204 protein-coding genes, 14 tRNA genes, 1 rRNA gene, 1 other RNA gene and 2 pseudogenes (2 of these 222 only partly in view) are annotated in these 230,686 nt (G+C 38.4%); 123 read left to right on the forward strand and 99 right to left on the reverse strand.

What is annotated here, in order from left to right; genetic code table 11:
* Nucleotides 1-1,093, forward strand: partial view of a tetratricopeptide repeat protein gene (locus tag TRESU_RS05950; RefSeq protein WP_013701371.1) — the 3' portion only. 2,312 nt of this gene lie to the left of the window's left edge; the window shows 1,093 of its 3,405 coding nt (coding positions 2,313-3,405); its start codon lies beyond the left edge, outside the window; the stop codon is at nucleotides 1,091-1,093.
* 20 nt (nucleotides 1,094-1,113) lie between these two features.
* Here TRESU_RS05950 and mutL read toward each other — a convergent pair whose 3' ends face one another.
* Genes mutL through xseA form a run of 3 tightly spaced genes read right to left on the reverse strand, consistent with a single transcriptional unit; the run spans nucleotide 1,114 to nucleotide 4,468 of the window.
* Nucleotides 1,114-2,952, reverse strand: coding sequence for a DNA mismatch repair endonuclease MutL (gene mutL / locus TRESU_RS05955; protein ID WP_013701372.1), 1,839 nt, complete (start codon nucleotides 2,950-2,952; stop codon nucleotides 1,114-1,116).
* Nucleotides 2,949-3,248, reverse strand: a complete 300-nt coding sequence (gene xseB, locus TRESU_RS05960) for an exodeoxyribonuclease VII small subunit (protein WP_013701373.1) — start codon at nucleotides 3,246-3,248, stop codon at nucleotides 2,949-2,951. The genes mutL and xseB overlap by 4 nt, the downstream gene beginning before the upstream one ends.
* A gap of 11 nt (nucleotides 3,249-3,259) precedes the next feature.
* A complete protein-coding gene (xseA, locus tag TRESU_RS05965; RefSeq protein WP_013701374.1) occupies nucleotides 3,260-4,468 on the reverse strand; it encodes an exodeoxyribonuclease VII large subunit in 1,209 nt (402 codons plus the stop codon).
* 66 nt (nucleotides 4,469-4,534) lie between these two features.
* Between xseA and TRESU_RS05970 the strand changes: the two genes are divergently transcribed.
* The 9 genes from TRESU_RS05970 to TRESU_RS06010 all read left to right on the forward strand — a co-directional run bounded on the left by TRESU_RS05970 (nucleotide 4,535) and on the right by TRESU_RS06010 (nucleotide 15,463).
* Nucleotides 4,535-6,154, forward strand: a complete 1,620-nt coding sequence (locus TRESU_RS05970; protein WP_169309747.1) for a spiro-SPASM protein — start codon at nucleotides 4,535-4,537, stop codon at nucleotides 6,152-6,154.
* Nucleotides 6,129-7,082: a hypothetical protein gene (locus TRESU_RS05975; protein WP_013701376.1), complete on the forward strand. Its 954-nt coding sequence runs from the start codon at nucleotides 6,129-6,131 to the stop codon at nucleotides 7,080-7,082. Before TRESU_RS05970 ends, TRESU_RS05975 begins: the two co-directional genes overlap by 26 nt.
* 14 nt (nucleotides 7,083-7,096) lie before the next feature.
* Nucleotides 7,097-9,631 (forward strand): cytidylyltransferase domain-containing protein, encoded by a 2,535-nt coding sequence (locus TRESU_RS05980; protein ID WP_013701377.1) that lies wholly within the window; start codon nucleotides 7,097-7,099, stop codon nucleotides 9,629-9,631.
* 35 nt (nucleotides 9,632-9,666) lie between these two features.
* Complete coding sequence (locus tag TRESU_RS05985; RefSeq protein ID WP_013701378.1) at nucleotides 9,667-11,235, forward strand: ATP-grasp domain-containing protein; 1,569 nt, start codon at nucleotides 9,667-9,669, stop codon at nucleotides 11,233-11,235.
* Nucleotides 11,232-12,263: an N-acetylmuramoyl-L-alanine amidase family protein gene (locus TRESU_RS05990; protein WP_013701379.1), complete on the forward strand. Its 1,032-nt coding sequence runs from the start codon at nucleotides 11,232-11,234 to the stop codon at nucleotides 12,261-12,263. Before TRESU_RS05985 ends, TRESU_RS05990 begins: the two co-directional genes overlap by 4 nt.
* A 2-nt stretch (nucleotides 12,264-12,265) precedes the next feature.
* Complete coding sequence (locus tag TRESU_RS05995) at nucleotides 12,266-12,730, forward strand: GerMN domain-containing protein (protein WP_013701380.1); 465 nt, start codon at nucleotides 12,266-12,268, stop codon at nucleotides 12,728-12,730.
* A gap of 134 nt (nucleotides 12,731-12,864) precedes the next feature.
* Nucleotides 12,865-13,950 carry a flagellar filament outer layer protein FlaA gene (locus TRESU_RS06000; protein WP_013701381.1) on the forward strand — a complete coding sequence of 362 codons (1,086 nt, stop codon included), beginning with the start codon at nucleotides 12,865-12,867 and terminating at the stop codon, nucleotides 13,948-13,950.
* A gap of 95 nt (nucleotides 13,951-14,045) precedes the next feature.
* Nucleotides 14,046-15,299 (forward strand): tetratricopeptide repeat protein, encoded by a 1,254-nt coding sequence (locus TRESU_RS06005; protein ID WP_013701382.1) that lies wholly within the window; start codon nucleotides 14,046-14,048, stop codon nucleotides 15,297-15,299.
* 92 nt (nucleotides 15,300-15,391) lie between these two features.
* Nucleotides 15,392-15,463: transfer RNA gene (locus TRESU_RS06010), tRNA-Glu, on the forward strand.
* A 226-nt stretch (nucleotides 15,464-15,689) separates the two neighbouring features.
* Here the strand turns inward: TRESU_RS06010 and TRESU_RS06015 are convergent.
* A complete protein-coding gene (locus tag TRESU_RS06015) occupies nucleotides 15,690-16,892 on the reverse strand; it encodes an aspartate-alanine antiporter-like transporter (protein ID WP_013701383.1) in 1,203 nt (400 codons plus the stop codon).
* 729 nt (nucleotides 16,893-17,621) lie between these two features.
* Complete coding sequence (locus TRESU_RS06020; protein WP_013701384.1) at nucleotides 17,622-18,629, reverse strand: 2-hydroxyacid dehydrogenase; 1,008 nt, start codon at nucleotides 18,627-18,629, stop codon at nucleotides 17,622-17,624.
* Nucleotides 18,630-19,101: 472 nt separating this feature from the next.
* Between TRESU_RS06020 and TRESU_RS15545 the strand changes: the two genes are divergently transcribed.
* Both TRESU_RS15545 and TRESU_RS06030 read left to right on the forward strand, forming a co-directional pair.
* Nucleotides 19,102-19,386, forward strand: a complete 285-nt coding sequence (locus TRESU_RS15545; protein ID WP_052299546.1) for an HMA2 domain-containing protein — start codon at nucleotides 19,102-19,104, stop codon at nucleotides 19,384-19,386.
* Nucleotides 19,334-20,047: an HAD-IC family P-type ATPase gene (locus TRESU_RS06030; protein ID WP_245535717.1), complete on the forward strand. Its 714-nt coding sequence runs from the start codon at nucleotides 19,334-19,336 to the stop codon at nucleotides 20,045-20,047. Before TRESU_RS15545 ends, TRESU_RS06030 begins: the two co-directional genes overlap by 53 nt.
* A gap of 374 nt (nucleotides 20,048-20,421) precedes the next feature.
* Here the strand turns inward: TRESU_RS06030 and TRESU_RS06035 are convergent, their stop codons facing one another.
* The gene (locus TRESU_RS06035; protein WP_013700533.1) at nucleotides 20,422-21,333 is read right to left on the reverse strand and encodes an IS1595 family transposase; all 912 of its coding nucleotides are present in this window, start codon (nucleotides 21,331-21,333) and stop codon (nucleotides 20,422-20,424) included.
* 16 nt (nucleotides 21,334-21,349) lie between these two features.
* Complete coding sequence (locus TRESU_RS06040) at nucleotides 21,350-21,679, reverse strand: hypothetical protein (RefSeq protein WP_013700534.1); 330 nt, start codon at nucleotides 21,677-21,679, stop codon at nucleotides 21,350-21,352.
* Between the two features lie 285 nt (nucleotides 21,680-21,964).
* On the opposite strand from TRESU_RS06040, the gene TRESU_RS06045 reads away from it, so the two are divergent.
* The 4 genes from TRESU_RS06045 (at nucleotide 21,965) to rrf (ending at nucleotide 24,344) form a co-directional block, all read left to right on the forward strand.
* Complete coding sequence (locus tag TRESU_RS06045; protein ID WP_245535718.1) at nucleotides 21,965-23,125, forward strand: heavy metal translocating P-type ATPase; 1,161 nt, start codon at nucleotides 21,965-21,967, stop codon at nucleotides 23,123-23,125.
* A gap of 3 nt (nucleotides 23,126-23,128) precedes the next feature.
* Nucleotides 23,129-23,425: an HMA2 domain-containing protein gene (locus tag TRESU_RS06050; protein ID WP_013701386.1), complete on the forward strand. Its 297-nt coding sequence runs from the start codon at nucleotides 23,129-23,131 to the stop codon at nucleotides 23,423-23,425.
* Nucleotides 23,426-23,494: 69 nt separating this feature from the next.
* Nucleotides 23,495-24,097, forward strand: a complete 603-nt coding sequence (locus tag TRESU_RS06055) for a flavin reductase (protein WP_013701387.1) — start codon at nucleotides 23,495-23,497, stop codon at nucleotides 24,095-24,097.
* A 138-nt stretch (nucleotides 24,098-24,235) separates the two neighbouring features.
* Nucleotides 24,236-24,344 (forward strand): 5S ribosomal RNA (rrf, locus tag TRESU_RS06060).
* Nucleotides 24,345-24,627: 283 nt separating this feature from the next.
* On the opposite strand, the pseudogene TRESU_RS06065 reads toward rrf, so the two are convergent.
* Nucleotides 24,628-24,843 (reverse strand): annotated as a pseudogene (locus tag TRESU_RS06065) (HU family DNA-binding protein); the annotation flags it as partial.
* Nucleotides 24,844-25,086: 243 nt separating this feature from the next.
* On the opposite strand from TRESU_RS06065, the gene TRESU_RS06070 reads away from it, so the two are divergent.
* From TRESU_RS06070 to TRESU_RS06110, 10 genes are all read left to right on the forward strand, one after another.
* Complete coding sequence (locus tag TRESU_RS06070; RefSeq protein WP_041612277.1) at nucleotides 25,087-25,299, forward strand: helix-turn-helix domain-containing protein; 213 nt, start codon at nucleotides 25,087-25,089, stop codon at nucleotides 25,297-25,299.
* Nucleotides 25,300-25,311: 12 nt separating this feature from the next.
* Nucleotides 25,312-27,120 (forward strand): GmrSD restriction endonuclease domain-containing protein, encoded by a 1,809-nt coding sequence (locus tag TRESU_RS06075; RefSeq protein ID WP_013701389.1) that lies wholly within the window; start codon nucleotides 25,312-25,314, stop codon nucleotides 27,118-27,120.
* 19 nt (nucleotides 27,121-27,139) lie between these two features.
* A complete protein-coding gene (locus TRESU_RS06080) occupies nucleotides 27,140-30,049 on the forward strand; it encodes a DEAD/DEAH box helicase (RefSeq protein WP_013701390.1) in 2,910 nt (969 codons plus the stop codon).
* The gene (locus TRESU_RS06085) at nucleotides 30,050-31,102 is read left to right on the forward strand and encodes a virulence RhuM family protein (RefSeq protein WP_013701391.1); all 1,053 of its coding nucleotides are present in this window, start codon (nucleotides 30,050-30,052) and stop codon (nucleotides 31,100-31,102) included.
* Entirely contained in the window at nucleotides 31,092-33,107 is a 2,016-nt protein-coding gene (locus tag TRESU_RS06090; protein ID WP_013701392.1) for a site-specific DNA-methyltransferase, read from the forward strand. The genes TRESU_RS06085 and TRESU_RS06090 overlap by 11 nt, the downstream gene beginning before the upstream one ends.
* Nucleotides 33,108-33,122: 15 nt before the next feature.
* A complete protein-coding gene (locus tag TRESU_RS06095; protein WP_013701393.1) occupies nucleotides 33,123-34,913 on the forward strand; it encodes a hypothetical protein in 1,791 nt (596 codons plus the stop codon).
* Nucleotide 34,914: 1 nt separating this feature from the next.
* The gene (locus TRESU_RS06100) at nucleotides 34,915-35,553 is read left to right on the forward strand and encodes a DUF1016 N-terminal domain-containing protein (protein ID WP_052299552.1); all 639 of its coding nucleotides are present in this window, start codon (nucleotides 34,915-34,917) and stop codon (nucleotides 35,551-35,553) included.
* Between the two features lie 261 nt (nucleotides 35,554-35,814).
* Nucleotides 35,815-35,940, forward strand: coding sequence for a hypothetical protein (locus TRESU_RS15805; protein ID WP_273352739.1), 126 nt, complete (start codon nucleotides 35,815-35,817; stop codon nucleotides 35,938-35,940).
* A 260-nt stretch (nucleotides 35,941-36,200) separates the two neighbouring features.
* Nucleotides 36,201-37,805 carry a DEAD/DEAH box helicase gene (locus tag TRESU_RS06105; protein WP_013701394.1) on the forward strand — a complete coding sequence of 535 codons (1,605 nt, stop codon included), beginning with the start codon at nucleotides 36,201-36,203 and terminating at the stop codon, nucleotides 37,803-37,805.
* Nucleotides 37,806-37,819: 14 nt separating this feature from the next.
* Nucleotides 37,820-39,460, forward strand: a complete 1,641-nt coding sequence (locus TRESU_RS06110) for an ABC-F family ATP-binding cassette domain-containing protein (protein ID WP_013701395.1) — start codon at nucleotides 37,820-37,822, stop codon at nucleotides 39,458-39,460.
* Between the two features lie 70 nt (nucleotides 39,461-39,530).
* On the opposite strand, the gene TRESU_RS06115 is transcribed toward TRESU_RS06110, so the two are convergent.
* The 9 genes from TRESU_RS06115 to TRESU_RS06155 form a co-directional block, all read right to left on the reverse strand.
* Nucleotides 39,531-41,483 carry a YncE family protein gene (locus tag TRESU_RS06115; protein ID WP_013701396.1) on the reverse strand — a complete coding sequence of 651 codons (1,953 nt, stop codon included), beginning with the start codon at nucleotides 41,481-41,483 and terminating at the stop codon, nucleotides 39,531-39,533.
* A 9-nt stretch (nucleotides 41,484-41,492) separates the two neighbouring features.
* The gene (locus TRESU_RS06120; RefSeq protein WP_013701397.1) at nucleotides 41,493-42,605 is read right to left on the reverse strand and encodes a M50 family metallopeptidase; all 1,113 of its coding nucleotides are present in this window, start codon (nucleotides 42,603-42,605) and stop codon (nucleotides 41,493-41,495) included.
* Complete coding sequence (gene dxr, locus TRESU_RS06125; protein ID WP_013701398.1) at nucleotides 42,602-43,717, reverse strand: 1-deoxy-D-xylulose-5-phosphate reductoisomerase; 1,116 nt, start codon at nucleotides 43,715-43,717, stop codon at nucleotides 42,602-42,604. The genes TRESU_RS06120 and dxr overlap by 4 nt, the downstream gene beginning before the upstream one ends.
* Entirely contained in the window at nucleotides 43,717-44,598 is an 882-nt protein-coding gene (locus tag TRESU_RS06130) for a phosphatidate cytidylyltransferase (RefSeq protein WP_013701399.1), read from the reverse strand. Before TRESU_RS06130 ends, dxr begins: the two co-directional genes overlap by 1 nt.
* Entirely contained in the window at nucleotides 44,595-45,308 is a 714-nt protein-coding gene (gene uppS, locus TRESU_RS06135; RefSeq protein ID WP_013701400.1) for a polyprenyl diphosphate synthase, read from the reverse strand. The genes TRESU_RS06130 and uppS overlap by 4 nt, the downstream gene beginning before the upstream one ends.
* 5 nt (nucleotides 45,309-45,313) lie before the next feature.
* A complete protein-coding gene (gene frr / locus TRESU_RS06140) occupies nucleotides 45,314-45,853 on the reverse strand; it encodes a ribosome recycling factor (protein ID WP_013701401.1) in 540 nt (179 codons plus the stop codon).
* Between the two features lie 91 nt (nucleotides 45,854-45,944).
* On the reverse strand, nucleotides 45,945-46,781 hold the full coding sequence (gene tsf, locus TRESU_RS06145) for a translation elongation factor Ts (protein WP_013701402.1): 837 nt from the start codon (nucleotides 46,779-46,781) through the stop codon (nucleotides 45,945-45,947).
* Between the two features lie 19 nt (nucleotides 46,782-46,800).
* Nucleotides 46,801-47,667: a 30S ribosomal protein S2 gene (gene rpsB, locus TRESU_RS06150; protein ID WP_013701403.1), complete on the reverse strand. Its 867-nt coding sequence runs from the start codon at nucleotides 47,665-47,667 to the stop codon at nucleotides 46,801-46,803.
* Nucleotides 47,668-47,802: 135 nt separating this feature from the next.
* Nucleotides 47,803-48,393, reverse strand: a complete 591-nt coding sequence (locus TRESU_RS06155) for a Maf family protein (protein WP_013701404.1) — start codon at nucleotides 48,391-48,393, stop codon at nucleotides 47,803-47,805.
* A 58-nt stretch (nucleotides 48,394-48,451) separates the two neighbouring features.
* Here TRESU_RS06155 and TRESU_RS06160 point away from each other — a divergent pair.
* Nucleotides 48,452-48,525: transfer RNA gene (locus tag TRESU_RS06160), tRNA-Arg, on the forward strand.
* A gap of 152 nt (nucleotides 48,526-48,677) precedes the next feature.
* Here the strand turns inward: TRESU_RS06160 and TRESU_RS06165 are convergent.
* Both TRESU_RS06165 and TRESU_RS06170 read right to left on the reverse strand, forming a co-directional pair.
* Nucleotides 48,678-49,415 (reverse strand): HEAT repeat domain-containing protein, encoded by a 738-nt coding sequence (locus TRESU_RS06165; protein ID WP_013701405.1) that lies wholly within the window; start codon nucleotides 49,413-49,415, stop codon nucleotides 48,678-48,680.
* 69 nt (nucleotides 49,416-49,484) lie between these two features.
* Nucleotides 49,485-50,081, reverse strand: a complete 597-nt coding sequence (locus TRESU_RS06170; RefSeq protein ID WP_013701406.1) for a hypothetical protein — start codon at nucleotides 50,079-50,081, stop codon at nucleotides 49,485-49,487.
* A gap of 315 nt (nucleotides 50,082-50,396) precedes the next feature.
* Here TRESU_RS06170 and coaD point away from each other — a divergent pair, with 315 nt between their 5' ends.
* The 4 genes from coaD to rnc all read left to right on the forward strand — a co-directional run bounded on the left by coaD (nucleotide 50,397) and on the right by rnc (nucleotide 52,382).
* Nucleotides 50,397-50,894: a pantetheine-phosphate adenylyltransferase gene (coaD, locus tag TRESU_RS06175; RefSeq protein ID WP_013701407.1), complete on the forward strand. Its 498-nt coding sequence runs from the start codon at nucleotides 50,397-50,399 to the stop codon at nucleotides 50,892-50,894.
* 148 nt (nucleotides 50,895-51,042) lie between these two features.
* The gene (rpmF, locus tag TRESU_RS06180) at nucleotides 51,043-51,231 is read left to right on the forward strand and encodes a 50S ribosomal protein L32 (RefSeq protein WP_013701408.1); all 189 of its coding nucleotides are present in this window, start codon (nucleotides 51,043-51,045) and stop codon (nucleotides 51,229-51,231) included.
* A gap of 14 nt (nucleotides 51,232-51,245) precedes the next feature.
* Nucleotides 51,246-51,482 carry an acyl carrier protein gene (gene acpP, locus TRESU_RS06185; protein WP_013701409.1) on the forward strand — a complete coding sequence of 79 codons (237 nt, stop codon included), beginning with the start codon at nucleotides 51,246-51,248 and terminating at the stop codon, nucleotides 51,480-51,482.
* A 153-nt stretch (nucleotides 51,483-51,635) separates the two neighbouring features.
* Nucleotides 51,636-52,382, forward strand: coding sequence for a ribonuclease III (gene rnc / locus TRESU_RS06190; RefSeq protein ID WP_013701410.1), 747 nt, complete (start codon nucleotides 51,636-51,638; stop codon nucleotides 52,380-52,382).
* 6 nt (nucleotides 52,383-52,388) lie between these two features.
* Here rnc and TRESU_RS06195 read toward each other — a convergent pair whose 3' ends face one another.
* Nucleotides 52,389-53,792, reverse strand: coding sequence for a CCA tRNA nucleotidyltransferase (locus tag TRESU_RS06195; protein ID WP_013701411.1), 1,404 nt, complete (start codon nucleotides 53,790-53,792; stop codon nucleotides 52,389-52,391).
* Between the two features lie 40 nt (nucleotides 53,793-53,832).
* Between TRESU_RS06195 and TRESU_RS14215 the strand changes: the two genes are divergently transcribed.
* Nucleotides 53,833-54,519 carry a thiamine diphosphokinase gene (locus tag TRESU_RS14215; protein ID WP_013701412.1) on the forward strand — a complete coding sequence of 229 codons (687 nt, stop codon included), beginning with the start codon at nucleotides 53,833-53,835 and terminating at the stop codon, nucleotides 54,517-54,519.
* Here TRESU_RS14215 and TRESU_RS14915 read toward each other — a convergent pair.
* The gene (locus tag TRESU_RS14915) at nucleotides 54,516-54,761 is read right to left on the reverse strand and encodes a hypothetical protein (RefSeq protein ID WP_148228271.1); all 246 of its coding nucleotides are present in this window, start codon (nucleotides 54,759-54,761) and stop codon (nucleotides 54,516-54,518) included. The two genes, TRESU_RS14215 and TRESU_RS14915, sit on opposite strands and share 4 nt — an antisense overlap.
* A 187-nt stretch (nucleotides 54,762-54,948) precedes the next feature.
* On the opposite strand from TRESU_RS14915, the gene TRESU_RS06210 reads away from it, so the two are divergent.
* The 3 genes from TRESU_RS06210 to TRESU_RS06220 are packed head-to-tail and all read left to right on the forward strand — an operon-like array spanning nucleotide 54,949 to nucleotide 57,755.
* Nucleotides 54,949-55,779 carry a hypothetical protein gene (locus tag TRESU_RS06210; protein ID WP_013701414.1) on the forward strand — a complete coding sequence of 277 codons (831 nt, stop codon included), beginning with the start codon at nucleotides 54,949-54,951 and terminating at the stop codon, nucleotides 55,777-55,779.
* Between the two features lie 16 nt (nucleotides 55,780-55,795).
* Nucleotides 55,796-56,176, forward strand: a complete 381-nt coding sequence (locus TRESU_RS06215) for a chorismate mutase (protein WP_013701415.1) — start codon at nucleotides 55,796-55,798, stop codon at nucleotides 56,174-56,176.
* Between the two features lies 1 nt (nucleotide 56,177).
* A complete protein-coding gene (locus TRESU_RS06220; protein ID WP_052299554.1) occupies nucleotides 56,178-57,755 on the forward strand; it encodes a glycogen synthase in 1,578 nt (525 codons plus the stop codon).
* Nucleotides 57,756-57,832: 77 nt separating this feature from the next.
* Here the strand turns inward: TRESU_RS06220 and TRESU_RS06225 are convergent, their stop codons facing one another.
* The 4 genes from TRESU_RS06225 to TRESU_RS06240 form a co-directional block, all read right to left on the reverse strand.
* Nucleotides 57,833-59,536, reverse strand: a complete 1,704-nt coding sequence (locus TRESU_RS06225; protein ID WP_013701417.1) for a P83/100 family protein — start codon at nucleotides 59,534-59,536, stop codon at nucleotides 57,833-57,835.
* 167 nt (nucleotides 59,537-59,703) lie between these two features.
* Nucleotides 59,704-61,407, reverse strand: a complete 1,704-nt coding sequence (locus tag TRESU_RS06230) for a PQQ-binding-like beta-propeller repeat protein (RefSeq protein WP_148228272.1) — start codon at nucleotides 61,405-61,407, stop codon at nucleotides 59,704-59,706.
* Nucleotides 61,408-61,433: 26 nt separating this feature from the next.
* The gene (locus TRESU_RS06235; RefSeq protein ID WP_148228273.1) at nucleotides 61,434-62,657 is read right to left on the reverse strand and encodes a class I SAM-dependent RNA methyltransferase; all 1,224 of its coding nucleotides are present in this window, start codon (nucleotides 62,655-62,657) and stop codon (nucleotides 61,434-61,436) included.
* A 72-nt stretch (nucleotides 62,658-62,729) separates the two neighbouring features.
* A complete protein-coding gene (locus TRESU_RS06240) occupies nucleotides 62,730-63,383 on the reverse strand; it encodes an HAD family hydrolase (RefSeq protein ID WP_013701420.1) in 654 nt (217 codons plus the stop codon).
* Between the two features lie 204 nt (nucleotides 63,384-63,587).
* On the opposite strand from TRESU_RS06240, the gene rpmE reads away from it, so the two are divergent.
* Together rpmE and TRESU_RS06250 are read left to right on the forward strand one after the other, a co-directional pair.
* Nucleotides 63,588-63,803, forward strand: a complete 216-nt coding sequence (rpmE, locus tag TRESU_RS06245) for a 50S ribosomal protein L31 (protein ID WP_013701421.1) — start codon at nucleotides 63,588-63,590, stop codon at nucleotides 63,801-63,803.
* An 87-nt stretch (nucleotides 63,804-63,890) separates the two neighbouring features.
* On the forward strand, nucleotides 63,891-65,345 hold the full coding sequence (locus TRESU_RS06250) for a DUF3943 domain-containing protein (RefSeq protein WP_013701422.1): 1,455 nt from the start codon (nucleotides 63,891-63,893) through the stop codon (nucleotides 65,343-65,345).
* Here the strand turns inward: TRESU_RS06250 and TRESU_RS06255 are convergent.
* From TRESU_RS06255 to TRESU_RS06270, 5 genes are all read right to left on the reverse strand, one after another.
* Nucleotides 65,332-66,444 carry a class I SAM-dependent methyltransferase gene (locus tag TRESU_RS06255; protein WP_013701423.1) on the reverse strand — a complete coding sequence of 371 codons (1,113 nt, stop codon included), beginning with the start codon at nucleotides 66,442-66,444 and terminating at the stop codon, nucleotides 65,332-65,334. The genes TRESU_RS06250 and TRESU_RS06255 overlap by 14 nt on opposite strands.
* Nucleotides 66,445-66,463: 19 nt before the next feature.
* Complete coding sequence (locus tag TRESU_RS06260) at nucleotides 66,464-67,018, reverse strand: GNAT family N-acetyltransferase (protein WP_013701424.1); 555 nt, start codon at nucleotides 67,016-67,018, stop codon at nucleotides 66,464-66,466.
* A 6-nt stretch (nucleotides 67,019-67,024) separates the two neighbouring features.
* A complete protein-coding gene (locus tag TRESU_RS06265; protein ID WP_013701425.1) occupies nucleotides 67,025-68,062 on the reverse strand; it encodes an LD-carboxypeptidase in 1,038 nt (345 codons plus the stop codon).
* Between the two features lie 56 nt (nucleotides 68,063-68,118).
* Nucleotides 68,119-68,295 (reverse strand): hypothetical protein, encoded by a 177-nt coding sequence (locus TRESU_RS15140; RefSeq protein WP_013701426.1) that lies wholly within the window; start codon nucleotides 68,293-68,295, stop codon nucleotides 68,119-68,121.
* A gap of 55 nt (nucleotides 68,296-68,350) precedes the next feature.
* Nucleotides 68,351-68,423 (reverse strand) — tRNA-Phe (locus tag TRESU_RS06270).
* Between the two features lie 150 nt (nucleotides 68,424-68,573).
* Between TRESU_RS06270 and TRESU_RS06275 the strand changes: the two genes are divergently transcribed.
* Nucleotides 68,574-69,455 carry a hypothetical protein gene (locus tag TRESU_RS06275; RefSeq protein ID WP_013701427.1) on the forward strand — a complete coding sequence of 294 codons (882 nt, stop codon included), beginning with the start codon at nucleotides 68,574-68,576 and terminating at the stop codon, nucleotides 69,453-69,455.
* A 132-nt stretch (nucleotides 69,456-69,587) separates the two neighbouring features.
* On the opposite strand, the gene TRESU_RS06280 is transcribed toward TRESU_RS06275, so the two are convergent.
* The 4 genes from TRESU_RS06280 to TRESU_RS06295 all read right to left on the reverse strand — a co-directional run bounded on the left by TRESU_RS06280 (nucleotide 69,588) and on the right by TRESU_RS06295 (nucleotide 70,622).
* Nucleotides 69,588-69,660: transfer RNA gene (locus tag TRESU_RS06280), tRNA-Pro, on the reverse strand.
* 8 nt (nucleotides 69,661-69,668) lie between these two features.
* Nucleotides 69,669-69,742: transfer RNA gene (locus TRESU_RS06285), tRNA-Val, on the reverse strand.
* Nucleotides 69,743-69,814: 72 nt separating this feature from the next.
* Complete coding sequence (locus tag TRESU_RS06290) at nucleotides 69,815-70,159, reverse strand: helix-turn-helix domain-containing protein (protein ID WP_013701428.1); 345 nt, start codon at nucleotides 70,157-70,159, stop codon at nucleotides 69,815-69,817.
* Between the two features lie 184 nt (nucleotides 70,160-70,343).
* Complete coding sequence (locus tag TRESU_RS06295) at nucleotides 70,344-70,622, reverse strand: HU family DNA-binding protein (protein ID WP_013701429.1); 279 nt, start codon at nucleotides 70,620-70,622, stop codon at nucleotides 70,344-70,346.
* A gap of 255 nt (nucleotides 70,623-70,877) precedes the next feature.
* On the opposite strand from TRESU_RS06295, the gene rpsF reads away from it, so the two are divergent.
* From rpsF to TRESU_RS06380, 18 genes are all read left to right on the forward strand, one after another.
* Entirely contained in the window at nucleotides 70,878-71,168 is a 291-nt protein-coding gene (gene rpsF / locus TRESU_RS06300) for a 30S ribosomal protein S6 (protein WP_013701430.1), read from the forward strand.
* Between the two features lie 23 nt (nucleotides 71,169-71,191).
* Entirely contained in the window at nucleotides 71,192-71,680 is a 489-nt protein-coding gene (locus tag TRESU_RS06305) for a single-stranded DNA-binding protein (RefSeq protein ID WP_013701431.1), read from the forward strand.
* A 45-nt stretch (nucleotides 71,681-71,725) separates the two neighbouring features.
* Nucleotides 71,726-72,040 (forward strand): 30S ribosomal protein S18, encoded by a 315-nt coding sequence (gene rpsR / locus TRESU_RS06310; protein ID WP_013701432.1) that lies wholly within the window; start codon nucleotides 71,726-71,728, stop codon nucleotides 72,038-72,040.
* Nucleotides 72,041-72,107: 67 nt separating this feature from the next.
* Nucleotides 72,108-72,629 carry a 50S ribosomal protein L9 gene (gene rplI / locus TRESU_RS06315; protein WP_013701433.1) on the forward strand — a complete coding sequence of 174 codons (522 nt, stop codon included), beginning with the start codon at nucleotides 72,108-72,110 and terminating at the stop codon, nucleotides 72,627-72,629.
* Between the two features lie 144 nt (nucleotides 72,630-72,773).
* Nucleotides 72,774-74,102, forward strand: coding sequence for a replicative DNA helicase (dnaB, locus tag TRESU_RS06320; RefSeq protein WP_013701434.1), 1,329 nt, complete (start codon nucleotides 72,774-72,776; stop codon nucleotides 74,100-74,102).
* Between the two features lie 67 nt (nucleotides 74,103-74,169).
* Nucleotides 74,170-75,120: an MBL fold metallo-hydrolase gene (locus TRESU_RS06325; protein ID WP_245535720.1), complete on the forward strand. Its 951-nt coding sequence runs from the start codon at nucleotides 74,170-74,172 to the stop codon at nucleotides 75,118-75,120.
* The gene (gene mltG, locus TRESU_RS06330) at nucleotides 75,117-76,172 is read left to right on the forward strand and encodes an endolytic transglycosylase MltG (RefSeq protein WP_013701436.1); all 1,056 of its coding nucleotides are present in this window, start codon (nucleotides 75,117-75,119) and stop codon (nucleotides 76,170-76,172) included. Before TRESU_RS06325 ends, mltG begins: the two co-directional genes overlap by 4 nt.
* Nucleotides 76,173-76,178: 6 nt before the next feature.
* Nucleotides 76,179-77,981: a DNA primase gene (gene dnaG, locus TRESU_RS06335; protein ID WP_013701437.1), complete on the forward strand. Its 1,803-nt coding sequence runs from the start codon at nucleotides 76,179-76,181 to the stop codon at nucleotides 77,979-77,981.
* A 3-nt stretch (nucleotides 77,982-77,984) separates the two neighbouring features.
* Entirely contained in the window at nucleotides 77,985-79,952 is a 1,968-nt protein-coding gene (gene rpoD, locus TRESU_RS06340) for an RNA polymerase sigma factor RpoD (protein ID WP_013701438.1), read from the forward strand.
* A 79-nt stretch (nucleotides 79,953-80,031) separates the two neighbouring features.
* Nucleotides 80,032-80,895, forward strand: coding sequence for a zinc ribbon domain-containing protein (locus TRESU_RS06345; protein WP_013701439.1), 864 nt, complete (start codon nucleotides 80,032-80,034; stop codon nucleotides 80,893-80,895).
* A 3-nt stretch (nucleotides 80,896-80,898) separates the two neighbouring features.
* Nucleotides 80,899-81,293, forward strand: an RNA gene (gene rnpB, locus TRESU_RS14450) — RNase P RNA component class A.
* A gap of 65 nt (nucleotides 81,294-81,358) precedes the next feature.
* Nucleotides 81,359-82,321, forward strand: a complete 963-nt coding sequence (locus tag TRESU_RS06350) for a tetratricopeptide repeat protein (RefSeq protein WP_013701440.1) — start codon at nucleotides 81,359-81,361, stop codon at nucleotides 82,319-82,321.
* A gap of 37 nt (nucleotides 82,322-82,358) precedes the next feature.
* A complete protein-coding gene (locus tag TRESU_RS06355) occupies nucleotides 82,359-83,411 on the forward strand; it encodes a rod shape-determining protein (RefSeq protein ID WP_013701441.1) in 1,053 nt (350 codons plus the stop codon).
* A 20-nt stretch (nucleotides 83,412-83,431) separates the two neighbouring features.
* Nucleotides 83,432-84,310 (forward strand): rod shape-determining protein MreC, encoded by an 879-nt coding sequence (gene mreC / locus TRESU_RS06360; RefSeq protein ID WP_013701442.1) that lies wholly within the window; start codon nucleotides 83,432-83,434, stop codon nucleotides 84,308-84,310.
* Nucleotides 84,311-84,330: 20 nt separating this feature from the next.
* A complete protein-coding gene (gene mreD, locus TRESU_RS06365; RefSeq protein ID WP_013701443.1) occupies nucleotides 84,331-84,843 on the forward strand; it encodes a rod shape-determining protein MreD in 513 nt (170 codons plus the stop codon).
* Nucleotides 84,840-86,753, forward strand: coding sequence for a penicillin-binding protein 2 (gene mrdA, locus TRESU_RS06370; protein ID WP_013701444.1), 1,914 nt, complete (start codon nucleotides 84,840-84,842; stop codon nucleotides 86,751-86,753). The genes mreD and mrdA overlap by 4 nt, the downstream gene beginning before the upstream one ends.
* On the forward strand, nucleotides 86,750-88,069 hold the full coding sequence (rodA, locus tag TRESU_RS06375; RefSeq protein ID WP_013701445.1) for a rod shape-determining protein RodA: 1,320 nt from the start codon (nucleotides 86,750-86,752) through the stop codon (nucleotides 88,067-88,069). Before mrdA ends, rodA begins: the two co-directional genes overlap by 4 nt.
* Nucleotides 88,066-90,783 (forward strand): TIGR03936 family radical SAM-associated protein, encoded by a 2,718-nt coding sequence (locus TRESU_RS06380; protein WP_013701446.1) that lies wholly within the window; start codon nucleotides 88,066-88,068, stop codon nucleotides 90,781-90,783. Before rodA ends, TRESU_RS06380 begins: the two co-directional genes overlap by 4 nt.
* Before the next feature lie 116 nt (nucleotides 90,784-90,899).
* Here TRESU_RS06380 and mfd read toward each other — a convergent pair whose 3' ends face one another.
* Nucleotides 90,900-94,640, reverse strand: coding sequence for a transcription-repair coupling factor (gene mfd / locus TRESU_RS06385; protein WP_013701447.1), 3,741 nt, complete (start codon nucleotides 94,638-94,640; stop codon nucleotides 90,900-90,902).
* 108 nt (nucleotides 94,641-94,748) lie between these two features.
* Here mfd and TRESU_RS06390 point away from each other — a divergent pair, with 108 nt between their 5' ends.
* The 3 genes from TRESU_RS06390 to TRESU_RS06400 all read left to right on the forward strand — a co-directional run bounded on the left by TRESU_RS06390 (nucleotide 94,749) and on the right by TRESU_RS06400 (nucleotide 96,276).
* Entirely contained in the window at nucleotides 94,749-95,726 is a 978-nt protein-coding gene (locus TRESU_RS06390) for a hypothetical protein (RefSeq protein WP_013701448.1), read from the forward strand.
* Entirely contained in the window at nucleotides 95,726-96,115 is a 390-nt protein-coding gene (locus tag TRESU_RS06395) for a zinc ribbon domain-containing protein (RefSeq protein ID WP_013701449.1), read from the forward strand. Before TRESU_RS06390 ends, TRESU_RS06395 begins: the two co-directional genes overlap by 1 nt.
* 77 nt (nucleotides 96,116-96,192) lie before the next feature.
* Nucleotides 96,193-96,276, forward strand: a tRNA-Leu gene (locus TRESU_RS06400).
* 4 nt (nucleotides 96,277-96,280) lie between these two features.
* Here TRESU_RS06400 and TRESU_RS06405 read toward each other — a convergent pair.
* Nucleotides 96,281-97,000: an HAD family hydrolase gene (locus TRESU_RS06405; RefSeq protein WP_013701450.1), complete on the reverse strand. Its 720-nt coding sequence runs from the start codon at nucleotides 96,998-97,000 to the stop codon at nucleotides 96,281-96,283.
* 396 nt (nucleotides 97,001-97,396) lie between these two features.
* Here TRESU_RS06405 and alr point away from each other — a divergent pair, with 396 nt between their 5' ends.
* The gene (gene alr, locus TRESU_RS06410) at nucleotides 97,397-98,548 is read left to right on the forward strand and encodes an alanine racemase (RefSeq protein WP_013701451.1); all 1,152 of its coding nucleotides are present in this window, start codon (nucleotides 97,397-97,399) and stop codon (nucleotides 98,546-98,548) included.
* Here the strand turns inward: alr and TRESU_RS06415 are convergent.
* Genes TRESU_RS06415 through TRESU_RS06435 form a run of 5 tightly spaced genes read right to left on the reverse strand, consistent with a single transcriptional unit; the run spans nucleotide 98,542 to nucleotide 104,680 of the window.
* Complete coding sequence (locus tag TRESU_RS06415; RefSeq protein WP_013701452.1) at nucleotides 98,542-99,975, reverse strand: bifunctional folylpolyglutamate synthase/dihydrofolate synthase; 1,434 nt, start codon at nucleotides 99,973-99,975, stop codon at nucleotides 98,542-98,544. The genes alr and TRESU_RS06415 overlap by 7 nt on opposite strands.
* Entirely contained in the window at nucleotides 99,972-100,820 is an 849-nt protein-coding gene (locus TRESU_RS06420) for a hypothetical protein (RefSeq protein WP_013701453.1), read from the reverse strand. Before TRESU_RS06420 ends, TRESU_RS06415 begins: the two co-directional genes overlap by 4 nt.
* Nucleotides 100,817-103,048 (reverse strand): GldG family protein, encoded by a 2,232-nt coding sequence (locus TRESU_RS06425; protein WP_013701454.1) that lies wholly within the window; start codon nucleotides 103,046-103,048, stop codon nucleotides 100,817-100,819. The genes TRESU_RS06420 and TRESU_RS06425 overlap by 4 nt, the downstream gene beginning before the upstream one ends.
* The gene (locus TRESU_RS06430) at nucleotides 103,045-103,764 is read right to left on the reverse strand and encodes an ABC transporter ATP-binding protein (protein WP_013701455.1); all 720 of its coding nucleotides are present in this window, start codon (nucleotides 103,762-103,764) and stop codon (nucleotides 103,045-103,047) included. Before TRESU_RS06430 ends, TRESU_RS06425 begins: the two co-directional genes overlap by 4 nt.
* Entirely contained in the window at nucleotides 103,754-104,680 is a 927-nt protein-coding gene (locus TRESU_RS06435) for a ribonuclease Z (protein WP_013701456.1), read from the reverse strand. The genes TRESU_RS06430 and TRESU_RS06435 overlap by 11 nt, the downstream gene beginning before the upstream one ends.
* A 125-nt stretch (nucleotides 104,681-104,805) precedes the next feature.
* Here TRESU_RS06435 and TRESU_RS06440 point away from each other — a divergent pair, with 125 nt between their 5' ends.
* From TRESU_RS06440 to rfbD, 3 genes are read left to right on the forward strand one after another with little or no spacing between them, the layout of a single operon-like run.
* Complete coding sequence (locus TRESU_RS06440; RefSeq protein WP_013701457.1) at nucleotides 104,806-105,561, forward strand: DUF6675 family protein; 756 nt, start codon at nucleotides 104,806-104,808, stop codon at nucleotides 105,559-105,561.
* On the forward strand, nucleotides 105,562-106,677 hold the full coding sequence (locus tag TRESU_RS06445; RefSeq protein ID WP_013701458.1) for a mannose-1-phosphate guanylyltransferase: 1,116 nt from the start codon (nucleotides 105,562-105,564) through the stop codon (nucleotides 106,675-106,677).
* Between the two features lie 30 nt (nucleotides 106,678-106,707).
* Nucleotides 106,708-107,667 (forward strand): dTDP-4-dehydrorhamnose reductase, encoded by a 960-nt coding sequence (gene rfbD / locus TRESU_RS06450; protein WP_013701459.1) that lies wholly within the window; start codon nucleotides 106,708-106,710, stop codon nucleotides 107,665-107,667.
* A 333-nt stretch (nucleotides 107,668-108,000) separates the two neighbouring features.
* On the opposite strand, the gene TRESU_RS06455 is transcribed toward rfbD, so the two are convergent.
* The 13 genes from TRESU_RS06455 to TRESU_RS06515 all read right to left on the reverse strand — a co-directional run bounded on the left by TRESU_RS06455 (nucleotide 108,001) and on the right by TRESU_RS06515 (nucleotide 122,840).
* Entirely contained in the window at nucleotides 108,001-108,318 is a 318-nt protein-coding gene (locus TRESU_RS06455) for a PG0541 family transporter-associated protein (protein WP_013701460.1), read from the reverse strand.
* Between the two features lie 20 nt (nucleotides 108,319-108,338).
* Entirely contained in the window at nucleotides 108,339-111,527 is a 3,189-nt protein-coding gene (locus tag TRESU_RS06460) for an efflux RND transporter permease subunit (protein WP_013701461.1), read from the reverse strand.
* Nucleotides 111,528-111,530: 3 nt separating this feature from the next.
* The gene (locus tag TRESU_RS06465) at nucleotides 111,531-112,484 is read right to left on the reverse strand and encodes an efflux RND transporter periplasmic adaptor subunit (RefSeq protein WP_013701462.1); all 954 of its coding nucleotides are present in this window, start codon (nucleotides 112,482-112,484) and stop codon (nucleotides 111,531-111,533) included.
* A gap of 1 nt (nucleotide 112,485) precedes the next feature.
* Nucleotides 112,486-113,901: a TolC family protein gene (locus TRESU_RS06470; protein WP_013701463.1), complete on the reverse strand. Its 1,416-nt coding sequence runs from the start codon at nucleotides 113,899-113,901 to the stop codon at nucleotides 112,486-112,488.
* Nucleotides 113,898-115,190: a TetR/AcrR family transcriptional regulator gene (locus TRESU_RS06475; RefSeq protein WP_013701464.1), complete on the reverse strand. Its 1,293-nt coding sequence runs from the start codon at nucleotides 115,188-115,190 to the stop codon at nucleotides 113,898-113,900. The genes TRESU_RS06470 and TRESU_RS06475 overlap by 4 nt, the downstream gene beginning before the upstream one ends.
* 217 nt (nucleotides 115,191-115,407) lie before the next feature.
* Nucleotides 115,408-116,136 carry a pseudouridine synthase gene (locus TRESU_RS06480; protein WP_013701465.1) on the reverse strand — a complete coding sequence of 243 codons (729 nt, stop codon included), beginning with the start codon at nucleotides 116,134-116,136 and terminating at the stop codon, nucleotides 115,408-115,410.
* A gap of 6 nt (nucleotides 116,137-116,142) precedes the next feature.
* A complete protein-coding gene (locus TRESU_RS06485) occupies nucleotides 116,143-117,123 on the reverse strand; it encodes an RluA family pseudouridine synthase (RefSeq protein WP_013701466.1) in 981 nt (326 codons plus the stop codon).
* Nucleotides 117,124-117,609: a hypothetical protein gene (locus TRESU_RS14220; RefSeq protein WP_052299555.1), complete on the reverse strand. Its 486-nt coding sequence runs from the start codon at nucleotides 117,607-117,609 to the stop codon at nucleotides 117,124-117,126.
* Nucleotides 117,610-117,613: 4 nt separating this feature from the next.
* Nucleotides 117,614-118,330: a YggS family pyridoxal phosphate-dependent enzyme gene (locus tag TRESU_RS06495; RefSeq protein WP_013701468.1), complete on the reverse strand. Its 717-nt coding sequence runs from the start codon at nucleotides 118,328-118,330 to the stop codon at nucleotides 117,614-117,616.
* Between the two features lie 14 nt (nucleotides 118,331-118,344).
* Nucleotides 118,345-119,220, reverse strand: a complete 876-nt coding sequence (gene rsmA / locus TRESU_RS06500; RefSeq protein ID WP_013701469.1) for a 16S rRNA (adenine(1518)-N(6)/adenine(1519)-N(6))-dimethyltransferase RsmA — start codon at nucleotides 119,218-119,220, stop codon at nucleotides 118,345-118,347.
* A 15-nt stretch (nucleotides 119,221-119,235) separates the two neighbouring features.
* Entirely contained in the window at nucleotides 119,236-120,501 is a 1,266-nt protein-coding gene (locus tag TRESU_RS14225; RefSeq protein ID WP_013701470.1) for a ComEC/Rec2 family competence protein, read from the reverse strand.
* Nucleotides 120,495-121,655 (reverse strand): hypothetical protein, encoded by a 1,161-nt coding sequence (locus TRESU_RS06510; protein WP_013701471.1) that lies wholly within the window; start codon nucleotides 121,653-121,655, stop codon nucleotides 120,495-120,497. Before TRESU_RS06510 ends, TRESU_RS14225 begins: the two co-directional genes overlap by 7 nt.
* Before the next feature lie 69 nt (nucleotides 121,656-121,724).
* Nucleotides 121,725-122,840, reverse strand: a complete 1,116-nt coding sequence (locus TRESU_RS06515; RefSeq protein WP_013701472.1) for a PilZ domain-containing protein — start codon at nucleotides 122,838-122,840, stop codon at nucleotides 121,725-121,727.
* A gap of 82 nt (nucleotides 122,841-122,922) precedes the next feature.
* Between TRESU_RS06515 and TRESU_RS06520 the strand changes: the two genes are divergently transcribed.
* A complete protein-coding gene (locus TRESU_RS06520; RefSeq protein ID WP_013701473.1) occupies nucleotides 122,923-123,573 on the forward strand; it encodes a CPBP family intramembrane glutamic endopeptidase in 651 nt (216 codons plus the stop codon).
* A gap of 52 nt (nucleotides 123,574-123,625) precedes the next feature.
* Nucleotides 123,626-125,038, forward strand: a complete 1,413-nt coding sequence (gene thrC, locus TRESU_RS06525) for a threonine synthase (RefSeq protein WP_013701474.1) — start codon at nucleotides 123,626-123,628, stop codon at nucleotides 125,036-125,038.
* Nucleotides 125,039-125,106: 68 nt separating this feature from the next.
* Here thrC and cmk read toward each other — a convergent pair whose 3' ends face one another.
* From cmk to xylB, 5 genes are all read right to left on the reverse strand, one after another.
* Entirely contained in the window at nucleotides 125,107-125,667 is a 561-nt protein-coding gene (gene cmk / locus TRESU_RS06530; RefSeq protein WP_013701475.1) for a (d)CMP kinase, read from the reverse strand.
* A gap of 8 nt (nucleotides 125,668-125,675) precedes the next feature.
* Nucleotides 125,676-126,545, reverse strand: a complete 870-nt coding sequence (locus TRESU_RS06535) for a YicC/YloC family endoribonuclease (RefSeq protein ID WP_013701476.1) — start codon at nucleotides 126,543-126,545, stop codon at nucleotides 125,676-125,678.
* A 9-nt stretch (nucleotides 126,546-126,554) separates the two neighbouring features.
* Nucleotides 126,555-128,054: a UDP-N-acetylmuramate--L-alanine ligase gene (murC, locus tag TRESU_RS06540; protein ID WP_013701477.1), complete on the reverse strand. Its 1,500-nt coding sequence runs from the start codon at nucleotides 128,052-128,054 to the stop codon at nucleotides 126,555-126,557.
* Between the two features lie 203 nt (nucleotides 128,055-128,257).
* The gene (gene xylA, locus TRESU_RS06545) at nucleotides 128,258-129,571 is read right to left on the reverse strand and encodes a xylose isomerase (protein WP_013701478.1); all 1,314 of its coding nucleotides are present in this window, start codon (nucleotides 129,569-129,571) and stop codon (nucleotides 128,258-128,260) included.
* Nucleotides 129,572-129,642: 71 nt separating this feature from the next.
* Nucleotides 129,643-131,130 carry a xylulokinase gene (xylB, locus tag TRESU_RS06550; protein WP_013701479.1) on the reverse strand — a complete coding sequence of 496 codons (1,488 nt, stop codon included), beginning with the start codon at nucleotides 131,128-131,130 and terminating at the stop codon, nucleotides 129,643-129,645.
* A 145-nt stretch (nucleotides 131,131-131,275) separates the two neighbouring features.
* Between xylB and TRESU_RS15810 the strand changes: the two genes are divergently transcribed.
* Entirely contained in the window at nucleotides 131,276-132,109 is an 834-nt protein-coding gene (locus tag TRESU_RS15810) for an AraC family transcriptional regulator (protein ID WP_013701480.1), read from the forward strand.
* Nucleotides 132,110-132,111: 2 nt separating this feature from the next.
* On the opposite strand, the gene TRESU_RS06560 is transcribed toward TRESU_RS15810, so the two are convergent.
* The 7 genes from TRESU_RS06560 to TRESU_RS14230 form a co-directional block, all read right to left on the reverse strand.
* A complete protein-coding gene (locus tag TRESU_RS06560) occupies nucleotides 132,112-132,540 on the reverse strand; it encodes a J domain-containing protein (protein WP_013701481.1) in 429 nt (142 codons plus the stop codon).
* Nucleotides 132,524-133,897 carry a sigma-54-dependent transcriptional regulator gene (locus tag TRESU_RS06565; protein WP_013701482.1) on the reverse strand — a complete coding sequence of 458 codons (1,374 nt, stop codon included), beginning with the start codon at nucleotides 133,895-133,897 and terminating at the stop codon, nucleotides 132,524-132,526. The genes TRESU_RS06560 and TRESU_RS06565 overlap by 17 nt, the downstream gene beginning before the upstream one ends.
* A gap of 71 nt (nucleotides 133,898-133,968) precedes the next feature.
* Entirely contained in the window at nucleotides 133,969-135,156 is a 1,188-nt protein-coding gene (locus TRESU_RS06570; protein ID WP_013701483.1) for a two-component system sensor histidine kinase NtrB, read from the reverse strand.
* A gap of 19 nt (nucleotides 135,157-135,175) precedes the next feature.
* Nucleotides 135,176-136,414: a DNA polymerase III domain-containing protein gene (locus tag TRESU_RS06575; protein WP_013701484.1), complete on the reverse strand. Its 1,239-nt coding sequence runs from the start codon at nucleotides 136,412-136,414 to the stop codon at nucleotides 135,176-135,178.
* A 2-nt stretch (nucleotides 136,415-136,416) separates the two neighbouring features.
* Nucleotides 136,417-136,950 carry a CvpA family protein gene (locus TRESU_RS06580; RefSeq protein WP_013701485.1) on the reverse strand — a complete coding sequence of 178 codons (534 nt, stop codon included), beginning with the start codon at nucleotides 136,948-136,950 and terminating at the stop codon, nucleotides 136,417-136,419.
* The gene (gene murG, locus TRESU_RS06585) at nucleotides 136,947-138,098 is read right to left on the reverse strand and encodes an undecaprenyldiphospho-muramoylpentapeptide beta-N-acetylglucosaminyltransferase (RefSeq protein WP_013701486.1); all 1,152 of its coding nucleotides are present in this window, start codon (nucleotides 138,096-138,098) and stop codon (nucleotides 136,947-136,949) included. Before murG ends, TRESU_RS06580 begins: the two co-directional genes overlap by 4 nt.
* Nucleotides 138,099-138,104: 6 nt before the next feature.
* Complete coding sequence (locus TRESU_RS14230) at nucleotides 138,105-139,004, reverse strand: ankyrin repeat domain-containing protein (protein ID WP_013701487.1); 900 nt, start codon at nucleotides 139,002-139,004, stop codon at nucleotides 138,105-138,107.
* Nucleotides 139,005-139,145: 141 nt separating this feature from the next.
* On the opposite strand from TRESU_RS14230, the gene TRESU_RS06595 reads away from it, so the two are divergent.
* The 13 genes from TRESU_RS06595 to clpX all read left to right on the forward strand — a co-directional run bounded on the left by TRESU_RS06595 (nucleotide 139,146) and on the right by clpX (nucleotide 146,339).
* Nucleotides 139,146-139,703, forward strand: a complete 558-nt coding sequence (locus TRESU_RS06595) for a tryptophan transporter (protein WP_013701488.1) — start codon at nucleotides 139,146-139,148, stop codon at nucleotides 139,701-139,703.
* A gap of 29 nt (nucleotides 139,704-139,732) precedes the next feature.
* Nucleotides 139,733-140,575: an energy-coupling factor ABC transporter ATP-binding protein gene (locus tag TRESU_RS06600; RefSeq protein ID WP_013701489.1), complete on the forward strand. Its 843-nt coding sequence runs from the start codon at nucleotides 139,733-139,735 to the stop codon at nucleotides 140,573-140,575.
* Nucleotides 140,572-141,399 carry an energy-coupling factor ABC transporter ATP-binding protein gene (locus tag TRESU_RS06605; RefSeq protein WP_013701490.1) on the forward strand — a complete coding sequence of 276 codons (828 nt, stop codon included), beginning with the start codon at nucleotides 140,572-140,574 and terminating at the stop codon, nucleotides 141,397-141,399. Before TRESU_RS06600 ends, TRESU_RS06605 begins: the two co-directional genes overlap by 4 nt.
* Nucleotides 141,396-142,166, forward strand: coding sequence for an energy-coupling factor transporter transmembrane component T family protein (locus tag TRESU_RS06610; protein ID WP_013701491.1), 771 nt, complete (start codon nucleotides 141,396-141,398; stop codon nucleotides 142,164-142,166). Before TRESU_RS06605 ends, TRESU_RS06610 begins: the two co-directional genes overlap by 4 nt.
* Nucleotides 142,167-142,245: 79 nt before the next feature.
* Nucleotides 142,246-142,317 (forward strand) — tRNA-His (locus tag TRESU_RS06615).
* Between the two features lie 31 nt (nucleotides 142,318-142,348).
* Nucleotides 142,349-142,422: transfer RNA gene (locus TRESU_RS06620), tRNA-Arg, on the forward strand.
* Between the two features lie 7 nt (nucleotides 142,423-142,429).
* Nucleotides 142,430-142,502: transfer RNA gene (locus tag TRESU_RS06625), tRNA-Lys, on the forward strand.
* Between the two features lie 39 nt (nucleotides 142,503-142,541).
* Nucleotides 142,542-142,622 (forward strand) — tRNA-Leu (locus TRESU_RS06630).
* A 54-nt stretch (nucleotides 142,623-142,676) separates the two neighbouring features.
* Nucleotides 142,677-142,748, forward strand: a tRNA-Gly gene (locus tag TRESU_RS06635).
* 48 nt (nucleotides 142,749-142,796) lie between these two features.
* A tRNA-Gly gene (locus TRESU_RS06640) sits at nucleotides 142,797-142,868 on the forward strand.
* Nucleotides 142,869-143,006: 138 nt separating this feature from the next.
* A complete protein-coding gene (tig, locus tag TRESU_RS06645; protein WP_013701492.1) occupies nucleotides 143,007-144,377 on the forward strand; it encodes a trigger factor in 1,371 nt (456 codons plus the stop codon).
* 88 nt (nucleotides 144,378-144,465) lie between these two features.
* Complete coding sequence (clpP, locus tag TRESU_RS06650; protein WP_013701493.1) at nucleotides 144,466-145,077, forward strand: ATP-dependent Clp endopeptidase proteolytic subunit ClpP; 612 nt, start codon at nucleotides 144,466-144,468, stop codon at nucleotides 145,075-145,077.
* A complete protein-coding gene (gene clpX, locus TRESU_RS06655) occupies nucleotides 145,077-146,339 on the forward strand; it encodes an ATP-dependent Clp protease ATP-binding subunit ClpX (RefSeq protein ID WP_013701494.1) in 1,263 nt (420 codons plus the stop codon). The genes clpP and clpX overlap by 1 nt, the downstream gene beginning before the upstream one ends.
* Before the next feature lie 46 nt (nucleotides 146,340-146,385).
* Here clpX and TRESU_RS06660 read toward each other — a convergent pair whose 3' ends face one another.
* On the reverse strand, nucleotides 146,386-147,504 hold the full coding sequence (locus TRESU_RS06660) for a glycosyltransferase family 4 protein (RefSeq protein ID WP_013701495.1): 1,119 nt from the start codon (nucleotides 147,502-147,504) through the stop codon (nucleotides 146,386-146,388).
* A 48-nt stretch (nucleotides 147,505-147,552) separates the two neighbouring features.
* Between TRESU_RS06660 and TRESU_RS06665 the strand changes: the two genes are divergently transcribed.
* Genes TRESU_RS06665 through TRESU_RS06695 form a run of 7 tightly spaced genes read left to right on the forward strand, consistent with a single transcriptional unit; the run spans nucleotide 147,553 to nucleotide 156,784 of the window.
* Complete coding sequence (locus TRESU_RS06665; RefSeq protein WP_013701496.1) at nucleotides 147,553-148,719, forward strand: DEAD/DEAH box helicase; 1,167 nt, start codon at nucleotides 147,553-147,555, stop codon at nucleotides 148,717-148,719.
* A 55-nt stretch (nucleotides 148,720-148,774) separates the two neighbouring features.
* Nucleotides 148,775-151,729 carry a chromosome segregation SMC family protein gene (locus tag TRESU_RS06670; protein ID WP_013701497.1) on the forward strand — a complete coding sequence of 985 codons (2,955 nt, stop codon included), beginning with the start codon at nucleotides 148,775-148,777 and terminating at the stop codon, nucleotides 151,727-151,729.
* The gene (locus tag TRESU_RS06675; RefSeq protein WP_013701498.1) at nucleotides 151,726-152,097 is read left to right on the forward strand and encodes a hypothetical protein; all 372 of its coding nucleotides are present in this window, start codon (nucleotides 151,726-151,728) and stop codon (nucleotides 152,095-152,097) included. Before TRESU_RS06670 ends, TRESU_RS06675 begins: the two co-directional genes overlap by 4 nt.
* Complete coding sequence (locus tag TRESU_RS06680; protein ID WP_013701499.1) at nucleotides 152,094-153,587, forward strand: outer membrane protein assembly factor BamD; 1,494 nt, start codon at nucleotides 152,094-152,096, stop codon at nucleotides 153,585-153,587. The genes TRESU_RS06675 and TRESU_RS06680 overlap by 4 nt, the downstream gene beginning before the upstream one ends.
* 16 nt (nucleotides 153,588-153,603) lie before the next feature.
* The gene (locus TRESU_RS06685; protein WP_013701500.1) at nucleotides 153,604-154,299 is read left to right on the forward strand and encodes an SIMPL domain-containing protein; all 696 of its coding nucleotides are present in this window, start codon (nucleotides 153,604-153,606) and stop codon (nucleotides 154,297-154,299) included.
* 32 nt (nucleotides 154,300-154,331) lie between these two features.
* Entirely contained in the window at nucleotides 154,332-155,669 is a 1,338-nt protein-coding gene (serS, locus tag TRESU_RS06690) for a serine--tRNA ligase (protein ID WP_013701501.1), read from the forward strand.
* A gap of 17 nt (nucleotides 155,670-155,686) precedes the next feature.
* A complete protein-coding gene (locus TRESU_RS06695) occupies nucleotides 155,687-156,784 on the forward strand; it encodes an AI-2E family transporter (RefSeq protein WP_013701502.1) in 1,098 nt (365 codons plus the stop codon).
* A 30-nt stretch (nucleotides 156,785-156,814) separates the two neighbouring features.
* On the opposite strand, the gene TRESU_RS06700 is transcribed toward TRESU_RS06695, so the two are convergent.
* A complete protein-coding gene (locus tag TRESU_RS06700; RefSeq protein WP_013701503.1) occupies nucleotides 156,815-157,792 on the reverse strand; it encodes a hypothetical protein in 978 nt (325 codons plus the stop codon).
* Nucleotides 157,792-158,424: a hypothetical protein gene (locus TRESU_RS06705; RefSeq protein ID WP_013701504.1), complete on the reverse strand. Its 633-nt coding sequence runs from the start codon at nucleotides 158,422-158,424 to the stop codon at nucleotides 157,792-157,794. Before TRESU_RS06705 ends, TRESU_RS06700 begins: the two co-directional genes overlap by 1 nt.
* Before the next feature lie 151 nt (nucleotides 158,425-158,575).
* Here TRESU_RS06705 and TRESU_RS06710 point away from each other — a divergent pair, with 151 nt between their 5' ends.
* Nucleotides 158,576-159,286 carry a Bax inhibitor-1/YccA family protein gene (locus TRESU_RS06710; protein WP_013701505.1) on the forward strand — a complete coding sequence of 237 codons (711 nt, stop codon included), beginning with the start codon at nucleotides 158,576-158,578 and terminating at the stop codon, nucleotides 159,284-159,286.
* A gap of 3 nt (nucleotides 159,287-159,289) precedes the next feature.
* Here TRESU_RS06710 and TRESU_RS06715 read toward each other — a convergent pair whose 3' ends face one another.
* On the reverse strand, nucleotides 159,290-161,737 hold the full coding sequence (locus TRESU_RS06715) for a helicase C-terminal domain-containing protein (protein ID WP_013701506.1): 2,448 nt from the start codon (nucleotides 161,735-161,737) through the stop codon (nucleotides 159,290-159,292).
* Nucleotides 161,738-162,010: 273 nt separating this feature from the next.
* On the opposite strand from TRESU_RS06715, the gene TRESU_RS06720 reads away from it, so the two are divergent.
* From TRESU_RS06720 to TRESU_RS06775, 12 genes are all read left to right on the forward strand, one after another.
* Nucleotides 162,011-162,952, forward strand: a complete 942-nt coding sequence (locus tag TRESU_RS06720; RefSeq protein WP_013701507.1) for an L-lactate dehydrogenase — start codon at nucleotides 162,011-162,013, stop codon at nucleotides 162,950-162,952.
* Complete coding sequence (fumC, locus tag TRESU_RS06725) at nucleotides 162,953-164,341, forward strand: class II fumarate hydratase (protein WP_013701508.1); 1,389 nt, start codon at nucleotides 162,953-162,955, stop codon at nucleotides 164,339-164,341. It abuts the gene before it with no gap.
* A 64-nt stretch (nucleotides 164,342-164,405) separates the two neighbouring features.
* Nucleotides 164,406-165,245, forward strand: a complete 840-nt coding sequence (locus TRESU_RS06730) for a CoB--CoM heterodisulfide reductase iron-sulfur subunit B family protein (RefSeq protein WP_013701509.1) — start codon at nucleotides 164,406-164,408, stop codon at nucleotides 165,243-165,245.
* Nucleotides 165,238-165,633, forward strand: coding sequence for a 4Fe-4S dicluster domain-containing protein (locus TRESU_RS06735; RefSeq protein ID WP_013701510.1), 396 nt, complete (start codon nucleotides 165,238-165,240; stop codon nucleotides 165,631-165,633). The genes TRESU_RS06730 and TRESU_RS06735 overlap by 8 nt, the downstream gene beginning before the upstream one ends.
* A 10-nt stretch (nucleotides 165,634-165,643) precedes the next feature.
* Complete coding sequence (locus tag TRESU_RS06740) at nucleotides 165,644-167,656, forward strand: CoB--CoM heterodisulfide reductase iron-sulfur subunit A family protein (protein ID WP_013701511.1); 2,013 nt, start codon at nucleotides 165,644-165,646, stop codon at nucleotides 167,654-167,656.
* 52 nt (nucleotides 167,657-167,708) lie between these two features.
* Nucleotides 167,709-168,149, forward strand: coding sequence for a hydrogenase iron-sulfur subunit (locus TRESU_RS06745; RefSeq protein WP_013701512.1), 441 nt, complete (start codon nucleotides 167,709-167,711; stop codon nucleotides 168,147-168,149).
* Nucleotides 168,134-169,096, forward strand: a complete 963-nt coding sequence (locus TRESU_RS06750) for a 4Fe-4S dicluster domain-containing protein (RefSeq protein WP_013701513.1) — start codon at nucleotides 168,134-168,136, stop codon at nucleotides 169,094-169,096. The genes TRESU_RS06745 and TRESU_RS06750 overlap by 16 nt, the downstream gene beginning before the upstream one ends.
* Complete coding sequence (locus TRESU_RS06755; RefSeq protein ID WP_013701514.1) at nucleotides 169,096-170,133, forward strand: 4Fe-4S dicluster domain-containing protein; 1,038 nt, start codon at nucleotides 169,096-169,098, stop codon at nucleotides 170,131-170,133. Before TRESU_RS06750 ends, TRESU_RS06755 begins: the two co-directional genes overlap by 1 nt.
* A gap of 16 nt (nucleotides 170,134-170,149) precedes the next feature.
* Nucleotides 170,150-170,980, forward strand: a complete 831-nt coding sequence (locus TRESU_RS06760) for an FAD/NAD(P)-binding protein (RefSeq protein ID WP_013701515.1) — start codon at nucleotides 170,150-170,152, stop codon at nucleotides 170,978-170,980.
* Nucleotides 170,981-171,062: 82 nt separating this feature from the next.
* Entirely contained in the window at nucleotides 171,063-171,746 is a 684-nt protein-coding gene (locus tag TRESU_RS06765) for a 4Fe-4S dicluster domain-containing protein (RefSeq protein ID WP_013701516.1), read from the forward strand.
* A gap of 41 nt (nucleotides 171,747-171,787) precedes the next feature.
* Entirely contained in the window at nucleotides 171,788-173,431 is a 1,644-nt protein-coding gene (locus tag TRESU_RS06770) for an FAD-dependent oxidoreductase (RefSeq protein WP_013701517.1), read from the forward strand.
* A 96-nt stretch (nucleotides 173,432-173,527) separates the two neighbouring features.
* Nucleotides 173,528-175,123, forward strand: coding sequence for a methyl-accepting chemotaxis protein (locus TRESU_RS06775; RefSeq protein ID WP_013701518.1), 1,596 nt, complete (start codon nucleotides 173,528-173,530; stop codon nucleotides 175,121-175,123).
* Between the two features lie 205 nt (nucleotides 175,124-175,328).
* Here TRESU_RS06775 and TRESU_RS06780 read toward each other — a convergent pair whose 3' ends face one another.
* Nucleotides 175,329-176,366 (reverse strand): glycosyltransferase, encoded by a 1,038-nt coding sequence (locus tag TRESU_RS06780; protein WP_013701519.1) that lies wholly within the window; start codon nucleotides 176,364-176,366, stop codon nucleotides 175,329-175,331.
* Nucleotides 176,326-177,630: an HAD family hydrolase gene (locus tag TRESU_RS06785; RefSeq protein ID WP_013701520.1), complete on the reverse strand. Its 1,305-nt coding sequence runs from the start codon at nucleotides 177,628-177,630 to the stop codon at nucleotides 176,326-176,328. The genes TRESU_RS06780 and TRESU_RS06785 overlap by 41 nt, the downstream gene beginning before the upstream one ends.
* Before the next feature lie 220 nt (nucleotides 177,631-177,850).
* On the opposite strand from TRESU_RS06785, the gene TRESU_RS15565 reads away from it, so the two are divergent.
* Nucleotides 177,851-178,141 (forward strand): transposase, encoded by a 291-nt coding sequence (locus TRESU_RS15565; protein ID WP_013702691.1) that lies wholly within the window; start codon nucleotides 177,851-177,853, stop codon nucleotides 178,139-178,141.
* Nucleotides 178,142-178,167: 26 nt separating this feature from the next.
* A complete protein-coding gene (locus tag TRESU_RS06795) occupies nucleotides 178,168-179,049 on the forward strand; it encodes an IS3 family transposase (protein ID WP_041612012.1) in 882 nt (293 codons plus the stop codon).
* Between the two features lie 44 nt (nucleotides 179,050-179,093).
* Here TRESU_RS06795 and TRESU_RS06800 read toward each other — a convergent pair whose 3' ends face one another.
* From TRESU_RS06800 to TRESU_RS06835, 8 genes are all read right to left on the reverse strand, one after another.
* A complete protein-coding gene (locus TRESU_RS06800) occupies nucleotides 179,094-179,807 on the reverse strand; it encodes a glycosyltransferase (protein ID WP_013701522.1) in 714 nt (237 codons plus the stop codon).
* Entirely contained in the window at nucleotides 179,804-180,736 is a 933-nt protein-coding gene (locus TRESU_RS06805; protein WP_148228274.1) for a hypothetical protein, read from the reverse strand. Before TRESU_RS06805 ends, TRESU_RS06800 begins: the two co-directional genes overlap by 4 nt.
* Nucleotides 180,737-180,984: 248 nt before the next feature.
* Nucleotides 180,985-181,719 (reverse strand): hypothetical protein, encoded by a 735-nt coding sequence (locus tag TRESU_RS06810; RefSeq protein WP_148228275.1) that lies wholly within the window; start codon nucleotides 181,717-181,719, stop codon nucleotides 180,985-180,987.
* A gap of 92 nt (nucleotides 181,720-181,811) precedes the next feature.
* Nucleotides 181,812-183,047: a CDP-glycerol--glycerophosphate glycerophosphotransferase gene (locus tag TRESU_RS06815; RefSeq protein ID WP_013701525.1), complete on the reverse strand. Its 1,236-nt coding sequence runs from the start codon at nucleotides 183,045-183,047 to the stop codon at nucleotides 181,812-181,814.
* Entirely contained in the window at nucleotides 183,040-184,521 is a 1,482-nt protein-coding gene (locus TRESU_RS06820; RefSeq protein ID WP_013701526.1) for an oligosaccharide flippase family protein, read from the reverse strand. The genes TRESU_RS06815 and TRESU_RS06820 overlap by 8 nt, the downstream gene beginning before the upstream one ends.
* Nucleotides 184,522-184,538: 17 nt before the next feature.
* Nucleotides 184,539-185,387 (reverse strand): LicD family protein, encoded by an 849-nt coding sequence (locus tag TRESU_RS14235; RefSeq protein ID WP_013700801.1) that lies wholly within the window; start codon nucleotides 185,385-185,387, stop codon nucleotides 184,539-184,541.
* Nucleotides 185,387-185,779 carry a glycerol-3-phosphate cytidylyltransferase gene (gene tagD, locus TRESU_RS06830; RefSeq protein ID WP_013700800.1) on the reverse strand — a complete coding sequence of 131 codons (393 nt, stop codon included), beginning with the start codon at nucleotides 185,777-185,779 and terminating at the stop codon, nucleotides 185,387-185,389. Before tagD ends, TRESU_RS14235 begins: the two co-directional genes overlap by 1 nt.
* A 1-nt stretch (nucleotide 185,780) precedes the next feature.
* Nucleotides 185,781-186,209: a hypothetical protein gene (locus TRESU_RS06835; protein ID WP_013701527.1), complete on the reverse strand. Its 429-nt coding sequence runs from the start codon at nucleotides 186,207-186,209 to the stop codon at nucleotides 185,781-185,783.
* 149 nt (nucleotides 186,210-186,358) lie between these two features.
* Between TRESU_RS06835 and TRESU_RS14240 the strand changes: the two genes are divergently transcribed.
* The 3 genes from TRESU_RS14240 (at nucleotide 186,359) to TRESU_RS06850 (ending at nucleotide 190,367) form a co-directional block, all read left to right on the forward strand.
* Nucleotides 186,359-186,682, forward strand: coding sequence for a helix-turn-helix domain-containing protein (locus TRESU_RS14240; protein WP_013701528.1), 324 nt, complete (start codon nucleotides 186,359-186,361; stop codon nucleotides 186,680-186,682).
* 211 nt (nucleotides 186,683-186,893) lie between these two features.
* Nucleotides 186,894-189,221: a methionine--tRNA ligase gene (gene metG / locus TRESU_RS06845; protein ID WP_013701529.1), complete on the forward strand. Its 2,328-nt coding sequence runs from the start codon at nucleotides 186,894-186,896 to the stop codon at nucleotides 189,219-189,221.
* A gap of 18 nt (nucleotides 189,222-189,239) precedes the next feature.
* On the forward strand, nucleotides 189,240-190,367 hold the full coding sequence (locus TRESU_RS06850; RefSeq protein ID WP_013701530.1) for a lipid II:glycine glycyltransferase FemX: 1,128 nt from the start codon (nucleotides 189,240-189,242) through the stop codon (nucleotides 190,365-190,367).
* Between the two features lie 5 nt (nucleotides 190,368-190,372).
* Here the strand turns inward: TRESU_RS06850 and TRESU_RS06855 are convergent, their stop codons facing one another.
* The 9 genes and pseudogenes from TRESU_RS06855 to TRESU_RS06895 all read right to left on the reverse strand — a co-directional run bounded on the left by TRESU_RS06855 (nucleotide 190,373) and on the right by TRESU_RS06895 (nucleotide 198,957).
* Entirely contained in the window at nucleotides 190,373-192,352 is a 1,980-nt protein-coding gene (locus TRESU_RS06855) for an alpha-amylase/4-alpha-glucanotransferase domain-containing protein (RefSeq protein ID WP_013701531.1), read from the reverse strand.
* A gap of 198 nt (nucleotides 192,353-192,550) precedes the next feature.
* Nucleotides 192,551-192,964, reverse strand: a pseudogene (locus TRESU_RS14245) (hypothetical protein); the annotation flags it as partial.
* Entirely contained in the window at nucleotides 192,961-193,518 is a 558-nt protein-coding gene (locus TRESU_RS06865; RefSeq protein WP_013701533.1) for a hypothetical protein, read from the reverse strand. The gene TRESU_RS06865 and the pseudogene TRESU_RS14245, both read right to left, overlap by 4 nt.
* 1 nt (nucleotide 193,519) lies before the next feature.
* The gene (locus TRESU_RS06870; protein WP_013701534.1) at nucleotides 193,520-194,134 is read right to left on the reverse strand and encodes a hypothetical protein; all 615 of its coding nucleotides are present in this window, start codon (nucleotides 194,132-194,134) and stop codon (nucleotides 193,520-193,522) included.
* A 27-nt stretch (nucleotides 194,135-194,161) separates the two neighbouring features.
* Nucleotides 194,162-194,665: a hypothetical protein gene (locus TRESU_RS06875; RefSeq protein ID WP_013701535.1), complete on the reverse strand. Its 504-nt coding sequence runs from the start codon at nucleotides 194,663-194,665 to the stop codon at nucleotides 194,162-194,164.
* 1 nt (nucleotide 194,666) lies between these two features.
* Nucleotides 194,667-195,743 carry an RnfABCDGE type electron transport complex subunit D gene (locus TRESU_RS06880; protein WP_013701536.1) on the reverse strand — a complete coding sequence of 359 codons (1,077 nt, stop codon included), beginning with the start codon at nucleotides 195,741-195,743 and terminating at the stop codon, nucleotides 194,667-194,669.
* A 9-nt stretch (nucleotides 195,744-195,752) separates the two neighbouring features.
* The gene (locus tag TRESU_RS06885; RefSeq protein ID WP_013701537.1) at nucleotides 195,753-197,027 is read right to left on the reverse strand and encodes a Soluble ligand-binding domain-containing protein; all 1,275 of its coding nucleotides are present in this window, start codon (nucleotides 197,025-197,027) and stop codon (nucleotides 195,753-195,755) included.
* Nucleotides 197,028-197,087: 60 nt separating this feature from the next.
* The gene (locus TRESU_RS06890; protein ID WP_013701538.1) at nucleotides 197,088-198,482 is read right to left on the reverse strand and encodes a hypothetical protein; all 1,395 of its coding nucleotides are present in this window, start codon (nucleotides 198,480-198,482) and stop codon (nucleotides 197,088-197,090) included.
* Nucleotide 198,483: 1 nt separating this feature from the next.
* Entirely contained in the window at nucleotides 198,484-198,957 is a 474-nt protein-coding gene (locus TRESU_RS06895) for a divergent PAP2 family protein (RefSeq protein ID WP_013701539.1), read from the reverse strand.
* Between the two features lie 46 nt (nucleotides 198,958-199,003).
* Here TRESU_RS06895 and TRESU_RS06900 point away from each other — a divergent pair, with 46 nt between their 5' ends.
* The 3 genes from TRESU_RS06900 to pcnB all read left to right on the forward strand — a co-directional run bounded on the left by TRESU_RS06900 (nucleotide 199,004) and on the right by pcnB (nucleotide 202,025).
* A complete protein-coding gene (locus TRESU_RS06900; protein WP_013701540.1) occupies nucleotides 199,004-199,948 on the forward strand; it encodes a pseudouridine synthase family protein in 945 nt (314 codons plus the stop codon).
* A gap of 3 nt (nucleotides 199,949-199,951) precedes the next feature.
* The gene (locus tag TRESU_RS06905; protein ID WP_013701541.1) at nucleotides 199,952-200,815 is read left to right on the forward strand and encodes a hypothetical protein; all 864 of its coding nucleotides are present in this window, start codon (nucleotides 199,952-199,954) and stop codon (nucleotides 200,813-200,815) included.
* An 85-nt stretch (nucleotides 200,816-200,900) separates the two neighbouring features.
* The gene (gene pcnB / locus TRESU_RS06910) at nucleotides 200,901-202,025 is read left to right on the forward strand and encodes a polynucleotide adenylyltransferase PcnB (RefSeq protein WP_013701542.1); all 1,125 of its coding nucleotides are present in this window, start codon (nucleotides 200,901-200,903) and stop codon (nucleotides 202,023-202,025) included.
* Here the strand turns inward: pcnB and TRESU_RS06915 are convergent.
* The 6 genes from TRESU_RS06915 to TRESU_RS06940 form a co-directional block, all read right to left on the reverse strand.
* Nucleotides 202,022-202,951, reverse strand: coding sequence for an alpha/beta fold hydrolase (locus TRESU_RS06915; RefSeq protein WP_013701543.1), 930 nt, complete (start codon nucleotides 202,949-202,951; stop codon nucleotides 202,022-202,024). The two genes, pcnB and TRESU_RS06915, sit on opposite strands and share 4 nt — an antisense overlap.
* A 69-nt stretch (nucleotides 202,952-203,020) precedes the next feature.
* Complete coding sequence (gene trpS / locus TRESU_RS06920; protein ID WP_013701544.1) at nucleotides 203,021-204,106, reverse strand: tryptophan--tRNA ligase; 1,086 nt, start codon at nucleotides 204,104-204,106, stop codon at nucleotides 203,021-203,023.
* A gap of 104 nt (nucleotides 204,107-204,210) precedes the next feature.
* Nucleotides 204,211-205,692 carry a glycogen synthase gene (locus tag TRESU_RS06925; protein WP_013701545.1) on the reverse strand — a complete coding sequence of 494 codons (1,482 nt, stop codon included), beginning with the start codon at nucleotides 205,690-205,692 and terminating at the stop codon, nucleotides 204,211-204,213.
* Nucleotides 205,689-206,894, reverse strand: a complete 1,206-nt coding sequence (locus tag TRESU_RS06930; RefSeq protein WP_013701546.1) for a pyridoxal phosphate-dependent aminotransferase — start codon at nucleotides 206,892-206,894, stop codon at nucleotides 205,689-205,691. Before TRESU_RS06930 ends, TRESU_RS06925 begins: the two co-directional genes overlap by 4 nt.
* A 430-nt stretch (nucleotides 206,895-207,324) precedes the next feature.
* Nucleotides 207,325-208,236 (reverse strand): IS1595 family transposase, encoded by a 912-nt coding sequence (locus TRESU_RS06935; protein ID WP_013700533.1) that lies wholly within the window; start codon nucleotides 208,234-208,236, stop codon nucleotides 207,325-207,327.
* Between the two features lie 16 nt (nucleotides 208,237-208,252).
* On the reverse strand, nucleotides 208,253-208,582 hold the full coding sequence (locus tag TRESU_RS06940) for a hypothetical protein (RefSeq protein ID WP_013700534.1): 330 nt from the start codon (nucleotides 208,580-208,582) through the stop codon (nucleotides 208,253-208,255).
* A 446-nt stretch (nucleotides 208,583-209,028) separates the two neighbouring features.
* On the opposite strand from TRESU_RS06940, the gene TRESU_RS06950 reads away from it, so the two are divergent.
* Both TRESU_RS06950 and TRESU_RS06955 read left to right on the forward strand, forming a co-directional pair.
* Nucleotides 209,029-209,101 (forward strand) — tRNA-Thr (locus TRESU_RS06950).
* A gap of 6 nt (nucleotides 209,102-209,107) precedes the next feature.
* A tRNA-Tyr gene (locus TRESU_RS06955) sits at nucleotides 209,108-209,188 on the forward strand.
* A gap of 239 nt (nucleotides 209,189-209,427) precedes the next feature.
* Here TRESU_RS06955 and TRESU_RS06960 read toward each other — a convergent pair.
* From TRESU_RS06960 to TRESU_RS06970, 3 genes are all read right to left on the reverse strand, one after another.
* Nucleotides 209,428-211,110: a galactose/methyl galactoside ABC transporter permease MglC gene (locus TRESU_RS06960; RefSeq protein WP_013701547.1), complete on the reverse strand. Its 1,683-nt coding sequence runs from the start codon at nucleotides 211,108-211,110 to the stop codon at nucleotides 209,428-209,430.
* A gap of 17 nt (nucleotides 211,111-211,127) precedes the next feature.
* The gene (locus tag TRESU_RS06965; protein ID WP_013701548.1) at nucleotides 211,128-212,621 is read right to left on the reverse strand and encodes a sugar ABC transporter ATP-binding protein; all 1,494 of its coding nucleotides are present in this window, start codon (nucleotides 212,619-212,621) and stop codon (nucleotides 211,128-211,130) included.
* Nucleotides 212,622-212,741: 120 nt separating this feature from the next.
* Nucleotides 212,742-213,917: a substrate-binding domain-containing protein gene (locus TRESU_RS06970; protein WP_052299627.1), complete on the reverse strand. Its 1,176-nt coding sequence runs from the start codon at nucleotides 213,915-213,917 to the stop codon at nucleotides 212,742-212,744.
* Between the two features lie 344 nt (nucleotides 213,918-214,261).
* On the opposite strand from TRESU_RS06970, the gene TRESU_RS06975 reads away from it, so the two are divergent.
* Nucleotides 214,262-215,290 (forward strand): LacI family DNA-binding transcriptional regulator, encoded by a 1,029-nt coding sequence (locus TRESU_RS06975; protein WP_013701550.1) that lies wholly within the window; start codon nucleotides 214,262-214,264, stop codon nucleotides 215,288-215,290.
* Nucleotides 215,291-215,383: 93 nt separating this feature from the next.
* On the opposite strand, the gene TRESU_RS06980 is transcribed toward TRESU_RS06975, so the two are convergent.
* Nucleotides 215,384-217,852: a glycoside hydrolase family 94 protein gene (locus tag TRESU_RS06980; RefSeq protein WP_013701551.1), complete on the reverse strand. Its 2,469-nt coding sequence runs from the start codon at nucleotides 217,850-217,852 to the stop codon at nucleotides 215,384-215,386.
* A gap of 153 nt (nucleotides 217,853-218,005) precedes the next feature.
* Between TRESU_RS06980 and TRESU_RS06985 the strand changes: the two genes are divergently transcribed.
* The 13 genes from TRESU_RS06985 to TRESU_RS07045 all read left to right on the forward strand — a co-directional run.
* On the forward strand, nucleotides 218,006-219,346 hold the full coding sequence (locus TRESU_RS06985; protein ID WP_013701552.1) for an ankyrin repeat domain-containing protein: 1,341 nt from the start codon (nucleotides 218,006-218,008) through the stop codon (nucleotides 219,344-219,346).
* A 2-nt stretch (nucleotides 219,347-219,348) separates the two neighbouring features.
* Nucleotides 219,349-219,918 carry a 16S rRNA (guanine(966)-N(2))-methyltransferase RsmD gene (gene rsmD / locus TRESU_RS06990; RefSeq protein WP_013701553.1) on the forward strand — a complete coding sequence of 190 codons (570 nt, stop codon included), beginning with the start codon at nucleotides 219,349-219,351 and terminating at the stop codon, nucleotides 219,916-219,918.
* Between the two features lie 76 nt (nucleotides 219,919-219,994).
* Nucleotides 219,995-220,333 (forward strand): hypothetical protein, encoded by a 339-nt coding sequence (locus TRESU_RS06995; protein WP_013701554.1) that lies wholly within the window; start codon nucleotides 219,995-219,997, stop codon nucleotides 220,331-220,333.
* Nucleotides 220,334-220,345: 12 nt separating this feature from the next.
* Nucleotides 220,346-221,491, forward strand: coding sequence for a tetratricopeptide repeat protein (locus tag TRESU_RS07000; RefSeq protein ID WP_013701555.1), 1,146 nt, complete (start codon nucleotides 220,346-220,348; stop codon nucleotides 221,489-221,491).
* A gap of 10 nt (nucleotides 221,492-221,501) precedes the next feature.
* Nucleotides 221,502-222,530, forward strand: coding sequence for a dual-specificity RNA methyltransferase RlmN (gene rlmN, locus TRESU_RS07005; RefSeq protein WP_013701556.1), 1,029 nt, complete (start codon nucleotides 221,502-221,504; stop codon nucleotides 222,528-222,530).
* A gap of 69 nt (nucleotides 222,531-222,599) precedes the next feature.
* Nucleotides 222,600-222,809 carry a hypothetical protein gene (locus tag TRESU_RS07010; RefSeq protein WP_013701557.1) on the forward strand — a complete coding sequence of 70 codons (210 nt, stop codon included), beginning with the start codon at nucleotides 222,600-222,602 and terminating at the stop codon, nucleotides 222,807-222,809.
* Nucleotides 222,810-222,815: 6 nt separating this feature from the next.
* Nucleotides 222,816-223,760, forward strand: coding sequence for a D-2-hydroxyacid dehydrogenase (locus TRESU_RS07015; protein WP_013701558.1), 945 nt, complete (start codon nucleotides 222,816-222,818; stop codon nucleotides 223,758-223,760).
* Nucleotides 223,761-223,834: 74 nt separating this feature from the next.
* The gene (locus TRESU_RS07020) at nucleotides 223,835-225,121 is read left to right on the forward strand and encodes a 3-isopropylmalate dehydratase large subunit (protein ID WP_013701559.1); all 1,287 of its coding nucleotides are present in this window, start codon (nucleotides 223,835-223,837) and stop codon (nucleotides 225,119-225,121) included.
* A 29-nt stretch (nucleotides 225,122-225,150) separates the two neighbouring features.
* On the forward strand, nucleotides 225,151-225,684 hold the full coding sequence (locus TRESU_RS07025) for a 3-isopropylmalate dehydratase small subunit (RefSeq protein WP_013701560.1): 534 nt from the start codon (nucleotides 225,151-225,153) through the stop codon (nucleotides 225,682-225,684).
* 259 nt (nucleotides 225,685-225,943) lie between these two features.
* Nucleotides 225,944-226,783, forward strand: coding sequence for a TrmB family transcriptional regulator (locus TRESU_RS07030; protein ID WP_013701561.1), 840 nt, complete (start codon nucleotides 225,944-225,946; stop codon nucleotides 226,781-226,783).
* A gap of 1 nt (nucleotide 226,784) precedes the next feature.
* Nucleotides 226,785-228,140: an MATE family efflux transporter gene (locus tag TRESU_RS07035; RefSeq protein WP_013701562.1), complete on the forward strand. Its 1,356-nt coding sequence runs from the start codon at nucleotides 226,785-226,787 to the stop codon at nucleotides 228,138-228,140.
* 21 nt (nucleotides 228,141-228,161) lie between these two features.
* On the forward strand, nucleotides 228,162-229,562 hold the full coding sequence (locus TRESU_RS07040; RefSeq protein WP_013701563.1) for an alpha-amylase family protein: 1,401 nt from the start codon (nucleotides 228,162-228,164) through the stop codon (nucleotides 229,560-229,562).
* A gap of 130 nt (nucleotides 229,563-229,692) precedes the next feature.
* On the forward strand, nucleotides 229,693-230,686 hold the 5' portion of the coding sequence (locus tag TRESU_RS07045; protein WP_013701564.1) for a glycoside hydrolase family 31 protein. The gene runs 1,004 nt beyond the window's last position; the window shows 994 of its 1,998 coding nt (coding positions 1-994); it begins with the start codon at nucleotides 229,693-229,695; the stop codon falls past the right edge of the window.

Consider the following 230,686-nt stretch of genomic DNA (forward strand, 5'->3'; position numbering starts at 1 on the left):
TAACAGCACTTACTTTTATCAGCTTGGAAGAGTTCTTGCGATGCAGAAAAAATATAATGAGTCGCTTGCAGCTTTTCAAACTTCAATAAAAATAAATGGAAACTTTGCGCCTGCTCATTATAATTCTGGATTTGTTTGTGAAAAGCTTGGAAAAAATAAAGAGGCTCTTGCTTCGTATAGAAATGCAATAAAAATAAAGCCTGATTATGAAAATGCGTTTATGGGCGCAGGACATATTTTGGCTGAAGAGAAAAATTATTCAGAGGCTGTAAAATCATATTCAGAAGCTGTAAAAATAAATCCGTCAAGAGCGCAAACTTATCAGGAACTTGGTTCTTGCTATTCAGAATTAAAAAATTATAGTCTTGCAGAACAAAATTTTTTAAAGGCACTTTCTTGTCCGGATTCTACTGTGGAAAAAAATGCGCTTACTTATTACAACCTTTCTACTGTGATGTTTGCACAAGACAAAAAGAACGAGGCATTTGATTTTGCAAAAAAAACTTATGATAACAAAGAAAAAACTTCGTCTGAAGTAAAGTCAAATATTTCATATAATCTGGGACTTTTAAATCAAGAATTAGGAAATGAAAATGAAGCAATCAAACTTTATCAGGAAACCTTAAATCTTGATTCAAATCATGTTAAAGCAAATACAAATTTAGGAATGATTCTTCTTACGAAAAATCAACCTGATGCTGCGATTGCGCTTTTGCTAAAAGCTTACAAAAATGATTCCAAGAATTTTGAAGTGAACAACAATCTTGGAAGCGCCTACAGAGATACTGGTGATTTTGAAAACTCTGTTAGGTTTTATAAAAATGCTTTGGATATAGAACCTGAAAATCTAACCGTAAAAGAAAATCTTGCAAAGTCATATACATCTGCAAAAGATTATAAAAATGCAAGACTGATTTATGAAGAGCTTGTAAAAAAACAGCAGACTGAATGGCCTTTATTTTTTGAACTTGCAAAAGTTTGTCTTGCTCAAGGCGATGGGAATGGCGCGGAAAAATATTTGCTTTACTTGCAATCCAAAGCTCCTGATTTTAAAACTTCAGAAGTAAATGGATTGCTTGCAGAATTGCAGTAACTTGTTTTGCTGAGCGGATTTTATGTCCGCTTTACAAGTGCAAAAAGTTGCTGTCTTGTAATCGTTGTGTATACGGGGCGTCCGTGAGGACAGTGTGGATCTGGAAGTTCAAGAGCTCCCTTTGCAATTTTTTTTGCAGTCTCTTCATCTAAAACTGTTCCGTCCATAACTGCGCTCCTGCACGCTGTGGATGCGGCGGCTGCATTTATCATGTCTGCAGGATTTACCCGCCGGTCAAGCACATCTTTTTTCAAATCAGCTTCTGTGCCTTTCCATCTTATCGGTACTGTTGAAAATTCCCATTTTCCATTTCCGCAGTCTTTGCATGAAAATCCGGCTTCTTCAAGTTTGTCTTTTATTGCGCGGATAAAATTGTCATCAGCGGAGGAATCTGTCTGCACAATGTATGGAACTAGAAGTGACTGCTTTTGTCCTGCCTCTGCCATGATTTGATTATAAATCATTCTTTCGTGGGCGGCGTGCTGATCGATTATGTAAAGCGTTTCATTTTTTTCTGCAATGATAAAAGTTCCAAGAACACAGCCTGCAAAATGAAATCCTTTTTCATATTCTGAAAAATTTTCGCTGCTGATTTCTGGAATATAATTTGGTTTCATCGGGTGAAAAAAATCTTGCGAAGTTTTTGTTTTAAAAAAGGATTGTCTTGCTCCACTTGATGAAAAATTTGTCCTAGGAATTCCGCGCTTTACATCAGAATAAATTGAATTTATTTTGGGAATGTTATTTTGATGAGAGAAGGTTTCTTTAACAAAATTATTTTTTTCAATACTGGTGGAATTAAAGGAAAATTCATTTGAAAGTTCAGCTTCTGTTTTATCTTCTGCATTTTGGGTGAGCATTGATTTTACAGTATACTGCTTGAAGAAATTTCTTGTTGTTGAGCTTACTGCATGATGAAGCGCATTTATGTCTTTGAATCTAGCTTCACGTTTCGAAGGATGAATGTTGAAGTCTACAAGAGCTGGGTTCATTTCTACAAAAAGGCAGGCGACTGGAAATGTTCCGTTTGGAAAATATCCTTGCGTTCCGTAAATGATGGCTTGCACGAGAGAATATTCTTGTATTTTTCTTCCGTTCACGTAAATGAAAATATCTTTTCGGGAAGTTCTTGCAACAGAAGGCTCTCCAATAATCAGCGTAAATGAAAAATTTTTTTCAGAGTCTTCATGCTTCAACTCATAAAATAAATCGCTGCTTTCAAAAAATTCATTTGTCTGAACAAATCTTTCTTTTAAGGATTGTCCAGCGGGAAGTGAAAGTTTTTCTTCGCCGTCATTTACAAAAGTAAAAGCAATGTCTGGACGTGGAAGAATTTTTTCTTCAAAAATTGTCCTGCACTGAATTCCTTCTGAAGCCGGTCTTTTTAAAAATTGTCTTCTTGCAGGAAAATTTTCAAAAAGACCTGATGACTGCGCTATTGTCCCTTCTGTTGAAGCGCAAGGCTCGATAATGTGATCTTCCGTTACAGAAGCGTTCATTTTCCATCCGCCGCTTTTTATTTCCAATCGGCTCACTGCCGCAATTGAGGAAAGCGCTTCGCCTCTGAATCCTAAAGTTGAAAGATTAAGCAAATCTGTTTCTGTTGAAATTTTGCTTGTTGCATGTGGGTGCGCGCATTGAATCAAATCTTCTTTTGACATTCCGCAGCCATTGTCTATGACTCTTATTTTTTCAATTCCGCCGCTAGCAATCTCAACTCTGATTCTTGTTGCTCCGCTGTCAACTGCATTGTCCATAAATTCGCGGACAATAGCGCATGGTTTGTCTATGACTTCCCCGGCGGCAATTTTTCTTGCAACTTCCGCATTTAGAATTTTTACGCGTCTTTGTTCTGTCATGCTCTCGTTCCCGTGATTTCAGAAGATTCATCAAAAAGACCGAGCACAGGAGCATTTTCACTTTTTGACTTTTGCTTTTTTCCTTGCGCGGATTTTTCATCTTCTTCTGAAACTTCAGGATTGTTCATTAATATTTGAATTTTGCTTTCCATTTCATCAAGAGATTTTTCCATGGATTTTGCAAGCTTTATTCCTTCCTCAAAATCTTTGAGCGCATCTTCCAGGCTGATGTCGCTTTTTTTTATGGAAGCGGAAAGCTCTTCAAGTCTTTTTAGTTTTTCTTCAAAGTTTGTCATTTTATTCTCCGTTAATTTGTTTTATCAACAGTTGCGAAAATCAATCCTTCCGCCGGTTTGATTTTTATTTTTGCGCCGTTGGAAAGTTCCGATGACTTTCTTATTATTTTTCCATTTTCATCGCAAACCATAGAATATCCTCTGTCGAAAATATTCTGCGGATTGCAGTTTTCCAAATTTTGCAGGCAGAGTTTTATTTTTATTCTTTTGTCCTTTATTATGTTTTCAATTGCGTCTTTCATTGAGTCAAACGCCTTGTCAAACCTTTCTGAATATTTTTGCTCGATGTTTTGCAATCTAGTTTGCATATTTTCAGGATCGAAATTTCTTAGCATAAGCCGCAAAGAATTTGTTTTGTTTTGAATTTCAGAAAACAAAATGGATTTGAAATTTTCAATATTGCTTTCTATGTCGGATTTTCTTGGAATTGCAATTTCCGCCGCCGCGCTTGGTGTCGGAGCTCTTACATCCGCCGCAAAGTCGCTTAGCGCCCAGTCAATTTCATGTCCGACAGCGGAGATTACAGGAATTTTTGATTTTGCAATTGCACGCACAACTTTTTCTTCGCTGAACGGAAGCAAATCCTCTAAAGAACCTCCACCTCTTCCGACAATCAAAACATCGCACATATTATATTCATTTGCAACTTTTATCATGTACTCGATTGTGTCCGCGGCATTTTCTCCTTGCACTATCGCAGGAAAAACAATGACACTCACTTTGTCATTTCTTCGGCGTCTTATATTTAAAATATCACGCAGAGCAGCTCCGTTTGGACTTGTAACAACTCCGACTGTTTTTGGAAAAAATGGAACCGTGCGTTTTCTTGCTGAGTCAAAAAGTCCTTCTGCGGCAAGTTTTCTTTTCCGCATTTCAATCATTTCCATTATATTTCCGGCTCCGGCTTCAATCATTGACGAAACTTGAATCTGATAATTTCCGCGCGGACCGTAGACTGTTATTTTTCCTCTTACTTGAACAAGCATTCCGTCTTTTGGAATGAAATTTAATGCAGATGCCGCTCCTCTGAACATTACTGCTGAAATCTGGCTGTCTGAATCTTTAAGCGAAAAATAAAGATGTCCGGACGAGCTTGGCTTGTAGTTTGAAATTTCTCCTTTTAAAATTATATTTTGAAAAGAGCTTTCAAGCATTGTCTTTATAAGTTCCGTCAGCTGCGAGACTGTTAGAGCGTTGTCTTTTTTTGATTCGTTTTGCATTTCCATTTTGCTCCGATTGTAAACATTACGTTTAATTTAGACAAGATATTTTCCGATAATGAAATGATGAAGAATTTAGTTTTTTTATATATAGATGAAAATTCGGCTCATGCTTTTGAAAAGGTTTTTTCTGAAAAATCATGTTTTGAAAAGTGTCTTGAATGGGCGGCTGATGTTTCAAGTTTGTGCGGAATTGTTGTTGCCTGCTTTGAAGAAAATAAAAATACAGTTGAGACTTTTGCATCTTCGTTTGATAAAGCAAAAATAAAAGTTGTTTCAAAAAATTTTTGGAATACTGCAATATTAATAGAAGAAATGCTTGCTCAGGTTTCTTGTTTTTCAGCGGACGATGTTGTTTATTCTTCGGCGGACAGACCATTTCTTGATAGAGAGCTTACGAGTGAACTTCTTGAAAGCCACAGAAAATATATTTCTGAATATACTTTTGCCGATGGCTATCCTTATGGATTTTCTCCGGAAATTATAAATTCTGGAACATTAAAAATCCTTTCTGCTTTTGCATCTGAAACTCACAAGGAGCTTGGAGAATTGCCTGTTTCAAATGAGTGCATTTTCAATGTTATGAAAGCTGATATAAATTCTTTTGAAATTGAATCTGTGATTGCACCCAAAGATTTCAGAATGCTGCGTTTTGATTTTTCATGTTCACAGAAAAGAAATTTTGTTGCTTGCCAGAAACTTTATACGAATGCATTGAAAAATGAAATTCCACTTACTGCCAAAAGTCTTTCTGAACTTGCTGAAAACTGTACTGAAGTTCATCAGACTTTGCCGGCATTTTACAATATTCAGATTTCAGAAAACTGTCTTGCAAATCCATTTTACAATCCTTATCCAAAAGCTTTTAAAAATAAATTCGGATTTTTCCCATTTGAAAAAGAAAATCCAAATCCAAAAGATATGACCTTGGAAAAATTTAATTTTCTTGTTGAGCAGATTTCCAGTTTTTCAGAGGATGCCGTAATTGGCTTGAGTGCTTGGGGAGAACCTTTGCTTAATAAAAACTTTTCTGAATTTGTTGAAATTGTTTTGCGCTATAAGAATCTTTCTGTTCTTGTAGAAACAGATGGAATTTTAGTTACTGAGCAGCTTGCTTCAAAAATTTTTGAAATTTCAGAGCGAGCCGGGAAAAGAAAAAATGGAGCTGAAAATGTAACTTGGATAGTTTCAATTGATTCTTTTAGCGAAGATATGTACAACAAAATTTTTTCAAATGGAAACTTTAATTCTGCAGTGAATTCAATTCTTGCTTTAAATAAATTTTTCCCGACTTCTGTTTATCCGCAGTTTACAAGAATGAATGAAAATGAAGATGAGCTGGAAAAGTTCTATAGATTTTGGCATTCAAAGAATTCTCCTTCCGTCGGAAAAGTTATAATTCAAAAGTACAATGATTTCTGTAAACTTTTGCCTTCAAGAAAACCCGCCGATTTATCTCCGCTTGAAAGAAATGTCTGCTGGCATTTAAAGCGCGACATGACAATTCTTTGCACAGGCGATGTTCCGCTTTGCAGGCAGTTTTTGTTTTCCTCAATAGGAAACGTTTTTGATGAAGGTGTAGAGAATATCTGGAAAAAATATTTTGATGAAATTAAAAATCAGCTTGAAAAAAAATATGGAGAAAAATGCAAGGATTGCGATGAATACTATACCTTCAATTTTTAATCAGCATAAAATTTCTTATACAGTCATCGGCGGAACGGAAAATCCCAAGCAAATTCTTATGCCTGTTACTTGCATAGTTCTTAGCAGGTCGGGAAGACATTATAGAACGCGAGTTCTTGAAAATTTACTGCAGAAGGGATTTGAAAAAATTATAAGCGTGAATCCTGAAAATGAACGGAAAGCAGTAGATTCATTTGCAAGACATTTTCCTACTGTAAAATTTTTAGTTGCATTGGAAAATGTTTCTCAGGGTGAGCTTTTGAATATTGCCTTTTCTGAATCTGAAACCCAGTATGTTTTAGTTGTTCAAGAAGAAATGTGCCTTGAAAAATTTTCTTTCGATGCTTCTATGGTTTCTAAGTTTATGAATAAAAATCAGTTCTGCATTGCTCCAAGACTTTTTTCTGACAGCTCTACAAAACTTCCTGTTGCACTTTTTCCTTCAGCAAGGAAATCTGTTTTTGATGTTGAAGCTGATTCTGTTTTTTTAGACGGACAACCAACTTTGTATCCGGCTGATTACGCAGGTTTTTATAACCGTGAAAAATTTATTCTTCTTGGCGGAATTGACTATACGATTTCTTCTGAATACTGGCAAAAAATTGATTTCTTTTTTAGAGCATGGCTTTGGGGCGAAAAGATAAATTTATCCAAAGGATTTGAGTTTAAATACACAGGCGCAGTTCCTGAAGAAAACCTAACGGTAGATATTTCGTATCTTAGGTTTTACTTGAAAAATCTTTTGCCCACTTTTTTATCAGATCATGCAAAAATACCGTGGATTTCATATTTTGCTTTTAAACTAAAAAGTTCTTGCGGATTTGTTGAGTCAATGCGGCAATTTAAAGATGCTATGCGGTGGACAAAAGAAAATCAGTATAGATTTAAAACAGATGCTGTTGCGCTTATTGAAAACTGGGGAAAATAATTCTGAGGTAAAAGATGAATTTAAAAAAAATAAAAGAAGGAATTAAAAAAATTGTTGCTGGAAGAAAACGTGTCGTTGTAATTGTCCAGTGCCGTTTGTCTTCTACAAGGCTTCCAGGAAAAGCTCTTTTGCCTCTTGGGGGAAAAACAATTCTTGAATGGACTTTAGCTTCAATGAAAAAAGTTGAGGCTTCAAAATATTTTCTTGCTGTTGATGAGCAAAGCAGGGAAGAACTAGAGCCTATTGCAAAAGAATGCGGCTGGGATTTTTATGCTGGCTCTCAGTCTGATGTGCTTGACAGATTTTGCAATGTTGTAAAAATTTCCAAAGCTGATGTTGTTTTAAGAGCTACTGCTGATAATCCATTTTTATTTTATGAGGCAGCACAAAAGCTTGTTGATGAATATTTTTTTAGAGAAAAAAATTCTCCAGTTGACTACATTACATTTTCTGGACTTCCTCATGGTTCCGGAGTTGAAGTGTTCAATGCAGACTCTTTGCTTGAAGCTGCATCCGAAACTGACCTTCCTTATGACCATGAGCATGTAGGTCCTGCGCTTTACAATCATTCTGAAAAATATATTTGCGCATTTGTAAAAGCACCGCAGGAATTTTATTATCCAGATTATCGAACTACAGTCGATACTTTTTCTGACTATAAAAGAGCTTTAAGAATTGTAAAGAAAATTTCCAATAAGAAAATTCCATCAGAACCTTATTCTGCGACTGAAATTTTAAGTGCGCTTTCATTTCCTGCTGTGAAAAATCCTGTCCTTTTAATTCCGTCTGTAAAGAAAGGTCATGGAACCGGGCATTTAAGAAGATGTCTTGAACTTGCAATTGTAAACGGCTGGGATATTTATATTCCAGATGACGCTGATTTAACCCAGCGTTTGGATTTAATTGAAGATGCGCGCATAAACGGACTTGATGATTTTCAGATTGTAAATAATATTTCAGATTTGACTGAATATTGTCTTGCGATTACAGATTTGTTTTTTGCTGATAATAATTTTATTCGTTCCATAGCATCAAAAATTCCAGTTGCAAGCATTGATGAGGGAAACTGTGACAATGGCTATGCCGAATATCTTTTTGATATAATTCCTTCTTTAAAGTCGAATCGAAATGTAAATTATTACAATCCTGCTTTTATTCCTTTGCCAGAAAAAAAACGCGCTTCTTTTCCTGCAAAAATAAACAATGCTCTGATTTGCATTGGCGGAGAAGATCCTGCAAAACTTCTTTTAAAATCTGTTGTTGCACTTGCAAAAAACAATATTCGTGTTTTGGCAGTTTCGCCTTCAAAAGAAAAAATTATTGAAACAGAAAAAAATATTCCAGAAGATTTAAAAAAATATATAACTGTTTCTTCTCCAATTGAAAATTTAAAAGAAGAACTTTTTAAATATGATCTTGTTGTTACTCACTTTGGCTTTACAGCTTTTGAAGCTGCTGGCGCAGGTTGCGCTGTAATTCTCTTGGGAACAACACCTTTGCATATTCGTCTTTCAGTTGCAAACGGATTTAAATGTATTGCTCCTAAAAAAATAAATCAGAAAATGTTCAAGAATCTTCTGACTCAGCCTGAAAATCTTTTAGTCAAAAATAAAATTGAAACTTCTGAAAATCTTGCTTCCTTTACAAAAAAAATCTCGCTTGGAATCCATTTAGAATGTCCTGTCTGCAAAACTGGTGAAGGCTTTAAAAACAAAATTGTTGCGAGAAACAAAGATAGAACTTACCGAAGATGTGCAAACTGCGGAATGATTTATATGTCTTGGACTTTGTCGGAATTTCAGACTGAATATAATCATGCGTATTTTTTTGAAGATTATAAAAAACAATATGGAAAAACTTATCTTGATGATTTTGATTCAATAAAATCTGTCTGCCTAAGGCGTATTGCAATTATAGATTTTTTCTATAGACTTGCAAATAGAATTTCAAAAAACATTCCTTCTGTCTTGGATATTGGATGCGCTATGGGACCTTTTCTTTCTGCTGCAAACGATTCTGGATGGCAGGTTTTTGGCGCGGACATTTCTCAAGGCGCGGTTGAGTATGTTCAGCAGACTTTGAATTTTCCGGCTAGCTGCGTAAGTTTTCCAGATGCGGATTTTGTTTCAGAATTCGGAATTGAAAAATTTGACGCGGTTACAATGTGGTACGTTATAGAACATTTTAAAAATCTTGATTCCGTGCTGAAAAAAATTTCTGAAATTGTAAAAGACGGCGGAATATTTGCGTTTAGCACTCCGTCTGCTTCTGGAGTCAGCGGAAAATATTCTACTGATGATTTCTATGAAAAAAGTCCCGCTGACCATTATACAATTTGGGAAATAAAATATGCAAAAAAAATTTTGAGAAAATACGGTTTCAAAATTGTAAAAGTTGTTTCAACCGGAATTCATCCGGAACGTTTTCCGCTTGCAAAAAAAATGAAATGGAGTTCAAATTCTTTGCCAATGAAATTTTTAGCTGACTTGTGCAAAATTTTAAATTTGGGCGATACTTTTGAGGTTTACTGCAAGAAAATTAAATCCTAAAATCAGTTTGCCTTTATGTCGAAAATAATAAGTAAATGAATGACCGTTATATTTTGATTTTGGGCGCTGGATTAATGCAGCGTCCTTCAATAGAAGCAGCAAAAGAACTTGGCTACAAGGCTCTTGTAATAGATGCGAATCCAGACGCGGTTTGTGTTCCGTTTGCAGATCGCTTTGAAAAAATAGATTTAAAAGATACAAATGCAATTGTTGATTTCTCTTTGTCTCTGGGAAAAAATCTTTGCGCGGTTTTTACAGCCGGAACAGATTTTTCAGCTCCAGTTTCTCTTGCTTGCCAAAAATGCGGATTTGTTTCTCACAGTTTTGAATCTGCTATGAATGCCAGCAATAAAATTCTTATGCGTGAATGCTTTAAGAAAAATAAAATTCCTTCTCCTGATTTTTTTGAAGCCGATGAAAACTATATAAATTTATTTCAGAAAAATAAAACTCCGGAAATTCATTTTCCAAAAGTTGTAAAGCCTGTAGACAATATGGGAGCACGTGGCTGTAGGCTTGTTAGAAATAAAGATGAATTTCTTCCGGCCTTAAAAGACGCTGTTTGCTTTTCTCGTACAAAAAAAGCTATTGTTGAAGATTTCATGGAAGGACCTGAATTTTCAATAGATGCGCTTGTTGTAAATGGAAAAGTTATTATAGCTGGGTTTGCTGACCGCCATATTTTTTTTGAGCCGTATTTTGTTGAGCTTGGACATTCAATGCCTTCTGAAATTTCAGAAAATAAAAAACAGGAAATTGTAAAAGTTTTTACAGATGCGGTTCATGCGCTCGGACTTACAAATGGAGTTGCAAAGGGAGACGTAAAGTACACAAAACAAGGTCCGATGATTGGCGAAATTGCGGCGAGACTTTCAGGCGGATATATGTCGGGCTGGACTTTTCCTTATTCATCAGGATTTGAACTTACAAAAGAAGCAATGAAAATCGCATTGGGAATTCCTTCTGATTTTTCAGATATTAATGAAATTCCTTCTGCAAAATTCAGCCATGAAAGAGCGTTCATTTCAATTCCCGGAAAAATTAAGAAAATCTACGGCGAAGAAAAAGCCTGGGCTTCTCCATTTTTAAAAAATATTTTTTTCAGAGTAAAAGAGGGTAGCGCAGTTGATTTTCCGCGGAACAATGTTGAAAAATGCGGAAATGTCATATCATCGTCAAAAGAACGCGGGCTTTCAAAAAAAAGCGCGGAATCCGCAGTTGCCCAGATTGTTCTTCGCCTGGAGCCGAAAAATCCGCAGACTGAAAAGTTTCTTTACGGTTTTGAGCTTCCGCAGGAAAAAGGATTTCCGTTCAGCGCATTTGACTTCAATACAAAAGATGAAAAATTTCTGGACGAGCTTGAGCAGATTCCGTTCATTGAAAAAAATCAGCCTGCGCAAAATTGTATTCCAGAAAGCATAAAAAAAATTATGGAAAAGCGCGACTGGAATTTTAGAAGCGTAAGAAATACACTTTTTCTTTTTGACAAAATTTCACCTGAGCATCCTAGGCTTGATTCAAAAAAATTCTGGTGCTGTCTTTTGCGTGCCGGCATTCAAGGAATTTTGTATTATTCAGATTCTGTTCAGCTGGAGGAAAAATGAAGGTAAAAAGTTTTGTTTTTTTTCTGATTGCGTTTTTTCCATTTCTAATTTTTTCTCAAGATGTAAAAGTCGATTTTCTTAAGAATGTGCAGAAATCAGGAATTTCCTTTTACTGGGATCCTCTGACTTCTTGCGGTCTTCTTGAAAAAAACGGACACAGAATTTCGTTCAGGGCAGGCGATTCTTTTTTTCTTCAGGATTACAAAACTCTTGTGCAGGAAGACGCTCCTTCATTTGAAAACGGAAAACTTGTTTCTTCCCAGTCATTTTTTAACCTAGCTGAAAATTTCTTTAAATTGCAGAGTTCAGAAGCCCCTTATAAGATTGGCGCTATTCTCATTGATCCGGGACATGGCGGAAAAGATCCTGGCGCAAGTTCAATCCATGTTTCAGACGGAAAGAAAATCAAGGTTGTTGAAAAAGATATAAACTTAAAAGTCGGGCTAAGGCTCCGTGATTATCTTAAAAAAGCTTATCCAGAAAAAAATATTTTGATGACGCGCAGCACGGATGTTTTCCTTACACTTTCTCAACGCACAGAAATTGCAAATTCAGTAAAACTAAAGGAAAACGAAGCGATTCTCTATGTTTCTGTCCACGTAAATTCCAGTCTTAGCGAAAAAGTTACCGGATATGAAGTCTGGTATCTTTCTCCGGGATACCGCCGTCAGGTTTTGAATTCAAAGTCAGTAAATGAGGACGCTTCTATTCTGCCGATTTTGAATAGTATGACAGAAGAGGAATACACAACTGAATCAATTCTGATGGCGAAATTTATAATGAACGGAATTTCAGCACAGGTTGGAGCATTGAGCAATTCGCGCGGAATAAAAGAAGAGGAGTGGTTTGTCGTCAGGAATTCAAAAATGCCGAGCGTCCTTATAGAACTTGGTTTCCTTACAAACAAAAAAGAAGGCTTGCTTTTGAACGATGACAAGTACTTGCAGAAACTGTCTCTTGGAATATATAATGGGCTTCAAGAATTTGTGACGAATTTTGAGCGGACCCGCGGATTTACAGGAAACTAAAATTGAATAGAAAATCAAAAGTAAATATTTTCGCGCTTGTTTTTGCAGGCGTATTATTTGGCTCGCTGATTGTTTCGGGCGCGGCTTTTTATTTTTATAAGTATCATTGCAGGCAGATTTTTTATTTTGAATCCTATGATTCAAGCCGGATTTGCACAGAAACACGTTATTCAGAAAAAAAGGACGGAGATGAGGAAATAAGAGCTTTTGTTGACGACCTTTTGCTTGGACCTATGACAAACCGCTTTAAATTTCTTTTTTCTCCTGGAACAAGAACTGAATTCTGCTTTTCAAACGGAAAAGAGCTTTACGTTGGACTTTCAAAGCAGGCTCTTTTTGTCGATTCAGAAACGTTCAATATGAGGAAAAATGTCTCATTGCTAAGAAAAAATATTGTGAAGAATTTCACAAATATCAATAAAATTTATATATATATCGATGGAAAGCCTGTGTTTGCGGAAAAATAGCTTTTGTTTGCCTGTTTTATTTTGCGGTTGTTTTATACAAAAAAAAATAAAATAAAATAAGTTGACAAAAATGTTTTCTTAATAGATACTGTTATAACAAGGCTACATCATATATGTATTAAAAGGAGCTTCTAATGAAGAGGACTTTATTTTTAACCGTTGCTGCAATGATTTTGGCAGGTTCAGTTGCTGTTGCAAGAGAATCAGTTCTTATTGATTTTTCACAGCTCGATGCAGACACTGTAGCAGACGAAAACGGAAATCCAACACAGAACAGCAGAACTGTAATGGATTATTCTGTTGCTGCCGGCGCGACTTTCACAAGTGATCAGAAAACACTTATGAAGACTTCACTGGCTCTTCCTGAATGGGAAGTTTTACTTAATTCTTCTGCCAAGAACCCGGTTTCTGTTGCTCTTTCTCAGGTAGTTGCTGCTCCTGTAAAAGAATCAGCAGATGTTCCTTTCGCTGGAAAGAATGTAATGGGCGTTCGTGTTATTTTCCCAACATGGGCAAACAATGCAAATGCAAAAATCGTTCCTGCATTCGATATTCCTGCTTACGAGCCACTTTCTGACGCTGATGAAAACGGTGAGCGCCAGAAGCCAACAGATGAGCAGAAAGGAAAATATCTTTTTGAAGACGGATACGGTGTTGTAAGAAACGTTGGCACATTGAAATCAATTGCTGTTACAACAATGGGTATGAACTATCCACATGCTCTTTATGTTCTTCTTAAAGACAATGACGGAGTAGAGCGCCGCTATCTTATGGGAAATCTCTATTTTGACGGATGGAAAACTCTTATTTGGAACAACCCGGATTATATTTCAGAAGTTCGCACTCGTGAAATCAGAGTTTACCCAATCTATCCACGCGGAATTCCATTTGTAAAATTCGCTGGATTCCAGGTTGCACGTGATGCTTCTCACATCGGAGACAACTTCATTGGTTACTTCAAAGATGTAAAGGTTATTTATGACCTCGCAATCCTTACTTCTGATCGTGACATCGATGACGAAGACCTTTGGGGTATCATTACAAAGAAAGAAAGAGACCGCCAGAATGGTGAGATGGCTCGCTTTGGTAACAAGCAGGTTAACCGCTATCTCGAAAAGTCTAAGATGGCTACAGAAGAAGAATTCACATCTTCTCTTGAAGAGAACTCTGATTCTAACGCACAGTCTTCAACACAGGATTCTTCAGCTACTGTTCAGTAATCTCTGAACCTTGTGTTGTGTCAAAGACCGTCCTTACGGGACGGTCTTTTTTTATGAAATTGAATATAAAACAATAACTTTGTTATATTTTGCTTATGTCTGAAAAAAATTTTATACTTCCTAATAAACTTGAAATTGAAAAACGCTATGAAAGCTATAGACCCGCATTCAATGAAATTCTGGATAAAATTGAAAATCTGTTAAAGCAGAAAATTAATTTGCCTTCAAATCCTACTTATAAAGCTAGAATAAAATCTTTTCCTAGCTATTATAAAAAAATCCTTAGGCAAAAAGCTAAGGAATCTTCGGAAAGCATTGAGCTTGTTACTCTTACGGATATGATTGGCATACGTGTGATTTGTGCCTTTGTTGAAGATCTTGCGCTTGTTGAAAAACAAGTAGTGGAATCTTTTGATGTAAAAGAAATTGAGCGTAAAGGTGCAGACCAGTCATTTAAAGAGTTTGGATATGAGTCAGTTCATATTCTTATTGCAATTCCTGAAAACTGTCTGCCTGAATCAGGAATTTCTCCAGAGCTTAGAAAAAATCTTGTATGTGAAATTCAGGTTCGCACAATTTTGCAGGATGCCTGGGCGGAAGTTGAGCATGAGCTTATCTACAAGTCGGAATTCAATCCTTTTGACAAGCCTTTGAGAAGAAAACTGGCTTCAATAAATGCAAGTCTTACTTTGGCAGATATTATTTTCCAGGAAATCAGGGATTATCAGAAAAAACTTCAAACTGAGCTTGGGGAACGGCGGAATTCATTTTATGAAAAGGCTGACGAATTCTCAGAAGAAATGCTTGGGCAATCCCATCATCAGGTGGCAGACTCTTCTATTATTGGAAGTCCTTTTTCAAAAGGCAGCATAGATGACTTGGTTCTTACAGCATTGCACGAGCATAATACAGGAAATTTTAAGAAAGCGGTTGAAATTTATACACAGATAATCAATTCTGAGCCAGTTCCTCCTGCAATGGTTTTGAGTGTAATTTACAAGCATAGGGGAATGGCATATTTTGCTCAAAGTCTTTATGAACAAGCCTTGAATGACTTTAAGAAAAGCGTTGAGTATGATCCAAAGTGCTTTAGGTCAATTTATTATGAAGGCATTGTTTATTCTGTTCAGGGGAAGGATAAAGAGGCTGTTGAATGTTTTGATAATTCTCTTGCAATTGATGCTTTCCAAAGCCATGTTTATTACAGAAGAGCGCTGGCACTTTTTAATATTGGAAACTATACAAAGGCAATGGAAGATGTAAACAATGCATTGAAGCTTGGACTTGAAAATGAAGACCTAAATACATTGAAGCTAAAACTGATAAAAAAATTTGATATGAATATGTAAAAAAAAAGGCTTTTTTAGTATTTTGCTATTGACATAAAATGCTGATATATGATATATTCTGATTATCGCAATGAGCAATAGCTCTTGTGTATGTCTCCCTCGTCTAGTGGTTAGGACATCGGGTTTTCATCCCGACAACATGGGTTCAATTCCCGTGGGAGATGCTAAAGACCTTGATGCCTTCAAGGTCTTTTTTTTTGATTTAGGGGTTATCAAACCACTAAAAACGGCTGAGTCAAGGTCTTGAGCGTAAGCGTATCTTGACCAGACGTATTTAAAGTAAATTAAATAGAAACTTTTTTAGATAAAAAAAATATTCCCCGACTGTTTGCCGGGGAATAAAAGTTTTATGCTAAGCAGAAGTTATATTGTCTAAAAAGTTTTTGTTGTTTATAAAATCATTACGATTATTTTTGCTGTTAAAACAACAGAAACAAGCGCGAGCGGGTAGGTTGCTGCATAGGCAGAAGAAACTTCGTCTGTTCCTGCAGTTGCAATCAATGAACCCAACGCCGGTGTGCTTGTCATTCCGCCTGTTATAGAACCAAGGTTGTTGAAAATGCTTAGCTTGAATACATAGCGTGCGATTATATAGCCTACAACCATTGGAACTGTTGTCATAACTGCGCCGTAAATAAAGTATGAGAATTTTACATTTGAAACGAAGTTTACGCCGCCAGGAATTCCAGCACCAATAAGGAACAAGACAAGTCCAAGCTCACGCATAAAATTCAATGTCTGCTTGCTGATTCTGCAGTCAAGTTTTCCGATTCTTCCAAAATGACCGATTATGAGTCCCGCGACAAGAGTTCCGCCGGAATTTCCGAGAGAAAAGTTGACTTTTGGGATTTCAATTGCGCCGATTATGCAGCCAAATGCAACTGCAAGGAAAAATGGAAAAAATCCGAATTCTTCAAGCTGTGTAAGATTTGCCTTTGGCTCAGGAATTACTACAGAATTTGCCGCAACAAATGATTCTCTTTCCTTTGCCATGTCGATTTTTAAAATTTTTGGAACAATCTGAACAAAAAGAACAACTCCAAGAACACCGTAAAGATATGCGATTCCGTATCCTGCGCTGATTGCGTCTTGATTTACATTTGGAACTTCTTTTGCCGCTGAAAATCCAGGTGTGCTTGTAAGTCCGCCTGTCAAAAGTCCTGCCGCCATTTCTGGAGAAAGAGTGCTGTCAAACTTAACAAAAATCGCCGCTGTGATTCCGCCGATTGCAATTATTATTACACCAAGCAAAAGATATGCAATTGACTTTCTATTGAAAGTGCGGAAAAACTTTGGACCTGCAATGAGTCCGACCGCTGTAACAAAGAGAGCTGTTCCGATATTTGAAACTAAGCCGAAACTTGACTTTATTGAATTGCTCCATAAAGTGATTTTTTTTTCTTCAATTGAAAATTCTGGAAAATAATGAATTAAAATACCATAGGCAAGGGCAACTATAAGAACACCAGCAGTTCCCAGCGAAATACCTTTTACATTGATTCCGCCGAGCATAAAACCTAGCGCGCCAATAATAAAAATAATGAAAATGACCGACAGTGTGGAGGAACACAGCCCGGCAAGATAAGTAAGCATTTTTTTACCTCTATAAAAAATATATTCTATTTATTATATCACTTTCAAATGACTTATACAATGTGTTCTATATAATAGTCAGGGCAAACGCATTATAAATGTATTCAGCATAAAACTGGCTCCCAGACACGGTTTCCTGGTTCAAAATCGCGCAATAATGGGGATGTCCAATAAGTATCTTTTTTGTCATTCATAGGCTTTTATAGACTTGACCCGAAATTCTAAATGCATATATTACAATCATTTAGAAATTGTTCAGCAATGACATTCAGAGCTTATTGGACATCCTCTGATTGTTGCAAAGTAACTATAGAATTGCCCGCTCACGCGGTCGCAGCAATCAGAGTGTTTTTGCCCCCAGAAACCGTTCCTTCGCGCAAACTTTACTTAAATTATTTATAATGCGTTTGCCCTGTATAATAGTTAATTTTATACTAAAGCCAGTATTCCTAAGACCTGAAGTGAGTATTCCTAAGACCCTGAGTCAATATTCCTAAGGGGCTTAGGAAGTATCACTTAGGCTCTTAGGAAGTATTACTTAGCCTCTTAGGAAGTATCACTTAGGCTCTTAGGAAGTATCACTTAGGCTCTTAGAAAGTATCACTTAGCCTCTTAGGAAGTATTACTTAGCTTCTTAGGAAGTATTCCTTTAGTTTGAAATTCCTAAAAGTGAAAAAAAATACCTTCTTAAAAAAGAAGGCATTAAAAATAATGAAAATCTATTAGTTTTTATTTGACTTCGTTTTTAAGTTCTTTTCCTTCTGTAAAATCCAGAATATTTTGAAGCGTTGTATCTGCGATTGCTTTAAGCGCATTTTTTGTAAGAAATGCCTGATGTCCAGTTATAATTACATTCGGGAAAGTTAAAAGCCGGGCAAGCATGTCGTCTTTTATAACGTCTGCAGACCAGTCTGCAAAGAAATATCGGCTTTCTTCTTCATAAACGTCAAGCGCCGCTCCTCCGATAGTTCTTTTCTTTAAAGCTTTTACTAGCGCATGAGTGTCGATTAAAGCGCCGCGTCCTGTATTTATTATAACCGCATCGTTTTTCATCATGGAAAGAGACTTTTCGTTTACAAGATGCTTTGTATCGTCCGTTAAAGGGCAGTGCAGGCTGATTACATCGCTTTTTTGGAACAATTCAATAAGCGGAATGTATGTAAAGCCTTTTTTTTCAGCCCAGTCATTGTCTGGATATGCGTCGTACATTACGATTTTCATTCCGATTCCAGAAAGACATTCTGCCATTACTTTTCCGATTTTTCCAGTTCCAATGATTCCGGCTGTAAGTCCGCACAAATCCCGGCCTGTGAGTCCATTCAATGTGAAATTTCCAGAGCGAGTTCTTAAATATGCCTGAGGAATTTTTCTTGTAAGGGAAAGCAAAAGCGAAAGAGCGTGTTCTGCTACAGAATGAGGCGAGTACGCTGGAACTCTTGCAACTTTTATGCCGAATTCTTTTGCAGCTTCAAGATCCACATTGTTAAAGCCTGCGCATCTCAATGCAATCATTTTTACACCGCATTTTTTCAGTATGGAAATAACGGTTCTGTTTATGGTGTCGTTTACAAATGTGCATACAATGTCATAGCCTGATGCTGTCAATGCTGTTTTTTCTGTCAGATGAAAGTCAAAAAAATCAATATTGAATAGAAAGTTCTTGTTTTCTTCTGAAAAAGATTCCTTGTCATAGCTGCAGGCATCATAAAACGCAATTTTCAATTCCTTGTTTTCCATAAAAAATCCTCCGGTAAAAAGTTTTAATTTAAATATACAATTTTTTTCTTTAATTTGCATTAGTTTCTGTTTTTTTATTGATATTTTGTGAGAAAGTTGCTTTTACTTTGAAAATGATTATTTTATTGGCTGCAATGTAGACTTGAAAAAATTTATTCAGTTTATATAATGAAAGAAAATATAATACTTGCGAGGTGTTTTTATGACAAAATTAGGTGCATTTGCTATTGGTGTTGCGGTTGGCGGAGTAACTCTTGCTTTGGTAAAAACAGCTGGATTCAAAAAAGTCTGATCTAAAGTTATCAGCGCGGGAATGCAGCTAAAAGATGAAGCTGCTTCTTTTGTTGAAACTGTAAAAGAAGACGCGGAAGATATAAAGGCAGAGGCCGCTTACAATAAAAACGCATCAAAAGCTAATGCTTAAAAATCAGTCTTAAATTATTTAAAAATATCTTTTTAAAAAGGGATTGCAATGGATTTTCAGATTTCTCACAGTCTTCCAGGCAGAGTAAGGCTTAGATATGAGCGTCATATTCTGTCTTTGCGTCAGGCAATGCTTGTTCAGATGCTTGTTGGTCTTCAAGAAGGAATAGTTTCTATTTCTGTTAATACAGTTTCAGGAAGCATTCTTATTGAATACAAAGATATTTCCTTGGAAACAGTTATTTCTTACGTAAAGGCTCTTGATGGGAAGTATCTCAATGATGAAAATCTGCTTTCGAGCGTTTCTGGAATCGTTGCTGTCCCTTACAGTTGAGCATTTTCTAAAAAAATTTCTTCCTCTTCCTTTGAGAAAAATAATTTCTCTTGTTTCAATTGTTCCTCGTGTTCAAAAGGGTATTGCAAGCGTAGTGAGAGGAAAGCCGTTCTGTGCGGAAACTCTTGATGCTGCCGCGATTTCTCTTTCATATTTAACTGGCGACATTGATACTGCTGGAACTATAAATTTCCTTTTGAATATCGGCGATACTCTCGAAGATTACACAAAGCGAAAGTCCCATGACAATTTGACTCAGTCGCTTCTTATAACTGATGAAACCGTTACAATCGTTCAGGATGGAGAAGAAAAAGAAATTTCCACACAGCTTTTAAAGGCGGGCGACATCGTTATTGTTCGCGCTGGCTCTGTAATTCCTGTTGACGGAACTGTTGTTGACGGCGTTGGAATGGTAAACCAGGCTTCAATGACTGGAGAAGCTCTGCCTGTTCAGCGTGAAAAAGGCTCGTCTGTTTTTGCTTCCACAATTATTGAAGAAGGCGAAATAAAGATAAAAGTGAAGGCTTGCGGAGGCGAAACCAAAGTAAGCAAAATTGCAAATATGATTGACCGATCAAATTCACTTAAGGCTGCAAGTCAGGAAAAAGCGGAACGTGTTGCTGACAATCTTGTAAAATACAATTTCGGAATTATCCCCTAACACACTCTTAGTTATTAAAAAAAACAAGAAATATTACAAACGACAAAACTATATTTCTTGTTTTTTTATTATATGCTAAAATTCAAAATCTTTCCATATTAAATCAAAAAAATGTTCATCATAAAAATCAATGTAATTTTTTTTACACCTCATTAAATTTATCCTTTTAAGAGGCTTTCTGTATCATATTGACAAATAACTTATAAATGCTTAATATTATACAAAAAGCGAGAACATTTGTTCCCTTTGTTAATAAATATCAGATTGCCGTTTCCCAAAAGTATCTGATAATCCGTTTCAAAAGCCTTTCTTTCGCCAAAAAGAAAGGCTTTATCTTTATACTATACATTTCAAGGATTTAAATCAATATTGAATTATGCCGCAAATATCCCCTGCTTTAACAGTACATCAAATGAGCTTGTTCCGTTGTTCTGCCGGAAACAGAATTCGTTTACATATTCCTGCAAGTAGTCTACAGAAACGTGATGATAAATTCCGAGAATTCCACGCTTCAACAGTGCCCAGAACGATTCAATTCCGTTTGTATGAAGTCCGTTGCCGAGGCTGTAAATGCTTTCTAAATGATTTACGCTGATTCTGTAGTAGTTGTTTTTATTTGTGTTTTTATGGTTCATAAAATTGTAGCCTCTAAAATCATCGGTCAGAACCGTTGCGTCTTTCTTGCATACGCTGTCAAGAATATTGAAAAGCTGCTTTCCTGTAAGTTTCTTGCCTTCTTCGTTTGGAAGTGCTACCTTTGCGAATACGTGGCTTGAACTTCTTTCTTTTACACCTACAACAGGAGTTTTTTTAGTTCCACGTCCACGCTTTGAAGGCTCTGTTTCGCCGTTCATTTTTCTAGGTTTACCGCCGATATATGTTTCGTCAATTTCGACCATTGCTTCAAATGCTTTTGACATATCAGTGTTTCCCATTGCAGAGCGTATCTGCTTGAGCATTCTCCACGCTGTTTTATATGTTACGCCGATTTCACGCTGTAACTGCAAGCCGGAAATTCCTTTTTTAGAATTCAAAAATAAATGGATTGCATAGAACCATTTACGCAGGTCTGTTGATGACTTTTCAAAGATTGTGTTTTTGAATGGTGAGAATGTATTATTGCAGTTATGGCAGTTACAAAGTTTTAGATTGTCATTTCTGTGCTGAACACGAACTTTTGAACCGCAGTGAGGGCATATAAGAACATCGTTATATCTGATTTTGAGAAAGTATTTTATAACGGCTTTTTCAGTCGGAAACTTTATCATAAAATCAAAGAATGTCATATATGCCTCCTGCTTTTTAGTTTTTCAAAACAGAATCAATAATCAACCTGCTTACTGTTTTATTCTGTTCTTTTGCTTTTTGTTTTATTGCCATTTCCTCAGATTCAAGGCAGGAAATGACAATCCGTCCGTTTTTATATCCTGTATTATTTGTTGTGCTTCCTTTTTTTCTGCCTGCTCCGGCTCTTGTTCCGCCGTGCTGTGTTGTTTTTTCCATAAAATCACCTACATTATAAACCTTAACGCAATATCCAAAACTTGAAGAATTAAAATTGCTATCAGTATTTTTTCCATTCTGTTCATTATTGACACTCCTATATAATTTGATTATTTTTAAACCGTTCATAGATATTGGCGGTATCTATGAACGGTGGAAAACTAAGCAGACAGCTTAGAAACCAGGTCAAGTATGAACTTTAGAAGTTCTAGCAGAAAAACCAGCAAGGCGATTTTGTCTGCTCTTGACCACAGTTTTTTCTTTTTTCGTTTCACATTTCTATTACCTCCTGATGTTTATAATATAATACATCTTGATTATTATGTCAATAAAAATCAAATAAAAATGTAAAAAAAAATATGAAAATTTGTCGAATTTTATGTTATATTAAGAGTGTATGAGGGGATAATTCCGTTGTTTTTTATAAGAGTGTATAAAGGGATAATTCCGTACAATTTTTTAATTGCGGGTCTTGCGTATTTCTTTACACGTAACTTTACAAAGGCGGCTTCAACATTGCTTGTGGATTATTCCTGCGCCATGAAGCTTTCTGCTCCGATTTCAGTTCTTTCTGCAATGAGAGATTGTGCCCGGAACGGAATTCTTGCGAAAGGCGGAAAATTTCTTGAGGAATTTGCGGAATCTGACACAATTGTTTTTGACAAGACAGGAACATTGATAGAATCAAACCCTGTTGTAAAAAAGATTGTTGTTTTTGGCAGCAGAAAGGAAAATGAAGTTTTAAAACTTGCTGCTTGCCTTGAAGAGCATTTCCCGCATTCTTTGGCTCGTGCTGTTGTAAATGAAGCTGCGTCCAGGGGATTGAACCACAAGGAAGAGCATACAAAGGTCGAATATATTCTTGCGCATGGAATTGCTTCCAGCCTTGACGGAAAAAAGCTCCGCATAGGAAGCGCGCATTTTATCTTTGATGACGAAAAAATTCCGCTTACAAAAGAAGCCGATGACTGCATAAATACAATAACTGGCTGTTCCCAGCTTTATTTTGCAATTGACGGAGAACTTGCCGCTATAATCGTAATTGAAGATCCAATCAGAAAAGAATCTTGCGCTGTAATAAAAAAATTGAAAGACTCTGGCTTTAAGAATGTGATTATGATTACAGGCGACAATAAGCATACTGCAAAAGAAGTTGCGGAAAAAACTGGCGTAACAGATTTTGTTGCTGAAGCTCTTCCAGACACAAAAGTATCCTGGATTGAAAAGCTTAAGAAAGAAGGGCACAAAGTTGTTATGGTTGGAGACGGAATCAATGATTCTCCGGCTCTTTCTGCGGCAAATGTTGGAATTGCAATGGGAAAGGCAAGCTCAATTGCAAGCGAGACTGCGGATATTCTTCTTCCTGACGACGGCTTGGATTCTCTTCCAGTTTTGCGGAAAATAAGCCGAAACTTGATTTCAAGAATTCACGGAAACAGCCGAGCTATAATCGGAATAAATTCTGCGCTCATTGCCGGCGGACTTGCTGGTTCCATAACACCGCAAATGGCTGCCTTGCTTCATAACAGCTCCACAGTTGCAATCAGCGTGAATGCAATGAGTTCCTTGGACTAAAAAATGATTGTTTCAAGTTTTTTCCCAGGAAGAATCCGTTTACGCAATGATGTTTTTAAAGATGATGATATATTTTCCGCATTGTATTCTGCTGTCGGAAGCCATTCTGCCGTAAAAAAAGTTGAGCGCAATGAAAGAACTGGCAGCGTGCTTGTTGAATATATTTCAGAAAATTTACCCATGGAAAAACTTCTTGCCTTAAAAGATGAGTTTTTTGCGCTTGGAAAACTTGCGGAATCCTATAGCAAAAAAATAAGCCAGTTATTCTTGAAAAAATTCATGAAATCGAAAAAAAATTAAAATAGCTTTGCATATTTTATATGCTTTTGTTATATTTAAAGTAATTCAGTTTCTTAACGGAGGTTTTTTATGGATAACAAGGCTATGTTCAATTTGTCTTACGGTCTTTTTATTTTGACTGCAAAAGACGGCGAAAAAGACAACGGCTGCATTGTGAATACTGTAGGGCAGGTTACTTCCCAACCTAACAGAATTTCTTTGACGGTAAACAAAGCGAATTATACGCACGATATGATTCTGAAAACAAAAGAATTCAATGTTTCCGTTCTGGCAGAAAATTCTAAATTTGAAACTTACAGGCATTGGGGCTTCCAAAGCGGTAGAAATACAGATAAACTTGAATCAATTTCTTTTAAAAGATCTGCAAACGGCCTTGTTTATATTGCGGATGAAACAAACGCATTTTTGAGCGCGAAAGTTGTTTCTACACTTGATTTGGGAACGCACACTCTTTTTATTGCTGATGTTACAGACGGCGAAGTTTTGTCGCAAGTTCCTTCAGCAACATATTCATTTTATCAGAATAATATAAAGCCAAAGCCAGCTTCCACGGAAAAGAGAAAGGGCTTTATTTGTACTGTCTGCGGATATATTTATGAAGGTGAAACTTTGCCTGACGATTTTATTTGCCCTGTATGTAAGCATCCAGCCTCGGATTTTAGACCGCTTTAATGAATTTTTTGTGTCATTGTCGGAGCGTTACATGCAATCTAGCTGTTTTCATACTGAAAAATTCAATATTTTCTAAAAAAATTGATATTTTTGCAAATTCATATTGACATTTTTTTTTGGAAAGTATATTTTCTTAACTACGGTAGCCAAAGTGAAGAGGTAATACCCGTTCCCATACCGAACACGGAAGTCAAGCTCTTCTACGCCGATGATACTGCTAACGCGGGAAAGTAGGAAGCTGCCGTGTTTTTATTTTAAACGCTTTTCTTTTTTTTCAATCAATAAAAATCTTATATTTTTAATATTTTAGTTATTATATGCTTTAAAAAACTTTATAATTCTTCACTCCGTTAGGACATATAGAGCAAGGCGGCTATAAAACTTCATTTTGTTTTGTAATGATGGATTCAGGTCATTGAGTTTTTTGATTGAAATAATTGATGAGCCTGGATTAAAATAATCCGGAGGACAAGCAAATGAGAAAAACTATAAAAATTTTTTCTTTGATTCTACTATGTTTATTCTTTATTTCATGTTTCGAAGCCTTTGGATGAAAATGAAAGTTTTACGCGACCAAAGTTACCTAACTGAATTTTGAAACCATTATTAAGATACTGAGGCAATTTTCTTACCAAAGATGTAAGAACAGCTTCAACGTCAGTTACGTTTAATGTACAAGCATCGGAAATATCCTTTGCCAAGTCCATTACTGTAAGCTCTTCCATGTACTGTGGAGCAGCATAAAATTTTTTTTCATCAGTATTAAGGGAATTTTACCCATCTTTATTTCCAGAAGTTGCAGCCAGTGCAATTCCTACACCTAGTGCAATTGCTGCTAACCCCAAAGCTGCCCAACCAGAAAAATCATAGGTCATTCTATGACACCGTTGTGTGATAAACTTCTACAAATAACGGGAATAAAAATATTTTGCGAAATCGTGATATTTTACACACTTAAAACACAAAGTTGTGGTATAATCTTCTATAATATGCAAGTAGACTATACAAAGCTTTGGGCTCGTTATAAAGAAATGGGACACAAGAATAAAACAGACCTTATTGAGATGGCAGGAATTTCAACGAATATCCTTGCCAAACTGACTAAGGGAGAGTTTATTTCCATGGATAGTATTCAACGTATTTGCAAGGCCCTAAATTGCGATGTGGGCGATATATGTGTAATTAATAAAGTAGAAGATTAAAAGGAATATAAAATGGCACAGTATAACGTAAACAATATTATGGTTAGTTCACTTCTTTCTAGTATTAGAGATGGAACTATTGCAATTCCTGAAATACAGAGACCTTTTGTTTGGGACCCTACAAAGGTTCGTGATTTAATTGATTCATTATATAAAGGATATCCTGTTGGATATATTATTGTTTGGCAGAATCCCGATGTAAAACTTAAAGATGGAACTATTTCTTCTGGAAAGAAAATCATTATTGATGGTCAGCAGAGAATTACTGCATTAACCGCTGCAATTGTTGGACTTGAAGTTGTTGGTGCTGATTATAAAAAGAAGAGAATTAAGATTGCATTTAATCCAAAAGAAGAAAAATTTGAAACTTGTAACCCTGCTATTGAGAAAGATATTCAATGGATTGCAGATATATCAACTGTTTTACAGCCTGGTTTTGATGCTTTCTCTTTTGTAAATGAATATTGTGATAAAAACAAAATCACGGATAATGCTGAAAAAAGTTCTATTAACAAGGTGATCAATACTTTAAGTCAGATTCAGAACAATAGCCTTGGTGTAATAGATCTTTCTTCTAGTCTTGATATTGATAGTGTCACAGATATTTTTATTCGAATCAACTCTAAAGGCAAAGTCCTTTCACAAGCAGATTTTGCTATGTCAAAGATATCTTCAAATGAAAGATATAAAGGTGATTTAATCCGTAAGACTATAGATTATTTTTGTCATCTTCTTCAGAATCCTGGTGATTTCGATACTATAAAAAATAATGATTCTGAGTTTGCAAATACGGATGAGTTTAAGGCAATTGCTTGGATAAAAGATGAAAACGAAGATATTTATGAACCAGATTATACAGACCTTTTGAGAGTTGCATTTACTTCAAAATTCCATCGTGGTAAACTGGCTGACCTTGTAAGTTTGTTAAGTGGACGTGATTTTAAGACTCGTGAATTTAAAGAAGAAATTGCTGAACAGTCATTTAAAGACTTAAAAGAAAGTGTTTTGCAATTTGTAAATAAGACTAACTTCCAAAGATATTTAATGATTGTAAAATCTACAGGAATTATAGATTCATCACTTGTTCGTTCTGATAACGTTATGAATTTCGGTTACATTCTCTACCTTGCTCTTAGAGAAAAGAAAATCGATGCTGTCATTATAGAAAGGGCTGTAAGACGTTGGCTTGTACTTACTATTCTTACAGGAAGATATTCTGGCTCTCCTGAGTCTATGTTTAATTACGATATTACACGATTTGTGGATGCAGCAGATCCAATTGATTATATTGAACAGACTGAAGCCGGCGTTCTTTCTGAAGCATTCTGGAGCAATGTACTTATTACAAGACTGAACACAGCTGTTGCAAGTAGTCCATTTTATAATGTTTATCTTATGGCTCAGGTCAAATCTGGAGATAAGGGATTCCTTTCAGAACAAATTGATGTTAAGTCAATGATTGAACAGAGAGGAGATATTCATCACTTGTTCCCTAAACAGTATCTTATCAATAATGGAATTAGAGATAAGGGCATGTATAATCAAATTGCAAATTATGTTTATTTACAATCCGAAATAAACATCAAAGTAAAAGATACAGCACCAAATGAATATATGGCTACAGTCCTCCAACAGTGTGAAGATAAAAAGCCTGTATATGGTGGAATTGTAGATAAAAATGAGCTTATGCAGAATCTTAAGGCAAATTGTGTACCTGAGGATTTTATTAAAATGGATGTAAAAGATTTTAATAGATTCCTTGATATGAGACGTAAACTTATGGCAGCTAAAATCAAAGATTATTACGAAAGTTTGAAATAGAAAAAGGAAATTAATAAAAATGCTTCATACAATGATTCAAAAATCATGCAAAAAATGGTTATCTTCTAGTGATTGCAAAATAAAAAACTTGATTTCCTATATGATTTCTACAGGGGAACTTCGCGACGCGCAGATAGAAGCAATAAAAACATATCTTTTTTTAAAAATAGCCTGTGACAATAAGCCACTTTATGAACTCTTTTGCAATGGCGCTTTTAATTCTCTTTCAGAGGAAGATTTGAATAGCATGGAGCTTTCTACACTAGCCCGCGAGACTCTTTTTCATAATAAAGCGGCCCTTGCATTGTATGAATATGCATCACAGAAAAACGAAAAGGGAGCGCAGGTTTCTGTAAAACTTACAGATGAAATAAAAAAGAATCCACAAAATATAAATTACGAAACCATATTCAAAAAAATATTCTATGGCGTTACTTATTCCGATTATCTTTTCAGTCTTCCAATGGGTGCCGGAAAAACATTTTTGATGGCAGCTTTTATTTATCTTGATTTGTATTTTGCAATGCAGAATCCTGATGACAGCCGATTTGCCAGAAACTTCATTATTTTGGCTCCGTCAGGCTTAAAAACTTCGGTTATTCCAAGCCTTAGAACAATTCAGGAATTTAATCCGGCCTGGGTTTTGCCTGAACCAACAGCGAGCGAAATAAAGAGACAAATGATTTTTGAAGTGTTGGATGAAAACAAATCTGCAAAAAAATCAAATAGAACTAAAAATCCAAATGTACAGAAGCTGGCTTTACATCAGCCATTTGAGGATTTAACAGGCCTTGTGGCTGTAACAAATGCAGAAAAGGTTATTCTTGACGGACTTGTTCGTGCAGAACAGGGAGAATTATTTGAAGAAAGTTCGGAAACAAAAGACCGTGAGGCAAATGAACTTCGTTACTGGATTGGGAAGCTCCCACAGCTTTCTGTTTTTATCGACGAGGTTCATCATGCAACAGATGGTGACATAAAACTCCGCTCTGTGGTGAACCGTTGGGCAAATGGTGAAAAGAAAAATGTGACAAATGTAATCGGCTTTTCTGGTACACCATACTTGGATAAAGCAGAAAAAATACCTGTTACAGATTCTCTTTCTGTTGCCTCGTCTGATATTTCTAATACCGTTTATTATTATCCGCTTGTAGACGCAATAGGAAACTTCTTGAAATATCCAATCGTAAAGGTTTCTGACAATAAAGACAGTATGCAGATTGTTGAAAGCGGCGTACGTGAATTCTTACAAAAATATAAAGACACCATTTATGACCGCCCGCCACGCACACTGCAGGCTAAACTTGCGGTTTATTGCGGAAAAGGAATAGATTTTCTTGAAGAAGAAGTTTATCCGTTTATTTCAAATCTCATCATGGAGTACGGACTGAATCCTAATGAGCATATTTTACGCTATCATGACGGAAATAAAAATCATCCTAAGCCACAGGATAGTGATTATCAGTTCAGGATTCTTGATAGAAGCGAATCAAAAATACGAATAATTCTCCTTTGTCAGATTGGAAAAGAAGGATGGAACTGCCGGAGCCTTGCAGGGGTAATTCTTTCGCAAGAGGGGGATTGTCCTACAAATATGGTTTTGCAAACTTCATGTAGATGTTTGCGTCAGGTTGAGCGTGGTAAAAAAGAAACTGCCTTAATATATTTAAATGACTCAAATGCTGAAAAACTTAAAAAGCAACTTGAGCAACAGCAGCATATCAATCTTGATGAATTCCAGAAGGGCTCAAGAGGTGCTACCGAAACGCTTAACAGATATAATCGTACTGAGCATTTAAAGCTTCCTCCAATACCGCTGTATCAGTATTCAATCAAATATGACACTCTGCTTGTGGAAGAGCCTAATACTGATAATGTTATTTCAAATGCTGTAAAAAATTCTGAACAGAAAGCAGTTATAAATAAACAGTTTGATGTCAGGAAAGCAGATTTCACAAATATCGATATTGATTCTTCTGAGCATGGAAAACTTCCGGCACGATACAATACTTGGCTTTATGAAATAGCGAGAGAGAGTTTTGGTTTTGTAACAGTTGCAAAACTCCATGAACATGACAAGGCATTGCGCAAGGTCTTTAATGAAGTCTCATATAAAGCTGATGGCGAGACATATTTCAGTTCTCATTATGACATACAAAAATTAAATTCACTCATCAGAACTGCCTTTTATGAAAAACGAGATTTTTCTGTCAGAGAAGAATTTATCAAAGAATCAGTAAGATTGCTGTGCATAGAACAGTTTTCGCCACAAGTCGAAGTTGCGTCATCTAAAATTAAAGATTATTACCCTGAAGAAATCGAAGTTCAAAAGATAATTGACGCAGATAAATCTGGAAAAACTGAAATTGATGAAAAGACAAAAGCTGCCGTTACAGCCCTCCGTGCAGCAGGTTTAAATAAAGAGGCTGATGATATTGAAAATAAGGCTTGCCCTTTTCCAAATAAAGACCGGTCTTTTCATTACCTTCCATATAAAACAGACAGCTTTTTTGAACAGAAATTTCTTAACGAAGTATTAAAGGAAGAGTGTGTATCAAAATACAATCTTGAAGTTTATTATAACGGAGACCGCATGCTGACTGATTTTAGGATTCACTGTTATAAAAAAACTGAAAAAGATTGGGCAAATGTCGGTGAATATACACCTGATTTTATCATCTTGCAAAGGAAATCAGAAAACGAAGTCGGAAAAGTTTTAATTGTTGAAACAAAAGGCAGTTTGTATGCAAATGACCCGAATTTCATTGCTCGTCGGGAATTTGTTGAGCAATATTTTATAAAGATGAACAATGAAAAAACAGGTGCTGAAAAATTCTCATATCTTTATCTGCAAGATAATGAGTCGGACGAAGAAAGAATTAAAAAGACAATCATACATGTTAATGCATTTTTTGGGGAGGGAAAGTAAATGGCAAAGAAGCAAAAAAAAGAAGTTACAATTAGAAGTTCCGCAGCTGAATACTTAACTTTTGTGGCAGCCAATGGGGATGATAAAAATAGTGTAGAAGTCCGCTACGAAGATGAAAACATTTGGATTACACAAAAAATGCTTGCTATTTTGTATGATGTTGATGTCCGAACAATAAATTATCATATCAAGAAGATTTTTGATGACTCAGAACTAGAAGAAGCTTCAGTTATCCGAAATTTTCGGATAACTGCCGCAGACGGTAAATCTTATGACACAAAGCATTATAATCTTCAGATGATAATTGCCGTTGGTTTTAAAGTTAATTCTGAGCGTGCAGTTCAGTTTAGAAAATGGATAAATCAGATTGCAAAGGATTATACGATTAAAGGCTGGGTTATGGATGAAGAGCGGCTTAAAAACGGCGGCTCCATTCTTACTGAAGATTATTTTGAAGAACAACTTGAACGAATTCGTGAAATACGGGCAAGTGAGCGCAAGTTTTATCAGAAAGTAACGGATATTTATGCAACATCAATTGATTATGACAGGGATGCAGCTTCTACAAAACGCTTTTATGCAACAGTCCAGAATAAAATGCATTTTGCGGTTCACGGGCATACAGCAGCAGAACTTATCGTAGAACGAGCAAATGCAGAAAAACCGCACATGGGGCTGACTACATGGAAGGACGCTCCGAACGGAAAAATAAAGAAAAGCGATGTAACGATTGCAAAGAATTATCTTTCGGAATTTGAGCTTTCTCAGTTGAACCGCATGGTTACAGCTTATCTTGACTTTGCGGAAAATATGGCATTACGAAAAATCCCTCTCACAATGGCAGACTGGGAAAAAAGGTTGAACGGCTTTATTCAGATGTTTGAATACGGACTTTTGCAGGATGCTGGAAAAGTCAGTGCAGAAATTGCAAAGCTTCATGCCGAAACTGAGTTTGAAAAATACCGCATTGTGCAGGATAGACTGTATAAAAGCGATTATGACTTATATTTGGAAGAATTAGAACGCAAAATGGAGATCAAAAATGCCAATTAAATACATCCCATACACTCCGGAGCCGATTGAAGGGCAGGCTCTTTTAGATAATTTTACTCGCACTCTCCGTTATAAAGGAAACTATGATATAAAAGGTAAACTTATACGCGGTATGCCTTTGTATGAAATGCAGACTGTTGAAACTTTCGGCGATAAAGAAAAAGCAAAGCAGAACCTTGTGATTCGCGGGGAATGTGTTTCTGCGTGTGCCTATCTTAAAGAAAAAGGTATTCTTGTTGATTTAGTTTACATTGACCCGCCCTTTGCAAGCGGAGCTGATTATTCCAAGACCGTTTACATCCGTCAGAATCCCAAGTTGGCAAAGGCTTTGAAGCAGGCAGAAGAAGAACTTGAAATTGAAGATTTGAAAAGTTTTGAAGAAAAAATGTACGGTGATGTTTGGAATAAAGAAAAATACTTGAACTGGATGTATGAAAACCTGTGCGCCATAAAAAGCGTGATGAGTGAAACTGCCAGTATTTATGTTCATCTGGATTATCATATTGGTCATTATGTAAAGATTTTGATGGATGAGATTTTTGGTGAAGATAATTTTAGGAGCGAAATAATTTGGAAAAGAGCAACGGCTCATAGTGATTCAGGCTTTTTTGGTAACAATTATGATATGATTTATTTTTACACAAAATCTGATTCAGCAATTTTTAATACAATTTTTCAAGATTATGATGAAAAATATATTGCTCGTTTTAAATACAAAGATCCAGATGGACGATTATGGGATAGTGGTAATCCAACTGCTAAAGGATTGCAAGGCGGTGGATATGATTATGAATATGATGGTTATAGAACGCTATGGCGTTATCCATACGAAACTCTAAAGAAAATGGATGAAGAAGGGCGACTATACAGAACAAAAAATGGTGGAATAAGAACAAAAGTTTATCTTGATGAATTAAAGGGAATGCCATGCCAAGCATTATGGACAGATATAAATGCCGTTAATTCCCAAGCAGATGAACGCATTGACTACGCCACACAAAAACCTGAAGCCCTGCTTGAACGCATCATTAAAGCATCTTCCGATGAAAATATGCTTGTTGCAGATTTCTTCGGCGGTTCTGGTGTAACGGCAGCTGTAGCAAATAAACTTAACCGCCGTTTCATTCACTGCGATGTGGGCATCAATTCAATCCAGACCGTGCGCGACCGCTTGATTGCTCAGAAAGAGACCCCGAATCATGTTCGGGGTGACGTGAATTTCTCAGTTTTGGAAATAAAAGACGGCGTTTCTCTTTTCCGTAATCCCGTTCAGACTATGGAAAAACTAAAGTCTCTCGTACCCGGGCTTGGAAAAATGGAAGGGCTTTCAGACTTTTGGGCGGGCTGTATAGAAAGTATAAAAGACGGCACTGTTCCAGTTTATCTTCCGGATTTAAAAAACAGTGAGTGCAAGATTTTAGACAAGCCGTTTATGAGCCGCATCCTGCATGAGCATCTGGGAAATCTTCCTTTCACTCCAAGTCGTGTCATTATCTATTATGTTGATGTGGTTGACATTTCAGAAATTGAAGAATTCGTCAAAGCAGACAAATCAACCCTTGCTAAAATTGAATTCCGCGACTTAAAAGAACTGCTTGATGACATAGTAATTGAAGACACCGCAGATTTTGAAGTGAGCGAAATTCAGGAAGAACTAATTCCGGAATACAAGCTGACCATAAAATCATTTATGAGCGACCGGGTTATGCGTCACATAAACGCCTACAATCAAAAATGCGAGCTCAATTCCAAAGGCAAAAAGTTCAAGCCGATTGTCATTTCAGAAGAAGGTCTGGAACTCATCGAATGGATCAGCGTGGATTGTACTGCAACAGAAGGTGAGTGGCATTCAGATTCAGAAATCAAAATAGACAAACTCGGTTTTGTTATTAAGAATGGTATAAAGACAAAAGAATTCTGGGACGGTGCAATCAAGAGTGAAACAAAACCGCTGCGTCTGAAAATCAGGAATATCTGTGGGGATGAAACTGTTTGGAAGGTATAAGGAGAGATGTAACTTATGAAAAAGTTTCTTTTAGGGGTTTTGGGCACTGTTATTGCAGGCATATTTGTAGCTTTATTTACTTTGTACATAAACAAAGAAAAAATAGATGTGAAATATAATCTTTCAGCGCCAATTTCTATTCCATCTGAAAAAGATTATGTGCAACAGTTAAGAATTCAAAATGTTGGAAACGCAACTGCAGAAAACTTAGTAATTACATTGAATGGTAACATTCAAAAATATGAAATAAAAAAATATTCAGAACAAGATAATATTCAAGAATTTGAACTGACTGATAGTAATGGGAAACAGATTTGTTATTCAAAACTTCCAAAGGACGGTTCTATCATTATAACAATGAATATTAATGGTTCAGATTCCTTAAAAATAGATATTAAGCATGATAAAGGAAAAGCAACAGAAGTTTTTTCTTCTCAAACAAAGGTTGGATTTGCATTGATTTTTTTTGCTGTATCTATGTTGTTTTATTTGTTATTTGGTGTAAAAAATCTTATCGACGATTATTGGATTACTTCTATTTTACAATATCACCGAAAGAAAATATTTTCTCGTGACAAACCATTTTTATTGTCAGAATCGCGATGGAAAGAAATACGAGGAATGGCAATTGAGAATGAAATAGCATCTATAAAAAGAGATTACTTCATTTCTGCAAAAGGATTGCAAGAGTCATCTGCCCTAAATTACTTGAATAATGATAAAATAAATAAATTAAAACTTGATAATGAGGAACAGAAAAAAATTATTTCAGCTGTAAAAGATTATTTTCTCAACGAATTTCGAAATTTGCGTAATATGTTGTATAGTAAAAATGATTATGTGGAAATCCTTTCAATTTCTAAACCTGATTTGGTAGAAGAATCTGTTTGGCTAATTGAAAGGGAAAAAACACTCTTATTATATGAGGAATTTATAAAATCCAAATGCTATGAGATTTACGATGTTTCGAAAATTGTTCAAGTTATTGAAGATGCATTAGATATAAATATAATTTCTGACATCGAAAAAAACAAAATTACGCAAGATATAAAACAGTGGTGGCTAAAAAATCTAAAGCAGTGGATAAATGGATTATCATCAGATTCTGATAAAAAGTATATAGAACAATTTTTTCAAACAGAGAAACCTAATTATTTTACACAATTTGAGTGGGACTCTATAAAAAATATTGCAAATGATAAATATTTGGAAATAATTTTGTATGAACTTTCTTATTCATCAAAGAATGACTATGAAAAAATATTGAGAAAAGAAAAGCATGAAATAAACTATTTACCAGAAGATTGTTGTAAAAAAATAAAAAAATATACAGAGCAATTGTATTGCTTATCCATAATGGAAGATTCACTTATTCTATCCCATAAAGAGTTAGTAGATAAATATGATTTTACTTTATTAGAATCTAAAAGAATAACAGCGATTCTTAAGTTGATTGACAAAGCTCAATCTATAGAAAAACTATTAAATTCTCCCGTAGAGGGTATTGATAAATTAGAAATTCCAGAAAGTGTAGAAAAATCATTTTGGAATTCAATAATTGAATACAGAACTAAAAACGCTGAATTAAATGACAAACTTCAAGAAGTAAATAATGAAGAGTTAAAGCTGAAAGTAAAAATCGAAAAAGTCTTAAGCCAATTAACCTTTATAAATACAATTTTGGATTCACCAGATGAGATTGATAGAATTGAAGATTATGAAGATTTATTTTCCAAAGGAAATTATGAGAATTTAAGAAAAATCAAAGACTTATTAGAAAGTAATAATACAAGAGAAAAGGAATAAAATGAACCAAGAACTGATCACCGCTGTAGAAGCAGTAAAAAAAACAATTTTACAGTCTCAGTATCAGGCAGCGAAGGAAACTACTCGCGTTCAGCTAATTCTTTATTATGGCATTGGTCGTTATCTTTCTTCAAAAAAAGGAAAAAAAAACTGGGGAACAAGCGTTCTTGAAACCATAAGTTCTCAACTTAGAAAGGAACTGCCTGGATTACGCGGATTTTCGGCTACAAGTCTTAAGAAAATGCGTCTTTTTTATGAAAACTGGAATTTCTTAGAAGATTCTGATTCGTCCGTTATGACGGACGAATTGCCCGAAAAACTTAATTCGTCAGACACGTCTGACGAATTAACAGCAATAATTCCAATTTCGGATTTTAAGCTTTCGGGAATCAATCTTGCAGACTTTCCTGTAGAAGATTTTTTCAAAGTTCCTTTTTCTCATCATATAGCAATTTTCAGCAAAGTAAAAAATCTTCAGGAACGCTACTATTACATTTATCGAGTTGTAGAAGAAAACTTACAGGTAGATACTCCAGTAACAAGTGAGGAAATCAAAGCCGTCGCCGAGCGGATCAATAGAAAACTCGCCGAAATAAATGGCCTTGATGACGAAGATTCAAAAAACGTAAAAAAAAACTGAAGAAAGCAAAACGCCAGATTGAAAAGGATTATCTTCCAAGAAAAGAAAAATACGAAAAAGCAGACGCCACTTTTAATAACAGAAACAGCTACTCAAAGACAGACGAAGACGCAACTTTCATGCGGATGAAGGAAGACCACATGATCAATGGTCAGCTCAAACCAGAAGTATTAACAACTATCATGGATTGATAGTTGTTAATGTTTATAGTTGAAGTACAAGGAGGAGTCTTCGAGTGCCAGCGTATTTAAGCTTTTGAAAATGAAAAAGACAGATATTTTGATTTCAATATTTATGATGACCCTTGCCGGCTGCTCTGGAAAAAATAAAACGGCAGATAAATCCCTTGGAAAACAGACTGTATGGTTGGCGAATCCGATTCATTAATCATCTGCAGAAGAAATTGTAGAACAGTTGAACGTAAAGTTCGCGGTTCCGAAAATGGCAGATAATAAAATCTAAATTTAGAAGTGAACAATGTTTTTCCCGGGGAATTTTCCTCGGGATTTTTTGTGTGAATAAAAATTCATTTATCTTATTTCAATTGATACTATCTGAAAAAACTTGTATACTTATTTAAATATTTATAATATAGAAAGAAATTTACTTTTATCGAAAAGATGCAATTATATTTTTAGGATTTAGCAATGAAATTTACAGAATTTTCTTTACACGAGAGCCTTTTGCAGGGAATTGAAGGTGCAGGCTACGTGGATTGTACGCCTGTTCAGGAGCAGGTTTTAAAGTCTTCTTTGGAAGGAAGGGATTTGTATGTTCAGTCGCAGACAGGAACTGGAAAAACTGCGGCGTATTTAACAAGCGTTATTCAGGAGCTTTTGACACGCGGAGAGTCGGCTGGAAAAAAGGCTTTGGTTATGGTTCCTACAAGAGAACTTGCGGTTCAGGTTCAGGAAGAAGCCCAGAAGCTTGCAAAGTTCACTTCACTTAAATGCGCAAGTTTCTATGGCGGTGTTGGCTATGACAAGCAGGTTGCGTCCTTGAAGAAAGGCGTGGACATTATGATTGGAACTCCGGGACGCGTAATCGACTTGAACCATGGAAACCAGATGGATTTGAGTTCTGTTGCTTTTCTTGTGATTGATGAAGCCGACAGGATGTTTGACATGGGATTTTATCCGGATTTAAGAACGCTTATAAAAGTTTTGCCTTCAAGCGAGCAACGGCAGACTATGCTTTTTAGTGCGACCTTGAATTCCTATGTAAAAAATCTTGCTTGGGAATATACGCGCAATCCGGCAGAAATTACAATCGCCGCGGAAAACATAACTGTTGACGAAATTGCCCAGGAGCTTTTCCATGTTTCAAGCGATGACAAAATGAAACTTTTGCTTGGAATTATTTCGCATGAAAAGCCTGAAAGCCTGATTGTTTTCTGCAACACAAAAAAGAGCTGCGAGATTGTCGCAAAACGTCTTAAAATGAACGGATTTGAAAGCGAGTTCATAATAGGAGATCTTCCGCAGAAAAAGCGTCTGACCATAATGGACAAATTTAAAGCTGGAGCTATAAAGTGTCTTGTTGCTACGGATGTCGCTGCCCGTGGAATTGACGTGAACGACCTTGCGATGGTTATAAACTACGACTTGCCAAATGAGGCTGAAAATTACGTGCATCGAATTGGAAGAACTGCCCGTGCCGGAAAATCAGGAAAGGCTTTCACTTTTTGCAGCGAGCAGGACGTTTATTCCTTGCCGCCAATTGAGCGTTATATCGAAAAGTCCATTCCTAGCTGTGTTGCAGATGAATCCATGTTTGCCGAAGACAAAAGCGCAGGTGTTTATATAAAGCTTGACAGCTATCACGAAGATTACAATGACAAAAGCGAATTTGGCCGCCGCCGCGCAGCTGAATATAATAGAAAAAATGGCAATTCAGACAGAAGACGATCTTCAAAAAAAGGAAGCGGACGTTATTCTTCACGCAACGAGGAAGCCAAAAAAGAATACAAGCGCGACAGGCGTGTTTATATTGATGAAGATAAACTTGCCTCAATGTCAACAGAAGAGCGCATGAAAATTTACAAGGAAAAATATGCGTCTTTTGCATCCGGCTCATCTTATAATAAGCAGAAAATTTCTACAAAAAAACAGGGCGTTGCAAAGAAAAATTCTTCAGTGCAAAAAAATGCTTCAGGGAAAAAGAATTATTCTTCAAAGTCTGCTGAATCTAAAAAAACGTCTCAGAAAAAAAGCGTGTTTGCTAGAATAAAATCCTTCTTTGGAAAAAAATAAATCGGAGAAAAAAATTGATTACAGTAACAGACGTAAGCCTAAAGTTTAGTGAAAAACCTTTGTTCAAAGATGTGAACATAAAATTTATGAAAGGAAACTGCTACGGAATTATCGGTGCGAACGGAGCAGGCAAGTCAACTTTCTTGAAAATTCTTTCTGGCGAAATCGAACATGATACGGGAACAATCACAATTACTCCCGGCGAGCGTATGTCGGTTTTAAGCCAGGATCACTTTAAGTATGACGGATATTCGGTAAAGGAAACCGTAAAAATGGGCTACCCGAAGCTTTATCAGCTGGAAAAAGATATTGATGCAATTTATGCAAAGGAAGATTTTTCTGATGAAGATGGAATGAAGGCTGCGGATATGCAGGCGGAATTTGGTGAGCTTGGTGGCTACGAGGCTGAAAATCAGATTGAGCAGATGCTTTCTGGTCTTGGTCTTGAGGAAGAATTCCACGACAGAATGATGAGCGAGCTGGATGAAAGCCAAAAAGTGCGCGTGCTTCTTGCTCAGGCTCTTTTTGGAAATCCTGACTATCTTATCCTCGATGAGCCTACAAACGGTCTTGACCTTGAGTCCATTATTTGGCTTGAAGAATTTCTTTTGGAATTTGAAAACTGCGTTATTGTTGTTTCTCATGACCGTCACTTTTTGAATGCGGTCTGCACATTTACTTGCGATATTGACTACGGAAAAATCACCCAGTTTACCGGAAACTATGATTTCTGGTATCAGATGAGCCAGATTCTTCAAAAGCAGGCAAAAGATCAGCAAAAAAAACGCGAAGACAAAATGGCAGACCTTAAGCAGTTTATCCAGCGTTTTGCAAGCAATGTTTCAAAGTCAGGTCAAGCTTCGAGCCGCAAAAAAATGCTTGAAAAAATGGAGCTTGAGGATATTCCCGTTACAAGCCGCAAATTTCCTTATGTTGGATTTCAGCCTGAACGCGAGATTGGGAACTTTGTCCTTACCGCTGAGAAATTGAATTCAAAGGACGACGATGGAAATGTTCTGCTCAATGACTTTAGCATTACAATTCATCCTGGTGAAAAAGTCGCTTTTGTTGGAATGGAGCATAACTCAATAACTTCATTCTTCGATATTGTTTCGGAAACAAAAAAGCCTGAAAGCGGAACTTACAGCTGGGGTCAGACTACGAGCCATAGCTATATGGGTCGCGACAATTCAGCGTATTTTAACAACGAACTTACAATAACTGACTGGCTCAAGCAATATTCTCCTGATCAGGATGATGCTTATGTACGCGGATTTTTGGGACGTATGCTTTTTTCCGGCGATGATGGACTAAAAAAGGTAAAGGTTCTTTCAGGAGGCGAAAAAGTGCGCTGTATGCTTTCAAAAATGATGCTTAGCGGTGCAAATGTTCTGATTCTTGACGATCCTACAAACCACTTGGATCTTGAGTCAATTGAAAGCTTGAACGAAGGTCTTGTAAAGTTTCCGGGCGTTGTAATGTTTTCAAGCCACGACCATGAGTTCATTTCGACAATTGCAAACAGAATCATCGAAATTACTCCAAAGGGAATAATCGACCGAATGATGAATTTTGATGATTATCTCAAGGATGATCAGGTTAAGCAGCTTAGAAAAGAATATTACGCTGGCTTGAATAAAAAGATAAGAATCTGATTTCAGAGAAAGTCTTTATGAATCCGTGCATTGCATTTTGTTTGCTTTGCGCGGATTTTTTTTGCAAAAATTAGAATTCTATCCAGTCGCCGTCTGTTGTTAAGTACCAGTCCGCAAGAAGAATCTGTGACCTTGGATTGTACCAGGAAATGCTTCCATTATAGTTAAGAACTGCGACTCTATCTTTTGATGCGGCGGCCTTTAGCGGCATAGAAGCGGAGCGGCGGAATACAGTTGTTTTTCCTGCTGAAATGTTGTATGAGCGTACTTGGTTTTTACCGATGTTTGTGAATACAAACGGATATTCAAGTTCTGTAAATGCAGCGGCATCTTCTGACTGCAACGTGAACAGCGAATTTTGGATTCCAGACTTCGGATAGTAAGAAAATACAAATGTCTTAGATGTGCCGTTTACCGAGTCAATTGAAATTCCGTATACAGGAGAATTTTCCTTGTTTTCATCATAGCTTAGAGAGAAAACAACATCTCCATTGAATTTGAGCGGAACAGTTTCTTTTGTCTGGGTGTTTACAGAAACGACTGCGGAATCTCCTTTTCCTGTAGAAGTTTTTGCAACGACAACGAGATTTTCATTTACAAGAACCGCATCTTGAACCGAAGTTCCTGTGTATACAGTTGAATTTGCTCCAGTTCCCATGTCATAGATTGCGACTATTGAAGTTCCAAGAATATAGACAATTTTATTTTTGAATACTCTTAAGTTTTTAAGCTGAGCAGATGGTGTGAATAAAGTCTTTGTATTTTCGCTTCCGTCCAAAGACATCTGCTGAACTGGACGCTGTGTGCCTTTTGACCACAAAATGAGAGAATCGTTGTACTTTAGAATATTTGTATGCGAAAAACTAGAGCCAAGCCTGTACATGGCTTTTGTGTCATAAGAAGTTTTAAATATTGCGTTTTTTGTCAAAAGATAGAAAAGGGTTTCATCAGAATCAATATCGTAGATTTTCTGGTACATATTTTCTGTGATTGCAAAAATGCTGTACAGCTCAGATTCTGGAATGTCTGTCATGGAATAGAGCGCTCCATTTTGTGTTCCTAGCATTACAGTTTCTGCATTTTTTGCGGCGCAGGTAAATTTGTCGCGGCTTTTTAGTCCTGTAAAATTCTTAATGATAAGCGGTGAGGCTGCCGATTTTCCTGTAAGAAGTTTTTTTAATGATTCTTGATCTACAAGTTGCAACGAGAAATTTTTTCCGCCGTCAGCTATAAAATAAAGTCCCTGCTTGTCTTCGTGGCTGGATTTAGAAGTGAAAATGATCGGCGAATTTGCCTGATACTGAGCAAGTGTTTTGCCTGAAGTCGCATCGATTATAAATATTGTATTGTTTTTTTCTCCGGCAATAAATCTGTTTTTGAAATTCCCTGTGCCAAAAAGTGTAAGCTGGTTCAATGAGCTTGGTGCGGAAAATTTCGCCTTGACTTTCATTCCGATTAAATCGTAATAATAGAGCGTTCCAGATTTTGAGTACATGACGGCAGTTTTTTCTGAATCGCCTGTTAGAATGAGCGGAACAATTCCTGAAACATCGGTTGCTTTTTTTATTACAGTTCCAGTGCGCGCATTTAGAACAAAAGTTCCGTTTACCGCCGTTGTTCCTGCAAAAAGATATTTTCCCTTTGCTGAAAACGAAATTGAAACTATTGAGTTTGCGAATTTCTTGGAGAACTTCTTTGCGTAAGTCTTTGAATCTATTACAGTCAGCCTGTGATTTGAAACTCCGTCTGTTTCGTAAACCGCGATGTCTCCGTAAACTGGATTTTTTGCCACAAGCCGCACTTGCAGGTCTGAAACCTGGTAGTGGTCGCCCATTCCGTCCGAAGTCCATTTTATAATAAATCCGTCGTTTCCCACTGAATAAAAGGAGTTGTCAGAAGAAGATTCTGTTTCCGAAGAGAGCAGGGCGTTGACTTTTCCTTCATGTGACTGAGTTGAAGCTATTGTCTGAGAGTAAAGGCTGAACGATAAGAATAGCAGAACGATATTTATGAGTTTTTTCATGGAAAACCTCTATTTTTTTAGGAAATAAATTATGTCGCCTGTAATGGCAAATATAAAAAGAAGTGCTATAAAAAATATTCCGACAAACTGAATATAGTACAAAACTTTTGGATTTATTTTCTTGCGTGCCAAAAATTCTATCAGCGCAAAAAGAATCAAGCCGCCGTCCAAAACTGGAATAGGAAGCAGGTTCGTTAAAAAAAGTGAAATGCTTATAAGCGCAAGAAATTCCAGCGTGGAAACTACGCCTTCTTTAAATCCTGCCGCAAATCCCTGTTTTACAGTTGTTCCCAAAATCGAAGTGATTCTTACCGGTCCTGAAACTGCATTTGTAAGATTCACGCCTTTGAATAGAATTCTTATGCTTTTTCCTGTTAACGCAATAATTTTTGCGCTTTGTACGAATCCTTCTTTGCATGCGCCGAAAAATCCGTGCCTTGGATATTCATGTGCAACAACTGATTCCGGGTCTGAAACAATTCCAAGTTTTCCAATGCCCGTTTCTTTGTCTAGTTCAGTTTTCACATTAAAGAAAAGAATTTTATCTTCACGCTCAACTTCAATTTGTATATTTTCATCTGGATGAGTTGAAATAAAGGCTGCGATTTCGCTGAAGTCATTTACTGCTGTTCCATTCAGGCTTAAAATTTTGTCTCCGCTTTCCATTCCGGCATTATGGGCAGGAGAATAAAGTTCAGGGTAGATTTCGTCTGCCATGGAAACTTTTGTGCCTGCGCTGTAGTACGTATAGCCGATAATTGCAATTGTAAAAAATGCAAGAAATCCGAACAGAAAATTCGCAAACGGACCTGCAAATGCTATTGCGAGTCTTTTTAAAGGATGAATGCCGTAAAATGAATCTTTTTCGCCTTGAATTTCCTTTAGATTTTTTTCCATTGCATCTTGAAAATCCTTTTCGCCTTTCATTGCGCAGTATCCGCCCAAAGGAATAAGGGAAATTCTGTAGTCAGTTTCTTTCCAAGTGCGATGAACTAAAACCGGTCCCATTCCGATTGAAAAGGCTTCAACTTTTACTCCGAAAATTCTTGCAGCTATAAAATGCCCTAGTTCATGGAAAAATACAAGAAAACCAAGTCCTAGAATTCCCAAAACAAATGTCAACGGATTCCTCCTGACAGCAAAGCAAGCTGACGTTCTGCTTCAAGGCGGACTTTTTTATCAATGCTGAAAATTTCTTCAATTGAAACTGGCTGTGTGCCCCAGTCAAGCTCAAGTGTGTTGATTACAATTTTTGCAATATCAGTGAAGGCGCATTTTTTTTCAAGAAAAGCCTGAACTGCAATTTCGTTTGCGGCATTGAATGCGATTGTGTAACTTGCGCCTTTTTTTGCGCAGCTGAACGCTGTCTTCAAAAGCGGAAACGAGTCAAATCTTGGAGCGGAAAATGTCATTTCTTTGCAAGATGCAAGGTCAAATTTTTCAAGATAATTTTCTGAAAGTTCCGGCCAGACTAACGCTCCGAATATTGGATGGCGCATATCGGGATTTGAAATTTGCGCATACAGCATTCCGTCCTTTGTTCTTACGAGCGAATGAATCAGGCTTTGCGGATGAACTACAACGCTCACTTTTTCTGGTGGAAAATCAAAAAGTCTGCAAGCCTCAATAACTTCAAGACCTTTGTTTGCAAGACTTGCACTGTCGATTGTGATTTTTGGTCCCATTGACCAAGTCGGATGCTTTAATGCGTCTTCAATTGAAACTGTCTTTAGCTCTTCATCTGAAAGATTTCTAAACGGTCCGCCACTTGCGGTTATTATTATTTCGCTTATATTTTTCGAGCCTATTTTCTGCACTAAGTTGAATATTGCCGAGTGCTCGCTGTCTACTGGAATTATTCTTGCTCCGTTTTTTAGGGCAGTTTCCTTTACAAGATTCCACGCCATTACAACTGTTTCTTTGTTTGCAAGTGCCAAGTCGATTCCATTTTCCAAAACAAGAGCTGAAGGTTTGAGCCCGGCAGCTCCAGCTATTCCGTTTACTGCAATATCGGCTTTGCTTTCTTTTATGAGTTTTTCAAGACCTTCGATTCCATCTTTTGAAAAAACAGTTCCTTTGCAGTTGAATTCGCGGCATAATTCTTTTACTTTTTCTTCATTTTTTCCAGCTGAAATTCCGCATACTTCAAAACTGCCGCTCATTTTGCGTGCAATGTCAAGAGTCTGGCTTCCGATTGATCCGGTGCAGCCTAAAACAAGAATTCTTTTTTTCATCAGTTGAATGGTCCGAATAAAATTGAAACTAAAAGATAGAAAATAGGAGCGGAAACAACGATGGAGTCAATTGAATCCAAAATTCCTCCGCGCCCAGGAATTATTTTGCCGGAATCTTTTATTCCAGATGAGCGTTTTAATACAGATTCTGTCAAGTCGCCGACAATTGAAGAAAGAGCCATGCAAAGTCCTGTAAAGACAATCTTAAGAATTGAGCCTGAAAAAATTTGCGGCCACAAGTAATAGCCTAAAATTCCAGCTCCTACAGAACCGATGAATCCGCCGATGAATCCGATGCAGCTTTTGTTTGGACTTGCTTTTACAATTCCGCGGTTTCTTTTTCCGAATAAAACGCCCAAAAACCATGCTATGCTGTCGCACATAAAAACCATCAGGATAAAGACGCAAACAACTGGAACTGTTATATTTTTTCCGTCAAGAGTCCAAGTTGTCATTCTTGAAATAAATGTAAGCAAAAATCCTGTGTATGTTATTATAAAAATAGAGGAGGCGAGGCGTGTGTTTGAGGCTTCAAATTCTTTTTGGGAAAAAACTTCGACTGTAAATAAAATCAAAATCGTCACGATATACGCAAATGTTATAATTTCCTGTCCTGAATAAAAGCTGATTCCCAAAGACGGCAAAATGGCATAAAGAGCCGCCACAAGTGGAATGAAAATGCTTTCAGCTATAATAAGTTTTTTATTCAGAAGCTTGTATTTCACAGAAAAAATATCATAAAGTTCCGATGCTCCAAGCGCAGAAATCAAGCAGACCAAAATATGAAGCAAAATGTGATTGCAAAAAGGCGCGACTATAAAGGCTATGACAATAGGAATTCCGATAAAAAAAATCAATAAACGGGAAACAACTTTATTCATACTGGAACAGCTCCAAATCTTCTACTTCTTTTTTGAAACTCTCCTATGTCTTTGAAAAATTCTTCCTTGTAATAATCAGGCCAAAGCGTATCTGAAAAAAGCAGCTCCGCATAAGCCGAGTGCCACATCAGAAAATTGCTTAGTCTCTTTTCTCCGCCAGTTCTTATAAGCAAATCTACATCAGGAAGCTCTGGAACATCAAAGCTTTTTGAAATAGATTCTTCTGAAATTTCAGATTCAGTTTTTCCTTCGGCAATAAGTTTTTTTACACCGCGGATAATTTCGTCGCGTCCGCCATAGTTTATTGCGAGGCAAATTGTAAGCCCTGTAAGATTTTCTGTATCTTTTTCGATTTGATTAATGTCTTTTCTTACATTTTCCGGCAGTCTTGACTTGTCGCCGAGCATACGGACTCTAACGTTGTTGTATTTGCAGAAGTCGAATTCCTTTAAAAGATATGAATGTATAAGGTTCATTAAAAATCCAACTTCCTGCTCTGTGCGTTTCCAGTTTTCTGTTGAAAAAACATAAAAAGTAAGGAATTTCAAGCCGATGTCAGAAGCCGCTTTTGCAATTTCTTTTGCTCTTTTTAAGCCTTCTGTGTGGCCGTTGGTTCTGAGTAGATTCCGCTTTTTTGCCCAGCGACCATTGCCGTCCATAATTATTCCTACATGAACAGGCAATGCGTCATTGTTGAATAAATCATCCATGGAATTTATTCCATTATTTCCTTTTCTTTTGCTTCGTAAATTCCGTTGATTTCTTCAATATATTTATCAGTGAGCTTCTGAAGTTTTTCAGTTTCAGTCTTGAGCTGATCTTCTGTAAGTTCGCCTGCTTTTTGCTGTTTTTTTAAATCTTCATTTCCATCGCGGCGGATATTTCTGATTGTTGTGCGGTAATTTTCCGCTGTAGCTTTTGCTTGCTTTACAAGCTCTTTTCTTCTGTCTGCTGTAAGAGGCGGAATTGCAATGCGGATTACCTTTCCGTCATTATTTGGATTTAGTCCAAGCTCTGCTTTCTGGATAGCTTTTTCAATATCGCCCATAATTGACTTGTCAAAAGGAGAAATTACAATTGTGCGGGCTTCTGGAATTGAAATGTTTCCAACTTGATTCAGCGGTGTAGGTGTTCCATAGTAGTCAACACGTACTTTGTCAAAAATTGCTGCGCTGGCTCTTCCTGTTCTGATTGATTTGTATTCTTCCTTCAATGAGTTGACTGTTTTTTCCATTCGGCTTTCGTTGTCTGCCATAATTTCTCCAAATAATTAAGTCTTTTTTTTTTAAGTCGATTAAAAAGAACTGCGGCAAGCACTTTGCTTTGAAAATGCCTGCCGCAATATTTTATTTTCCTAAAAGCAAAAGATTTATGCTGACAAATTCAAGGGTTGCGCCCACTGATTTTCCAACTTCATCAAGTTTTGCTTTTACAGACTTTTTGTCGTCTTTTACAAACATCTGGTCAACAAAACAGATTTCGGCAAGATGCTTGTTGATTTTGCCCTGAAGAATTCCGTCCTTTACATTCTGCGGCTTTGAAGCCATTTTTGGATCGTCTTCCATCTGTTTTGCAAAAATCTCTTTCTGCTCATTGATGTATTCAGCCGGAACATCTTCCTGTTTATTGTAAGCAGGAGTAAATGCAGCAAGGTGCATACAGCAGTCGCGTGCAAATTCCTTTACTTTTTCGTCTGTAGAGCCTTTGATAACTGTAACAGCTGCAGTCTTGAAGTCAGAGTGAATGTAAATTCCTGCAACTGAATTTTCAGGAACATCGATAACCTGAATCTTTGATAAAGACATATTTTCGCGTGTGCGTGTTGCAAAGTCCAAAAGAACATCAGAAAGCTCTTTGTTGATTTCTGTGTATCCTTTTGCAAAAATTTCATCAAGGATTTTCTCACCGCAAGCAATGAATTCTGCATTCTTTGCAACAAAATCAGTTTCGCATACAAGCTCAACAACAGCAACTTTGTTTCCATTCTGACGGATAAAAATGCGTCCTTCAGAAGTTGCGCGTTCTGCACGTTTTGCAACTGCGGCAAGTCCTTTTTCTTTCAAGAGCTTTACTGCTGCGTCAAAGTCTCCGTTTGTATCAACAAGAGCTTTTTTGCAGTCCATCATTCCTGCGCCTGTTGTTTCGCGCAAGTCTTTTACCATAGCGGCTGTAATATCTGCCATTTTCTACTCCGAGATATTTTTATTTTGTGTAATTGTCCTCGTCCAAAAGCTCGCTTTCTCTTTTGTCAGCTTCTGCGTCTTCTTCTTTTGGCTCTGTAGGAGTGTAGTTCGAATAGTCAACAATTTCTTCATCTTCTTTCTTGGTTGTTGCGTCTGTTGTAACGTCATCTTCGTCTCCAAGAGTGTCGATGATTTTAAGTCCCTGTTCATTGTCTGCTTCGATTACGGCGTTCGCAATAATAGAAGTAAAGAGGCTGATTGCGCGGATTGCGTCATCGTTGCCAGGAATAGGGTAGTTGATTCCTTCTGGATTGCAGTTTGTATCAACAATAGCAATGATAGGAATTCCCATGCGGCGTGCTTCTGCAACAGCAATCTGCTCTTTGTGTGTGTCAATGATAAATACTGCGCCAGGAAGTTCCTTCATGTCTTTCATTCCACCGTAGTTCTTTGTAAGAGTTTCTTTCTCTTTCATGTATGCGGCGACTTCTTTCTTTGTGAGCTTATCGAAAGTTCCGTCAACTTCCATTTTTTCAATTTTCTTAAGACGGAGAAGTGATTTTTTGATTGTTGTAAAGTTTGTGAGTGTTCCACCAAGCCAACGGTTATTTACATAGTACATTCCGCAGCGTTCTGCTTCTTTTGCAATAGCTTGCTGTGCCTGTTTTTTTGTTCCTACGAAAAGAACTGATTTTCCTGATGATGCAACTTTACGTACAACATCATAGCTGTCTTTGATTGCAGTGATTGTTTTCTGCAGGTCAATAATGTGGATTCCGTTGCGTTCTGCGAAGATGTACTTCTTCATACGTGGATCCCAGCGTTTTACTTGATGTCCGAAATGAACTCCAGACTCAAGAAGACTTTTCATGGTTACAACTGCCATGATTAACTCCTTCACCGGAAAATTTCCTTAATGCTGAAAATTTTCCACCGGCTTTGTTTCTCGTAGCTGATTTATCAGCCCGGATGATTTCGTAACATATTTTCTTTATGAAAAAATGTCCGGCAAAATCGTTTATCAAACTGTAAACTTATAATTTTGCTCTTTAAGCATATCATATAGCTCAAATATAGGCAAGCCCATTACAGAGCTTTCAGTTCCTTCGATTTTCTTTATGAAGCATGAGGCTTTTCCCTGAATTCTATATGCGCCCGCGGCTCCGTGCCATTCGCTTGTTTCAAGATAGGATTCAATTTCGGCTTCTGACATTGCGGCAAAAGTTACTTTGTTTACACTTGTTCTTGTCGCCATGTAGTGGGCGGTTCCATTAAAAAGCGCGATTCCAGTGATTACTTTGTGTGTTGTTCCTTGCAGTGAATTTAGGAATTCTCTTGCCTCATCCTGATTTTTTGGTTTGCCGAAGATTTTATTTTTGTGGAGGATTATTGTGTCTGCTGCCAGAATCCAGCCGATTTCGTTTTCCGCCGGAATCTTTCTTGCAACCGCATCTATTTTTCTTGCTGCTAAAAATTCCGCGGCTTCCTCTGGCTTTATGTCGGCAGGAATTGTCTCGTCAATATTCGCAGGATTTACAATGAAAGGGATGTTTAGGAATTTTAAAATCTTTTGCCGCCTAGGAGAAGAAGAAGCTAATATTATTGGTTCCATAATGTTTTTTTTTCAGTTGACATTTTAAAAACAAAAATATAATCTATCTTTGCTTTTCGGGAGATTAGCTCAACTGGATAGAGCGTCGGCCTCCGGAGCCGAAGGTTGTGGGTTCGAATCCCGTATCTCTCAGTTACTTTTTTTAATCTAAATTCCTTTTAAAAAATAAAACTGATTGTGTAGAAGAATCCGAATAGAAAACTAAGAGGCTTTTGTGAAGCGACTGTGGTTTGGATTTTCAGCCGCTTTTGTAAAACTTGCAGGCGAAAAACGCCTGCGGTCTTTTATTTTCCCTCTTTATTGTTGTTTGAATTGTTGCTTCCCTGAATGGACTTTAAAAGCTGCAATGCCTTTTGTCTTACAGGTCTTACATATTTGTAGTTTGTTCCGATTGAAGAAATTGACTGAATCATTTCATTTTTGTTCTGAACTGTAGGAGCAAGTTTTTCGTAAGCGTTAAGAACTTCGAGCGCAAGCGAACTTGTAGGGTTGAGGGCGGCATACTTTTTATGCACGAATTCAATCATGTTTACAACTTCGTCATTGTCGTTCATGCCGATATTTCCCAATGAACGGATAGCTGCTGTAACAACCATAGGCTCTTTGTCTTCTGTGGCAATTGAAACAAGCATATTCTTTGATTCAACTGTAGGAATTTCTCCAAGAAGATCGCAGGCTTTTGCGCGGATGTCCGGGAAGTTGTTCATTATGCGGCCGTTTGTGCGCGACTGACTTTTTATTCCTTCACCTGCAAGGCGGGAAAGTGCTGCTGCCATGTCTGGAGAACTTCTTCCAGAGCCGATAGCTTCTTCCAAGTACTGCAAGGCTACAATCTTATTGTCATATTCATCAGAAGCGGCAAGCTCTCCGATTATTACATCTTGTACGCTGCTTAAGTATTCGTCTTCTACAGTCGTTTCGTTTCTTGAAGTCTGCTCTTTTCCATTCTGCTGTTCCTGTGCAAAAACTGCCTGGCAAATAAAAATACAACAGGCGCCTGCAATCAGCTTTGATACTTTCATAACTATTCCTCCTTATGGAATCTTTTCAAGTTTAGAATATTTTTCACAAAAAAGCAAGAAAAATGTAACTTAGTCCGGGTTCTTTGGAAGCACAAGTTTCCACTGGCCGTTAACCTTGTGGAAGTTGTAGTAAACTACGTCTGTGTTGTTCTGAACTTGAACAGCTTTTACAAGTGATTTTGTTTCGTAGCGGATTTCATCAACTGTGTGTCCGGCTCTTGCTGGAATAAAAACAAATTTGAAATAGTCTTCGATTGTATTCAGCCTTAGACCTTTTTTTGGAAGTCTGTTTGCCGCTTTCTGTAGATTTTGTCTTTTTGACCAATAGTTTAAACTGTCCGAATCAAGATATGAAATCCAGCCGCGGTAATCCATGTTTTTCATGTAAGTGTCAAGATCTTTGATTATATTTAGGATTCTTGACTTGTCTTCATTGAAAACTTCCTTTGAGACAGAAACCGCTGTTGTTGATCTTGTGTATTCATCGTCAGTTTTTTCAACAACTATAGGCTCTTCTTCAATTTCCTGGACTGGCTCTGGTTCTTCTATTACTACTGGTTTTTCTGGCTGCTCTTCTGTCTGGGGAGTTTTTTCAACAGTGGCAGAGGTGCAGGATAAAAACACAAATAGTGAAATTAAGCTTAGTTTTGTAAAGAATTTTTCCATAAAAGCAATTCTAATATCTTTCTCTTGTTTGGTCAATTAAAAGTCCCGGGTAAACGCATTATAAATGTATTCAGCATAAAACTGGCTTCCAGACACGGTTTCCGGGTGCAAAATCGCGCGATAATGCGCCACACTCTGATTGTTGCAAAGCAACTATAGAATTGCCCGCTCACACGGCCGCAACAATCAGAGTGTTTTTTACACCGGGAACAGTTCCTTCGCGCAAACTTTACTTAAATTATTTATAATGCGTTTGCACTGTTAATTGATTTTGTTTTCATTGTTAAAAATCTTGAAATCTGTTAGAATATCTGCATGACTACAGCTGTTTTTCCAGGGTCTTTTGATCCTCCGACTTACGGACATTTGAATATAATAGAAAGAGCGAGCCGCCTTTTTGATAAGATTGATGTTTTGATTTCTGTAAATCCTGACAAAAAATGTCTTTTTTCTGACAAGGAACGCTACGACTTGCTTATAAAGCTTACTGAAAACTACAAAAATGTTACTGTTCATATATGGAATACACTTGTTGCCGACTACTGCAGAAAATCCGGCGCAAATGTGCTGATTAGGGGAGTGCGGAACGCTATGGATTTTTCTCATGAGTTTGACCTTTCCCTTATGAACAAGCACTTGAACAGCGATGTTGAAACTCTTTTGATTCCGACTGCGCAGAAATATTTTCTTGTGCGCTCAAGCAGCATAAAGGAAGTTGCCCGTTTTGGCGGCGACATAAGCACAATGGTTCCAAAACTTGTTGAAATCGAGATGAAAAAGAAGTTTTTTGTGCAGAATTCTGTTTCAAAATAACAAAAATCGTCAAAATGTCATAAAAAGATGATGAAATTCATTGACAAATGTTTCATAATGCAAGTATAATTCTTGACAAGAAATAGGAATCTGTAGTAATATCAAAAACCGTTATACAGACGACTAAAAATTATAGCGAGGATATATTATGGCAGTACCTAGATCGAAAACTTCAAAAGCTGTAACCAAGAGAAGACGTGGCGTTAATATGCATCTTGACACACCGAATCTTGTAGCATGCGGAAACTGCGGAAACTTGGTTCTTCCGCACCACGTATGCAAGAAATGCGGTTTCTACAAGGGCCGTCAGGTTCTTACTCCAGAAGTTAATGGCTAAATCAGGAGACTAAAATGGACGAATTGTTTGTAAAGATTCAGAAGCTTATCGCTGAAAAACTCGGAATTGATGAGTCAAAAGTTACAATGGATGCATCTTTCCGTGGCGACCTTGGAGCAGACAGCCTTGACACTTATGAGCTTGTTTATGCTATTGAAGAGGAAATGGGTGTTTCTATTCCTGATGACAAGGCTAATGAATTTGAAACTGTAAAAGATGCTTACGACTACATCAAGTCTCAGCAGCAGTAATTTCTGATTTTCAGTTTTAGCGAGGCACAGTCTGATGGCTGTGCTTTTTTTGTTTATTTGCTGTTTGCCAAAATGTAAAATCGGTGGATTCAAGCCTTTGAATTTGGTTTGTTTTGTTTCGGTGTTTTTTTTTTATTTTGTTCGGATTATAAAATGGGTTTTAAAGGTCTTTTTTATCCAGAAAAAAGTTTGACAAGAGAAAGAAAAAAGGAGCTTGATGAATTTTGCAGGCATTTAAAGCTTCATTTTAAAAATTATTCTTTGCTGGATTTGGCGTTTCATCACAGATCTTATTCAAACGAAAATACTTCCTATAAGAGATATAACAATGAGCGTCTTGAATTTCTTGGGGACAGCGTGCTTGGACTTGCGACTGCTGCATTTTTGTATAATGATATGTCGCAGAACAAAGAAGGCGATCTTGCAAAAATAAAAGCGAATGTTGTAAGCGAGCAGTCTCTTGCGCCGATTGCTGTTGAAAAAATGCACATTGACAAATATCTTGTGCTTGGAAAAGGCGAGGAGCTTTCTGGCGGAAGAACAAAAAAGGCTATTCTGGCAGATGCTGTTGAGGCTGTTATAGGTGCTTTGTATATTGATTCTGGATATGAAAGCGCGGAGAGGCTTGTTCTTGAACTGATTATTCCTGAAATAAGAAAAGTTCAAAGCGATCACGGAAGCAAGGATTATAAAACTTTGCTTCAGGAATTTTATCAGAAAAAAACAAATGCTTGTCCTTCTTATTCGCTTGTAAGGACAACTGGTCCGGATCATGACAGAATTTTTTATGTCTCTGTAAAGCTCGGAGATGTTGTTTACGGACCTGCTAGCGGAAAAAACAAAAAATCAGCGGAACAGGCGGCAGCTGGAGTTGCTTGCAAGGCTCTTGGAATTGAATAAGCTATTTTAAACAGAATATTTTTCACTGAATAGTTTTTTTGCAAGTCCGATCAGTTTTTCTTTGTCGTTCATTTCTGGAGAGTCAGTTACAGTTTCGAAAAGTTCATTTAGAATTTTTCCCATTATTTTTCCGCTTGGAATTCCTTCCGACATTAAATCTTTTCCATTTACTTTTAAATCTTTCAGGCTTAGAGCGGAATTTTCAGCCATAAGTTTTTCAATTCGTTTTTTCAATTCAACAAGAAGATTCCAGGACGGGCTGTTTTGCTGAAGCGGAACTCTGTGCATTCCATAAATATCTGCGAGCCGCAAAAGAAAAAGATTGTCAAGATTTTCCGCGCCAACTCTTATTATAAATCTTCGCACCGCCGAATCTGTCCAGCTGCTTTCATAATGGAACATATGCTCTTTTACAAGGTGGCTTACTTTTCTAATTTCATCGTTTGAAAATTTCAGTGAAGCCATTGATGCCTTTGCTTTTTCCGCTGAAATCTGCTCATGCCCGTGAAAATGAATTCTTTCTTTTCCATTGACAATCTCAATTGTTTTTGATTCTGGCTTTCCTATGTCGTGATAAAAAGCCGCAAGTCGGACTGTGAGGTTTTCTTTTGGGCATCCATCGCAGGCATATAAAATATGATCCGCAACATCAAATTCGTGGAATCCTCTTTCGTCCTGCTGAAGACAATTTCTGCAAACAGAAAACTGCGGAATAAATATTTTTAGCATTCCTGTCTGCTCCAGCAGTTTTAATCCAACACTAGGTTTTTCTGTCTTAAGGATTTTACAGAACTCATCACGGAATCTTTCCGTGGAAATGCCTTCAACTTTTTTTAGAATTTTTTCTTGCGAGATTGCGTCAAATGTTTTTTCTTCAATTTCAAATCCGAGCTGTCCTGAAAATCTTATTGCTCTTACAGGTCGAAGTCCGTCTTCTGAAAACCGTTCGAATGGATCTCCGACTGTCCTGATTATTTTTCTTTGAATGTCTTTTTGTCCATCAAATGGATCTGTGATTTTTCCTGTTGAAAGTTCTGCGGCAATCGCATTCATTGTAAAGTCGCGCCGTGAAAGATCTTCTTCGATTGTTTCTGCATATTTAACTTTGTCAGGATGCCTTCCGTCTGAATAGTCTGTTTCTGTTCTAAAAGTTGTTGTTTCAAGTTCGAGTCCAAAAATGTGAATTGTTACAGTTCCGTGCGCAATTCCAGTCGGGACTACATTTCTAAAAATTTTCATTACTTGCTCTGGAGTCGCATTTGTCGCAATGTCGTAGTCGTGGCAAGTTTTTCCCATTAGCATATCACGGACAGCTCCGCCAACAAGATAAGACTTAAAACCGTTGTCTGAAAAAATTTTGCTGACTTTGATTAGTTTTTCTGGAATTTTTACACTTTTTGATGAAAACATGGTAACATACAATATCAAATTTTGAACGGAATTTCTATCTATGAATATTTTTATTTTTACCGGTGGAGAAGCTCCGTCTCCAGAAACAGCAAAGCCTTTTTTTGAAAAATGCAAGCCTGACTACGTTATTGCCGCTGATTCTGGACTTGAAACTTTGGATTTATATGCGGAAGCTTTTGGTGAGGATTTTGCACCTAATCTGATTCTTGGCGACATGGACAGTTTGAAAAATTTGTCTTTGCTTGAGAAATATAAAAATGCAAAACGTGAACTTTTTCCGAGCGACAAGGATTTTACCGACACGGAACTTGCGCTTTCTACTGCAAGGGAAATTGGCAAAACTGCGTCGGTTGTTCTTGTGGGCGGAAATGGCGGCTGCCTGGATCATCTTATTTCAATTTACGATTCTTTTTCCGAAGATTTTCATGCTGATGTTTGGCTTTGTGTAAATCAGGCTGTTTATTTTCTTGCTGAAAAAAAATCGGCGGAAGTTTTTAATTTGCAGCTTGAAGACAGAATTTCAGTTTCGCGCCTTACAGATAATTTTGACAATTCCTTTGTTGAGGCGGAAGGATTTGAGTGGAACTGTTTTAGAAAAAAAGGAATGGCAAGTGTTTCAAATAGAATTTCCAAAGAAAATTTTTTGCATAAAAATCCGGCTAAACTTTTTGCAAAAAAAGGATCTTTTTTGATTTTTGCTCCGTACCATTGCGAGGTAAAAATTTAAATTCCTTTTGCAATAATTGAAATTGTTCTTGCAAGAAAAAAAATTCCCGCGGAAAAAACACACGAAAGTATATATACAAAAAAATAAATCCAGTATGATTTTCTTTTCGATATAAAAAAAAGAATAATGCTTTGAAGAATTCCGGCTGCGGAAAAAACAAAAAGTCCTAAAATTGTTGCTGAGCATGAAGTCAAAACAAAGTTCAATGTGCTGTCAAGAAAATCTTGATAAGAGCCGCTCACATAAAGAACTATAAGAAAAGTGGATAACAGAAATAAAAAAAGGGAAGTGCGCCCTGTAAGTTTAAAGAGAAAAGAACGGTTGATTTTTTTTAGTCTATCCAAGGAATCCATTTTCTGTGAATTTGCTTTAAAATATTTATACAAAACAGTATAATAAAAACTGCATAATTTATCGAGTGGGGCAAAAATGAAAGTAAAGAAGTTTTTTGCTAATTTTATAGTTTTGCTGATTTTTTCAGCGGTAGTTTTTTTTATTGGATGGATTCAATTTTATGTGCGCCCTGGAACTTGCGCTATAATGAAATCTAAAACAGGTGGATTGTATCATTCTGCGGTTGTTCCTGGAGTTTTTACCTGGAGATGGGAGCGGCTTCTTCCAACAAATGTTTCGCTGGAAATTTTCGACCTTTCAGTTTACAAGGCGACTCAGTCTGTTTCAGGAGAACTTCCGAGCGCATCTTTTTATAGTTCCCGCTTTTCTGATAAAAAAGTTGACTTTTCATATGATGTTGAAATTTCAGTTTCTATGAGCCTTTCTCCTGAAGGAATTTACAAGCTGGTTTCTGAAAATAAAATAACTTCAAATAATGATTTAAAAGGATTTTACGATGCGAAGGCAAAACTTGCGGCTTCTCTTGTAGCTGAATATCTTGTTTCATCTTCACTCTTAGTAAAACCTTCCGCTTTAAGCCAAAAAGAAATTCAAGAAGTAATTGAAAAAAAAGCTTCAGAGTTTGATGGAATTTTTATTTCGTCAGTTGAACTTCTTGATTCAAAAATTCCAGATGTTGAGCTTTACAACCTTGCAAAGGCAAACTATGCGTCTTATCTTGAGCTTTTGAATTCAAAAATGGCGCAAAAGGCTGAGTCTCAGGCGGAATTTTTTGTTGAGCAGGACAGAACTTTGGCACAGCTTGAAAAACTTGGTTCAATGCTTCAGAAATTTCCGCAGCTTGAGGAAATGTTTAAAACTGGAGATGCCGCACAAATTATAAATGCTGTAAAATCAATGCGCTGAAATTTTGAGGATAAAAATGGAAAAAAGAATTTTTGGAATTCGCGGAGCTGTTTGCGCTGAAAATACTCCAGAGTCAATAAAAGAAAATGTCGGTGAAATGTGCAGATTGATTTTTAAAGAAAATAATTTGCAGCCTTATGATATTGTTTCTGTTCATTTTACGATGACGCAGGATTTGCACTGCATGAATGCCGCCGCTGCGCTTAGAAAATGCGATGTTGGAATCGACACATCTTTGCTTGCGCTTTTTGTTTCTCAGGAAGCTTCTATAGACGGAATGTTGCCTCATGTTGTAAGAGCTCTTGTTACAGCATATCTTCCTGCTGGAAAAAATCCTGTCCACGTTTACATTAATGGCGCGGAAAAACTTCGGCCTGATTTTTCAAAGGGAAAATAAATTGAACATTTGGCTAGTTTCAAGAGAATATGCAGGAATTGCGGAGGCGGGCGGTGTAAAAAATGTTGCCTGTTCTTTGGCTGAAAGTCTTTTGCATTTAGGACACAAAATTTGTGTTTTTATTCCGCTTTATGGATGCACGGATTTATCCCATGTTAACAATTTTTCTGAAATTTGGCGGGATTCTGTTTCTTTTGACATAAACGGAACTTCTGCTAAAGTTTCTTTCTCGCGCGGAATTTTTAATGGCGTTCAAATAATTTTTATCCGGCATAATTCTTTCTCTGAAAAAAAAGCGGTTTACACTTATAGTTTTGATGAGCAAAAGCAAAATCCTGAACATCGGCAAGGGGAAGGGCATATTGATAAAGATTTTCTGAATATGCTTTTTCAGAAAGCTGTTGTGTGCTATTCAAAAAACTGTCTTAATGATGAAATTCCAGATATTGTGCATTGCCAAGACGCTCCTGCTGCAATGATTCCAGTTTTTGCACGTTTTATGCCTGCTGTGAGCGGATTCTTTTCAAAGACGAAATTTGTTGTGACAATTCACAATGCCGGTCCCGGGTATCATCACGAATTTAAAAATATTGAAGAAGCTGAGCGTTTTTCAGGTCTTCCAAAGAAAATTCTTGAAAAAGGAAAAAACGGTTTGTGCATAGAGCCTTTTCTTTTAGCTTCGGAAAATGCCTGCATTACTACGGTTTCAACAGAATATGCGGAAGAAATTATTTCGGGCAAAACTGATACCGCAGGGCTTTCGGAAGGATTTAAGAAAAAAGGAATTGAGTTGATTGGCATTACAAACGGAATTGATTTTTCAAAGTATGAGCCTTCTGACAAAAAAAAATCGCTTCTTCCTTTTGAATTTAATCCTTTGAAAAATGATTTGGAAGGAAAATATAAATGCCGCGATTTCTTTTTAGAAAATTTCGCTTCAAATAAAAGCCTTGATTCTAAAAATTTTGCTGATGGAACTTTGCAGTTTGGATTTTTGGATTCCACTGAAAAAAAATCTGATTTTGCTTATATTGCTTATCATGGGCGGGTTGTCCATCAGAAGGGAATTGAAGTTATGCTTGATTCCGCTGAAAAAATGTTTGAGTCAAATTTGCCTGTGAGATTTATTTTTGCAGGTCAAGGTTCTGTTGAGCTTGAAAATTCTTTGATTGCTTTTTCTGAAAAATGGCGAGGAAAATGCGTCTACATAAAAGGATACAATAAATCAATTGCCAGGCTTGCAGTTGCTGCTGTTGATTTTTCATTGCATCCAAGCTATTTTGAGCCGTGCGGACTTGAAGATTTTATCGCGCAGACATTTGGAACTTTACCTGTTGCCCATGCGACTGGCGGACTTTGCAAAATTGTGGATGATGAAACTGGCTGGCTTTATTCCCCAAATAATTCCGAAGCTTTGCAAACCGAACTTACATCTTTAGTGAATATAATGCGTTATGCCGGCCGCGATATTTTCAAAGGCATGATTTCTTACGCTTCAAGATATATTCATGAAAAATATTCATGGAATAAAGTTGCGCTGATTTATGAAGAGCTTTATAAAAAACTTTTTGCCTGCTGAAATTTATTCTTAAAAGAAAAATAGAAATGCCTGACTAAAAAATATAAATTTTCTGGTCAGGCGTTTTTTTGTTAATTTTACTGTTCTATAACTGACAAGTCAGAAATTGAAAGAAGCACTGGAGTGTTATTTGAATTTGTAACAACGATTCCTTTTCCAGTAATTGTAATCGGAGTGCTTTCTGAAATGTTTACAGTGCTTTTCTGAATCAAGTTGATGGATTTATCATAGCGACCAAGAACCCATCCAGATTTGTCTTGAATTACACAGTAGAAATTGCTTCCATTGTTTACAAGAACTGAATGCTCTGAAACATTTTCTTCTGATTCTTTTTGAATCTCCATTTTGAATGCGTCAATCAGGCAAAGCTTTATGGCGCCTTTTCCTGAATTCTCACCGCAAATAGCCATGTAGAATGTTGAGTCTCCGGAAGTTTTCGGGAACGATGCGCCAGTCGCAACTCCGACAACTGCATCTTGAACTGCGATTATTGTTCTTCCGCGGATAACTTTTACAGGAGATTCTTTTACGACTTTTCCAGTTTTTGAGTTTACTTTTACAAGCGTGCTTAAATAGTTTGCTTCTTTTACAACTTTTAGGCCGATTACAGTGCCGTCTTCAAGCTGCTTAAGTTCAGCTTCAAGAATTTCCTGCTGATCTTTTGCAATTTCCATTCTTTCATTTTGAGCTTCGTCAAGCTTCTTGTCGGCTTTCTGCTGCTGCTCTTCAGCCTTTTTTGCAGATTCATCGGCTTTCTGTTTTTGCTGCTGAGTTTTCTGCTGCTCCTGTTCGGCGTTTGATTTTGCCTGGTCAGCTTCTTTTTGAGCATTTTCTGCTTTTTGCTCAGCTTGTTTTGCGTCAGCCTGCTTTGCTTTGTTCTGTGGATCTGCGGCGGCTTCTTTCTGGGCGTTTTCAGCGGTTTTTTTTGCTTTGTCCGCTTCGTTTTGCTTTGCCTGCGCTGTTTTTTCAGCTTGAGCCTGATTTTTTTTCTGCTCGTCTAAAGCCTGCTTGTCTTGTGCCGCTTCTTTTGCTGCTTCCTGAGCCTTTGTTTCTGCGTTTTCAGCTTCGCGTTCTTTTATGTCAACCATGTTTTTGCGCTCGTCAACGCCTTTGTCATCATCTTCCTTCATGGATTCAACAACTTTTTTGTCGCTGATAACAGAAGTGTCTACAGAAGAAAGTCCGCCTTCTACATATTCTCCAAGCGGAATTACAATCTGCGAATTTCCTGCCCAGTCGCTCCATTTTATTGAAAGACCGCACTTTTTTTCAGTAAGATTGCTGATTACAATGTTTTTGTATTTTGACTTGAATGTGTTGAGCTGATTTCTATAAACTGCGTTGTATACAGTAACGAACGTTGCGACTGTTGAAGCATCCTGCTGTGAATATCCGTAAGCCGCGCTCAGATAAGATGCAATGATTCTTCGCAAGTTTCTGATGTGGTCAACTGTTGCATTTGGATTTATAATGATAATATCTGCGTCAAGTTTTCCTTGCTCGGAAGAATCGACTGCATGAATGACTGTATATTTTCCGTTTGCGCCGAATGTTCCGCTTGACTGAGTTCCTGCGTTTTTAAGCTGATTTCCAAGTCCTGCTCCGATTGAATTTATAGCGGCCGCTGTTTCAATTACAGAATGAGGACCTTCGTAGTTTTCAAATACGATTGTGCTTGCGTCTCCTGCGCTTCTAAGTTCCCTTTCGTTTACATTTTGTGCAGAAACGAAAAATACTGAGCCTGCCGCAAAAATCAGCGAGGCTAAAAACTTTCTGTTCATATTTCCTCCAGACTAGAATATTTTATCATGGTTTCTGAAAAAATTCTACGAAAATACGTTTAAAGTTCAGGGCAAATGCATTATTGCGCGATTTTGAACCAGGAAACCGTGACTGGGAGCCAGTTTTATGCTGAATACATTTATAATGCGTTTGCCCTTGTTTAAAGTTAAAGCTGGGCTTCAATAATTTTATCGAGAGTTTTTAGAGCGTAATCTTTTGTTTCCTTGTCGAACTGCGGATAAAGCATATATTTTAAAATTTCCTGACCTTTTCTGAAAAATGAAGGACGTCCCATAAAGCGGCAGATTTCGTATGTTGAATCAGCGATTTCCTGCAAAAGCTTTTTGTCGTTTTTGCTTGTTTTTGTTTTTAAAATGATTTCAATAGAAGAAAGAAGTTCACCTTGCGGATCGAATGAACTTTTTCCGGCTGCCCTGACAAGGCAAAGCAATAGTGAAGTGTCGCTTGTTTTCTTTAGGAGTGAAGAAAGTTTTCCAAAGTAAATTCCGCTTTCGCTTTCCAGTTCTATAAGTTTTTGGCAATATTCGATATTTCGTTTGAAATAAGGTTTTTCGTTGTAAAAAAGATTTTCTGTTTTTGTCCAGTCGTTGTAAAGAAAATCAATCTCGCTTTGTATTAAAGAATTCCAGTTTTCTTCTTCTGTTCCGAAATTTCCCTGTGAAAATTTTTCCTTCATTTGACTTTCAAGATTTTCATTTATTGCGCGCCCTGAAAAATCGTCTGATTTTATTCCAGAATATTTATAGCTATATGGCGAAACTTTTTTTTCTATAAATGAATCTTGTGATTTTGAAAAATTCAATCTTGTTTGAAAAGCCTCTAAAGCCCAGTTGCTCATGCAGAAAATAAGATAGCCGGAATCTGAAGCAAACACAAAATTCCATTTTTTCTGCGGACTGAATTTTGCCTTCCATGAAATTGTTCCGTCTTCCTTATAGCATACTCCGTTGTATGCTCCGCAAATTACAAGACCTTGAGACGTGTGCTCTGAATAGAAAAAATTTTGCACGCCGTTTTGAAATTCTGAAATTTTTCCACCAGTTTTTTCATTTAAATAGTAAACAGAATTTTTATATATTGCCGCTAATTTACCGGAAAATTCTGAAAGTTTCGCAGCTCCTGAATCTTTTTTTAGAAAAGTCCATTTTGAATAAGAGCCGTTTTCGTTTACAGAACAAAGTCCTATGCTTCCGTCTGAAAATGCAAGCGCGACACCTTCTTTGCATGAAACTGCCTGCAAAACTTGGCCTGCAAAAATAATTTCTTCTTTTTCTATTCCGAATGGGGAAATCCTTTTTGCAATTGATTTTCCATCGTGAGTTCTTGAAAGAAATGCTAAAATTGTGCCGTCATTTAGCGCTACAAGCGGAATTGAAATATTTTGCTCTTCGGTTTCAATCTGCCACCTTTTTACGCCTTTTAATCCGTAGCAAGAAATTCCGTTTATTCCGCGGATAAAAATTCTTCCGTCTTTTCCGCACAAGGGTGCTTCTTCTATGCTGAAATCTGATTTTTGTGTCCACAAGACAAGTCCTGAAGAATTCATCATAAAAAGAGTGGAATCTGTTGTTGCTCCGTAAATTAAATCCGCCGGACCTTCTGTAACAAATGGCTTTAGTCTTCCCGGAGCGGCTCTTTGCCACAAAAGTTTTCCCAGTTTTGAAAAACCTAAAATTTGTTTTCCATCTCCTGCGGCAATGTAACCGTAGCTTGTTTTTACAGGCTGGCACAAGATATTTCCGCCAAGCACAGATACAAAAGAAGGTTTTTCATTTGTAAAATCAATTTCCTGCGATGTGAAAGAATTTTGAGCAGACAAAAGCAGTATTTTTACTATAAAAAATATCATGATGTATATTTTTCTGGACAGGTTTTTCATTTTTCAAAATATCCAAGGCTTTCAATGTGCCCGGTTTGCGGGTAAAAATCTAAAAGAAAAAGTTTTTCCAATCTGTACCCTGAATTTATAAGAGCTTTTGCATCCCGCGCATGGGTTGATGGATCGCAAGAAAGGCTTCTTATCTGTGGAATTTTAGAATTTTGAAGCCATTTTTGCACGGATTTTTCCATTCCGCTTCTTGGAGGATCAATAACAACTGCGTCAAAATTTCCGCATTCCTTTATGCAAGTTTCCGCATGATATTTTACCCAGACATCTCCACTTACGCCAAAGCTTTCGTGTTTTTTTCCGGCGAGATTTTGCTCTGCGTAAACAACTGCGCTTTTGTTGTGTTCCACTAAAATTACGTTTTCAAAAGAATCTGTAAGAAAAACAGAAAATGTGCCAGCCCCGGAATACATATCAAGCACATTTTTTCCAGAAATTCCGCCCGTTATAAGAGGAATTGATTTTTCTAGTACTTCAAGGTTGGATTGAAAAAATCCCAGAGCATCAAAAGTTATGCTTTTGTCAAGGATTTTCACAGCGCAGGTGCTTTTTGATTCTGAAAATGTCCCTTCGTAGCGTGATTTTGACTTTTTCTGCTTTTTTCCATTTTTGCCTTTTTCGGAAATTTGTTTTTTTTCTGATTGTTCTGCAACCACGATTTTGTCGAATCCGTCGGGAATTGAAGCTATGTTTTTGCTTCCGAAAATATGAATTCTTCCTTTTGGACGATCTTTGAATGGAATTTCCTTTAAATATTTATTTACTTCTTCTGTGGCGCAAGGACACTGGTCAATTTGGATAATTTCATTGGTTTTTTTTCCCATAAGTCCGCCGTCGTGCAGCTGGAACCTTGCTCTGTAACCTTTGTCTGCACCCGAAACAATCTGAATTTGCGGAATTTCAATTCCTTCGCGAAAAAAAGCATCTTTTAAAGTCTGAACTCTCAGCTGTCTTTGAAATTCTGGCTCTATATGCTGAAGGTTGCAGCCTCCGCATTTTCCGTAATAAGGGCAGAAGGGAACAGTTCTGTATCTGGATTTTTCTATTATATTTAGATTTTTTGCAATGCTGTAGTCTTTAAAATCTTTTTCAATTTTAATCTCGACTTTTTCGCCGGGAATTGTATATGGAATAAATATTTTCTTTTCGCTGTTTTCCGCTATGCAGTCTCCGCCAAAGACCATTTTTCCTGCTATTACTTCCATTGACATTCCAAAATTATATCCCAAAAAATTATAGTTTACAATGGTTGCGTTTTTTTTAAATTTATAAAGCGCAGAACTTTAAAATTTCAGTTTAATTTCACTTAAATTTGAGCAAAGAAAATCAACTTTCCTTAAAAGCTCTTCATCTGGCTCTATTCTGTCTGGAACCATGATTGTAAAAAGTCCTGCTGATTTTGCGCTTTTTATTCCGTTTGGACTGTCTTCCACTGCCGCGCATTTTTTAGGCGGAAGATTTAAACTTTTGCAGGCCAGTTTGTATATTTCTGGATCCGGTTTTGAGTGTGAAACTTGGTCTCCGGTTGACAATGATTCAAAAAATGAAAGCAAACCTGCTTTTTCTAGCTGCCTTGTTACGACCGGACCTCTAGTTGAAGACGCAAGTGCAATTCTGTAACCTTTGTCTTTTAAATATTCGAGTGTTTGTTTTGCGAAGGGCATAAGCGAAATTCCTTCTGATTTTTCAATTTCCGAGAAAAAAACTGAAGTTTGCTCCATAAATTTTTGAGCCCCAAAATCAGCTCCGAGAGAAGTCTTTAGAATATTGAATGTGTCGTTTTTGTTTGTTCCGATACATTTTTTAAACAGTTCCATGGCTTTTTCGTCTTGAATTCCAAATTCTTTTCCTGCCTTTATCCAAGTTTTTTCGCAGATGGTTTCTGTGTCAAGAAGAATTCCGTCCATGTCAAATACAAACGCTTCTATTTTTTCCATGCGAAGATTATAAGAAAATTCTTATGAAAATTCAATTTGAATATTGACCATAAAATGTTGTTTTTATATACTAGTTAAATAGTAAAATTATCTTGTGGCGTTAATTTGTTAGATAACGGTAAGGGAATGATACAACACTACTTTTTTAAGTGTATGTAGTGCTAACCGGTCTTTCTTTAATGTCGGGCAAGAATAGGAGTTGTTATGAAAAAGGGAATCCACCCAGACTACAAACTTACAAAAATCACTTGTGTATGTGGCAATGTGATTGAAACTCGCTCAACAGTATCAGATATTCATGTTGAAATTTGCTCTGCCTGCCATCCATTCTATACTGGAAAGCAGAAACTTGTTGATACAGCTGGACGCATTGACCGCTTTAACAAGCGCTACGGTGTAAAAGCTACAGAAACAAAATAAGTTTGTTCTTTTACATTTTAAAGCAGGCTGCAATAAGCCTGCTTTTTTTATTTATGGGCTATTCAAAGCGTATGGGGGAATATCATAATGAAGTTAAAAAAAGTAATTCTGGTTTTGTGTTCTTTTGTTTTTGCCTTTAATGTTTTTGCACAGACCGCTGAAAGTTCAGAAAATTCAGATGCTTCCTTGGATTTTTCAAGTGAAAGCATTGAATTTGATTCAAAAAAGCACTATTTTGTTGCGGCTGGCGGAATGCTGCTCACAAACATTGTTATTGGCTCATGGAACCGGTTTGGTCCTGCAAGAGCTAGCTGGGCGCAAGTTTACTGGGATGATATAAAAGAGCCTTGGAATAGAAAAATAAAGTTTGACCGCGACTGGTATTGGACAAATTTTGTTCTGCATCCTTATCAGGGCGGACTTTACTATCTTGCCGCGAGAAATTCAAATTTGAACTGGTTTGAATCTTTGATTGTTTCCGCTGCAGGTTCTTTTATGTGGGAATATTTTTTTGAAACAAATTCCCCATCAACAAACGACCTTACGTATACTCCAATCGGCGGCTTTGTGACAGGGGAAATGGTTTACAGGCTTGGTCTTGAAGCAAATGCAAAGGGGCACAAAATTCTTGGCTATGTTGCGAATCCTTTGAGGCTTTATACTGACCCGATTCTAAAAAGAGCACCGCAAGGACCGAGCGGACTTTTGCAGAGTTTTTCCTTAAAGACAGGATTCGGGCTTGCTTTTGCAAATACCTGGCTAAAAGAGCCTTATGACAATTGCTCTGAATTATTTCCGGCTTATGGTTCTGTTGGGCTTGATGTTGTGTATGACGATCCTTATGGACACGATTCAAATACTCCGTACAGCCAGTTTGAGCTTTCTATGCAAGGTTCGGCGGGTCTTGGTTCTGGTGAAGGCGCGGATTCCACTGAAGAAAAAATCATGTACAGCATAAATATTTTCAGCAACGGAATGCTTCTTGCCAGAAATCCTGATTTTGGAGAAAACCGCGATACGACTGTCGGTCTTGTCCTTGAATATGATTTTATGTGGCATTCATTCATGGAATTTTCTTCACTTGCGCCTGGATTTGCCATAAAACAAAGAATCAACACGGAAAACGGATCCTTTGCATGGCAGACTCATTTGGCAGGAATTATAATGGGAACAGCTGATTATTATTACTTGCGCCGTGGAATTTTTCCTAAGCCTGATTATGTTTCCTGCGATTACGGATATACAACTGGTGCAGAAATCGTTGAAAAGATTGCTTATAATGCGCATTCAGGATTCGTCTTTGACTGGACTGTTCACGGATACGCAATGTACAAGTATAAAGCCCAAAAACAGGACTGTGATGACACAGGCTGGGAATATTTCGCATTTTCACAAGCATCGGTTGAGCTTCCTGTTTCTAAGAAAGTTTCCTTGGGACTTTCCGATGATTTCTACATAAAATATGCTGACTATGACAATGTTGAAAATGTATTTTCAGTTTTTAATGCAGTCAACTTTTATGCAAGATTCAAATTGATGTGATTTTCCAAGCCCTGTGGATTTTAGAATTTCTGTAATCTTCGGGGATTGTTGAGCTTGTTATTTCTTCTGCTGACATTTCCGGCGGAAGAAGATTTTCATCCATTTTTAGCTTGCGGCTGTTTGTGCTGAAATAAAGGGTTCCTTTTGGGCTTAAAAGTTTTGAACAGCTTTCTATTAGTTTTGACCAGTCTTTATTTAAATCAAGCGTAGTATCTGTGTTTTTTGAATTGCTGAAAGTCGGCGGATCAAGAATTATTATATCGAATTTCTCGTTTTCTTTTATTTGTTTTGCTTTTTCTTCAAGATAATGAATAACGTCCATTCTTGTTGTTTTGTAGATTTGTGTGTCTAAAAAATCATTCAGTTTGAGATTGTTTTTAGTCCATTCAGTGTAAGTGTTGCTCATGTCAACGCTTTCGACAAAAGCCGCACCTCCTTCAGCCGCATAAACTGAAAAGCTTCCTGTGTAGCAAAAAAGATTTAATACGCGTTTTCCTTTGCAAGTTTCTCGGAGTTTTAGCCTAAGCGGTCTATGGTCGAAAAAAATGCCGGTGTCTATATAGTCAGTCAGATTTACAAAAAAAAGCTGACCTTGCTCAAAAACAATCCCTTTTGTGCTGTTTGTTTCTTCTGTCTTTTTGTATTGGCTTCTTTTTCCGTTGTCATCACGCTGCCTTTTTCGCATTTTTACTATTACATTTGATTCTGGAATTTCCAGCGCTCTTGAAGTTTGAAAACTCATTTCTTTCAGCCACAATTCTTCCTCCTCAAAAGGCTTTTCGTAAGGACGCTCGTAAAGATAAAGTCTTGCGTAAGTTCTTTGCTTTTCCTGCGTTAAAAGTTCCCTTGCTTTTTGTCCGTTTTCGCTTATTGCGGAATTCAGCTCAGAATTGTATTTTGCCGCGTCGATTTTATTTTCAACAAATTCTGGAAGAAATGTGTAAATGTCAAGGCAAAGCGGAATTTCTGGAATGTCCTTGTCGTAAATTCTGTAGCATGAAATTCTGTTTTTTCTTGCCCATTTTTTCAGGCGTTTCTGGTTTTTTGAAATCCTATTGAAAAAAAGTTCGCCTTGGTAACGGTTTTTATTTTCTTCCATAAAATAATGTTTTCTCCGGTTAAATTTTAAATTCTGAAAATGGAATCGGCTCTTTTGGATTTTCTGATATTTCGCCTAGCTGCATTTGCATCCAGAAAATTCCGTACCATTTTCCATTTTTATTTCCTGCGTTTGGAAAGTTTCCGATTTCCTTGAATCCAAGTTTTTTGTGCATCGAAAAGCTTGCTTTGTTTTCTGAAGTTATTATGCCGTAGACATATTTAAATCCCTGGCGCGAAAGTGTTTCCATGAATTTTTTATAGAGCGAAGTTCCGATTCCGCATCTTTTTGGAGCGTCAGGAGAAAGATAAATCGTGGATTCAACATTCCATTTGTACGACTCATGCGGTCTTAGCTGATGTCCGTAGATAAATCCCAAAATTTTTCCGTTTGAATCTTGCGCGACAAAATACGGATAAACTTTTTTTGTTACAGCGATTTGCTTTTTGAATTCTTCAATTGATGGATTTTCAGTTGAAAAAGTTATAACTGTGTTTTTTACGTAGTAATCGTAAATGTCGTGAATTTCCTTTGCGTCTTTTTCTTCTGCGATTCTGATTGAAAAAGTTTCCATGTTGATTCAGTTCCATTTGTATTTTATTGTAAAATTATTTTTGTCCGAAAAAACTTCCGCAGAAATTCCCATCGCAACAGGAACTGCTGGATCTACGTGCCCTATGTCTGCGTCCATTATTATCGGAAGATTAAATTCTGAAAGTATGTCTGTAACTGCGTTATACTGATTTATTCCAAAAATTTCTTTTCCAAGCGAGGCGAGCGGGCGTCCGATTATAAAGCCTGAAGCTTTTTCAAACCAGCCGGCATTTTTCAGGTGCCAGACTTGCCGCCTGATTTCAGTTGGATTTCCATCGCAACTTTCAAGAATCCAGATAATTTTTTCTGCGCCTAGATTGAATTCTTTTACGCTGTCAAGTTTTGTTCCGCATAAATTCGCAAGAACGTCAAGGCATCCGCCCAAAAAAATTCCTTCAATTTTTACTGAATCAGATTTTTCTGGAAAAATTTTTAGGACTTTTTTTTCTGTAAGATTGTAAGTTAAATTTTCAAGATTTTCTGTTGAATCGCTGTCATTCTGCGGGAGCTGAAATTTTTCAAATCCTGAAACTTCTTTTACATTTCCTTCCAAAAGTCCAAGCGAATAAAGTTCAGGAGTTTGCCATTTTTTTCCAAAACCTGTGATTGTCGGCCCGTAAATTGCCGCGACTTTGCATTTTGTTACTAGAGGAAATATGAAATTTGTGTTGTCGGAATATCCCATGAACCATTTTGGTTTTGCATCTGAAATTTTTTCAAAGTCAATGAAGCCAGCTGTTTCGCACATCATTTCTCCACCGCCTGCAGAAATAACTGCGGAATTTTCATCTGAACAATAAAATTCTTCAAGTTCTTTTGCCGCCTTTTTTGGATTTGTTGAAATTCCTTTTCCGTCGCTTTTGAAAACAGTTTCTCCTGCAAAAATTTTGTAGCCAAGAGATTCAAATTTTTTCTTTGCAAAATTAAAGCGGGAAGTGTAAGGTTCTGTCGTGCATCCAAATGAAGGAGCTGTTACGGAGATTGTGCAGCCTTTTTTAATTGAAGGCGGAATTCTTATGTTCATTTTGCGATTATATAATTTATGCAAAAAAAAATAAATTATTTTTTATAGAAAATTTTCTAGTTTTCTGCGCTGTTTTCCGGCGGAGTTTCATTTTCCCTTTCACGTTCGTTCAGCATTTCTGCATCTTCTCTTCCATGCAACGAATTCCATTCTGAAAATTTCTGCTTTTTTTGCATATGAAAAACAGGAGAGTATTGCTTTCTCATTGCTGAATAATATTCTTCATCATCCATCGAGAATTTTCCGTAAAATAAAAAAAAAGCACCCTATAAAAAGAGTGCTTAAAACTGCCAGCGGTCAGAATCGAACTGACGACATAAGGATTTTCAGTCCTCCGCTCTACCAGCTGAGCTACACCGGCAATTGATGTATGAAAGTATATTGTTTTTTATTGTTTATGTCAATAGAAAAAACTGAAAAATTCAAAAAAAATATTTTTATTTTGGTGCTTGACAATTTGCCGGGGGGGGGTAGTGTATTGATAACTTTTTAAATTTACAAGGAGTTTTTTATGAAAAAAACATTTGTCGCATTGGTTGTATTTTTGATGCTGTGCGTGGCGGCTGTTTCTGCAAAAAGTAGCGGTCTTGGAAGTTTGGGCAAAAACCTTTCAGCTCTTTCTGGAAATGCAAAACCTGCCGAAGGAACTGTTCCTGAAGGAAGAGAAATTCTTCCGGCGATTTTTGCAGTTATGTATTCTGACGGTTCTGGTTCGGAAAAATCTGACGGCATTATGTATCTTTCAAAGGCGGACTTCGATGCTGGAACATACACTGTTTCCCAGAAAATAATTATGAAAGGTCCGCTCGGAGTTCTTCAGCGTCAGGATTCTGAAATTGACATCAGCGTAAATGAAAGTCAGTTTTCAGTTGAAACAAAAAAGCTTGCTACTTGCAATTCTGATAAAAATGGAAATCCAAAAGGCGACTGGATTGAAGCGACTGCATCTGGAAAATCAAAATTGAATAAAATTCTCGCAGATGAAATTTCCAGGAATTTGAATCTTTCTGATAAAGAATATGCCGAATTTGAAAATAAGGCTTATACTGATTTCGGAGTGTTGCAATCTGTGGCTTCAACATCTTCTAACAAGCTCAAAGCGAAACTTTGGTTTAAAAAGCATCCTGTTGAAAAAAAATCCATGGAAACAAAAGTTCTTGTCTCTTCTGTTGATGAAAGCAAGGCTGAAAATTATGCTTATAAAGTTTCTTGTTTGTATGTTCCACTTGACAAAAAACTTGACCCGGTTATTGTGAATTATTACAGCAACAACGATGAAGTGATTGGCTTCAATCCTGATTCGCTAGTTGAAATCAAAGGAAAAATTTCTAAAATAAATTTTGATGAATATTCGATGACTTATAAAATTTCAAGCATTGATATAGAAGAATAAAATTTTTTTCTGAAAAATCTGGCTGTCTGAAACTTTTTTTATATGAAAAATTCCAGGCAGTTTTTTATTTAAAAAAAAATTCAGTTTAAAACAAAAAAAAAGGACTTGCCAAAATCAGGCAAGCCTTTCAAATCGGGATGACAGGATTTGAACCTGCGACCCTCTGGTCCCAAACCAGATGCGCTACCAGCTGCGCTACGTCCCGAAACGAAGTGGGCTCTGAGGGGATCGAACCCCCGACATTCTGGGTGTAAACCAGACGCTCGTACCAGCTGAGCTAAGAGCCCGTTTCAAGTGTCGCTATATTAGCAATTCTTAATTTTTTTGTCAATAGAAAAAAAGAAAAACTCAAAAAAAATTTAATGCTTTAGCTTGAAATTTTTTCTATTTCTTTTGGAAGTGTTTTTCTGCTCGGAAAAAGTTTTGTCAACTAGCTCGGATATTGTTTCTGTGACGATGTTTTTGTATTTTAAAAAATCTTCTTTTGTTTCCGTGAATAACTGAAACGGTTTTACTTCTAAAATTTCCAGGAATTTTTCTATAGTTTCTTTTTTAGGCCAAGTTTTTCCTGTTTCAATTTTTGAAATTCCTACTGATGTTATTCCTGCTTTTTCCGCCAGCTCCTCCTGCGTCATTTTTAATTTTATTCTGTAACAGCGGATGTTTGCACCCAAAATTTTGCATAAATCCCTAGATTTGTCCATAGGGCAATTTTATACTTGCAGTTTAAGTGAAAAGAAGTAATCCGCAGTTGCAAAATTGAATGATGGTTAAATTACCAGTTTAAGTAAAGTGTTTTTTGATTATCATTAATTGAAAGGAAAGGGTGTTTTTGCAAGACATTGGAATTTTTTTCCATGAATTGCAAAAACTTTTGAAATTTACTTTTTATTTTTTGTTCAAGCGGTCTTTGAGAGCTTTTCCTGGCTTGAATTTTGGTGTTTTTGAAGCTGCGATTTTAATTGTTTCTCCAGTTGCAGGATTGCGTCCTTCTCTTGCTGCTCTTTTTCCAACTGTAAATGTTCCGAATCCGATGAGTTGCACATCGTGTCCTTTTTCAAGTTCCTTTGAGACAATCTCAAGAAATGATTTGAGCGCGCTTTCTGCGTCTTTTTTTGGCAAGCCTGTTGATTTTGCCATTTTTTCAATAAGTTCGGCTTTGTTCATTTTTTTTCTCCTAATGTAAAAAAACTTTTGAAGCGCCACGGACTCTAAAAAATAAAAGTTTTGGCGTTTTTCAAAATGCAATGGGGAAAAGTATACTTGAATATTTATAAAAACTCTAGTGCAAAAGTAAATTTTTCTAAAAATACTGAACTTTTTTGAAGTTCCGTTGACTAATCCATATAAAAACTGCTAATATTGATTACCCCTTGGAGTTGCGTATGCGGCTCCCATTCTGACCATAAGGAGAAACATACGATGAGAAAGTATGAACTTATGACAATCTTTCCTTTAGAGGAAGAAAAATCTAAGGTCGGTCTTGAAACTCTTAGAGCTGACCTTGCAAGTTTCGGCGCAGAAATCGAAAAAGAGGAAGTTTTCGGCGACCGTGATCTTACATACGAAGTAAAAAAGCAGAAACGCGGACACTTTGTTCTTTTTACACTGAAATTGAATCCTGCTAAAATCATTGAGCTTGACGGTAAATTCAAATTCAACAACAATCTTTTGAAATATCTTTTTGTTTTAATCGAATCAAAGAACGTATAAGACAAAAAATTCCGGAGTAGATTATGGCGAATTCTGATATAAACAGCGTTGTTATTGTAGGAAGACTTACAAGAGACGCAGAATTAAGGTATCTTAACAGCGGAACTGCTGTCGCTTCAATTTCTATTGCTGTAAACCGCAGCAAGAAAGACGGAGACCAGTGGATTAGCGAAGCTAACTTTTTCGATGTTTCATATTTCGGAAAAGGTGCGGAAGGTATCAAGCCTTATCTTACAAAAGGAACACAAATTGCGGTTCAAGGTTCTTTGCGCCAGGACAGATGGGAAAAAGACGGACAGAAATTCAGCAGGGTAAATATTCTTGCTGACTCAATTGAGCTTTTGGGCTCAAGGTCTTCTAGCAGTCAGAATAACGGCAACTCTGATTCATTTGGGGGTTATCAGCAGCGCGCTTCTTATTCTCAAAATCAGTCTTCCGGCGGCGGATATGAGCCTTCTTCAGAAGCTTTTGGCGGAGATAACGCTGGCTTCCCTGAAGATATTCCGTTTTAATCCGGTTTCCGCAGTTAAAAAACTCTTAAAAACAGGAGCTATATTATGGCAGACGAAAAAGAAGTAAACGAAAATACAAATGTAACACAGGAGCAGCTTCAGGATTCAGGACGTGAAGATGAAGTTCGTGGGGCTCGTGGAAAAGGAAAATTTTTCTCACACAAGAAAGTATGCCGATTTTGCGCAAACAAGGGAAAAATTGATTACAAAGATGCAGACGGACTTCGCCGCTTTACAACAGAACGTGGCAAGATTCTTCCACGCCGCATAACTGGAACTTGCTCAAGACATCAGAAAGAAGTTGCGGCAGCAATTAAGCGTGCGCGAGCAATTTGTCTTCTTCCTTTTGTTGCAGACTAATTTTTAGCAGTGAAGCCAACTCCTGGTGGAGCTGCGTAAAACCAAAATTTTATAGGAGCTTGAAAAAATGAAAGTAATTCTTAATGAAGATGTAAAACACCTTGGAGAAATGGGTGATGTAAAGAATGTTGCTAATGGATATTTCCGCAACTATCTTTTCCCTCGTATGCTTGCAGTTCCATGCACACCAGAAACAGAAGCTTATTTCGCTACAAAAAAGGCTGAAATTGAAGCCCGCAAGGAGCAGAAGCGTAAGGACAGCATGAGCTTGAAGGAAAAACTTGAGGCTCTTGAAGTTGTTATTTCTATGCCTGCTGGAAACAATGGTAAATTGTACGGAGCTGTTACAAATCAGACAGTCTCTGACTTTTACAAGAAGAGCGGATTCGAGATTGAGCGCAAGAAAGTTGAAATTCCTGGACACACGATTAAAAACACAGGCTCTTATTCTGTAAAAGTTCATCTCTATGAAAATACAGTGGCTGAAGTAAAAGTTACTGTAAAATCTCAGGATGATGCAACTGCTAAGAAAGAAGAAGTTCCTGCAAAGAAAGATGAAGCTCCAGCTGAAGAAGCAAAATCTGAGTAATATCTAAAAATGCTTTGAAAAAAATAAAACCGTGAGATTTTTCTTGCGGTTTTTTTTATTTAGAGTTTAGCAAAACCGTAAAAATGGGCGAGGCAAGATTTTTGTCGTGATAGTGCCTTGTCCGTGTTATTGCAAAGAGGAAATATGGATCTAAAAGATAAGATACCTCCGCATAATGTTGAGGCAGAACAGGCTGTTCTTGGAGCTCTTTTGCTGGACTGGAGCTCTGTAAGCGATGTTGTGACATATTTGCGAAGTGAAAATTTTTATAGCCAGCAAAATCAGCTTATTTATGAATCCTTGATGCATCTTTTTTCATCTGGAATAAAAGGAGACTTGCTTACTCTTGTTGATGACCTTACAAAAAACGGAAAACTTGAGGCTGCCGGTGGAGTAGCTTACATTTCCTCTCTGACAGACATTGTTCCCACAAGTGCAAATGTTGATTATTATGCGAAAATTGTTCTTGACCAGTCAACCCGACGTAATCTTATAAAAATTTCCTCGGAAATAAAAGCGTCCAGTTTTGACGAAACAAAGGAAAGCCGTTCTATTCTTGAAGATGCGGAACAGAAAATTTTCAAGCTCACGGATATAAATCAGTCTGCGCAAGTTCTTGCAATGAAAGATGTTGTGCCGAAAGTTATTCAGATAATCGATACGAGATACAAAAATAAAAACGCGTTTTCTGGCATTCCTTCAGGACTTAACGATCTTGACAGCATGACAAGCGGTTTTCAGAACAGCGAAATGATTATAATCGGTGCGCGCCCTTCAATGGGAAAAACAGCCCTTGCATTGAGCATGATGCAAAACATTGCAATTGACCGCGGAATTCCGTGTGGATTTTTCAGTTTGGAAATGTCTGCGGATCAGATTGCGCAGCGTCTTCTTTCTCAGATTGCGAGAATTCCCGGAACAAAGCTTAGAAACGGAATGCTTAAAATAGAAGATTTTAAAAAGCTTCAGGATGCGGCAGGAGAATGTTTCAATGCACCTCTTTATATTGTTGACACGCCAAACATGAAGCTCCTTGATTTGCGGGCAATGGCAAGGCGAATGAAAGTCAACCAGAAAGTCCAGATTATTTTTATTGACTATATCGGACTTATTACTAGTGAAAATCCAGACGCCCAGCTTTTTGAGCAGCAGTCAGCAATTTCAAAGTCCCTTAAAAGCCTTGCGCGTGAGCTTGAAATTCCGATTGTTGTTTTGTGTCAGGTTGCCAGAGCCGCGGAAGGAGAAGAGCCGAACCTTGCTCAGCTTAGAGGCTCAGGTTCGATTGAGCAGGATGCTGACATGGTTATGTTTATACACGGAAAGCGGAGCGACAACAAGGAAACCAACGAAGGCTACAATCCGGTTCAGGAACGAAAACTGATTGTGGCAAAACAGCGCAACGGTCCGATTGGCGATGTTGACGTCATATTTCTTTCAAGCTACACGAAATTTGAAAACAAAAGCAAGGAATAATCTGTTTACAGTTTGTTTCAATTTCTGTATAATGCAATCTCGAAAATTCTACGGAATTTTATGGAGGATGAAAGTGCTGATTCATTTCTGGGGAGTTCGGGGATCTTTGCCTACACCGCTAAAGAATGCTCAGGTACAGGCAAAAATTGCGGCCGTTGTTTCCCGCATTTCTCCGAAGGATTTGGAAAGTTCCGAGTCAAAAATGAAATTCCTTTCATCTCTGCCTGAATGGATTTATGGAACTATAGGCGGAAACACTCCTTGCATAGAGCTTAGGTCAAAGTCCGACGAGCTTTTTTTGCTTGACTGTGGAACTGGCTTAAGGGAATTTTCTGTTGCTGGCCGTCAGCCGGAAAACGGACATTATAATATTTTTCTTTCACATTTTCATTGGGATCATATTCAGGGCTTTCCATTCTTCGGACAGTCTTTTTCGCCTAATTCAAAAATCGACATTTATACGCCTTTTGCGGATGCCGAGGAATATCTTGAGCGTCAGAGCAGCCTTCCGTATTTTCCAATAAACGCTTGCTTTGAGTCTGTAAAAAATCAGCTTTCATTTCATCTTATGCAAGAAGGCAATCCAATTGAAATCGGCGGTTTGAAAATAGAATGCCACAGAATGTTTCATCCTGGAGATTCTTATTCTTATTCATTTGAAGAGGACGGAAAGCGTTTTATTTACAGCACAGACGTGGAGCTTCAAACTTCGGATTTTGACAAAGGATGCGCTAGAAATAAGTTTTTTGAAAATGCTGATGTTTTGGTTTTTGACAGTCAGTATACAAATCCAGAAGCCGCAAAAAAAGTGAACTGGGGACATAATTCCTTCAGTTCCGCAATTGATTTTGCTTCTAACTGGAATATCAAGAATCTTTATTTTTTTCACCATGAGCCTAATTACGATGATAAAAAGCTTGATTCAATTCTTGACGCTGGAAACAACTACAAAAAATATAAGTCAAACGGAAATTTGAATCTTTATATTTCAAAAGAAGGTCAGGAAATTCAGCTTTGAAACGGATTTTATACAAGATTGTTGTTTTTTTTACCTGGATTCTGGCGGCGCTTTCAATTCTTTTTGTGGCGGCTTTTGGAATGTGGGCTTACATTGCCAAGCCTGTTGATTCCGCAGGAAATAGCCGTTTTGAAAAAATCAGTGTGCCTTCAGGAGCTTCGGTAAGAAAAATTTCACTTCTTTTAAAAGAAAAAGGACTTGTGAAATCAGCTGATGCTTTTTATTATGTCGCAAGATTCAACGTTTTTGACAGGACGAAGCCATTCAGTTTAAAAAGCGGCTCGTATACTTTAAGCACTTCTATGGGAATGAAGGAAATTTACCAGATTTTGCAGTCCGGCGCAAGCGAATATATTTCTGTTGTTGTTCCAGAAGGTCTTACAATGTCAAAAATTGCAAGAATTCTTGAGGATAAAAATATTTGTTCCGCTGAAGATTTCTTGTTTTTCTGCAAAGATTCAGAGCTTTTGGAAAAATATAAAATTCCAGCCAAGAATTTTGAAGGCTACCTTTTTCCCGACACTTATTTTTTTATAGCCCAAATGGAAGCGAAAGACGTTGTTGAAATTATGGCTGACAACTTTTTTTCTAAATCCGCTGAAATTTCAGGAGTGAAAGATTTGTCTTCTTCTGAACTGCATGAGTTTGTTACTTTGGCTTCGGTTGTTGAGCGCGAGTACCGTGTTAAGTCTGAGGCTCCTATTATTTCCAGCGTTTTTACAAACAGGCTTAAGCATGGAATCGGGCTTTATTCTTGCGCAACAATTGAATATATTTTGACTGAAATTCAAGGAAAGCCGCATCCTGACCGTATAACTTACGATGATTTAAAAATTGACAGTCCTTACAATACTTATAAATGGGCTGGACTTCCAGCAGGACCTATTTCAAATCCGGGGCTTGTCGCTTTGTCAGCCGCATTGAATCCTGCCAAAACTGACTATTATTTTTTTGTTCTCACAGATCCTGCGACTGGACGCCATACATTCTCAAAGAATTTTGATCAGCACAAAGCTGCTGAAAATACAAACTACTATTCAAAAGGTTTTTAAAATAAAATGCCTGGTCTGATAGCTAAGGAATCAATTGACGAAGTTGCGGAAAAAACTGATATTGTCAGTCTTGTATCCGAGTACGTTCCTCTTGAACAGCGCGGCTCGAACTGGTGGGGTTGCTGTCCTTTCCATAATGAAAAAACGCCTTCGTTCAGTGTTTCCCAAGATAAAAAATTTTACCATTGCTTTGGCTGCGGCGTTTCTGGAAATGTCTTTGATTTTGTAAGGGAGATGGAAAAGCTTTCTTTTGTTGAGTCTGTGGAATTTCTTGCAAAAAAAGCAGGGGTTCAGCTTTCATATTCAAACGGTTCTGCAAAAAGTGTTGATTCTTCGGCTTCAAAAATCAAGGATGAATATAAGAATTTGTATACAAGAGTTGCTGGTATGTTTCACTATATGCTTATGGAAACTCCAGCTGGAAAATTTGCCCTTGGCTACATTTTAAAGCGCGGACTTTCGCAGGAAATTCTCGAAAAATTCAAAATTGGCTATAGTCCTTCAGACCGAAAATGGCTAAAGCAGTTCCTTTTGAAAAAAAATTATTCCGAGGATTTTTTGAATAATTCAGGGCTTTTTAGTAAAAATTATCCGGACTGTGCTTTTTTTTCTGACAGGCTGATGTTTCCGATTTTTGACAAAGATGGAGATGTTGTAGCTATGGGCGGACGTTTTTTGCGCGGCGATGCCCAAAAGTCTCCAAAATATCTTAATTCCGGCGATTTGATTCAATATAAAAAGGGAAGCACTCTTTACGCTTTTAATTTTGCAAAGTCTTCAATCCGTGAAAAGCACAAAGTCATATTTTGCGAAGGCTACATGGACTGCATTGCTTACCATCAGTGCGGAATTACCTGGGCGGTCGCTCCTTTGGGAACGTCTCTTACTGATGAGCAAATTTCACTTGTAAAGCATTTTGTTGAAGAAATTTATCTTTCTTTTGATTCTGACGGAGCAGGGCAAAAAGCAACTAAGCGCGCGATTCTTATGTGCAGAAAGCAAGACGTGGCTGTAAAAGTAATAAGGCTTTCAGGCGGAAAAGATCCTGCTGAAATTATGCTGAATTTCGGGGCTGAATACTTGACGAATGAAGTCAATAATGCTATATTTGATTCTGATTATCTGTTATCTAAACTGCAAGAACTCTATCCTAAAGATACCCCTATGGGCAAGTCTAAGGCTTCGTTAGATTTTTTTGAGTACATAGATTCTTTGCAGTCGGATGTTCAGAAAGATGCCTGTTTGGATCAGTTGTGCCAGACATACGGTATAGAAAAGGAGGCTGCTCGAAGGGATTATTTCAACCGGGACAAAGTTTCATACCGTTTTAGAAATGCAAGTACGGAGCAGAAAAATCCGGCGGATTCTGAAAAAATAAAAGTAACCGCTGAACTGCAAGCTGTTATGACAGCCGTAACTGAAGATGTCAGTCTTTTCCAAAAAATGTGCGAATGTGTTTCCGTTGATGATTTGTCGGACAGTTATTCCAAGCAACTATTTGCTGTTATGCAAGAGTGCCAGAAAAACGGCTCTTTTTCAGTAAGCAATATACTTAACCGGATAGATCAGGAAAATTTCAGAAAGCTTATAATTGAAAATGTAAGCAAAAATACTGGGCGAATTCAAGAATCTGCCGAAAGCTGTATAAGTTACTTGAAAAGAAATGCTTACAAGCGAAAAAAAATGTCTATTATGGAGAAAATTTCCTCTTTGTCGAGGAGCATTTTACCGGAAGACAAGGCGCTTTTAGTGGAACTTACAAAACAGAAAATGGAACTTGATTTCCAAATTGAAAATTTGAAGGATTAATCAATGGCTAGAAAGTCACCTGAAAAAAAATCTGAAACAATTAAAAAAGAAAAAACATCGCTTGAATCAAAATCAGAAAAAAACAAAAAAAACGTGGATTTGACTGAATTTGATGAATCAGAAGAACCTGAAGAAAATGAATCTGTTCATGAAGAAAATTCAGAAGATGAGGAAGAAGCTTCTGATTCTGAGCAGGAGTCGGAGGAAGTTCTTGATCCGAATGTAAAAAAACTTTTGGATTATGCGTGCAGCAAGCAGATTATTTCATGGGACGAAATTACTGAGATTTTAACGCCAGAATTTGTGAATTCTCCAAAAATGGAAGAAGTTCTTCAGCTTCTTACAAAAAACAATATTCAGGTTATGGAAGAGGATAGTCTTCTGGATGATGAAGAAAATGAGGAAGAGGACGACGAAGGGGCACTTTCTGATTCTGAAGACGATTCTAAATTTGATGAAAAGCACCGCCTTGTTTCAAATGACAAGGAATATGGAGTTGATGATCCGATTCGGCTTTATCTGCGCGAAATTGGAAAGGAAAATCTTCTTACGGCAGAGCAGGAAGTTATTCTTTCAAAGCAGATGGAAGACGGGCAGAACATAATAAAAAATGTCATAAGAAATTCCGGCATGATTATTCCTGAATTTTACCAGATTTGCCACACAATTTATAAAAAAATAGATCCGCATGAACCAGGAAAAGCCAGAAAAGAAATAAATGAGCTTATGGCTGAGCGCCGCCGCTTAAGAAGTTGCTATGTTGAATATGTAAAGCCGATCCGCGAGCAAATGGCTGAATACATGGTGTTGAAAAAACAGCTTCATTCCGAAGATCCTACAATAAATATTTTTTCTGATGAAAATTTGAAGCGTGTAAGGGATTTTATAAAAGAATCGCTTTTGAATGCAGAACTTCAGACTGAAGAAATTGAAACTTTCAGCGCGAAGTTTATCACGGCTTCAAAAAAAATTGACGAGTACCATTTGATTCAAGAGCGCCGCATGAAAAAACTGCGTATTACGGATGCTGTTGGTCTTCGTTCAATTGGCCGCCGTCTTGCAATTAGAACTGAATCCGCAAAACTTGAAAAAGAGCTTGCGATGTCTGCTGACGAGATTCGTTCTGACTATACTGAAATTCAGAAAATTGACAGAAAACTCCGCGAACTTGAGTACGATTTTGAAAATTCCGTTGATGAAATTCTTGAAATGAAGAAGGAAATAGAGCGCGGAAGATTGCAGCTTGAACAGGCGAAAAACCGGCTTATAAATGCAAACCTTCGTCTTGTTGTTTCAATTGCAAAAAAATACACAAACCGCGGACTTCAGCTTTTTGACCTGATTCAGGAAGGAAACATCGGTCTTATAAAGGCTGTTGAAAAATTTGAATACCGCAAAGGATATAAATTTTCAACTTATGCGACTTGGTGGATTCGCCAGGCGATTACAAGGTCAATTTCTGACCAGGCAAGAACTATTCGTGTTCCGGTTCACATGATTGAGCAGATAAACAAAGTTGTCCGTGAAAGCCGCCAGCTTATGCAAAAATATGGAAGAGAGCCGACTGATGAAGAGATTGCAGCGCAGCTTTCTTGGCCTCTTGCGCGCGTAAAGCAGGTGAAAAATGTTGCCAGAGAGCCGATTTCCCTTGAAACTCCGATCGGCGAGGAAGAAGATTCGTCTTTGGGAGATTTTATTGAAGACAAGGAAATTGAAAATCCAGCTAATCAGACTGCGTACACATTGCTTCAGGAGCAGCTTCGTTCTGTTCTAAGCACATTGCCGCAGCGCGAGCAGGAAGTTTTGAAGATGCGTTTCGGACTTGATGACGGATATTCTCTTACTCTTGAAGAAGTTGGACTTTATTTCAATGTAACAAGGGAAAGAATCCGCCAGATTGAAGCAAAGGCTTTAAGAAGGCTTAGACATCCGCGCCGTTCAAACGGTCTTAGAGACTACATTGATTCCTGATAGAAATCGTGTAGACATAAAAGCCGAAATTGTGTAAAATATTGCACCTATATATAGAATTTACAAGAGGTTGCCATCTATGCAAATGACAGAAGAATTAGAAAGATTAAAAAGCTTGCAGGACGTGCTTGCTGAAAAATATGAAATTGAAGCGAAAGTTGAGGAATTGCCGAAAACTCTTGATGGCAGCACGGAAAGCCTTGACCGTTTTAAGAGAGAATATATCGAAAAAAATAAGCTTTACGAAGAAAAAAAAGATATTGTCGCCCGCTTAAGAGTTGAGCTCGATGAAGCCCAGAGAAAACGCGAAGAAGGCGAAAGAGGAATGGATGCTATTTCAACGCACCGCGAATATGAGATTCTTGAGAAACAGATTTCAGAAGCGCAGGCTTTGGAAGATTCAAAACGTAAAGAACTTCAGCGCGAAGAAAAAAGCATGGCTGAGCTTAACGATTTGCTTAAAAGTGAAGAAGATTTGATTGCTTCAACAGAAAAAGATGTGAATGAAGCTCGCGAAAATCTTGACAAGGAAATTGCCGCTTGCAATGAAAAACTTGAGGCGTTAAAAGCACAAGAAGCGGAAATATCAGAAGGTATTGATTCAGAAACAATCATGAAGTTTCAGAGAATCATCAAAAGAAATCGCAAAGGAATTGTCGCTGTAAAGGGAAAGGTTTGCGATGGTTGCCACATGATTTTACCGGCGCAGTTTGCAAATGAAGTTCACCATGGAGAAAAAATACTTTTTTGTCCTTATTGCAGCAGAATTCTTTTCTATGAAGAAGCCGCTGACTTGGATGAAAACTATGTTTCGATTCATGACGACAGTTCTGCTGATGATATGGATGAAGATCTTCTTGAGGATGAGGATTTTATTGATATTGAGGACGATGATTCAGAAGATTCAGATTCTTCTATCAAATCCCTTGATTATGAGAATTAAAAAAATAAGGATATGTTGACCGTGCTAAAAGAGATGATGATTTCTTTTTAGTGAGGTAAAGTCCGGGCTCCTCCGGAAAAGATGCCGGGCAATAACCGGGCGGAAAAGAAAAACTGCTGGTTTTCAGTAAAGTTTCTTTTCCGACAGAAAGTGCTACAGAAAATTACCGCCTGTAATGGGTAAGGGTGAAAAGGCAGGGTAAGAGCCTACCGCGTTTTTGGCAACAGAAACGGCATAAGTAAACCTCATCTGGAGCAAAATCATATAGCAGTTTGGTTTTCCGGCCTTATGCTGCGGGTAGATTGCTGGAAGTGCTAGGCAACTGGCATTGCAGATAGATGGTCAACACGTTTTTAATAAAACGTTCCAGAACCCGGCTTATCATATCCTTTTTATTTTCGTTTGCATCAGATTTTCTGAAAGCAGACTTGATTTTGTTTATTGCATTTTTCGGGTGGGGAAAATGAAAGCTAGATACGGTTTGGACTTGTTCTACCATAAAAGGAAAACCTTTGTTATTAAGTTTATAATCGCGTCTTTTGCAATTGTTTTTGTAACTTTATTTTCTTTTATTTTTATAAAATTTATCGGGAACAAATTTTTTAAGCTTGATTCAGTTGATTCAATGTATAAAAACTGGTCGCTTCACACGGAAGATGGCTATAAATCTGTTTATAATTCCGCTTCAAGAATTCTTGATGAAAATCCTTATCATAATGCCGCTCTTGCTTTTTTAGGCTATAGCTCATTTATGTTGGCGGAATCAGAGACTGACAATATAAAGTCTCAGGAACTTTTGGACAAATCGATTTTCAGCCTTAGAAAAGCGATGCATGGATGCAAAAAAGACACGCTTCCTCAGATTCAGTATATGCTTGGCCGCGCTTATTTTTATAAAAACAAAGTTTCAGCTTATCATTATTACGCTGATTTGGTTGTAAAATATCTTTCGCTTGCGGTTTCAAATGGATATAAATCGGCTGATATTCCGCTTTTGCTTGGATTGAGCTATGCCTCTCTTGGCGAAACTGACGAAAGTATTGCGGCGTTTACAGAAGCGCTTCTTGTGCGTGAAACTGATACGCTTTTGTTCAATATTGCAAAGCAGTATTGCAATAATGGGCAGGAATCTGTTGCAAAGCAGTATCTTGTCCGCGTTATGAAAATAAGCCAGAATGAAGATCTTTTGGACGACAGCCATATTCTTCTTGGGCAGATCTATACAAGTGAAGGCAATTTTTCGGATGCGGAAAAAGAATTTAATTCAATTCTTGAAAAAAATCAAAATTCTGCTGACGCGCATTACGGACTTGGTGTATTATATGAGAAAAAAGGCGACAATATAAAAGCTCGGTCTGAATGGCGGAAATGCTTGAAAATTCAGTTCAACCATAAAGGCGCGCTGAAAAAAATGTCAGAGCTATAAAAATTTGAATTTTACAGAAAAGCTTGGAGGAGGAAAAATGAGCTTTCTTGATAATTTTACAACTGATATAGGAATTGATTTGGGGACTTGCAATACATTGATTTATGTCCGCGGACAAGGAATTGTTATTGACGAGCCTTCAGTTGTGGCAGTTGAAAAGGGAACTGGTAGAATTGAGGCCGTTGGTGTTGAGGCAAAGAGAATGCTTTGGAAGACACCGGGAAATATCGTCGCTATAAGACCTTTGGCGGATGGTGTTATTTCAGACAGTGATTCAACTGAAAAAATGCTGAAATATTTTATTTCAAAAGTAATTCCGCGTCATAATCTTTTTAAGTCCATAAGAATGAAAATTGGAATTCCTTCTTGTATTACTCAGGTTCAGCAGGACGCTGTAATGGCTGCCGCTTTGAAAGCCGGTGCAAAAGAAGTAAAACTGATTGAGGAAAGCCTTGCCGCTGCTATTGGAGCTGAAATTCCTATTTACGAGCCAGCCGGACACATGGTTTGCGATATTGGCGGCGGAACTACAGAAGTTTCAGTTATTTCCTTGGGCGGAATGGTTGTTACAAGCTCAATTAGAATCGGCGGAAATGCTTTTGACGAGGCTATTATAAAGCACATTCGTTCTGTTCACAACTTGATAATTGGACAGCAGACTGCGGAACGTCTTAAAATTGAAATTGGAAATGCAATTGCTGAAAAAAATGTCGATGATGACAAAATTCGGAAAATGGAAATCCGCGGAGGAGATGCTATTACTGGTCTTCCACGCCGTCTTGAAGTTGATTCTGTAGAAGTGCGCGAAGCTTTGAAAGAGCCTGTTTCAAAAATTATTGAAGAAATAAAGAAAACTTTGGGACGAACTCCTCCTGAGCTTGCGGCTGATATTGTTGAGCGCGGAATTGTTATGTCTGGCGGCGGTTCAATGCTAAAAGGCCTTAAAGATTTGATAAAGAAAGAAACTGGCGTTCCTGTATTCCTTGTAGAAAAGCCTCTTGAATGTGTTGCAAAAGGCGCAGGCGAAGCATTTGAATTGTTCAAGGATATGTCTACTCGTCGTTCAATTTATGAAAATCTGAATGACTAAAAACATCGGGTTGTTTGCTCATGGCGGGAAAATTTAAAGCTTCTATCCGCATAAAAACTGCGGAAATTCTTTTGGCATTTCTTGTTGTTTTCAGCGGAGTGCTTTTAGGTTTTTCTGGAGGCGGATTTGTTGTTAATTTTAATAAAGTTGGTTTTTCGGTAATTTCTTTGATTCAAAAAGGAAGTAGTTCCGCAATAAGTGCTGTAACTGGAATTGTTACGTCAATAAGAGACATTGCAGTTCTTCAAAAAGAATACAAGGAACTTTCGGAAAAACTGAAAGACTATGAATTCATGCAGCGCAACAATGTTGAAATCCGAAAGGAGAACGAACGCCTGCGTGAACAGCTTCAGTTTGCCTCTGAAATTGAATATAAAAATATTCCTGCCCAGATAATCGGTCGGGATCCAGACAATCTTTATTCGGGAATTACAATAAACAAAGGCGCTAGAAGCGGAATAAAAAAAGGCTTTCCTGTTATTGCGATTCAAAGTGGAAATGTCGGCATTGTAGGCAAAGTTGTTACAGCCGGACTTGATACAAGTCTTGTAATGCCAGTTTATGACACAAAATGCAATATTTCCGCGCGGATTCAAAATACCCGTGATATTGGAATCGTTTCGGGAAACGGTTCTTATGGAAGTCCTTTAAATCTTCAGTATATACGGAAAAGAGTTTTTGACAGTTTGAATCATGGCGATATTGTTGTTACCAGCGGTGAAAATGGAAACTATGTCAAAGATGTTCCGATTGGCCGCATTTCGAAAATCAAAATTCTTGATTACGATTCATCGCTTAGCATTGAGCTTGAGCCTGTAATAGATTTTTTGCGCTTGGAAAATGTGCTTGTTGTTGACCAGAAAAATTTAAATGACAAGCCGCCGCTTGCAAAAAACTAGCTTTGTTGTTTGGAGAAAAAATGTTACGAGCTTTTTTTTCAAGTTCTGCCATTCTGCTTTTTGTTTCTGTTTTTGAAGCCGCAGTTCTTTCGAATATTGTTTTTCTTCCGGCTTTGCCAGACTTGTCTTTGATTTGCGTTTTGTTTTTTTCTATAAATAATGGAAAAATAATCGGAGAAACTACAGGTTTTGTTTCAGGCTTGTTTTTGGATTTTTTGAGCGCTTGTCCGATTGGATTGAACTGTCTTCTTAGATCTGTGCTTGGCTATTTGGGCGGAATTTTCAACAGGTCATTGAATACAGAAGGATTTTTTGTTCCGCTTTTTCTTGGAATTTGCGCTACAATATTAAAAGTCCTTTTCATTTATCTAATTTCCATGTTTTTTCCTCTTATTGTCGCTTCGTATAAAATTTTTTCTTTCAGCTTTTTATTTGAAATTTTGATGAACGGATTTTTGAGTCCGTTTGTTTTTAAATTTTTGCGGCTTTTTAGAAATAGCGTTATTTTAAAACCGGAGAATATTTTTCAATGAGCGGAAAAAATCGTTTTGATTCAGCTTTTGAAGATTCAAAAAACAAAAGCGGCTCGCTAAAAAAAAATTATAAAGCTTCATTTTTGCTTGGAATTATTTCTGTTTTTTTTGCTGTTTATGCGCTGAAACTTTTCAGCCTTCAGATTTTGGAAGGAGCGCAGTATCAAAACCGCTCTGTTCGAATTTCAAGAACTATAACAAAAATTGCGGCTCAGCGTGGAGAAATTTTTGATAGAAAGGCAAAGTTGCCGATGGTTATCAATACAGATTCTTTCGCTGTTGATTTGATTCCTGGAGAAATTCCGCAGGGATATTTTGATACTGTTGCAACGAAACTCGCCAAATTCCTTGGAATTTCAAAAATGAATATTGACACAAAAATTCCGTCGCGGCTCAGAAAAAGTTTTTCGCCAATTGAAGTAAAAACAAACGTTCCTTTTGAAATTATTTCGAATATTGCAGAAAATCTGACTGACTTGCCTGGAGTTTCATGGAGAAACAAGCCTGTCCGCTATTATGCCGAAACTGGTTCTCTGAGCCATGTTTTAGGATACGTAGGCGATATTACAAATGAAGAACTTAAGCTGATGTATAACAAAGGCTATACTTCAAATTCAATCGTTGGAAAAACTGGAATCGAAAGGCAGTATGACAGCTTGCTTCAGGGAAAAGAAGGAAGCATAAGCCGCACAGTTGATGTTCACGGACGAATCTTGAATGAGGATCCTGTTGTTGTTCCGCCTGTGAGTGGAAAAAATCTTGTTCTCACAATCGATAGTGAAATTCAAACTTTGGCAGAAAAAGCACTTGGAGAACGGGTAGGGGCTGCGGTTGTTATAAAGCCTGCTTCCGGGGAAATTCTTGCCATGGTTTCATATCCATATTTTGATGCCAATATATTTTCAAAAGATGACGCTTCTGCTCAATATGCAAAACTTGCCGCGGACAAAAATAAGCCAATGCTGAACAGAGTTGTAAATGCTGAATATCCTCCGGCTTCAACTTTTAAAATCATTATGAGCACTGCAGTTCTTTCAGAAAAAGTTTTCCCTGCGGAAAAAAAAATAGAATGTCCCGGCAGAATTACTTACGGAGACAGAGTTTTCCGTTGCCATATCGGGCTTCCAGGACATGGCTGGCTTGATTTAAAAAATGCGCTTGCCCAGAGTTGCGATGTTTATTTTTGGGTCATAGGAACAGATCATCTTGGGGTGGAGCGAATCGCAAGTTATTCCAAAGAATTTGGATTTGGCCAGAGTCTTGGAATTGATTTGCCTGCTCAAAGCAATGGCTTTGTTCCTACGCCGCAATGGAAGGAACGCCGTTACCATGAAAAATGGCTTGGCGGCGACACAATGAATGTGTCAATCGGACAGGGATATACTCTTGCAACGCCTCTTCATGTTGCGAATATGATGGCTATGGTTTGCAACAGCGGAAAAATTTACAGGCCGCATTTGCTTAAAGAAATTCGGGATTCCGCAAATGATTCAGTTCAAGAAATAAAGCCTGAAGTAATGCATGAGTCAACTGTAGCTCCTGAAGTCTGGAAAGATGTTCAAAGAAATTTGCGTTACACAATTACAGACGGAACTGCTGTTTATCCGATGCACAATACTTCTGTACAGATTGCGGGAAAAACTGGAACTGCGGAAGTTAATGGCGTTGGAAAAAATCACTGGCATTCTTGGATGGTTGCTTATGCGCCTTTTGATGCTCCGCCTGAAGAGCAAGTTGTTGTCGCGGTTCTAGTTGAAGCCGTAAATACTTGGGAATGGTGGGCTCCTTATGCCACAAATATAATTATCCAGGGAATTTTCAATAATCAGACTTTTGAAGAATCTGTGGATGCTTTGAAATTCCGCTATTTACTGAACAGGCAAAGAGCAGCAGGAGGAAGACGCGAATGAAAATCAGATTTTTTAGTTCAATTGACTATATTCTTCTTTTGTGCGTTTTGCTTTTAATAACCATTGGCATTGCATTTATTTATTCTTCTGGAATAAATTCTGAAGGTGTTCTTGTTTCCAATGAGTACATAAAGCAGATTGTTTGGTTTTGCATCGGATTTTCAGTAATGATTATAATGGCTCTGATGGATTACAGAAAACTGGAGCGATATTCCCATTACTTTTTTATTTTTATGGCGGCAATTCTTGTATACACAAGATTTTTTGGAAGATATGTAAATGGAGCTAGAAGCTGGCTTGGAATCGGGGATTTGGGAATTCAGCCTTCTGAGCTTATGAAAATAGCATTTATACTTTGTTTGGCGCGTTTTCTTGAAAAATCCTCTGCTGAAAAACCAATGAAACGTTTTGTGCTTGCAATTTGTATAATGATGGTTCCAATGGGACTTATTCTTCTTCAGCCTGACTTGGGAACTGCGAGTGTTTTTCTTCCTATTTTTCTTTTTATGTGCTTTATGGCTGATGTTCCTGTCCGCTATCTTATGATTGTTTTTTTGACTGGAATGCTTACCATTGTTTTTGCGGTTCTTCCAATTTGGGAAACTGAAATTTTGCGGAAATCTGTTCCCATTATCCATGTTCTTTCAAACATAAAACTTAGAATTCTTGTTTTTTCAGCTTCCCTTGGAATTTGTATAATTGGAATTTTGGGAAATATGTTTTTCAAGAAAAAATATTATTATTGGATTACATATTTCTTTGGAATTTTTTCATGCGCAATTGCTGGTTCCTGGTGTTGCGGAAAAGTTTTAAAGCCTTACCAGATTGCAAGGCTTATAGTTTTTATAGATCCGAATAGCGATCCTCGTGGAGCCGGCTGGAATATAATTCAGTCCAAAACTGCAATAGGAGCTGGAACACTTTTTGGGCGCGGATTCATGCAAGGTTCTCAAAGCCATTTGCGTTTTCTTCCTCAGCAAAGCACGGATTTTATATTCAGCATCTTTTCAGAGGAAATGGGATTTGTAGGCGGAATTGTTTTATTCTGCGCATTTTTTGCAATCTTGATTCGAATTACGCACATAATAAGGCAGACTAATAATTCCTACAGCTGCTACATTGCTTCTGGAATTCTTGGAATGTTCTTTTTTCATTTTATTGTAAATGTTGGAATGGTTATGGGAATAATGCCAATCACAGGAATTCCGCTTCCGTTTCTTTCTTATGGAGGTTCTGCGCTTTTGACAAATATGCTTGCGATTGGTCTTTTGATGAGCATTAACAGCCGCCGTCTTGATTTTAAAACAACTTTATGAAAACTTCTGATTTAATTGATCCTCTGAAAATTTTTGCTTCTAAGTTGAATTCTATTCAGTCGCCGTCGCGTTATGTTGGCGGAGAATTCGGAATTACAGTTAAGCCACATTCCGAGCAGGACGAATATTTTAATTTTGCAGTTGCATTTCCTGATTTGTATGAAATTGCAATGTCAAATCTTGCAGTAAAAATTATTTATAACGGACTGAATCTTCTTCCCGATGTAAGATGCGAACGCGTTTTTGCTCCTGATGTTGATTTTGAAAATCTTTTAAAAGAAAATAATGTGCCGCTTTACACAATTGAAACTGGAATTCCGTTGTTCAAAACAGACATGATTGGTTTTTCAATTGGCTACGAGCTTGGAATAACGGAAGTTTTGGCAATGCTTGATTCTGGCAAGGTTCATCTTCTTGCAAGCGAAAGAACTGAAGACGAGCCAATCGTTATCGCTGGCGGCTGTGGTGTTACAAATCCAGCTCCATTCAGCGATTTTTTTGACGCATTTTTTATAGGCGAAGCTGAACCTGCGCTTTTTTACTTAGTTGAAGATTTGTCCAAGCTGAAAAAAAACGGCGCGTCAAGAAAAGATTTGATTGGATTTTTAGAATCAAAAAATTTCATTTGGACAAAGAAAAAACACCTTGAAAAAAAAGTTGCAAGAAGAGTAGTGCAGTCTGATTTTGGTCTTGTTCCGTCTGTGCCAGGCTGGTTTCCTTTGCCGTCCTGTAAGCCTGTTCAGGATCATGGCGTTGTTGAAATTATGCGCGGATGTCCAAATGGCTGTCGTTTTTGCCATGCCGGAATTTACTACCGGCCTATGCGTGTAAAAAACAAAAATTTAATAATTGAAGAAATTGACCATTTAGTTTTTGATGCGGGCTACAGAGAAGTCAGTCTTAATTCCTTGAGCAGCGTGGATTTTCCCGAAGTTTCAAATCTCCTTGATATTTTAAATGAACGTTATAAAGGTTTTAATGTTTCGTTTCAACTTCCATCGTTAAAAGTAAATGCATTTTCACTTGATATTCTTGAGAAACTTTCAAAAATCAGAAAAAGCGGTCTTACATTCGCCGTTGAAACTCCAGAGGAAATGTGGCAGCTAAGCCTTAACAAGGAAGTTTATGCAAGCCATCTTGAAGAAATTATAAAGGAAGCAAAGAGTCGTGGCTGGTCGAGCGCAAAATTTTATTTTATGATAGGTCTTCCGCTTGGCGATTATTTTGAAGACAGAAATTGTGATTCAGGAGCCGAGGGAAGTGAAGAAAAAGCTATAGTCGATTTTCTTCTTGAGCTTCAAGCAAAAACAAAAATTCAGTGCAATGTAAATGTCGGAGTTTTTATTCCCAAGCCGCATACTCCTTATGAACGTGTGAAACAGATAAAGCCTGAAGTCGCAGAAGCAAAAATTGAATATATATTCAAAAGCCTTCCACGTGGAAAATTTAAAATGGGACGGCACAATTACAGTGCGACTATTCTTGAAGGTCTTTTGAGCCGTGGTGATTTTAATGCGGGCAAAGTTATCTTGAATGCTTACAAAAAGGGCGTCCGTTTTGATGCATGGGATGACTATCTGCGCAAAGATTTTCCTTTGTGGGAAGAAGCTTTTGCAGAATCTGATTTTAATGTCAAAGACTGGATTTTTCACAATTGGAATGAAGATACGCTGCCTTGGAATTCTGTTAGCCTTGGTCCTGCGCAAGGTTTCTATAAAAAGGAATGGCAAAAATCCCTTGAACATAAACTTACTGAAAAATGCAGTGCAGACTGCAACCATAAATGCGGCGTTTGCAATACAAAGGAAAAAATAGAAGTATTTACACAACAAACTGTAGAATCTGTCTTAAAATGTATAAAAAATAATACAGTAAAAGCTCCTTTGCCGATGCCTGAGTGTAATATTCCTATTCTTTATAGAGTAATTTTCAATTTTACAAGAAAAAATGGTGGAGAATTTACGGCTTATTTGTCTCAAGTTGAAATTTTTCACAAAGCGGTTTTGCGTTCTGGGCTGAATTTTGTGTTTTCATCAGGTTTTAATCCGTTGCCGCGCTTGGAATTTGCTTCTGCAATGACTTTGGGAATATCTTCTTTTGAGGAAACAGCATCCTGCTTGCTTTATGAAAATATAGAAAGTTCCGAGTTTGTTTCAAAAATGAATAAAGTTTTGCCTTCAAATTTGCAGATTACCGAAGCTTTCATTTTTCCCGTAACAAATATGAGAAAACGAGAATCCTTGAGTCAAGGGCTTTGGGGTGGAATTTATAGGTACAGTTTTTATTTGCCGTCAGACGCCTTTTTTGAATCAGAGCAGTATAGTGAATTCCTTGAAAAAAATTCAGCCGCAAAAATTAAATCCATAGAAAAAAATGAATATCAAGCGATTTTGCCAGTCAGCGATAAAAATTTCCGCCTTGCAATTGAATCCTTTTATGAAAAAAAATGGTATGAAGTTGTCAGCATAGAAAAACTTCATACGCTTGCCAAGAATGAAATAAATGGATGGACTGCGGAAGATGAAGAAATGTGGAGAAAAAATAATAAGAATTTTATAAAGTCAGCCTCCTGCAAATCCGGGCAAGATCCAGTTTCGTATATGGAGCTTTATTCGCAGATTGCAAAAATAAACATTGATCTTATAAATAAACGGAAAGAACTTCAAATTGAACAGGAAGAATTTTTAAAGTCACATCATGATTTTTTCAAATGAAAAGGTTAATAAAAATAAAATAAAAAAAGGAAATAATATATTTTGGTAGACAGAATGCGCATTATAGTCAGTTGTGTACATTCCAAAACTTTCCTTTTTCAGGAAGAAAACTGAATTTAAATCAATTGCTCAAGTTTTTCCTTTATGAATTCACTTTTGCTTTTTAGATCGATTGCTTCGGTTTGCAAGATAATTTGATTTGGTTTTGCTGAATTTAGTTTTACGCGCCCTGAACTTGTTTTTATCAGTCCTAGAAGTTTGTCAATGTTGACTTTTGAAACTTTGCTGAATTCAACTTGGACAATTCCTTTTTTCTCTTTTAAAGAGCTTATAGATAGTTTGTTGCAGATTATGCGGATTTTTGCAAGGCTTAGCAGGCTGCTTACTTCATCTGGAATCGGTCCGAATCTATCAAAAAGCTCTTCCCAGACTGAATTTAAGGAATCTTGAGTTTGAACGGATGCGATTTTTTTGTAAAGCTCCATTTTTGTCTGTGTGTCTTTTATGTAGGTGTCTGGAATAAATCCTGTGTATTCAAGTTCAAGCAGAACTTCTTCTGGCGCTGTCCAGTCGCTGTTTGAAAGTCTTTCGATTGCGGAATTTAGAAGCGTTAAATACATTTCAAATCCGACTGCATAAACTTCACCGCTTTGGTCTTTTCCAAGAAGATTTCCTGCGCCTCGAATTTCCATGTCTTTCATTGCAATTTTAAATCCTGACCCCAGTTCTGTAAAATCGCTTATTACTTGAAGTCTTTTCATTGCAACTTCGCTTAAAGCTTTGTTCTGCGGATAAAAAAGATATGCATAAGCTTTTCTGTCGCTTCGCCCTACACGTCCGCGCAACTGATAAAGCTGGCTTACTCCGTACATATCCGCGCGGTCGATTATTATTGTGTTTACATTTGGAATGTCTATTCCGTTTTCAATTATTGTAGTTGCCACCAGAATATGAAATCCTCCCATCTTAAATCTTCTAAAAATATCGTCTAGTTCTTCGCTGGTCATTTTTCCGTGCGCGGTTTCAACTAGCATTTCTGGAACAAGGTTTTCAAGTTTCAGTCTTGTTTCTTCAAGAGTTTCAACTCTATTGTGAAGGTAGAAAACTTGTCCTCCGCGCTGAACTTCGTTTCTTATTGCCCTGGCGACTTTTTCATCGTTATATTCTTCAATAGCAGTTTCAATTGGCTGTCTGTTTTGTGGCGGTGTTGTAAGAAGCGACATATCCCGGATTTTTAAAAGGCTCATGTGCAGCGTCCGCGGAATTGGCGTTGCGCTCATTGCAAGGCAGTCGATGTTTGTTTTTAATGTTTTTAGCTTTTCTTTGTCCTTTACGCCGAATCGTTGCTCTTCATCAATTATCATCAGCCCTAGATTTTTGAAAATGACATCTTTTTGCAGAATTCGGTGTGTACCTATAATAATGTCTATTTCTCCGCTTGCAATTTTTGAAATTATCTTTTTTTGTTCCGTTGGAGAAACAAACCTTGAAAGCTGCGCGATTGTAACTGGAAAATTTTTGAAGCGTTCCTGGCTGTTTTCAAAATGCTGCTCTGCAAGAATTGTTGTCGGCGCAAGAAATGCGACTTGTTTTCCGCCCATTACTGCCTTGAATGCCGCGCGCATAGCAATTTCAGTTTTTCCGTAACCAACATCTCCGCATACAAGCCGATCCATTGGAACTGGCTTTTCCATGTCCGCTTTGATTTCCTGCGTTGCTGAAAACTGGTCGGGAGTATCTTCGTAAGGAAAGGCTGCCTCAAATGCTGCGTTCCATTCTGTATCCTTTGGAAACGGAAAGCCACGTGAAGCCTGCCGTTTTGAGTACAGATCTATCAGTTTTTCTGCAATTTCTTCAACTTTTTGCTGAACCTTTGCTTTTCTTGCGCTCCAGTTTTTAGAGCCGATTCGGTCGAGCCTTGGTTTTTCGTTTTCACTCCCTATATAACGTTGAACCATATTCACTTGCTCGATAGGAACAAAAGCAATTTCCTCGTCTGCGTATTCAAGTTTTATGTAGTCACGTTCTGTGCCCATTGCTTTTACGCGCTCGATTCCCTTGAAAAGTCCGATTCCGTAATTTACGTGGACAATATAATCTCCCGGAGTCAAATCGACAAACGTATCTATTGGCTTTGAATTTACTTTTCTGATTGACTTTGGCGTGTTTTTCTTGCGCCCGAAAATTTCATTTTCCTGGATAACAAGGAGTTTTTCGTCAGAAAACATAAATCCGGCTGTTAAAGCCTGTGGAAGAACTTGAACTCCAGAATCGCAAAATTCCTTTATAATTTCTTTTATTCTTAAAGTCTGGTTTCCATTGTCAGCAAAAACGAAAATGTTATATTTCTCTTTTAAAAATGATGAAAGTTGCTCTTTTAAGTAATTTATGTTTCCGAAATAACTTTGCCCTGCTTGTGATTTTATTTCTAGCGATGTGTTGAATGAAACGGATTTGTCTTGAATATTTTCTTCCGAATTGCTTAACGTGTCTAAAGTTCTGAATGCAACAAGTTTTTTACATTCTATTGCCAGATTGAAAAAATCAAGCTGCATGGTTGCTGGCGGAAACACTGGAAGGTTTTGACGCTCGAGCCTGTATGCCACCGTATATTCGTTTTCTAGCATTTTTTCTGCATTTACAAGTCTGTCCCAATCGAAAAAATAAACATCTGTATTGTTTGTTAAGTAGTCTAAAATTGAATACAGTTTGTCAAATAGAACCGGATAATACAATTCTTCGCCTTCTGTTTCTTTGAATTCGATAAGTTCGGCGAGCGTTCTGTCTTTTTCTTGTTTTGCGGCACCTGTAAGAGCGAGATGTATATTTTTTTTGTCTAACAACCGATTGTTAGTGTTGTTTTTTATTCCTGCTTCGTTTTTATTGATGTCTGACTGTTCGTTAGCTTGTGATTTGTCAGTTTTATTTTTGTTTACTTCTGCCGAATGTTCGTTTGTTGATTGTTTTTTTGCTTTATCATAAAGGGCAAAATCATTTTTTATGCCGGCTTCATCCTCTTTTTTCCATTCACTTTCTAGTTTTTCAATAAACTCTTCCGTCCAAATAATTTCCTTTTGCGGATAAATTACAAGATGCTCTATGTTTTCCTTTGAAGTCTGAGTTTCTGAATCAAAAAGTTTTATTTGGCTTATTGTGTCAAAATCAAATACAATTCTGTGCGCATATTTTTCTCCGCTCATAAAGATTTCTAGGACTTCACCACGCAAAACAAATTCGCCTTTCATTCCGATTTTTGGAACTCTAAGGTAGCCCTGCTCTGTTAGTTTTTCCGCAAGTTTTTCAGGGTCAAATTCCTGGCCTTTCTTTAAAACTGTAACCAACGTTTTTGTATATGAAGCCGGCGGGACTGGAGTTAAAAAAGCTCTTTGCGTTATTATAAAAATTCTTGTTTTTTCAGAAAATGGATTTTTTACTGCAAGTTTTGCAAGGATTCCAGCTCTTTCTCCAAAAACAGCCGAGCCTTTTGCCGCAGCTCTATAAGGAATCGTTCCCCACCAAGGAAACTTAAAAATTTCTACGGAATCTTCAAAAACTGTATTTAAATCTGTTTCACATTCGTCAGCTTCTTTTTGAGTCGGAACAATTATAACAATATCTTTTTGAAACTGAAAAAATTTATTTTCATACTGAGTTTTATGGATGCAGTTCTGTCTGTACCTTTCTTCTGTTTGCCTGATAAAAAAAGACGGAAGACTTCCCTTTAGCCCTGAAATTTGCAGCGGAAATTCTTCTGGCTTTGCGTCTGCGCACTTTATTGCGGCCGAGTGAAATTCAGTGCAGGAATTAATAAGGCTAAAAAGCGGATTTTGACTTTTTGTTGATAATGTATTTTTCATAATTGTCCGATATATAATATATAGAATAGTCTGCTTATTTTAGCTTTATTTGAGGGAATTGCAAAGCCCTGTAAATCAAAAAAAAGAGGTTTTCCTCGGGAGTATTTTGTGAACATTAAACGCTTTTTGCTTGTGGTTATATCAGTTTCCTGTTTTTTTGCCTATGCGCAGGTTCCGGAAAAATCAGAGCAGAAACTTGACAATGCGGAAGTTTCAATAAAGTTCTATGATAGAACTGTTTACTATCCGGGAGACTCAGAAAACAATCCTGTCTATGTTTATATAACGGTTTCAAATAAAGGCTCTTCTACTTTGAGATTTAAAATTGCTGATGACAAAATGTTTTCTGTGGATTTTATTGCTTTCAATGTAAAAAAAATGCAGCTTCCTTCAACTCAAGGGCTGATAAGAAAACGCACTACGAATCAAACTGTATATTTCCGCGAAATTTCCCTTGAACCAGGCGAAGAATATTCTTTCCGCGAAAATCTAAAAGAGTATCTTGAAATAAAAGATCCTTCCATTTATTACGTTGAGCTTAGATTTTACCCGGAACTTTATAGAAACAAAAATGTCAACTTGACTTCAAACCGCCTTAGCCTTGAAATCCGCCCTAGCCCGTCAGCAGCTTCGTCATCGGCACTTCCTGTTGAAACAAACACTGTGGTTGTTCTTCAGCCTGAAGACATAAGCCCGGATCGTGTTGTTGAGCAGACAATTGTTGCACGCCAAAAAAGCCTTTGGGATCAGTTCTTCCTTTATATGGATTTGGAGGAAATGCTCAAACGTGATCCTTCCCGCGGAAGAAAATACAATCTTGTGAGCGCAGATGAGCGTGCTGATATGCTTCGTTCATTTAAAGCCGACTTGATGCTCCAACGAATTGACAATGATATTGTGGCAATTCCGTCTAAATTCAAAATTGAAACAACTTCATATTCTCAAACTGAAGGCACTGTAAAAGTAATCGAATGGTTTAAAAATGACAACTTTATGGAACGAAAACGTTACACTTACTATGTTCGTCAGCGCGATGGAATTTGGCAGATTTACGACTATACAGTAGACAATTTGGGAACTGAATAATGGCTGAAGCAAAACGAGCCAAATATTTCTGTGAAGGCTGCGGTTCAGAAGTTGCTCCGAATGCAAAATTCTGTCCAAAATGCGGACGTTTTTTTGCGGCGGTAAGATGCCCGAACTGCGGCCACATAGGAACTGTAAGAAATTTCTTAAAAGGCTGTCCTGCCTGCCATTATGCGGTAACTCAGGAAGAGCTTTACGGAATTTCTGAAAGCGGCAAAGATTCAGAAAAAAAACAGCTTTCACGAAAATCAAGGAAAAAAATAAAAAAAGCTTTTAAAATCCATGAAAGTTCAATTTTCTCTGATGATGTTCCTGCCTGGCTTTTTGTGGCGAGCATTATAGCTTTGATTGTAATTTTTGCGGTTTTATTTATGAGATGCAAAAGCTGAAATTTTGTTTTCTTTTTATGAATTCAGATAAATATATTTGACAAAAAATCGATATTTAAATATACTATTCGAATCTTGCCCAGGTGGTGGAATTGGTAGACACGCTAGTTTCAGGTACTAGAGTCCGTAAGGATGTACGAGTTCAAGTCTCGTTCTGGGCATTTTTCAGCCTTTTAGTGCATTTTCTATTATTTCAGTCATTTCATAAAAATCTTTTACTTCTGCATATAGCGGATTTTTCTGCTCGATTTTTAGTTCTCCTTGTCGCTTTCTGCTTAGGTACAGCGTGTTTATTCCAAGTTTTCTGGCTGGGACTATGTCATGCTCCAGACTGTCCCCGATGTACCAAGTTTCGCTTTCTGATGAATTTGCAAGCTCCATTGCCTTCTGAAAAATTTTCAAGTCAGGCTTGCTGATTCCAACTTCTGAAGAAATTACAATCGGGCTGAAAAAATCTGTTACGCCGGCCTTTTTTAGCTTTGACCGCTGATTTTCAGAGTCGCCGTTTGTTATAATTCCCATTTGAATATTTGTATCTGAAAGTTTTTTTAATGCTGGAAGCGCGTCGGAAAAAAGATTGTATTCCTTTTCGTAAGTTGACCAGTAAAGGCTGAACCTTGAATCAAGCTCGTCTTTTGATTTTATTGGGTTGCCGTTAAGCTCGAATACTTTTGTGATTCTTCCTTTCCGCTGCTCGTCAAAAGTCAGCTCTCCTGCTGAATATTTATCAAAGAAATGCTGCGCCCATTTTTTCCATTGAACGCAAAATTCATCAAAATCCATGTGGATTTCATTTTTGTATTTTTCAAAGACTGCCTTTATTCCAAGATTTTCCGCAGATTCAAAATCCATTAACGTTCTGTCTAAATCGAAAAAAACTACCATGAAATTAACTTAGCATTTTTTTTGCTTATATTCTATAGAAAGAAATGTTTTTGGCTGGAGGAAGTTTGAAAAGCTCAATTACTACAGTAATAATATGTTGATTAGTGCACTAATAAGAAGTCAATTACTGTACTAAATGGGTGTTTATTAGCGTACTAATAATGAGGCATTTAGTGCAGTATTTAAAGGCATTTAGGAGAAGTTGCTATAATTTGTCTTTGCAGTGTCTGTCTTGCGGCGCATTGCATTAGTGGATGGATTCTATCCTTGATATTTTTATTGCTTGCAACAATATTTAAAAATAAATGAAATTTTTCAATGTGCCTATTTTAGAATTAATATTTCTAATTCCTCTTTCTCTTGACAAAATTTGTGATTTGACTAGACTTTTTGATTATGCGTGCTACAAGAGCTTTGATTCATTTGGGCAATTTAAAAAATAATATTATAGAAATTAAAAAGTGCTTAAAGCCTGAAACAAAAATGTGCGTTGCTGTAAAAGCCGATGCCTACGGACATGGAGCTGTCCCTTGCGCGAGGGCTGCTCTTGAAGCTGGTGCGGATTATCTTTCTGTTGCGACTTATGAAGAAGGCGTTGTGCTTAGAAATGCCGGCATTGCTTCTCCTATTCTTATGCTGAGTCTTTGTTCTCCTGATGAAGTTGAAGAAGTTGTTTCCGCTGGAATTACGCCTTTTGTTTTTGATGAGGAATACATAGAGCTTTTTTCTTCCGCTTGTAAGAAACTCGGAATAAAAAAATTTGAAGTTCATCTTGCGGTTGATACTGGAATGGGCAGAATCGGCTGCCTTCCTTCCGAAGCTGGAAATATCGCTCTCAAAATAAAAAACTGCGGAAATCTTGTCTTGGGCGGAACTGCGACTCATTTTGCGCTTAGTGACTGTGTTTCAGAAAAAGGAAAATCGTATACAAAGTTTCAGTTTGAAAATTTTCTTGAGGCAATCAATAATATAAAATCAGTTGGAATTAATCCCGGGATCTGCCACTGCGCTAATTCTGCAACAACTCTTGATTCCCCGGATATGCATCTTGACATGGTTCGGCCAGGAATTATTGTTTACGGCTATTATGCTGATGAAGTTTCAAAAGAATATTTAGTTTCAAAAGGAAAAAATGTAGAGTTAAAGCCTGTTATGACTTTGGAAAGCTGTGTTTCTTCAATCCGTAAGTTTGAAAAAGGAAAGTTTGCAGGATATGGATGCAGATGGGAAGCCAAATCTGATACCAATGTTGGCGTTGTTCCAATTGGTTATGCAGATGGATGGTTCAGGCGGTTTTCTGAATGCGGTGTAAAAGTTGCAGTAAATGGAAAAAACTATCCTATTTGCGGGCGCATTTGCATGGATCAGTGCATGATAGATTTGGGCGCAGATTGTACTGCAAAACGATGGGATAAAGCAGTTTTGTTTGGGGACAGTTCGGACGGAGCTTTGCAGACTGCCGATGACATCGCGCATCTTACGGGTACAATTTCATACGAAATAACCTGCGGAATCTCAAAACGTGTTCCGCGTGTCTTTGTTCAGTGAGAAAACTGAATAATTGTTTTCTGTGCCAAAAGGTATTTTTTTACTTCCGCAACAAGATAGAACGATCCTGTAACCAAAACTGTCGCCTTTTCTTCTGCAGCCTTAGAAAGTATATAGGGAATAGCTTTTAAATAATCAGGAATAGCAGTATATTCTATGCCGGATTTTTCAAAAGCTGCCTTTAGCCGTGGAAAGTCTGATTCTTTTGTTCCTCCTGGCACTGTTAAAATTATATGGCTGAATTTTCCTTTGAATAATTCCGCTATTTCTTCTGCCTTTTTGTCTGACGCGCAAGCAAAAAGAAGGTATGAATCAGTTTTTGCATTTGAAAAAAGGTTGCAGAATGTATCCATTGTAAAACCAATGCTTTTTACAGTATGGGCGCCGTCTAATATTAAGTTTGAAATGTTTTCAAACCGCGAAGTTGACAAATCGACTGGCTCAAATCTTCCGGGAAGAACAGTTTTTTCAAGACCCTTTTCAATTATACTTTCATCAAGATTTGGAAAAACTGTTTTTACAGCAAGGGATGCCACAGCCGCATTTCTTGCCTGAAATTCTCCTAGCAGTAAAAGAGAAACATTTAAAGGTCTTGAAAACTTTTCAGAATCTAAAGAAAAGCACATTTTTACTGAATTTTGTCTAAAAAAGTATACACCTTGATAATCTGTTGAATTTTGCTGTGTATTTTTGTATACAATTTCAGATGTTTTACAGTATTCATCAGTAAAAATAATTGGAGCATTTTTTTCTTTTGCAATTTTTCTGAAAACATTTTTTACTGATTCTTTTTGCCCGGAAACAATTACAGGAATTTCTTGCTTTATAATTCCCCCTTTTTCTGCGGCGATAAGTTCTTCTGTGTTTCCAAGATATTCAGTGTGTTCAAGTTCAATCTGGCTTATGCAGCTGCAAAGTGGGGTTATAACATTTGTTGCGTCAAGCCTTCCTCCGAGTCCGACTTCATAAACAGCATATTTTAGGCCGGCATTTTTAAAGCATAGCATTCCAAGCAATGTTGCAAGCTCAAACCAAGTAACAGGTCGTTTTCCGGGAAGTTCTTCGGTTTTGATAGAAGTTATGCTGTCTATAAGCTGCTTTACTGATTTTTCATAAACTTCTTCAGGAAAGGGACCGGAGACTGTGCCTATTCTCTCGTTGAAATTCAAAATATGCGGTGATGAATACAAGCCTGTGTAATATCCGGCTTCCTCCAGAATACAGGCAATCATTTTAGAAATTGAGCCTTTGCCTTTGCTTCCCGCGACATGAAAACTCGGGCAGCAGTCTTGCGGATTGGAAAGTCGTTTGCAAAGAAATTCCATCGTGTCGAGCCAAAAGATATTTTTCTTGGGTGTTTTCTCAAAATTTAAATATTCTTCTGCAAAGTTTTCAAAAACACCGATAGCGGATTTTTTTTCATTCATTTGTTTGCCTCTAGGAATTTTTCATAAGTCCATTGGCTTATTGAATATCTGTAGTTTATTGCTTTTATTGCGTCCTTATTTTTTTCCAGTGAAGAAAAAGAAGGTATGACAATGTACGAATCATCTTTTTTGTAAATTGAATAGATGGCTTTGTTTGTGTTGCTGAATATTTTTGAAATAACTTTTTCTGGCTTGATATTTTCTGACGGTGAAAGATACACTAACTGCCCTCTTCTTAGTTTTTCGGAAGTTTTGTTTTCGTCAGTTACGCATAAAGGCTCTATGTATGAATCAGCCCAAAACGAAGCGTTCTTAAAAAGAAAATTTGAAACAGAAGTTTTTGCTTCCCAGACTGTTTGTTCTTTTGAAGTCCTGAATGAAATTCTTTCAGAAATGGGATCTTCTATTCCAAAGAAAAATTCTGAAACTTTTTCACTTCCATTTTTAAAAAAAGTTATGCGGCATGAATTTTTTTCATCTACACCAAGTCTTGCCCAGGACGAAACTTTTTCAGCTTTTTTATATAGGATATTTTCCTTTTCGGCTTCTGCTAAAAAATTTTTTATTGTCTGAATGTCGCACGGCCAGTTTAACGTCATGTTCGAGTCGTCATCTGTTCCAAGCCATATATTGTCTTTTTGGAATATTATAATTTTTTTTCTTTCTTGTGCGTTGTAAATTTCAACAGAAGAAATTTCTTTGGCATTGCTGATAAATTTCATTTTTGAAGTTTCTGGAATATTTTTTTTTGACAGCGGAAGAAAAAGCAGCAGAAGAACTAGAACAAGAATTATGTCAAATCCATAAAATATAAGAAGAGCTTTTTTTGATGAAATGCGCTTCATTTGTTGAACCTCCTTCTCTTTAAAAAGAAAACAAAACCTATTGTTAGGTTTATAAATATTGGCAGTACGCACGTTGTAAAAAGTGTTTTTATTGCGGCGTTTCTGATATTTTCATTGCTGATTTTATAAAGTGTTGTGTTGAATGTGGTTTTTGTTTTTAAGCTTAAAAGTTCATCTTCTCCGTTCAGCATAAAAATTCCATTGCATAAAAAATCAAGGCTTCTTGAATCAACATCTAAAATTGAATTTGAATTATATGAAAGCAGCGAATCTGAAAAAGCATACTGGTCTGCAAAAAGTATGAGAGATGGATTTTTTTCATTTTCTTTTGTAGTTGAAGCGCAGACTGCAAAAGTAGAATATTCTTCCTCTGATTCAGCTGACTTTGGAACTGCAAAAGGATTGGTTATAAAATTTTCTGTTCTTGGAATTTGCCATGAACGATTGCTTGTAAAAAGAAGCGGGGTTGTTTTTAACCTTTCAATTTCTGCAACTTCATTGTCAATGTCAAAAGCGCAAGGCCAAAAAAGGGAAAGTCCAGAAAGCGCATTCTCCTGTGCTCTTAAAGAAATCCAAAGCGGATAATTTATGTATTCTGTATGTGCTGATTTTTTATTTCCATTGACATCAGAATTGCTTGTCATTGTAATTCTTAGATTTGAAATGTCGCAAGTCAAAGTCTGTTTAAAATAAATTCCAAAAGTAAACATAAGCCGCTCAAAAAGCTGATTTGATTCATTTTGCTTTACAAACCAGTTGTCTTCGAAATCTATGGAATATGGTTGGCTTGCAATAAAAACTTTTCCGCCGTTGAGAATAAATTTTTCAAGGATTTTACAATCAGTTTTTGTAAACTTGTCGCTTCCGAAAATAATCAGCGGAATGTCAGAAAGCTCATCAAACGAAATATCAACGCTTGAATTTTTTTCAGAGGGGAGCGATGTCTGGATAACTGAAAATCCTTCCGCCTCAAGATATTGAAACGCAAGACTGTATCCGTTTGCAAAAGATGAAGCGCAGACAACTTGAACTGGATTTTCTTTTTCTTCAATAAGTGATTTTATTTTTCTAGTCAAATCAAATTCAAGCCTTGATATATTCAGCACAAATGGGATTGTTTCGCTTTTTCCAAGGTAGTCTATTTTTATGGCGGAATAAACATTTGTGATGCTTGCTGAATCCGCGGAAGAAGTTCTAATCGGATAGCCTCTTATTCCTATTTCTGAAAGTTTTTTTGCAATGTTTTCTTTTGAGGGATTTATAATTTCAACTGAAACTTGTTTTGACTCTACCGCATAGCTTTGTAAAAAATCGGTTACATCTTTTACTTGCGGATAAAGGCTTTTTAATTTTGGGCTTAAGTAATAAGAAATTGAAACTGGATCTTCAACTTGACTTAAAACTTTTTTGCTGCATTTGCTTACACTGAAATTTTTTGATGAAGTAAAATCAATTTTAAAATTTAAGTTTTCATTTACAATTGTAAAAAGTAAAAATGAAAATAAAAATGCGCGTTTTAATTTTTTTAAATAAACAGACTTGTTTCCTTTTTTGTGTTCCTTAATAAAAAATGCAAGCACGTAAAAAAATACAGCGCATGAAGCAAAAAAAAGAAAATCAGAAATGCTGAAAATTCCTTTTGAAAAAGAATCAAATCTCCAGGCGAATGAAATGAATTTTATTATTGCGCTTAAAAATTCCGGCGGATTGAAATAAAGCGGAATGTTGTGAACTGAATTTATGATTGCAAGAAAAAATGCGGAAACTACAAAAGAAGCTCCAGCGGATTTTATTATGCTGAAAATAAAAATTACAAAAGAAACCGCGGCGGCAAAGTAAAATAAAATTCCTATGAAACCAATAATAACTTGAGAAATCTCAATATCGCCAAAAAAAGAAACGCAAACTGGAACTAGGCCAGAAAGAAATATTGCAAAGCAGCAAAGAAGAAAAACTGAAAGAAATTCAGGAAGAAATATAAAAACGGATTTTAAAGTAAAATCTTTTTTTACATTTGAAGAAATCGAAATAAGTCCGGGCAAAAATAAAATGCAGGCTGGCGGAAATGCTGAAAAAAAACTGTGCAAGTCTGTAGAGCCTGCTCCAAGAAAAAACTGCTGCCCAACAAAAAATCCAAGGCTTATGAAAATTCCAAATGCGGAAACTAAAATGTATGTGAACGGATTTATTGCAAAGTTAAAAAAATATCTTTTTAAAATAGATTTCATTGTGATTTTTCCGTGGCAAGAATAAACGCTTCTTCAAGGTTTTTACAGTTAAATTTTTTTACTATTTCTTTTTCAGTTCCGCAAGCCGCGACTTCTCCGTTTGAAATTATATAAATTATATTGCACAAAGAAACAGCTTCTTCAATATGATGCGTTGAAAAAATAATTGTCATTGAGCTTGAAAGAACTTTTAGCTTTTTTCTGAACGAAGCAATTTGCGCCGGATCTAATCCTGCTGAAAATTCATCAAGGACAAGAATTTTGGGAAGCCTGCAGACTGCTTTTGCGAGGCTCGTTCTTTGTTTAAATCCTTTTGAAAGTCCTGAAACTTTTTTATTGAAAACTTTTTCTAGTCCGCAAATTTCCGTTGCTTTTTCTACAGTTAGTTCTGCTTCATTTTTTTTCTGCCCTGAAATTTCAGCTTCAAAAAAAAGAGTTTCTTTTACTGTAAGACTTGAGTCAAGCTCCGGAACTTCTGGAACAAAAGCGGTCAATTTTTTAAATTCATCTGTTTCTTCTGTTCCGCAAATTCTTACAGTTCCGCTAGTCTGGTAATGAAGTCCGCAAATTGCTTTTAAAACAGAAGTTTTTCCTGCTCCATTGGGTCCGAGAATTCCAGTGATGGAATTTTTTTCCGCATAGAAATTTATATTTTTACAGGCTGAAAATTTTCCGTAGTCTTTGCAGAAAGAAATCAGTTCAACTTCATTCGACATAAGGAATCTCTATTCTCATCCTGTCTTTTGTAAGGCGTGCTTCGGGATAAACTTGCTGCGCCTGCTCTAAAAGAACATTAAGCTCTTTGTCGTTGTAACGCGGACTGTAGTGAATTAGTCCCATTCTTAGTACATTGGCGTCTCTTGCAATTGTGGCTGCTTGCCGGGAAGTCATGTGTTTTTTTTCTTTTGCCTGATCTTCGCATCCGTCCGCAAACATTCCCTCGCAGATTAAAAGGTCGCTGCCCTTCACTTCTTTTGCAATTGACGGAAGATACATTGTGTCTGTTACAAAACTGAATTTTCGGCCGCTTCTATTTTTTCCAACAACTTGCTCTGGCTTTATTTCAATTCCGTCTTCATTTACAACGCTTTCGCCGCGCTGAAGTTTTCCCCACAAAGGTCCTTTTGGAATTTTTAATTTCTCTGCTTCTTCCGGATTGAATTCTCCTGGACGGTCAAGTTCTTCCAGTGTATACCCTACACAAGTTTTTGTATGCTCAAGCGGAAACGACCTTATATAAAATCCGTCGCCTTCATAGACTACGCCCGGCTCTGTTATTTCCTTTACAACAATCGGATAATTTATATACATATCCAAAACCTTGCGGCTTGTTTCTATATATTCTGCGATTTTCGGCGGACCAAAAATATAAAGTGGCTCGGTTCTGTCAACTTGCGAAGAAAGCATAAGAATTCCAGGAAGCCCAGTAACGTGATCTGCGTGCGTATGCGAAACAAAAATCGCATTGATTTTTTTCCATTTTAAATTAAGCCGCCTTAAAGAAACCTGAGTACCTTCTCCGCCGTCAAATAGAAACAAGTCCCCGTCGCGCCGAAGCAAAACTGATGTAAGGTGTCGATATGGCAACGGCATCATTCCTCCGCAGCCCAAAATAAAAGCTTCCATATTCATAGAAACGATTTTATACAAAAAAAAGACTTTCTTCAATCTAGCGTATTTAGAATTCTTTATGTAACCTTGCAAGTTTGATTTTTATTTACTATAATAATTATTCTTTATTTTTATAGAGGAAAACATTGAAAACTATTTTTAAGAATATTGTTGCCCTTGCTTTATTTTCAGTTGCTTTTGCCGGCGTTTTTTCAGAATCGCCTTATAATAAAAATTTGTCAGCTGAAGATATTGAATCTTTAAGCAGCGGAAAAACTGTAATAAAAAATACAGGCTCATACAAAAAAATGTGCATGAAAGGCGAAAATCCGGGATTGAAAAAAGTTGTGGAAACTGTCAGCAATCTAAAGCCTGCTTATTTTGCGGAAGTAATAAAAGAATATACTTATGAAGGCAATGAAAATCTTCTTGAGAATTTTTCTTCGCTTGTAATGGATATTCCGTCTTATGCAGGAATTCCTTATTATTCAGAAAGAGCAGAAGAATGGTACGACTTGTATACTTCCGCGGAAATAAAGTCAGCGCAGAAAGATGGAAATACTCAGATTGTAAATGCCGATTTTGAAATGAAGCCTTTTGGACTTGTTCCGATGAAAATAACTTCGGAAAAAAACGATGGATATTATTACTATGAGTCAACGAATCTTTCCACAATGCGCTACTACGATAAATTCAATTGCGTTAGTCCAGAAAACATGAAGTCGATAATTGTGATTTTCAAGTCTGAAGATAAATGGATTCTTTACGGAATCGGAGCGGTAAAAGCTCCAAGCGTTTTTTTTCTTAGAGACCGCGTTGACACATCTTTTATGAACAGGATAAAAACTTTCTGCGCCTATTTCTTTGCAAAAATGGATAAGCAGAAACAACAGGAGCAATAAATGTGCAATTCAAATTTTACTGATGTTGTGATTCTTGCCGGAGGATTCGGTGAAAGACTTTGGCCCGCTTCAACTCCGGAATTTCCAAAGCAGTTTATGGCTTTTGCAGACGGAATTTCTTTTTTGCAGAATGCAGTCATAAGAGCGTTGGCGGTTGAGCCTTCAGGAAAAATTCTAATTATTTCGCGTCCTGAAATTTGCGCGGAACTTACAAAGCAAGTTAAAGCTTTAAAAGAAAAACTTTCCGGGCATCAAAAAAAGAAAATTGAAAACGACTTGTACGTAATTGCAGAACCTTGCTCAAGGCACACTTGCCCGCCACTTTTGCTTGCCTGCAAATTTCTTGAGCTTGCGGAAAAATCAGAGCATTTGATTTTGGTTTTGACAAGCGACCAAGTTATTTCGCCTTTGGAGAATTTTGTTTCTGACTGCAAGAAAGCCGCGGATTTTGCACATCAGGGAAAATTTGTGTGCTTTGCAATTCCACCTTATGAACCTTCAACTGGCTTCGGCTACATAAATATGGGCGAGCCTTTGGACTCAGAAAATTCAGTTTTAAAGATTGAAAGTTTCAAGGAAAAGCCTGACTTGGAAACTGCGAAGGCTTATCTTGCGAGCGGAAAATATGCCTGGAACAGCGGAATGTTTGGATTTTCAAATTCGCTTTTTGAATCTGAAATTAAAAAGTACGAAAACGAAATGTACGAAGCTTTTAAAGTTTTCGACACTGCCGAATTTCCAAAACCAGAACTTTTAAATTCTATAAAATATATAGAAAACTGGCAGCCGCTTAATGAAGCCTACAGTTCTGTAAAATCGATTGCGGTTGACAATGCAGTTGCCGAGCGGACACAGAATGCGGTTTGTGTAAAGGCTTCTTTTAACTGGGACGATGTTGGAAGCTGGGATTCATTTGAAAAATATTTTGAGCAAGGCGAAGAAGAATTTATTTCAGTTGAAAGCGATGGAAACTTTGTTTACTCTGATATGCCAGTTGCTCTTTGCGGAGTGCAGGATTTGATTGTTGTTGTAAAAAATGGTAAAATCCTTGTTATGAAAAAAGGCGCGAGTTCTTCCGTTAGAAATGTTGTAAAAAAATTCAAGGAAAAACAGTAAAAGCGTTTTTATCTACTTTGGAGCAAAAAAATGGTTTGGCTGATTGGTTATAAAGGAATGCTTGGAAGTGAAATTGCCAAGCAGCTTACAGAAAATAAAATTGACTGGATTGGAAGCGACAAAGATGTTGACATAACAAATCCTGCAGAGCTTTCAAAATTTGCGCACAATCATGGAACGGCCGCCGGAAGAACTGGAATTTCTGTTGCCCGCGGAACTGTTCCAGAAAAAATCACCTGGGTAATAAATTGCGCTGCCTACACTGCCGTAGACAAGGCTGAAGAAGATTCTGAGCTTGCCGAAAAACTAAATGCTGAAGGTCCTAAGAACATTGCAAGGATTACACGCGAGCTTGGCGCAAAACTGATTCACATTTCAACTGATTACGTTTTTGATGGAACAGGAAATTTTCCATATACAGAAGATATGCTGAAATGTCCGGATTCAGTTTACGGAAGAACAAAAGCAGCAGGCGAAGATTTTGTAGAAAAAGAAATGACCCAGTACTATATTTTGCGCACTGCATGGCTCTACGGATTCGACGGAAAAAATTTTGTCTATACAATGACAAAAGCGATGAATTCAAAAGATGAAGTGAGCGTTGTGTGCGACCAGAAAGGAACTCCGACTTGCGCTGTGGACTTGGCTTCTGCAATTTTAAAAATTATGTCCACATCAGAAAAGGCAAAAAGCCTGTTTGGAAAAAAATCAGCCTTGCCTTATGGAGTTTATCATTTTACAAATTTAGGTGAAACGACTTGGTTTGACTTTACAAAAAAAATATATGAGTTTGGAAAAAAGTACGGCAGAATCACAAAAGACTGCACTATAAATTCCTGCACAACTGATGAATATCCATGCGCCGCAAAACGTCCGGCATATTCAGTTTTAAGTAAAGACAAAATTCAAACCTTGCTGAAAATCAAAATTCCTGAATGGCAAGAAACTCTGGAAAAATTTATAAAGAGCGACAGATTTTTAATAAAGTAAATATCAATTGCAAATTTACAATAGTTTTTGTGTCGTAGTACAAGAAACAAAAAAGGCTTCGGTAACTAATCATTGCCGAAGCCTTTTACTTTTATTTTGCTAAAAAAATGATGTTTACTTCATCACATTTCCATGCAGAAAGTCGTCATAGCTGATTTCTCCTGCGCGCCTTCAACAACAACAAGTTTTCCGCGCTCACCATTATGCAGTAATTTTCCATCTTTGCTCTCCAGTGAAAATTTTAGAAAAAAAGTTTACCATTAAGATTTTTTATTTGCAATCAGTTTTAAAGTAAAAAAAATCCTGCCAGTAAAAACCAGCAGGATTTAATTTTTAGATTTCAGTTCCGCTTCCTATAAAGCAACCGATTCCTTCTGTAATAAAGAGTTTTCTAAGCTTAACCACAATCTGCTTGATTTTTTCAGCTTCTTCCTCGCTGCAGTATATTATGTACATTGTGTTGAGCTGCGGCCAGACTGCGTCTCCCAAGTGCGGATTGCTGTAGCCTGCTCCCATTACAGGGGAAATTTTTGTATAGTGCTTGCCTACTTTGCTTTTTTCAAATTCCTCGGCAAAGTCTTCTTCCAATGCCTGGGAACAGATTATTTCAACACGCACACGCTGGATATTTTTTTCGTATTCATCAGCCATAATTTTCCTCCAACCAAAAACTAAGCGTTGTTTGTTTCAAGGGCTTCAAGCTTCTTTTGCTGAAGAGCTTCTTTCTTGGCAGCCTTTTTTGCGGCTTTCTTCATTCTTCTTGAGTTTATGATGTAGTAAATAGAAGGCATAAGGAACAGTGTCATTACCGAACCGAATGTCATTCCGCCGAATGTTGTAAGAGAAATAGGCTGCATTGAAGTTGAGCCTTCGCCCGGGAAGAACGCCATTGGAGCAAGAGAAATAACTGTTGTAAGCGTACTCATCAAGATTGGACGAAGTCTGTTTCTTGCGGCTTCAACACAAGCTTCCTCAAGGTCGTAGCCACGCTTTCTCAAAAGGTTCGTGTAGTCAACAAGAACAATACCGTTGTTAACGATTGTTCCGACCAGAACGAGCATACCCATGATTGTAACAACGCTAAGACGCTGGTTGACCATTGCGTAAGTCATCATAACTCCGATGAACGAGAACGGAATTGTAAGGATAACAATGAACGGGTCAATCAATGATTCGAACTGGCTTGCCATGACAATGAAAACCAATGCCGCGGCAAGAATAATAATCGCGCCGAAGTTCACAACCGCTTCCATCATGTCCTCGTAGTCTCCGCTTATGGAGATTGTTACGGCATCGTCTTTTGGAATGTTGTCGTTTATAATCTTTAAAAGCCCTGTCTGAACAACGTCAAGGGAAACTCCAGAAACAGGCTTTGCCTTAACATGGACAATTCTGGACTGGTCTTCACGAAGGATTGTAACAGGCGAAAGGTTTTCCTCATAATGAGCAAAGCTTGAAAGTGGAATTCTTTGTCCCTTTGAATTCACTACAGAAACCTGGTCAATATCAGCGAGCTTTTTCTTGTCTTTTTCTGCAAGGCGCACAATAACATCAATGTCGTCTCCAAGTTTTGTGTAGCGGCTGGCGGTTTTTCCGTTGATTGCGGCATTGATTTCAGAGCCTACGTTGTAAATGTTCAAGCCAAGTTCGTACATTCTGTCGCGGTCAACTACGATTTCTGCCTGAGGAAGTCCGTCTTCAACATCGCTTGAAACTTCTGTTACAAATTCAGCCGCCTGCTCCTTGAGGATTTTTTCAACTTGGGCAGCTGTGTTGCGGACAAGGTCAAGGTCGTTGCTACGGATGTCAATGCTCATTTCTCCAGAAGACGCGCTGTTTGAATTTGATGAAAATGAAAGTGTTGCGCCCGGAATTGTGTTGAAGTATTTTCTAAGCTTGTCTTTTGCAGACTTTTCGTTGTCCCAGCCTTTTTCGCGTTCTTTGGCTTCGTACAAAGTCCAAGTGATTGCGCCTGTGTTTGTTTCGGAACTTGCGGAAATAACACTTGTTCCGCCGACTGTTACAGATGTGTATTTTACGCCTACAAGCTCTTTCTTTCCGATTTCCTCAAGAGTTCTTAAAGTGTCTTCTGTAACTTCAAGAGTTGTTCCCATCGGAAGCTCGACTTCAATTCCGACTGTGTTTGAGGCGGATTCCGGCATAAAGATAAAGCCTACGAATTTTACGCTTATTATAGAAAGAACAAAGCAACATACAAGAACTATGATAAATGTCTTTCTGTGGTGAAGAACAAAGCGGACTCCTTTTGCATATCCGTTGTCGAGGTTCAGGAAGAATTTGTTGAATGCCTGGTTTATTCCGTAGCCGATTCCGCTTTTCCTTTCATCAACAATCTTGTCGATTTTAAGATAGCTTGAGCAAAGAACTGGAACAAGGGCAATCGCAACAATCAGCGAGCACATCAATGAGAAAATAATTGTGTAAGCAAGGCTGTCGAACATCTGTCCCATGATTCCAAGTTTTTTTCTAAAGAGAATCATCGGAAGGAAAACACATACAGATGTCAAAGTTGAAGCGGTTATGGAAGTTACCATTTCCTGGCTTCCGAGGATTGCCGCTACTTTTGGCTTGGCGTCTCTTTGGCGGTAAGCGTAGATGTTTTCAAGAACAACGATTGAGTTGTCTACAAGCATACCGATTCCAAGGAGAAGTCCCGCCATGGAAATCATGTTTATTGTCATGCCTTTAAAGTACATGAGCATGAGTGTTACAAATACCGAAATCGGAATTGAAAGTCCGATGATGAATGTACTTTTTAGAGAGCGCAGGAATATGAACAAAACTGCAACGGCAAGAAGCGCGCCCTGAACAACAGAAGAAACAACTTCATTGATTGTCTGCTCAATAATGTCTACTGTGTTTGAAGTTTCAACAAGCTCAACTCCAGCAGGAAGATCCGCCTTGAGTTTTATAATAGCTTTTCTTACGTTCTTTGCGGCTGTAACGGAATTCTTTCCGCTCTGCTTTTGAATCATAAGCATTACACAAGGCTTTCCGTCCAAGTGAGCAAGAGTGCTTTCGTCTTTGTAGCCGTCATAAACATCAGCAATATCGCGGAGCTTTACTGTAACAAGTCTTGAACTGTCCAGGGAATCAGGCTTGTAAGTGATTACCGTGTTCTTGAGGTCTTCTATGCTTTTATATTTTCCGCTCGTTTTAATAGTATAGTTTTTATCGCCAGAAGTGATTGTTCCGCCTGAGCTTTGAACGTTCTGCGCGCCAATCATCTGTGCGATTGTGGAAATTGAAAGTCCGTAGGCTTCAAGTCGGTCTCTAGGAATATCAACGTTTATAGATTCCTCGCGTCCTCCGATAACATTTGCAGAGGCAACACCGTCAAGCTGCTCAAGACGCGGCTGGATTGTGTCCTCGGCGATTGTTCTGAGCTCTTCCGGGGTCAAGTCGCCCTGAACTACAATGTTCATAATAGGCATCATTGAAGGGTCAAGTTTAAGTGTGATTGGAGAATCTGCGTCATCAGGCAGATAGCTTCGTACAATATCAATCTTGTCGCGGATTTCTATAGCCGCTGTATCGAGGTTTGTTCCGTAGTCAAACTCAAGAGAGATAATGCTTGCGCCAGACTGAGACTGCGACTGCATTTTTTTAAGTCCGCTAAGTCCGGAAAGAGAGCTTTCCATCGTTCTTGTAAGGCTCTGCTCTACTTCTTCCGGACCTGCATCGTCATAAGCTGTATAAACAAGCATATACGGTAAGTCCATGTCTGGATACATATCTACCGGCATATCGAATATACAGAAAATTCCCAGCGCGACCATTATAAAAAAGATCAACACTGTTGTTACTGGTTTATTTACACATTTTTCTGAAAATGTCATATTTTAGTCCTTGTTTTCAGTTTTGCTTTCAACCGCTTTTCCAGAAATTGAAAGAATCTTTACTTTGGAACCATCGCTCAAAAGAGACTGTCCTTTTACAATTATAACGTCTCCTTCTTTGAGTCCTTCCTGAATTTCTGTCTTGTTGTCTACGGAAAGCCCTTCCTTTACAGAAACCATGTTTACGCTGGATTCCGCGCTTTCTGATTTTGCTGTGAATACGTAAGGCTTGCCGTCACGGTAAACAATGGCGTCATTTGGAATAACAACAGCTCCTTCAATTGTGTCAGTGATGAGTTTTACACGGGCGTACATTCCTGCCTTTATTCTTGAGTCAGCTGGCTCAACCTTGAGCTTGGCAAGCATTGTGCGGCTTGTTGTGTCCAAAACCGGAGAAACTTCAAAAACGCGCGCTTTGAATTCAACTCCAGGATATGCGTCAAAACTTACAATAGCAGTCTGGTTTTCACGGATTCTACTTATAAAGCGTTCAGCGACATTTACCTTTATCTGAAGTTCGTCTGTGTCGCTGATTTTTGCGATTGAATAGCTTTGTGAAACCATTGTTCCGATTGTTGGCGGAAATGAAGTTACTCTTCCTGAAATCGGAGCTTTTACAGGGTTTTCACTGTAGTTCATTCCAGGGCGGCTCGGGTCAACATAAGCTATAATCTGGTCTTTTTTTACAAGGTCTCCTACAGAAACTCTTATGCGAGAGATTTTTCCGGCCGCGTCCGGGTAGACGTCAACTGCGGAAACAGAAGAAACATCACCGCCGAATTCCAAGTAGTCGTCAAGGTTTCCGGCTTGAACAATGTCTGCGTTTACCGCGTAGATTGTTTCAGTTTCTTCTTCCTTTGCAGTTTTTTCTGATTTTCCCTTGCAGGAAACCAATGCGGATGACAAGATTGCCGCTGCCATCAAGATAAAAGGTAGTTTTGCGCTTGTTTTTTTCATTTTATTTTTCTCCTCCGGTGAGTTTTGTATTAAGAGTTGTTTCCAAGTCAAGCAATGCTGAAATATAATTGAACTTCTGGTTTGCAAGTCCGAGTTTTGCAGTGTTAAGCTGGTTTTCTGCATCGCGCACATCAAGAAGTTCTCTTGTTCCGTTGCGGTAAGCGCGCACTGTCATGTCATAAGAGCGCTGGGCAAGTGTTATGCTTCTGTTCATGGACTGAATCTGCTCGCGCGCCTGAATCAATGTGTCTACAGATTTGCGGACTGTCATTTTCTGGTTTTCAAGGAGCATTTTCCTGCTTACCTTGAGTTTGTCAAGATTCGCCTGCAAGTCTTTTGCCTGCTGCCTGTTTGACGAGAACGGAAGAATGTTTGTAAGGTTCCAGCCAATTGTAAAGCTTATAGAGCCTGAATCTGTCCAGTCTCCGCCTGTAGGAAACCCTCCTTTGTCTGCGTCAAGAAAATCAGTGAGCATCGGCTTAAATCCGTAGCTGATATTGAAAAATGGAGTGTAAGTGCTAAGATTCAAAGCGTCAAGATTGCGCTGAAGCTGCTCAATGTTCTTGTCAATTGACTGAAGGTCCAGGCTGTTGTTTCCGTAACGTTCAATAAGCGTGTCGTAGTGTAAGTCAACATAAAAAGGCTCAATACTTCCCTGCAAAACAATGTCCGTTCCTACTGGAAGTCCCAAAAGAAATGCAAAAGTGTCAAGCTGCTGGTGGAATTCACGCTCCATCTGGGCAACTTCCGGGCTTTTGTTCTGATATGTAACCTGTGCCTGAAGCATTGAAAGCTCTGGAACCATTCCGTTTTTAAAGTTTGCTTCCGCCTGAACCATGCGTTTTCTTGAATTTTCAAGAGTTGTTTTCTGCAAGTTTAAATTTTCCTGCTGCAAGAGAAGTCCATAGAAAAGTTTTTTTACATTGACTTCTGTTTCAACAATGCTCTGCTCATAGCTGATTTTTCCAGCTTCGTACCCAGCTTTTGCAGCTCTTATCTGCTGAATCATTGCAAGGCTGAAATTCCAGTCAACAGAAAGATTTGCGATTCCTGTCCATTTCATGCTGTCAGTCTCTTCAATTTCAGGAAGTCCATGAAGCTTCATCATTGTGTTTGTTCCCGACAAATTTGAAGAAATATCTGTAGTTCTGTTAAGAGTTCCTGTAGCCTGAACTGTCGGAAGCAAAACATTCCAAGCGTTCTTTCCTGCGCGTGCCTTGATTTCAAGGTCAATGTCGGCAGTCTTGAGCGAATGACTGTGTTCGAGCGCGTAATCCACAGCTTCGTAAATTGTCAGGTTTACAGTTTTTTTGTCAGACTCAGTGTTTTGCGGCTGGGATTCCTGTGCAAAGACAAATGCTCCAGACATAGCAAGCAAGACTGAAATCTTAAAAAACGTCTTTTTGCTGAAAATCATTTCTTTCCTCCTGAAATATTATTTTCTTTATTATCAATAAAATTAATTCCTCTTTCCATGCAATAAAAAAAGTCCTTTATTGCGGCGTGCACAGATTCTTCTGGAAAATTATGAAGCTCGCTTTGCAGCAAGAAAAAAATCGGCATTTGAAAAATCCATGAGAACATAATTTGCATATTCATCTTTGGAGTTCCAAAATCTGGAATCTGCGTTATAATGTCGGCATTGAGAATAAAAGCTGTAAAGTCAAGCAGCTCGTCTTTGCCAATTGTCTTTTCTCTTTTTTCGTGCATTGACTTGATTTTAAAATCATTCTTTGAATTTTGGAACAAAAGCCAGCGGCATACATAAAGCAATCCTCTTCTCTTTAGGAAAAATTCAATTTCAGTTTCCATAAAAATATAAACACATTCAGCGCTGTTTTTTGCATAAAGAAGATTCTTCTTGATGACATGAAACAAATTCAGGCATTCTTCTTTTTTGAGAGCTTCGAACATTTCTTTTTTTGAACTGAAATTTGTGTACAGGCTGCTTTTTGCAAGTCCAAGCTCTTTTGCAAGTTCTTCAATTGTGGTTTTTAAAAATCCCACGCGGCGCACAACATTTCCGATGGCTGTAAAAAATTTGCAAGGCGCTTTTAAAGACTGAATTTCCTTGCTACAGAGAATGTCAAGCTGGGAAAGCCTGAGAGCATCTGTTTCTTTTATGTCCTGTCCAAGTCCACCGGAAAAAATGAAACTTGAGAGTTTTTCCGCGTATTCCTGAATGCTTTCATCAGAATCTTGAAGATTTTTGTCAAGAAGTATAAAATCTCTTGCGCCTTGAAAAAAAATCATTGTGCCGGAAACAAAAATAATTTTTTTGTAAATTTCAATATCCACAATACTTCCGTAGTTGTCAAAAATATTTTCCAAATTTAAATCTGAAACGCCATGCTTTTTTATTTCAATTAAAAAGTTGTCAATGCTGAACTCAAGGGAATTTGAAAGAGTAAAATAGAAATATGATTTTTTCTTGCAAAGAAGAACTATTACTTTTTTTAGTATGGAAGTTTCATTTTTATCTTTTTCACAGTCTTTTATAATTTCCGCAATATCGCTAAGAATTAAAGACTTCATTGCGTTTTCCAAGTCTTCGCGGCTTTTGAAGTGCTTGTAAATAGCAGGTTTTGTAATGCCGGCTTTTGCTGCGATTTTTGAAAGTGAAATTCTTTCAAAAAAAAGCATATCGTAAAAAGAGAATGCTGACTGAATGATTTTGTCCCTTGTTGAATTCTGCTTCTTTTCCATACTTGCCTATTACGTTACCGAATAATCGGTAACTAAAAATATAAACAACATTTTAATGTAAGTCAATAAGATACAGAAAAAAATTGTCTTTTTTTATGGGCGAGATATGGGAATGCCTCAAAAGTGTTTTCAATTTTACAGGGCAAACGCATTATAAATAATTTTAGTAAAGTTTGCGCGAAGAAACGGTTCCTGGAGCAAAAACACTCTGCAAAAATCAGTAGAAGCACTCAATAATTTTGCCAGTTAAAGGATGAGGAAATTTTAAGCAATCTGCAAAGAACTGCATTTCTTCATTTTGACTGCAAAGCGGATTGTAAAGTTTGTCGCCGCGTACAGGAAAGCCAAGCCAAGCCAAATGGCTTCTTACTTGATGGCGGTAGCCTTCTTTTATAGAACATTTTGCAAAAAACTTGTCTGTGTCCAAAATGATTTCCGTTGTGTAAATTTTTTCGCTGCATTTTTTCTGCGCCGCTTTTCCAGAATTGCCCGTTACTGGTCTAACTTGTGCTGATTTTAAAGAAAAAGGCCTGAATCTTGAAGAAACTGTATACTTTTTTATATTATCTGATTTGTTTTCTAATAAAAATTCAGCTGGAGGAAATCCTTCAAGCGGTTTTTCGATTTTCTGGCATTTTGCGGAATAACCTTTTAAAAACTTCCCTTCACGCTGAAAATTTATAAATGCGTTGTAACTTTCTTGTGTTGTGGCGATTAAAAGCAAGCCTTCTGTTTCTGTGTCGATTCTATGCACAAGTCCGTGTTCTATTGCTTTTTTTCCGGAAACTTCCAAAAGATATGGGTACAGTTTTGCAGCCTGCATAAATGCGCATTCGTCCCCTTCAAAAAGCGGTGCGCTTGGAAGTCCACGTGGCTTTTTTATAACAACGAACGGATTTTCTTTTGACGGCGCAATGGCAATCTGTATCTGTTTTTCTGTATCCATTGTCTGCTACTTATCCTTTGGAAGAATTACTTTTGTGTAGTCGCGTTTTAAAACTTTCATGACTTCTATAAAACGTTCTGGTGTTGGAGATTTAAAAATTGAAAGCTCTTCTTTTCCCGGAATTTTAATTTTCAAAAGTCTTGCATTAAGCATGAGAGTTGCCTTTGGAAATTTCTTATCTTGGTGCGCATAGATTCCGTCTCCTAAAATAGGACAGTTCAGGTATTTCATGTGTACCCGTATTTGGTGAGTTCTTCCGGTGTTTATCCTAACTTTCATCAGTGAGTATTCTCCGTAGCAGCTTATGCACTCGTAGTAGCTTTCGGCTGGCTTTCCTTCTTCCGTGCCAACTACAGCCTTGAATCTTTTTCTTTCTTTGGGGTCGCGGATTATATTTGTCTGAATAATTCCGTGCTGATGCTGAGGACGGCCAATGCAGATTGCAATGTATTCCTTTACAATTGAACTGTGGTTTCTAAACTGGGCTGAAAGAAATTCTTCTGTGTCGTGATTTTTTGCAGTTATGATTATGCCGGAAGTTTCTTTGTCCAGCCTGTGAACAATTCCTGGTCTGCGGTTTGAAAGAATTTTTGAAACCTGTCCTTCCTTCAGTTCTGGAATTGATTCTCTTCCCCAATGATATAAAAGCGCGTTTACCAAAGTGCCTTTCCAGTTTCCTGCGGCAGGATGAGTTACCATTCCCTGTTTTTTGTTTACAACGCAGACATTTTCATCTTCATAAATAGTATCAAGCGGAATATTTTCCGGCTCAATATTGTCTGGAACATTTTCTTCCCACTGAATATCGATTATATCATTTGCCTTTACCTGACACGAAATTTTTTGCTTTTTTCCGTTCACTTGAATGCAGACAATTCCGCTTTTCAGTTTGCTTCTGTTCATTCCGTTTGGAAGAGACGCAATATATTTATCTAGCCGGATTTCGCCTTTGTATGTTGGAGGAACCTTGTTTGTAAAAAAAGACATCTATTGCTCCGAATTTAAATTCTCATTTTTTGTATTTTCATTTTCTTGAAACGGAACAACTATAATTTGATCGTGGCTTTCAAGAATTTTCTGCTGGCGTTTTTTTTCATTGTGGCGTTTTACAAGATTTATCGCAAGGTCTGAAAATCCAATAATCATGCCTGCGCCAACTGAAGCGCAAAAAATTTTCATCTGTTCCCCTTCCGTAAAAGAAGTTCCCTTGCTGAAAGGTGTTTCAAAAGTTGAAGAGTTCCCGGAAAAATATTGATACGCACTGTAGCCCAAATTCACACTGATTGCCACAAACGGAACTGCTCCAAGGGAAACAATTTCAAACCGGCGCAAATCTTTTGACCACTGCGGAAACTCGTTTTCTGTGTATGGCTCTGGAGTTGAATCTGTATTTTCCGAAGACTGCGGAAAAACTTGCAACGGTAAAAAAAGAGACAAAATAAAAATAATCAAAATAAAATGAAAATTTTTCATCCTGCTAAGAGTAGTCGCGTTCTCCAAACAATGCCGTTCCTATGCGGACCAATGTGCTTCCTTCTTCGATTGCAATTTTATAGTCGCCGCTCATTCCCATGCTAAGCTCGTTTATTTCAAGTGAAGGAAAACTTTTGTTCAGTTCATCTTTTAAATTTCTTAGTTTTGAAAATGATGCGTGGATAAGTTTTTCATCTTGAGTAAAAGGAGCCATCGTCATAAGTCCTTTTGGAACAATGTGCGGATAAATTCCATTTGCGCAGTTTTCTACAGATTTGAGCAATACGGACTTTTCCTTGTAGCCGCTTTTTGAATCTTCACCAGTATGAATCTCAAAGAGCACTTCAATTTTCTTTTCAATTTTTGCGCATTGTTTTTCAATTTCCGCCAAAAGTTCTTCTCTGTCCACGGATTGAATGCAAGACGCGATTTCAACTGCCTTTTTTACTTTGTTTGTCTGAAGGCTTCCGATTATGTGAAGGTCTGGCTTAATTTTTGAAACTGAATTTATCTGTGTGAATTTTGCAAAGGATTCTTGCACACGATTTTCACCAAAAAGAGTCTGTCCTGTTTTCAACGCAGCCAAGACATCTTCCGCAGGATGAAATTTGCTTACAGCGCAAAGTTTAACGCAGCCTTCTTTTCTGCCGGATTTTTTTTCAGCTTCCTTTATTTGATTTCTAACTGATTCAAAATTTTCTGCAATTTGTTCTGCTGTCATTTTTGAGCCTCTGCTTATATTTTATCAGATTGCTTGAGTTGGCTCAACATATCGGAAATTTTTATAAAATCCTCGACTGCTAAATTTTCCGCGCGTTCAGTTTTGGAGATTCCGCATTTTTCAAAAAATTCTTCCGCTGAAATATTTTCCGGAAGAAGAGGCTTTATGTTGTTCTGAATTGTTTTTCTTCTTGCGGCAAAAAGAGCGTGCACAACTTTTACAAAAAGCGCAGAGTTTCCGCTGAAAGGATTTTCTTTTTTTGTCATAACAACTGCCTGAGAGGAAACTGTAGGCCGCGGCCAAAAACTGCTTGAGCCAAGAACAAGATCCAGTTTTACATTGTAGCCCCACTGGCACAAAACGCTGAATGCCGAATAATTTTCAGTTCCCTTTTTTGCTGCCATCCGCTGGGCAACTTCTTTTTGAACTGTAAAGACGCATTTTTTAAAAACAACATTTTCTGTGATTGTGTCGGCAATAAAAGTCGCCGCGATATTATATGGAAGATTTCCAAAAAGTTTTGCAGGCTTTTGCGGATTTTCATAGAATGCTTTTTTCCAGTTTTTTAAAACATCTCCTTCTATAATTTTAAATTGCTCTGATTTTTCCTGCTGTTCAAAAAACTGCTTTAATATAGAAATAAAACCTCTGTCGATTTCAAAGACTTCAAGATTTGCGCCGCTTGAAAGAATCAGTTCTGTCATGCAGCCAAGACCGGGACCGATTTCCCACACAAGCTCGTCTTTTTTCAATTCTAGAAGGGAAAATATTTTTTCTCTTGCGGACTGGTTTATCATAAAGTTCTGACCGAATTTTTTTTGCATCGCCATTCCACTCTGCTCAAGAAAAGCTTTTAATTCAGACGGCGAATTGTAATCAGGATGATTCATGTTTGCTCCAAAAAGTTAAAATTCTACAAGCGGCAAAAGCGCAAAAAGTTCTGCCGTCAATTTTATTATCTGATAAAGAAAATTCATTATAACTCCAAAGAACGGAGAAAGAAAAGGTATCATAAAAGAAAACAAAATTGCAACCATGGAAAAAGTCAAAAATATGCTTACGAGCGGACAAACTGCAACAGAAGCAAGAATACCTCCGGGAGCTGCTGACTTAAAAAGCGCAAGGCTTAAAGGAAAAGCCACGCTCTGGGCACCGGCGGAAGCAGAAAGTGAATCTGAAATTTTTTTAGGAAAAAAGGATTGAAAAATATGTTTGAATGCGTTTCCAAAAAGAAGGATTCCTGCAAGTGCGCCATAAGAAAGTATAAACGCTGCGGAAAAAATATCGTCAGGAAAAATCATGCAATGAAGCAGAAACACAAAGCAAAGAACTTTGAAAAAATTTACCTGAACACAAAAGAAAATTCCGCAGAAAAGCAGAATCAAAGAGCAAAGCAATGCGCGGAACAATGAAGGTGAAAGTCCTGCAAACCATACAAAAAATAAAATTCCAAAAAGCCTAAGCCAAAAGTCAAATTTTTTTCCAAGAATTTTTTTCCCAGTTCCGCCTGCAATTGATGAAAAAAAAGAAAGATGCATTCCGCTTAGTGCAAGAACGTGGGAAAGTCCCGCATTTCTAAAAGTTTCACATAAGGAGCTGTCTGTGTATTCTCTTGAGCCTGAAAGCAAAGCCAAAATAAAACCTCCTGCGCTTCCCCAGCCGTACATGAGTCTTTTAAATGCAAATCTGCAAAAAGCTCTGAACCTGAAAATTTTTTGTTTTAAGGACTGAGGCTGCTGTAATTGCTCTGCGCTCTCTGCTGAAAAAAATGATTTTGAAAATTTACCATAAAAAGTTATAGTTTCACCTTCTTCAATGATTACTCCATTTTTTGAAGATGAATACAATTTTCCAGGATATAAAGATTCAACGATTTTGGCAGGAACAAGAACTGAAATTTTTCCGGATGCCTGTGAATTTATTTTTGCTCCTGAAATTTCTCCAGAAACAGAGGAAAGCTTTAATTTCACAACGTAAGATTTTCCAGAAGAAATTTTTGAAGGATTGGAGCAAACTATGCCAGAAGCAGTTTCTATTTTCTCTAAAGGAATCAGGCTTTTATATGGAAAACGCTCTTTGCTTTTTAAAAAGCCTGAGTAAATAAAAATGCAGAATACTACCGCTACCAAAACAAACGGACTTAGAAAATTTTCTTTTAAGAATTCTACCACTTTAATTTTGCAAGGGCATTTTTTGCGGCAGCTATAACCTCCTCTGGATAATCAAGATAAGTTGCATAAAGCAGGCTGTCAAAAGCGGCCTTGTCGCCCATTTCCCCCAGAGAATTGATTAAAGAAAGCACAACGGCTTTACTAGGAGGCAAATTTTTTTCAGTTTGCTTGTTTAGAAAATCAAGATATGACGAAAGTGATGAAGAAGTTTCCGCAGAAGAAACAGAAGCAATATTTTTTATTGTAGAAGAAAAGTCTTCATCGGAAAGATTTCCGTTTTCATATTCTTGTCTAATTCCGTTAAAGCATGAAGCAATCAAAGATGCGGCTCTAGTCCATTGTGTATCAGAAAACACTTGAAGGCAGACAAGAGTCAAATTCAGCTTGCTTCCTGAAAAATCAGGTTTTGCTCCTTTAATATTATATATAACTGATGACAATGCGTTTTCTGCAGATTCTCCGCAGATTTTTTTTGAAACTTTTGGATTTTCATCAAGCCTTTTTAAAATCAGAATCTTTTTTTCAATTGGAACAGTTGACAAAAACTGAAGAATTTCCTTTTCGCTTTCGTTTGCAAGTCCGCCGTAAGATGAAGCCAAAATTGCGCTGTAAGACGGCCAGACATCGAGAATGTCAGCAATAAAAAGCATATTGAACGACGCGGAATTTCCGTAGGTGCCCATAAAAAGAACTGCCTTTAAAAGAGCTTCGTCCATTTCCTGCGATTTTTGCATTTTGCTGTAGAAAAAGTCGTTTACAAGATAAAGATTTTCCGGCGACTGAAAAACAGAAAATGCGTCAATCACTGCGATTTTTATTTTTGAATCGCTGAAGGTTTTAAATATCATCCTAAGTTTTTCAGCGATGATTTTTTCCTTGCCTTTGCTGTTTCCTGCTGTAAGCGATTTTACAGAAGTTTCCACAAGGTTTATAAAATCAGTATCCGAGCTAAGAGCGTCATAAGCAGAAATTGAAAAGTCAAGAGCTGCGATTGCAATTGAAGAATCTCCCGCTGCACTTGACGACTCAACAACTTGTTTTTTTTCAACCAAATTTCCTTTGTAAAAATCAGACATATAAGATTCCTGCGCATGGCAAAATCCGCAGACTGAAAGAGCAATTAAAAATATTTGTTTAAATAAAATTTTTTTCATAGCAAATCTTCTTTGATAAATATATAAAATATATAGAAAAATTTCTATACATTCCGGCCGCCTCAAAAACTAATGGCTTGAATTTTCTTGCTGAATATTTTTATCTGCGCTGTTTTCTTCCTGAGTTTGATTTTCTTCCAAAGAAGCCTGCTCAATTGCCTGATGAATTTCTTTTTGCTCCGGCGGAATTACGTTGTAAACAAATGCAAGAACTGTATTCCTCATGCTTTTTTCAATGTGCGTGCATTCAAAATGAATTCTTGACTGGCCAAGCTGACTGTTCCACTCAACTGCCCGGATTACGCCGTGCATGACAACGAGCGCGCCGTTTATTTCAAACTGAATTTTTATGCGGACATTTGCTTTTCCTTTTCCGCCGATTCTTATCATCGCTCCGTCTTCGCTTATGTCTTCAAGCAGGCATTTGTAGCCTGGATTGGTTTCAACTTTGTCATATTCGATTTTTTCACCTTGCTGGACAATGTACATCTGCGCGTAAATTTCGCATTTGCATCTTATTGACTGACGTTTTTGAGTCCGGTCAAGTTTTGTTGAATGCATTAAAAACAAAGCTTTGTCGCTTCTGAAAATTCCAGTTCCGATAACTTTTGTGTCAAAAGCATATCCTGCGTCACCGTTTCTCCAAAAGTAAACTGAAATTTCTTTTCCTTCCCATTCAGATTCGGGAAGAAATTCCGGCCGCTTGGACTGCTTTGAAATTTGATACGGAAGAAGAATTATGAGCTGAGTTCCGTTGTTTAAAATGCGCGACTTGAAAACACCTTTGCCTTTTAAAATAACGCTCAGCTTTTGTTTTATGTCAAGCGATTTTGTGCTTTCTATTCCGCGTTTATTTTCCTTGTCAAGAATTACGCGCGTTTTGAATTTATAAAGTTTTTCAAGAAACGCCTGGATTTGCGTTGAATCTTCCGCGCCTTTTTGCCTTGCCTCTTCAATTACTGAAGAAATGCATCTGTTCACGGAATTTTCTGAAATGTAAAGTGAAAGAGGCTCTTCAATTCCGCATTTTTTCGCAAGTTGCCAGAGCGCAGAAATTTCAGAATGCCTGAATCCGTAGTCAAAACCCTTTGAAAAGAAATTCATTTTTTCAGTTGAGGCTTTGTACAATTTTAAAAGCGTAAAAATAAAAGACAGAGTTACAATTACGGAAATTACAGCAGGCACAAAACCACCTCCAAGAATTTTATGCGTTTACATATTTATTATAGTAAATTTTGCAATTTCTTGATAGTATAAACATACCAAAATGAAAAAAAGATACATTTTAGCAGAGTTTTTAGTTGTTTTTGTTTTTTTGCTAATTCCGCCGATTTTTGCAGTCAAAGGAGCATATTTAAGCGAGGAATTTTCTTTTTCTGTTCTGGCTGAATTTTTTATCGCGGCGATTCTTCTGTTTCAGTTTAAAATAGAAAACAAATGCGAAAAAAAATCTGCTAATGAAAAATTTATTTTGCTTGTAAATTCATTGAAATGGGGTGCGCTCACACTTGGATTTTTAATGCTGATTTTTGCTGCGGTTCATGCTTTTTGTTTTGCATTTAAAATTTCTTCCGCTCAAACTGAAATTTTATTAAAAAATCCTGAAAATTTTTCATCTTGGATTTTTCTTATTTTTACATTGGCTGCCGGAGCTTTTTTTGAAGAAGCCGTTTACCGTCAGTTTGTTCCAGAAACTTTAAATTCACTTTTAAAAAAATGGAAAATTCCAGTGGAAATATTTTCAGTTGTAATTTTTGCGCTTGCCCACAGATATTTAGGCTGGATTTCTGTTTTCAATGCGGCTTTTTGCGGAGTTGTCCTTAGGCTTTGCAGAATAAAAACGGCTTCAATTGCGCCTTCTTTTTCGGCTCATTTTATATACAATCTTTCGCTTATTGTATTTTCCGTGCTGTTGTAAAATTTTATAATCATTGATATAATTTGAAAACAATTTTCGCATGAGGAATTTTATGAAATATACAGATACAAGAGATAAAAAAGTAAGTGTTGATTTTAGAACTGCGGTTTTGAATGGAATGAATGCAGAAACTGGCGGACTTTATATGCCGACTGAATTTCCGCGTCTTGAAAATTCATTTTTGGAGCGCAATCCAGAACCTTCATTCCGTGAAATTGCCTACGAAATGGCAAAGCCTTATGTTGAAAATGAAATTCCAGATACTGACTTGGAATCTATAATTCAGGATTGCTATCCATTTTCTTCAAAAGTTGTTCCTATTGATCCTGTAACTTATGTGCTTGAGCTTTTCCACGGACCGACCTGTGCATTCAAGGATTTTGGAGCAAGGTTTATGGCGCGCGTGATGTCATATTTCAATCGCTCGGAAAATGACAATCTTCATATTTTGGTTGCAACTTCCGGGGATACAGGTTCTGCTGTAGGAAGCGCGTTTCACAATGTTCCGGGAATCGACGTTACAATTCTTTATCCGGACGGAAAAATTTCACCATTGCAGGAAAAACAGCTTTCAACTTTCACAGGAAATGTCCGCGCATTGAAAGTAAAGGGAACTTTTGACGACTGCCAAAAACTTGTTAAAACTGCATTTACAGATAAAGATTTGAGATCCAAGTTCAGGCTTTCTTCTGCAAACTCAATAAATATTTCCCGCCTTTTGCCGCAGTCTTTCTATTATATGTATTCATCTCTTGTTGTAAAAAAGAGAATTCCGTTTGACAGCAAAAATGGAGGAGACGCAATCATTGTTGTTGTTCCGAGCGGAAACTTTGGAAACCTTACATCAGGACTTATTGCGCGTGAAATGGGAGCGCCTATAACAGGATTTGTTGCTGCGACAAATTCTAACCATACAGTGCCGGACTGGATTGCAAGCGGTGAATACAAAACTCGCCCTTCTGTTCCAACATTAAGCAATGCGATGGATGTTGGAGCTCCTAGCAACTATGAAAGAATTGACGCAATGTATTCGCTTGACCAAGTAAGAAATCTTTTTGCTTCATACTGGACTGATGACGAAGGAACAATTGATGGAATAAAAAGATGCAAGAACAAAACTGGATACGTAATAGATCCGCACGGTGCAGTTGCCTGGAAAGCATGGAATGATATTCGTGGCGGTGAAATGGAAAAACTTGTAAACGGCCAGAAAAATGATTTTACAAAGCCTGGTCTTACACCGAATGTTCCTTTCTGGGCAAAAGCTGTTGTAGACAAAAAAGCATCTGCAATAATTCTTGAAACTGCTCATCCTGCAAAATTCGGCGCGACTGTTTACAAGGCAATCGGGCAAGAGCCTGCTCTTCCAGAACGTCTCGAAAAGGTTGTTTCTCTTCCTGACAATGCTATTCCAATGGGCAAAGATTACGATTCATTCAAGGAATGGCTGGTTTCAAACTTGTAGATTTTTATAAAGAAAGGGGCTGTCCTTGGTTGGGAAGCCCCTTTTTATCGATTCCAGTATTAATAAAATTATTCAGTTGTTACAAGGTTTCTTTTTTCAAGTTCCAAAAGAATTTTTTCTACTATTTGCTCTGGAGTGAACAAAGCCGTGTCAATTTTCAAGTCCGCAAAGCCAAAATTGCTGTTGTCAATGTTGTAAAGTTTTTTATACCGGCGGCTGTCTTCAGAATCTCTCATCGCAGTGAAACTTTTTATTTCTTCAAGTGAACCGCCTTCTCTGTTTAGAATTCTTTGTGCGCGGACATTATCATCAGCAATAAGATAAACTTTAAAATCTGCTTCTTTTAGCATCCAAATTGCAAGACGGCTTCCAAGAACGCAGCTTTCTTTTTTTGCAAGCTCAACTTGCCTTGTGTCAACTGTAATGTCGTAGCTGTCATCGGTTTTTGCATTTTCAATTACCTGGGCAAGTGTAAGATTTTTTTCTGCCGCAAGCTGACGGAAGGTAAAGTTTATAAGTTTTACATTCAGTTTTTGCGCAAGCAAAGTGCTTACTGTTGTGTTTCCACAGCCAGATTTTCCGCTTATGGCAACTCGAAGTTCTTTTCCCTTAGGAATTTTATAATTCATAGCAGCTCCTATTCAATGTTCTTGCCCTGTTCTCTTATGTTTTCAAGGGCATTCTTTGCGTCAATTACTTTTTCACCGACTTCTGTAAACTGATTTTTGCTTCCGATTGTATTGATTTCGCGGTTCGCTTCTTGACAGATAAAATCAATTTTTTTACCCGGAATCGGATTTTCGTTGATTTCTTTTCTGAGAGCCTGCAAGTGGCTTTGAAGCCTGATAATTTCCTCGTTGATTGTGTATTTTACAATCATCGCCGCAGTTTCCGACATTATGCGGTTTTCATCTGCCTTGTCCGACAGAAGCTCATGGAACTTTGCTGAAATTTGCTCGCGGAATCTTTTTTCCATTTCCGGCTGCCACTTTTTAAAAAATGCGGCGCACTCATCAAGCGTAGAAAGCTTTTCAAGCAAATCGCTTTTTAAATTTTCGCCTTCACGTTTGCGGTCTTCAATAAACTGCGAAAGAACTTCAGAAAAAACACCTTCAATTTTTTTCCAATAAGACTCAGCGTCGTATTCGTGGGAAACATTCAAAACGCCTTCCTGCGAAACAATCAAACTTAAAGGAATTTCAACTTCTGATTTTCCCAAAGCCTTTGCAATTTCCAAAATCGCATCGCTGTACATTTTTGCGGCGGCTGGATCGGCACTTACTTTTGCTGTTGAATTGTTGTCTCGAACCCGGATTGTCAAGTCGATTTTTCCGCGGACAATTTTTTCGCTTACAGTTTTTCTGATTCTTGCTTCAAGCGGATTCAAAAAAGACGGAATGTTTACAGACAAATCCAAGAACCGTGAGTTGACTGATTTTATTTCAACGCTTATCTGCGTATTTTCCACAATGGCTTCTTTAAAGCCGTAGCCTGTCATGCTGTTCATATATTTTTCCTAAACTTTAAATTTTTCAAGAACCATTTTGCCGACTTTGAAATTGTCGCCGGCTCCCATTGTAACAAAAACATATCCATCTTTTGCATCGGACTTTTTGTTCAGCTCGCTTTCTATGATTTGAGCGGCTTCTTCAAATTCTTTTGCATAGACAACATTCGGATGGTATTTTTTTGCGTGCTCGGCAAGAATTTTTCCAGTTACAGTTGTGCTGTCCGCTTTTTCACGTGCGCTTCCGTAGATTTTATTTATAACAACCATGTCCGCGCTTTCAAAGCTTGATGCGAATTCTTCAAGCAAAGCCGCAGTCCGTGTGTAAGTGTGGCTCATAAAGTCAACGATAATTTTGTGGTCTTTATAAAATTGCCGGAACCCAGCCAAGGTTGTTTTTATTGCTGTCGGATGATGTCCGTAGTCGTCAATAAAAATTATGTCCTGCCCGAATTTATTTTTTACGCATCCAACAATTTCGCTTCGGCGTTTTCCGCCTGAAAATTTTTCAAGGCCATTTTTTAACTTGTCAAAATATTCCTGCGGATTTTTTCCGGCAGTTTTTAAAAGCCTGCAGCACAGAGCAAATGCCGCCGCTGCATTTCTTGCGTTGTGGTTTCCCGGCACATGAAGAGCGCATTCAGTTTTTCCAATTGTAAAATATTGCTTTCCACCCTCAACTTTTCCGAATGAAAGTTTAAAGTCGCCTTCCGCGTTTTCCCCGTAAGGAATGAAATTTATGTCGTTCCGTTTTTCCTTTGCAAGCTCGGCTGTCTCGCAAGCGCCTTTGTCGTCAGCGCAAAAAATCAAGTCGCCGTTTTCTGGAAGTTTGCAGATATAATCAACGAAAGCATTTTGAATGTCGGAAAAAGTCGGATAGTAATCCTGATGGTCGCTTTCAACGGAAGTCAAAATTATTTTCTGCGGACAAAAAGACATAAAGTGCCGCTGGTACTCGCAGGTTTCCGCGACAAAATATTTTTTTTCAGCTTCATCTGAATTTGAAAATTCCGATGAAGTCATTGTGCAGGAATTTCCAAAAGAAGAAATAATGCTTCCTGCTAAAACTTGAGACGGAAGGTCAATCTCCTTTAGCATTGTTCCTGCAAGACCGGTTGTTGTGGTTTTTCCATGGACGCCGCAAATTCCGCAGCTGTATGCAGTTCTTGAAAGTTCACCCAAAGCCTCGCTGTATAAAAGAAGCGGAACTCCAAGCTTTTTTGCCTGCGCAAGATCCGGATTTTTTTCAGCTGAATACGCGCTTGAATAAATTACAAGCTGAGTTTTTTCTGTAACATTCTGAGTGCTGAACGGCAAGGCTTTGATTCCAAGTTTTTCAAGAATTTCATCTGTGTAGAATCTTTCTGAAACATCGCTGCCTGTGATTACAGCTTTTCGGGCGGAAAGAATTTCCACAAGTGCCGCCATTCCAGTGCCCTTGATTCCAACGAAGTGTATGTGAACTCCAGTTAAGTTCTGGGGGAGAATCGATTTTTCCATGGAAGCCATTTTACAATAGAAACAATGTTTTTGCAAATAATCGAATTATTCTGAAAAATCGCATTCGGAAAATTTCTGGATACTCATCTGTGCAAAAACAGCAATAGGGATTTTCCCGAAGATGGAATTTATAAAATGCTAGTCTCTAAAGTTTCCCGATCAGATTGAAAAAACGCAGCCATCGGAAAACTCCGAAGACTGCGCATTTTCATTTATCCAAGGCAAATCTGGTTGAGGATATTCTCGTAAAGTTCCTGTTTGCCGGAAGTCTTTGCAACTTGCTCATAAGGCTTTGCAAGTGAAGCGACTTGATCAAGCGTGAGTTTTCCTTCAGCGAAAGCTTTTCCGTTGCCAGTTTCAAAACTTGCATAGCGTTCTTTTAGCATTGAAGGAATGCGTCTGTCTTCGATAAGCTGAACGGCTTTTTCAAGTCCGCGCGCAAAGATGTCCATTCCGCCGATGTGCGCAATGAACAAATCTTCTGGAGCAACTGAATTTCTTCTGACTTTCGCATCAAAGTTAAGTCCTCCAGTTGTGAATCCGCCCATTCTGATTACTTGAAGCATAGCTTGTGTCGTTTCATAAATGCTTACCGGGAACTGGTCTGTGTCCCAGCCGTTTACAGGGTCTCCGCGGTTTGCGTCGATTGAGCCAAGCATTCCGTTGTCTACGCAAACTGTAAGTTCGTGCGCAAATTCGTGACCTGCAAGTTCAGCATGGTTCGCTTCGATATTCAGCTTGAAGTCCTTATCGAGTCCGTGAGCGCGGAGGAATCCGATTACAGTTTCTGAATCATAGTCATACTGATGTTTTGTCGGTTCCATTGGCTTAGGCTCGATGTAGAAGCAGCCGGTGAATCCTTGTTTTCTTGCGTAGTCGCGCGCCAAGGTAAGCATCATGGCGAGGTGTTCTTTTTCTGCTTTCATGTCTGTGTTCAAGAGGCTCATGTAGCCTTCGCGTCCGCCCCAGAATGTGTAGCCTGCTCCTCCAAGTTTTATAGTGTTGTCGATTGCTGCTTTTATTTGGCTTGCTGCCTGCGCAACTACATCGAAGTCAGGATTTGTTGCGGCTCCGTTCATGTAGCGCGGATTATTAAATACGTTTGCAGTTCCCCAAAGAAGTTTTACACCTGTTTCTTTTTGACGTTCAAGCAGAAGATCTGTGATATGTGAAAGTTTTTTTTCGCTGTCAGCAGGGCTTGTTCCTTCTGGACAGATGTCGCGGTCGTGCCATGCGTAGTATCCGCAGCCTAGCTTGGTTATGAATTCAAATGCCGCGTCAACTTTTTCTTCTGGAGTTTTCCAGGTGAATTCGCGTGTTCCGCTTCCAAAAGGATCTCCTCCGTCTGCACAGAAAGAATGCCAGTAGGCTACTGTGAATTTGAGCCAGTCTTTCATCTTTTTGCCCATTACAACTTTTTCAGCATCATAGTATTTGAATGCGAGCGGATTTTTTGATTCCGGACCTTCGTACTTGATCTGACCAATTCCTGGAAAATATTCCTTTGAACCTTTGAAAAATGACATAAATCCTCCTAAAGCCAGTTTTTATTTTTTAACCGGCTCTTTATATTGAAGTCTGCAATGCAAACTTTTTTTTATTTGTATAATGGCGAAAGCTGATTCACCAAAATTTTATATTCTTCAAATGCCTTGCTGTATTCCAAAGCATTTTTCTCGTTTGGCAAAGTTGTCTTGGATTCATCTAGCGCAACATGTATTTCCGCGAGGCTCTCCATTGAAACTGGAGTTCCCTGCAATTTTTTTAGACACCACAAAGCTTGCAGTGCAGCTCCAAATGCAGCAGCTTCTGATGAAACTGGAACTTTTACAGGAAGATTCATAATGTCCGCCGCAATCTGTCTCCACACTTTGCTTTTTGCGCCTCCTCCAGTCAGTCTAAGTTCCTTTGGTGTAAAGCCGTGCTTTTTAAATGAATCAAGTCCTGTCCTCATTGAATATATTGCGCTTTCTAGTGCTGCCCTTGCGATGTTGGCTCTGTTGCAGTTTGCTACGGTGAGTCCAGTTATGCTTGCTTTTCCGTGCGGAAGATTCGGAGTTCTCTCTCCATTAAAAAACGGAAGCACAAAAACTCCTTCACATCCGGGGCTTGACTTTTCAGCTTCAGCATCGAATTCCTTTACATCAAGATTTAAAAGCGTTCTGATTTCTTCGGAAGCAACCGTGCAGTTCATTGTGCAAAGAAGCGGCAAATATCCGCCGGAAGAGGAGCAGAATCCTGAAATGCCTTCCGCAGGATCTGCAACAGAAGAATCGGTAAAACCGTATAAAGTTCCAGAAGTTCCCATGCTCATTGTAAGTGTTCCGCTTTTTACGGCTCCAGTTCCGATTGCACTCATCATGTTGTCTCCGCCGCCAGAAGAAACAGCCGCGCCCTTTGGAATTCCAAGCCAGTCAGCAGCTTTCTTTGAAACAAATCCTGAAGGCTCATCGCTTGCAATAATTTTGGGAAGTTTTTTTAAAAGTGATTCATCGATTGCCTCGCAGATTTTTTTTGACCATTTTTTTTCTTTTGAATTGAACAAAGCAGTTCCAGAAGCATCGCCCTGCTCCATCACATAATTTCCAGTAAGAAGAAAATTCAAATAATCATGGGGAAGCATTATGTAATGGAGTTTTTCAAAAAGTTCTTTTTTATGCAGCTTGAGCCACAAAATTTTGGGTGCTGTAAATCCTGGCAAAATAAAATTCTGAACTTCTTTTACAACTTCATTTTGTCCGCCAGCAGCATTTGTAATAAGTTCACATTCTTTCGCAGTTGAAGTGTCATTCCAAAGTTTTATATTGTAAAGCGGATTTCCTTCTGAATCCAAAGGAACAAAGCCGTGCTGCTGTCCAGAAACTCCAATCGCTTGTATTGATTTTTTTCCTTCTGAAGAAATTTTTGAAAAACAGACTTCAAGTCCTTTTTTGTACCATTCAGTTTTTTGCTCTCTTGTTCCGTCTGATTCTGAAATAAGTTCCATTGGGCAAGATGAGCTTTCCAAACTTTTTCTAGTTTCATAATCATAGAGAACAACTTTCATGCTTTGTGTTCCCAAGTCAATTCCAGCGACAGTTTTCATGAAAACCTCCAGAAAAATTAAAATTTGTTTCGCTTACAAAAATAGTATCAGACTGAAATGGCTATAAGCAATACAGAAAACTGATTTTATATATCCAAAATTGATTTTTCATGCTAAAATATTTAATATAAACAGGAAAAATACCGTGGAAATAAAAGAAACTGCCTTTATTTACAAATTGATTGCCGGAGAAAAACTTGCCTGGCACGGACGCTATCATTCGCATGGAGAAATGGAATTTGAAATTCATTTTTTTTCGGAAGGAGAAGGAACATTTTTTTCAAACAGAACTTCTTACAGCATAAGGAATAACACATTGTTTCTAGTTTTTCCGCGCGAGTTCCATTCAATTCTGCCAAAAGAAGTAAAAAAGCCTCTTACTTACTATGCGGTTCTTTTTTCGCTGAGCAAATCCGAAAAAAAACTATATCAATTATTGATAAATTCTTCGAGCAGAAAAAAAAATCAGCCGGTCGCTAGCAATGAAACTGCCTCAATAAAATTTATACTTGAAGACATAATGAAGTTTTCAAAGTCGGATTCTGCGGACTTAAAAAAATCTGCGGATCTGCTTCTTGAAAGCTGCCTGTTCCGCTGGTTTGGAAAGCAAAATAAAACTGAAGGAAAAATCGCAGCTCAAAAAAAATCAAAATCTGCAAAAAGTTATGTCGAGCATTCGATAAAATTTATGGAAAAAAAAGTTTACACAAGATGCACTGTTTCAGAAGTTGCGAATTTCTGTGGAATTTCGGAAGAACATTTTATACGAATTTTTAAAGATGAAATGCAGATGACTCCGCATCAATATTTTTTGCGCCTGAAAATTCAAACCGCTGCCCTCGCCTTGATAAATTCCTCAAGCACAGTTTCTGAAATTGCAGATGAATTTTCTTTTGAAAATCAGTTTCATTTTTCAAGAGTATTCAAAAAATGCACAGGACTTGCTCCGTCTTCTTACCGGGCGGGATTTTCATCATAAAGTTAAAAAGATTTCATTAAAAGTTCGTAAGCTTCAACAATCATTCGTGTTTTATTTGTCGCAACTTTTTTTAGCACAGGATTTTTGTCATATTTGTCTGGATGAAAATATTTCAGCTTTTCTTTGTAAGCCTTTTTTACGTCATCTTGATTTGCAGAAGCTGTTATATCAAGAAGTCTGCAAGCGCGCTCAACTTCCGGCGTTATTTTTTTTAAAGATGAAATTTTATTTTTTAAATGCTCAGTCTGATTTTTTTGTTCTGCCCTAGTTTTATTTTTGCTGACATTTTCTTTAGAAAAATTTTCTTCTGATTTTTTTTCTTCATGCGGAATTTCTTTTTCAGAATATTTTATTTTCTTTTTAAACTTTACTTGCCCGGATTTTAAAGTTTCATTTAAAAGATCACCGAGCTTGTCATACATTGTCTCCATCTGATTTTTCCTCGTCTTCGCCCCACTCTGAAAGTTTTCGCTGCAATGTTTTTCTTCCTATTCCAAGAATGTCCGCCGTTTTGCTTTTGTTGTTTTTATTTGAAGCTAAATTTTGCTGAATGATTATTTTTTCAGCTTCATCTAAAGTTATTCCAAACGGAATTGCAATGCTGTTTTCCTGTGAGCTTTTTGCTACTGCAGGCGGAAGGTCTTCAATATTTATTTCATCTCCCGAACTCATTACGACTGCGCTTTCAACACAATTGCGAAGTTCCCTTATGTTTCCAGGCCAGTCATATTTCATAATTGCAGCTTTTGCTTTTCCAGAAAATTCCTTTACTGCTTTTCCATTTTCTTTATTGAACTCTTCCAAGAATGCTGAAATTAAAAGCGGCAGATCGCTTTTTCGTTCTCGGAGCGGCGGAACATGAATGTGAATTACATTCAGTCTGTAATACAAGTCCTCGCGGAATCTTCCAGCTTTTATTTCTTCCTCAAGATTTTTGTTTGTCGCCGCAATTACACGAACATCAACTTCTATAGTCTGCTCTCCGCCGACACGTTCAAATTTTTTTTCAGCAAGAACCCTAAGAATTTTTATCTGAACATTCTGATTTATTTCCCCGATTTCATCAAGAAAAATTGTGCTTCCGTGGGCAAGTTCAAATCTGCCTTTTTGCAAATGGTCAGCTCCTGTAAAAGCACCTTTTTCATGTCCGAAAAGCTCGCTTTCCAAGAGAGTTTCACTTAGAGCCGCGCAATGGACATTTATCATGGTTTTGTCGTGCCGCGGAGACAAAGCATGAATGGCACGGGCAACAACTTCTTTTCCAACTCCGCTTTCGCCAGTGATGAGAACGCTCGCCTTGGATGCAGCCGCCTTTTTTATTGTCTCCTGAATTTTTTGCATTGCGATGGAAGAGCCTATCATTTCTTTTAATGCAGAATTTTCAGCGACTTCTTTTTTTAGCTCCTGATGTTCAATTTTGATTTGCCTGCTTTCCAGCGCACGTTTTACAATCATATCAAGTTGATCAAGGTTTAGCGGCTTTGTAAGAAAATCATAAGCGCCATGTCTCATTGCATCTACTGCGGAATCGATGCTTCCGTGACCAGTAAGAATAATAACTGGAATTCCTGGAGTTTCTGTTACAACATGATTTAAAACTTCTTCACCAGAAATTCCAGGCATTCTTAAATCTGTGATTACCAAGTCTATGTCGCCTTTTGAAATCAGCTCAAGACCTTCTTTGCCAGAAGCAGCAGTTTTTACATTGTAATCTTCAAGTTCAAAATTTGCCGCAAGTCCTTCCCGGATGTTTTTTTCATCATCTATAATTAAAATTGTAAATTTCAAATTTTCCTCCAAAAAAAAAATCAAACAAAGGCAATAAACACTTTATATAAAAGCAGACGTTAGGTTAAATTTTACTCTTCAAGAAGCATAGTTTCTTTTTGCGGCACAGGAATTTGCACAGTAAAAACAGTGCCTTCATCAAGCTCTGAATTTACAGTTATTTCTCCACGAAACTCTTTTACAATTTTATAAACAGTTGTAAGCCCTAGTCCAGTTCCATCGGCTTTTGTTGTGTAGTACGGTTCAAAAATTCTTGAGCAAGTCGCCTCGTCCATTCCACAGCCATTGTCCGCAATTGTAAGTATGTAATGATCATTTTTTATAAAAGAATTTATGGCAAGTTTTCCGTTGCTTTTTTTGCTGGAAAGAATTGCAGCTTTTGCGTTTTGCACAATATTTATAAAAATTTCTCGGAAAAGTTTTTCATCAATTAAAAGTCTGTTTCTATTTCCTTGCAAATTTACAGAAACTTCTATTCCGCAATTTTCAAATTCCGGCATGAAAAAATTTATTGACTTTTCTATTATCGAATCAGGCTCGGAAAGTGTCATGTTTACTTTTAAAGGACGAACAGCAAACAAAAAATCCATTACAATTTTGTTCAAGTTTTCAATTTCTTCATTCACGACAGAAAGATATTTTTCCATGAATTTTTCATCAGGAAGCTGACCGTCGCCTTCTCTGCATTTCTTTATCGATTTTTGCAAAAGCTGAATATGAATGCTTATTGCGCCAAGCGGATTTTTTATTTCATGTGCAACTGATGCCGCAAGATTTGTCAAGCTCTTTAGACTTTCCATTCTGTGCATCAAAATTTCCTGCTGGCGTTTTGCAGTTATGTCTTCAATAAAAATAATTGTTCCCGCAATTTTTCCGTCGCAAACAAGAGGCAGAATTGAAACAACAATAAACCTTGCTTTGTCATCTGCGGAAACTATAGAAAATTCTTCGTTAGTATTTGTGTTTTGTTTCTGCGCGCAAAATGAAATAAAATTTGAAACTTCCTCATCCGCTATAAGATTCCAAACAGGGTCTGACTTTATCAGATGAAGATGAAAGAAATGGAGATAACGTTTTGCAGATTTATTTATTTTTGTTATGCACCAATTGTTATCAACGATTACAAGTCCTGAAGGAATGCTTTGAATTATTGAATCGTATATTTTGTTTTCCTCGCGGACTGTATTTAAAAGACGTTCAAGCTGTTCATCGGAAAGTTTTGTAATTTTTTCAGATGCCTTTTCAACAAAATCTGCCATTTAAATTTTCCTCAAAAAATCAAGCTAATTTTTTTAGAATGCCATCATTCATATAATTTATGTGCATTAAATTTCTTGCAAGCTCTTCAAGGCAGGCTGAAGGATTCTGATTAAAAATTTCAACATTATTTAATGAAGTTCTAAGTTGTTTTAAAACATTAAAGGAAACTTCTGAACCTGCGGCAGATGTTTTTAAATTTTCCTGAGATTCAATAATTCCGCAGATAAAAATTTTAAAAAGAATTCTTGGCTCAAACGAAGCGCAAGTTGAAATTATTTTAGGAATGTCGGGAATGTGTCCTTTGGCTACATTGCTAAAAAAGTCAGCTGCGCAAGATTTTACAAGTTCAGGCTTTACTGTTAAAAATGACTGCATGAATTGTGTTATGCTGCTAAATTCTTTTTCATCATTGAAATCAGGTTCATAGTGAAAAATTCTATTTATAACATTTCTCTGCTGTTCCGGTGAGCGTTCAAAAAAATTGTAAGTGCGGACTCTTGAAAGTATAGTCGGAAGGATTGCGCCGCGCTTTGTCGTTGTAAGTATAAAAATCACATCTTCTGGAGGTTCTTCAAGAATTTTCAGTAACGCATTTCTTGCGCTGTCTGCCATTAAATCTGCGTTTTCAATAATTAAAACTTTTCTTCCATTGCTTGAGCTTAAGTGCGCCCAGGAGGAAAAATTTCTTATTTGCAAAACAGGAAGAGAACTATACAAAAAACTGCTTTCAAGTTTTGTGCAGTCTTTTTCAATTGAGTCTAATATTTTTCTCAGTTCTTCGTCATCTGGAAGAATTCTTCCTGGTTGAATTTTTTCAAGTCCCTCTTCTATATTTTGTAAAAGTGGAGAAAATTTTGAAAGCTTGTCATCTCCATTCCAAAGCACAGAATTGAACTTTGAAATCAGTTTTCTTACTGCGCGCAAATAAAGGTACCTTGAAGCCTCAAGATGTTTTGTGTTTTGAATGTTTTGGCTTATTAAAGTTTTTTTTGCGGCAGCAATTTCCAACGTTCGGTTTCCAGCACCGCAAATAAGGAGATTTTGACTTACCATAGCTTTATGCTGACGGCAGTTTAAGCAAGTGCAGTTCCATTCACCGGAATTTGCGCATGAAAGAACTCTCGCAGTTTCCAAAGCACAGGAAAGTTTTCCAGAGGATGAAGGACCTGAAAACAAAATGGAATTTGGAAAACGTTTTTTTTCAATATCATCTTGTAAAAGTTTTGTCGCGCTTTGATTCAAAATATTTTCAAACATTTTTAATTTCCTTGTATCTGTTCAAGTGGAATGGCAAGCGGAACTGATGAATTCTTTTCAACTGCTTTTGAAAGGCTTTCAAGCGGAATTGAAATGACTGGATTTAATATTCTTGAAAAAAAACTTCCGTCAAGAATTGTGTCAACATTAAACCAAGGCTGGGCTTTCATTAAAATCAAAACAACGCCAACAACAGCAAGTCCTTCCAAAAATCCAAAAACAAAACCTAAGAATCTATCCAAGTCCTTGAAAATTTCACCGCCAAAAATATTTTTTATTGCGGTCTGAAGAATTTTCATAACAATAAATGCAATTATAAAAATCAGCAAAAAAGAAAGAACAACAGACACTAAATGAATTTTCAAATGCTTTTCAATTGGAGAAACCAGCCGTCCGTAAAAAAGAATTGCAACCCAAATGCTTACGACAGGCGCTGCTTTTCCGAACACTTCATTTAAAAATCCGTTTATTGCTCCAATAATTGCAAATGTCAAAACAACAAGCAAAAAAACAATATCGATTGCGGGAAACATCATATTTTTATCTGCTCCAAAATCAGATTTGCTATAATTTCAGAAGGCTTTTTTTCTTTGCAAATGGACTTGCAGTTTTCAGCAAATTTATTTCTAGTTTCTGAAATTTTCATTTCAGATAATGCATTAAGAAGATTTTCTTTTGTCGCATCTTTCCCTGTCAAAGCAATGGCGGCACCTTTGCTTGCAAAATACTCCGCATTGTCAACTTGGTCGCCTCTTGTTCCTGCACCGCATAAAGGAATTAAAATCATCGGCTTTGAACAAACGGCACATTCCCATAAAGAATTTGCTCCAGCTCTGGAAATTATTATATCCGCGGATTGAATTACAGAAACCATTTCATTAAAAATAAATTCATAAGGCTTGTAGCTGTCATCGCCGGAAGACATAATATCAGGATTTTCCTGAGCAAATTTTTTTCCAGTTTGATGAACAACAATGAAATCCTTTTTTAGCTCATCAAGGCATTCAATTACAAGATTGTTTATCTGATTTGCACCAAGACTTCCGCCTAAAATTAAAAGAATATTTTTTTTGCAGCCGTTATCTATGCCAAGAAATTTTTTCCCGGCTTCTGAACTATCATTGTAAAATGCCGGTCGAACTGGATTTCCTGTAACAATGCATTTTTCTTTTTGAAAACTGCTGAAATAGTTTTTTGTTTCTTCATAGGAAATTAAAATTTTTGAAGCTTTTTTGCTGTTGATTCTTGTGGCAAGTCCCGGTGTAAAATCGCATTCGTGAGTAAAATATGGAATTTTTAGAATAGCTGCGGCGGCGCACGGAGGCACGCTTACAAAACCGCCTTTTGAAAAAAGAAAATCTGGCTTTATTTTTTTTAGAATAAAAAACGACTTTATAAATCCTGCGAATATTTTAAAAAAGTCTGTGAAATTTTTAAGTGAAAAATAACGACGAAGTTTTCCGCACGGAATTCCATGAAAACAAAAAATGCTTCCGCCTGATGATAAAAGATTTTTTTCAATTATTGCAGAATCCATTCCTTTGGAATTTCCAATCCAGTGAATTTCAATTTTAGTTGATTCATTTGAATTTTTTTTCAGTTCATCAGCAATGGCAATTCCCGGATATATATGTCCGCCTGTTCCGCCGCCAGCAAAAGCGATTACAATTTTTTTCCTAGACATTTTTTTTTACTTTTTTCCCATCAGTTTCATAAGTTCTTCATTTTTGAAAAGCGATGCATAGTCACGCGCGCTCATTCCCATGCTGTCCTTTACGTCAGGATCTGCGCCGGAATTCAAAAGCAGTTTTACAATTTTTGAATTTCCGTTTCCAACTGCAAGAACAAGAATAGACTGGCCGTCCGAACTCATTGTGCTTAAGTCCGCACCATGGTCTATAAGCAACTTTGCAATTTCGTAGTTTTTCCGCCAGACAGCATCCATCACAGGAGAATATCCTCTGTCTTCTGAAACTTCATTTATGTCCGCGCCTTTTTCAAGAAGAAGTTCAAGCATTTCCTTGCTATCATTTCTCGTTGCAACACACAAAAGCGGAACTCCTTGCAATGTTTTTGAATTCACATCTATTCCAGAATTCAAAATTGATTTGCAAATTCCAGTTTTTTCTTTTTCAAGATAAAATTCAAAACTGTCTGCGCTGCATGAAATTCCTTGCTCCAAAAGTGAATTCTTGTTTGCGCGTTTTAAACTTTCTGATTTTAGATTCTCAATATTTTTTTCAAGCCAATTAAAAAGCTCATTTTCAGAATAAAAATTTTTTAAAGACAGTTTTTTATTTTCACAAGGAAATAATTTGATGAATTTTTTTTCTTCATCTAAAACAAGAACTGGCATATTTTTTCCATAGCAAAAGCCCAAAACGCAAGATAAAATCAGCGCAGAATTTTCAACATCGGAAAAAAATAAAAATCCGTCAGAACTTGGAATTTTTTCAAGAATATCTTTTAAACTTTTTTCATTTTTATTTAAAATAATTTTTTCAGAATCGCATTTATTTGAAGTAAAAAAAATTTCAGTGCGGTTTGCTTTTTCTTCTTGAAGCGCCTGAGCAAAAATCAACCATTTCATTCTTAAATTATAGCTTAGCTTTGTTCAAAAGTCTATTGCCCTTAAAATTTCATTTTGAAAAAAATTAATTTTCTCTCTTGACAAAAAAGCGCACCGGATATATGTTTCTATTAACAGAAACATAAAAAACAGGAGCTTTTTATGAATGAAAACGAAAATCTTGGTGAAAAACGTGTTCTTGAAACTTCAGAGAAAAAAGGACTTCAAATCCGCGACTTGATTCTTGTTGCTGTTTTGCTTGCGGCCGGAGCGGTTCTGAAATTTTTTGTAGGCTCGCTAATCAACATCGGCGGCATGAAACCAAACTTCATTATCGCAATGTACTGCATGGCGATTGCATTGATTAACCCGAATGTCGCAGCGGCGGCGGTCATCGGAATTCTTGCAGGCGCAATATGCCAGTTCTTTCCGGGAACTCCGTACTTGAATTTTGCAAGCGAATTCGCGGGTGCAGTCGTTATGTCGCTTCTTATGAAAATTCCGCTTCCTAAGCTTGGAAAAATCGATTTCAAACCGGCAGCCGCAACTTTGTTCAGCACATTTGTGAGCGGCGGACTTTACACGGTTTTGCTGATTTTTGCTCTCCGAGCAGACAAGGCGACACTTGCGGCTTACATTCCGATTGTTCTTTGCACAGCCTGCACTAACGCGGTTCTTGTCCAGCTGCTTTATATTCCGCTGAAAATGACTTTGAAATAACCTGAAATAATTAGGTGTCAGGTGGCAAAATGATAAGCATAGAAAATTTAAGCTTTGCGTACAGCGGAAGTTCAGTTCCGGCGTTAAAAAATATTTCAATGGAAATTCAGAACGGCGATTTTGTCGGAATAATCGGAGCGTCCGGAGCCGGAAAAACAACACTAAGCTGCGCGATAAACGGAATCATTCCGCACCACTACAAAGGCGAATATTACGGAAAAGTCTGCGTAAACGGAAAGGATGTCTTTGAAAACGACCCGTGCACCATTGCGCTTGAACTCGGAAGCGTTTTTCAGGACATCGACAGCCAGATGACTTGTTCTGTTGCTGAAGATGAAATTCTTTTCGGACTTGAAAACTTCGGAATCCCAAAAGACGAAATCGAAAGCCGGCTTGAGTGGGCGTTAAAAGAAACCGGAATTGAAAATCTCCGCAGCCGGGAAATTTCCGGACTTAGCGGCGGACAAAAACAGAAAACCGCAGTTGCCGCAATTCTCGCGCTGAAGCCTAAAATTCTTGTGCTTGACGAGCCGACCGGCGAGCTTGATCCGGCGTCCAGCAGAAACATTTTCAGAATTCTAAAAGACCTCAACGAATCTTACGGAATGACAATTATTGTAATAGAACAAAAAATCATGCTACTTTGCGAATTTGCAAAAAAGCTTGCCGTGATTGACAAAGGCTCTTTGAAGTCTTTCGGAAACATCCGCGATGTTCTGAAAAATTCCGGAGAGCTTTCCTTGCTTGGCGTAAATTATCCGCGCGCGGTTGATTTTTACAAAAGCATTCTTTCACGCAAAATGATAACGCCAGAGACAGAAATTTGCATTGACACAAAAGAAGCCGTTTCGCTTGCAGGAGGACTTTTATGATTGAATGCGATTCAGTCCGATTCGGCTACGAAAAAACAAAAGACGCCGAGCTTATACACGGAATTTCACTTTCAATAGAAGACGGAGAATTTGTCGCGCTCACAGGAGAAAACGGAGCCGGAAAATCAACATTCAGCAAACTTCTTGCGGGAATCTTAAAGCCTTCTGACGGAAAAATATGCGTAAACGGAATCGACACAAAAAAAGTGAAAAACAGCATGCTTGCAAAAACCACAGGCTTTCTTTTTCAGAATCCCGACCGCCAGCTTTGCACTTACACAGTCCGGGACGAAATCGCATTCGGACAGAAAGCTTTAAAGACTGGAACTGAAGAAGAAATTTCTAAGCGCACAGAAAAAATCATCGAGCGTTTTGGATTCAATCCGGATGAAGCGCCGTTTTCACTTAGCCGAGGACAAAGACAGAGGCTTGCATTGGCTTCGATTATCGCAGTCGAGCCGAAAGTCATGATTCTTGACGAGCCGACAACCGGGCTTGACTACAAGGAATGCATGGAAATCATGAGCGCAGTAAAAGAGCTGAACAAAAACGGAACAACTGTAATCATGGTTTGCCACGACATGGAGCTTGTTCTTGACTTTGCACGGCGGATGATTGTCCTTGCGGACGGAAAAATCAAGGCGGACGGAAAAACTCTTGAAATAATGCGCAGCAAAAAAATCTTGCAAAAAGCGAGCCTTCTTCCTCCGCAGATTATTCAGATTGCGCTTGAGCTTGAAGAAAAATTTCCTGGCAGATTCAATTTTGAAAACGTCCGCACAGCAGATGAGCTTGCCGCAAAAATTCAGGAGGCGATAAAATGAAAGGTCTTGTCGATTACATTCCGGGAACTTCTGTTTTCCACAAAATGAATCCGGTTTCAAAACTGATTTTTTCAATGGCGGTTTGCGCGTCGTGCTTTATTTCCTCGTCCGCTGAAATTCTGATTCTGCTTCTCGCCGTTGACATTGCGACGGGAATTCTCTGCGGAATCTCAGCAAGGACATTCAGGCTTTTGAAAGGGCTTGTTAAAATTTCAGTTTTCCTTTTTATTCTTCAGATTTTGATAATAAGAAGCGGAAATGTTGTTTACCAAATTTCATTTTTAAAAATAACAGACGCCGGGCTTGCAACCTCGCTGAATCTTGTGCTTAAACTTTGCGGTGCGACTCTTCCGCTTGCCCTGATGCTTTCTGTTACGAAACTTGCCGACCTTTCAAACGCGCTTGTTGAAAAACTTCACGTTCCGTACAAATACGCATTCACGCTGACAACCGCAATCCGTTTCATTCCGGTTTTTGCGCAGGAAATGGAAGGAATTCAGGAGGCCCAGACTTCACGCGGAATCCAGCTGGACACAAAAAATCCGCTGAAAAAACTTGCGCTGATTTTGCCTTTGTGCGCGCCTCTTTTAGTTTCTTCTGTGCGGAAAACAAGCGGAACCGCAATTGCGGCTGACTTGCGCGGATTCAAACTGAGGACATCCGGCTGCTGCCTAAAAAAATATCCATATAAAGCGCGGGACTTTGCGTGCTTTGCCGTATCGTTTGCCCTGATTGCGGTGAGTATCCTTGGGGAATTTTTAAAATGAAATTTTTTTTCAGAAATTTTGCACTTTCTGCTTGACCAACGAAAGTAATTCAGCTATATTCTATTTCGTTGATTGCATGGTGTCTGTAGTTCAGGGGTAGAGCGCCAGATTGTGGATCTGGTTGTCGTGGGTTCAAATCCCACCAGGCACCCGGATTCCAACGTGGAGCCGTGCAGCAGGACGCGTTCGTAGCTCAACTGGATAGAGCAGTGGACTTCGAATCCGAAGGTTGCACGTTCGAGCCGTGTCGGACGCATAAAATCGGGCGATTAGCTCAGCTGGTAGAGCAACAGACTCTTAATCTGTGGGTCGGGAGTTCGATCCTCCCATCGCTCAAAGGATTTTGAAACACTCTGTGTAGGTCAAAAAAATCACGCGAGAGTGGTGAAATTGGCAGACACGCTAGACTTAGGATCTAGTGCCTTAGGCGTGAGGGTTCAAGTCCCTCCTTTCGCATATTTTAATCTTCTTTTTAAATGAAAAGAAATTAATACAAAACGCAGAGGTTTTGCGGAAATGGCTCAATGGTAGAGCGCGACCTTGCCAAGGTCGATGTTGCGGGTTCGATTCCCGTTTTCCGCTCTTACATTATAAAAAGCAGTACTGGATTCAGTTGCTGCGACGCAATTTGCGGAAATGGCTCAATGGTAGAGCGCGACCTTGCCAAGGTCGATGTTGCGGGTTCGATTCCCGTTTTCCGCTCGACGACGAAGCGATTTGGATTTTTTTCTGAATCGCTTTTTTATTTACAGTTTATATCAAACTGTAAAAACTGCTGTGTCAAGGATTAAAATGAAGCGTGCCTTGACCCGGTGTATTTTATAATCGAGAGGTTCCCACGTGAAGGTAACAAAGGAAATTTCCAAACTTGAAAATTCAGCAGTAAAACTCACTGCCACAATTGCAAAAGAAGACGTTGTTTCTGGATACAACAAAAACATTTCTAAATACGCAAAAAATGTTCAGCTTCCAGGATTCCGCAAAGGACACGTTCCTGTAAAAGTTCTTGAACAGAAGTATGGAGATTCCCTCAAGCAGGAAGTTCTCGCAGATCTTATCGATGAATCTTTGAATCAGATTTTCGCAGAGGAAGAGTCAAAAGATATTCGCCCTCTTCCCTACACTCAGCCACGTCTTGACGGAGACAAACTTCCGGAATTCAGCACAGACAAGGATTTGACATTCTCTGTTGTTTATGATGTTTTCCCTTCAGTTGAAGTAAAAGATTTTTCAAAAATCGAAGTAAAAGAGCCGCAGGTTGAAATCGGTGAAAAAGAGCTTAACGAAGAATTGAAAGCTATTCAGGAAAGAAATGCTGTTGTAATCGACAAAAAAGAAGGCGAGCCTGTTGAAAAAGACAATATCGTTACAATTGATTACAAAGAGCTTGATGATTCAGGAGCTGCAATTCCTGGAAGCGAACGCGAAGGTTTTGTTTTCACAGTTGGAACAGGCGAAAACATTTACAAGATTGATGACGAAATCGTTGGAATGAAAAAAGACGAGACAAAAGAAATCTCTAAGACTTACGATGCTAAAGAGGAAAACAAAGATCTTGCTGGAAAAACAAAGAAAATCAGCGTAACTGTAAAAGCTATAAAGCTCCGCAATCTTCCAGCTCTTGACGATGAGCTTGCGCAGGATGTAAGCGAAAAGTACAAGACTCTAGATGACCTTAAAAAAGATATTTCAAAAGGTCTTGAAAGCGCAAAAAATAGAAAAATTGCAGAGCTCAAATCACAGAGCCTTCTTGAGCAGCTTGTAGAAAAAAATCCAATTGTACTTCCAAAGTCAATGATTCAGGCTGAAATGGAAAGCCGCTGGAGAATGATGGCACAGCAGTTCCAGACAACACCAGAGCAGCTTGAAAAAATGATTTCAGCTTCCGGACAGTCAAAAGAAAATATGCTCACACAGTGGACTGGAGATGCTGAAAAAATGCTCAAAAGCCGCCTGATTGTTGATGCTCTTATCCGTGAGAAAAATATTGCGGTTACTCCAGAGGAAGTTGAAGCGGAATTCGCAAAAATTGCAGATGAATCAGGTTCAACTATTGAAGAAGTAAAAGAGCATTATGAAGATGCCCGTGCAAAAGAATACATTATTGATGAAATAAAAGAAAACAAGCTTTATGATGAGCTTTACAAACAGGTAAAAGTTTCAAAAGGAGACAAAGTTAAGTTTGCGGATCTTTTTAAGAATAATCGCTAGCTTAGAAAATTTCTGACGATAACAAAAAAAAACGGAGTGTTGCCCATTCCGTTTTTTTTGTTTACACTATTCATCAGAGGAAAATTTAATGAATGAATTTATGAATACTCTTATTCCGACTGTCATTGAAAGAAGCGGAAACGGAGAGCGAGCCTATGACTTGTATTCAAGGCTTTTGAAGGACAGAATAATTTTTGTTGATGGAGAAATCCGCGATGAAACAGCAGATTTGATTGTGGCGCAAATTCTCTACTTGGAAAGCGAAAATCCAGAAAAAGACATAAGCATGTATATAAACAGTCCTGGCGGTTCGGTTACAGCGGGACTTGCAATTTACGACACTATGCAATATGTAAGATGCGATATTCAGACGATTTGCATGGGACAGGCGGCAAGCATGGGTGCTATTATTCTTGCTGGCGGAACAATCGGAAAAAGATATGCGCTTCCTTCTAGCCGTGTTATGATTCATCAGCCTTGGGGCGGAACTCAAGGTCAGGAAAGCGACATTGCAATTCAAGCAAAGGAAATCGGGCGTCTAAAAAAACTCAGTATAAAATATCTTTCCATGCAGACAGGAAAAAAAGAAGAAGTAATCGCAGCTGATATGGAGCGTGATTTTTATATGCCGGCAGAAGATGCGAAAAATTACGGCATAATTGACCATATAATGAACAGCGCGAAAAAAGGAGTTAAATAATGGCCAGATTAGGCAGAAACAATCAGCCGGTATGCTCATTTTGCGGCCGTCCTGCTGATGAACACAGAAGAGTCGTAAGTTCTCCAGATGACATGATTTATATTTGTGAACATTGTGTTGCAACTTGCCAGACAATTTTAAACAATGAAGCCCACACAATAGCTCCAATCGACATGAGCGCAATTCCGTCTCCAAAAGAATTCAAGGCGTATCTTGATCAGTACGTTATTGGTCAGGATTATGCGAAAAAAGTTCTTTCCGTGGCAGTATACAATCATTACAAGCAGCTTTCAATTTCAAAGGAACAGCAACTTACAATGGATGTGAAAATTGAAAAATCAAACATTCTTCTTTTGGGACCGACTGGCTCGGGAAAAACACTTCTTGCAAAAACTCTTGCGCAAAAACTGAATGTTCCGTTTGCAATTGCGGATGCCACTACCCTTACAGAAGCCGGATACGTTGGTGAAGACGTTGAAAATGTTCTTTTAAAGCTCATCAATGCGGCGGACGGAGATATTGCAGCGGCGGAACGCGGAATTATTTTCATTGACGAAATCGACAAAATCGGAAGAAAAAGCGAAAACACTTCAATTACGCGCGATGTTTCCGGGGAAGGAGTTCAACAGGCGCTTTTAAAGATTCTCGAAGGAACACACGCGTCAGTTCCTCCTCAGGGCGGAAGAAAGCACCCGAATCAGGAAATGATTGATATTGACACTACAAATATTCTATTTATTTGCGGCGGAGCTTTTGTCGGACTTGACAAGATAATTGAGCAGCGTCTTTCAACAGCTTCAATAGGTTTCGGAGCGGAAGGAACTCATAGGACAAACGAAGAGCGAATGGAGCTTTTGAATCAAGTTACAAGCGACGACTTGGTAAAATTCGGTCTTATACCAGAGCTTATTGGACGTCTGCCAATGACTTGCGCATTAAAGGAATTAAACAAGGAAGATTTAAAGAGAATTCTTGTAGAACCAAAAAATGCAATAACAAAACAGTTTCAAGCTATTTTTGCGATAGATGATGTGGAGCTTACTTTTGATGATGATGCGATTGACCAGATTGCAGAAATGGCAATAAGAAGCAAAACTGGAGCACGCGGACTAAGGGCAATTGTTGAGCACATTCTACTTGACCTTATGTACGAAGTTCCAAGCGTAAAAGGCAAAAAGAAACTTGTAATCACAAAAGATATTGTAAATCAAAAAGAACTTCCAACTGCGGAATCTCTTTTGATTGAACAAAAAACAGCTTAAAAGATGTGGAGCTTTCAAATGCAACAGCTAACGGAAGCTCCTTTTTTTATTTTAAAACGCTTCTTATTATTTCTAAAGTCTCAAGGACACATTTTTCCCAAGAAAATCTTTTTGACCAGACAAGCGCGCTTTCTGATATTTTTTTTCTGAAAACTTCGTCTGTTGTTATTTTTTCTATACATGAAGCAAATTCTTCTATATTATCACTATCGAAGAAAAGGGCATTGTTTCCAGCAACTTCCGGAAGCGCGCCAGCTTTTGCACAGGCAACAGGAATTCCAGTCGCCATAGCTTCAAGAATTGGCAGCCCCGCCCCTTCATTCACAGAAGGAAAAATGCAGGCTTCAGAGTTTCTGTATAGCTCAGGAAAACTTTCATGAGGAAAGTATCCGGTTATAAAAATATCGCTCGCCGCAGAAGATTCAAACGCCGCCTTATGAACTTCATCACTGTAAGGTCCGTCGCTTCCTGCAATGACAAGTCTATGAGGCAAATTAGTTTTTTTCTTAAACAGCGAAAATGCTTTTATAAGCTCGATATGTTTTTTTTCAGGACTTTGCATCCGGCTCGCATAAATTATATAAGGTTTTTTTATTGCAAACGGCTTTATATCCGCAATTTCATTTTCAATTCCAAGAGAATCAATCGGAAAAAAACTGCTGTGGTCGATTCCGTTGTGGACAATTTCTATGCGGCGGCACTTTAGTCCTGAACGCTCAAGATTTTTCTTTACGAACATGCTAGGAACAATTATGCAGTCAACATTTGAAAGTCCGGTTTTTATGTGCTTTTGCGCAAGCCAGTTTTCATTCTTAAAAATATTTCCAGGAATGTCATTTATTATTGCAATGCCTGGAACTTTAAATTTTGAAGGAATAAGTCTAGCTCCAGCCGGAAAAACAACCGCATTGTATCCAATTTTTTTTATAAATCGGTTTGCATATAAATAATGCCAAAGCCGGATTGCGCCCGGAGTCGTTTTTATTCCGATGCTAGAAAAAGGCACATCGCGTTTTGCATTATAAGTGTATCTGTCAATTTCTTCCCCGAACAGTTCAAACTCAAATTCGCTTTCAGCAGGAAGATTGTTTATAAAAGACATAAGGTACGAGCCGAGTCCAGATTTTCCGTGGTCGCAACCAAATGTATCAATTCCAATTTTCATAGGCACATAGTATATCACAAAACTTTAAAAATATGCTATATTTTGTTTATGAACAAATTTTTAGAACTAAAAGTTGACGAGTCAATTGTTTCAAAGCTTGAAGAAATCGGCATAACAGAACCTACAGAAGTGCAGAAAAAAATAATTCCGCTTATTTCAGAAGGAAAAAATATAATGTTCCAAAGTGAAACCGGAACTGGAAAAACTTTCGCATATCTGCTCCCATTGCTGAGCCGTTTGAATTCCACGGAAAATAGAATGGCGCGATTTATGATTGCATCCCCGACTTACGAGCTTGCTTCCCAGATAAAAGTTCAGGTGCAGAAAATCAGCGGAATAAAATGCGCCCTGCTGATTGGAGGTGCGCCAATTTCACGGCAAATCGAGCTTTTAAAGGAAAAGCCTGAAATTGTAATTGGAGGTCCCGCGCGGCTTCTTGAGCTGATTCATTTAAAAAAACTCAAGGCGGACGGAATAGAAACTCTTGTTCTTGACGAGGCTGACCGGCTTTTAAGTCCTGAACTCAGGGACAGCACAAAGGGTCTTATGGAGCGTCTTCCAAAATCAGTTCAGCTTATAGGAAATTCCGCCACTGTAAGCAAATATACGCGCGAAATTCTTCAGAAAGCAAGAAACGGAATTTTAAATGATGAAAAGGAAAACGCGATTCTTTTTGTTGCGCTTCCGATGGAAAATGTTCTTAGGAAACAAATTTCGCATTGGGCAATTTTTTCAGAAAGAAGAGATAAAATCGACACGCTGCGAAGTTTTATAAATGCAGAAAAACCAAAAAAACTTCTCGTTTTCACTTCAAAATCCGATCAGATTGAAAACATCGCTTCAAAATTAAGATTCAAAAAAATCGACTGCGAAACCTTATGCGGAAAAACAAACAAAGTTGACAGAAAATCAGCAATCGACAGGTTCAGAAGCGGAAAAACAAAAATTCTCATTACAACAGACCTTGCTTCCAGAGGACTTGACATTGAAGGCATAACTCACGTTGTCCAGATGGATTTGCCGGAAAAAGAAGACTTTTTTATTCACCGCGCAGGAAGAACAGCCCGAGCCGGAGCAACTGGAATAAACTGTGTAATCGGAGACGCCTGGGAAATGGAAAACTATGCCCGCCTTGAAAAAAAACTTAAGATAACGGTTTTTCCAAAAATGCTTTATAAAGGTAACGTTGTCGATCCAAATTCCTTTAATACTTGAGGCTTAAAGGTCATTTTGCTATAATAGAAAAACATTTTAAATTGAGGAACCTCCTGTGTTTTTAAAAAGTCTTGAAATATTCGGTTTTAAGTCATTTGCCGACCGAACTCATATAAATTTTGCAGACGGAATCACTGCCCTTCTTGGTCCGAATGGCTGCGGAAAAAGCAACGTTGTTGATGCAATAAAATGGGTTCTTGCAGAAAACCGCTCAAAAAATCTTCGCGCCGAATCAATGGAAGACGTAATTTTCAACGGAACAGAAACCCGTCCGGCTCTTTCAATGGCGGAAGTTACACTGACAATTGCAAACGAAAACGGACTTCTTCCTCTTGAAGACTCTGAAATCGCAATAAAACGCAGGCTTTACCGCAACGGTGAAAACGAATATTTTATAAATTCAAATCAAGTTGGAGCTTCTTCAATCCGTAAGCTTTTTATGGACACTGGAGTTGGAAAAGCAGCCTATTCTGTCATGGAACAGGGAAAAATCGATCAGATTCTTTCAAGCAAGCCGGAAGACAGACGTTATCTTTTTGAGGAAGCTGCAGGAATCAGCCGTTCAAAGGCAGAAGTTGCAGACGCAGAACGTGAGCTTGAAAAAACAAGAGCGAATCTGGCTCAAATTGACATTGGACTTGCAGAAACAAAACGCAGCTACGAAACTCTAAAAGTTCAGGCTGAAAAAACTGCAAAATATAGAAAACTTCAAGACGAAAAATTTGAATGTGAGCTTGATATTCAGCTTTTAAAGCTCAAGGATTTTACACAGAACAAAGCGCGCCATGAGCAGAACAGAAAAGAAGCCGAAGAAAAAAGAAATTCCGCGGCAAATGAAATTGAAGAAATTTTAAATACACTCCAAGTCAACACAGACAAAGTAAAAGAACTTCAAGAACAAGTAAACACAAAGCAGCAACTTGTCATAAAAATCAGCGCGGAACAAACCGGAAAAAAAGCAATGGCGCGGCAACTTCACGAGCATCAAAGCCAGATGAAAGAAAAAATCGGGCAAATTGAAAACCGCATAAAAAATATTGAAGAGCGCATTGATGAATATAATGAAGAAATTGACAGCCAGAATGCGGAGCTTCACGAAAAGCACAAGCAGCTTTCAGATATAAATAAAAACGTTGAAAATTTTTCTGAAAACATCCGCCAGTCTTCAAGTCAGATTGAAGAAAATTTAAGGCTTATAAACACAAATTCTGGAAAAATCAACAACCTTGATTCGGAACGTGTGGAACTGCAAAAGCAGCTTACATCGATAACAGAAGACATTGTTACAGAACTTGACGCAAAATTAAAAGACGCAGGCTATTCAAGCACTTCAAATAAAAAAGCAAAAGAGGCGCTTGATACGGCACTTGAAAAAATAAAAATTTATGCGAACGGACGCGCGAATATTTTCAAGGATTTTTCTTCGCTTCCTTCGCATTCTGAAAAAGATTCTGCACAAATGGGATCTGATGCGGTTGCGGCATTTACAGAAATTTTGCGGATGCTTGAAGAACTTTCACAGTCCATTTCAGAATATACAAAAACAACGCCGCAATTTATTGATGATTTTCTTTCGCCGGAAGGAATCATCACAAAAAAACGCGGAATCGACTCTTCAATTCAGCAGAATCTTTCTACAATCGATTCAATAAAAAATGAAAGCGCGGAACTGAATTCAAAAAACAATGCGCTTAACAAAAAAATTGATGAATACAAAGACACTCTTTCAAAGTTAAGAATAAACCAGGCGCAGATGGCTCAGCAAATAACTTCGTGCGAGCAGCAGATTTCAACTTTGCGAAAAACTTTGGCTTCTGAAGAAACTTCGCTTCGGGAACAGCAGAACGAGCTTTTTGAGGAAAACAAGCGCCGGGAAGAAAATGAGGAGCAGCTTCAGGAAACCGAAGAATCAATTGCGGAACTAGAAGCTCAAGGTCAAAAAATTACTGCGGAACTAAATGACTTGGACAAGCAAATCTCAGAATGCAACAGCCAGGTAAGCGGAAAACAAAACGCGCTTCAGAAAAAACAAGAAGAGCGGAACAAATATCAAAGCCAGCTTGAAAAGTTCAGTGTTGGAATTGCGCAGTACGACACTGAAATTAGAAATGTTAAGCAGAACTTCCAAGAAAATTTTTCGCGTGACTTGATGGAATTTGAAGAGCGGATGTACACAATCACAACTCCAGTTCCGGCTTTAAAAGAAAAGCTTTCTCAGGTGAAGCAAAAAATTCAGGAACTTGGAACTCCGAACTTAATGGCAATCGAGCAGTTCGCGGAAGAAAAAGAACGCTACGAACGCCAGCAGGCAAACTATAATGACACGCAAAAAACTTTGGAAAATCTTGTCCGCGTAAGTGAAGAAATCCGGACAAAATCTTCTGAAATGTTCTTGGACACATATAATAAAATTCGAAAAAATTTCCACAATATGTTCCGCAGACTTATGAATGGAGGAAGAGCCGAACTTAGGCTTGTAGATCCGGCAAATGTTCTTTCAAGCGGAGTTGAAATTCTTGCACAGCCGCCTGGAAAAAAACTTGTAAATATTTCACTTCTTTCCGGCGGTGAAAAAACAATGACAGCAGTCGCGCTTCTCTTTGCAACTTATCAAGTCCGCCCTAGCCCGTTTTGTCTTTTGGACGAAATTGACGCGGCTCTTGATGACAAAAACGTTGCAAGTTTTGTAAGCACATTGCGCGCATTCGGAAACATAAGCCAGTATATTGTAATCACTCATAACAGAAAAACTGTAATGGGCGCATCAACAATGCTTGGCGTTACAATGGAAGAATCAGGAATCACAAAAGTTCTGCAAGTCCGTCTTGACGAAGACACCATGAACGGAAACATTGTCTTTAACGACCAGTCAGATTTTGTTGAAGAAGAAGTTCCGCAGGAAGAAGGAATTGTAATTCCGCCGCGTCCTCCAAGAAGAGAACACAATCCAGACGGAACTTTAAAAACTGATGGGAAAACTGAAACAGAGGAAACCAGAAGCCAGCAATGAATTTCTTTGAAAATATAAAGAAAAATCTGCAAAATTTTCTCCGGGAAAACACAAAGATTACAACTGGAATAACAATTTTGCTTATTGCCCTTGCAGTTTTTGCTTTTGCATCGGGAATTTTTCAGAAGAAAAAAAAACAGGATATTTTTATTTTTCCAAAGCAAATTCCTTTTTCAGCTGTGGAAGATTTTTTTCCGCCAAAAGAAGATTCTCTAACGGAAGATTATTATTTTTCAAGAGAGCAAAATGCAACTTGGAGCAAAGATGAATTCGACAGATGGTTTTCTGTTCCTTCCAAGGAAAATGTTGAATCTCTTGGAAAATCAAATGAAAAAATTGCAAACGAAATTTTAGGAGCAGCTCCGTGATAAAATTTTTTTTAGCTTTACTTTTTACATTTTTATTTTTCTCATGCGCCTCTTCTCCAAAAGAAAATGAGGAGTCAGTTTTGCATTCAGAAACAGAAATAACCGCTGAAGAAAATCAACTGCAGGAACAGGAAATAGAAAAAACTCAAGAACAGAATCCTGAAATTTCAAATGAAGAAATTCATCCTGAAAAAAATTCATCGGACGAAAATCCGCCGGAAGAAAAAATTCAGGAAGAAATAAAACTTGAGCCTATTGAAGATATTCAAGGATATTATGAAAGCGATCCGGAGCCAGTTTTTCTTGAAAAGCAGGAAGTCATAGAGCCGATTGAAGAAACAGAAGAAATTCCGCTTGTTCCACCGGAAGAAAAAATTCAGGAAGAAAATTCAGAACCCGAAAAAGAAGAAAGCGCATTGCAGGAAATTTCCAGCAGCGAAAATGTGGCAGAAGAAATTCAATCTGAACAAGGCGAAGTTCCTGCTGAAGAAAAAAATGAAGTTTCAGAGAATGAAAATTCTAAAACTGAAATTACAAATACAGAAAATTCAGAAGAAATAATTTCACAGCCGGAAATTCAAGTTCCAGAAGCAAATGTTAAAGAAAATTCCGCAGAGACAACTTCACAAGAAGAAGAAACTGAGCCTGAAAAAGTTCCTGTAATTCCATCGCGTTCAGTTTCAATGAAAAACAGCCAGTACCTGGACATTGTTTATCCGGGAAAAGGCTGGATTTATCTTGGCGAAGAAGACGGAAAAAATTTGATGCGTTACTTTGGACGAAAAATAGGAGACAAAAATACTTCGTTCAGTTTGCGTTCCAGAGAAGAAGGAAAAACAATTCTTCATTTTTATAAAAACGACCAGCTTACAGGTGCTTTTATAGATGATTATTTGGAAGTTGAAATAAAAGGAAAAAATTCTTCAGCCGAGAGAATTTTAGCACCTGATTATTCTTCTATTGTTCCGCCAGCGCAAAAAAATGTAAACCAAGAAAAAATTTCTACTTCAGAAATTTCAAATCAAAAAAATGAAATTCCTGAAGCATCTTCAAAAATTCCAGAAGAAAATTCAATTGATAAAAAAGATTATGAAAAAGAAAATCCTTCAACACAAACTTTCAGTGAAATTTCTTCCGGCAGTGAAGTTGCGTCTTCGCAGGAAATTTCTTCAACTTCATTAGAAAAAAACAATTCATCGGATTCTTCTGCTGATGAGCTTTTAAAAGCCGCGCAGGAATATTTCAATTCAAAAAAATACAAAGATTCACTTGCCTGTCTTGAAAGTTTCTTTGAAAAAACAGACTCAAGAATTGATGAAGGACTTTTTCTTCAGGCTCAAATTTTCGAATCAAATTCATCAGAAAGAAATATAAAAAGCGCGCTTGACAATTATGAAACAATTATCCGCCGTTATCCGCAAAGTCCAATCTGGAAAAAAGCCAGCGAGCGTGTTACATACTTAAAAAAATTTTATTTCAATATAAGATAAGTTTCGGAGAAAAAAAATGAAAAAAATTTTTGCATTAGCAGTTTCTGTTCTTTTTGCATTTACTTCCTGTAATTTTAAAGCAGAAAAAAATGTACCTAGAACAATTTCTGTAACAGGAAAAGGAACTGTAAAACTTGACAACGAAAAAGCTGTAATTTCACTTTCAGTTGTAACAAGAAGCGCAAGTGTTTTAACAGCAACCGAAGACAATGCAAAAAAAATGGAAGCTGTAAGAAATTCACTGGAATCACTTGGAATCGGAAAAGAAAATATTTCAACTTCATCATTTTATATTCAGCAGGAAACTTCGTATTCAAACGGACGGACAATTCTTGGGCAATACGTAGTTTCAAACAGCATAAACATCTTGATTTCTTCAATTGAAAAAACTGGACAGTTAATCGACGTAGCTGTAAAAGCTGGAGCGAATCAGTTTGATTCACTTTCATTTTCCGCAGGAGAAACTTCAGATGCTGAAAAACAGGCTAGAATTCTTGCGTTGCGTGATGCTGAACAAAAAGCAGTTACTCTTGCAAGCACAAGTGGATGCTCAGTTGGAAAAATCATTTCAATAAAAGAGCGTCCGGCAATCACAGAAAGCATATCGAACACAGTTTTATATGCGGCAAAAAAGGAAAACAGTTCTACTCCAGTTTCAGGAGGAAAAACTTCCGTTTCTGTAAATGTTGAAGTAGTTTACGAAATACAGTAAACTGATTATATTTTATTTCATAGAGGCAAAAAATGTTGGACTACAGATTTATTAAAGACAATCTTGAAGCAGTAAAGAAAAATATTATAGACCGCAACATGGATCCTGCAAAAGCTGACGCAGATTTAGTAGTGAAGCTTTTTGATGAACGCACTGCTCTTACAACTGAATTGCAGAATCTTCAGCAGAAAAGAAATGCAAATGCGGCGGCAATGAAACAAAAACTTGATCCAGAGACAAGAGCAAAATATATTGAAGAAGGAAAAAACATAAAGGATGCTGTTTCTTCAGCGGAGTCAAAACTTTCTGAGCTCGAGGTAAAGCTTGAAGAAGCCGGACGTCAGATTCCAAACATGGCGAATCCAGAAGTTCCAGTCGGAAAAGTTGACACAGAAAATCTTGAAGTAAAAAAAGTCGGTCAGCCAAGAAAATTTGACTTCAAGCCAAAGAGCCACGTTGAGCTTGGTGAGTCATTGGATTTAATTGACTTTGAGCGCGGAACAAAAGTTTCAGGAGCAAAATTTTATTATCTAAAAAATGAAGCGGTTTTTCTTGAGCAGTCGCTTATCATGTACGCTCTCAACATTTTGCGCAAGCACGGATTTACAACATTTATAACTCCGGACATTGCACGCGAAGAAATTCTAAAAGGAATTGGATTTAATCCGCGCGGAAATGAAAGCAATGTTTATGCAATCGAAGACGAAGGAACCTGCCTTGTTGCAACTGCGGAAATAACACTCGGCGGCTATCATTCAGGAGAAATTCTTGACAAATCAAAACTTCCGCTTATGTACTGCGGACTTTCGCATTGCTTTAGACGAGAAGCAGGGGCTGCAGGCCAGTTCAGCAAAGGGCTTTACAGAGTTCATCAGTTTGATAAAGTTGAAATGTTTGTCTACTGTCTTCCAGAGCAGAGCGATTCACTTCATGAAAAACTTCGTTTAATTGAAGAGGAAATTTTCAGCGGACTTGGACTTCCATTCCGTGTTGTTGATACTTGTACTGGAGATTTGGGCGCACCTGCTTACAGAAAGTGGGACTTGGAAGCATGGATGCCTGGACGTGCGGATGAAAATCACCCGGACGGAGATTACGGCGAAGTAACTTCAACTTCAAACTGTACAGATTATCAGGCCCGAAGACTGAATGTAAAATACCATGACGATGATGGAAAAAATAAATACGTTCACATGCTTAACGGAACAGCCGTTGCAGTCGGAAGAGCAATGCTTTCAATTCTTGAAAATTATCAAAATGAAGACGGATCTGTAACAATTCCAGAAGTTCTTGTTCCTTACTGCGGATTCGACAAAATCGGACCAAAAACAGACGTAGCATCTCCTGTTTACAAAACAATAAAAAAATAAAAATAGGAAGTCAAATTATGGAAGACAAAAATTATTCAAAGGGCATTTTTTACATCTTACTTTTTGCTGCCATAATTTTGGCGACTGTTATTTTAAAAATCACATCTTCCTTTTTTATTCCCCTCACACTTGCGCTAATGCTTTCGTTTGTTTTTTATCCATTTGTAAAGAACCTTACGAAATTTCGTATTCCGTGGATTGTAGGAATAATTCTAGTTGTGATTTTAGCGGCTGTGGCTTTTTTTATAATCGGAAATCTTTTGGTTGCAAGTTGCCGGACAGTTTTAAATGCTTATCCAAAATATGAAGCAAGATTCACAACTGTCTACAGTTTAATTGCCGAAGCTTTTCACATTCCGTTTGACGAAAATTCATCACTGATTATAAACCTTTGGAATTCATTAGGGGTAAGAACATTTGTTCAGAACTTCGCATTGGCGGCAAGTGGTTATATGTTTTCAACTGCAAAAGTCATACTCGTAATCGCGCTGTTCATTGTTTTCTTTTTAATTGAAATCCGCGGAATGAAAGAAAAAGTAAAAACTGCGTTTCCAGAAGAGCGTCTTAACAGAAAAATAATGTTCATAATTACAAAAACAATCGCAGAAGTAACACGATACATTTCCATAAAATTTTTGATTTCGTTTTTCACAGGACTTCTTGTGTTCCTGTTCTGCTTTATTGTTGGGCTTGACTTTGCAATTATCTGGGGTTTTCTTGCGTTCATTTTGAATTTTATTCCAACGTTCGGTTCTATTCTTTCCTGGGTTCTTACAACTGGATTTGCGGTTCTTCAGTTTTATCCTTCATTTGGAAAAATTCTTTATGTAGGAATAGCCGTGCTTGCTGTTAATTTCATTCTCGGAAATATTATTGAGCCACGCTGGGAAGGTTCAGACCTTGGAATTTCTCCGTTTCTCATTCTTGTAAGTCTTTCGCTTTGGGGCTGGCTTTGGGGATTTATTGGTATGATTCTTGCAGTTCCGATTCTTGTAATTATAAAAATCATCTGCGAAAATATTCAAATACTAAATCCAATCGGAGTTCTTCTGGGGAACAAAACAAATTTCAATAATAGAAAAAGAAAATTTTCGCTTTTCAACAGAAAAAATTAATTAGCCGAATTCAAAATCCTAGGCGATTTTTTATTCGCCTAGGATTTTGCCAGTGATTCTTTCATACAAGAATCTGGAATCTTCTTCTTTTAAATTCTCATATTTAAGGGAGAAGCATTTTATATTTTTTGAATTTTCGTTTTCATAAATTTTTTCAATAGAACACTCAACTTGAACCGTTCTTTTTAAAAGCCTGTTTTCCGAAAGCGTAAAGAAAAGCGAAAGATTGTACTTTAATTCATAATCAAGATTTTCAGAATTTTCTGCGCAGGCAAGCACAATCCGTTTGTCATCAGCAAAAATTATAAAAAACGGTTTTACTCTGCCCTCCACGGGTTCTTGCGGAAAAATATTTTTTTCAGAAAGATAGCGGACAATACTTAAAAGCTGAATGCCGTTTCCGATTGGATTTGCCTGCCCGGATTTTACTTCCTGCACAAACTTTTCAAGAAGCGACTTTGCCTCATGCTGATTCTCCTCTGGAATTTCAGACCACTTTGGAGTAGAAAAAATTCTGTAGCCTTTCATCGGAACGCAGTCAATTTCAACAACAGAATTTTCAGCCTTATAAGAAATTGTTCCGCTGAAATCATAATCGCTTTTTGAAAAAACCTCAGGAATTCTTTTTATGCTTGAAGGAATGACAATCGCAAGTCCTTGTGAACACTCTTTCATCGTTGTAATAAAATAAAGCCCAAGATGATTAAAATAAAACTGAACTTTTACAAGCTTTCCCAAAAACGGCAGAACCGTGCGCGCAGGATTTTTTAAAAGAATTATCCCCTGATTCAAAACTTTTATTTGCTCAGAAGGAATCGCAACAGGAAAAACCGCACTCGCAGGAATCCGGTTTTCTTTTTCAGGCACAGGAATTTTTTCGTCAACCATTTCAACATCATTCTGCTCAGGTTTTTTCTCAAGCGTAACAGTCAGAGGAACATTGTCGTCCATAAGATATTGAAGCACAAGCTCCCTTTCTATTTTTGTAAGCTCCTTGTTTTCAGACATCATTCCTCCTGTAAATTTTTGTTCAAGCTGAAAATTTCAAGCTGAAAAATTTTCCATTCTTGGTTTGTTTTTTTTAAATATGCATAAATGTCAACACTTGAATTTTTTTTATCATTTGTTTTAAGAAAAATTCTTACTGGACATTGATAAATTCCATCAGAAAAAAACGGCTCGCCTGCAACATGATTTAAAATATTCAGCTTCATTTCAGAAAAATCATGCAGAAAAATAACCAGCGAATAAAGATTTTCAGTTTCAAAATATTTTTCGCAATCCGCATTACTTTCAAGTGAATAAAAAAATGAATCAAGAATTTTTAAAGCATTCTTATCAATTGAAGAAACGTCAAGGCTGAACGAATCCTTAAAATTCGGAAAAACAGTCTTTGAATCAACAGAAGCCAAAGCGACAGAAGCTGGCGACAAAATTGTTTTTGGAGAAATTTTTTTTACAGCGGGTAATTTTTCTTTTAAAATATCAGCTTCAATTTCATTTGACCACAAAGAAGTTCTTTCAAAATTTTCTACGGAATTTTTTAAAGTATCATCTTTGGCTTCAGATTCTTCAAAAGAAGCCGCGCATGAAACAAAAAGTGCAACAATTAAAATTCCAGCTGAAAAAATTCTTATCATATTCTTCAATGCATATTATTATAATGGGGATTTTTGCAAAAGAAAAGATATTTTTTCAACAAACTGAAAATGAGCTGTTACAAAAAATAAAGTTTGCGGTTTTATATGTAATATATTATATTTATAAAAATAAAATTTTCGGAGGAAATCTATGGAAAATCAAATGACGTTTTACGCTCCAACAGAAACTGAACGGAAACTTTTCTTAACGAGAACTTATCTATGGATGGGAATCGCACTTCTTGTAAGCGCGGTAGTTTCATTTTTCGCGGCAGAGTCAGGACTGATTATTTCTATTCTAAAGGCAACAGGCGGAATGGGACTTATCATTCTTTGCATTGCGGAAATCGGTCTTGTAGTCGGACTTACTTCTTCAATTAGAAAGATTTCTGTAGCAAACGCAAAGCTTTTGTTCATTTTGTATTCAGCTTTAAACGGGCTTACAATTTCTACAATTTTCTTTACATATACAGCAAGCTCAATCGCAATTTGCTTTGTTTCCGCAGCGGCAATGTTCTTTGGAATGTCGCTTTACGGTCTTAAGACAAAATCAGATCTTACAACAGCCGGACGCTATCTTATGATGGCTTTGCTCGGAATTATCATCGCTTCTCTGCTGAATGGAATTTTGTTTCTTTTTGGAGCCGGAAGCACAATGTTCGACTGGCTGATTTCTGTTGCTTCTGTTGTTGTGTTCACAGGACTTACAGCTTATGACTCGCAGAAAATCATGCGCATTTCTTCAAGTGCGGACAATTCAGACTCGTTTAAGAAAATTGCGATTTACGGCGCGCTTGAGCTTTATCTTGATTTTATAAATATTTTCCTTTCGCTTTTAAGGCTTTTTGGAAACCGCAAATAAGTTTTAATTAAAAAAATTTTCAACAGCGTGCAGAATGGCATCCAAAGGCGAATACATTCTTTTTGTCATTGGCACGCTTCGTGTAAAAATTCCGCCATATTTTTTTTCAACTATGCGGCGGTCCAAGACAACGATAATGCCTTTGTCATCAGCGCGCCTCACAAGACGTCCAAACCCCTGCCTAAATTTTATTACAGCCTGAGGAAGGCTTAGCTGCATAAAAGGATTTCCGCCTTTTTTTTCAAGCGCTTCACTTCTTGCTGAAAAAACCGGATCATTCGGAACTGCAAACGGAAGCTTCACGATTATCACTTGACTAAGGCTGCTTCCAGGAACATCAACACCTTCCCAAAAACTGTCGGTTGCAAATAAAACGCTGTTTGTGTCTTTTTTGAATTTTTCAAGAAGCCTGAATCTGTCTTCATCGCCCTGCTTAAAAACTTCAATTCCGTTTTCAGAAAGAATATTCCGGCTTGCATTGAATGTAAATTTCAGGCTGTCATAGGAAGTAAAAAGAACAAGAGTTTTTCCGCCTGCAGCCAAAATAAGTTTTGGAACTGCATCTTCAACAAAAGTTTGAAAATACGAGCTGTCTGGGAATGGCGCGTCATTCGGAACTGCGAACAAGACATTTTCTTTGTATGGGAACGGGGAATCAAAACTGTCCTGCGCTACTCGCTCAGGCTCTGCAAAAGAAATTCCAACACGGCGAGTCCAGTAGCCAAAATTTCTGTCAATCTGCAAAGTCGCGCTTGTGCAGACAACAGTTTTCATCGGTTCAAAAACTCCAGAGTTCATCAAAGGCGCAATGTCCAGCGGAGTCTGAATAAACTGAACAAAAGTCACAAAATCTTCACCGGGGACTTTCGGAGGAATTTTCACTTTCTGAAGCCAAAAAACAGTGTCTTCTTTTTCTTCCCAAAGCAGAAAATTTCCGCACAAAGCCGCCAAAGATTCAAGACGGCGCAGAACGGTCTTTGCTTCCCAGACTGCCGGAACTTCAGAATCCTTGTCATCGATTTTTTCCAGAAGTTCACGCACAAGATTGTTAAACGCAGAAATTGAAGATTTCAGTTTTGAAAGCGCGCTAAAAGTTCCGATGAATTTCTGAGAGTTTCCATTGTGAATTCTTGCGTTAAAATTTTCATCAAGTTCAAGAATCGAAATCTGATCAAGTTCCAAAAGCGAATCTTTTATTCCATTGACAAGAGCCGGCGCACGTTCCATGCAGTCATCAGCGGAAGAAAACGCAGCAGCCTGAACAAGAAAACCTGTGTTTGAACTTCTAAAAGTTCTGAATAAAAGATTCACCTGTTTCATCACTTTAAATCTTGTTATTATTTCACTGAAAAAACTGGTCGCGCTGTCTTCAATTCCGTGGGCTTCGTCAAAAACAATCCGCCTGTAAGGAGGCAGAACGGCCGCATTGTCGTAACCTGCTCCGTTCATCCGGCTTTCAATGTCTGCAAACAAAAGATGATGGTTTACAATTATTATGTTCGCACTGGCAGCTTCATTGCGTACTTTCATCACAAAGCAATTTTCCCTGAACGGACATCTTCCGCCAAGACAAGCATCGCTTTCGCTGTTGACTTTTGACCACACGCTTTCAGATGGAAGAAAGGTAAGATCGCTTTTGCTTCCTGTTGAGCTTGTCTTTACCCATTCATTTATCTTGTCAATAATTTCAATTTCTTCATTAAAAAGGCCTCTATCGTTTTCCGCTTCAGAGAGCCTTCGAAGACAGATGTAATTTTTCCGGCCTTTTAAAAGCACCGCCTTTATTTTTTTTCCGATTAATTTTTGCGCAAACGGAATATCTTTTTCAAAAAGCTGCTGCTGAAGATTTATAGTTCCCGTGGAAACAACAACGCATTCCTTGTTTTTTACCGACCAAAGCATTGCCGGAATCAAATATGCAAAACTTTTTCCAACTCCAGTTCCGGCTTCAAAAACACCGATTTTTTCTTTATTAAAGGAAGATGCGATTTCTTTTGAAAGTGAAATTTGGGCCGGACGCTCTTCATAGTTTCCGTAGGATTTTGCAAACGGGCCTTGGCATGAAAGGAAAAATGCGGTTTCGTCCTCATTCAAAAGCTCAATTTTTTTAGGCTTGACCGGCTCCACAACCACATAAACCCGGGAAACATCATTGTCAACTATGTAAAATCCGAGCGAGCTATCAGAAGCATTGTAGGCAATATTTTGGTCAGCCTCGCTTGGCGAAAGATTTCCGCTTGGATGATTATGGATTATGACATTTCCTTCTTTTGCGGCGTTTTTATTAACAACTACGGAATTTTCATTTCCGCGGGAACCAGCCTGAAGCGAAACGACAATACCTTCCAAATCTATTTTTCCAGCCCAAAAAACTTCATTTCCATCCGCGTCCTTAATATCAGAGCGCATGGTGTCAATTACATTCTGGCTGAATCTTTTCAAGGCTTCCATAATCAGCGATATTTTAGATTGAAAGAAAAAAATGTTCAACAAGATGATTTTGTATGTGAATAAAATCACAATATTTTCTGTGAACTGTTATAAATTTCACAAAAAAATGAAAAATTCTCAAAATCATGCTTAAAAGGCCGTTTTCGTTTTTATTTCTATTAACAGGTGTTTTTTTTTGTATTATAATATAATTTGAATGTTGCTGTCATAGAAGGAATCTTCTTCGGACTATGCGGCGGCTCTTTTAAAACCATTTGCACACAGGAGATATTTATGGCAAACAAAATCACCATTATTGGTGCTGGACAAGTTGGCTCATCTATTGCTTATGCCCTTTGTCTTAAGAGCATTGCAACTGAAATCGTTATGATTGACATTGACAAAAACCGCGCTATGGGAGAAGCACTGGACATTCGCCAGGGAACTCCATACATGAGTCCTGTAAATATTCATGACGGCTCTTATGAAGACGCAAAAGACTCCGATCTTGTAATCCTGACTTCTGGAGTTGCACGCAAGCCTGGACAGTCTCGTCTTGACCTTGCGCAGACAAATGTAAACATAACAAAGTCAATTATTCCGCAGATTGCAAAAGTTGCTCCAAACGCAATTTATATTATTGTTGCAAATCCTGTTGACATCCTTACATATCAGTTTGTAAAAACATCTGGAATTCCTGCTGACCACATTCTTGGAACAGGAACTTTGCTTGACACAGCAAGATTACGCACAAAAATCGCTGATGTATACGGAATCGGACAGCCTAACCTTCACGCTTATGTTTTCGGCGAGCATGGAGATTCTTCATTTGTTCCGTGGTCTTTGGTAAATATTGCTTCTGTTCCTGTAGACTCATACTACGACAGCCTCAACGGAAAAGGAAAAGCAAAACCTGACCATGCAGAAATAGAGGACTTTGTACGCAAATCAGGCGGAATCATTATTTCAGCAAAAAAATGCACAAATTACGGAATCGGAGCTACAACAGCTCGTCTTTGCGAAATCATCAAAAATTCAAATGACTCTGTTACAATCGCTTCTTCAATGCTTACAGGCGAATATGGAATCAGCGATGTGTGCTTGAGCATTCTAACAGTTGTAGGCGGACACGGAATCACAGGACGTCTTGTTGCTCCTCTTACAGACAACGAGATTGCCCAGCTCAAGCATTCCGCAGACTGCCTCAAAGACGTAATCAAGCAGCTGGAGTTCTAAATGGAATACAGAATTGAACATGACAGCATGGGAGAGGTAAAAGTTCCTGCTGACAAACTCTGGGGCGCGCAGACTGAACGCAGCCACGAGAATTTTCTTATCGGCGTTGGAATTGAAACAATGCCGCGTGAAATTACAAAGGCTTTTGGCTATCTGAAAAAGGCGGCGGCGCTTGCGAACAATGCGCTCAAACCTGAAAAAATGACAGACAAAAAGCTCAAGTCAATTTCCCAGGCTTGCGATGAAGTTATTTCAGGCTCATTGAACGAAAACTTTCCGCTTGTTGTATGGCAGACAGGTTCTGGCACACAGTCAAACATGAATACAAACGAAGTTATTGCGAACAGAGCTAACCAGATTGCAGGCGAAAAACTTTGCCATCCGAATGACGACATAAACATGAGTCAGTCTTCAAACGACACTTTTCCAACCGCAATGCACATTGCCGCTGTTGTTGAAGTTGAAGACAAGCTTTTTCCGGCAATCGACATTCTTGTTGACACTTTCAAAAAACTGGAAAAAGTAAACGAAGGCATTGTAAAGTCAGGACGCACTCACCTTCAGGATGCTGTTCCAATTCAGTTCTCGCAGGAAATTTCTGGCTGGAGAACTTCTCTTGAGCGCGACAAGGAAATGCTTTCCTCCTCCCTTCCATATTTGAAGCAGCTTGCCTTGGGAGGAACAGCGGTCGGAACAGGACTCAATGCTCCATCTGGATTTGATACTCTTGTTGCAAAGAAAGTTTCAGAGCTCACAGGAAAAGACTTTGTTACAGCTCCAAATAAATTCCATGCCTTGACTTCAAAAGATGAAATTGTATTTGCGCACGGAGCTTTAAAAGCACTTGCCGCTGACTTGATGAAAATCGCAAACGATGTAAGATGGCTTGCTTCCGGTCCAAGATGCGGAATCGGTGAAATCCATATTCCAGAAAACGAGCCGGGCTCTTCAATCATGCCGGGAAAAGTAAATCCAACACAGTGCGAGGCAATGACAATGGTTGCTGTTCAGGTTATGGGAAATGACGCTGCTGTTGGAATGGCTGCTTCACAGGGAAACTTTGAGCTGAATGTATTTATGCCGGTAATCGCATATAATTTTCTTCAGTCTGTAAGGCTTCTTGCTGAAGTAATGGTAAGTTTCAACAAAAACTGCGCGGTTGGAATCACAGCAAACAAGGAAAAAATGCACTTCAACTTGTACAATTCCCTAATGCTTGTAACAGCCCTGAACCCATACATCGGATACGAAAACGCAGCAAAAACAAGCCACAAAGCTTATGAAGAAAATATTTCACTTAAAGATGCCTGTGTACAGCTTGGCTTCCTTACAGCTGAAAAATTTGACGATGTTTTCCATCCAGAAGAAATGGCTGGCGTAAAAAAATAAAAATACCAAGCCTTAAGTTTTTGCTTGAGGCTAGCTAAAAATATCCTGCACTTAGGAGCAAAGAATGAGTGAGAACCAGACACACACACTGACTTATTCTTATTTTCCAGGCTGCACGCTAAAAAACAAAGCGAAGGATTTGGACTTATACGGTCGTTTAAGCGCGGAAGCTCTTGGTTTCAAACTTGAAGAAATCGAAGAGTGGCAGTGCTGCGGCGGTGTATATCCTACAGGCAAAAATGAAATTGCCTCAAAGCTTCCTTCTGTCCGGGCTTTGGCTGCATCCAGAGATAAGAACCATGCATTGGTAACACTGTGCTCAGCGTGTTACAATGTAATCAAGCAGGTGAACAATGACCTGCAGAATGACGAGAACACAATTTTAAAAGTAAACAACTATCTCGCCCAAGACAATATTGAATACCACGGAGAGACGAAAGTCCTTCACTTCCTTGAAGTTCTCCGTGATGAGATCGGCTGGGACAACGTAAAGAAGGCCGTCAAGAATCCTTTCAAGGGAAAGAAAATCGGCGCCTATTACGGCTGTCTTCTTCTTCGCCCGGGAAAGGTGATGGAATTTGACGATCCGGAGAATCCGAAAATTCTTGAGGACTTCATAACCGCAATCGGCGGAACTCCGGTCATTTATGCCCAGCGCAACGAGTGCTGCGGCGCCTATGCCGCGTTTGAGGACGAAACGATTCCCCAGAAAAGGTCGGCTTCGATTCTTGCGAACGCCGAGGACATGGGAGCAGACTTCCTTGTCACAAGCTGCCCTCTGTGCCGCTACAATCTCATAAAGAACAAAGGCTCCTCAAAGCTTGATGTCATCTACTTTACGGAACTTCTTGCGGAAGCTCTCGGCGTAAAGGATGCCGTGGCAAAGGAGGCTGTGAATGCTTGAGTCAGAAATTCAGAAATACAAGGAACTGATTCTTGAGACAAGCGGAGTCAATCCGAAAAAATGCATGGTCTGCGGAAAATGCTCTGGAACCTGCCCTAATTACGACTCTATGGAATATCATCCGCATCAGTTTGTGCAGATGGTTGAGAACGGAGAAATCGAGCCGCTTTTGAAGAGCAAATCGATTTATACCTGTCTGAGCTGTTTCGCCTGCCTTGAGAGATGTCCACGCCAGGTCGAGCCGGCCAAGCTTATTGACGCTGTGCGCACTGTAGTCGAGCGTGAGCGCGGTCCGCTTCATCTTGATCCTGTTCAGGTTCCTGAAAAGCTTGATGAAGAGACTCCGCAGCAGCTTTTGATGAGCGCATTCAGAAAGTACCGCAAATAGGAGCAGCATCATGGAAAGAATCGGTGTTTTCGTGTGCCATTGCGGCACAAACATTGCAGGCACTGTTGACGTTGCAAAAGTAGCTGAAGAGCTCGGCAAGGTGAACGGTGTAGTTTATTCAACTCATTATACATATATGTGTTCTTCCGCCGGTCAGAAAATGATCGAGGACAAGATTCACGAGCTGAACCTTACTGGTGTGGTTCTGTGCTCCTGTTCTCCGCGTATGCATGAGAAGACCTTCCGTTCCTGTGCGGAGCGCGCCGGCTTGAATGCTTACAAGGTGGAAGTCGCGAACATCCGTGAGCAGTGCTCATGGGTTATGAAAGAAATGGGCGATGCAACAGAAAAAGCCATTGCTTTGGGCAAGGCGGCTGTCGCAAAGACAATTCTTGACACGCCTCTTATTGAAGGCGAGACTCCAATGACAAAACGCGCATTGGTAATCGGCGGCGGTATCGCAGGAATCACGGCTGCACTCGACATTGCGGACGCGGGATTTCCGGTTGATATTGTTGAGAAGGACTATACGGTCGGCGGAAAGATGGCGAAGCTTGACAAGACTTTCCCTACATTGGACTGCGCGTCCTGTATCGTCACGCCGAAAATGACTGAAGTCAGCCAGAATCCGAACATCCGCATCCTCTCCTACTCGGAAGTTGCAGGTGTGAAAGGATATATCGGAAACTTCGAGGTGGACATCAAACGCCATCCGCGCTATGTTGACGAGACGAAATGCACGGGCTGCGGAGCGTGTATCGAAAAGTGTCCGAACAAGAAAGTTCCGAACGCATTCAACCTGAACCTGAACAACCGCAAGGCGATCGACATTCCGTTTGCCCAGGCTGTTCCGAAGGTGGCCGCAATCTCCGCGGACTACTGTCTTCACATGAAAGGCCTCAAGAACGGCAAGGACAATGTCTGCGGATTCTGCGAGAAGGCCTGTGCAGCAGGAGCAATCAACTTCCATCAGGAAGAGACAATGCTTACTGAAAAATACGGCGCAATCATCGTGGCTACCGGTTACAATCCGATCAGCCTTGAGAAATTCGATGAGTACGCATACAGCCAGAGTCCTGACGTCGTTTCATCACTTGAATTCGAGCGCCTCTGCAACGCATCAGGTCCTACAAACGGACATCTTCTCCGCCCTTCAGACGGAAAGGAGCCGAAGAACATCGTGTTCGTCCAGTGCGTGGGAAGCCGCTGTTCTGCGGACTCCACAAAGGGCCACGAATACTGCTCAAAAATCTGCTGTATGTACACTGCGAAGCATGCGATTCTTACCCGCGACCACTATCCTGACACAAACATCACCGTCTTCTATATCGACGTGCGCACTCCGGGAAAGAACTTTGATGAATTCTACCGCCGCGCGGTTGAGCAGTACGGTGTCCACTACATCAAGGGACAGGTGGGAAAAGTAACTCCGCTCTCTGACGGAACTCTTGATGTACAGGGCTCTGACCTGATTCTGAACAGACAGGTTCACATCAAAGCGGATATGGTTGTACTTGCAGCCTCAATCGAGGCCGACAAGTCGGCGCGTCCGCTTGCGACAATGCTCACGACATCCATGGACAACAATGACTTCTTCCTTGAGGCCCATGCAAAGCTCCGTCCTGTTGAGTCTCCTACAGCCGGCATTTTCCTTGCCGGATGCTGTCAGGGACCTAAGGATATTCCGGAGACTGTAGCGCAGTCTTCAGGCGCGGCCGCAAAGGCGATCTGCCTGCTTGTAAAGGACAAGCTCAAGAACAATCCTTGCACTGCGAATCCGAACGAGAACGCCTGCAACGGCTGCGGCCAGTGCGCGAACGTCTGTCCTTACGGCGCGATTTCTTACATCGAGAAGGATTTCCGCGGACCGAACAGAACTACAATCACACGCCGTGTTTCCCAGGTGAACAAGGCTATGTGCCACGGATGCGGAGCCTGTACGGTCGCCTGTCCTTCCGGCGCGATGGATCTGTTAGGATTCAGCAACAAACAAATCTTGGCGGAGGTTGACTCAGTACTGTAATTCGCAATGCCCAAACAGCAATGCGTAATTATTTATCCTGAAAAAAAGAACTATGGCTGAAAATAAAGAATGGGAACCGAGAATTGTTGCTTTCTGCTGCAACTGGTGCTCTTACGCCGGTGCGGACTTGGCTGGCAACAACCGTCTTGAATATCCGAAGAACGTTAAAATTATCCGTATTCCATGCTCATGCAGGCTGAATCCTCTGTTCATTCTCCGTGCATTCCAGCGTGGTGCGGACGGTGTAATCCTATGCGGATGTCACCCCGGTGACTGTCACTACTCTACAGGAAACTATTTCGCGCGCCGCCGCATGACCCTGCTCTTCTCGATGCTTGACTACTTGGGAATTGACAAGGGACGCACGCGCGTTGAATGGTGTTCCGCCGCTGAAGGTGTCCGCTTTGCCGGAATCATGAACGATTTCGTATCGCAGATAAAAGCCCTTGGCGAAAACAAGAAGCTGGAGGATGTAAGATGCAAGACAAACTGATTGCCCGCGCCAAGGAACTTCTTTCTGAAGGCAAGGTACAGAAGGTTGTCGGCTGGAAGAAAGGTCTCTTTGATGACGACATCACTCCGGCCGTATTCGCAACCGCGGAAGAACTGGACAAGGATTTTGTCTTCAATAAATACTGCAAGGCAAACCTTTCAAAATATCTGGTCGGAATCACAAGAAACATCGAGATTGCGAAAAGCACGGCGCGCATGAACAACACGATGGCGAAGCAGCGCGATCCGAACGCACAGGACAAGCCTATTCCGTCCGAAGTTGTGCTTGTGTTCCTGAAGCCTTCCGACACTTATTCATTCACACAGCTGCTCAAGGAAAGCCGCATTACAAGAGATGATGTCTATGCGGTCGGCGTTCCTTGCCAGGACACAGTTGACGGCGGAGATGTATGCGGAAACTGCGCCGGAAAGAAGCCCGTCTCATGCGACGAGTACATCGGCGTGGATCCGGAAGCAGAGGTTGCTCCAAACACGGCAAGAATGGAGGAGGTCGCAAAGATTGAGGCCATGTCTGTGAACGGGCGTTATGAATTCTGGAGAAATGAATTCAGCCGCTGCATCAGATGCAACGCCTGCCGCAACGTCTGCCCCGCCTGCACCTGCGAGAAATGCGTGTTCGACAACAACGCGCTCTACACGACGCAGAAAGTCGCGGAGACAAGCTTTGAGGAAAGCCTGTTCCATATCATCCGCGCATGGCACGTAGCCGGACGCTGCACGGACTGCGGCGAATGCTCAAGAGTCTGTCCTCAGAACATTCCGCTTTATCTTCTTAACCGCAAGTACATCAAGGACATCAATGAGATTTACGGCGACTATCAGGCCGGAGCGGACATGGAGTCAAAGCCCGCGATGCTCCGTTTCCAGGAGGACGACCCGGAGACAACGATTGTTTACGACAGATCAAAAGACGGAGGTAATGAATAATGCTTAGTATCGCAAAAGATAAAATCGATTCATTATTTGAGCTTATCGGTTCAAAACAGCCTTTGTACTTGCCTGTTGACAACAATTCGGGAAAAGCCGACTTTGCGAAATGGCAGAAAGGCACAAAGCTTTCAGAAAAACTAAAGACCACACGCTCCGCAAAGGATTTCTTCTTTCCTAAGACCGAGCATCTTGTGAGCTACGAAATGAGCGGAAAGGAAGTCAAGGTCGTTGATCCGCGTAAGGAAGTCGGGGATTTTGTGATTTTCGGTGTGCGGGCCTGTGATGCGCGCGGCTTCACCGCAATCGACAACGTCTACCTGAACATGAATCCTGTGGACTCATACTACAAGAACCGCCGCGAGCACGGAACAGTAATCGTCCTTGCCTGCAACGAGCCTGCGAAGACCTGCTTCTGTTCCACATTCGGAATTGACGCGTCGCTTGCAAAACCTGCCGGAGACGTCAGCTGCTGGCTCGCCGACGGAAAATACTATTTTGAGGCCAACACCGACAAGGGCAAGGCTTTTGTTGAGAACGCGAAATCCGCGCTTGAGGACGCTGACACATCGGCTGTTGAAGCCTGCAGGAAGGACATCGCGGAAAAAGTTGAAAAGCTTCCGTTCGCGCATCTTGACCTTTCAAAATTTCAGGGCAAGGATATGCTCAAGATTTTCAACTCGAAAATCTGGGACAAGGTTTCTGAGCCCTGCGTTGGCTGCGGAACCTGCACTTATGTCTGCCCGACATGCATGTGCTTCGACGTGCGCGACTTCGCCACAAGCAACGGCGTGCGTCAGATCCGCTGCTGGGATTCCTGCATGTACAACGACTTCACCCAGATGGCCGCCGAGAATCCGCGCCACACCCAGAAGGAAAGAAGCCGCCAGAGATTCATGCACAAGCTCATGTACTATCCTATGGCGCATGACGGAATGTTCAGCTGCGTTGGCTGCGGACGGTGCGTTGAGAACTGCCCTGTGAACATGAACATCGTCAAGGTCATCAAGGCCGTAAACGAGAGCGATGACATCTAAGGAATAGGAGAAACTGATGGAAAACAAAGAAAGCTTTATTCCTTATGTAGGAAAAATTATTGATATCAAGCAGGAAACTCCTGATGTAAAGACTTTCAGCGTAGTCGGTCTTGACGGAAAGAAATTGTTCGAGCACATTCCGGGACAGTGCGCAATGCTGATTGTTCCGGGCGTGGGCGAGTCGATGATTTCAATAACATCCTCCCCGACTCTTGAGACGCACATGGAATTCTCAATCAAGAAGTGCGGCTGCGTCACAGAATGGCTTCACTCCGCGGAAGTCGGCCAGGAAATATGTCTGCGCGGCCCTATCGGAAACGGATTCCCTGTTGAAGGCGCGCTCAAAGGCAAGGACATTCTCGTAATTGCCGGCGGTATCGGAATCGCTCCGGTCCACTCGGTCGTAAACTACATGATGGACCACCGCGAGAACTACGGACGGATTCAGGTCATCTACGGAAGCCGCTCGAAGGCAGACCTCGTGCGCCTGGATGAGATGCAGAACGTCTGGATGAAGCAGCCGAACTGCTCTATAAATCTTACAATCGACCGCCCTCAGGACGACTGGGACGGACACGTGGGATTCGTTCCTCCTTACGTCACGGAGTGCAATCCGGATCCGAGCATGACAGTAATCATGTGCGGACCGCCGATTCTGATTCACCTCTCTCTCGACGCATTGAAGAAGCTCGGCTTCAAGGACAGCCAGGTCTTCACGACTATGGAAATGCGCATGAAGTGCGGAATCGGAAAATGCGGAAGATGCAACATAGGCGACAAATTCGTCTGCAAGGATGGACCTGTATTCAGCTTCGACCAGCTTGGGGAACTGCCTCCAGAGTATTGATTTCAAGAATTTTCCTGTGAAGATTCGAAAATTTTTATAAGACTTCAGATGCGCCGTCCGCGGCGCATGAGGAGATTAAATTATGTCAGAGACAAAACAGATGGCTACAATATATCTGTTCGGCAAGAAATACGAAGTGCCGGCAGAACTTACAATCATGAACGCAATGGAATATGCCGGCTACCAGCTCAAACGCGGCTGCGGATGCCGCAACGGATTCTGCGGAGCCTGCGCCACAATCTACAGAATCAAGGGCGAGAACCAGCTCCAGACCTGCCTTGCCTGCTCAAAGAAAGTCGAGGACGATATGTACATCGCCACACTTCCGTTCTTCCCACTCGTGAAGCAGGTTTACGACCTGAACACGATGAAGCCGGAGCAGGCCGTGATGATGCAGCTTTACCCGGAAATCTATTCCTGCGTGGGCTGCAACGCCTGCACAAGAGCGTGTCCGCAGAGCCTGAACACAATGCAGTACATCGCATACGCACAGCGCGGAGACTTCGCCAAGTGCGCCGATCTCTCGTTTGACTGCGTAATGTGCGGATGCTGCTCCTCAAGATGTCCTGCAGGAATCAGCCATCCTCAGGTCGCAGAGCTTGCCCGCCGCCTGAATGGAAAGTACATCCAGCCGCAGAGCCAGCATCTTATTGACCGCGTGAACGAAATCAACGAGGGAAAATGCGAGGAGCTTATCCAGAACCTGATGAAAAAGCCGTTGGCGGAAATCAAAGAGCTCTACAACAACCGCGAAATCGAGAAATAAACAACAACTGACGCACCTTCCTTGGTGTCAGGGAGAATTATATGTACGGAAACGAATTGGACGAAGCAGCCAAAATTGTTGCTGCAAAACGTGAAGAAAACCTTAAATTCGAACATGCGCGTCTCACTGCTGACGAAAAGGATCAGCTTCTCAAGGAATATCATCCGGACCGCATCGCAAGCCAGTTCGAGGAGCTTAAAATCGGACCGAACAAGGGACAGAAAGCGCCGATTGAGCTTGCGGCAATGCTTCAGGCGAAACCGCGCCTTGAGCCGGAGCACATCGACCTTGCCCACGTTGACTATGAGACGGACGTTCTCGTAATCGGCGGAGGCGGAGCCGGAACATCGGCCGCAATCATGGCAAGCGAGGCAGGAGCGAATGTCCTTCTTGCAACAAAGCTCCGCATCGGAGACGCCAACACAATGATGGCGGAAGGCGGAATTCAGGCGGCGGACAAGCCTAACGATTCCCCTGCACAGCACTATCTTGACGCTTTCGGCGGCGGACACTTCGACGGAAAGCCTGAGCTTGTCTACACTCTTGTAAACAAGGCCCCTTCCGTAATCAAATGGCTGAACGACCTCGGCGTTGAATTCGACAAGGAAGCTGACGGCACGATGGTCACGACACACGGAGGCGGAACGAGCCGCAAGCGTATGCATGCATGCAAGGACTATTCGGGAGCCGAAATCATGCGCACTCTCCGCGACGAGGTTCTCAACCGCCCGGACAAAATCACGGTCATTGACTTTACTGCCGCGATAGAAATCATCAAGGACGACAAGGGAAACGCCTGCGGAGCGGTTCTCATGAACGTAGAGACAAATGAGATCAGAATCGCAAAGGCGAAGGTCGTAATCATCGCGACAGGCGGAGCCGGACGCATGCACTACCAGGGCTTTCCTACATCGAACCACTACGGAGCGACAGCTGACGGTCTTGTAATCGCATACAGAGCCGGCGCAAAGCTTCTGTATCAGGACTCACTGCAGTACCACCCGACTGGAGCCGCATATCCGACACAGATTCTCGGAAAGCTCGTTACTGAGAAAGTACGCTCGCTCGGCGCAAAGCTTATCAACAAGAACGGAGAGGTCTACATCCATCCGCTTGAGACACGCGACGTGAACGCATCCGGAATCATCAAGGAAGTGCGCAACGGACGCGGAGTCCACAACGAGGTTCAGGACGCAGTCTGGCTCGACACTCCGATGATTGAGATGATTCACGGAGAAGGAACAATCCTCAAGTCAATTCCTGCGATGTACAATATGTTCATCAAGTACGGAATCGACATCCGCAAGGAGCCGATTCTTGTCTACCCTACGCTCCACTACCAGAACGGTGGCGTAGAGATTGACAAGACCTGCCACACAAACGTCTCAAATCTTCTTGTAGCTGGAGAAGCCTCCGGCGGCGTTCACGGAACAAACCGCCTGATGGGAAACTCCCTGCTTGACGTTGTCGTGTTCGGACGCGAGGCTGGAATCGAGGCGGGAAAAATGTTCAAGAACATCCAGCTTTCCGACACCTCAAAGATGAACCTTGACCACGTTAAGGCGTTTGAAAAGGAGCGGGACGCGGCCGGAATAAAATCCGACGTGGTTTCTCCGAAAATCCTTCCGCGCTACACACACGGAAACAAGGAATTCGAGAAGGCGATTCCCGGAGCAAGTAAATAAAGCAAACTGATTTACTGCAAAGAGGCTGTTCAAAATTGGCAGCCTCTTTTTTTGGCAATAAGAAATAACCTATTTAATAAATTTCAAAGAGGCTGTATGAAAAACAAACATATTTCACTTTCTACAAAAATGGTTTTAGGAAACATTCTACCATTAGTTCTTGCTTCAACATTCATAATTGTTTCTTTTCTTATTGCGCTAAATAAAGCAATAAACACAGATATTGAAAAAATCACTGGAATTTCAATTGAAAATATTGACGACAAGATATCAGCATTTATTCAAAAATATGAAATTCAGGTTGACAATCTAAGAAATATTCTTCAAGAAAGACACAACAAGGAAACTGCAGACTTTGCGGCAACGACACTTACTGTAGATATGCCTGATGATTTTTCTATATACTACGGAACTTTGATTTCCCGCTATGAGCCGGGCGGATTTTACTCTGACAGTTCCGGCTGGACTCCTGACGACGACTGGTTTCCTCCAAACCGATCGTGGTTCAAGGACGCTGTAAAAAATTCCGGGAAATTTGCAATCACCGATCCTTACTTTGACTCAAAGACAGGCTCAATCTGCACAACAATCAGCAAAGATGTAAAAGACAAAAACAACAAACTGCTTGGAGTAGCAGCAATTGATATAATACTGGACAATCTTTCTGCGACAATGGCGGAAATTGAAATTTCAGAAAACGCAAAAGGCTACATTGTAAATGCAGACGGCTTGTTTATCACAAATGAAGACACAGCTTCTTTGATGGAAAAATCAATTTTTGATAAACCTGAATTTAAAAAACACAACTTTAACAAAGACAATTTTTTAGATTCAGCAAATGTAATGATAAAAGACGGAATTTTTTATGGAGTATGCAAATCATCTTCAACACCGTGGTATATCATAGTTTACGGTCCGGTTTCCGACTTTACAAAAAACAGTTATTCAGCAATTTTTAGGGTTTTACTTATAATTATCGTGGCAATTATAACTGCAACAATTATTCTTCTTTTCAGCGCAAAATCAAGTGCCAAAGAATTTAAACTTATGGTTAAAAATTACAATGAAATTGCGCATGGCGACTTTACAAAAGAAGTCAAAGATGGCAACACAAAAGAAGCTGCAGAACTTGCAGAAGGATTCAACAACATTATCGTTGACCTTTCTTCGCTAATCAAAGGCATCAGGAATTCCGCAAATGACATCGGCAATATCACAAAAAATCTTTCAGAAGCTTCTGATGTAATCGGACAAAGCGTTGAAACAACAAACAGTTCGGTTGAAAATGTTGCGCAAAGCGTTCAAACGCAGATTCGTTCAGTTGATAAAATCGACCAGTCTGTTACAGAAATTGTAACTCAAATAAGCAATCTTAAATCTGAAATTGAAAATCAAGACAGAACAATTGACAATTCGTCCGACTCAATTGAAGTCGTAGCGAATAATGTTCTTGCTATAAATGAGAGAATTAAAGAAGCATCAAAGGATGTTTCAGAGCTTGTAGAATTTGCAGATAAAAATAGAAATGAGATAAAAAAATCTGTCGCACAGATTCTTAAAGTCAAAGAAAAATCTTACAGAATGCAAAGACGCCGCAACTACGCTGCTTGCCGCATCAAACAAAATCACAGAAACTGTAGGCAAAAACAACGCCTCTGTAAAAACTCTCAACCATGCGATTTCTCCATTTAAGGTGAGGTAAGTAAAAATTTACTAAACAGATTAAATCGAATTCGTGGTTCCCATCCCTGAACTTTCTTCGGAAAATCTTCTCATTTTTTATAAAATACAAATAACCTAACAATTTTCAGAATGAAAACAAAATTGATCCACTTATTTCCAGACAATAGGTTCTTCCTGCAATTCAGACTTTTCTAAAAAGTCTTGCTCATAAAGATTATCCTTTCACTTCCAAACTCACATCCACACTTTCACTTGTTCTAAAAAGTTCGACTTCGGATGCAGGAACTTCCACAATACATTTTGATTTGCTATCTAGCTGAACTGCCTTTATCATCTGAATTCCGTTCTCCTCAAACTGGATAACTGCCTCAAAAATATGTCCGTTTTTCATAAAAACCTGATTGTTCAATGATTTTATGTTCATAAGATTCTCCTTGAAAAGTTTTTGGCGTTTCTGCGAAAGGTACGCCTTTTTATTCAGACTTCCTGGAAGAAATCTGGCGGCAAGGCGCATCAATGGAATTATGTCGTTCTTGGTCATTCCGTTGAAATGTCGCAGACTTTTTGTATAAATTGAATATTCATCTAAAGCCTTTGAAACTGAACGCCGGCGAAAAGTTCCGTCTGTAATCCTGAAATGAAGAATCGGTTCCTGCAGTGTTTTTATCCTGTGTCCAACGGCAAGAAGCCTGAACCACAAGTCAATATCCTCGTTGCATTTTGTGCTTTCGCTATACCCAAATTCTTTCAGCAAGGCAGTCCTCATCATCAAAGTCGGATGCGCAACAGGAGTTCCCCGGTAAAGCGTTCTTGATTTTGAGTCTGTCCATTTCGGATAGAGACGGACTCTTCGGAATTCAGTTCCGTTTTCTTCTATATAAAACTCCTCAATTCCACCGCCTAGAATTTCAATTGAAGAATCTACTTCAAACTGGGCAATCTGTTTTTCAAATCTGTCTGAAAAACAGATGTCATCGCTATCCATTCTTGCAACAAGCTCCGTCTCAACAAACTGCAGTCCGTAATTTAGTGCATGTGCAAGCCCCTGATTTTTCTCATAGCCCACAACTTTCAGCGGAAGCTTACTTTGCCATTCAGAGATAACAGATTCCAGCTCATGATTTAGAATTCCATCTTTTACAAGAACAACCGAATAAGGCTGTACAGTGTTTTCCGCAATGCTCTGCAAAGATTCAGAGAGATATTCGGGATTATCTTTTTTGTAAACGGATTGAAGTACAGTGAAAGTCATTGTGAGGTCTCCTTAATTTTTTTAAAAGGCTAACTGAGCATCTATATAAAAAAAGCATTAGTGAGCAGATAAAAGAAACTTGAATTTTTTTGTCATCTAAAATAAAAGAGCATAATGTAAACAGTAAAGAAAGAACAAAATAATATATCAGTTGGAAATTATTTAAAAATTTTTCTGAATAATCACAATTCTTTTTAAAAAAATATGTAGCTGTTTTTAACAATGGCAAAGTAATAAAAAGCGATATGAACGAAATTAGATTCATCTGTATTGGAAAAATCAGAAATGGTACAAGAAATCGAAAAGTGACTAAAAGAGAATTCGATAAAAACCTATATCGACTATTTATATTATTGTGAACTAAATAAATAGACATTAATAAAAGACAGAAAATATACAATACAGATTTTACATTATTTAAGCAAATTAAAATCGAATAAAGTAAGATTATAAAAAGCAAACGAATATTTATTATTCTTAAAATATTTTTTTCACCGAATTCTAATTCCTGCTTTGAAAGTCTTAAAGTTGGACTTTTTTCTTTTCTTGATGAATATACATCATTTATTATATAGCCAATTTCATAAATTGAATTGACAATTAAATATGAACAAAGAAACGAAATTCCACTTTGATTTATATTTTCATCTTTAATGAAAATATAAAAATAAAGAATTGAAGGAAAAACACTCGTTATAAGGAATGAAATGAAACCTAAGATTCCAATATAACGAGTTTTCAAAGTGTAAAGCAAGGGAATATAAAATTTCTTTTTTTCTGTTTTCTTTATAAAAAGTTTATCATCGGCAATTTTCAGCAAATCCGTGTCAGATTTATTGTCAGTACATACAAACAATCTCTCATAATTAAAATTTTCGTGTAAAATATCAGATTTTTTGCCCACATCTGCGTGAAATCCATCGACAGCGAAATAGTTTGCTGCTTTATGCACAATTTGCTCAGGTGCATTCGAGATAAAAACAACTTTTGAATTTCTTTTTTTTTCTTCAAGAAGTTTATGAATCTTGGTATTTATTTTAAATTCAGAAATATCAAAATTTTCAATAAATGAAGATGGGATTCTTTGTAATTTTCTATCTATTTTATGTTGCCAAGTAGACTTAAAAAAATAAGAGAAAAACCTGGCAAATAATCCTGTATAAAAACCTGTATGAAAAAAGGAATTTAAAATAAGAAGATGTGAATTCTTTTCCCATAAAGTACCATCTAAATCAAACACTGAGATATTTTTTACTGTCATCATTTTTATCCAAAACTCCGTAAATATTTTTTCTAAAATCTTTTATTCCTTTTACAAAATATTGCAAACGTTTCTTTTTATTAGGGAGAAGAATCAAATATAAAACTGGACGAATAATAAGCATAAATATAAATCTGATTCTAAACTTTATAATAAGCCTCAGATTTAGACACGGAGGAGAAAAAACAACGAATTTGTGCTAAGGTCAAGGTAGGACAAATTCATGGGAAGAAAAAGAAAGGATTTTTCAGACAAGTTCAAACTCGAAGTTGCAAAAGAGGCTCTTAAAAAGAGAGCTAAAGAGGCGGAGGTCGCTGCAAAGTACAGCATTGCACCAAGCACACTGTCTGAATGGATGGAGCAGTTTCTGGAAGGAAAACTTGAGACAGACGAACAGAAAGCCCTCCGTGAAGAGAATGAAAGGCTACGGGCAAAGCAGGATGAAATGCTCGCCTCATTAGGAAAGAAACAGCTCGAGGTTGACTTGCTAAAAAAAAAGCTTCATCTGGACTAGCATCATGGCAGCTTGTTCAAAAAGATATGCATGACAAAAATGGAGTCGGGCTGTCTGTACTTGAACAGTGCCGGATACTGAAACTTCCACGGGCAACTTACTATGAGCGCCGCAGATTTGAAGCAGAACGACAGAAAAAGAAGGCTGGGGAAAACAAAACAAGGTTCAATCGTGCAAAAATTGTAATCAATGAGTGGTCAACTCACAGTACCTATGGTTACAAAAAGATGTCAAAGCATCTGAAAAGACTCGGGTACGACTGGGCTGGAGAAAAGTTTATCCGCAACCTGTACAAGGAACTTGGAATCAAAGGCCAGAAGCCTGTCTTCAAGACCACAAGAAGCGGAAAAGCGCCATACGGAAAGTTCCCGTACCTCTTGCGGAACAAGCTCATCGCGTTCCCGAACCAGGTAATGGCGACAGACATCACTTACATCAAGACTCCATGGGGCATGATGTATTTTACGGCCGTGATTGATTTGTACAGCCGGAAGATTCTGAGCTGGCGGCTCTCGGACAGCATGAGGACAGATTTCTGCCTGGAATGCGTGAGGGAAGCCTTTGAGAAATACGGGGTTCCGGCAGTATTCAACACGGACTGCGGTTCCCAGTATACCAGCGGAGAGTTCATCGGGCTTCTGAAATCCTACAATGTTGAAATCAGCATGGACGGAATCGGAAGATGCAAGGACAACATCTTTGTAGAGCGAACCTGGCGTACTTTGAAATATGAATGGATTTTTCTCCGGGATTACAGATCCGAAGAAGAACTCCGGAAACTGCTTGGAGAATTCGTGAGGTTCTTCAACAATGAAAGAATTCATCAGGGCTTGGATTACAAGACTCCTGACGAAGTATACAGGGAAGGAAGTTTTCCTTCGGCAATCATCAACAAGATGGCTGCATAAAATTCGTTATTTTTCAGACAAAATGTCTGGACAAAGGGCTTAGCTTACTTAAATGGTACATAGTCTTTTCTTAAGAGATAAAGACAATCACGAACCTGATAATAAACTCTAAAGGAAGCCCATTCTTCAATTTTAATTCCACAAAAATAATGAATACTTTTTCCAAGTCGGTGTGAAAGAACTGCGTTTGTTGAAAGGCAACAGAAAAATCCAGTGTGTAAAACTCTCCAGCATAAATCCCAGTCTGCCATATCAAGAAATATTTCCTCGTTCCACAAGCCAATTTTTTGCAAAACTTCCAGTTCGGTGAACATTCCAGATGTGATTATTGACTTTACTTGATAGATTCCCTCTGTGATCCTCTTCTTTTGTTTTGGAATCATCAGTTGATTTGCATTTTTTTCAAAATATGCCGGTCCGATAATTCCTTTCTTGCCTAATTTTCTGCAGCAAAATGAATAGTCATTTTTCAATTGTTCAATGAGGCTTTCAGGACAGAAAGAATCCTGGTCAAAAAAGATGATAAAGCAATTTTCTGTTAATTTTTTTAAGTAACGGTTAAATGCTTCTGAAAGTCCAAGATTTTCCTTGTAAGCAATATATTCTGTTTTTTCAATTCCAGAAAACAAGGCGGAATTATCAGAAATCGGCGTATTATCAAGCAAGACAACTTTGTCTACTAATCGTGAAAGCTGAATTATATTATTTCTCACATTTTCATCAGGGAAATATACAGTTATAAGTGAAATTGTTTTCATTTTATGAAAGTCTCCTTTTTCGAATGTGAATAAAATACAGAACAGAGCAAAAAACCTGTAATCATGTGAGTTGTATCAAAGCAATACGGATTAAAAAATGTATAAGCCAAATAGGTAAAATAAATAAAAACAAGAGCAAAGCTATTTTTCCGTTTTAAAAGAAGCCCAAATGTCAAAATTAAAAATAAAGAGTATCCGATAATTCCAATCTGATTTATCACATAAAGAGTCTGAACTTCAAAATAATCCGCACCGGAATAATCTCGATATTTAGTTTTTGCAGTTATTGAATTCCCAACTCCGTTTCCAGTAATTATATTTCCGGAAAGCAGAATTTCCGCCTGATCTTTTCTAACAGCATTACTATATCCAGCTTTTTCTTCAAGAATCGAATTTGCCTTGTCTATAATTACTGGAAAGCTCATCATAGTACAAACCAAAAGAAAACATACTTTGAAATCAAAATTATAGCTTCTCTTTGTCTTAAAAAGCCAAGAGGCAAAAAAATATAAGACAAACAGGAATATTCCTATAAGATAGGCTTTGTTTCCCGCAATAAGGCACGCTAAAAACAAAGCAACTCTATAGAATAATTTATCTTTTTTGTAGCAGGCCGTAAAAAACGCCATTACAAGAAGCGCATTTCCTTGAACCTGAACTCTAGTCAAAAACATAGAGCCGAACGAATAAATGTCACCCCAGCCTTTCAAATGTCCGTATGCTCTTATAGCAGAATAGCTTCCTGTTTTTACAATTATTCCATAAATCGAAAACAGCACAATAGCTTTCAAGAATGCGATTCTTACAAATACCTTTGAATAGAAATTGCTGTTTTTGGATTCATCTATACAAAAGAACAAAGGAATCATCAGAAAAATTTCCGAAAATCGAATGATTTTTCCGATAGCAGCATTTAAATTAAATGCCACGCAAAATATACATATTGATATATACAAGCAATACAAACAGAATAATGGTCTCTTAAACAGTTTTAGCCAACTTCTGTAATTTGCCAGTGCAAAAAACAAAGCGAATACAGAAATAAATTTTGCAAGCAACCTGAACGGTACTTGAAGAAAATAACTTATAACGAGCAGAGAAAATAGAATATATTTTACTGTAGCTAAGGATACTGAATAAATCTTTTTCATATTACCAAAAATAGTTTTTATGAAATTTAATTCTCAAAACCCAAGCAAGATTTTAATTCTGAAAGGATATAACTAATACGAGAAATAGCATTTACAACTTTTGCCTCAAAAGGCTGTTCAATAACATTATCAAAATCTTCTCCTTTTATTGTGCAATCTGAAGAAAAAGCACTGTCTGTCTTACACAAACTTGGCAACTTTGATAGAATTTTAAACTTAATTTCCAAATATTCATTTTCAGAAATTATGCAATCCAGTAAATCTATTCCATAAAATGACAAACTATATTTCATTGCTTCTGATGAAAATTTATTATTATATTTTCCGCCTTTTACTAAAACATCATTCACTAAAGCATCAAAACACTTTTCATCTTCAAAATCATATTCTATTGGATAATCATCAAATATAGATGTTTCTATTTTTTTATCCTGAAAGAAAATCTTTTTTATTTTTATATTGTATATTTCATTTTTTTCTTTTATTTCTGCAAATTTCTTTGTAATCATCTTTGGATTTTCAAAAACAGATTCTGCAATAATCTCTCCAAGAAAATTTCCAGCAGATTCAGATTTGCTTTTGTTTAATTTTTTTTCAACTTCATCTCCGGCTTTTTTGTTTAATTTTCCTTCTTGAAGGATTTTTGCACCCGCAGAATAATGTGGACGTAATATTTTCATAATAAAAACTCCTGTTTGTAATTTTTTATATTGCAATTTTTGATTGCAATGATTTTTAATAAAACCAATCAATTTTTTCAAAAATATTGAATATCTTTTTTACATAATAGACCTCAGAAAATTTTGTCATTCCTATTTTTCTCCGTTATAAGTGACAAGCACAATTGAAATAGTCATCTTGAAAGCTCCATTATTTTTTCCCACAGCCTTTCGCAGCACTTTCCGTCCAAGTATTCCGCGAACTTTTTCCGCGTTTCCTTGCTTACTGGCGAATAGCTTTTCTCTTCAAGAATTCTGTAGAATTCCTGCCAGTTTTTTGCCTTTGCGCCTTCAATTTCCGAATACTCAAAGTAATGTGCCCGACTTGTCTTTAGGTATTCGTCCAAATCGAACGGCAGAAGAACAACCGGCTTTTTTGTCGCGATAAAGTCAAAGTAAATGCTTGAATAGTCGGTCATCAGCATATCAACCTGACCGGCGAAGTTGTAAAGCTCGCTGTAACTTTCATCATCAATAAATATGAAACGTTTTTCGGACGAGAGGTTCTGCCCAAGTTCCAAATCCACAAAATGAGGCTTGTACAAGAGAACAATATTTTCCTTTTCAAGAAAATCTGAAAATTCGTCTGCGTTAAAACCATAGTCAGCGGCAAACGGATTGAAAGGCTTTCCGCTCCAGACACCGGTTCTGAAAGTCGGCATATAAAGAACAATTCTACAGCCGGGAAATTCTATGCGGACTTTTTCAACAAGAGATTCTTTTTTACAAGAAAACAAGGCATCGGTTCTCGGAAGACCGACAGGAAGAATTCTTTCTGTCGGCAAGTCAAATGCGGTTTGCAAAAACTTAACAAAAAAATCAGAACTGGTCAAAGTCCAGCAGTTCTTCATGTACATAAAACTCTTCCAGCGGAAAAATCTCTTGTTCATCTCAAGTCCGAATTTATGCAGAAATGTTCCGTTTCCTTTTGAAACATTGTCGTCAAAGCCGATTTTCTTAAGCGGCATTCCGTGCCAAAGCTCCATGAGAACTGAGCCTTTCGCAAGACCAAGAAAAAATTCATCAGAGGAAGTTGAAAAAATCATTCCGGCGCGGAAAGAAAGCCACATTGCATAAGGCGAAAAAACGGAAACCGCCTCATACCCATTTTCGCGCAGCATCTTTAGAATCCGCCTGTTTTTTGAAAGCCAGACACATCTGATTTCAGGATGATTCTTATGCATATACTCAAAAAATATTCTGCTGGAGTCATTGTATTTCTGTCCAAGCCAGCTGGAAAAAATCCACAGGTTTCGGTTTCGTCTGAAAAGTCCGCACAAGTGGTAAATTGGAAGAAAGAGAGTATCAAGAAAACAGATTGCCGCATAGCGCACAATTTTCACATACAAAGGAAGATTTTTCTTATTCATTTTTTGCTCCACTAGCTTGCTTTTTAGATTTCCAGAAAGCAAGATTTTTTAAGAATTCATCTTTTGTAAAAATCAGCATTGAAAGATACAAAAGTGCACACAAAACTACAGACAGAACACTTCTAATCAGAATTGAAATCGCGCCGTCAAAGGAAACAAAATGCTTTATGGCCAGCACAATTGGAATAAAAATAAAGCTTGTCGCCAGATATTTAAAATTCTTTTTTGAAAATATTGAAAAATTGAATCCGAGTTTTCTTATAAACAGAATCTGCAAAACAACAACCAAAATGTCAGAAGATGCCGTTGTTATAATGCAAAGCTCGGGCGTAAGTTTATTGAGCAGAACAAGGACAATTTTACTCAAGATGTTGTAAATGCCTGCGAAATAGTAAATTTTTGTAAGAATTTTCTCGTTGCCGGTCGCAAGAAGAACCTGCTTGGCAAGAATCATGTCAAACGCGCCAAAATAATAGCGCACAGAAAATAAACATAAAGACAGTGCGCCCGACAAATATTTTTGGCCTGCGTAAATATAGAAAACCTCAAAGGAAAGAACCGCCATTCCTATGCAACAAGGAGTGTGCAATGCCAAAAACGAAGACGAGCTTTTTTCAAGCAAAAAACAATATTCATTCTTTTTGCCGTCCGCCCAATAAAACGAAAGACGAGGAATGCTCACCAGTAAAACAGATGTCGTCACATTCACAACTGCAAGAATAATCGTTTGGGAAACATTGTAATAAGTAAGGCTAAGGGCATCAGAAAACCACACAAGCATAAAGCGGTCAAAAATAGTGTAAAGCATGCTTGAATTAACAAGCAAAAACACAACCGACAACGGCTTAAAAAGTGATGTTAAATCCTTAAAGCATATTTTTGAAAACCTTATCTTTGATTTTGCATAAGCAAATGTAAAAACATTATTCAGTATCAAAGAAATGTTCACCAAAAGAATATAGATAAAAATGTCATCGTTTTTTCTCACAAAAAGAAAAACGCTTATGACATATAAAAAACGGCACAGAAATGTCTTTATAAGAATAAAGCCGTAACTTTCAAAAGCCTCATTCACATAGTCAGTCGCAAAGCAGACGAAAAATATCTGGCTTGCGAGAATCAGATAAATATTCCTGTATTTCAAAAACGACGGAACAAGCAAAACCATAATCACATATACAGCCGTCACAAGCACAGATGTAAAAATATTAAATATGAACAGCTTTGTAAAAAGCGCGGAAACTTTCTTCTTGTCATTTTTAATCTGGCTTACACTCCTCATTCCGTAAGTGTAAACGCCGAAAACAGCAAAAGGCGTAAACCAGCTGATAATGCTTATAGCCTTGTTGTATTCCGTGAATCCGTCCACAGAAAGAATACGAGCCACATAAGGAGCGGTTATAAGAGGAAAAATTATATTAAGCGCACTTAGAACACTTTTATAGAAATCATTCAGTTTTATTGATTTTGACATTCTTTCTATAAACTCTTCTATTGTTTTATAAAAGTTTCCGGCAAGGCGAGCTCGCCCGAAAGATATTTTTTATATGAATTGCCCACATCAAAGAAAGTTTCGCCGTGGTCGCTCGAAACTTTTTTCGGAGTCATATAATCGCTTCCGTACATTGAAACTAGAATCTCATGAAATCTCTCTGGAACAGGAACTTTTGTGTCTTCAAATTCCAAGAAAACAGTTTTCTCATAATCGCTGATTTTCCGCTCCGCATTTGTTCCAAAGTACGAAATTTCACAAACTTTGCTGTGCGGAAGAATGTTTCCAATCTTGCAGACCGTCTCATAAAGGCTGAAAAGCATTTTTTGAGGAAAAAAAGTTAATGGGATAAGAAAAACTCTCTTCCAAAAATCCATTTTCCATGTTTTTGGATAATATTTATTCCATAAAATCGAAAATAAAAATTTCTTTAAAAAATCCTGTGTTTTTTTGAACACCCTATTTTCAATTACGCCGTCCAAAGGAAAAACATCTATAAATATTCCCTGATTATATTTTGTATGTGGCCAATTACGTTTTAACATTGCGCTCGTTTCAGAATTCCTTATATGGCAAAGTCCGCCCACATATCCAGCATCATTATATCCAGTCTGAATAAAATACGGATACTTAAATTCTTTCTTCGCGAGCTTTATGAACTTGTCATAGTCTTTTCTAAACATCACAAAGTCCAAGTCATCGTCCCACGGAATAAAACCTTTATGACGGACAGCTCCAAGCAAAGTTCCAGAATCCGCAAAATATGAAAGCCCGTGTTTTTTGCAGAAACTGTCGAATTTCTTAAGAATGTCAAGTTCAACGTTCCATACATTTTTCAAGTCTTCCATTACAGCTTCTCCAAGTCACGCTTTATCTGCGTTGTGGAAATTTCAGGAGTGCGCTCAAGATAAACAACCTCGCACTGTTCTTTAAGAAAATCAAACTTGCCTTTCCAGTCATCGCCGATAACAAATGTGTCGATTTTATAAAGTTCAACATCGCTTTTCTTCTGTTCCCAGTTTTCTTCGGGAATAACCAGATCAACGTAGCGGATTGCCTCTAAAAGCTGTTTGCGTTTTTCATAGCTGAAATAGCATTTCTTGTGCTTTGAGTTCCAGTTGAATTCGTCAGTTGAAAGCCCCACAACAAGATAGTCACCCAGAGACTTAGCCCTGCGCAGAAGATTTATGTGCCCGTAATGTAATAAATCAAAAGTTCCGTATGTTATTATGCGTTTCATATCACTCTCCCTCTCTCTCAAATGAAAGAGAAGTTATTTTATTTTCAAAAACCTCTTTTTCCAGTTCAATTTTTTCATTTCTCTCCAATTTCCTTCCGCAGTCATAAATCACCTGAGCGCATACATCCGAACAGAACGCCTCTATCAAACTTCTCCTCACTTCATATCCGCCAAGCCAGATAGATTTATCCTCATCCGCAACTGGTGTTAAAGTGCATATATATAGAAGAATTTGCTCAGCCTTATCCGCTTTTAGACGCTCAAGCACAAATGCCAGCATCGCATCGTCCACACCGTTCGGAAAAAACACAATTTCTTTTTCCGCCCATGCGCCGCCGGAACTGCTTGTGAGAAAATCGTACATTTCGTTTATTTTTTTCTGCGTGAATCCTCTTGGAGCTGAACCACAGAGAATGGCGTATTTTTTCAAAACAAAGTCTCCAATACGTAGTAAAAGTACGTAATAATATGTTTTTAGTTAGTATAAATCTTATTTTACGTATTTACAATACTTTATTTTTAAAATAATTGTATTTTTCATAAGTGTATTTCTTGATTTAATAATGTGATACTTTTTTCATGGACTCGGATGAATTAAAAAACAGGCTTTCAGCAAATCTAAAGAAAATCAGAAAAGCCAAAAATCTTTCTCAATTTGAACTTGCAGAAAAAGCCGGACTTTCTGACCAGACAATAAATAGCATTGAAGGAAAACGCCTTTGGCCAAGCGATAAAACCATGATAAAAATTGCAAATGCCCTGGAAACTGACGCTTACCAGTTTTTAATTCCGGAAAATATAGAAAACAGACAGACTGACATAATCATACCCGAACTGAAATCTGCATTAAAAAAGAATATTGATATTTTGATTGAAGAATTTTTTACGCAGCATTTCAATTAAAAAGAAGTTCTATCTTTCTTTTAAATTTTATCAGTTTAACAAGTTTCTTTCTTGCTAAATTTAATAAAAGCATTCAATAAGCAAACACAAAATTAGTCCGCGGCACGGATTTTTATTATAAAATGAATTCTTCTACAAAAACTTTTCTGATTCTTCCTTTGTTCAAAAATCCCTTGTGGACAAAGGCTCATTTTGTTATAATTGCAATATCATGGAAAATATTAAGAATTTAAATAGAAGACTTGTAACTTCAGCCCTTCCTTATGTAAACAATATTCCACACCTTGGAAATTTAATACAAATGCTTTCCGCCGATGTTTTTGCAAGATTCTGCAGAAGCCGTGGATACGAAACTCTTTATGTCTGCGGAACTGATGAATACGGAACTGCCACAGAAACCCGCGCTGTTGAAGAAAAGAAAACTCCTCGTGAGCTTTGCGACTACTACTACAAGCAGCACGATGAAATTTACAAATGGTTTGACATTGCATTTGATAAATTCGGTCGGACTTCAAATGAAGAATGCACAGAAATAACTCAGGCAATGTTCAAGGACTTGGACAAAAACGGATTCATAAAAGAGCACACAAACAAGCAGCTTTTCTGCCCTTCTTGCCAGATGTTCCTTGCGGACCGCTATGTTCACGGAGTTTGCCCAAAATGCGGATTCGAGGATGCAAGAGGCGACCAGTGCGATAAATGCGGTTCACTCTTAGACCCAGTTGAACTAAAGTCTCCAAGGTGCGCAACCTGCGGTTCTACTCCAGAAATAAGAGAAACCCGGCATCTTTACATAGACCTACCTTCAATCAGCAAAAACCTTGACTCTTGGATGAACAAGACAAGCAAAGAAGGCAGATGGTCAGACAACGCAATCAACATAACAAAAGCCTGGATAAGAGACGGACTCAACGAGCGTGCGATTACACGTGATTTAAAATGGGGAATTCCTGTTCCAAAAGCTGGATATGAGAACAAAGTTTTCTATGTCTGGTTCAACGCTCCAATCGGGTATATTTCAATAACAAAGCAGCTTGCCGATGAGCTTATTGCAGCTTCCAAGCCTTCATTTGACTGGAAAAGCTGGTGGCTTCCAGAAGAAAGTGAAGAGGCAAAAAACAAGCCGCCAGTTGACTTGTTCCAATTTATTGGAAAAGACAACATCCCGTTCCACACTGTAATTTTCCCATGCTCGCAAATTGGAAGCGGACACAACTTTACAAAATTGTTCCATATGTCTTCAACTGAATATCTTAACTACGAAGATGGAAAATTTTCAAAAAGCCGCGGCGTAGGCGTGTTCGGAACAGACGCAAAGGAAAGCGGTATCAAGGCGGACGCCTGGAGATTCTACATTTTCTACAACCGCCCGGAAAAACAGGACTATCAGTTCACGTGGAAAGAATTCCGTGAGCGTTACAACGGAGAGCTAATCGGAAACCTTGGAAATCTTGTAAACCGTACGCTTCTTTTTGTGCAGAAATATTATGATTCAAAAATTCCAGACGCTCCAGTTGACGAAAAGCTTTGGGCGCAGGTAAAAGAACACGAGGCAAAGGCAACTGACTATCTTGAGTGGGCAAATTTAAAAGATGCCTTCCATGAAGTGTTTGTAATTTCAGACATCGGAAACAAAGCGTTCCAAGACACAGAGCCGTGGAAAACAAGAGAGACACATCCGGAGCGAGCTGCAAAACTCATTCATAATCTTTGCTACATGATAAAAGACCTTATGATTATGGCGCATCCGTACATGCCGCAGTTCGCAGAAAAAATAATGTCTTACTTTGGAAAGAAAATCAGCGAACCACGTTTCAATGATGAGCAAAAGCCGGAAGGTCTTGACTGGTCTGATCTTGGAAACACAGAAGGCTTAAGCGAAGTTTCGCCGACGGAAGTTTTCTTTACCCCGCTCGATCAAAAGACAATGGAAGCATTTAGGCAGAAATTTTCAGGAACACAAAAAGACCGCAACGCAAAGCCAGCTGAAAAAAAACAGAAGAAAGAAAAAAAGCAGATTGAAGTTCTTCCTTTTGAAAAGCAGGCTGAATGGTTCAATGAAAAAATTGATCTGAAAGTTGCCAAAATCATAAAAGTTGAAAACAATCCTGAAAGCGACAAGCTTTACATTGAAACTCTTGACGACGGAAGCGGAACAGAACGCATTATCCAAAGCGGACTTCGTGATTTCCTAAAGCCGGAAGAACTTCTTGGAAAACATATAATTCTTGCTTCAAATCTTGCGCCAAGAAAAATGCGAGGAGTTGAAAGCCGGGGAATGCTGCTTGCCGCCGACTACAAAGATGAAAATGGAAAAGACTGCGTAGAGCCTCTCGAAGCTCCTTGGGCAATTCCTGGAACAAAAGTTGTTCTTGAATGCTCGACAGAAAATTCCAAGGCGGAGCAAATTCAGGCGGAAGACTTTTTTGCAGTTGAAATAAAAGTTTTGGAAAACAAAGTGCAGATTGGAGGAAAATCTCTAACGGCAGCAGGAAAACAAATTTCAACTGTAAAAACAAAAAACGGAAACGTTCACTAAAAATCTGGAAAAAGCAGAATGCAAAATCATGAACAACGTTTTTTACAAACTGAATTTTGGGCAGACTTTAAAGGCAGTCATGGATGGAAAACATTTTTCTTTATCTTTGATGGAGACAATGTTTCCAAAGTTAAATCCTTAAAAGAATGCAAGGAAAATGAAAAATGCCTTTCAGTTCTTGTGCGCTCGTTCAGTTTGAAAATTAAGAAATTCAGCATAGCATATATTCCAATGTCTCCAGAATTTTCCAGCAACGAAGAAAATCTTAGCCAGAAATTTTCAAATGAGCTTGAATCAATTTCAAAAAAAATATTCAAGTTTCTACCTGAAGACACAATCTGCATAAGGTTTGACCCTGCACTGGACTTTGAAAGTCTTGAAGAAAAAAACAATTTTGTTTCAAATGTAAAAAAATTGTTCAAGCAGCACAACACAAAGAAAGAAAATTTCCGCATAGAAAAAACAGCCACAGATATACAGCCGCCGGATACAGTTTTGCTTTCGCTTTTAGAATCTGAAGAAAAAATTCTTTCTGAAATGAAAAGCAAATGGAGATACAACATAAGGCTTGCATCAAAAAAAGGCGTTGAAGTAAAATCTTATTCCGCAAAGGACGCTGACTTTCCGTGTGCGTTTGAAGAATTTTTTAAGCTTTTCATGCAGACAAGCGAACGCGACGGAGTTCAGTTTCATCAAAAAAATTACTACCTTGGCTTGTTAAACTCAAGCGCAGAAACTCAAAACGCTCCGGTTGTAAGACTTTATATTGCAAAACATGAAGCAGATGTTCTTGCAGGAATAATCACTTTGTTCTGCAAAAAAGAAGCTGTTTATCTTTACGGTGCATCAGGAAATATAAAGCGGAATTTTATGCCAGCCTACTTGCTTCAATGGAATGCAATCTGCGATGCAAAAAAAATCGGCTGTCCGGTCTATGATTTTTACGGCTGCCCGCCAGAAGAAAATAAAAATCATCCAATGCACGGCTTGTTTCTTTTTAAAACTGGTTTCGGTGGAAAACTCATTCATAGGCCAGGAAGCTTTGATGTTGTCCTAAAGAAAAACTGGTATGCATTCTATAAGACAGCAGAAAAACTTCGCGCATGGTTCTACAAATATCTAAAGAAAAAAATTGCAGGAAGATAATAGCTTTATTTCACACTAATGTTATTTTTTAGAGGCATAACACTCAAGTTGATTGTCTTTTCTTTTTCCATTCCAGCAGAAAGATTTATATTCCAAAAAAGGGCGACTTTATAAGTAGAAGAAGTTACTTTTGGCTCAAGACTGTCAACAGGGCGTTTAAATGCAATCATCGCGCAGCTAAGCCCGGAGTCTTCATTCGGCTCAATCACAAAAATGCGTTTGTCTGCGGAATCCTTTACCTGAATAATCGAAACGCCCTCATCGGCATAAAAAGAATCAGGCAAAAGAAGGCGCGTTTCATTCAAAATAGCTTCTGTAGAATACTGGCTTTCCATTTCAAATTTCTTGTCAAAACGAGTCTGGGAAAAATTAAGTTCAACTGCGAAAAACGCGTTCAATTCAATCGGGCTTTCATTCTTTAAAATATACTGAACTGTAATTCCGCTAGAAGAAAAAGTAAAATTCTTTCTAAGTTTTACAGGAAGTTTCATGGAAGAAAAAAGTCCGTTTCCTTCAAGCTGAATTTCTTTTCGCTTGGATTCAAGTTTTTTTTCTGAAAACTGCGAATTGGAAAAAATACAGTTTTCGATTGTTTTCTCCGCTAAATATTTTTCAAACTTTTCAGTCTCAATCAAATGGTCAGAAAAAAATCCACGGTTATAAAAATCTGTTCCAGAATCAAATTTTTCAATCCGGGAAAGACTTGCGGCATAGTTGGCTCCGCTTTTTATAAAATTAAGCTCAGAAATTTGTCCGCCCTGCAAGGAAACAACAGCATTATATTTTTCCATCTGGCAAATATATTCGTTGAGTCCGTCTCCGTTGCAATCAAAAGAAGTAAGTGACTCTCTGAAAATTTTTGCAGCCTCACGAATCAGACGTTCAGCTTCATTCAAAGCGCGAAAAGCCTTTTGTCTTTTTTCAGCAGGTGAAGGCACTCCAAATGACGGAGACAAATAATTTGTTCCGTCCTGCGCTTTCCAAAGCATTTCAGACGATGCAGTTTTTCTAACTTTATCTCCACCCTTGCACTGCGAAACCAGCATACTGATATAAACCATGCGCTCATAAAGCCGCTTATTCTGCAAATACAAATTCAAGTAGTCTTGTATTGTAGGCGGAAATCCTGTTTTATTTTCTACCTGCTCAAACGGAATCAAGCTCCATTTTGAAATTTCGCTGTCCATTCCAGCAGGAATATAAGCCGGAGAAAAGCACTTTGATTTTTTCAAATACAAATATGGAGTTGTAAAAGAAACATCTTCTGAATTTTCAGAAACAGAAGCAAAGCATTGTGATTTCATAAAAGAACCGAACTGCTCAAATGAAAAGCAAAGAGATAGCACAGGCTCAAAAAACTCGTCGGAAAAAGGAAATTGCTCAGGTCTAATTTTTGAAGCAAAAGTTTTTATTCTTGAAGTCCATTCTTGGCAAGATTCATTTTCAAGCGGAATTAAATTTTTATAGGACGGAAAAATTTTTATGCTTCTTCCCTGCTCACTTGCAATCAGCGGACAGCATTTTAAATGTTTTTTTGGAACAAGAGAACTGTCAAGAAAAACATATTCCATTCCGCACGACTGAAAAGTTGAAACAAGGCAAGAATCCCAAATACTTCCGAACAAAGTCATTCCGCACGGACGTTTTCCAATCGTTGAGCGGACAAGCGAATTCATTTTTTCAATCTGCCCGCTTCTGTCCATTGGCAAAAGCAAAGGAAAAATCGGAGAATAATATCCGCCGCCGATTATTTCAATCTGCCTTTTAGAGGAAAGTTCATGAAGAAGTTCTATTGATTCCGGATGTTTTTTTTCGTAATGTGAAAGCTGCGGTCCTGAAAATCCGATAGTAAGAAAAAAATCTTTATGAGAATATAAAAATGAAAGCAACGGTTTAAAAACATTCTGATAGTTTTTTTCAAGCAAAACAGTTTCATCAGAACTTTCTAAATCAGCATTTAGAACAAGACAGAATTTACTCTTCATTAAAGCAGCTTACCTTTTGCAAAATATTGTATAGCACTTTTTCCAGAATTTAAAGCCTCTCTTATCAAAGGGCAAGATTTCTTTTTCAGAAAGAAATTCAGAGCATTCTGTTTTTTCAGAGAAAGGCGAATTGCACAATGCAACTTTTTTTGTGGCGGCAGGAATCAGCTTTATAATTTTATGCGGACAGGAATCAACGCATTTTCCACAGCCATTGCAAAGACTGCTTACAACTGCTGTTTTATTTTTTATAGACAATGCGCCGCGCGGACAAGATTTTATGCAGTCTCCAAATCCTGCGCAAATATACTTGCAATTGTATTCTGTATCAAAAACAGAAAAAAACAACGCGCAGTTTTTAGAACCGTTATAATCAAGTCTTTTTTTTCCACAATTTTTTTCAGGTGAACATAGCACAACAGCTTTATTTTCTGTAGCTGAAGGAAATTCTTCAAAGTTTGATTTTTCCAAAAGCTCTGTTTCGGAAATCAAAGAATGCTCAAAAGAAATTTCCTGTTTTTTTAGCGAAGGAGACAAAATATAAAAAATAAAAACGCAAACAAAGGAAACAACAATTATAAAAAGAAGTCCAAAAAGAATAGCCGCTATCATTGAAAAACTCCTTTATTCAGCCATGAAACATTCCAGCATAAAAGAATCAGCATTATAATCGCAATGCTAGCAAGAATAAAATTATTTCTTGAGCATTCAGTTCTTCCGCCGTACAGATCAAATTTTCTGCAAAGAGAATAAACAAAAGGTATAAAAATAAAAAATGAAAGCACACAGATACAAGTTATAAAAACACATTCTGCAAGAGAAGAGCTTTCTGTAATGGCAACAAAAATAAACAGAAGCGAAATTGAAAATTCAACCGCGCTGATTTTTGTCGTTATCCTGATAATTGCTTCTATAAAAACCGATACAGGAATAAAAATCAAGAGAACCGCAAAAGGATAAAGCTCTGCAAGTTCAGCGGGAACTAAAAGCGAATTCACAAAAAGATAAGACAAAGCTGAAACAGAACTTGCCGTTATAAGCATTTTTATAGCTTTTAGCCAAAGCGGATTTTTATTTCCAGAAAGGAACACTGCCCGCTCCATTCCAATTCCATAAACCAAGACTATAGACGCATAGGTAATATAATAGAAAAAAACTGAAAACATTTTAGTCCACCCGTGAAGTTTCTATGATTTCAAAAGACGAAATTATTTTGAAAAACAATGCGTTAAATAAAAGCAAAAGAACAACTGCTCCAGGAATTGAAGCTAAAAATGAAAAAGGCAAAATTTTATTCTCCGCGCTGAAAATCTGAATTTCAAAAATTCCGTTCGGCGAAGGAAAAGAAATTGTTCCGTATCCAAAAACATCTCTTATAAAGAAAAACACAAGCGCAAAAACACAAAAGAAACTGCATTTTACAAAGACATTTTTCAGCTCAAAAAGGACTGACAAGCTGGAAGAAGAATACAAATTTCCAAGAATGAAAGATGTAAAAGCCGGCATAAAAAAAGCAATTCCTAAAACAAATGCTATCAAAGGAGAAAAAACTATTACAAGCTGGCGGACAAGTATGCAAAGAGAAACAAGCATAATCGTTACAATCACATTGCTAAGCTCCGCGTTAAAAAATTTAACAGCAAACTTTTTAAAAAGAATTCCGCACACAGACATAAGGTAAAGCAGAAAAACAATAATCAGTCCATAAGCAAATCTTCCGGGAACAGGAAGAAGAAGCGCAAATGAAAGTGGTATATAAATGTAAAGCTCGTTTTTTTTCATTTTAACCTTCCAAAAAAGCAGTCAAATTTATCGGGAAAATTTTGAATTTAGAATCACCGGAATTTTATTTTTCCAGTATTCAATTTGAGAATTTTCTGAACTTGCTTTTATATGAGAATTTGTTTTTCCTGCAATGTGCGAAAAGCCGATAAACTGCGCACCGTTTTTATCTGAATAAATATAAACAGCAGGAACTGGTCCGTACAAAGTCGGAACACGAATAATCACGGCGTACATTTCATTTTCAGTATTTTCAGAAATCGCTTCATACACAGAAGCTGAAACTGTAAGCGCAGTTTTAATCTTTACCCAGTTTCCAAGCTGAATGTTTTCAATGCCGTTGTCTTTTAAAACTTGCGAAGTTTCTTTTTTCAGTCCATTCTTCCAGGAATTTCTTCCAAGCAAAGTAAACAAAACAAGAACTGCAAAAAATCCGGCAAGGATTCCGCAGAAAATTCCGCACTTTATAAGAAGCGTTTTATAAAAAAGTTTTTTTTCGTTGTCTACAGTCTCGATTTCATCTTCAAGCATTTTAAACCTCGCTGATTTCCTTTAGGCGCGGAACAAGTTTTTTGGAAACATTTTCGTATAGCTTTTTGTCTTCAAAAAATTGAATCACAGGAGAAATCAAATTTATAACAAGAATCAAAAAAACATATCCTGCAGAAGAAGTTCCGCTTCCGATTATAAGAAAGCCAATCAGCCCGGCAAAAGCTCCGTAAAGAAATTTTCCCCACAAAGTCATTGGCAAAGTTCCGAACCATTGCAAAAGATAAAGCGTGCAAAACAAAGTTCCGCTTGTAAGAAGAGCAAGCAGAATGTCGCCCTGGAACGGAATTCCGCCTATAAAAAACGGAAGCAAAAATCTCACTAAAAATGAATAGACAAAAAGGAAAACTGCAGGAACAACGTAATCAATCATATCAAATGAAACCAATATAATGGAAGAAACTAAAGTTATAAAGTTGAATCTAAAAGCAGGAATCACAGAACCGTTGTCCCAAAACAAACTCACATATCCATCTGGAATTGAAATTCCAAAAAACTTAAAAATATAGCTATTCAAAAAATCTGTGATAGAAGAATCCAGTTCAAGCAAAGGAACTGTTCCATTTTGAATCAGAGAAAGAGCCGCATTTCTTGTCTGAAGCTCTTGCGCAGAAACAGCAAACGGAGGAAAAGCAGAAGGATTCAAAAAATACAAAACAACAATGCAAAGCGCGACTAAATTAGCCCAGGACGAATCAAAGTTTCCGAATACAAATTTTCCAAGAAGCAAAGTAAAAAACACAACGGCAAAAACAGCATAGACTGGATAAACAGAAGGAATCAAAAGTCCAGCTATCAAGCCTTGTATTACAGAAATTCTCCAAGTATGTTTTTCAGTCCGCTTAAAAAAATAAAAAGCGGCTTCTGCGCAAACCGAGGCAAGCAAAGCAAACAAAAGCACAACAAGAGAATCAAAACTTTTTGAAACCGCCAGCATAGCGACTTGAACAAGAAGGAGCGCAATCATCACAAACGAAATTGTTCCAAGTGAATAAGATGCGCTTGCAAACGGATTCAAAGTAATTTTCGCACAATGTTTTTTTAATTCTGTATTCGTCATTTTTTTTCCTTATAACAAAGCTATTGTCTGGCTCAAAGGCAGGCGTGAAGGACAAACGCTGTTGCAGACCGAGCAATGTGAACAGAGCAAACTTGTAGCGCAAAGTTCTTTTGGAAGATGATAGTTTTCAACCAAGTGCTTGTAAAGTAAATCCGGCGAAAGTCCTTCTGGGCAGACGTTTCTGCATTTTCCGCATCTTATGCAGTTTTTTTCATCCTGAACGCAAAGTTCCGTTGCAGGAACAAATTCCAAAGACTTTATAGATTTTGTAATCGGAATATCCAAAGTTGAAGCCACCATTCCTGTAATCATTCCGTTTACAACAATTTTTGAAGGAGAAATTTTAAATCCGCCACATTGCTCAACAAGACTTTTTATAGAGGCTCCGATTCTTGCCTTGAACATTCCAACGGATTTCAAGCAGCTTCCATGCACATGGACGTAACGCTCAATAACAGGAATTCCTTTTACAACTGCTTCAAAAACTGAAAGTGCAGTTTCAGGATCTAAAAAAAGGCACTTGCTGTTTACTTTTGAAAATTCTGAATTTTTGGAAGCATTGCGGATTGTCCTAAGCAAATTCTGCATAAAGCCGCAAGGATACTTTTCTGTATCAGCATTTACAAACAAAAAAGGAACATTGCCAAAAAACTCTGTGGAAATTTCAATGTCAGATTTCTTAGGCAAAGCAAAAACAATTCCTTTTGCGCTAAAAGCTTTGCAGCAAATCAACGCCCCCTGAACAACTTCCGAAGTAAATTTCTTTGCAATGAAACTGTCTGTAAATCGGCTTGGATCTTCATCAAACATTCTGACGATTACAAAACGCTCTTTTACAAGATTTCCACGAGTTATCTGGGCGCAAAGTGATTCCGTTTTTTTTCTGAATGTGTTTACAATTCCCTTCACCTTAAATTCTTCAAGCAAAGTTTCTGTGTTCAAAAAATTCCAGTCAACAGAAGGAAGCTTTTTTCCAAGATACGAAAACGCACCGTCTGTAGAGATTTCCGCCGCATTTCCCAAAGTTCCATTAGGAAGCGTACATTTAAAAATCGAAAGTATTTTTCCTGGAACGGAAGAATGAATGTTCGCACCATCCGCAAAATTTTTTGGAGAAGCGATTATCTGACCTTCCCTCACAATATCGCCAGGCTGAAATCCGCAGGAATACTCCGCCTCGCACGACTGCCTAAATGGAATTACAACTTTCCTCGGCAAAAAAGCTCTTACAGAATCCTGAAACATCGGATGTCCAGGCAAAACAAAATTATTCACAGTCTTCATTTATCTTTTTTTCCCAAAGCTGACCGAAAAACAGCCAGCAAACTTTTTCAAAAAATCTGTTTACAAACTTCTGCGCCTGTTCGATTTTGCCACATACAAAAGCAAAAGAAAAACCGGCACAAAAAGACATGACAAAATCAAGCTTGCGCTGAATCCATCAGGCCGTCTGGAAATATTTTCCCTTGAACTGTAAGCAACGCTCGTATTTTCTCCTTGTTTCAACATCAGTTTTTCAATTGCATTGTAGCCAAGGGACTCAACTTTTTTATCAATGCGGTTTTTAAAATCCGAATTAAATTTCATCACGATCGAATCCGCCTGAAAAATTCTGCCGTTTTTTTCTTCAAAACGAGGAACAGAAACAACGCTTCCCTCTTGCACATTCTCAAAGCCGGAATTTTTGTTTAAGTTTTTATACGGAAACGACTCCACATTCCAAGCCCAGCAGTAAAAATCTTTTAATGACGGAATTGAACTTTCCGAAGAAGAGTCCACAGGAACAGGAAGAGAAACATTTTTTCCAGAACTAAAACTGAAATTGGAAGCGAAAACAAAACAAAAAAGCAAGACAAGCAAAGGTGCAAGGCAAAGAAACGTATGAAAAGCTGTAGCAGGATACATAAGAGGAAGCTGAGGCGCAGAAAAAATCTTTACAGTTTTAAAAGAATTTCTTGAATCCATAAAAGCTTCAAAAGTTCCCAAAAGAAAAAGAGCCGAGCAAGAAGCCAGTCCGCACAAAATCACAAGAAAACCTTCCTGCCATCCGGAAAGCAAGGCAATCAAAAACGAAACTGCAAGCGGAATTATAAAATACGGATTTTTTTTAAGTACAGAAAAAGCTTTTTTTCTTCCCCAAATCCGCTGAGCAAAATAACATGAAAGCATATACAGAACAACCGCCGCCGCAACAGGATAAAAAGGCTTTGAAAAAGACAAAAGCAAAATAAAGCAAGATGAGAAAAAAAACGGAACTTTATTTTTTGACAAATATAAAAAAGCAAAAAAAACCAAAACGCAGACAACAGGAACTGCAAAAGGATACCGCTGAATTCCGTCAATTCCAGCCTGAAGCCCTGTTTTCTGCGAAAGATTTTCCAAGGCTTTTAAAATTTGCTGTCCTGAACCATTCGGAATATAATAAAGCAAAAAAGATTTTGAGTAGTCAAAAAAATATCCAAGCCGGCTTGTCAAATATTCATTGTAAGAATCAGGAAGAACAGGCGTAAAGTCTGAAACCAATGGAATCTGCTGACGGCCAAGACTTATGATGTTCTGGCAGCCTGCGTTTTCAAGGCAGGAAAGAACTTTTTCCTCTGGAATAGATTTGTCAGCGTAAACAACTTTATAACTGTCCCAAATTCTAAAAACTGGAATGCTCCTAAAGGCAAAGAGAAAAACAAAAACGGAACAAACCGCCGCAATAGAAAATGAAATCTTTAGTTTGCTAGGCTTCATTTTAAACACTGAATGCAAGTCCGATAAAAAAGCCAAGCAACGAACCGATAATGACTTCCGCCGGAGTATGTCCCTGAACTTCCTTTATCGGCTTGACTTCTTCAATTATATTTTTTGCAGCAAGAAGACGACCTATTTTATTGAGCATTGTAGCCTGAAGCCCATTCGCGCGGCGCACTCCAACAGCATCGCGGATTGTAACCAAATAAAAACCAAGAGAAAGAATAAAAACATCGCTGTTAACACCGGAACGGAAGCCAATTGTAGTGCAAAGCGTAGCTACAAGCGCGGAATGGCTAGACGGCATACTTCCTGTACGCCACAAAAGAAGTTCAAACAATTCTTTTAAACTATGAACTTTTCCAGAGAAAAGCTTTATGAGAGTTTTTACAAGTTGAGCAGACAGCCAGCTGAATAAACATGCCAAAAAAGCAGGCTGAGAAAAAAACAAATGGAGCTGTTCCTTCAAATTCATAAGCAGGATTATAGCATATAAGCATAAATTATTCTATAATCGGCGCATGGAATTTATAGAATTTGAAGCAAAGGAGGACGATGACGGAAGACGGCTAGACAAAGCCGCAAAACGCATATTTGAATCGAAAGGACTTCAGCCCGAAAACATTTTCAAGCTCATAAGAAAAACACTGATAAAACTGAACAATGCAAAGTCAGCTCCAGAAGACAGAATCAAAAGCGGAGACAAAATTTTCATAGCGGATTTTCTACTAAAAGAAAATGCAGCCAGAAAAAGTAAAACTGAAAAAAAATCAACGCAAAAAATTCATGGCGACATTTCACTTCAAACTGCATTTAAAAACGAGCATCTCTGGATAATAAACAAGCAAAGCGGAATTGAAGTTCAGCCTTCAAAAAATTCAAGTTTCTGCCTTGCTGATTTTGTTGCGCAGAACACAAAAAACGCATCTCTTTCATTCAGACCTGGACCGCTTCACAGAATTGACAAATTCACAACCGGACTTATCACATTTTCCCAAAGTTTGCAAGGCGCAAAATGGTTTTCGGAAAATATAAAAAATCACAGCATAAAAAAAACTTATCTTGCAGTTGTTGAAAATTTTCTTCCGGAAAATGAGCTTGCAATTTACGATACAATTGAAGAAAAAACTGCCTGCACAAAAATAAAAAAAATCGCGCAAGGAATTTTCTGCGGAAAAGAAATTTCACTTGCAAAAATCCAGATAGAAACCGGAAGAAAACATCAGATTAGAATTCACTGCGCAAGCCGCGGTTTTCCGCTTTTGGGAGACAAGCTTTACGGCGGAACAAAAATTCCAAACGGAGAATTTTCTAGCTGCGGATTTTTTCTTCATGCCTGGAAACTGGAATTTCCAAAAGACAATCCGCTTTTGCTTCCAAGTGAAATTCAGGCAGAGATTTCTCCTTTATTTAAAAAATTTATAGAAAATTTCTTGAAAATTCCCACTGCTGAATTTATAATTTAATATATGAATTTTATTTCAAAAATGCTGCATACAGGTCTTACAGTTTTCGCGCTGGTCGGTGAAAGCGGAACAGGAAAAAGTTTCCGCGCAAAACTTCTTGCTCAAAAGTACGGAATCGAGGCGATTATTGACGACGGACTTCTTATAAAGGACGACAAAATTCTTGCGGGAAAAACTGCCAAGCACGAAAAAACATACATGGGAGCTGTAAGAATCGCGCTTTTTGATGACAAGCAGCACCGCGACGATGTTGCAAAAGCCCTGCAAAAGAACAAAATCAAAAAACTTCTCATAATCGGAACAAGCGAAAAAATGGCTGGAAAAATAGCCACAAGGCTTCAGATTCCGCTGCCATCAAAAATAATAAAAATTGAAGACATTGCAAACCGCGAAGAAATTGAAAAAGCAATCCGATCAAGACAAATCGAAGGCAAGCACGTAATTCCTGTTCCGGCTATCGAAGTAAAAAAAAGCTACTCGCAAATTTTCCATGATTCGCTTAGGGACATTGCGAATAAAAGCAAGCTGAAATTTCTAAAGAAAGAAACTTCCGTAATGGAAAAATCAATTGTAACTCCAGAGTTCAGCAAAAAAGGCAGAATTGAAATTTCAGAAGCCGCTCTCAGCCAGATGGCAATGCACTGCATAAATGAATTCTCGCAGGAAATCAGAATCAAAAAACTTTCAATAAAAACAGACAGCCGCGGATACAGGCTAATAATCACAATCGACGTTCCGTTCGGCCGCCAGCTCACAGGAGAGATTCACAGCCTACAGCAGTACATAATCGAAAATATCGAAAAATACACAGGAATTTTAATTGAAGAAGTCAGCATAATAATAGACAAAATAACGTTAAACAAATAAAACGGTTTTAAAAGTCTGCTGCGTTTTGATTAATGATTTTCGGGTAATTGACTTCAAAACATTTGAACATTAAAATGTTCGCACTGTGTTAGTTAGATATTCTACAGATGAAAAAGGAAATCCTGTAAAAAAAGCCGTTGTTTATACAAAAGACGAGCATTGCATAAAGCGGGAATCAATAGATCCTGACGCTATTTTTATAATTGACTGCTTAAAGAAAAACGGTTTTGACTCTTACATTGTCGGAGGAGCTGTAAGAGATCTTATTGGAGGCAGAACGCCAAAGGATTTTGACATTGTAACAGACGCAACTCCAAGCCGCATAAAAAAAATTTTCAGAAACTCACGCATAATCGGAAAAAGATTCAGGCTTGTGCACGTTTTCTTTGGAACAAAAATTTTTGAAGTCAGCACATTCCGCTCAATTATAGACGGATCAATCGGAAACGCATTCGGCTCAATGGACGAAGATGTGTTGCGCCGGGATTTCACATTGAACGCGCTGTACTACGACCCTTTAAAGCAGCAGATTATTGACTATGTAGGCGGAGTTGAAGACATAAAAAAAGGAATTGTAAAACCTGTAATTCCAATCGACAGAATTTTTATAGAAGATCCCGTAAGAATGATAAGGGCCGTAAAGTACGGAGCAACAACAGGCTGCAAACTTTCGCACAAGCTAAAAAAGAAAATCAGAATATCTGCCCCTCTTTTGTCGCCAGTTTCTCCTTCAAGGCTCACTGAAGAATTTTTAAAAATAATAAACGGTGGACATTCATTTGAAATTGTAAATGCGGCATTGGAAACTGATTTATACGAATACCTTCAGCCGGCAGCTTCAAATCTCATTCTCGAAAATAAAAAGTTCGCAAAATCTTATCTTGAAAATTTAAAAAAACTCGATGACTTCGTAAAGCAAAACCAAGATTCTAGGCTTGGCGAGCGTCTTTATTTTCTTTTAAAGGATTTTGTTGAGCAACTCACTGACTGGAAGCTTGAAATCCAAAGTGAATATTCATCATCAGAAATTTATAAAAAAACCTGGGCAATATGCAGAAATTTTGTGCTTCCGATAAATCCGCAGAGGACAGAACTCGATTTTGCAGTACGGAAACTTTTGCAGGACGCAGGAATTCAGGTAAAACCAAAACGCGCAAAAAGAAACAGAAAACTTCACATTCAGCAGGACGTTTCAGAGCAGGAAAACTAGCTTTGCAAAAAATGCAGAATGTCGTCCATGACTTCCTCGCGGTTTATTTCGTTAAAAAGCTCATGGCGCGCACCTTCATAAAGACGCATTGAAACATTTTTCATGCCGGATTTTTTATAGCAGTCAAAAAGTTTTTTTACAGTCTTTCCGTAAGAGCCGACTGGATCAGCAGTTCCTGCAACAAGAAAAACTGGCAAATCTTTTGGAATTTTCAAGATGTTGCTCTTTTTATGAATTTGGCGTAATCCTGAATATATATCGCACAAAAATCCATTTGTGGCATCAAAACCGCAAAGTTCATCTTTTATATAAAGGTCAACTTCATTTTTATCTCTTGAAAGCCAGTCAAAATCCGTACGGCGATTTTTTATTTTTGAATTTGAAAGTCCGAACGTTAAAAAATTCATAAAGCGGCTTTGCTTTTTTGCGCCTTCAAAAAATTTTATAATTCCGCCAATAAAATTTGCAAAGGCAACTGTCAAAAGCCTGGGACCGGCAGTTCCGCAAAGAACAGCCTTGGCAATTTCATCTCCATATTTTTCAATTACATTCTGGGCAATAAACGAGCCAAAGCTATGCCCCAAAAGAAAAATCTTTTTTCCGGGGAAAATTTTTTTTGCATATAAAATTTCTTCGTGAATATCTTCTGTTACCAGGTTGAATCCGTCTTTATCCGCAAGAAAACCAGGCATTCCAGTTCCGTCAGTCTGCGCTTTTAGACCGGTTTTTCCATGTCCCCTGTGATCTTCTGCAATCAGCGCGATTTTATTTTTTGCAAGAAATTCCGCAAAACGAGCATAACGGGCAGCGTGCTCAGCCATTCCGTGGCTTAAAACCACAACAGATTCAGTTTCCACCGGAATCCAATGATAAACAAAATTCACATTTCCATCAGGCATAGAAAGTTCTTTTACTTCGCAATTCATATTTTTAATTCCCTTTTGCTAAAAATAAATCCTGCCGTTTTTGCAGCAGGATAACAGGAATAGCTAAAGCTAAATTTTCATGTTCATGGCTTCGCGGACTTCGTCCAAAGTTTTTATGGCAATCGCACGCGCTTTTTCTACACCTTCAAGAAGAACCTGCCTTATGTAGTCAGGATTTTTTTCAAGCTCAGCCCGTTTTTGTCTTAAAGGACGAAGTTCTTCATTCAAGGCTTCAGCAAGCACTTTTTTAAGCTCGCCGCTTCCCTTTTCTCCAATCCGCTCAGCAATGTCAGCTGGCTCTTCTTTTGTACAAAGAGAAATCAGCATAAGAAGATTTGCGACTTCCGGGCGATTTTCAGGATCATAAGTTATAACGCGCTCAGAATCAGTTTTTGCTTTCTTTATAAGATAGGCGGTTTCGTCTTCGGTGCTGCAAAGGAAAATTGCGTTTCCACGGCTCTTGCTCATTTTTTGGCTTCCGTCCAAACCAAGAATGCTCGGAGTTTTTGAAAGCAATGCTTGCGGCAATGGAAAAACTGGCTCGCGGTTCTTGCAGAATTTCCTGTTAAAAGCCTTTGCAATGTTCCGTGTAAGCTCAATATGCGGAAGCTGATCTTTTCCAACAGGAACAACATTTCCCTTGCAGAAAAGAATATCGCATGCCTGATGAATCGGATAAGTGTACATTCCGGCATTCACGTTTGTAAGTCCCGCGCTGGCAATCTCCTCTTTTACAGTCGGATTTCTTGAAAGCTCCGCGTTGCTTACCAAAGTCATAAACGGAAGCATAAGCTGATTGCACTCAGGAATATAGCTGTGCGGATAAATTATAACGTTTTCACCAGGCTCAATTCCGGCGGCAAGATAATCTATTACAAGCTGCTTTGTGTTCTGGCTGATTTTATCAAACGCATCATGGTCGGTCAGAACTTGATAGTCCGCAATAAGAATCATTGTAGGAACGCCAAGTTTTGCAAGGCGCACTCTGTTCTGCAAAGATCCAAAGTAATGCCCGATGTGAAGATTTCCAGTCGGACGGTCGCCTGTAAGAACCCTATATTTCTGCGGATTCACTTGAATATCTGCTTCTATCTGCTTTGAGCGTTCCACTGACGCCAAAAAAGTCTTGTTGCTGTCAAATTCTTCGTCTGCCATTTGATTCCTCAAGTTAAAAAAGTGAGTTTTAGATTATCATATTGCGCGGCGTTTAGCAATTAGAGCCAGTCCAAGAAAAAATTCAATTGTCTGGCTCAAAGAATTTACTTTCTTATTCCGCAGCCACGTTCCAAAGCTTCTTTATAAACCTGAACATACTTTTCAGCAGCCTCGTCCCAGCCAAATGTTTTTTTCATTCCGGCTTGCTGCATTTTTTTGATGTGGTCTTTTTTGTTGTAGTACGCCCAGACAGCCCAGCCAACAGTATCATAAATAGCACGCGGAGTAAGCTGTTCAAATACAAAGCCTGTGCCTTCTCCTGTCTGCTGATTGTAGTTGTCAACGGTATCCGCAAGTCCGCCAGTTTTTCTTACAATTGGCAAAGTTCCATAAAGCATTGAATAAATCTGATTCAAGCCGCACGGTTCATACTTTGACGGCATAAGGAAGAAATCACTTCCGGCTTCAATAAGATGGCTCAAAGCATCGTCGTATCCAATGTAGGCTCTAAGGTTCGGAAGTTTTGACTGCAAGGCGCAAATCTCGTTTTCGCACCAGCTTTCTCCGCTGCCAAGAATTGCAAACTGAACTTTCATGTCCGTGCAAATTTGGTAAATCGAGCCGTAAGTCGGAGCAAAAATTTCAGCAATGCCCTTCTGGTCAACAAGGCGCGTAACAATTCCAATGACGGGAATATCAGGATTTACTTCCAGCCCCATTTTTTTCTGAAGTTCTTCCTTGCACTTTGCTTTTCCAGCCATACTTCTTGCCGAGTAAGTCTCAGGGATTTTCTTGTCTATTTCTGGATTCCACTGACGTAAATCCGCGCCGTTCAAGATTCCTTTTATAACATCAGTTCTTGCGCGCAAAAGTCCGTCCATTCCGAACCCGCCTTCCGCAGTCTGAATTTCATGCGCATAAGTCGGCGAAACAGTCGTTATCATGTCGGAAGAAGAAACGCCGGCCTGCAAGAAATTTATTCCGCCGTCATGCTCAAAGCCCGCGCCATAATAAAGTCCCCAGTCAATTCCAAGAGCTGGAAACGAATTTTTTGAATACTGACCTTGGTAGCCCTGATTGTGAATTGTAAGAACGCTCGCTGTTTTTTCAAATCCACAGTAACGGCAAACATGCTTTAAAAGAACTGGAGCAAGACATGTTGACCAGTCGTGGCAATGAATTATGTCAGGGAACCATCCAAGCTTACGGCAAAGCTGAAAAGCTCCGTGGCAAAGAACAGCAAACCTATAAGGATTGTCGTGGAAATCAGTTTCAGAAGGAACGCCGTAAACGCCATCTCTTCCAAAGCACTGCTCATGGTCGATAAAATAAACCGAAAGCTTTTCGCATCCCGGCATTGTTGTTGTATAAACAGCCGACCAAGTTTCAACTGTTCCAGCGGCAATCGCCATAGGACCTTCAAGTTTCACAAGCCTGCTTCTGTCTATTTTATAGTAGCGCGGCATAACAATTTTTACATCATGCCCCATTTTTGTAAGCTGAATTGCAAGCGCACTTACCATGTCTGCAAGTCCGCCAGTTTTTGCAAAAGGAACAGTTTCTGCTGTCACCATTAAAATTTTCATCTTTCTTCCTCCAAATTTTTCATTGCCTTTACAAAAGCCTTTCTTGAATTTTCAATTGATTTTTCGCTCACACAGTACGCAAGCCGAATCCACCCCTTTCCGCCAAAGCCGCTTCCCGGAGCAGAAAGAATATTGTATTTTTTTAAGTAATCGCAGAAAGCCATATCGTCCGCGCCAAAAGATTCAGGAGCCCTGCACCACATATAAAACGCGCCTTCAGGAACAATATGCTCAACTCCAGCCTCGTCCAGCACGTCCATAAGCATATCACGGCGTTTCTTATAAAGAGAATAATCAACCTTCACATTCCAAGTTTTTGCAACCACACGCTGAAAAAAAGCCGGAGCATTTACATAGCCCAAAATTCTTGTTGTAAAAATACAAGCGGCGACAACTTCATCCTTGTCAGGGCAGACAGGATTTACGCAAATATATCCGATTCTTTCACCTGGAAGGCTTAAATTTTTTGCAAACGAAGTTACAATAATCGCGCTGTCATAAACTGGAAAAACAGGGGCTACAGAGTTACCGTCGTAAACAATCGCTCGGTAAGGCTCGTCGCACACAAGGTACGGTTTTCTTCCGCATTTTTTTGCATGAAGCTCCAGAACTTCAGCAAGTTTTTTTATTTCTTCATTTGAATAAATGCGGCCGGTCGGATTATTCGGACTGTTTATAAGAACAGCGGCGGTTTTTTCTGTCAAGGCGGCGGAAATCGCATCCACATCAAGCGAAAAATCAGGCTTTGCAGGAACTTCAATCAAATTTCCGCCGTAATTATGAACATAATGCCTGTATTCTGTAAAAAATGGAGAAGGAACTATAACATTGTCACCTTCAGAAAGAATAGCCTTGAAAAGACTATTTAAAGCTCCAGCCGCACCGACAGACATTACAACACAGCTAAAGTCAACAGGAACTCCTTGCTCCGTTTCTGTTTTTTTCGCCATCGCTTCTCTTGCAAACTGATAGCCGGGATTCGGCATATATCCATGGAAATTTTTTTCACGCTTTTTTGCAAGCTCTTCTATGCACTCAAAAATTTCTTTCGGCGGATCCAAGTCTGGATTTCCTATGCTGAAGTCAAAGACATTGTCTTCTCCGTATTTCTTCTTAAGTTCAAGGCCTTCCTCAAACATTTTTCTGATTACACCAGCAGTTTTGCTAGACATTGTTTCCTTTATATAAGGCGAAACAGGCATTTTCTTTGCGCTCCTGAGTTCTTAAATTATTAAAAAATTACGGAATTATCCCCTAACACACTCTTAGTTATTAAAAAAAACAAGAAATATTACAAACGACAAAACTATATTTCTTGTTTTTTTATTATATGCTAAAATTCAAAATCTTTCCATATTAAATCAAAAAAATGTTCATCATAAAAATCAATGTAATTTTTTTTACACCTCATTAAATTTATCCTTTTAAGAGGCTTTCTGTATCATATTGACAAATAACTTATAAATGCTTAATATTATACAAAAAGCGAGAACATTTGTTCCCTTTGTTAATAAATATCAGATTGCCGTTTCCCAAAAGTATCTGATAATCCGTTTCAAAAGCCTTTCTTTCGCCAAAAAGAAAGGCTTTATCTTTATACTATACATTTCAAGGATTTAAATCAATATTGAATTATGCCGCAAATATCCCCTGCTTTAACAGTACATCAAATGAGCTTGTTCCGTTGTTCTGCCGGAAACAGAATTCGTTTACATATTCCTGCAAGTAGTCTACAGAAACGTGATGATAAATTCCGAGAATTCCACGCTTCAACAGTGCCCAGAACGATTCAATTCCGTTTGTATGAAGTCCGTTGCCGAGGCTGTAAATGCTTTCTAAATGATTTACGCTGATTCTGTAGTAGTTGTTTTTATTTGTGTTTTTATGGTTCATAAAATTGTAGCCTCTAAAATCATCGGTCAGAACCGTTGCGTCTTTCTTGCATACGCTGTCAAGAATATTGAAAAGCTGCTTTCCTGTAAGTTTCTTGCCTTCTTCGTTTGGAAGTGCTACCTTTGCGAATACGTGGCTTGAACTTCTTTCTTTTACACCTACAACAGGAGTTTTTTTAGTTCCACGTCCACGCTTTGAAGGCTCTGTTTCGCCGTTCATTTTTCTAGGTTTACCGCCGATATATGTTTCGTCAATTTCGACCATTGCTTCAAATGCTTTTGACATATCAGTGTTTCCCATTGCAGAGCGTATCTGCTTGAGCATTCTCCACGCTGTTTTATATGTTACGCCGATTTCACGCTGTAACTGCAAGCCGGAAATTCCTTTTTTAGAATTCAAAAATAAATGGATTGCATAGAACCATTTACGCAGGTCTGTTGATGACTTTTCAAAGATTGTGTTTTTGAATGGTGAGAATGTATTATTGCAGTTATGGCAGTTACAAAGTTTTAGATTGTCATTTCTGTGCTGAACACGAACTTTTGAACCGCAGTGAGGGCATATAAGAACATCGTTATATCTGATTTTGAGAAAGTATTTTATAACGGCTTTTTCAGTCGGAAACTTTATCATAAAATCAAAGAATGTCATATATGCCTCCTGCTTTTTAGTTTTTCAAAACAGAATCAATAATCAACCTGCTTACTGTTTTATTCTGTTCTTTTGCTTTTTGTTTTATTGCCATTTCCTCAGATTCAAGGCAGGAAATGACAATCCGTCCGTTTTTATATCCTGTATTATTTGTTGTGCTTCCTTTTTTTCTGCCTGCTCCGGCTCTTGTTCCGCCGTGCTGTGTTGTTTTTTCCATAAAATCACCTACATTATAAACCTTAACGCAATATCCAAAACTTGAAGAATTAAAATTGCTATCAGTATTTTTTCCATTCTGTTCATTATTGACACTCCTATATAATTTGATTATTTTTAAACCGTTCATAGATATTGGCGGTATCTATGAACGGTGGAAAACTAAGCAGACAGCTTAGAAACCAGGTCAAGTATGAACTTTAGAAGTTCTAGCAGAAAAACCAGCAAGGCGATTTTGTCTGCTCTTGACCACAGTTTTTTCTTTTTTCGTTTCACATTTCTATTACCTCCTGATGTTTATAATATAATACATCTTGATTATTATGTCAATAAAAATCAAATAAAAATGTAAAAAAAAATATGAAAATTTGTCGAATTTTATGTTATATTAAGAGTGTATGAGGGGATAATTCCGAAAAATTATACCACACAAATATGGATTTAACAAATTTTATTATTTTCACTTGATTAATAAAAATCAAAAAAATAGCGAATTTTAAACTAAAGATATTGACACAAAATGCGCTATAGTATATAGTCTTTCTATCAGCTTGGTTAACCGCCAGTTGATTATCTGCTGCTTTAGCTCAGTTGGTAGAGCACGTGATTTGTAATCTCGGGGTCGTGGGTCCAAGTCCTACAAGCAGCTTTCATCGGGGAGTTTCCCGAGTGGTCAAAGGGGGCAGACTGTAAATCTGTTGGTTTTCCTTCGTAGGTTCGAATCCTTCACTCCCCAGGCAGGCACTAAGTTTTCTTAGTGTCTTTTTTTATTTTTAAATCACTCATACTTCCAAATGTTGAATATAGATTATCGGATCAAGTCCGATAATAACAATAAATATAAAATAAATATCCAGGCTTCAAAATAAATCAGAATCAAATCATAAAAAAAAACGCACCCTTGAAGCAAAAAGCCCCAAAGGTGCAAAATTGGAGGAAAATTATTCAGACAAAAATTTATTTACAATTCCGCATCTATTTCCGCTTAAGATATTTTATGCTGTCAAGCGCAACAGCCGCAATAATTATAAATCCTTTAAATACAAACTGAAGATTTGTGTCAATTCCAAGGAAAGTAAGGCAGTAAGTAAGGCTTGTGAAAATTATAACACCAAGAACTGCGCCACCGATTTTTCCTATTCCGCCGTTAAATGAAATTCCGCCGACAACACACGCAGCAATAGCATCAAGCTCATAGCCCTGCCCTGTTCCTGCGCTTGCGTTTGCCTTGAAAGCCTCAAAAAACGCGCCGAATCCGTAGAAAATTCCAGCCATAATAAACACGCCCAAAGTTACCTTGAACACGCTGATTCCGCTTACACTTGCAGCTTCTGAGTTTCCGCCTACAGCATACATGTTTTTTCCGAACGTTGTCTTGTTCCAGATAAACCAGGCTACAACAATCGCTATGGCGGCAGGAATAATCAATTTCGGGAATGTAACTAACTCGCCGTTTATAACTCCAAGAACCCATCTTCCGCCAAAAACATCCTTGATTCCGCTGTCAATTGACCCGACTGGAGTTCCGCTTGTTCCAAAGAACAAAAGTCCGTAGATGATAAGCTGGGTTGCAAGAGTTGAAATAAACGGATGAATCTTGAGCCTTGCTGAAAAGACACCTGCAAACGCGCTGAAAAGCACACAAAGGAACACAGAAGAAAACAAAGCCATTATTACGCGGACAGCCATAGGAATCGCAGTAAAATCCCAAGGTCCCATTCCAAAGAAAGTAACAATATTCTGTCCCGGATGAAGCACAAGTCCTGTAACAACCGCGCCAAGAGCAACCATTCGTCCTACGCTCAAATCTGTTCCAGCAAGAAGAATAAGCCCCGCAACTCCAAGCGCATAGAACATACGGGTTGAAGACTGTTCAAGGATTGTAAAAATATTCGGAAGAGAAAGAAGATTTCCATTTCCAGAAAGAGGAGCTAGAATAATGCAGACTATGAAGAACACAAGAATTGCAAGGTAAAGTCCGTTGTCAAGGAAAAACTTTGAAGGCTTGAACTTGTAAATGTAGTCGTTCAAATTAAGCACAAAGTCTTCTGAAAATTTGTTTTTTCCATTGCGGAGGCTTCTGTTCTTTTGAACGTGATTTACAAAAGCCTGATTTTTTGCATCCTTGCATCTTCCAACTGCGGAAGACAAGCGGCTTTTTGCGTCGAACAAAGAAGATTTTGTTTCATATTTAAGAGTTGCAATTTCTTCTTTTAAAGCGGCTGAATCCATTCCAGAAGACTTCAGCTTGCTTTCTTTTTCAGCGGATTCAGATTTTATCTTTAATACTTCCTGCGCAAAATCCTGCTTATGCTTTGCAATAGACTCATTTTCAGAGTGAACAACCTGGGCGATGTAGTCTTTTGAAATCGCGTTCGCATAGGCAACGGCTTCTTTTTCAACACGGATTTCTTCCGCCTTGTTTTTTGCCGCGACTTCCTTTGCCTTTTCAATTCCAGCTTTTTTTTCTGCAATGAGACGCTGCTTTTCGGCAGAATCAATCATCTTGCTTTTTTTCAGCGAGAAAATTTCCTGCTTTAAGTCGGCGATTTTGTTCACTCCGTCCTTGCGAAGATTATGCAAAGTTTCAGAATATCCGCGGAGTTTTTCGTCTTCGTCCAAAGATTTTATTTCTGCAACAGATGCTTTTTCATTCATTTGCTTGCTCCTAGTAATCATAAGTATTTTGCAGAAAGTCTAAGCAAGGCTTCCTGATCCGTTTCTTTTGTATTTACAATTCCTGCAAGGCGGTGGTTAGACATAACGGCGATTCTGTTTGTAATGCCTAAAATTTCAGGCATTTCGCTTGAAACAACGATTATTGTCTTTCCTTCTTTCGCCATGTTTATAATCAGCTGGTAGATTTCATACTTTGCACCAACGTCAATTCCGCGCGTAGGCTCGTCAAGCAAAAAGACCTGCGGCTGCCGCTCAAGCCATTTTCCGATTATAACTTTCTGCTGGTTTCCGCCGCTAAGAGAACTTATAAGCTCATCCGCTGAAACGCATTTTGTATGCATGGTTTTTATTTCGCGGTTGGCGGCTTCCTGCATCTTGCGGTTTGAAAGCACACCGAATGTCTTGTAGCTGTCAAGGTTTGTAATCGTTGTGTTGAACTGGATTGTGTCTTTTCCGAACATTCCGTTCAGCTTGCGTTCCTCAGTAACAAGCGCAAAACTATAGTCCATCGCATCCTTGCTGTTTTTAAAATGAAGTTTTTTTCCGTTCATTATAATTTCGCCGGAAGCAATTGTCCTGATTCCGAACAAAGATTCCAAAAGCTCGCTGCGTCCAGCTCCAACAAGTCCGTACAATCCGAAAATTTCGCCTTTTTTTACCGTAAACGAAATATCTTCAAGAACCGGCTCATACTTTGTGGTAAGTCCGCGGACCTCAAGGAAATCCTCGCCCGGAACATTGTCCACATCCGGGAAACGCTTGTCCAAAGAGCGTCCAACCATTGCAGAAATAAGTTCGTTCATGTCGGTTGATTCGACAGGCTTTGAAAGAATCATCTTTCCGTCCCGAAGAACAGCGACTTCATTGCAAATCTGGAAAATTTCATCCATCTTGTGCGAAATATAAACAAACGAAACTCCCTTGTTTCTAAGGTCGTCCACTATGGAAAAAAGCTTGCTGACCTCACGCTCTGTAAGTGAAGATGTAGGCTCGTCAAGAACTATTATTTTTGCGTCGTAAGAAACCGCCTTTGCAATTTCCACCATCTGCCTTTGGGAAACAGACATTGTGCGCATAACGGTCTTTGGATTTACATTCATGCTAAGAGAAGCAAAAAGGCTGTTCGCTTCCTTGAGCATTTTAGCTTCGTCAACAATTCCCGCCCTTGTTGGATAGCGGCCAAGAAAAAGGTTGTCTGTAACAGTACGGTCAAGGCACTGATTAAGCTCCTGATGCACCATTGCGACTCCATTTTCAAGAGCTTCCTTTGGATTCTTAAAGTTTATGGGCTTTCCCAAAAGCGAAATTGAGCCTTCATCCTTTGCGTAAATACCAAAAAGGCATTTCATCATTGTGGATTTTCCGGCTCCGTTTTCGCCCATAAGCCCAAGAACAGTGCCTTTTTTTACAGTAAGATTTATACCGTCAAGGACCTTGTTCTTTGCAAATGACTTTGAAAGATTTTTTATTTCCAGAACTATATCGTCCATAACGCTCCTCTTTTATCTGCTTAAAAAATGCCATGCCTTTTCGGGGCATGGCAATCTAAAAAAAATCAAATACCTTCTAGAAATCGGGCTGAAATTTTCATCCAGCCCCAAAATTAAACTTTAGTACTTGAGCTTGTCTGTATAGTCTCTTCCAGAGTTTGTCTTAACCATGTTGATTGCATAAGCATCATAGTTGTTAAGGTTTGTAAATCTGTCAAGACAGCTGGATTCGTTCTGTCCGTCTCCTTGAACTACAGTAAGGTCAATATTCAAAAGCGGAGCGTAGTACTGCAAAGCCGGAAGATAAGAAGATGAAAGGAAGTTGTCCGCTGAGTTGTAAATTGTAAGCAAAACTTTCTTTGATGGAGCAGTTGATTTCTTTACACCTGCATCGCGGTTTCCTGCTGTGTACTGCTGCCAGTTTCCGCTGTTTACGCCAGAGTTTTCAGCAAGCAAAGCTTTTGTTGAATCAACATACTGAACAGGAGCAGAAATCTTGTTTCCGTAAGAATCCGGCTCTGAAATTCCTTTCTTGTAAACATCTTCGCCTATAAGCCCATCGAGAAGATTGCGAAGAACCTGAAGAGTCGCTGTAGCCTGAGCATCCACATTCTGGGAAACAGTTCCTGTGAGTTTTCCAGCACCGATTGCCTCGATTGCGTCAGCATTTGCATCATATCCGAATACCGGAACTCCAGCTGGATAGTTTGAAGCCTGAAGACAGCCCATCGCCATTCCATCATTGTTAGAAACTACCATGTCAAGCTGATTTCCGAACTTTGTAGCCCAGCCGCCCATTGCCTCTGTAGCAGCGTTTGCATTCCAAGTAGAACCGTCAGTTCCAGTCATTGCCTTTCCTTCAAGCTCAACAACTTTTAGCGTTTTTCCGCCTACAGAAATAGAGCCTTCCTTTACTTTTCCAGGATCTGTAGAGCCATCCCAAGTTCCGAGAGCCTTGCGGATTCCTTCTGTACGAGCCTTAGAGTCATTGTGTCCGACATCTCCAATGCAAAGAACATATCCGAGAATTCCATCTCCGTTGCGGTCAATAACGGCAGAATCTGCGGAAGCAAGATAGTCAGCAATCAGCTTTCCCTGAACAGCACCGCCGCCGGCAGCATCAAAACCAACATAGTAAGTCTTGCTGTTCCAGTTCATTGCAGCCATATCAATTTCGCCAGTTGTAGGATCAGAAGGCTGTCTATTAAAGAAAACAAGCGGCTTGTCTTTATTCATTACAACATCGCCGCCAGTCTTAGAGCATCCGGTAAAAACCGCGCCGCCAATCAAAGCCATGCCAAGCACAGCACAAACTGTTTTTTTCATATTTTGTCCTCCAAAAAAATAGTTAAACAGAATTTTTATGTGTTCGTTAACACTATATCAATATATAAACCCGTTCTGCTTATTTGTCAAACAAATTCTTTTATAAATTTTAGTTATAAAATACGCTTAAAAAAAGTGATTTTCATGCATAAAAACAAAGAAAAATAATACTATAGTTCTAAAAATCAATTCAAAATCACTACGATTTTCACTGATAAAGTTTTTCAAAAAAATAATTGAAAATTATTTGCACCCCGAAAAAAATAGTGCTAAAATGTGTACGTCAACACGTTTTGACAAAAGAAGAGGCAGTTATGACAATAACAGAAATAGCAAAAAAATCAGGCGTTTCAATCGGAACAGTGGACAGAGTTCTGCACAACAGAGGAAAAGTTTCTGAAAAAACAAAGCTTGCGGTAGAAGCCGTAATCGAAAAATACGGATACACACCAAATCCGCTTGCCCGCACACTAAAAAAGAACAAGCCTTTTGTTATTGGCGTTTTAATGCCTCCTCCCGGAACTGGAAGCGGTTACTGGCAAATGATTTTCAAGGGAATGAAAGAAGCTGAATCAGAACTTTCTGCATTCGGAATAAAACTTGAATTTGAATATTTTGACAGAACTGAATACGGCTCAATGACAAAGGCTTCACAAAGGCTTTTTGAAAAGAACTTGCAGGCTTTGATAACAGTTCCAATCGTTCCGCAGGAAGCTGAGGAAATATTCAGCCATATAGAAATTCCTTACATTTTCGTAGACTCCCCGCTGCCAAGAGCAAATCCAGTTATCACAATCGCGCAGAATCCGTACAGAGGCGGACAATGCGCAGGACATATAATGAAACTCCTAAAGGGAAGCGGAAAATTTTCTGTGCTCCGGTTTTACAAGGATTCATACAACCTTTTGGAACGGCTAAGAGGATTCACGGATTATTTTAAGAACGACACAAACTGCCAAGTAATAGAAACAATATCTCCAAACGGCACAAACCAAGTAATTTTCAACTTTCTGGACAACTTGTTCAAGTCCGAGCCAGAAATAAATGGAATTTTCGCAACTCACACGGAAGGCTTTATAATCGGCCAGTATCTTAGCTACACAAACAGAAAAAACAAAGTCGCACTGATAAGCTATGATATGCAGGAACAAAATAGAAACGGACTTATGACCGGAAACATAGACTGCGTTATTTCCCAGCGTCCAGAATATCAAGGCTATACAAGCGTGAATGAAATTTTCAAGAGCAAAGTTCTTCTTCAAGAAATTCCGCAGAGAATCTTTGTTCCTATCGATGTGATTTTCAAGGAAAACGCAGGCGAATACAATCCCATAAAGTTATAATCAAACTGGAAAATCTATTTAAGAAAAAAAAAGCTATACACCGTGCAACCAGTACACGGCATATAGCCAAAAAGTGTTTTAGATTAAAACAAATCAGCCTACAGTTACAGAAACCTTAACCTGCTTTGCGCCGTTGTCGGCAACAACTGTAGTTCCGTTAGCTTTTCCGCCAGAAACAACTTCAACTTTTACAGCTCCGTCGTTCTTATTGTTCTTTACACTGATTATGTATTCAACTCCGCGGAATTTGCGTGTCATTTCAGCAGTCTTTACGTGCTCCGGAAGACGAGGCTCCACAACAAGACCTTCATAGCTTGGCCGAAGTCCGCAAAGATACTGGCTCAATGCAACAAAGTTCCAAGCGGCTGTTCCTGTAAGCCAAGAGTTCTTTGCCTCACCTTCGCGGCGAGCCTCTTTTCCAGCGACCATCTGGCTGTAAACATAAGGCTCTGTGCGGTGGATGTCTGAAATCTCCTCAACATAAGCCGGAGCAATCTTCTTGTAATGCTCAAACGCATCCTGAGGACGTCCGTTTACAACTTCACCGATAATTACCCACGGATTGTTGTGGCAGAAAATTCCTCCGTTTTCTTTGTATCCAGGCGGATAAGACGAGACTTCACCAAGCTCAATGTGGTAATCCTGATATGCAGGCCAGCAGATTACAATTCCGTACTTTGAATCAAGATATTTCTTTACGCTGTCAAGAGATTTTTCTGGATAGCCTTTGTCTTTTCCGACTTTTGCCATTGTTCCAAATCCCTGCGACTCAATAAAGATTTTTCCGTCATTGCATTCATGCGAGCCAATCTTGTTTCCGGCATCGTCATAAGCGCGCACATACCATTCTCCGTCCCAACCAGCTGTACAGATTGCCTCTTCCATTTTCTTGGCGGCTTCCTCTGCAAACTTAGCTTCCTCTTCATCTCCCTGAAGACGGCACATCGCGGCATAGTCAGGAGTTACATAGACAAACATTTCCGCAATCATTACGGATTCAGCGTTCTTGCCTTCCTTGTTTGTGCAAGTCTGGAAAGAATCGTTCGGATTCATGCTGAAGCAGTTCAAATTCAAGCAGTCGTTCCAGTCAGCGCGTCCGATAAGAGGAAGTCCGTGCGGTCCCATGTGAGTTGTGATGTAGCGGTAAGAGCGTTTAAGGTGCTCGTACATTGTTGCCTTGTTTGTCTCGCTGTTGTCAAACGGAACCATTTCATTAAGGAAGTCCTTGTCGCCAGTTTCGCAAATATAGCGTCCAACGCCAAGCACAAGCCAGAGCGGATCGTCATTAAAGTTAGAGCCGATATCTGCGTTTCCGCGTTTTGTAAGAGGCTGGAACTGATGGTAAGCTGAACCGTCCTCAAACTGTGTAGCGGCAACATCAAAAAGACGCTCGCGGATTCTTGAGTTAGGAAGCTGATGAGCCGCGCCGAGCATATCCTGAGAAGTATCACGGAAGCCCATTCCTCGTCCAATTCCGCTTTCAAAGTAAGAAGCTGAGCGCGCAAAGTTGTATGTAACAACGCACTGGTACTGATTCCACAGAGCCATGCGGTCAAGCTTTTCATCTCCAGTCTTAAGAGTGAAGTGAGAAAGAATTTCGTTCCAGAATTCCTTAAGAATGCTGAATTCCTTTTCTACTTTTTCTTTTGTGCTGAATCTTTCCTGAATTGCATAAGCCTTTTCTTTGTTGATGATTCCGCTTGCTGTATTTGTACGAAGAAGCTCGCCTTTTGTCTGTGTTGTCCACTTTTTGTCCTGGTCATTTTCAACGTATCCAAGAACAAAAACAAAAGTTTTTTCCTCGCCGGCTTTAAGCTCAACATTCAGGCGGTGAGAAGCAATCGGACTCCATCCGTCAGCGACAGAGTTTCCGCTTTTTCCTTCCATTACAGACTTTGGGTTAGAAAGAGGATTGTAAAGACCAAGCCAAGTCTCGCGGTCTGTGTCAAATCCGTCAACAGGAGCGTTTACAGAATAGAATGTAAAGTGGTTGCGGCGCTCGCGGTATTCAGTCTTGTGATAAATTACGCTGCCTTCAATTTCAACTTCTCCGGTAGAAAAGTTTCTCTGGAAGTTCTGGCAGTCGTCAGAAGCGTTGTAAAGACACCACTCAATAAAAGAAACAAGCGAAAGTTTTTTTTCAGACTTTCCTTCGTTTTTGAGCGTAACCATTTCAACTTCGCAGTTAACGCCATTAGGAACCATGCAAAGAACCTTGGCGGAAACATCGTTTTTCTTAGAAGCGAATTTTGTATATCCAAATCCGTGACGGCACTCGTAGCTGTCAAGAGGAGTCTGTGTTGGCTGCCAGGCAGGATTCCAAACCGTATCTCCGTCCTTGATATAGAAATAGCGTCCGTTAGAGTCAAGCGGAATGTCATTGTAACGGTAACGGGTCAAACGGCGCAAACGGGCGTCTGTATAAAAGGCATAACCACCTGCTGTGTTGGAAATAAGAGAGAAAAACTTCTCATTTCCAAGGTAGTTAATCCAAGGGTAAGGTGTCTGTGGAGTTTCAATGACGTATTCCCTGTTTACATCATCATAATGTCCAAATTTCATAACTTTTCCTTCTATTAGTTAATCTAAAACTTCTGCCTTCCAAACTGGATACAAAAATTTCAGCAAATTCTATCATGCCATATATCAAAAGTCAAAGGGATTTTTTTTCAATATTATTGTTTTTTTCAGCGCAGTTGAATATAATTGTAATATATGAAGAAGAAGTTTTTATTTGTATTTTTACTGGCCGCGCTTATTCCTGCCGCCATGTACGCAAAAGACAATGTTGACTACGAGCTGCTTGCAAAACAGGGAACAGAAGCAGAAATCCGTCAGGCATTTAAAGAAAACCGAAACCTTTCCACACAGGTGTTCGGAACCAGCAGAGAGACGTTTCTTATGCTCGCCCTGAAAAATGACAGAGACATTGACATAATAAGCCTTTGCCTTGAAAAAGAGTCGAATCCAAGCGCAAAAACGAAGGAAGGAAAAACTCCGCTGATGTACGCAGCCCAGTATTCCTCAGACCAAAATGTAATCGACCTTGTTTCAAAGTACGGGATTGTTTTAAAGCGCAGCCGGGACGCAAGAGTTCTGCAGAAAGACAAAAGCGGAATGGACTCGTTCGCCTACGCAAGAATGAATCCTGAATACAGTGTTTATCAAAAGCTCACGGAATACACAGAAGATCCTCAAGGACTTTATGTTCCAGAGCCGCCAGCACAGGAAACTGCCGATGTTCCAACGACAGAAGCCGCGCAAAATTCAGAGCAGACAGCGTCAGTTTCAGCTGATTCAAATTCAAATGAACAAAACGCTTCAAATGCAAAACAGGCTGAAATTCAGCAGTATGCAAGCGCATTCCTCTTAGACTATGCAGAAAACGAAGACAAGCCGGCAGAACAGCCGCCTGCAAATAAAACTGAATACATAGAAAATCCGAACGCGGCAGACAAAAACGGCGTTACGCTTCTTATGAGGGCAGCAAAAGCCGGAAACGACTGGGACGTAAATTTACTTCTTAAAAACGGAGCAGACGTAAATCTTAGGGACAAAGACGGCTGGACAGCTTTAATGTATGCTGTAAGATACCAAAACAACCTGAACATCCTTAATATGCTTATTGAAAATGCCGCATATATCCGTGTAAGAAACAAATTCAACGCCACTCCGCTTTTAATGGCTGCAGACTATTCACAGAATCCTGAAATAATTTCAGTTCTCCTAAAAAATAGAAGCGTTTCCGAGGATGAAGTTTTCAGGGCATTTATCTTTGCAATAACAGGAAATTCGTCTTCCGACCACATCCGCGAAGCAAAAATCAAGCTGTTTCTTGACATGGGAATTCCGCTAAACCGCTTGTGGAAAGGACAAACTCCATTGATGTACGCGGCACAATACGGAAAATCAACTTTGGTTTTAAAGCAGCTAATAGACGCAGGCGCAAATCCGGCACTTCAGGATGAAAACGGAAACACAGCCTTTGAATACGCAAAAGCAAACAAAAATCTTGCCCACGACGACATTTACTGGTCTCTTAACGGAGCAAACTAAAAATGAGAATTACAGGCGGAAAGCTAAAAGGGCGTGTTACAGAAACTCCTTACGGAAAAATGGCGATTCGTCCTGCAATGGACAAAATGAGAGAGTCCGTTTTCAACATAATAGGATTCTCTCTTGAAGGAAAATCATTTCTTGACTTGTTCAGCGGGTCTGGAACAATTGCGCTTGAAGCAGTTTCGCATGGGGCTTCCGCAGTAACACTTTGCGAAATGGACAAGTCAAAGGCAAAGACAATCCTTAAAAATGTAAAAATGGCTGAAGAAGTTGGAGTTCGCATAAACTGCCGATTTATGTCTGTTGAGCTTTTTTTGAAACGCTGCAAAGAAAAATTTGACTATATATTTTTAGATCCGCCTTTTCCATATAAATTCAGAAAAGAACTTGTGGAAACTGCCGGAACAAGAGAACTTCTTACAAAAAACGGCCAGCTTTTAATCCACTATCCTGCCGAAGATCCGCTTCCTGACAAAATAGGCAACCTCGTTCTTTCGGACAAAAGAATTTACGGACGCTCAATCGTAAACTTCTATAAATATGAAGAAAACGCTGAACAGACAAACTAAAAGACTTTAAAACCATTGCTTGACAAATCGAAATAACAAGTTACAATTAAAACTGTATTCTATAAGGTTAAAAGTAATGACAAGTAATTTAAAAAATCAAATCGACTCAAAGCCAGAAGAACTGAAATTTATAAAAACTTCAGAGTTGCCATTGGAAGGGCTTTCTGACCAGCAAAAAGTCGCCCTTAACAGAAGAGCAAACGCGCTGCTCAACGAAGGCAAAATTGAAATGGCAAAAAGGATTTTCATTACTACAGGATATTCAGACGGTCTTACAAGAATAGGAGACAATTATAACAAGGAAAACAAGTATTTAGACGCGCTGAAAATGTATCTGCTTGCCCACAACAAAAGAAAAAGCGAACCAATTATAGAAAAAATATCGCAGACTGTGTCTGTTATGCTAAAAAGTTAAGAGAGGTAAAAAATGGCTGATGAATTGAAACCTGAGGAATTCAGTTTTTCCCAGACACAGGAATTCAACAAAACAGACGGTACCAACACAGCAATAAGCGAGCTTTCAAAAAAAGGCTATCAGTATTTAAAGGACAACAGCACAAAAGAAGCAATAGAAGCATTCAACCAGATTCTTAATATAGAAGAAAACAACAATTACGCACTTGTGGGGCTTGGCGACAGCGAGCGAAAGCAATGCCACTTCAAGGAAGCGATTGAATATTACTCAAAATGCCTTTCCTGCCACCCAGGAAACAACTACGCTCTTTTTGGACTTGCGGATTGCTACAAGGCAATAAATCAGTACAAAAAAGCCATAGAAATATGGGAGCAATATCTTGTCCATGACGACAGAAATATAACTGTTTTAACCAGAGTCGCCGATGCCTATAGAAAAATCAGGGATTTTAAAAAGTCAAAAAATCTTTATTTAAAAGTCCTTGACATGGAAGAAAACAATGCCTATGCGCTTATTGGTTTGGGGCATCTTCACTATGATTTTAAAGAATATAAAGACGCGCTTTTCTACTGGACGCAGATGCTTGAAATGAATCCTTCGCACGTGGACATTAGAGTTCTTACTTCAATAGGAAACTGCCACAGAAAAATCAAGACATTCGAAAAAGGACTTCCCTACTTTGAAAAGGCTCTTGAACTTGACCCGAACAATTTTTACGCCTTATTCGGAATCGCAGACTGCTACCGGGGAATGAACCAGCAGTTCCGCTCGATTGGATACTGGAATAAAATTCTTGAAATCGATCCGAAAAATAAAGTCATTTTGACACGCACCGGAGACGCATACAGAAACACAGGTGATTATTCCACAGCTGCAGAATATTACAACCGGGCAATGGATATCGATTTTGACATTTATGCCGCCTTGGGACTTGCGCTTATTTGCAAGGGAGAAGGAAAATTTGAAGAAGCGACAGACAGGCTTAATCAGCTTATAAGCGGAGATCCTAAAAACTACCGTCTTTACATAGATCTTGCGGATTGCCACCTAAAAATGAACAATAAAAAAGAAGCCTTGGAAACTCTTCATTCTTTCCAAAAGCTTGGAATAAAAAATCAGGCAATAAACGACTTCATAGACCAAATTCAAGAAAACTGATTATATTTTTATGGAAAAAAAAGTTTCACTTTCGGGGCTTTTCCCTGAAGAAATAGCAAAAGCAATACAATTGTCGCCGTTGTTCCGTGCAAAACAGATTTACGAATGGATTTCAAAAGGCGCGGAATCTTTTGAGCAGATGACAAATATCGACAAAACCACTCGAAAGTTTTTGGAAGAAAATGTCCTTTTGCGCTCTTCAAAAGTAACAGAAGTTTTAAAAGACCCGGACGGAACAATAAAACTTCAAATCTCCCTTTCAGACGGACTTGCAATAGAAACAGTCCTTTTAACAGACAAAGAAGGAAGAAAAACAGCCTGCGTAAGTTGTCAGGCGGGCTGCGCAATGGGCTGCGCTTTTTGCCAGACAGGACGGCTTGGACTCGGAAGAAATCTTACCGCCGGAGAAATTGTCGAAGAATTCTTTTTTATGGAAAAAGAAGCTGGAACCTTGGATAACATTGTTTTTATGGGAATGGGCGAACCTCTTCAAAACCTAGATGCAATAAGAAAAGCCGTGGCGATTTTAACAGATAAAAAAGGAAGAGGATTAAGCCCCAGAAGAATCACGTTAAGCACTTGCGGACTTATAAGCGGAATCTACGAACTTGCGGAAAACGGACCTTTTGTGCGCCTTGCAATTTCCTTAACAACAGCCGACCCAGCTCTCCGAGAACAGCTTATGCCAGTTTCAAAAGGAAATCCATTACCTGAATTAAAAACGGCGATAAAATTTTATTCAGAAAAAACTGGAAAAAGAATTACATTGGAAGCCGCCCTTCTTTCAGGACAAAACACAGGATTAGAAAGCGCAAAACGAATGGCTGAATTTGCCGCAGGGCTTGACGCATACATAAACCTCATTCCATGGAATCCAGTTCAAGGTTTACAATTTAAGACTCCTTCAAGGAAAGAATGCGAGGAATTTGTAAAAATTCTTCAGAATGCAAACCTTAAAGTAAACTTAAGAACTCGCAGAGGTGTAAAAATTGGCGGAGCATGCGGTCAATTAGGCCGTTCTGTGGCTTCAAGCATTTAAATTTGCTTGAAAAAAAATATAATCCCTATTATAATAATTTTGTATTTAAAATTTTGCTAGGAGACAGAAATGCAGAAAAAGATTTATGTTACAGGAATGGATGATGATGCTGCGGCAGCAAAAGTTGATGCAGCAGTAAAAGCAGTCGCAGGTGTTACAAATGTAGTCTCTACAGCAGCAAAATGCCAAGTTTGCGTTGACTTTGACGAAGGAACAGCAGGAATTGAGGATGCAATAAATGCAGCAATCAATTCTACCGGCGTTATAGCTCTCGGCTAATTTTATATGAAAATCACAGTTCTTGACGGCAATGCCTTGAATCCAGGCGATCTTTCCTGGTCGCCGCTAGAAAAATTCGGGCAAGTCGCAGTTTTTCCAAGGACAGAGGCTTCTCTAGTTGCAGAAAGAATTGGCGACAGTGATGCGATTCTTTTAAACAAAATAAACATAACAGAAGAAATCCTTGATAAATGCCCGAAGCTAAAATACATCGGAGTTCAGGCAACAGGCTACAATGTAATCGACTTGGAAGCCTGCAAAAGGCACAATATCACCGTAACAAACGTGCCATCTTACAGCACAGCAGGCGTTGCGCAGCTTGTTTTCGCTTTTATAAGTGAATTTGCCTGCCATACACAGCTTCATTCAGACAGCGTAATGTCCGGCGAGTGGACAAACTGCCCGGATTTCTGCTATTGGAAAGTTCCGCTGATTGAACTTGAAGGAAAAACTCTCGGAATTTTTGGCTACGGAAGCATAGGCTCAAGAGTTGCAAGAATCGCTGAAGCCTACGGAATGAAAGTTATTGTCTGCACCAGAACTCCAAAGCCTGAAATAAAAAATCCAGTTGACATTTCTACTTTGTTCAATGAATCAGATTTTATTTCCCTTCACGCGCCTTTAACTGAAAAAACTAGAAATGTCGTAAACAAAACAACACTTTCTTTAATGAAGAAAACTGCATTTTTAATAAACACAGCCAGAGGTCCGCTTGTAAATGAAAAAGATGTAAGAGAATTTCTTGACAACGGAAGAATTGCAGGCTATGCGGCAGATGTTGTAAGCAAAGAACCTATGAAAAAAGACAATCCTTTGCTTGGCGCAAAAAACTGCATTATAACTCCGCATATCGCCTGGGCTGCCACAGAAACAAGGCAAAGGCTTTTGAATATCGTAATAGAAAACCTAAAATGCTTTATCATGGGAAAGCCGCAGAATGTTGTTTCGTAAAATCATATTGACAATTTTATTTTTACTTAATAAACTTTAATTATACTAAAGTCTATTAATACAGAGGAATTTCTATGGGAAAAACTATAGCACAGAAAATCTTTTCATCACATTTGGTTGAATCCCCTTTTGAAGGAACAAACATTCTTAAACTTGACAGAGTTTTCTGCCATGAAATCACAACGCCAATCGCAATCAACGACCTTGTTGAGCGGAATAAAGACAGAGTTTTTGACAGCACAAAAATCAAGGCAGTCATAGACCACGTAACTCCTGCAAAAGACAGCAAATGCGCAATGCAGGAAAAAATTCTCCGCGACTGGGCAAAACGCAACAACATAAAAGATTTCTTTGACATCGGAGCAAACGGTGTCTGCCATGCAATTTTCCCGGAAAAAGGCTTTGTACGTCCTGGCTTCACGGTAATCATGGGAGACAGCCACACTTGCACACATGGAGCTTTCGGAGCATTTGCCGCTGGTGTAGGAACAACAGACTTGGAAGTTGGAATATTGAAAGGCGTCTGTTCTTTCCGCGAACCAAAAGCTATAAAGTTTGTTTTAAATGGCAAGCTCAAAGACGGAGTTTATGCAAAGGATGTAATTCTTTTCCTGATTGGCCAGATTGGAGTAAACGGAGCTACAAACTGCGTTGCGGAATTTACAGGTCCGATTGTTGACAATATGTCAATGGAAGAAAGAATGACAATTTGCAACATGGCAGTTGAAGCCGGCGCAACAAGCGGAATCTGTTTTCCTGACATGACAACAGTAGAATATCTTTGGCCATTTATCAAAGATGAATTCGAATCAAAAGAAGCAGCCCTTAAAGAATACAGCAAATGGATTGACGATGAAGATGCGGAATATGAAAAAGTTTACACATTCGACTTGTCAGATCTTGAGCCTATATGTACAATTGAATACAAGCCTGACCAGATAAAAAAAGTTTCAGAAATGAAAGGAACAAAAGTTGATCAGGTTTATATCGGCTCATGCACAAACGGAAGAATCAGTGATCTCCGTGTAGCCGCAGAAATCTTAAAAGGACACAAAATCTCAGAAGGCGTGCGCGGAATCGTAAGTCCTGCAACTCCGCTCGTTTATAAAATGGCGCTCGAAGAAGGAATCATAAAGATTTTCATGGATGCTGGATTCTGCGTTACAAACCCGACTTGCGGAGCCTGTCTTGGAATGAGCAACGGAGTTCTTGCAGAAGGAGAAGTCTGCGCTTCTACAACAAACAGAAACTTCAACGGACGAATGGGAAAAGGCGGAATGGTTCATCTAATGAGTCCTGCTACAGCTGCGGCAACAGCTATTGCTGGAACAATCACTAATTCATGCTTTTTTAAAGGCTGAAAAATAAATAAATAAAGACGAGGAACAAAATGAAACAGTTTGGTGGACAAGTTTTATTCTTGGATCGCTCAGATATTAATACTGACGAAATAATTCCTGCAAAGTATCTTACAGAAAATACAAAGCAGGCACTCCAGCCGTATCTTCTTGAGGATTTAAAGCTTGAAGGGTTCAATCCAAAGACAGACGTTCTGGGCAAAAAAGTCATCATTACACGTGAAAACTTTGGCTGCGGTTCTAGCCGTGAGCACGCTCCCTGGGCTTTGGAAGTAAACGGAATTTATTGTGTAATCGCAGTAAATTTTGCCCGCATTTTCCGCCAGAATATGTACAACTGCGGACTTCTTGCACTTGACATGAGCAAAAAAGACATAGATGATATGTTCAGAACATTTGCAGACAAAGACACAGAATGCAAAATCGAGCAAAAAGAAGACGGCACTTGGAAAGTAAAACTTATTGCCGGCTCACTTTCAAAAAGCTACCCTTTCAAGCTTGAAGGATTTGAAAAAGCACTTGTTGAAAACGAAGGCTGGATTGGATACGCTGACAAAAAGTATTAATACCTACCTTAATCCCATTATCCGACTTGATCGGACAATCTTCAAACTGCCTTGGTAAACGCCATGGCAGTTTTTTTTTACAAATTTTCTGTGTGCAAAACAAAGTCAATATAATAAAAGTACGATTTTCTATATTAAAAGCCTTAAAAATTCACAGTTTTTATAATAAATAAAATATTTATTGACACACAAAAAAAGAAGCGATATATTCTTTAGTAGTAAAACAGTTACTACTAAAGAATACTTTTCAAGGAAAAACATGACAGACAAAATCATAGACATACTAGGCAGTCTTGGTTTTTCAAAAATGGAATCGCTTGTCTACTGCGCGCTTGTTCCAGAAGAAAAAATGGGCGGTTATCAGATTGCAAAAAAACTGAATGCGCCCCGCCCTTCTGTTTATTCCGCGCTGGAAAATCTTTTAAAGAAAGAATGCATAACAAGCATTCCGGGTTCAACAGCAGAATATCAGGCAGTTCCGCCGGATATTTTAATTGACGAGATTTCAAAGAAGTATTCGGACAACGCCGCAAAAGCAAAAGAAATGCTAAAGGAATTGAAATCGCCGATTTCAACGCAGGAACGTTTTGTGAACATCGAAGGAAAAACTAAACTCATTTCTGTTGTAAACAAACTTATTTCAGCGGCAAAAAAAGAAATTGTGTTCAACTGCTCAATGCCGCTTGAATATTTTAAGGAAGCTCTTCTTTTGGCGGCAGAAAGTAAAGTGAGAATTGTTTTGTTCAGCTGGAAAAATCTTGACACTCTTGGAATTCCGCTGGAATTTTTCTGCGGATTTGACGGAACAGACTGCTGCCCGGAACAAAGAATTCTTTTGGTTTCAGACATGGCGCACTGCATCGTAGGAAGCAACGACCGGGCTGTTTTTTTTCCGCACAGACCGCACCACAAAATTCAAAAGCTTCCAGACGGAGAAAATGATTTTCTTGGAATGACAAGCGACAACAGGCTGATTGTGAATCTTGTTTCAGAACATATTCACTTTGATATTTACTTACAAAAGCTAAGGAAAAAATTCAACCGCGATATTATTTCCAAGGACATTTGCATCGGAACCTTAATGGAGAAAGGAATCTAAAATGAAGACTGAAAACAAAACATTTTTGAACAATTTAATTTCAATAGCCGTTCCTATTTCATTGCAGAATTTAATTCAGTCGTGCTTAGGAATGATTGACCAGATTATGATCGGGCAGCTAGGCTCAAAAACAGTTGCGGCAGTAAGCCTTGCAGGAAGACCTTGCTTCGTAATGCTTTTTGCACTAGGAGGAATCGCAGCCGCAAGCTCAATTTTCGCCGCGCAATATGAAGGAGCAAAAGATTCAAGCAAACACGCAAATGTAATGAGAGCCTCAGTTTTCGCAGCATTGGCAGTCGCGCTTGTGTTTTTTATTTTTTCACTTTTCACACCTGAACTAGTTCTTTCATTTTTTACAAAAGACACAGAAGTTATTTCAATCGGAAAAAATTACTTAATGATAAATTCTTTAAGTTACTTTGCGCTTGCAATCATAAGCTGCTGTTCGGCAATGCTAAGAAGCACAGGATTTGCAAAAACTCCGCTGGTAACGGGATTTATTTCTGTCGCAATAAACACGATTCTCAATGCAATCATGATTTTTGGACTTTTAGGATTTCCGGCGCTTGGTTCAGACGGCGCTGCAATTGCAACTGTAATTTCAATATTTGTTCAATGTGTAATCCTCATTGTTTTTATGATAAAGAAAAATCATCCTGCGAACATGAAAGCTGTTCTTTTGTGCAAAAACGACTTTTCATTTCTAAAGATATTTTTTATAACTGCTCTTCCAGCAATAGGAAATGAGCTTTTATGGGCATTGGGAGACGCAGGCTACAGCGCGATATACGGACACATGGGAACAGCCGAGCTTGCGGCAGTTACGTTAACTTTTCCTATGCAAGGGTTAACAATTGGATTCTTCAGCGGACTTTCTGCAGCCACAGGAATTCTTATAGGAAACGAGCTTGGATCTAATAACTTTGACAAAGGCTATAGGCTCGCCTGGAAGTTTATAAAAATCTGCGTTTCAGGTTGCGCCGTAATCGGAATTTTTATTTTTATATTCGCTCCAATATACATAGACTTTTACAATGTTGAGCCTCAGGTCCGTGAATATGCAAAACATCTTTTATGGATATTCGCATTCTATTTATGGATAAAAGTCTGCAACATGATAATAGGCAATGGAATTCTTAGAAGCGGCGGAAAAACAAAATTTACTTTGTTCCTGGATGTCTTGGGAACTTACGGAATCGGACTTCCGCTTGGACTTTTGGGCGCGCTGGTCTTCAAGTTTGAAATCACAAAAGTTTATGCGCTTCTTTCCGTTGAAGAAATCGCAAGGCTTGTAATTGGAGCAGCAAGAGTTAAAAGCAGAAAATGGATAGACAATATTACACATAAAAATAATTAGGCAGTCAAAATGGAGGAAAAGATGCTTAGAAGAATTTTTACATTTGCAATGATTTTTATTTTAGGAGTTTCTGCTATGTCCGCGGAAAATAAAATGCAAACAAAACAGGGAACTATACTTCACTGCTGGTGCTGGTCGTTCAAGACAATTGAAGATAACATTGAAAAAATCTCAGAAGCGGGATTCACTGCAATCCAGACTTCCCCAGCAAATGAATGCTTTGTAGGCGACAATGGCGGACTTGAAATTATGAGTGCAAAAAAAGGAAAATGGTATTATCACTATCAGCCCACGGATTGGAAAATTGGAAACTATCAGCTTGGAACAAGAGACGACTTTATCCGTATGTGCGCAAAAGCAAAAAAATTCGGAATCGCAGTAATTGTTGACGTTGTTCCAAACCATACAACCACGCACAAAGATGAAATTTCACTTGACTTCATAGAAGCTGTAGGCGGAATGGAAAAAATGTACCACAAGAATTCCGACCACACAATCAGAAGCATGGCAAACCGAAGGGAAGTTACAAGCGCAATGCTTGGAGGGCTTCCAGATGTAAACACAGAAAATCCGCTTTTCCAAGAATACTTTATGAACTACATAAATGACCTCATTGACTGCGGAGCCGACGGTTTCAGATTTGACACAGCAAAGCACATTGCCCTTCCCGACGACCCTGTAGATCCTGCTTCAAAAGAAAACGACTTCTGGCCAATCTTTACAGGAAAAAAATCAGTAAACGGAAAATCTGTAAAAAATGCGGATGGGCTTTTTATTTATGGAGAGGTTCTTCAGGAAGGAGCCTCAAGAGAAGATGCCTACGGAAAACTTTTTCCAGTAACAGCGAGCAAGTACGGCAAACTTTTAAGAAGCGCGTTAAAAAATGAAAAGCTAAACGCAAAAGGAATTGTCAACTTTCAAAACGCAGCTTCTCCAGAAGTTGTAACTTGGATTGAAAGCCATGACACTTACGCAAACGAAGGCGAATCCGCTTACCTCACAAACTTTATGATACGCGCAGGCTGGGCTGTCATAGCTTCAAGAAAAGACGGAACTCCATTGTTCTTTAACCGACCAAAAGGAAAAGAAGCCGCACAGTTCCCGGGAGAATCCAAAATCGGAGAAACAGGAAACGATGAATGTTTCAGCCCGGAAGTTTCCGCTGTAAACAAATTCAGAACTGCAATGCAAGGCGAAAACGAAAAATTCCTCAACGGAGAAAATGCGGGCATTCTAATTATAAAGCGCGGAGAAAAAGGCTGCGTAATTGTCAACTTAAACTCCAAGCCGTCTGCCGTTCAGGTTGAAATAAAACTTCCAAAAGGAACTTACATCGACAAGGCAAACAAAACAAAATTCGTCTGCAAGGATTCTGTCCTAAAAGGAAAGATAAAACCAAAATCAATTTGCGTAGTTTATTAAAAAATGTCATGGAGATTTCCAATAAGTTCAAAATGTCATTGCCGTGCTTTACAAGGCAATATTGAAAACCCACAATGGATTTTCAGGTCAACCACAAAGATGACATAATGCAATAAATGGGAGGCAGAAAATGATTAAGAGATTTGTATTCGGAAAAGCATTTGACACAGAAGCCGTAAAAGATAAGCCTGAAGCCTGCAAAGAAAAAATTCCATATTTTGAAAACGCAGAAACTTCCAGTTTTTCACTTGAGATGGATTCTAGCGATATTGTTTACGGTCTTGGTGAAAATGTGCGCGGAATAAACAAGCGAGGATTTATTTACGAAAGTTTCTGCACGGATCAGCCAGAACACAACGAAAACAAAAGCTCACTGTATGCCGCCCATAATTTTTTCATTGTGTCTGGAAACAAAAAAAATTTCGGAGCATTCTTTGACACTCCTGGAAAAGTTACATTTGACATTGGAGCTTCAAGCTATTCAACTCTTAAAGTTTCTATAGAAAACACAGGCTATGAAATATACATAATAGAAAACCCAACGCTAGAATTAATTATAAAAGAATTCAGAAATTTAATCGGGCAAAGCTACATTCCTCCAAGATGGGCATTTGGAATAGGACAGTCAAGATGGGGCTACACCTGCGAAGAAGACATAAGAAAAATCGCTGAAAACTACAGAAAGAACAAACTTCCGCTCGACATGGTTTACCTCGACATCGACTACATGGAAAAGTTCAAGGACTTTACTGTTAACAAAAAATCATTCCCGGACTTTAAGAATTTTGTTTCCGACATGAAAAAGAATTCCGTGCGCATTGTTCCTATAATTGATGCCGGAATAAAAATGGAAGACGGATTTGAACTTTACGAGGAAGGAAAGGAAAACAATTATTTTTGCAAGGACAAAGACGGAAACGATTTTATAGTTGGTGTGTGGCCGGGAAAATGCTGTCTTCCAGACTTCTTAAATCCAGAAGCAAGAGAATGGTTTGGAATGAAATACAAATTTCTGACCGACCAAGGCATTGAAGGTTTCTGGAACGACATGAACGAGCCTGCCCTCTTTTACTCTGAAAAAAATCTGGAAAAAGTTTTTGACCAAGTAAAAGAAATGAAAAAGC

The organism is Treponema succinifaciens DSM 2489 (assembly GCF_000195275.1).
GTDB lineage: Bacteria > Spirochaetota > Spirochaetia > Treponematales > Treponemataceae > Treponema_D > Treponema_D succinifaciens.

Coding starts and splice junctions, on each gene's coding strand:
- mutL (WP_013701372.1), bottom strand. CDS start 2,952: ATGACAGAACAAAGACGCGTAAAAATTCTAAATGCGGAAGTTGCAAGA.
- xseB (WP_013701373.1), bottom strand. CDS start 3,248: ATGACAAACTTTGAAGAAAAACTAAAAAGACTTGAAGAGCTTTCCGCT.
- xseA (WP_013701374.1), bottom strand. CDS start 4,468: ATGCAAAACGAATCAAAAAAAGACAACGCTCTAACAGTCTCGCAGCTG.
- TRESU_RS05970 (WP_169309747.1), top strand. CDS start 4,535: ATGAAGAATTTAGTTTTTTTATATATAGATGAAAATTCGGCTCATGCT.
- TRESU_RS05975 (WP_013701376.1), top strand. CDS start 6,129: ATGAATACTATACCTTCAATTTTTAATCAGCATAAAATTTCTTATACA.
- TRESU_RS05980 (WP_013701377.1), top strand. CDS start 7,097: ATGAATTTAAAAAAAATAAAAGAAGGAATTAAAAAAATTGTTGCTGGA.
- TRESU_RS05985 (WP_013701378.1), top strand. CDS start 9,667: ATGAATGACCGTTATATTTTGATTTTGGGCGCTGGATTAATGCAGCGT.
- TRESU_RS05990 (WP_013701379.1), top strand. CDS start 11,232: ATGAAGGTAAAAAGTTTTGTTTTTTTTCTGATTGCGTTTTTTCCATTT.
- TRESU_RS06000 (WP_013701381.1), top strand. CDS start 12,865: ATGAAGAGGACTTTATTTTTAACCGTTGCTGCAATGATTTTGGCAGGT.
- TRESU_RS06005 (WP_013701382.1), top strand. CDS start 14,046: ATGTCTGAAAAAAATTTTATACTTCCTAATAAACTTGAAATTGAAAAA.
- TRESU_RS06015 (WP_013701383.1), bottom strand. CDS start 16,892: ATGCTTACTTATCTTGCCGGGCTGTGTTCCTCCACACTGTCGGTCATT.
- TRESU_RS06020 (WP_013701384.1), bottom strand. CDS start 18,629: ATGGAAAACAAGGAATTGAAAATTGCGTTTTATGATGCCTGCAGCTAT.
- TRESU_RS15545 (WP_052299546.1), top strand. CDS start 19,102: ATGGATTTTCAGATTTCTCACAGTCTTCCAGGCAGAGTAAGGCTTAGA.
- TRESU_RS06030 (WP_245535717.1), top strand. CDS start 19,334: ATGAAAATCTGCTTTCGAGCGTTTCTGGAATCGTTGCTGTCCCTTACA.
- TRESU_RS06035 (WP_013700533.1), bottom strand. CDS start 21,333: ATGACATTCTTTGATTTTATGATAAAGTTTCCGACTGAAAAAGCCGTT.
- TRESU_RS06040 (WP_013700534.1), bottom strand. CDS start 21,679: ATGAACGGTTTAAAAATAATCAAATTATATAGGAGTGTCAATAATGAA.
- TRESU_RS06050 (WP_013701386.1), top strand. CDS start 23,129: ATGATTGTTTCAAGTTTTTTCCCAGGAAGAATCCGTTTACGCAATGAT.
- TRESU_RS06055 (WP_013701387.1), top strand. CDS start 23,495: ATGGATAACAAGGCTATGTTCAATTTGTCTTACGGTCTTTTTATTTTG.
- TRESU_RS06070 (WP_041612277.1), top strand. CDS start 25,087: ATGCAAGTAGACTATACAAAGCTTTGGGCTCGTTATAAAGAAATGGGA.
- TRESU_RS06075 (WP_013701389.1), top strand. CDS start 25,312: ATGGCACAGTATAACGTAAACAATATTATGGTTAGTTCACTTCTTTCT.
- TRESU_RS06080 (WP_013701390.1), top strand. CDS start 27,140: ATGCTTCATACAATGATTCAAAAATCATGCAAAAAATGGTTATCTTCT.
- TRESU_RS06085 (WP_013701391.1), top strand. CDS start 30,050: ATGGCAAAGAAGCAAAAAAAAGAAGTTACAATTAGAAGTTCCGCAGCT.
- TRESU_RS06090 (WP_013701392.1), top strand. CDS start 31,092: ATGCCAATTAAATACATCCCATACACTCCGGAGCCGATTGAAGGGCAG.
- TRESU_RS06095 (WP_013701393.1), top strand. CDS start 33,123: ATGAAAAAGTTTCTTTTAGGGGTTTTGGGCACTGTTATTGCAGGCATA.
- TRESU_RS06100 (WP_052299552.1), top strand. CDS start 34,915: ATGAACCAAGAACTGATCACCGCTGTAGAAGCAGTAAAAAAAACAATT.
- TRESU_RS15805 (WP_273352739.1), top strand. CDS start 35,815: ATGAAAAAGACAGATATTTTGATTTCAATATTTATGATGACCCTTGCC.
- TRESU_RS06105 (WP_013701394.1), top strand. CDS start 36,201: ATGAAATTTACAGAATTTTCTTTACACGAGAGCCTTTTGCAGGGAATT.
- TRESU_RS06115 (WP_013701396.1), bottom strand. CDS start 41,483: ATGAAAAAACTCATAAATATCGTTCTGCTATTCTTATCGTTCAGCCTT.
- dxr (WP_013701398.1), bottom strand. CDS start 43,717: ATGAAAAAAAGAATTCTTGTTTTAGGCTGCACCGGATCAATCGGAAGC.
- TRESU_RS06130 (WP_013701399.1), bottom strand. CDS start 44,598: ATGAATAAAGTTGTTTCCCGTTTATTGATTTTTTTTATCGGAATTCCT.
- uppS (WP_013701400.1), bottom strand. CDS start 45,308: ATGGATGATTTATTCAACAATGACGCATTGCCTGTTCATGTAGGAATA.
- frr (WP_013701401.1), bottom strand. CDS start 45,853: ATGGCAGACAACGAAAGCCGAATGGAAAAAACAGTCAACTCATTGAAG.
- tsf (WP_013701402.1), bottom strand. CDS start 46,781: ATGGCAGATATTACAGCCGCTATGGTAAAAGACTTGCGCGAAACAACA.
- rpsB (WP_013701403.1), bottom strand. CDS start 47,667: ATGGCAGTTGTAACCATGAAAAGTCTTCTTGAGTCTGGAGTTCATTTC.
- TRESU_RS06155 (WP_013701404.1), bottom strand. CDS start 48,393: ATGGAACCAATAATATTAGCTTCTTCTTCTCCTAGGCGGCAAAAGATT.
- TRESU_RS06165 (WP_013701405.1), bottom strand. CDS start 49,415: ATGAAAGTATCAAAGCTGATTGCAGGCGCCTGTTGTATTTTTATTTGC.
- TRESU_RS06170 (WP_013701406.1), bottom strand. CDS start 50,081: ATGGAAAAATTCTTTACAAAACTAAGCTTAATTTCACTATTTGTGTTT.
- coaD (WP_013701407.1), top strand. CDS start 50,397: ATGACTACAGCTGTTTTTCCAGGGTCTTTTGATCCTCCGACTTACGGA.
- rpmF (WP_013701408.1), top strand. CDS start 51,043: ATGGCAGTACCTAGATCGAAAACTTCAAAAGCTGTAACCAAGAGAAGA.
- acpP (WP_013701409.1), top strand. CDS start 51,246: ATGGACGAATTGTTTGTAAAGATTCAGAAGCTTATCGCTGAAAAACTC.
- rnc (WP_013701410.1), top strand. CDS start 51,636: ATGGGTTTTAAAGGTCTTTTTTATCCAGAAAAAAGTTTGACAAGAGAA.
- TRESU_RS06195 (WP_013701411.1), bottom strand. CDS start 53,792: ATGTTTTCATCAAAAAGTGTAAAAATTCCAGAAAAACTAATCAAAGTC.
- TRESU_RS14215 (WP_013701412.1), top strand. CDS start 53,833: ATGAATATTTTTATTTTTACCGGTGGAGAAGCTCCGTCTCCAGAAACA.
- TRESU_RS06210 (WP_013701414.1), top strand. CDS start 54,949: ATGAAAGTAAAGAAGTTTTTTGCTAATTTTATAGTTTTGCTGATTTTT.
- TRESU_RS06215 (WP_013701415.1), top strand. CDS start 55,796: ATGGAAAAAAGAATTTTTGGAATTCGCGGAGCTGTTTGCGCTGAAAAT.
- TRESU_RS06225 (WP_013701417.1), bottom strand. CDS start 59,536: ATGAACAGAAAGTTTTTAGCCTCGCTGATTTTTGCGGCAGGCTCAGTA.
- TRESU_RS06230 (WP_148228272.1), bottom strand. CDS start 61,407: ATGATATTTTTTATAGTAAAAATACTGCTTTTGTCTGCTCAAAATTCT.
- TRESU_RS06235 (WP_148228273.1), bottom strand. CDS start 62,657: ATGTCAATGGAAGTAATAGCAGGAAAAATGGTCTTTGGCGGAGACTGC.
- TRESU_RS06240 (WP_013701420.1), bottom strand. CDS start 63,383: ATGGAAAAAATAGAAGCGTTTGTATTTGACATGGACGGAATTCTTCTT.
- rpmE (WP_013701421.1), top strand. CDS start 63,588: ATGAAAAAGGGAATCCACCCAGACTACAAACTTACAAAAATCACTTGT.
- TRESU_RS06250 (WP_013701422.1), top strand. CDS start 63,891: ATGAAGTTAAAAAAAGTAATTCTGGTTTTGTGTTCTTTTGTTTTTGCC.
- TRESU_RS06255 (WP_013701423.1), bottom strand. CDS start 66,444: ATGGAAGAAAATAAAAACCGTTACCAAGGCGAACTTTTTTTCAATAGG.
- TRESU_RS06260 (WP_013701424.1), bottom strand. CDS start 67,018: ATGGAAACTTTTTCAATCAGAATCGCAGAAGAAAAAGACGCAAAGGAA.
- TRESU_RS06265 (WP_013701425.1), bottom strand. CDS start 68,062: ATGAACATAAGAATTCCGCCTTCAATTAAAAAAGGCTGCACAATCTCC.
- TRESU_RS15140 (WP_013701426.1), bottom strand. CDS start 68,295: ATGGATGATGAAGAATATTATTCAGCAATGAGAAAGCAATACTCTCCT.
- TRESU_RS06275 (WP_013701427.1), top strand. CDS start 68,574: ATGAAAAAAACATTTGTCGCATTGGTTGTATTTTTGATGCTGTGCGTG.
- TRESU_RS06290 (WP_013701428.1), bottom strand. CDS start 70,159: ATGGACAAATCTAGGGATTTATGCAAAATTTTGGGTGCAAACATCCGC.
- TRESU_RS06295 (WP_013701429.1), bottom strand. CDS start 70,622: ATGAACAAAGCCGAACTTATTGAAAAAATGGCAAAATCAACAGGCTTG.
- rpsF (WP_013701430.1), top strand. CDS start 70,878: ATGAGAAAGTATGAACTTATGACAATCTTTCCTTTAGAGGAAGAAAAA.
- TRESU_RS06305 (WP_013701431.1), top strand. CDS start 71,192: ATGGCGAATTCTGATATAAACAGCGTTGTTATTGTAGGAAGACTTACA.
- rpsR (WP_013701432.1), top strand. CDS start 71,726: ATGGCAGACGAAAAAGAAGTAAACGAAAATACAAATGTAACACAGGAG.
- rplI (WP_013701433.1), top strand. CDS start 72,108: ATGAAAGTAATTCTTAATGAAGATGTAAAACACCTTGGAGAAATGGGT.
- dnaB (WP_013701434.1), top strand. CDS start 72,774: ATGGATCTAAAAGATAAGATACCTCCGCATAATGTTGAGGCAGAACAG.
- TRESU_RS06325 (WP_245535720.1), top strand. CDS start 74,170: ATGAAAGTGCTGATTCATTTCTGGGGAGTTCGGGGATCTTTGCCTACA.
- dnaG (WP_013701437.1), top strand. CDS start 76,179: ATGCCTGGTCTGATAGCTAAGGAATCAATTGACGAAGTTGCGGAAAAA.
- rpoD (WP_013701438.1), top strand. CDS start 77,985: ATGGCTAGAAAGTCACCTGAAAAAAAATCTGAAACAATTAAAAAAGAA.
- TRESU_RS06345 (WP_013701439.1), top strand. CDS start 80,032: ATGCAAATGACAGAAGAATTAGAAAGATTAAAAAGCTTGCAGGACGTG.
- TRESU_RS06350 (WP_013701440.1), top strand. CDS start 81,359: ATGAAAGCTAGATACGGTTTGGACTTGTTCTACCATAAAAGGAAAACC.
- TRESU_RS06355 (WP_013701441.1), top strand. CDS start 82,359: ATGAGCTTTCTTGATAATTTTACAACTGATATAGGAATTGATTTGGGG.
- mreC (WP_013701442.1), top strand. CDS start 83,432: ATGGCGGGAAAATTTAAAGCTTCTATCCGCATAAAAACTGCGGAAATT.
- mreD (WP_013701443.1), top strand. CDS start 84,331: ATGTTACGAGCTTTTTTTTCAAGTTCTGCCATTCTGCTTTTTGTTTCT.
- mrdA (WP_013701444.1), top strand. CDS start 84,840: ATGAGCGGAAAAAATCGTTTTGATTCAGCTTTTGAAGATTCAAAAAAC.
- rodA (WP_013701445.1), top strand. CDS start 86,750: ATGAAAATCAGATTTTTTAGTTCAATTGACTATATTCTTCTTTTGTGC.
- TRESU_RS06380 (WP_013701446.1), top strand. CDS start 88,066: ATGAAAACTTCTGATTTAATTGATCCTCTGAAAATTTTTGCTTCTAAG.
- mfd (WP_013701447.1), bottom strand. CDS start 94,640: ATGAAAAATACATTATCAACAAAAAGTCAAAATCCGCTTTTTAGCCTT.
- TRESU_RS06395 (WP_013701449.1), top strand. CDS start 95,726: ATGGCTGAAGCAAAACGAGCCAAATATTTCTGTGAAGGCTGCGGTTCA.
- TRESU_RS06405 (WP_013701450.1), bottom strand. CDS start 97,000: ATGGTAGTTTTTTTCGATTTAGACAGAACGTTAATGGATTTTGAATCT.
- alr (WP_013701451.1), top strand. CDS start 97,397: ATGCGTGCTACAAGAGCTTTGATTCATTTGGGCAATTTAAAAAATAAT.
- TRESU_RS06415 (WP_013701452.1), bottom strand. CDS start 99,975: ATGAATGAAAAAAAATCCGCTATCGGTGTTTTTGAAAACTTTGCAGAA.
- TRESU_RS06420 (WP_013701453.1), bottom strand. CDS start 100,820: ATGAAGCGCATTTCATCAAAAAAAGCTCTTCTTATATTTTATGGATTT.
- TRESU_RS06425 (WP_013701454.1), bottom strand. CDS start 103,048: ATGAAATCTATTTTAAAAAGATATTTTTTTAACTTTGCAATAAATCCG.
- TRESU_RS06430 (WP_013701455.1), bottom strand. CDS start 103,764: ATGTCGAATGAAGTTGAACTGATTTCTTTCTGCAAAGACTACGGAAAA.
- TRESU_RS06435 (WP_013701456.1), bottom strand. CDS start 104,680: ATGAATATGGAAGCTTTTATTTTGGGCTGCGGAGGAATGATGCCGTTG.
- TRESU_RS06445 (WP_013701458.1), top strand. CDS start 105,562: ATGTGCAATTCAAATTTTACTGATGTTGTGATTCTTGCCGGAGGATTC.
- rfbD (WP_013701459.1), top strand. CDS start 106,708: ATGGTTTGGCTGATTGGTTATAAAGGAATGCTTGGAAGTGAAATTGCC.
- TRESU_RS06455 (WP_013701460.1), bottom strand. CDS start 108,318: ATGGCTGATGAATACGAAAAAAATATCCAGCGTGTGCGTGTTGAAATA.
- TRESU_RS06460 (WP_013701461.1), bottom strand. CDS start 111,527: ATGACATTTTCAGAAAAATGTGTAAATAAACCAGTAACAACAGTGTTG.
- TRESU_RS06465 (WP_013701462.1), bottom strand. CDS start 112,484: ATGAAAAAAACAAGCGCAAAACTACCTTTTATCTTGATGGCAGCGGCA.
- TRESU_RS06470 (WP_013701463.1), bottom strand. CDS start 113,901: ATGATTTTCAGCAAAAAGACGTTTTTTAAGATTTCAGTCTTGCTTGCT.
- TRESU_RS06475 (WP_013701464.1), bottom strand. CDS start 115,190: ATGGAAAAGAAGCAGAATTCAACAAGGGACAAAATCATTCAGTCAGCA.
- TRESU_RS06480 (WP_013701465.1), bottom strand. CDS start 116,136: ATGGATACAGAAAAACAGATACAGATTGCCATTGCGCCGTCAAAAGAA.
- TRESU_RS06485 (WP_013701466.1), bottom strand. CDS start 117,123: ATGTCTTTTTTTACAAACAAGGTTCCTCCAACATACAAAGGCGAAATC.
- TRESU_RS14220 (WP_052299555.1), bottom strand. CDS start 117,609: ATGAAAAATTTTCATTTTATTTTGATTATTTTTATTTTGTCTCTTTTT.
- TRESU_RS06495 (WP_013701468.1), bottom strand. CDS start 118,330: ATGACAGCAGAACAAATTGCAGAAAATTTTGAATCAGTTAGAAATCAA.
- rsmA (WP_013701469.1), bottom strand. CDS start 119,220: ATGAATCATCCTGATTACAATTCGCCGTCTGAATTAAAAGCTTTTCTT.
- TRESU_RS06510 (WP_013701471.1), bottom strand. CDS start 121,655: ATGAAAAAAATTTTATTTAAACAAATATTTTTAATTGCTCTTTCAGTC.
- TRESU_RS06520 (WP_013701473.1), top strand. CDS start 122,923: ATGAAAAAAAGATACATTTTAGCAGAGTTTTTAGTTGTTTTTGTTTTT.
- thrC (WP_013701474.1), top strand. CDS start 123,626: ATGAAATATACAGATACAAGAGATAAAAAAGTAAGTGTTGATTTTAGA.
- cmk (WP_013701475.1), bottom strand. CDS start 125,667: ATGAATTATAAAATTCCTAAGGGAAAAGAACTTCGAGTTGCCATAAGC.
- TRESU_RS06535 (WP_013701476.1), bottom strand. CDS start 126,545: ATGAACAGCATGACAGGCTACGGCTTTAAAGAAGCCATTGTGGAAAAT.
- murC (WP_013701477.1), bottom strand. CDS start 128,054: ATGGCTTCCATGGAAAAATCGATTCTCCCCCAGAACTTAACTGGAGTT.
- xylA (WP_013701478.1), bottom strand. CDS start 129,571: ATGTCATTTTTCAAAGGTTCAAAGGAATATTTTCCAGGAATTGGTCAG.
- xylB (WP_013701479.1), bottom strand. CDS start 131,130: ATGAAAACTGTCGCTGGAATTGACTTGGGAACACAAAGCATGAAAGTT.
- TRESU_RS06560 (WP_013701481.1), bottom strand. CDS start 132,540: ATGGAGACAATGTATGACAAGCTCGGTGATCTTTTAAATGAAACTTTA.
- TRESU_RS06570 (WP_013701483.1), bottom strand. CDS start 135,156: ATGGCAGATTTTGTTGAAAAGGCATCTGAAAAAATTACAAAACTTTCC.
- TRESU_RS06575 (WP_013701484.1), bottom strand. CDS start 136,414: ATGTTTGAAAATATTTTGAATCAAAGCGCGACAAAACTTTTACAAGAT.
- TRESU_RS06580 (WP_013701485.1), bottom strand. CDS start 136,950: ATGATGTTTCCCGCAATCGATATTGTTTTTTTGCTTGTTGTTTTGACA.
- murG (WP_013701486.1), bottom strand. CDS start 138,098: ATGTCTAGGAAAAAAATTGTAATCGCTTTTGCTGGCGGCGGAACAGGC.
- TRESU_RS14230 (WP_013701487.1), bottom strand. CDS start 139,004: ATGAAATGGTTGATTTTTGCTCAGGCGCTTCAAGAAGAAAAAGCAAAC.
- TRESU_RS06595 (WP_013701488.1), top strand. CDS start 139,146: ATGAATGAAAACGAAAATCTTGGTGAAAAACGTGTTCTTGAAACTTCA.
- TRESU_RS06600 (WP_013701489.1), top strand. CDS start 139,733: ATGATAAGCATAGAAAATTTAAGCTTTGCGTACAGCGGAAGTTCAGTT.
- TRESU_RS06605 (WP_013701490.1), top strand. CDS start 140,572: ATGATTGAATGCGATTCAGTCCGATTCGGCTACGAAAAAACAAAAGAC.
- TRESU_RS06610 (WP_013701491.1), top strand. CDS start 141,396: ATGAAAGGTCTTGTCGATTACATTCCGGGAACTTCTGTTTTCCACAAA.
- clpP (WP_013701493.1), top strand. CDS start 144,466: ATGAATGAATTTATGAATACTCTTATTCCGACTGTCATTGAAAGAAGC.
- clpX (WP_013701494.1), top strand. CDS start 145,077: ATGGCCAGATTAGGCAGAAACAATCAGCCGGTATGCTCATTTTGCGGC.
- TRESU_RS06660 (WP_013701495.1), bottom strand. CDS start 147,504: ATGAAAATTGGAATTGATACATTTGGTTGCGACCACGGAAAATCTGGA.
- TRESU_RS06665 (WP_013701496.1), top strand. CDS start 147,553: ATGAACAAATTTTTAGAACTAAAAGTTGACGAGTCAATTGTTTCAAAG.
- TRESU_RS06675 (WP_013701498.1), top strand. CDS start 151,726: ATGAATTTCTTTGAAAATATAAAGAAAAATCTGCAAAATTTTCTCCGG.
- TRESU_RS06685 (WP_013701500.1), top strand. CDS start 153,604: ATGAAAAAAATTTTTGCATTAGCAGTTTCTGTTCTTTTTGCATTTACT.
- serS (WP_013701501.1), top strand. CDS start 154,332: ATGTTGGACTACAGATTTATTAAAGACAATCTTGAAGCAGTAAAGAAA.
- TRESU_RS06695 (WP_013701502.1), top strand. CDS start 155,687: ATGGAAGACAAAAATTATTCAAAGGGCATTTTTTACATCTTACTTTTT.
- TRESU_RS06700 (WP_013701503.1), bottom strand. CDS start 157,792: ATGTCTGAAAACAAGGAGCTTACAAAAATAGAAAGGGAGCTTGTGCTT.
- TRESU_RS06705 (WP_013701504.1), bottom strand. CDS start 158,424: ATGATAAGAATTTTTTCAGCTGGAATTTTAATTGTTGCACTTTTTGTT.
- TRESU_RS06710 (WP_013701505.1), top strand. CDS start 158,576: ATGGAAAATCAAATGACGTTTTACGCTCCAACAGAAACTGAACGGAAA.
- TRESU_RS06715 (WP_013701506.1), bottom strand. CDS start 161,737: ATGGAAGCCTTGAAAAGATTCAGCCAGAATGTAATTGACACCATGCGC.
- TRESU_RS06720 (WP_013701507.1), top strand. CDS start 162,011: ATGGCAAACAAAATCACCATTATTGGTGCTGGACAAGTTGGCTCATCT.
- fumC (WP_013701508.1), top strand. CDS start 162,953: ATGGAATACAGAATTGAACATGACAGCATGGGAGAGGTAAAAGTTCCT.
- TRESU_RS06730 (WP_013701509.1), top strand. CDS start 164,406: ATGAGTGAGAACCAGACACACACACTGACTTATTCTTATTTTCCAGGC.
- TRESU_RS06735 (WP_013701510.1), top strand. CDS start 165,238: ATGCTTGAGTCAGAAATTCAGAAATACAAGGAACTGATTCTTGAGACA.
- TRESU_RS06740 (WP_013701511.1), top strand. CDS start 165,644: ATGGAAAGAATCGGTGTTTTCGTGTGCCATTGCGGCACAAACATTGCA.
- TRESU_RS06745 (WP_013701512.1), top strand. CDS start 167,709: ATGGCTGAAAATAAAGAATGGGAACCGAGAATTGTTGCTTTCTGCTGC.
- TRESU_RS06750 (WP_013701513.1), top strand. CDS start 168,134: ATGCAAGACAAACTGATTGCCCGCGCCAAGGAACTTCTTTCTGAAGGC.
- TRESU_RS06755 (WP_013701514.1), top strand. CDS start 169,096: ATGCTTAGTATCGCAAAAGATAAAATCGATTCATTATTTGAGCTTATC.
- TRESU_RS06760 (WP_013701515.1), top strand. CDS start 170,150: ATGGAAAACAAAGAAAGCTTTATTCCTTATGTAGGAAAAATTATTGAT.
- TRESU_RS06765 (WP_013701516.1), top strand. CDS start 171,063: ATGTCAGAGACAAAACAGATGGCTACAATATATCTGTTCGGCAAGAAA.
- TRESU_RS06770 (WP_013701517.1), top strand. CDS start 171,788: ATGTACGGAAACGAATTGGACGAAGCAGCCAAAATTGTTGCTGCAAAA.
- TRESU_RS06775 (WP_013701518.1), top strand. CDS start 173,528: ATGAAAAACAAACATATTTCACTTTCTACAAAAATGGTTTTAGGAAAC.
- TRESU_RS06780 (WP_013701519.1), bottom strand. CDS start 176,366: ATGACTTTCACTGTACTTCAATCCGTTTACAAAAAAGATAATCCCGAA.
- TRESU_RS06785 (WP_013701520.1), bottom strand. CDS start 177,630: ATGATGACAGTAAAAAATATCTCAGTGTTTGATTTAGATGGTACTTTA.
- TRESU_RS15565 (WP_013702691.1), top strand. CDS start 177,851: ATGGGAAGAAAAAGAAAGGATTTTTCAGACAAGTTCAAACTCGAAGTT.
- TRESU_RS06795 (WP_041612012.1), top strand. CDS start 178,168: ATGCATGACAAAAATGGAGTCGGGCTGTCTGTACTTGAACAGTGCCGG.
- TRESU_RS06800 (WP_013701522.1), bottom strand. CDS start 179,807: ATGAAAACAATTTCACTTATAACTGTATATTTCCCTGATGAAAATGTG.
- TRESU_RS06815 (WP_013701525.1), bottom strand. CDS start 183,047: ATGAATAAGAAAAATCTTCCTTTGTATGTGAAAATTGTGCGCTATGCG.
- TRESU_RS06820 (WP_013701526.1), bottom strand. CDS start 184,521: ATGTCAAAATCAATAAAACTGAATGATTTCTATAAAAGTGTTCTAAGT.
- TRESU_RS14235 (WP_013700801.1), bottom strand. CDS start 185,387: ATGGAAGACTTGAAAAATGTATGGAACGTTGAACTTGACATTCTTAAG.
- tagD (WP_013700800.1), bottom strand. CDS start 185,779: ATGAAACGCATAATAACATACGGAACTTTTGATTTATTACATTACGGG.
- TRESU_RS14240 (WP_013701528.1), top strand. CDS start 186,359: ATGGACTCGGATGAATTAAAAAACAGGCTTTCAGCAAATCTAAAGAAA.
- metG (WP_013701529.1), top strand. CDS start 186,894: ATGGAAAATATTAAGAATTTAAATAGAAGACTTGTAACTTCAGCCCTT.
- TRESU_RS06850 (WP_013701530.1), top strand. CDS start 189,240: ATGCAAAATCATGAACAACGTTTTTTACAAACTGAATTTTGGGCAGAC.
- TRESU_RS06855 (WP_013701531.1), bottom strand. CDS start 192,352: ATGAAGAGTAAATTCTGTCTTGTTCTAAATGCTGATTTAGAAAGTTCT.
- TRESU_RS06865 (WP_013701533.1), bottom strand. CDS start 193,518: ATGTTTTCAGTTTTTTTCTATTATATTACCTATGCGTCTATAGTCTTG.
- TRESU_RS06870 (WP_013701534.1), bottom strand. CDS start 194,134: ATGAAAAAAAACGAGCTTTACATTTATATACCACTTTCATTTGCGCTT.
- TRESU_RS06875 (WP_013701535.1), bottom strand. CDS start 194,665: ATGCTTGAAGATGAAATCGAGACTGTAGACAACGAAAAAAAACTTTTT.
- TRESU_RS06880 (WP_013701536.1), bottom strand. CDS start 195,743: ATGACGAATACAGAATTAAAAAAACATTGTGCGAAAATTACTTTGAAT.
- TRESU_RS06885 (WP_013701537.1), bottom strand. CDS start 197,027: ATGAAGACTGTGAATAATTTTGTTTTGCCTGGACATCCGATGTTTCAG.
- TRESU_RS06890 (WP_013701538.1), bottom strand. CDS start 198,482: ATGAAGCCTAGCAAACTAAAGATTTCATTTTCTATTGCGGCGGTTTGT.
- TRESU_RS06895 (WP_013701539.1), bottom strand. CDS start 198,957: ATGAATTTGAAGGAACAGCTCCATTTGTTTTTTTCTCAGCCTGCTTTT.
- TRESU_RS06900 (WP_013701540.1), top strand. CDS start 199,004: ATGGAATTTATAGAATTTGAAGCAAAGGAGGACGATGACGGAAGACGG.
- TRESU_RS06905 (WP_013701541.1), top strand. CDS start 199,952: ATGAATTTTATTTCAAAAATGCTGCATACAGGTCTTACAGTTTTCGCG.
- TRESU_RS06915 (WP_013701543.1), bottom strand. CDS start 202,951: ATGAATTGCGAAGTAAAAGAACTTTCTATGCCTGATGGAAATGTGAAT.
- trpS (WP_013701544.1), bottom strand. CDS start 204,106: ATGGCAGACGAAGAATTTGACAGCAACAAGACTTTTTTGGCGTCAGTG.
- TRESU_RS06925 (WP_013701545.1), bottom strand. CDS start 205,692: ATGAAAATTTTAATGGTGACAGCAGAAACTGTTCCTTTTGCAAAAACT.
- TRESU_RS06930 (WP_013701546.1), bottom strand. CDS start 206,894: ATGCCTGTTTCGCCTTATATAAAGGAAACAATGTCTAGCAAAACTGCT.
- TRESU_RS06935 (WP_013700533.1), bottom strand. CDS start 208,236: ATGACATTCTTTGATTTTATGATAAAGTTTCCGACTGAAAAAGCCGTT.
- TRESU_RS06940 (WP_013700534.1), bottom strand. CDS start 208,582: ATGAACGGTTTAAAAATAATCAAATTATATAGGAGTGTCAATAATGAA.
- TRESU_RS06960 (WP_013701547.1), bottom strand. CDS start 211,110: ATGAATGAAAAAGCATCTGTTGCAGAAATAAAATCTTTGGACGAAGAC.
- TRESU_RS06965 (WP_013701548.1), bottom strand. CDS start 212,621: ATGGACGATATAGTTCTGGAAATAAAAAATCTTTCAAAGTCATTTGCA.
- TRESU_RS06970 (WP_052299627.1), bottom strand. CDS start 213,917: ATGGCTTTGATTGGCGGCGCGGTTTTTACCGGATGCTCTAAGACTGGC.
- TRESU_RS06975 (WP_013701550.1), top strand. CDS start 214,262: ATGACAATAACAGAAATAGCAAAAAAATCAGGCGTTTCAATCGGAACA.
- TRESU_RS06980 (WP_013701551.1), bottom strand. CDS start 217,852: ATGAAATTTGGACATTATGATGATGTAAACAGGGAATACGTCATTGAA.
- TRESU_RS06985 (WP_013701552.1), top strand. CDS start 218,006: ATGAAGAAGAAGTTTTTATTTGTATTTTTACTGGCCGCGCTTATTCCT.
- rsmD (WP_013701553.1), top strand. CDS start 219,349: ATGAGAATTACAGGCGGAAAGCTAAAAGGGCGTGTTACAGAAACTCCT.
- TRESU_RS06995 (WP_013701554.1), top strand. CDS start 219,995: ATGACAAGTAATTTAAAAAATCAAATCGACTCAAAGCCAGAAGAACTG.
- TRESU_RS07000 (WP_013701555.1), top strand. CDS start 220,346: ATGGCTGATGAATTGAAACCTGAGGAATTCAGTTTTTCCCAGACACAG.
- rlmN (WP_013701556.1), top strand. CDS start 221,502: ATGGAAAAAAAAGTTTCACTTTCGGGGCTTTTCCCTGAAGAAATAGCA.
- TRESU_RS07010 (WP_013701557.1), top strand. CDS start 222,600: ATGCAGAAAAAGATTTATGTTACAGGAATGGATGATGATGCTGCGGCA.
- TRESU_RS07015 (WP_013701558.1), top strand. CDS start 222,816: ATGAAAATCACAGTTCTTGACGGCAATGCCTTGAATCCAGGCGATCTT.
- TRESU_RS07020 (WP_013701559.1), top strand. CDS start 223,835: ATGGGAAAAACTATAGCACAGAAAATCTTTTCATCACATTTGGTTGAA.
- TRESU_RS07025 (WP_013701560.1), top strand. CDS start 225,151: ATGAAACAGTTTGGTGGACAAGTTTTATTCTTGGATCGCTCAGATATT.
- TRESU_RS07030 (WP_013701561.1), top strand. CDS start 225,944: ATGACAGACAAAATCATAGACATACTAGGCAGTCTTGGTTTTTCAAAA.
- TRESU_RS07035 (WP_013701562.1), top strand. CDS start 226,785: ATGAAGACTGAAAACAAAACATTTTTGAACAATTTAATTTCAATAGCC.
- TRESU_RS07040 (WP_013701563.1), top strand. CDS start 228,162: ATGCTTAGAAGAATTTTTACATTTGCAATGATTTTTATTTTAGGAGTT.